This is a genomic window from Rhizobium sp. 0TCS1.26, assembly GCF_050455525.1.
In the GTDB taxonomy this organism is placed as follows: Bacteria; Pseudomonadota; Alphaproteobacteria; order Rhizobiales; family Rhizobiaceae; genus Neorhizobium.
This window is the reverse complement of record NZ_JBCIYV010000001.1, coordinates 1228644-1435832: the sequence shown is the minus strand read 5'-3', so window position 1 is coordinate 1435832 and position 207189 is coordinate 1228644. Positions and strand designations below refer to the sequence as shown.

Annotated in this window: 193 protein-coding genes and 1 pseudogene (1 of these 194 cut by a window edge); 115 read left to right on the top strand and 79 right to left on the bottom strand. The window is 63.4% G+C overall.

Going from position 1 to position 207189, the window contains the following annotated elements; all coding sequences use genetic code 11:
• Positions 1-152 precede the first annotated feature (152 nt).
• Positions 153-497 carry a hypothetical protein gene (locus AAIH46_RS07035; protein ID WP_430304944.1) on the top strand — a complete coding sequence of 115 codons (345 nt, stop codon included), beginning with the start codon at positions 153-155 and terminating at the stop codon, positions 495-497.
• Between the two features lie 279 nt (positions 498-776).
• Here the strand turns inward: AAIH46_RS07035 and AAIH46_RS07030 are convergent, their stop codons facing one another.
• Complete coding sequence (locus AAIH46_RS07030; protein WP_430305032.1) at positions 777-1400, bottom strand: TetR/AcrR family transcriptional regulator; 624 nt, start codon at positions 1398-1400, stop codon at positions 777-779.
• 252 nt (positions 1401-1652) lie between these two features.
• Between AAIH46_RS07030 and AAIH46_RS07025 the strand changes: the two genes are divergently transcribed.
• The 9 genes from AAIH46_RS07025 (at position 1653) to AAIH46_RS06985 (ending at position 10536) form a co-directional block, all read left to right on the top strand.
• Entirely contained in the window at positions 1653-2516 is an 864-nt protein-coding gene (locus tag AAIH46_RS07025; RefSeq protein ID WP_430304942.1) for an FAD binding domain-containing protein, read from the top strand.
• Positions 2513-3010, top strand: a complete 498-nt coding sequence (locus AAIH46_RS07020; RefSeq protein ID WP_430304941.1) for a (2Fe-2S)-binding protein — start codon at positions 2513-2515, stop codon at positions 3008-3010. Before AAIH46_RS07025 ends, AAIH46_RS07020 begins: the two co-directional genes overlap by 4 nt.
• Positions 3007-5376, top strand: coding sequence for a xanthine dehydrogenase family protein molybdopterin-binding subunit (locus AAIH46_RS07015; protein ID WP_430304940.1), 2370 nt, complete (start codon positions 3007-3009; stop codon positions 5374-5376). The genes AAIH46_RS07020 and AAIH46_RS07015 overlap by 4 nt, the downstream gene beginning before the upstream one ends.
• A gap of 40 nt (positions 5377-5416) precedes the next feature.
• Positions 5417-6667: an ABC transporter substrate-binding protein gene (locus AAIH46_RS07010; protein WP_430304939.1), complete on the top strand. Its 1251-nt coding sequence runs from the start codon at positions 5417-5419 to the stop codon at positions 6665-6667.
• Positions 6668-6688: 21 nt separating this feature from the next.
• Complete coding sequence (locus AAIH46_RS07005; RefSeq protein ID WP_430304938.1) at positions 6689-7564, top strand: branched-chain amino acid ABC transporter permease; 876 nt, start codon at positions 6689-6691, stop codon at positions 7562-7564.
• Positions 7565-7574: 10 nt separating this feature from the next.
• On the top strand, positions 7575-8573 hold the full coding sequence (locus AAIH46_RS07000; protein ID WP_430304937.1) for a branched-chain amino acid ABC transporter permease: 999 nt from the start codon (positions 7575-7577) through the stop codon (positions 8571-8573).
• Positions 8570-9325 carry an ABC transporter ATP-binding protein gene (locus tag AAIH46_RS06995; RefSeq protein ID WP_430304935.1) on the top strand — a complete coding sequence of 252 codons (756 nt, stop codon included), beginning with the start codon at positions 8570-8572 and terminating at the stop codon, positions 9323-9325. Before AAIH46_RS07000 ends, AAIH46_RS06995 begins: the two co-directional genes overlap by 4 nt.
• Complete coding sequence (locus AAIH46_RS06990; RefSeq protein WP_430305031.1) at positions 9318-10022, top strand: ABC transporter ATP-binding protein; 705 nt, start codon at positions 9318-9320, stop codon at positions 10020-10022. Before AAIH46_RS06995 ends, AAIH46_RS06990 begins: the two co-directional genes overlap by 8 nt.
• Before the next feature lie 70 nt (positions 10023-10092).
• Positions 10093-10536, top strand: a complete 444-nt coding sequence (locus tag AAIH46_RS06985; protein ID WP_430304933.1) for a CoxG family protein — start codon at positions 10093-10095, stop codon at positions 10534-10536.
• A 315-nt stretch (positions 10537-10851) separates the two neighbouring features.
• Here AAIH46_RS06985 and AAIH46_RS06980 read toward each other — a convergent pair whose 3' ends face one another.
• Positions 10852-11781, bottom strand: coding sequence for a LysR family transcriptional regulator (locus tag AAIH46_RS06980; RefSeq protein WP_430304931.1), 930 nt, complete (start codon positions 11779-11781; stop codon positions 10852-10854).
• A gap of 219 nt (positions 11782-12000) precedes the next feature.
• Between AAIH46_RS06980 and AAIH46_RS06975 the strand changes: the two genes are divergently transcribed.
• From AAIH46_RS06975 to AAIH46_RS06955, 5 genes are all read left to right on the top strand, one after another.
• The gene (locus tag AAIH46_RS06975; RefSeq protein ID WP_430304929.1) at positions 12001-13293 is read left to right on the top strand and encodes an ABC transporter substrate-binding protein; all 1293 of its coding nucleotides are present in this window, start codon (positions 12001-12003) and stop codon (positions 13291-13293) included.
• A 5-nt stretch (positions 13294-13298) separates the two neighbouring features.
• The gene (locus AAIH46_RS06970; RefSeq protein ID WP_430305029.1) at positions 13299-14249 is read left to right on the top strand and encodes a carbohydrate ABC transporter permease; all 951 of its coding nucleotides are present in this window, start codon (positions 13299-13301) and stop codon (positions 14247-14249) included.
• Positions 14242-15117 carry a carbohydrate ABC transporter permease gene (locus AAIH46_RS06965; RefSeq protein ID WP_430304927.1) on the top strand — a complete coding sequence of 292 codons (876 nt, stop codon included), beginning with the start codon at positions 14242-14244 and terminating at the stop codon, positions 15115-15117. The genes AAIH46_RS06970 and AAIH46_RS06965 overlap by 8 nt, the downstream gene beginning before the upstream one ends.
• A 102-nt stretch (positions 15118-15219) precedes the next feature.
• On the top strand, positions 15220-16299 hold the full coding sequence (locus AAIH46_RS06960; RefSeq protein ID WP_430304926.1) for an ABC transporter ATP-binding protein: 1080 nt from the start codon (positions 15220-15222) through the stop codon (positions 16297-16299).
• 47 nt (positions 16300-16346) lie between these two features.
• The gene (locus tag AAIH46_RS06955) at positions 16347-17648 is read left to right on the top strand and encodes a Gfo/Idh/MocA family oxidoreductase (RefSeq protein ID WP_430304924.1); all 1302 of its coding nucleotides are present in this window, start codon (positions 16347-16349) and stop codon (positions 17646-17648) included.
• Between the two features lie 240 nt (positions 17649-17888).
• Here AAIH46_RS06955 and AAIH46_RS06950 read toward each other — a convergent pair whose 3' ends face one another.
• A complete protein-coding gene (locus AAIH46_RS06950; RefSeq protein ID WP_430304923.1) occupies positions 17889-18740 on the bottom strand; it encodes a helix-turn-helix domain-containing protein in 852 nt (283 codons plus the stop codon).
• A 214-nt stretch (positions 18741-18954) separates the two neighbouring features.
• Here AAIH46_RS06950 and AAIH46_RS06945 point away from each other — a divergent pair, with 214 nt between their 5' ends.
• The 6 genes from AAIH46_RS06945 (at position 18955) to AAIH46_RS06920 (ending at position 25110) form a co-directional block, all read left to right on the top strand.
• Positions 18955-19992 (top strand): ABC transporter substrate-binding protein, encoded by a 1038-nt coding sequence (locus tag AAIH46_RS06945; RefSeq protein ID WP_430304922.1) that lies wholly within the window; start codon positions 18955-18957, stop codon positions 19990-19992.
• 64 nt (positions 19993-20056) lie between these two features.
• Positions 20057-21157, top strand: a complete 1101-nt coding sequence (locus AAIH46_RS06940; protein WP_430304920.1) for an ABC transporter ATP-binding protein — start codon at positions 20057-20059, stop codon at positions 21155-21157.
• Entirely contained in the window at positions 21150-22013 is an 864-nt protein-coding gene (locus tag AAIH46_RS06935; protein ID WP_430304919.1) for an ABC transporter permease, read from the top strand. Before AAIH46_RS06940 ends, AAIH46_RS06935 begins: the two co-directional genes overlap by 8 nt.
• A complete protein-coding gene (locus tag AAIH46_RS06930; protein WP_430304918.1) occupies positions 22010-22798 on the top strand; it encodes an ABC transporter permease in 789 nt (262 codons plus the stop codon). The genes AAIH46_RS06935 and AAIH46_RS06930 overlap by 4 nt, the downstream gene beginning before the upstream one ends.
• Positions 22799-22844: 46 nt before the next feature.
• Positions 22845-24461 carry an FAD-dependent oxidoreductase gene (locus AAIH46_RS06925; RefSeq protein ID WP_430304917.1) on the top strand — a complete coding sequence of 539 codons (1617 nt, stop codon included), beginning with the start codon at positions 22845-22847 and terminating at the stop codon, positions 24459-24461.
• Between the two features lie 28 nt (positions 24462-24489).
• Positions 24490-25110 carry a VOC family protein gene (locus tag AAIH46_RS06920; RefSeq protein ID WP_430304916.1) on the top strand — a complete coding sequence of 207 codons (621 nt, stop codon included), beginning with the start codon at positions 24490-24492 and terminating at the stop codon, positions 25108-25110.
• 735 nt (positions 25111-25845) lie between these two features.
• Here AAIH46_RS06920 and AAIH46_RS06915 read toward each other — a convergent pair.
• Together AAIH46_RS06915 and AAIH46_RS06910 are read right to left on the bottom strand one after the other, a co-directional pair.
• Positions 25846-26232 (bottom strand): response regulator transcription factor, encoded by a 387-nt coding sequence (locus AAIH46_RS06915; protein ID WP_430304915.1) that lies wholly within the window; start codon positions 26230-26232, stop codon positions 25846-25848.
• A 68-nt stretch (positions 26233-26300) separates the two neighbouring features.
• The gene (locus AAIH46_RS06910) at positions 26301-26948 is read right to left on the bottom strand and encodes a response regulator transcription factor (protein ID WP_430305028.1); all 648 of its coding nucleotides are present in this window, start codon (positions 26946-26948) and stop codon (positions 26301-26303) included.
• A 394-nt stretch (positions 26949-27342) separates the two neighbouring features.
• Between AAIH46_RS06910 and AAIH46_RS06905 the strand changes: the two are divergent.
• From AAIH46_RS06905 to AAIH46_RS06880, 6 genes and pseudogenes are all read left to right on the top strand, one after another.
• Positions 27343-27627: pseudogene (locus AAIH46_RS06905) on the top strand (PAS domain-containing protein); the annotation flags it as partial.
• A 165-nt stretch (positions 27628-27792) separates the two neighbouring features.
• Positions 27793-30318: an ATP-binding protein gene (locus AAIH46_RS06900; RefSeq protein ID WP_430305027.1), complete on the top strand. Its 2526-nt coding sequence runs from the start codon at positions 27793-27795 to the stop codon at positions 30316-30318.
• Positions 30319-30804: 486 nt separating this feature from the next.
• Positions 30805-31521: an alpha/beta fold hydrolase gene (locus AAIH46_RS06895; RefSeq protein WP_430305026.1), complete on the top strand. Its 717-nt coding sequence runs from the start codon at positions 30805-30807 to the stop codon at positions 31519-31521.
• Positions 31522-31627: 106 nt separating this feature from the next.
• Positions 31628-32734 carry a helix-turn-helix domain-containing protein gene (locus tag AAIH46_RS06890; protein ID WP_430304914.1) on the top strand — a complete coding sequence of 369 codons (1107 nt, stop codon included), beginning with the start codon at positions 31628-31630 and terminating at the stop codon, positions 32732-32734.
• 211 nt (positions 32735-32945) lie between these two features.
• Positions 32946-33281, top strand: coding sequence for a hypothetical protein (locus tag AAIH46_RS06885; RefSeq protein ID WP_430304913.1), 336 nt, complete (start codon positions 32946-32948; stop codon positions 33279-33281).
• Between the two features lie 232 nt (positions 33282-33513).
• Positions 33514-34716, top strand: a complete 1203-nt coding sequence (locus tag AAIH46_RS06880) for a cytochrome P450 (protein ID WP_430304912.1) — start codon at positions 33514-33516, stop codon at positions 34714-34716.
• 193 nt (positions 34717-34909) lie between these two features.
• Here the strand turns inward: AAIH46_RS06880 and AAIH46_RS06875 are convergent, their stop codons facing one another.
• A complete protein-coding gene (locus tag AAIH46_RS06875) occupies positions 34910-35776 on the bottom strand; it encodes an SDR family oxidoreductase (RefSeq protein WP_430304911.1) in 867 nt (288 codons plus the stop codon).
• A 321-nt stretch (positions 35777-36097) separates the two neighbouring features.
• Between AAIH46_RS06875 and AAIH46_RS06870 the strand changes: the two genes are divergently transcribed.
• The 3 genes from AAIH46_RS06870 to AAIH46_RS06860 all read left to right on the top strand — a co-directional run bounded on the left by AAIH46_RS06870 (position 36098) and on the right by AAIH46_RS06860 (position 40618).
• Positions 36098-37882 (top strand): glycoside hydrolase family 15 protein, encoded by a 1785-nt coding sequence (locus tag AAIH46_RS06870; RefSeq protein WP_430304910.1) that lies wholly within the window; start codon positions 36098-36100, stop codon positions 37880-37882.
• A gap of 160 nt (positions 37883-38042) precedes the next feature.
• Positions 38043-40121, top strand: coding sequence for a carboxy terminal-processing peptidase (locus AAIH46_RS06865; protein WP_430305025.1), 2079 nt, complete (start codon positions 38043-38045; stop codon positions 40119-40121).
• A gap of 188 nt (positions 40122-40309) precedes the next feature.
• The gene (locus AAIH46_RS06860; RefSeq protein ID WP_430304909.1) at positions 40310-40618 is read left to right on the top strand and encodes a Dabb family protein; all 309 of its coding nucleotides are present in this window, start codon (positions 40310-40312) and stop codon (positions 40616-40618) included.
• A 55-nt stretch (positions 40619-40673) separates the two neighbouring features.
• On the opposite strand, the gene AAIH46_RS06855 is transcribed toward AAIH46_RS06860, so the two are convergent.
• Positions 40674-41588, bottom strand: a complete 915-nt coding sequence (locus AAIH46_RS06855) for a LysR family transcriptional regulator (protein ID WP_430304908.1) — start codon at positions 41586-41588, stop codon at positions 40674-40676.
• 89 nt (positions 41589-41677) lie between these two features.
• Here AAIH46_RS06855 and AAIH46_RS06850 point away from each other — a divergent pair, with 89 nt between their 5' ends.
• Together AAIH46_RS06850 and AAIH46_RS06845 are read left to right on the top strand one after the other, a co-directional pair.
• Positions 41678-42124, top strand: a complete 447-nt coding sequence (locus AAIH46_RS06850; protein WP_430304907.1) for an ester cyclase — start codon at positions 41678-41680, stop codon at positions 42122-42124.
• A gap of 5 nt (positions 42125-42129) precedes the next feature.
• Entirely contained in the window at positions 42130-43050 is a 921-nt protein-coding gene (locus tag AAIH46_RS06845) for an NADP-dependent oxidoreductase (RefSeq protein ID WP_430304906.1), read from the top strand.
• Positions 43051-43139: 89 nt separating this feature from the next.
• Here the strand turns inward: AAIH46_RS06845 and pqqE are convergent, their stop codons facing one another.
• The 4 genes from pqqE to pqqB are packed head-to-tail and all read right to left on the bottom strand — an operon-like array spanning position 43140 to position 46250.
• The gene (gene pqqE, locus AAIH46_RS06840) at positions 43140-44264 is read right to left on the bottom strand and encodes a pyrroloquinoline quinone biosynthesis protein PqqE (protein WP_430304905.1); all 1125 of its coding nucleotides are present in this window, start codon (positions 44262-44264) and stop codon (positions 43140-43142) included.
• A complete protein-coding gene (gene pqqD / locus AAIH46_RS06835; RefSeq protein WP_430304904.1) occupies positions 44261-44557 on the bottom strand; it encodes a pyrroloquinoline quinone biosynthesis peptide chaperone PqqD in 297 nt (98 codons plus the stop codon). Before pqqD ends, pqqE begins: the two co-directional genes overlap by 4 nt.
• The gene (gene pqqC / locus AAIH46_RS06830; protein WP_430304903.1) at positions 44554-45315 is read right to left on the bottom strand and encodes a pyrroloquinoline-quinone synthase PqqC; all 762 of its coding nucleotides are present in this window, start codon (positions 45313-45315) and stop codon (positions 44554-44556) included. The genes pqqD and pqqC overlap by 4 nt, the downstream gene beginning before the upstream one ends.
• Positions 45312-46250, bottom strand: coding sequence for a pyrroloquinoline quinone biosynthesis protein PqqB (gene pqqB, locus AAIH46_RS06825; RefSeq protein WP_430304902.1), 939 nt, complete (start codon positions 46248-46250; stop codon positions 45312-45314). Before pqqB ends, pqqC begins: the two co-directional genes overlap by 4 nt.
• A gap of 426 nt (positions 46251-46676) precedes the next feature.
• Between pqqB and AAIH46_RS06820 the strand changes: the two genes are divergently transcribed.
• The 6 genes from AAIH46_RS06820 to AAIH46_RS06795 all read left to right on the top strand — a co-directional run bounded on the left by AAIH46_RS06820 (position 46677) and on the right by AAIH46_RS06795 (position 51812).
• Complete coding sequence (locus AAIH46_RS06820; protein WP_430305024.1) at positions 46677-47882, top strand: ABC transporter substrate-binding protein; 1206 nt, start codon at positions 46677-46679, stop codon at positions 47880-47882.
• A 37-nt stretch (positions 47883-47919) separates the two neighbouring features.
• On the top strand, positions 47920-48897 hold the full coding sequence (locus tag AAIH46_RS06815) for a PQQ-dependent catabolism-associated beta-propeller protein (protein ID WP_430304901.1): 978 nt from the start codon (positions 47920-47922) through the stop codon (positions 48895-48897).
• Between the two features lie 40 nt (positions 48898-48937).
• A complete protein-coding gene (locus AAIH46_RS06810) occupies positions 48938-49426 on the top strand; it encodes a hypothetical protein (RefSeq protein ID WP_430304900.1) in 489 nt (162 codons plus the stop codon).
• Positions 49427-49498: 72 nt separating this feature from the next.
• Positions 49499-50326: an ABC transporter ATP-binding protein gene (locus AAIH46_RS06805; RefSeq protein ID WP_430304899.1), complete on the top strand. Its 828-nt coding sequence runs from the start codon at positions 49499-49501 to the stop codon at positions 50324-50326.
• Entirely contained in the window at positions 50323-51192 is an 870-nt protein-coding gene (locus tag AAIH46_RS06800; protein WP_430304898.1) for an ABC transporter permease, read from the top strand. Before AAIH46_RS06805 ends, AAIH46_RS06800 begins: the two co-directional genes overlap by 4 nt.
• Positions 51192-51812, top strand: a complete 621-nt coding sequence (locus AAIH46_RS06795; protein WP_430304896.1) for a hypothetical protein — start codon at positions 51192-51194, stop codon at positions 51810-51812. The genes AAIH46_RS06800 and AAIH46_RS06795 overlap by 1 nt, the downstream gene beginning before the upstream one ends.
• Before the next feature lie 24 nt (positions 51813-51836).
• Here the strand turns inward: AAIH46_RS06795 and AAIH46_RS06790 are convergent, their stop codons facing one another.
• Positions 51837-52172 (bottom strand): c-type cytochrome, encoded by a 336-nt coding sequence (locus AAIH46_RS06790; protein ID WP_430304895.1) that lies wholly within the window; start codon positions 52170-52172, stop codon positions 51837-51839.
• Positions 52173-52499: 327 nt separating this feature from the next.
• On the opposite strand from AAIH46_RS06790, the gene AAIH46_RS06785 reads away from it, so the two are divergent.
• Entirely contained in the window at positions 52500-52709 is a 210-nt protein-coding gene (locus tag AAIH46_RS06785) for a hypothetical protein (protein WP_430304894.1), read from the top strand.
• 27 nt (positions 52710-52736) lie between these two features.
• On the opposite strand, the gene AAIH46_RS06780 is transcribed toward AAIH46_RS06785, so the two are convergent.
• Positions 52737-52934 (bottom strand): hypothetical protein, encoded by a 198-nt coding sequence (locus AAIH46_RS06780; RefSeq protein ID WP_430304893.1) that lies wholly within the window; start codon positions 52932-52934, stop codon positions 52737-52739.
• Positions 52935-53490: 556 nt separating this feature from the next.
• On the opposite strand from AAIH46_RS06780, the gene AAIH46_RS06775 reads away from it, so the two are divergent.
• From AAIH46_RS06775 to gfa, 5 genes are all read left to right on the top strand, one after another.
• Entirely contained in the window at positions 53491-55395 is a 1905-nt protein-coding gene (locus tag AAIH46_RS06775) for a methanol/ethanol family PQQ-dependent dehydrogenase (RefSeq protein WP_430304892.1), read from the top strand.
• A gap of 188 nt (positions 55396-55583) precedes the next feature.
• Positions 55584-56093, top strand: a complete 510-nt coding sequence (locus tag AAIH46_RS06770) for a c-type cytochrome, methanol metabolism-related (RefSeq protein ID WP_430305023.1) — start codon at positions 55584-55586, stop codon at positions 56091-56093.
• A gap of 79 nt (positions 56094-56172) precedes the next feature.
• A complete protein-coding gene (locus AAIH46_RS06765; protein WP_430304891.1) occupies positions 56173-57048 on the top strand; it encodes a quinoprotein dehydrogenase-associated putative ABC transporter substrate-binding protein in 876 nt (291 codons plus the stop codon).
• A 356-nt stretch (positions 57049-57404) separates the two neighbouring features.
• Positions 57405-58532, top strand: a complete 1128-nt coding sequence (locus AAIH46_RS06760) for an S-(hydroxymethyl)glutathione dehydrogenase/class III alcohol dehydrogenase (RefSeq protein WP_430304890.1) — start codon at positions 57405-57407, stop codon at positions 58530-58532.
• 118 nt (positions 58533-58650) lie between these two features.
• Positions 58651-59232 carry an S-(hydroxymethyl)glutathione synthase gene (gfa, locus tag AAIH46_RS06755; RefSeq protein WP_430304889.1) on the top strand — a complete coding sequence of 194 codons (582 nt, stop codon included), beginning with the start codon at positions 58651-58653 and terminating at the stop codon, positions 59230-59232.
• Between the two features lie 371 nt (positions 59233-59603).
• Here the strand turns inward: gfa and AAIH46_RS06750 are convergent, their stop codons facing one another.
• From AAIH46_RS06750 to AAIH46_RS06710, 9 genes are all read right to left on the bottom strand, one after another.
• Positions 59604-61283, bottom strand: a complete 1680-nt coding sequence (locus AAIH46_RS06750) for a Na/Pi cotransporter family protein (protein WP_430304887.1) — start codon at positions 61281-61283, stop codon at positions 59604-59606.
• 240 nt (positions 61284-61523) lie between these two features.
• Positions 61524-62567 (bottom strand): sn-glycerol-3-phosphate import ATP-binding protein UgpC, encoded by a 1044-nt coding sequence (locus tag AAIH46_RS06745; protein WP_430304886.1) that lies wholly within the window; start codon positions 62565-62567, stop codon positions 61524-61526.
• Positions 62567-63415: a sn-glycerol-3-phosphate ABC transporter permease UgpE gene (gene ugpE, locus AAIH46_RS06740; RefSeq protein WP_430304885.1), complete on the bottom strand. Its 849-nt coding sequence runs from the start codon at positions 63413-63415 to the stop codon at positions 62567-62569. Before ugpE ends, AAIH46_RS06745 begins: the two co-directional genes overlap by 1 nt.
• Before the next feature lie 9 nt (positions 63416-63424).
• Positions 63425-64306 carry a sn-glycerol-3-phosphate ABC transporter permease UgpA gene (gene ugpA, locus AAIH46_RS06735; RefSeq protein WP_430304884.1) on the bottom strand — a complete coding sequence of 294 codons (882 nt, stop codon included), beginning with the start codon at positions 64304-64306 and terminating at the stop codon, positions 63425-63427.
• A 62-nt stretch (positions 64307-64368) separates the two neighbouring features.
• Positions 64369-65679 carry a sn-glycerol-3-phosphate ABC transporter substrate-binding protein UgpB gene (gene ugpB / locus AAIH46_RS06730; RefSeq protein ID WP_430305022.1) on the bottom strand — a complete coding sequence of 437 codons (1311 nt, stop codon included), beginning with the start codon at positions 65677-65679 and terminating at the stop codon, positions 64369-64371.
• Between the two features lie 94 nt (positions 65680-65773).
• Positions 65774-66574, bottom strand: a complete 801-nt coding sequence (locus AAIH46_RS06725) for an inositol monophosphatase family protein (protein ID WP_430304883.1) — start codon at positions 66572-66574, stop codon at positions 65774-65776.
• Between the two features lie 28 nt (positions 66575-66602).
• Positions 66603-67661, bottom strand: a complete 1059-nt coding sequence (locus AAIH46_RS06720; RefSeq protein WP_430304882.1) for an ABC transporter ATP-binding protein — start codon at positions 67659-67661, stop codon at positions 66603-66605.
• A complete protein-coding gene (locus AAIH46_RS06715) occupies positions 67658-69832 on the bottom strand; it encodes an ABC transporter permease (RefSeq protein ID WP_430305021.1) in 2175 nt (724 codons plus the stop codon). The genes AAIH46_RS06720 and AAIH46_RS06715 overlap by 4 nt, the downstream gene beginning before the upstream one ends.
• A 136-nt stretch (positions 69833-69968) precedes the next feature.
• Positions 69969-70997 carry an ABC transporter substrate-binding protein gene (locus AAIH46_RS06710; protein WP_430304881.1) on the bottom strand — a complete coding sequence of 343 codons (1029 nt, stop codon included), beginning with the start codon at positions 70995-70997 and terminating at the stop codon, positions 69969-69971.
• A 190-nt stretch (positions 70998-71187) separates the two neighbouring features.
• Here AAIH46_RS06710 and AAIH46_RS06705 point away from each other — a divergent pair, with 190 nt between their 5' ends.
• The 3 genes from AAIH46_RS06705 to AAIH46_RS06695 all read left to right on the top strand — a co-directional run bounded on the left by AAIH46_RS06705 (position 71188) and on the right by AAIH46_RS06695 (position 74267).
• The gene (locus tag AAIH46_RS06705; RefSeq protein WP_430304879.1) at positions 71188-72189 is read left to right on the top strand and encodes a LacI family DNA-binding transcriptional regulator; all 1002 of its coding nucleotides are present in this window, start codon (positions 71188-71190) and stop codon (positions 72187-72189) included.
• Positions 72190-72383: 194 nt separating this feature from the next.
• Positions 72384-73373 (top strand): alpha/beta fold hydrolase, encoded by a 990-nt coding sequence (locus AAIH46_RS06700; RefSeq protein ID WP_430305020.1) that lies wholly within the window; start codon positions 72384-72386, stop codon positions 73371-73373.
• A gap of 315 nt (positions 73374-73688) precedes the next feature.
• On the top strand, positions 73689-74267 hold the full coding sequence (locus tag AAIH46_RS06695) for a helix-turn-helix domain-containing protein (protein WP_430304878.1): 579 nt from the start codon (positions 73689-73691) through the stop codon (positions 74265-74267).
• A 101-nt stretch (positions 74268-74368) separates the two neighbouring features.
• Here AAIH46_RS06695 and iolG read toward each other — a convergent pair whose 3' ends face one another.
• Entirely contained in the window at positions 74369-75358 is a 990-nt protein-coding gene (iolG, locus tag AAIH46_RS06690) for an inositol 2-dehydrogenase (RefSeq protein WP_430304876.1), read from the bottom strand.
• 121 nt (positions 75359-75479) lie between these two features.
• On the opposite strand from iolG, the gene AAIH46_RS06685 reads away from it, so the two are divergent.
• The 6 genes from AAIH46_RS06685 (at position 75480) to iolB (ending at position 82156) form a co-directional block, all read left to right on the top strand.
• Positions 75480-76295 (top strand): MurR/RpiR family transcriptional regulator, encoded by an 816-nt coding sequence (locus AAIH46_RS06685; protein ID WP_430304874.1) that lies wholly within the window; start codon positions 75480-75482, stop codon positions 76293-76295.
• Positions 76296-76409: 114 nt separating this feature from the next.
• Positions 76410-78326 carry a bifunctional 5-dehydro-2-deoxygluconokinase/5-dehydro-2-deoxyphosphogluconate aldolase gene (locus tag AAIH46_RS06680; RefSeq protein ID WP_430304873.1) on the top strand — a complete coding sequence of 639 codons (1917 nt, stop codon included), beginning with the start codon at positions 76410-76412 and terminating at the stop codon, positions 78324-78326.
• The gene (iolD, locus tag AAIH46_RS06675; RefSeq protein ID WP_430304872.1) at positions 78323-80143 is read left to right on the top strand and encodes a 3D-(3,5/4)-trihydroxycyclohexane-1,2-dione acylhydrolase (decyclizing); all 1821 of its coding nucleotides are present in this window, start codon (positions 78323-78325) and stop codon (positions 80141-80143) included. The genes AAIH46_RS06680 and iolD overlap by 4 nt, the downstream gene beginning before the upstream one ends.
• A gap of 2 nt (positions 80144-80145) precedes the next feature.
• Positions 80146-81045 (top strand): myo-inosose-2 dehydratase, encoded by a 900-nt coding sequence (iolE, locus tag AAIH46_RS06670; protein ID WP_430304871.1) that lies wholly within the window; start codon positions 80146-80148, stop codon positions 81043-81045.
• A 50-nt stretch (positions 81046-81095) separates the two neighbouring features.
• Complete coding sequence (locus tag AAIH46_RS06665; RefSeq protein ID WP_430304870.1) at positions 81096-81350, top strand: hypothetical protein; 255 nt, start codon at positions 81096-81098, stop codon at positions 81348-81350.
• Positions 81347-82156 (top strand): 5-deoxy-glucuronate isomerase, encoded by an 810-nt coding sequence (gene iolB, locus AAIH46_RS06660; protein WP_430304869.1) that lies wholly within the window; start codon positions 81347-81349, stop codon positions 82154-82156. Before AAIH46_RS06665 ends, iolB begins: the two co-directional genes overlap by 4 nt.
• Before the next feature lie 7 nt (positions 82157-82163).
• Here iolB and AAIH46_RS06655 read toward each other — a convergent pair whose 3' ends face one another.
• From AAIH46_RS06655 to AAIH46_RS06590, 14 genes are all read right to left on the bottom strand, one after another.
• Complete coding sequence (locus AAIH46_RS06655) at positions 82164-82565, bottom strand: four-helix bundle copper-binding protein (protein WP_430304868.1); 402 nt, start codon at positions 82563-82565, stop codon at positions 82164-82166.
• Positions 82566-82677: 112 nt separating this feature from the next.
• Positions 82678-83871, bottom strand: a complete 1194-nt coding sequence (locus tag AAIH46_RS06650; protein ID WP_430304867.1) for an osmoprotectant NAGGN system M42 family peptidase — start codon at positions 83869-83871, stop codon at positions 82678-82680.
• Between the two features lie 3 nt (positions 83872-83874).
• A complete protein-coding gene (gene ngg, locus AAIH46_RS06645) occupies positions 83875-85680 on the bottom strand; it encodes an N-acetylglutaminylglutamine synthetase (protein ID WP_430304865.1) in 1806 nt (601 codons plus the stop codon).
• Between the two features lie 4 nt (positions 85681-85684).
• On the bottom strand, positions 85685-87460 hold the full coding sequence (locus tag AAIH46_RS06640) for an N-acetylglutaminylglutamine amidotransferase (RefSeq protein ID WP_430304864.1): 1776 nt from the start codon (positions 87458-87460) through the stop codon (positions 85685-85687).
• Positions 87461-87713: 253 nt separating this feature from the next.
• Positions 87714-89039 carry an L-fuconate dehydratase gene (locus AAIH46_RS06635; RefSeq protein ID WP_430304863.1) on the bottom strand — a complete coding sequence of 442 codons (1326 nt, stop codon included), beginning with the start codon at positions 89037-89039 and terminating at the stop codon, positions 87714-87716.
• Between the two features lie 39 nt (positions 89040-89078).
• Positions 89079-89924, bottom strand: a complete 846-nt coding sequence (locus AAIH46_RS06630; protein ID WP_430304862.1) for a fumarylacetoacetate hydrolase family protein — start codon at positions 89922-89924, stop codon at positions 89079-89081.
• 27 nt (positions 89925-89951) lie between these two features.
• Complete coding sequence (locus tag AAIH46_RS06625) at positions 89952-90683, bottom strand: SDR family oxidoreductase (protein WP_430304861.1); 732 nt, start codon at positions 90681-90683, stop codon at positions 89952-89954.
• Positions 90684-90731: 48 nt separating this feature from the next.
• Positions 90732-91874: a mannitol dehydrogenase family protein gene (locus AAIH46_RS06620; protein WP_430304860.1), complete on the bottom strand. Its 1143-nt coding sequence runs from the start codon at positions 91872-91874 to the stop codon at positions 90732-90734.
• Positions 91871-92881: a zinc-binding alcohol dehydrogenase family protein gene (locus AAIH46_RS06615; protein ID WP_430304859.1), complete on the bottom strand. Its 1011-nt coding sequence runs from the start codon at positions 92879-92881 to the stop codon at positions 91871-91873. Before AAIH46_RS06615 ends, AAIH46_RS06620 begins: the two co-directional genes overlap by 4 nt.
• Before the next feature lie 4 nt (positions 92882-92885).
• Positions 92886-93704: an amidohydrolase family protein gene (locus tag AAIH46_RS06610; protein WP_430304858.1), complete on the bottom strand. Its 819-nt coding sequence runs from the start codon at positions 93702-93704 to the stop codon at positions 92886-92888.
• Positions 93705-93707: 3 nt separating this feature from the next.
• Positions 93708-94721 (bottom strand): aldo/keto reductase, encoded by a 1014-nt coding sequence (locus tag AAIH46_RS06605; protein ID WP_430304857.1) that lies wholly within the window; start codon positions 94719-94721, stop codon positions 93708-93710.
• A gap of 67 nt (positions 94722-94788) precedes the next feature.
• Positions 94789-95736 (bottom strand): ABC transporter substrate-binding protein, encoded by a 948-nt coding sequence (locus tag AAIH46_RS06600; protein ID WP_430304856.1) that lies wholly within the window; start codon positions 95734-95736, stop codon positions 94789-94791.
• A gap of 90 nt (positions 95737-95826) precedes the next feature.
• Entirely contained in the window at positions 95827-96846 is a 1020-nt protein-coding gene (locus tag AAIH46_RS06595) for an ABC transporter permease (RefSeq protein ID WP_430304855.1), read from the bottom strand.
• A gap of 34 nt (positions 96847-96880) precedes the next feature.
• Positions 96881-98404, bottom strand: coding sequence for a sugar ABC transporter ATP-binding protein (locus AAIH46_RS06590; protein ID WP_430305019.1), 1524 nt, complete (start codon positions 98402-98404; stop codon positions 96881-96883).
• Positions 98405-98671: 267 nt separating this feature from the next.
• Here AAIH46_RS06590 and AAIH46_RS06585 point away from each other — a divergent pair, with 267 nt between their 5' ends.
• On the top strand, positions 98672-99367 hold the full coding sequence (locus AAIH46_RS06585) for a FadR/GntR family transcriptional regulator (protein ID WP_430304854.1): 696 nt from the start codon (positions 98672-98674) through the stop codon (positions 99365-99367).
• A 56-nt stretch (positions 99368-99423) separates the two neighbouring features.
• Positions 99424-100956, top strand: coding sequence for a UxaA family hydrolase (locus AAIH46_RS06580; RefSeq protein WP_430304853.1), 1533 nt, complete (start codon positions 99424-99426; stop codon positions 100954-100956).
• A 26-nt stretch (positions 100957-100982) separates the two neighbouring features.
• Here AAIH46_RS06580 and AAIH46_RS06575 read toward each other — a convergent pair whose 3' ends face one another.
• From AAIH46_RS06575 to AAIH46_RS06560, 4 genes are all read right to left on the bottom strand, one after another.
• Positions 100983-101993: an acyltransferase family protein gene (locus tag AAIH46_RS06575; protein ID WP_430304852.1), complete on the bottom strand. Its 1011-nt coding sequence runs from the start codon at positions 101991-101993 to the stop codon at positions 100983-100985.
• Between the two features lie 33 nt (positions 101994-102026).
• A complete protein-coding gene (locus tag AAIH46_RS06570) occupies positions 102027-103298 on the bottom strand; it encodes an O-antigen ligase family protein (RefSeq protein WP_430304851.1) in 1272 nt (423 codons plus the stop codon).
• 7 nt (positions 103299-103305) lie between these two features.
• Positions 103306-104571, bottom strand: a complete 1266-nt coding sequence (locus AAIH46_RS06565) for a polysaccharide biosynthesis/export family protein (RefSeq protein WP_430304850.1) — start codon at positions 104569-104571, stop codon at positions 103306-103308.
• A 125-nt stretch (positions 104572-104696) separates the two neighbouring features.
• Positions 104697-105377 carry a sugar transferase gene (locus AAIH46_RS06560; RefSeq protein ID WP_430304848.1) on the bottom strand — a complete coding sequence of 227 codons (681 nt, stop codon included), beginning with the start codon at positions 105375-105377 and terminating at the stop codon, positions 104697-104699.
• 676 nt (positions 105378-106053) lie between these two features.
• Between AAIH46_RS06560 and AAIH46_RS06555 the strand changes: the two genes are divergently transcribed.
• Positions 106054-106344, top strand: coding sequence for an exopolysaccharide production repressor protein (locus AAIH46_RS06555; protein WP_430304847.1), 291 nt, complete (start codon positions 106054-106056; stop codon positions 106342-106344).
• A 127-nt stretch (positions 106345-106471) separates the two neighbouring features.
• Positions 106472-107485: a glycosyltransferase family 2 protein gene (locus AAIH46_RS06550; RefSeq protein WP_430304846.1), complete on the top strand. Its 1014-nt coding sequence runs from the start codon at positions 106472-106474 to the stop codon at positions 107483-107485.
• On the opposite strand, the gene AAIH46_RS06545 is transcribed toward AAIH46_RS06550, so the two are convergent.
• Both AAIH46_RS06545 and AAIH46_RS06540 read right to left on the bottom strand, forming a co-directional pair.
• Complete coding sequence (locus AAIH46_RS06545; RefSeq protein WP_430304844.1) at positions 107476-108429, bottom strand: polysaccharide pyruvyl transferase family protein; 954 nt, start codon at positions 108427-108429, stop codon at positions 107476-107478. The two genes, AAIH46_RS06550 and AAIH46_RS06545, sit on opposite strands and share 10 nt — an antisense overlap.
• 51 nt (positions 108430-108480) lie before the next feature.
• On the bottom strand, positions 108481-109446 hold the full coding sequence (locus AAIH46_RS06540; RefSeq protein WP_430304843.1) for a glycosyltransferase family 2 protein: 966 nt from the start codon (positions 109444-109446) through the stop codon (positions 108481-108483).
• A 678-nt stretch (positions 109447-110124) separates the two neighbouring features.
• Between AAIH46_RS06540 and AAIH46_RS06535 the strand changes: the two genes are divergently transcribed.
• The 7 genes from AAIH46_RS06535 (at position 110125) to AAIH46_RS06505 (ending at position 118587) form a co-directional block, all read left to right on the top strand.
• Positions 110125-111264 (top strand): acyltransferase family protein, encoded by a 1140-nt coding sequence (locus AAIH46_RS06535; protein ID WP_430304842.1) that lies wholly within the window; start codon positions 110125-110127, stop codon positions 111262-111264.
• Positions 111265-111273: 9 nt separating this feature from the next.
• Complete coding sequence (locus tag AAIH46_RS06530; protein WP_430304841.1) at positions 111274-112053, top strand: glycoside hydrolase family 16 protein; 780 nt, start codon at positions 111274-111276, stop codon at positions 112051-112053.
• Between the two features lie 124 nt (positions 112054-112177).
• Positions 112178-113317 carry a glycosyltransferase gene (locus tag AAIH46_RS06525; protein ID WP_430305018.1) on the top strand — a complete coding sequence of 380 codons (1140 nt, stop codon included), beginning with the start codon at positions 112178-112180 and terminating at the stop codon, positions 113315-113317.
• A gap of 3 nt (positions 113318-113320) precedes the next feature.
• Entirely contained in the window at positions 113321-114319 is a 999-nt protein-coding gene (locus AAIH46_RS06520; protein WP_430304840.1) for a glycosyltransferase family 2 protein, read from the top strand.
• The gene (locus tag AAIH46_RS06515; RefSeq protein WP_430304839.1) at positions 114316-115251 is read left to right on the top strand and encodes a glycosyltransferase family 2 protein; all 936 of its coding nucleotides are present in this window, start codon (positions 114316-114318) and stop codon (positions 115249-115251) included. The genes AAIH46_RS06520 and AAIH46_RS06515 overlap by 4 nt, the downstream gene beginning before the upstream one ends.
• On the top strand, positions 115248-116213 hold the full coding sequence (locus AAIH46_RS06510) for a glycosyltransferase family 2 protein (RefSeq protein WP_430304838.1): 966 nt from the start codon (positions 115248-115250) through the stop codon (positions 116211-116213). The genes AAIH46_RS06515 and AAIH46_RS06510 overlap by 4 nt, the downstream gene beginning before the upstream one ends.
• Before the next feature lie 43 nt (positions 116214-116256).
• Entirely contained in the window at positions 116257-118587 is a 2331-nt protein-coding gene (locus AAIH46_RS06505) for a Wzz/FepE/Etk N-terminal domain-containing protein (protein WP_430304837.1), read from the top strand.
• Positions 118588-118623: 36 nt separating this feature from the next.
• Here AAIH46_RS06505 and AAIH46_RS06500 read toward each other — a convergent pair whose 3' ends face one another.
• From AAIH46_RS06500 to cyoA, 6 genes are all read right to left on the bottom strand, one after another.
• Positions 118624-118797 carry a hypothetical protein gene (locus AAIH46_RS06500; protein WP_430304836.1) on the bottom strand — a complete coding sequence of 58 codons (174 nt, stop codon included), beginning with the start codon at positions 118795-118797 and terminating at the stop codon, positions 118624-118626.
• 84 nt (positions 118798-118881) lie between these two features.
• A complete protein-coding gene (locus tag AAIH46_RS06495; protein ID WP_430304835.1) occupies positions 118882-119619 on the bottom strand; it encodes an SURF1 family protein in 738 nt (245 codons plus the stop codon).
• Between the two features lie 45 nt (positions 119620-119664).
• Positions 119665-120072 carry a cytochrome o ubiquinol oxidase subunit IV gene (cyoD, locus tag AAIH46_RS06490; RefSeq protein WP_430304834.1) on the bottom strand — a complete coding sequence of 136 codons (408 nt, stop codon included), beginning with the start codon at positions 120070-120072 and terminating at the stop codon, positions 119665-119667.
• Positions 120069-120689 (bottom strand): cytochrome o ubiquinol oxidase subunit III, encoded by a 621-nt coding sequence (gene cyoC, locus AAIH46_RS06485; RefSeq protein ID WP_430304833.1) that lies wholly within the window; start codon positions 120687-120689, stop codon positions 120069-120071. Before cyoC ends, cyoD begins: the two co-directional genes overlap by 4 nt.
• 4 nt (positions 120690-120693) lie before the next feature.
• A complete protein-coding gene (cyoB, locus tag AAIH46_RS06480) occupies positions 120694-122700 on the bottom strand; it encodes a cytochrome o ubiquinol oxidase subunit I (RefSeq protein WP_430304832.1) in 2007 nt (668 codons plus the stop codon).
• Between the two features lie 30 nt (positions 122701-122730).
• Positions 122731-123861: a ubiquinol oxidase subunit II gene (cyoA, locus tag AAIH46_RS06475; protein ID WP_430304831.1), complete on the bottom strand. Its 1131-nt coding sequence runs from the start codon at positions 123859-123861 to the stop codon at positions 122731-122733.
• Positions 123862-124195: 334 nt separating this feature from the next.
• Here cyoA and AAIH46_RS06470 point away from each other — a divergent pair, with 334 nt between their 5' ends.
• Both AAIH46_RS06470 and AAIH46_RS06465 read left to right on the top strand, forming a co-directional pair.
• Entirely contained in the window at positions 124196-125542 is a 1347-nt protein-coding gene (locus AAIH46_RS06470; RefSeq protein WP_430304830.1) for an MFS transporter, read from the top strand.
• Between the two features lie 179 nt (positions 125543-125721).
• Complete coding sequence (locus tag AAIH46_RS06465; RefSeq protein ID WP_430304829.1) at positions 125722-126465, top strand: hypothetical protein; 744 nt, start codon at positions 125722-125724, stop codon at positions 126463-126465.
• Between the two features lie 73 nt (positions 126466-126538).
• Here AAIH46_RS06465 and AAIH46_RS06460 read toward each other — a convergent pair whose 3' ends face one another.
• A complete protein-coding gene (locus tag AAIH46_RS06460) occupies positions 126539-127330 on the bottom strand; it encodes an AAA family ATPase (protein ID WP_430304828.1) in 792 nt (263 codons plus the stop codon).
• Between the two features lie 287 nt (positions 127331-127617).
• On the opposite strand from AAIH46_RS06460, the gene treZ reads away from it, so the two are divergent.
• Entirely contained in the window at positions 127618-129393 is a 1776-nt protein-coding gene (gene treZ / locus AAIH46_RS06455) for a malto-oligosyltrehalose trehalohydrolase (protein ID WP_430304827.1), read from the top strand.
• Positions 129386-131263, top strand: coding sequence for a 4-alpha-glucanotransferase (gene malQ / locus AAIH46_RS06450; protein WP_430304826.1), 1878 nt, complete (start codon positions 129386-129388; stop codon positions 131261-131263). Before treZ ends, malQ begins: the two co-directional genes overlap by 8 nt.
• On the opposite strand, the gene cysG is transcribed toward malQ, so the two are convergent.
• Positions 131260-132774 (bottom strand): siroheme synthase CysG, encoded by a 1515-nt coding sequence (gene cysG / locus AAIH46_RS06445; RefSeq protein WP_430304825.1) that lies wholly within the window; start codon positions 132772-132774, stop codon positions 131260-131262. The genes malQ and cysG overlap by 4 nt on opposite strands.
• Positions 132775-133042: 268 nt before the next feature.
• Here cysG and AAIH46_RS06440 point away from each other — a divergent pair, with 268 nt between their 5' ends.
• The 3 genes from AAIH46_RS06440 to AAIH46_RS06430 all read left to right on the top strand — a co-directional run bounded on the left by AAIH46_RS06440 (position 133043) and on the right by AAIH46_RS06430 (position 137083).
• Positions 133043-134089 (top strand): LacI family DNA-binding transcriptional regulator, encoded by a 1047-nt coding sequence (locus AAIH46_RS06440; protein ID WP_430304824.1) that lies wholly within the window; start codon positions 133043-133045, stop codon positions 134087-134089.
• Positions 134090-134375: 286 nt separating this feature from the next.
• A complete protein-coding gene (locus tag AAIH46_RS06435) occupies positions 134376-135305 on the top strand; it encodes a nucleoside hydrolase (RefSeq protein WP_430304823.1) in 930 nt (309 codons plus the stop codon).
• Positions 135302-137083, top strand: coding sequence for an adenine deaminase (locus tag AAIH46_RS06430; protein WP_430304822.1), 1782 nt, complete (start codon positions 135302-135304; stop codon positions 137081-137083). The genes AAIH46_RS06435 and AAIH46_RS06430 overlap by 4 nt, the downstream gene beginning before the upstream one ends.
• A 31-nt stretch (positions 137084-137114) precedes the next feature.
• Here the strand turns inward: AAIH46_RS06430 and AAIH46_RS06425 are convergent, their stop codons facing one another.
• Positions 137115-137864, bottom strand: coding sequence for a response regulator (locus AAIH46_RS06425; protein WP_430304821.1), 750 nt, complete (start codon positions 137862-137864; stop codon positions 137115-137117).
• A 122-nt stretch (positions 137865-137986) separates the two neighbouring features.
• On the opposite strand from AAIH46_RS06425, the gene AAIH46_RS06420 reads away from it, so the two are divergent.
• Together AAIH46_RS06420 and AAIH46_RS06415 are read left to right on the top strand one after the other, a co-directional pair.
• Positions 137987-138739: a Crp/Fnr family transcriptional regulator gene (locus AAIH46_RS06420; RefSeq protein ID WP_430304820.1), complete on the top strand. Its 753-nt coding sequence runs from the start codon at positions 137987-137989 to the stop codon at positions 138737-138739.
• Positions 138740-138769: 30 nt separating this feature from the next.
• On the top strand, positions 138770-140677 hold the full coding sequence (locus AAIH46_RS06415; RefSeq protein WP_430304819.1) for a PAS domain S-box protein: 1908 nt from the start codon (positions 138770-138772) through the stop codon (positions 140675-140677).
• A 6-nt stretch (positions 140678-140683) separates the two neighbouring features.
• Here AAIH46_RS06415 and AAIH46_RS06410 read toward each other — a convergent pair whose 3' ends face one another.
• Positions 140684-142447 carry an ABC transporter ATP-binding protein/permease gene (locus tag AAIH46_RS06410; RefSeq protein ID WP_430304818.1) on the bottom strand — a complete coding sequence of 588 codons (1764 nt, stop codon included), beginning with the start codon at positions 142445-142447 and terminating at the stop codon, positions 140684-140686.
• Positions 142448-142757: 310 nt separating this feature from the next.
• Here AAIH46_RS06410 and AAIH46_RS06405 point away from each other — a divergent pair, with 310 nt between their 5' ends.
• The 7 genes from AAIH46_RS06405 (at position 142758) to AAIH46_RS06375 (ending at position 149391) form a co-directional block, all read left to right on the top strand.
• Complete coding sequence (locus AAIH46_RS06405) at positions 142758-144386, top strand: AMP-binding protein (RefSeq protein WP_430304816.1); 1629 nt, start codon at positions 142758-142760, stop codon at positions 144384-144386.
• Positions 144387-144547: 161 nt separating this feature from the next.
• Positions 144548-145684 carry an ABC transporter substrate-binding protein gene (locus AAIH46_RS06400; RefSeq protein ID WP_430304815.1) on the top strand — a complete coding sequence of 379 codons (1137 nt, stop codon included), beginning with the start codon at positions 144548-144550 and terminating at the stop codon, positions 145682-145684.
• 9 nt (positions 145685-145693) lie between these two features.
• Complete coding sequence (locus AAIH46_RS06395) at positions 145694-146614, top strand: branched-chain amino acid ABC transporter permease (RefSeq protein WP_430304814.1); 921 nt, start codon at positions 145694-145696, stop codon at positions 146612-146614.
• Between the two features lie 13 nt (positions 146615-146627).
• On the top strand, positions 146628-147599 hold the full coding sequence (locus AAIH46_RS06390; RefSeq protein WP_430304813.1) for a branched-chain amino acid ABC transporter permease: 972 nt from the start codon (positions 146628-146630) through the stop codon (positions 147597-147599).
• A complete protein-coding gene (locus AAIH46_RS06385; RefSeq protein WP_430304812.1) occupies positions 147592-148341 on the top strand; it encodes an ABC transporter ATP-binding protein in 750 nt (249 codons plus the stop codon). Before AAIH46_RS06390 ends, AAIH46_RS06385 begins: the two co-directional genes overlap by 8 nt.
• On the top strand, positions 148341-149024 hold the full coding sequence (locus AAIH46_RS06380) for an ABC transporter ATP-binding protein (protein WP_430304810.1): 684 nt from the start codon (positions 148341-148343) through the stop codon (positions 149022-149024). The genes AAIH46_RS06385 and AAIH46_RS06380 overlap by 1 nt, the downstream gene beginning before the upstream one ends.
• A 61-nt stretch (positions 149025-149085) precedes the next feature.
• The gene (locus AAIH46_RS06375) at positions 149086-149391 is read left to right on the top strand and encodes a hypothetical protein (protein WP_430304809.1); all 306 of its coding nucleotides are present in this window, start codon (positions 149086-149088) and stop codon (positions 149389-149391) included.
• Between the two features lie 65 nt (positions 149392-149456).
• Here AAIH46_RS06375 and AAIH46_RS06370 read toward each other — a convergent pair whose 3' ends face one another.
• The 3 genes from AAIH46_RS06370 to AAIH46_RS06360 are packed head-to-tail and all read right to left on the bottom strand — an operon-like array spanning position 149457 to position 152203.
• Positions 149457-150668, bottom strand: coding sequence for a pyridoxal phosphate-dependent aminotransferase (locus AAIH46_RS06370; protein WP_430304807.1), 1212 nt, complete (start codon positions 150666-150668; stop codon positions 149457-149459).
• Between the two features lie 15 nt (positions 150669-150683).
• Positions 150684-151328: a TetR family transcriptional regulator C-terminal domain-containing protein gene (locus AAIH46_RS06365; protein ID WP_430304806.1), complete on the bottom strand. Its 645-nt coding sequence runs from the start codon at positions 151326-151328 to the stop codon at positions 150684-150686.
• On the bottom strand, positions 151325-152203 hold the full coding sequence (locus AAIH46_RS06360) for a dimethylarginine dimethylaminohydrolase family protein (protein ID WP_430304805.1): 879 nt from the start codon (positions 152201-152203) through the stop codon (positions 151325-151327). Before AAIH46_RS06360 ends, AAIH46_RS06365 begins: the two co-directional genes overlap by 4 nt.
• A 182-nt stretch (positions 152204-152385) precedes the next feature.
• On the opposite strand from AAIH46_RS06360, the gene AAIH46_RS06355 reads away from it, so the two are divergent.
• From AAIH46_RS06355 to AAIH46_RS06340, 4 genes are all read left to right on the top strand, one after another.
• A complete protein-coding gene (locus AAIH46_RS06355; RefSeq protein WP_430304804.1) occupies positions 152386-153159 on the top strand; it encodes an ABC transporter ATP-binding protein in 774 nt (257 codons plus the stop codon).
• 32 nt (positions 153160-153191) lie between these two features.
• Positions 153192-153974 carry a transporter substrate-binding domain-containing protein gene (locus AAIH46_RS06350; RefSeq protein ID WP_430304803.1) on the top strand — a complete coding sequence of 261 codons (783 nt, stop codon included), beginning with the start codon at positions 153192-153194 and terminating at the stop codon, positions 153972-153974.
• A gap of 105 nt (positions 153975-154079) precedes the next feature.
• Complete coding sequence (locus AAIH46_RS06345) at positions 154080-154802, top strand: ABC transporter permease (protein WP_430304802.1); 723 nt, start codon at positions 154080-154082, stop codon at positions 154800-154802.
• Complete coding sequence (locus AAIH46_RS06340) at positions 154799-155611, top strand: ABC transporter permease (protein ID WP_430304801.1); 813 nt, start codon at positions 154799-154801, stop codon at positions 155609-155611. The genes AAIH46_RS06345 and AAIH46_RS06340 overlap by 4 nt, the downstream gene beginning before the upstream one ends.
• Before the next feature lie 19 nt (positions 155612-155630).
• On the opposite strand, the gene AAIH46_RS06335 is transcribed toward AAIH46_RS06340, so the two are convergent.
• Together AAIH46_RS06335 and AAIH46_RS06330 are read right to left on the bottom strand one after the other, a co-directional pair.
• Entirely contained in the window at positions 155631-156836 is a 1206-nt protein-coding gene (locus AAIH46_RS06335) for an MFS transporter (RefSeq protein ID WP_430304800.1), read from the bottom strand.
• Entirely contained in the window at positions 156833-158209 is a 1377-nt protein-coding gene (locus AAIH46_RS06330) for an LLM class flavin-dependent oxidoreductase (protein ID WP_430304799.1), read from the bottom strand. Before AAIH46_RS06330 ends, AAIH46_RS06335 begins: the two co-directional genes overlap by 4 nt.
• A 100-nt stretch (positions 158210-158309) precedes the next feature.
• On the opposite strand from AAIH46_RS06330, the gene AAIH46_RS06325 reads away from it, so the two are divergent.
• The gene (locus AAIH46_RS06325) at positions 158310-158876 is read left to right on the top strand and encodes a helix-turn-helix domain-containing protein (RefSeq protein WP_430304798.1); all 567 of its coding nucleotides are present in this window, start codon (positions 158310-158312) and stop codon (positions 158874-158876) included.
• A gap of 112 nt (positions 158877-158988) precedes the next feature.
• Here AAIH46_RS06325 and cydB read toward each other — a convergent pair whose 3' ends face one another.
• Together cydB and AAIH46_RS06315 are read right to left on the bottom strand one after the other, a co-directional pair.
• On the bottom strand, positions 158989-159993 hold the full coding sequence (cydB, locus tag AAIH46_RS06320) for a cytochrome d ubiquinol oxidase subunit II (RefSeq protein WP_430304797.1): 1005 nt from the start codon (positions 159991-159993) through the stop codon (positions 158989-158991).
• Complete coding sequence (locus AAIH46_RS06315; RefSeq protein ID WP_430304796.1) at positions 159983-161419, bottom strand: cytochrome ubiquinol oxidase subunit I; 1437 nt, start codon at positions 161417-161419, stop codon at positions 159983-159985. Before AAIH46_RS06315 ends, cydB begins: the two co-directional genes overlap by 11 nt.
• A gap of 354 nt (positions 161420-161773) precedes the next feature.
• Here AAIH46_RS06315 and AAIH46_RS06310 point away from each other — a divergent pair, with 354 nt between their 5' ends.
• From AAIH46_RS06310 to AAIH46_RS06300, 3 genes are read left to right on the top strand one after another with little or no spacing between them, the layout of a single operon-like run.
• The gene (locus AAIH46_RS06310; protein ID WP_430304795.1) at positions 161774-162037 is read left to right on the top strand and encodes a hypothetical protein; all 264 of its coding nucleotides are present in this window, start codon (positions 161774-161776) and stop codon (positions 162035-162037) included.
• A gap of 23 nt (positions 162038-162060) precedes the next feature.
• Positions 162061-162267, top strand: a complete 207-nt coding sequence (locus AAIH46_RS06305) for a hypothetical protein (RefSeq protein ID WP_430304793.1) — start codon at positions 162061-162063, stop codon at positions 162265-162267.
• A gap of 17 nt (positions 162268-162284) precedes the next feature.
• Positions 162285-162518 (top strand): hypothetical protein, encoded by a 234-nt coding sequence (locus tag AAIH46_RS06300; RefSeq protein WP_430304792.1) that lies wholly within the window; start codon positions 162285-162287, stop codon positions 162516-162518.
• 56 nt (positions 162519-162574) lie between these two features.
• On the opposite strand, the gene AAIH46_RS06295 is transcribed toward AAIH46_RS06300, so the two are convergent.
• Positions 162575-163327 carry an endonuclease/exonuclease/phosphatase family protein gene (locus AAIH46_RS06295; protein ID WP_430304791.1) on the bottom strand — a complete coding sequence of 251 codons (753 nt, stop codon included), beginning with the start codon at positions 163325-163327 and terminating at the stop codon, positions 162575-162577.
• 96 nt (positions 163328-163423) lie between these two features.
• Between AAIH46_RS06295 and AAIH46_RS06290 the strand changes: the two genes are divergently transcribed.
• On the top strand, positions 163424-164377 hold the full coding sequence (locus AAIH46_RS06290; RefSeq protein WP_430304790.1) for a UPF0104 family protein: 954 nt from the start codon (positions 163424-163426) through the stop codon (positions 164375-164377).
• Here the strand turns inward: AAIH46_RS06290 and AAIH46_RS06285 are convergent.
• Positions 164351-165850, bottom strand: coding sequence for a phospholipase D-like domain-containing protein (locus AAIH46_RS06285; protein ID WP_430304789.1), 1500 nt, complete (start codon positions 165848-165850; stop codon positions 164351-164353). The genes AAIH46_RS06290 and AAIH46_RS06285 overlap by 27 nt on opposite strands.
• 121 nt (positions 165851-165971) lie before the next feature.
• Complete coding sequence (locus AAIH46_RS06280; protein ID WP_430304788.1) at positions 165972-166127, bottom strand: hypothetical protein; 156 nt, start codon at positions 166125-166127, stop codon at positions 165972-165974.
• Positions 166128-166270: 143 nt separating this feature from the next.
• Here AAIH46_RS06280 and AAIH46_RS06275 point away from each other — a divergent pair, with 143 nt between their 5' ends.
• A complete protein-coding gene (locus tag AAIH46_RS06275) occupies positions 166271-166777 on the top strand; it encodes a ferritin-like domain-containing protein (RefSeq protein ID WP_430304787.1) in 507 nt (168 codons plus the stop codon).
• Positions 166778-166889: 112 nt separating this feature from the next.
• On the opposite strand, the gene AAIH46_RS06270 is transcribed toward AAIH46_RS06275, so the two are convergent.
• The 3 genes from AAIH46_RS06270 to asnB all read right to left on the bottom strand — a co-directional run bounded on the left by AAIH46_RS06270 (position 166890) and on the right by asnB (position 169497).
• Positions 166890-167090 (bottom strand): hypothetical protein, encoded by a 201-nt coding sequence (locus AAIH46_RS06270; protein ID WP_430304786.1) that lies wholly within the window; start codon positions 167088-167090, stop codon positions 166890-166892.
• A 160-nt stretch (positions 167091-167250) separates the two neighbouring features.
• Positions 167251-167469: a hypothetical protein gene (locus AAIH46_RS06265; RefSeq protein WP_430304785.1), complete on the bottom strand. Its 219-nt coding sequence runs from the start codon at positions 167467-167469 to the stop codon at positions 167251-167253.
• An 81-nt stretch (positions 167470-167550) separates the two neighbouring features.
• Entirely contained in the window at positions 167551-169497 is a 1947-nt protein-coding gene (gene asnB, locus AAIH46_RS06260; RefSeq protein WP_430304783.1) for an asparagine synthase (glutamine-hydrolyzing), read from the bottom strand.
• A 187-nt stretch (positions 169498-169684) separates the two neighbouring features.
• Here asnB and AAIH46_RS06255 point away from each other — a divergent pair, with 187 nt between their 5' ends.
• The 5 genes from AAIH46_RS06255 (at position 169685) to AAIH46_RS06235 (ending at position 176204) form a co-directional block, all read left to right on the top strand.
• Positions 169685-171544, top strand: coding sequence for a sensor histidine kinase (locus AAIH46_RS06255; RefSeq protein ID WP_430304782.1), 1860 nt, complete (start codon positions 169685-169687; stop codon positions 171542-171544).
• A gap of 2 nt (positions 171545-171546) precedes the next feature.
• The gene (locus AAIH46_RS06250; protein ID WP_430304781.1) at positions 171547-172908 is read left to right on the top strand and encodes a sigma-54-dependent transcriptional regulator; all 1362 of its coding nucleotides are present in this window, start codon (positions 171547-171549) and stop codon (positions 172906-172908) included.
• Positions 172909-173128: 220 nt separating this feature from the next.
• Positions 173129-174112: a tripartite tricarboxylate transporter substrate-binding protein gene (locus tag AAIH46_RS06245; RefSeq protein WP_430304780.1), complete on the top strand. Its 984-nt coding sequence runs from the start codon at positions 173129-173131 to the stop codon at positions 174110-174112.
• 112 nt (positions 174113-174224) lie between these two features.
• Positions 174225-174686 carry a tripartite tricarboxylate transporter TctB family protein gene (locus tag AAIH46_RS06240; protein WP_430304779.1) on the top strand — a complete coding sequence of 154 codons (462 nt, stop codon included), beginning with the start codon at positions 174225-174227 and terminating at the stop codon, positions 174684-174686.
• 12 nt (positions 174687-174698) lie between these two features.
• Positions 174699-176204 (top strand): tripartite tricarboxylate transporter permease, encoded by a 1506-nt coding sequence (locus tag AAIH46_RS06235; protein ID WP_430304777.1) that lies wholly within the window; start codon positions 174699-174701, stop codon positions 176202-176204.
• Between the two features lie 15 nt (positions 176205-176219).
• Here the strand turns inward: AAIH46_RS06235 and AAIH46_RS06230 are convergent, their stop codons facing one another.
• On the bottom strand, positions 176220-177278 hold the full coding sequence (locus AAIH46_RS06230; protein ID WP_430304775.1) for a LacI family transcriptional regulator: 1059 nt from the start codon (positions 177276-177278) through the stop codon (positions 176220-176222).
• Between the two features lie 228 nt (positions 177279-177506).
• Here AAIH46_RS06230 and AAIH46_RS06225 point away from each other — a divergent pair, with 228 nt between their 5' ends.
• From AAIH46_RS06225 to AAIH46_RS06195, 7 genes are all read left to right on the top strand, one after another.
• Complete coding sequence (locus tag AAIH46_RS06225; RefSeq protein ID WP_430304774.1) at positions 177507-178763, top strand: ABC transporter substrate-binding protein; 1257 nt, start codon at positions 177507-177509, stop codon at positions 178761-178763.
• Between the two features lie 194 nt (positions 178764-178957).
• Complete coding sequence (locus tag AAIH46_RS06220; RefSeq protein WP_430304773.1) at positions 178958-179881, top strand: carbohydrate ABC transporter permease; 924 nt, start codon at positions 178958-178960, stop codon at positions 179879-179881.
• A complete protein-coding gene (locus AAIH46_RS06215; RefSeq protein WP_430304772.1) occupies positions 179881-180762 on the top strand; it encodes a carbohydrate ABC transporter permease in 882 nt (293 codons plus the stop codon). Before AAIH46_RS06220 ends, AAIH46_RS06215 begins: the two co-directional genes overlap by 1 nt.
• 5 nt (positions 180763-180767) lie before the next feature.
• Complete coding sequence (locus tag AAIH46_RS06210) at positions 180768-181874, top strand: ABC transporter ATP-binding protein (RefSeq protein ID WP_430304771.1); 1107 nt, start codon at positions 180768-180770, stop codon at positions 181872-181874.
• Positions 181875-182027: 153 nt separating this feature from the next.
• On the top strand, positions 182028-182237 hold the full coding sequence (locus AAIH46_RS06205; RefSeq protein WP_430304770.1) for a hypothetical protein: 210 nt from the start codon (positions 182028-182030) through the stop codon (positions 182235-182237).
• A gap of 177 nt (positions 182238-182414) precedes the next feature.
• Positions 182415-184097, top strand: coding sequence for an HWE histidine kinase domain-containing protein (locus tag AAIH46_RS06200; RefSeq protein WP_430304768.1), 1683 nt, complete (start codon positions 182415-182417; stop codon positions 184095-184097).
• A 32-nt stretch (positions 184098-184129) separates the two neighbouring features.
• Entirely contained in the window at positions 184130-185218 is a 1089-nt protein-coding gene (locus AAIH46_RS06195) for a DNA topoisomerase IB (protein ID WP_430304767.1), read from the top strand.
• A gap of 93 nt (positions 185219-185311) precedes the next feature.
• Here AAIH46_RS06195 and AAIH46_RS06190 read toward each other — a convergent pair whose 3' ends face one another.
• Together AAIH46_RS06190 and AAIH46_RS06185 are read right to left on the bottom strand one after the other, a co-directional pair.
• On the bottom strand, positions 185312-185872 hold the full coding sequence (locus AAIH46_RS06190; protein ID WP_430304766.1) for a type 1 glutamine amidotransferase domain-containing protein: 561 nt from the start codon (positions 185870-185872) through the stop codon (positions 185312-185314).
• Between the two features lie 38 nt (positions 185873-185910).
• Positions 185911-186111 carry a hypothetical protein gene (locus AAIH46_RS06185; RefSeq protein WP_430304765.1) on the bottom strand — a complete coding sequence of 67 codons (201 nt, stop codon included), beginning with the start codon at positions 186109-186111 and terminating at the stop codon, positions 185911-185913.
• A gap of 331 nt (positions 186112-186442) precedes the next feature.
• Here AAIH46_RS06185 and coxB point away from each other — a divergent pair, with 331 nt between their 5' ends.
• From coxB to AAIH46_RS06160, 5 genes are read left to right on the top strand one after another with little or no spacing between them, the layout of a single operon-like run.
• Complete coding sequence (coxB, locus tag AAIH46_RS06180) at positions 186443-187393, top strand: cytochrome c oxidase subunit II (RefSeq protein WP_430304764.1); 951 nt, start codon at positions 186443-186445, stop codon at positions 187391-187393.
• On the top strand, positions 187390-189909 hold the full coding sequence (gene ctaD / locus AAIH46_RS06175) for a cytochrome c oxidase subunit I (protein ID WP_430304763.1): 2520 nt from the start codon (positions 187390-187392) through the stop codon (positions 189907-189909). The genes coxB and ctaD overlap by 4 nt, the downstream gene beginning before the upstream one ends.
• A gap of 3 nt (positions 189910-189912) precedes the next feature.
• Complete coding sequence (locus AAIH46_RS06170; RefSeq protein WP_430304761.1) at positions 189913-190296, top strand: hypothetical protein; 384 nt, start codon at positions 189913-189915, stop codon at positions 190294-190296.
• Positions 190293-190928, top strand: coding sequence for a cytochrome c oxidase assembly protein (locus AAIH46_RS06165; RefSeq protein WP_430304759.1), 636 nt, complete (start codon positions 190293-190295; stop codon positions 190926-190928). Before AAIH46_RS06170 ends, AAIH46_RS06165 begins: the two co-directional genes overlap by 4 nt.
• Entirely contained in the window at positions 190928-191989 is a 1062-nt protein-coding gene (locus AAIH46_RS06160; protein WP_430304758.1) for a c-type cytochrome, read from the top strand. The genes AAIH46_RS06165 and AAIH46_RS06160 overlap by 1 nt, the downstream gene beginning before the upstream one ends.
• A gap of 322 nt (positions 191990-192311) precedes the next feature.
• Here AAIH46_RS06160 and AAIH46_RS06155 read toward each other — a convergent pair whose 3' ends face one another.
• Positions 192312-192590 carry a hypothetical protein gene (locus tag AAIH46_RS06155; RefSeq protein ID WP_430304757.1) on the bottom strand — a complete coding sequence of 93 codons (279 nt, stop codon included), beginning with the start codon at positions 192588-192590 and terminating at the stop codon, positions 192312-192314.
• Between the two features lie 113 nt (positions 192591-192703).
• Between AAIH46_RS06155 and AAIH46_RS06150 the strand changes: the two genes are divergently transcribed.
• The 3 genes from AAIH46_RS06150 (at position 192704) to glgX (ending at position 195332) form a co-directional block, all read left to right on the top strand.
• On the top strand, positions 192704-192982 hold the full coding sequence (locus AAIH46_RS06150; RefSeq protein ID WP_430304756.1) for a hypothetical protein: 279 nt from the start codon (positions 192704-192706) through the stop codon (positions 192980-192982).
• Positions 192979-193176, top strand: a complete 198-nt coding sequence (locus tag AAIH46_RS06145; protein ID WP_430304755.1) for a hypothetical protein — start codon at positions 192979-192981, stop codon at positions 193174-193176. Before AAIH46_RS06150 ends, AAIH46_RS06145 begins: the two co-directional genes overlap by 4 nt.
• A 77-nt stretch (positions 193177-193253) precedes the next feature.
• Positions 193254-195332, top strand: coding sequence for a glycogen debranching protein GlgX (glgX, locus tag AAIH46_RS06140; protein WP_430304754.1), 2079 nt, complete (start codon positions 193254-193256; stop codon positions 195330-195332).
• Between the two features lie 79 nt (positions 195333-195411).
• On the opposite strand, the gene AAIH46_RS06135 is transcribed toward glgX, so the two are convergent.
• The 6 genes from AAIH46_RS06135 to AAIH46_RS06110 form a co-directional block, all read right to left on the bottom strand.
• A complete protein-coding gene (locus AAIH46_RS06135) occupies positions 195412-195795 on the bottom strand; it encodes a hypothetical protein (protein WP_430304753.1) in 384 nt (127 codons plus the stop codon).
• Entirely contained in the window at positions 195792-196652 is an 861-nt protein-coding gene (locus AAIH46_RS06130) for an extradiol ring-cleavage dioxygenase (protein WP_430304752.1), read from the bottom strand. Before AAIH46_RS06130 ends, AAIH46_RS06135 begins: the two co-directional genes overlap by 4 nt.
• A 38-nt stretch (positions 196653-196690) precedes the next feature.
• Positions 196691-197869, bottom strand: coding sequence for a CaiB/BaiF CoA transferase family protein (locus tag AAIH46_RS06125; protein ID WP_430304751.1), 1179 nt, complete (start codon positions 197867-197869; stop codon positions 196691-196693).
• Positions 197870-197878: 9 nt separating this feature from the next.
• Positions 197879-198691, bottom strand: coding sequence for a citryl-CoA lyase (locus tag AAIH46_RS06120; protein ID WP_430304750.1), 813 nt, complete (start codon positions 198689-198691; stop codon positions 197879-197881).
• A 27-nt stretch (positions 198692-198718) separates the two neighbouring features.
• Positions 198719-199294 (bottom strand): NADPH-dependent FMN reductase, encoded by a 576-nt coding sequence (locus AAIH46_RS06115; protein WP_430304749.1) that lies wholly within the window; start codon positions 199292-199294, stop codon positions 198719-198721.
• A gap of 124 nt (positions 199295-199418) precedes the next feature.
• Positions 199419-200234 carry an IclR family transcriptional regulator domain-containing protein gene (locus AAIH46_RS06110; RefSeq protein WP_430304748.1) on the bottom strand — a complete coding sequence of 272 codons (816 nt, stop codon included), beginning with the start codon at positions 200232-200234 and terminating at the stop codon, positions 199419-199421.
• Between the two features lie 118 nt (positions 200235-200352).
• Here AAIH46_RS06110 and AAIH46_RS06105 point away from each other — a divergent pair, with 118 nt between their 5' ends.
• From AAIH46_RS06105 to AAIH46_RS06085, 5 genes are all read left to right on the top strand, one after another.
• Positions 200353-201621, top strand: a complete 1269-nt coding sequence (locus tag AAIH46_RS06105) for an amino acid ABC transporter substrate-binding protein (protein WP_430304747.1) — start codon at positions 200353-200355, stop codon at positions 201619-201621.
• A gap of 66 nt (positions 201622-201687) precedes the next feature.
• The gene (locus AAIH46_RS06100) at positions 201688-202566 is read left to right on the top strand and encodes a branched-chain amino acid ABC transporter permease (protein WP_430304745.1); all 879 of its coding nucleotides are present in this window, start codon (positions 201688-201690) and stop codon (positions 202564-202566) included.
• Positions 202563-203513, top strand: coding sequence for a branched-chain amino acid ABC transporter permease (locus tag AAIH46_RS06095; protein ID WP_430304744.1), 951 nt, complete (start codon positions 202563-202565; stop codon positions 203511-203513). Before AAIH46_RS06100 ends, AAIH46_RS06095 begins: the two co-directional genes overlap by 4 nt.
• Complete coding sequence (locus AAIH46_RS06090) at positions 203510-204223, top strand: ABC transporter ATP-binding protein (protein WP_430304743.1); 714 nt, start codon at positions 203510-203512, stop codon at positions 204221-204223. The genes AAIH46_RS06095 and AAIH46_RS06090 overlap by 4 nt, the downstream gene beginning before the upstream one ends.
• Positions 204216-204950, top strand: coding sequence for an ABC transporter ATP-binding protein (locus tag AAIH46_RS06085; RefSeq protein WP_430304742.1), 735 nt, complete (start codon positions 204216-204218; stop codon positions 204948-204950). Before AAIH46_RS06090 ends, AAIH46_RS06085 begins: the two co-directional genes overlap by 8 nt.
• Before the next feature lie 15 nt (positions 204951-204965).
• On the opposite strand, the gene AAIH46_RS06080 is transcribed toward AAIH46_RS06085, so the two are convergent.
• The 3 genes from AAIH46_RS06080 to AAIH46_RS06070 form a co-directional block, all read right to left on the bottom strand.
• The gene (locus AAIH46_RS06080; RefSeq protein WP_430304741.1) at positions 204966-206036 is read right to left on the bottom strand and encodes an LLM class flavin-dependent oxidoreductase; all 1071 of its coding nucleotides are present in this window, start codon (positions 206034-206036) and stop codon (positions 204966-204968) included.
• 71 nt (positions 206037-206107) lie between these two features.
• Positions 206108-206947, bottom strand: coding sequence for an ABC transporter permease (locus AAIH46_RS06075; RefSeq protein ID WP_430304740.1), 840 nt, complete (start codon positions 206945-206947; stop codon positions 206108-206110).
• Positions 206940-207189 carry the 3' portion of an ABC transporter ATP-binding protein gene (locus AAIH46_RS06070; RefSeq protein ID WP_430304739.1) on the bottom strand. The gene runs 557 nt beyond the window's last position, so the window shows 250 of its 807 coding nt (coding positions 558-807); its start codon lies off the right edge, out of view — the gene reads right to left on this strand; its stop codon occupies positions 206940-206942. The genes AAIH46_RS06075 and AAIH46_RS06070 overlap by 8 nt, the downstream gene beginning before the upstream one ends.

The following is a 207189-nucleotide window of genomic DNA, read 5'->3' as shown; positions in this document are numbered from 1 at the left end:
CGGGGTGGAGCAGCCCGGTAGCTCGTCAGGCTCATAACCTGAAGGCCGCAGGTTCAAATCCTGCCCCCGCAACCAACGACACTTGTAAATTCTCGAATTCGGGATGCCTGCAAAAGCTCCTCTGAGTAAGCCTCGAGGAGCTTTGTGCGTTTGTGCTCCGTGTCGATCTCGCCGGACGCAATCCGCGCAAGCAGATCGTTCTGTGCAGCAGCCAGAAACTGCTGCCCCAGCACGTCCAGTGCTTCCATCGACGCCATGATATTGGCGATGTCGCCATGGACCTGCAGGCTCGCTGGCTGTTGGCCGGGTGTCTTGCCGATCACCACGGTCTGGATGAGATCGCGCACGATCGGCATCAGCCGCTGTTTGGCGTGTTCGTCGCCATTGTTGCGGGCGAGGAAGAGAAGCTTGCGGATGGCGATCTCGGTATTCCCACGATTGCACTGCCTTCAACTTGGCAATCTTCTCCTGAAAATCCTCCGCTGGCGTCTCCGTGACTGCGAGTTTCCGCATGAGTTATTCCGTGTTGCGAGCCGCTACCAGAGTTCGTCGGAGACGTGCGTAGGTCGGGGGGGAGGACATCAGGACCCAAAGGGTCGGATCATTGGTGCGTGCTGTTCGCAGTTGCGTCTGTGGTATTTACAGCCTCTCCGGCGAGCAAATAACGCCTTCACTGTGCTGAAACGGCGGCCGAGGCTCGACAGGTTTCCCGCAAGACTGGAAGCAACTGCTTTCGCCAATCATGTCATCATGATCAAGAAGGGTGGAGGTGTCACTCAGTCGCTTTCCTTCAGGATAGATCGGGCGACCGCAGGCCCGCCGAGCATGAATGCCTTGACCCCGTCCTTGACGATGTCGCTCAGATCATCGGGTGTCGGCGTGGCGTAAACGAAGCGCCGGATCGCCAGGTAGAAGATCCGGCCGTGCAGGCCCCAGAGCAATTCCAACTCCCGCTCGCCAACCGGTCGCTCCTCTGGTCCGGGCAGCCCCAGTTCATGACGCAGTTCGAGGCAAGCCGGTCCGATGATCTGCCGCCGCACGATGTCGAGGTAGCGAGGTGTGATGTCGAAGGTCTTCAGACCGGAGAACACGAAAATCCGCACCCAATCATAGTGGAAGACACGGGCGATGTATTGCAGGTAGAAGTCGGTGAGACGGCTTTCCAGCGAACGGCTGCGGTCGACGATCAGGCCGGCCCAGCCGTCATCCCAGCGGCTGAGATAGACGTGTTCGTAGACCCGTTCGATCAGCGCTTCCTTGCTCGGGAAATGCCGGTATATCGCCGAATGGGTGATGCCGACACGCTTTGCGAGTTCCCGCGTCTGCCCCTCGAATCCGTGCTCGGCGAAAAATCGGACGGCTTCTTCCAGAATGAACTGTTCGCGCTCGTTGGCGCGCATGTAACGCCGGGGGCGCCGCTGCTCGCCGTTGCTGTCTTCGTGTTCACGGCCGTTAATCTGGTCCGCCATCTCTGTCCTGATCCGTCTGTCATTGCCGGTCCGGCAATCGCCAAGCGATAGCCCAGCAGCGGTTTGAGACCAAGCGGTATTTATTTTGAGACCAGACGGTAATTTCTCTTGACCGGATAGGCGCCTTGAGGAATCATGACCAGATGGTCACAAATTCCGGTAGACCATGTGGGAGGAGATCCGGTGAAGGCGAAAGCTTTCGATTATATTCGTCCACTTTCAGTGGATGAGGCGCTACTTGCCTATCAGGGCGCTGAGAGCGATGCCTGCTATATCGCTGGCGGCCAGAGCCTCGTGCCATCCCTGGCGCTGAGGCTGCAGGCACCGGGTCTGCTCGTCGATATCGCCCGGATCGACGAGTTGCATGGGATTGCTGTCGTCGGCGACTACCTGAGGATCGGTGCAACCACCCGCCACTGCGAGATCCTGTCTTCGGAGCTGGTCCGCCGCCATGCGCCGCTGCTTGCCGAGGCGGCGCCGTTCGTCGCGCATCCCGCCATCCGCAACAAGGGCACGTTCGGCGGCAGCCTGGCGCTTGCCGATCCGGCATCGGAATTCCCGGCGATGGCGCTGGCACTAGACGCCGTGATCGAGATTGCCTCTGCCGACGCGCGTCGCAAGGTCGAAGTCGCTGATTTTTTCCTCGACCTCTACGAGACAGCTCTTGAGCCCGGCGAACTGATCATCGCGGTCCATGTTCCCCTGGCAGCGCCCGCCACTCGCTGCGCCTTTGACGAGCTGGCGCGCCGCCGCGGCGACTACGCGATCGTCGGCTGCGGCGTGAATGCGCAGATCGACGAGGACGGCCTGGTCGAGAAGATGCGGATTGCCTTCTTCTCTGTCGCGTCGACGCCGGTGCGGGCACGAACGGCGGAAACCACGCTGTTGGGCAATCCGTTGACGCTCGGCTCCATCCGCCAGGCACAGGAGGCTCTGGCCGCCGATCTCGATCCGTCGGGTGACGAGCACACGCCGGCCGAAATGCGAATGCACCTGGCGCGGGTGCTGCTCGGGCGGCTCCTCGGTCGTCTGGAGGAGGCGGCATGACGGCGAGGATTGCCCTGTCACTCGCCGTCAACGGCGAGGCAATCGAGGCCCTGGTGGCGCCGCGCACGACGCTTGCCGATTTCCTGCGCCAGGATGTTCAACTGACCGGCACGCATACCGGATGCGAGATGGGCGTTTGCGGCGCCTGTCTGGTTCTGCTGGACGACCAGCCGGTGCACGCCTGCCTGATGTTCGCTGTCCAGGCTGAAGGCTCCAGCATCGAGACGATCGAGGGGCTGACGGCTCGCCGGGCGATCTCGGACCTGCAAACAGCCTTCCACGAACGCAATGCGCTGCAGTGCGGCTTCTGCACGCCGGGTATGCTGGTCGCCGCCTATGGGATCCTGTCGTCAGAGCGCGTACCGAGCCGCGACGAGATCCGTGATGCCCTCTCCGGCAACTACTGTCGCTGCACCGGTTATGAGGCGATTGTCGATGCGATCGAGACGACGGCCAAACGGCGGCACTCCCAGATGGCGAGGGAGGAGGCATGAACGCGTTCGCGGGCTCCCTCGACAGACCGAATTCCTATATCGGCCGTTCGGTATCGCGACCAAACGCCAAGCGCCTGCTTGAGGGCAAGGGACGCTACGTCACGGACCTGGTTCTGCCGCGCATGCTTCATGCGGCCTTTGTGCGTAGTCCCTATGCACACGGCCGGATCACCGGTATCGACATTGCCGACGCACTTGCACATCCCGGCGTGCGCGCCGTCTATACGGCCAAGGACCTGGCGGCGATCTGTACGCCCTGGACCGGTACGCTCGATCATTTTCAAAAGATGAAGTCTCTGCCGCAATTGCCGTTGCCGCTGACCGACGTCCTGTGGTCGGGCCAGCCGGTGGTGCTGATCGTCGCCGACAGTCGCGCAATCGCCGAGGACGCGGCCGAACTGGTGATGATCGACATCGACGAGAAACCGGTCCTCGCCGATCCGATAGAGGCAATGTCGGCGGCGCCGCTTTCGGACGACATCGACGACAACATCTGCTTTTCGAGCAGGCTCGACAGCGGCGGCGTCGACGACGCGTTTTCCACAGCGCCGCACCGGCTGGAGCAAAGCTTCATCTTTGGCCGGCACACCGCCGTCACGCTTGAGCCGCGTGCCATCGTCGCCGACTACGATCGGAGCGAAAACCGGCTGACGGCCCATCACGCCACTCAGACTCCCTACCAGTTTCAGGACGTCTATTCCCGCCACTACGGCATCCCGGAAGCCAACGTCCGCGTTATCGCTCCCGATATTGGCGGCTCTTTCGGCATGAAGCTGCATGTCTACCACGAGGAGATGGCGGTGGTCGGCGCCTCGATCCTGCTCGGCCGTCCGGTGAAGTACGTGGCCGACCGGATGGAATCCTTCGTCTCCGACATTCACGCCCGCGATCATCGGATCACCGCCCGGCTGGCCGTCGGCAGGGACGGTCGCATCTCGGCGATGGAAGTCGACGACGTAACGGCGATCGGCGCCTTCTCCAGCTACCCGCGCACCAGTGCCGTCGAGGGAAACCAGGTCATCCGCCTGATGGGCGCGCCCTACGACTTCTCCTCCTACCGCGCCAACCTCTCGGTGGTGTTCCAGAACAAGGTGCAGACGAGCCAGTACCGCGCCGTCGGCCATCCCATCGCCTGCGCCGTGACGGAATGCCTAGTGGATGCCGCCGCTCGCGAACTGGGTCTCGACCCGTTCGAAATCCGCGCCCGCAACCTCATCCCAGACGACAGTTACCCGCGCAGATCGCCAACCGGTTACCAGTTCGAGCAGCTCTCCCACGAGGTCTGCCTGGCACGGCTGAGATCGATGATGAATTACGAGGCGCTGCGAGCCGAGCAGGCGGAGCTGCGGAAAAACGGCATCTTGCGCGGCATCGGTATTGCGCTGTTCGTCGAGATAACCAATCCGAGTCCCGCCTTTTACGGCGTCGGCGGGGCGCGGATCTCAGCGCAGGACGGCGCCTTCGTCAAGCTGACGCCCTCGGGCGAGGTGCATTGCTCGATTTCCGTCACCGAGCAGGGGCAGGGAACGGAAACCATCATCGGCCAGATCATCGCCGATCAGCTGGGCATCGACCGCGACAAGGTGCGGGTGATGACCGGCGACACGGATACGACCCCGCACGGCGGCGCCACCTGGGCCTGCCGCGGCGCCGGCATCGGCGGCGAGACCGCTCTGCAGGCGACACGCAAGCTGAAGGCCAATGTTCTCAGCATTGCCGCTCTGATCCTTCAGGCGCAGCCGGGGGAACTGGATATCAGCAACGACTGGATCGTCGAGGCGACGACCGGCCAGCGGCGGATGAGCGTGGCCGAGGTCGCCCGCATCGCCTTCTTCCGTTCCGATACGCTGCCGCCCGGAACCCATGCGCAGCTGTCGGTGGTTCACCATTATGCGCCGCAGGGTTATCCGTTCGCCTTTACCAATGGCGCGCAGGGCTGTCTTGTCGAGGTCGATGAGGAGACCGGCTTCGTCAAGATTCTCAAGCACTGGGTTGTCGAGGACTGCGGCCGCATCATCAATCCGCTGCTGGTCGACGAACAGGTCCGTGGCGGCGTGGTGCAGGGGCTGGGAGCAGCGTTCTTCGAGGAATGTCTCTACGATTCCGCCGGACAACTCACCAATGGCTCGCTTGCCGATTATCTCGTGCCGATGGCCTGCGAGATGCCGGACATCGAGATCAGCCATGTCGAGACGCCGACCAGGGATACCGAACTCGGCGCCAAGGGCTGTGGGGAGGCCGGGACGGCTGCCGCTTCGGCTGCCGCGATGAACGCCGTCAACGATGCACTCGCAGGCCATGGCGCGGTGCTGACGCAGATACCGATGACGCCGGCACGTATCTTGAGGGCGCTCGGCACGATCTGAATGAACTGAAGCAGTGATCCAATGTCAGGAGGAGGACGGGATGACACAGAAACATGGGGAACCGAGCTTAACGGCAATCACGCGCCGGACGGCTCTTGTCGGACTTGCAGGCACGGCAACCGCGCTATCGATGCCATTCATCGGTCGGGCGCAGAGCGAGACCATCCGGATCGGATTTCCGACGCCGCTCACCGGTCCGTTTGCCGCAGAAGCCAATGATCAGGTCCGCAGCGCCCAGCTCGCCGTCAAGCTTGCCAACGACAAGGGTGGCATCGGCGGACGCAAGATCGAACTGCTCGTTCGGGACGACAAGCTGAACGCCGGCGAAGCCGCCACCAGGACGCTTGAACTGATCGAGAAGGACAAGGTGCACGCCGTCGTCGGCGCGCTCTCGAGCGCCGTCCAGCTGGCGGTCAACGAGGTCACGCGTGCCCGCAACATGCTCTACATCTCGATCAGCCAGTCGGACACGATCAATGAGGTGAAGGACTTCAGCCCGTACACATTCCACGAGGCGCTGAACCCGACGATGACCACCGCGGTGGTGGCAAAGCATACGTTCCAGAAAGGCTCCAAGGTCGTCTTTCTCGCCGCCGACTATGCCTATGGGCATGAGATGCTGCGCGGCTTCAAGCGGGCGGCCAAGGAGATCGGCGCGGAAACGGTCGGCGAGATCCTGCACCCGTTCGGCGCGCCCGATTATTCGACATTCATCCCGACCATCCTCTCGCTCGGGGCCGACATTCTCTGCATCTGCAATTTCGGACGGGACCAAGCCAACTCGATCAAGCAGGCGGTGGACTTCGGGGTCAAGGATCAGATGAAGATCGTCGTGCCGGTGCTGCTCCACAATCAGCGGCTGGCGGTCGATCCGGAAGTCTTCGAAGGTGTCGTCGGCGGCTCGAATTACTATTGGGGTCTGGAGGAGACCGTGCCCTCCGCCAAGACCTTCAACGACGCCTTCCGCGCCATGTTCAAGGACGCTGTGCCGACCGACTACGGCGCTTACGGCTATACGGGTGTCGCCTCGCTGCTCATGGCGATCGAGAAGGCCGGCGGCACCGAGACGCAAAAGGTCATCGCCGCATTGGAGGCGCTGAAATACGACGTCGCCAAGGGTGAGCAGTCATACCGCAAGTGCGATCATCAGTCGCTGCAATCGGTTCTCGTGCTTGAATCGCAGGCAAAGAGCGCCATGAAGTCCGACGCGGATCTGTTCAAGATCCTCGCCAACGAACCTGCCTCCGAGAGCGTCCTCAGAAGCTGCACCGAACTCGGCTTCAAGAGCTGATACTGAGAAACGGATGAGGTCATGACCGTTCAACTGATTGCAATGCAGCTGTTTTCGGGGCTGGCGCTGGGCGCAGTCCTGATCATGGTCGCGCTCGGCCTGTCGATCATTTTCGGCATGCTCGGCATCGTGAACTTCGCCCATGGGGCATTGTTCATGGTCGGCGCCTATGCCGGTCTCTACATCGCCGGGCTGACCGGGAGCTTCTGGTGGGCTCTCGTTCTAGCGCCGGTGCTGATTGGCCTGTTCGGTATGCTGATCGAGCGTTTCCTCATCCGTCCCCTCTACGGCCGTTCGACCGACGACCCGCTGCTGCTGACCTTCGGTCTCGGCTATGTTCTGGTCGAGGCGGTGCGGATCTTCTTCGGCACCGATGGCATTCCCTTCTCCACACCGTCCGCCCTTCGCGGCGTCGTCAACCTCGGCATCGGGTTCTTCCCTCTCTACCGGCTGTTCGTCATCGGCGTGGTGATCGCCGTCCTCCTGCTGCTGTGGATCGGCCTGGAGAAGACGAAATTCGGCCTCATCGTACGAGCCGGCTCCGCAGACCCGCTGATCATGCGCGTACTGGGCGTCGATATCAGCCGGCTATGGCTGGTGGTCTTCGGCATCGGCGTCGGCGTCACCGCTCTCGGCGGCGTGCTTGCAGCACCGATGCGCAATGTCAGCCCCGAAATGGGCACGCTGGTGCTGGCTGAGGCCTTCGTCGTCACCGTCATCGGCGGCATGGGATCGTTGCCGGGTGCCGTTATCGCCGGTCTGGTCGTCGGACTGTCGGTCAGCATCACCTCGCTATTTGCGCCGGAGATGGCGACCATCGTGATGTTCGCGCTGATGGCGCTGATCCTGCTGATCCGCCCGAACGGTCTTTACGGCCGCGCCGCGCCGGGGCTTTGAGGAGATCACCATGACGGTCGTCAGAAACACGGATCTCGTCGCGCCTCTAAAGCGCCGACGCTTCGCAACGCTTTCCTCCGGCATCAGTCGGTGGCGGGTGCCGCTGTCTATCCTTGCACTCTTCTTCCTGCCCTGGGTGCTTCCCTCGGAAGCCCTTGCCGTCAACGTGCTGATCTATGGTCTCGTCGCAGTCGGCTACAACCTGCTGTTCGGCTATACAGGCCTCCTGTCCTTCGGCCATGCCGCCTTCTTCGGCGCCGGCGCCTATGCCACCGGCATCGCCATCGGCGCCTTCGGGGCGAACTGGTTTCTGGCAATGCTGATCGGCGTGGTGTTTTCCGGCCTGCTTTCGGCCCTGATGGGGGTCTTGGCGATCCGCACCCGCGGCATCTACTTCTCCATGGTGACCCTCGCCCTGTCGCAACTCGTCTACTACACGGCGCTGCAGGCCTCGTCCTGGACCGGCGGCGAAAACGGCCTGCGCGGCTTCACCGTCAGCACGCTGAATTTCCCCGGTTTTTCGGTCAACTTCCTAGATCCGCTGGTCAAGTACTACGCGATCATGGTCGTCGTGGCACTGGCGCTCTGGTTCGTGTCGCGGGTGCTGAATTCGCCCTTCGGCGCGGTGATCGAAGCCATCCGCGAGAACGAAACCCGAGCTCGTGCCTGCGGTTACAATGTCGAAAGGACGAAGCTCCTGTCGTTCATCCTGTCCGGCGTGCTGTGCGGGCTTGCAGGCACCCTGTCTGCTCTGCACCTTTCCATCGTGCCGCTCGATTCGCTGCATTATCACACGTCGGGCCTGATCGTGATGATGACGCTGCTCGGGGGTGCCGGCAGCTTCTTCGGGCCCTTCGTCGGCGCACTCGCCTTCCTGTCGATGGAAGACATCTTCTCTCTCTGGACATCCAACTGGCAACTGATCGTCGGGGTGATCTTCATCCTCTTCGTGCTCTACCTGCCGAAGGGAATCTGGGGCACGCTCATCTCTTGGGGGAAGGCCCGATGACCGCACCCATCATGAGCGTTGCCGATGTCGGCAAGCAATTCGGCGGCCTCGTTGCACTGAAGGGCGTAACCACCGAATTTGGCGAAGGTCAGATCACCGCGATCATCGGCCCCAACGGCGCCGGTAAGAGCACCTTCTTCAACATCCTATCCGGAGCGCTTCGACCCTCAAGCGGGGTGCTGAAGTTCCGCGGTGACAACATGGCCGGCGTGCCGCAGCACGAATACGTGCATCGCGGCATCGCCCGCTCCTACCAGATCACCAACATCTTCCCCAACCTGTCGGTGCAGGAGAACGTCCGGGTCGCCGCCCAGGCGTTTCGCTCGCGGATGAATATCTGGTCCGACCGCACTGCTTATCACGAGGTCGACGAGAAAGCTGCCGCCACTCTTGCATCGGTCGGTCTCTCCGGCCGATCCGCCACGCTCGCCAAATTTCTGGCCCACGGCCAGCAACGGGCGCTGGAAATCGCCATCGCCCTGGTCGCCGATCCGGCATTGCTCCTGCTCGATGAGCCGACCGCCGGCATGGGACCGGAGGAAACGCGGGAGATGGTGACGCTGATCGAGAAGCTCGCCGCCGATCGCACCATCCTGCTGGTCGAACACAAGATGAAGATGATCCTCGGCCTCAGCGACCGGGTGCTCGTGCTGCATCACGGCCAGCTTCTGGCCGACGGTACACCGAAGGAAATCCAGGCGAACACCGAGGTGCGCCGGGTCTATCTGGGACAGAATGATGGCTATGCTTGAAATTGACGACCTCAACGGATGGTATGGCGCAAGCCACGTGCTGCACGGCGTCTCCTTCTCGATTGATCCGGGAGAGATCGTCGCGCTTGTCGGCCGCAACGGCGCCGGCAAGACGAGCATCATCCGCTCGATCATGGGGCTGATGCCACGCATCACCGGCAGGATCCGCTTTGACGGCGAGGACATTGCCGGCCTGAAGGCACATCATCGCTATGCCCGCGGTCTCGCCTACGTGCCTGAGGAACGACGCATCGTCAGCGGGCTGTCGGTGCTCGAGAACCTGCAGCTTGGCCTCGTCGCCGATCGCCGGAAGATCGATGAAGCGGCTGCGATCGACGATATCGCCCGCAGCTTTCCGCGCCTCAAGGAGCGCCTCAACCAGGAGGGCGTGACGATGTCGGGCGGCGAGCAGCAGATGCTGGCGATTGCCCGCGCGATGATCGGCAAGCCGAAAATGATCCTGCTCGATGAACCGTCGGAGGGCATCATGCCGGTGCTGGTGGAGGAAATGGGTGTGCTGTTCCGGCGTCTGCGCGACGAGGGCATGACACTGCTACTCGTGGAGCAGAACGTCGAGTGGGCTCTGAAGCTTGCCGATCGCGCGGTCATCGTCGATCAGGGCGAGATCGTCTACCGAAGCGATGCGGCGACGCTGCTTGCCGACAAGGATATCCAGGAGCGCTACTGCGCCGTTTGAGTACTGGGGCCGTCACACCCTTGCAATTTAACAAAGCTTCGATGCACGGCGCTTCGGAGGGAGGACAGACATGGAAATGACAGGGGAATACCGGCTCGACGAGCCGCGAGGCGAGGTTTGGACGCGATTGTTCGAACCAGACGTGCTGCGCCGCTGCATTCCCGGCTGCAAGGAGCTGACGCAGACCGGCGAAAACAGTTTCGACGCCAAGGTGCAGCTAAAGATCGGGCCGGTCTCGGCGACCTTCGCAGCCACCGTGACGATCTGTGACATCGAGGCGCCGGCAAGCTGCCGCATCGTCGGCAAGGGCAATGGCGGGATCGCCGGCTTCGCCAAGGGTGACTGCGCCGTCACTCTCGTCGAGGAAGGCGACTCGACAATCCTGACATACAGAGCGGAAACCGAAATCGGCGGCAAGATCGCAAGTCTTGGCAGCCGACTGGTCCAGGCGACGTCGAAGAAACTGGCGGACCAATTTTTCTCAGCATTCTCCGAGCAGAGCATAGAAACTTGACCGATTTGACCAGCACCGGGTGATGGTCGCTCGTGACCTTGGCAAGAGGTGCGTTCCTCCCCCGCGCTCTCCGGCAGAAGATCATACTTCCTGAGGATTCCCGCGATCTTGCGATCCTGTTCCGAGTTTGGCGGCAGTGCGGGCTGGCGTCTCTTATCAAGAAGTCATGTAGCTAGAGCGTGCGCTTGCGCTATTGAGATCGGCGTCAGTGGACGGATCCAAGATCCGCTCTGGACGAGGCAATAGCTGATCTCCAATCCACCTACTCTGTAGGAGCCGAGACCCGCCTCAGAGACTTGTATTTACGCGGCCCCTTCAACGGAAGGGAGGCTGGAGGTCGAGTCTGGATGCGCCGTCTTGGATCAGATTGATGAACTTCCGGACGTGCGGATCCGACCGCCTCTCCGGCAGGACATAGATGCCCAGCAGCCAGCTCGGGAGCATCTCGCCTTCCAGGATCTGCACTTGGCCCAGGCCGTCGGAGGCGAAGGATTCGGCCAGCAGCGCCGTGTGCATGAGAACCGTGTCGGTCTCGCGAACGAAATCCAGACAGGCGCGCATCGAGTTTGAGGTGAAGGCGTGGCCGAAGCGATCCGGCTGCGGTGCCGATGCCGCGCCGTCGATCAGCAGCCTTCTCTGGCGCGCTTCGGGCGAGAACGCCATCCGCGTCGTCGGATAGGTGAACACCTCATTGATGCGTCGCGGCTGGTCGAGCAGCGGGTGGCCCGGACGCACATAGTAGCCATCCTTCGCCATCCCTAGCGGGATGAAGTCGATATCGACCTCCCGCACCAGGTTCTGGATCTGGTGGCCGACGAACAGCGAGATATCCCCCGCCCATAGCTGGTCCATGCAGCGCATGGCGTTGCCGATGCTGACATTGATGGGCGCGTTCGGGTACTCGCGGAAGTGATCGATGACGAAGTCCTTCAGGAACAGCGTCCACGTCGAGTAGCCGGTGCCGATGCTGATGCCGTGTTCGCTTTCCGAACGCTGCCGCTCGATCGTCTCCAGTGCATTCGTGTAGAGCCGCCGCATGATCAGCGTGTTCTTGTAGAGCGTCTCGCCATAGGCCGTCAGGCGAACGCCCCGCGACGACCGCTCGAACAGGCGGACCCCGAGAGACTGCTCCAGCTTCTTGATGCTGGAAGTCAGTGCCGGCTGCGACAAGCGAAGCCGGTCTGCAGCGGCGACGAACGACCCCATCTCTGTCACCGCCATGAACTGTTCAAGCGATCTATCCATGACCTTCCCCTCCAGCCGCAGCGCCTGTGCCCCATAAACGAAACTTATAGAAGTCGCCGATTTATGTATTTGTTTCGCCGGTTTTGCAAATGTAACGTTGCTTTCGAGGCTGACGCGCACCTTCCGAGGAGAAATGGGGACGGTGCGGGTCAGTGATGGAGCGCGCCAGGGATGGGCACGAACAGCAGTCTGAACGGAGACTGCTCAGGGAGGAAAATCATGAACAGTTTTACGATGGGTCGTCGCGGTTTCATGAGCGCCGGTCTCGGCCTCGCCAGCATGCCGCTGTGGAATGCGACCGCGGGCCTGGCTGCGGACAGCGCGCAGCTGAGGATGGTGTGGTGGGGATCGGAAGAACGCGCCCGCCGCACCAAGGAAGCCGTCCAGCTTTTCGAGGGCTCTAACGAAGGCGTCAAGGTCGCCACCGAGTTCATGGGCTGGGACGATTACTGGCCGCGCCTCGCGACGCAGGTTGCCGGCGGCAACGCGCCCGACTTCATCCAGATGGACTATCGTTACATGTTCGAATACGCGCGGCGGGGCGCCATCCTGCCGCTCGATCAGTATCTGGGCTCGACCCTGAAGATCGCCGACTTCGGTGACGTGAACCTGAAGTCCTGTTCCGTCGACGGCAAGCTCTATGGGGCCAATGTCGGCGTCAACGCTTTTGGCGTGATTTCGGACGCAGCCGCATGGCGCGATGCCGGCATCGAGCCACCGACCTATGGCACGACCTGGGAGCAGTATGCCGAAAAGGCGGAAGCCTACGGCAAAGCCGCCAAGGGCAAGAAGAAGCATGCATCCGCGGACGGTAGCGGGAACGAAAACCTCTTCGAAGGCTGGCTGATCGGGCGTGGCAAGTCGCTCTACAACACCGAAGGCGGCCTTGGTTACGAGCCTGCGGATGCTACCGAGTGGTTCACCTACTGGGCCGAGTTGCGCAAGGCGGGCGGTTGCGTACCGGCCGACGTCCAGGCGCTGTTCAAGAACACCATCGAGACCTCGCCGCTGACGCTCGGCTACGCAGCCACGGACTTCGGCTATTCCAACCAGTTCGTCGGTTTCCAGAAGCTCAACAAGCCGGCGTTGTCCGTCACGTCGCAGCCTGTCCTGACCAACGGCAAGCCGAACCATTATCTCAAGCCGTCGCAGATGTTCTCGGTGTTCGCCAAGTCCAAGGCACCGGAGGTGACGGCAAAGCTCATCAACTTCCTGGTGCGCGAACCGGCGGGAGCCCTTATCCTCGGCGTCGAGCGCGGCGTTCCGGCCTCACCGGCAATCCGCGACGCGCTGATCCCGCAACTCGACGGGCCGAGCAGCGAAGTCGTCAAGTTCATCTCGGCGCTGTCACCCTATGTCGGTCCGCTGCCGCCGGCGCCTCCGCAGGGTGCGGGCGAGATCAATACGGCGCTCGTGCGCATCAGCCAGGAAGTCGCCTTCGAGGCCTCGACGCCGGAAGACGGTGCCGCAAGCCTCCTGGCGGAAGCCAAGCGGGTGCTGAAAAAGGGATGAACCGCATGTCTATGGAGGCGCAGGCGCATGGCGCCATCGGAGCAGGCGGGGGCGCCGCGCCCGCAAGTCCGACGTGGAACGCCGTGAGGAGAAATGCCGCCGGCTACCTGTTCCTGACGCCCTGGCTGATCGGATTTCTCTGTCTGACGCTCGGTCCGGCGCTCATGTCGCTGTACCTGTCATTCACCGATTTCGACCTGCTGCAGGACCCGCAGTTCATCGGCATGCAGAATTACGTCCGCATGGCGACGGCGGATCCCAAATTCATCGCCTCGATGAAGGTCACCTTCATCTATGTCGTCCTGTCCGTGCCGTTGAAGCTGGCCTTCGCATTGGCGGTGGCGATGGCCCTCAATCGCGGCATTGCCGGGCTGCCGATCTACCGGGCGTTGTTCTACCTGCCTTCGCTGCTGGGGGCTTCGGTTGCCATTGCCGTGCTCTGGCGTCAGCTGTTTGCCGCCGACGGCATGGTCAACAGCGTGCTGGCACTGGTGGGCATCGACGGACCAAGCTGGATCTCCAATCCCCGCTACTCTCTCTATACACTTGTCGCTCTGTCGGTCTGGCAGTTCGGTTCGCCGATGATCATCTTCCTGGCAGGGCTGCGGCAGATCCCGGCGGACATGTACGAGGCAGCGAGCCTCGACGGGGCGTCTTCCGTGCGGCAGTTCTGGAAGATCACGCTGCCGCTGTTGTCGCCGGTCGTCTTCTTCAACTTCGTCATCCAGACGATCGAGGCGTTCAAGGCGTTCACGCCGGCCTTCATCGTCTCGGGCGGTTCCGGCGGGCCGATCAACTCGACGCTCTTCTACACGCTCTACCTCTACCAGGAGGCATTCGGCAATTTCCGCATGGGCTACGCCTCGGCGCTTGCCTGGGTGCTGGTGATCATCATCGCCATCTTTACCGCCTTCGCATTTCTGTCCACGCGTTACTGGGTGCACTACGATGAGTAACGAGAGCCATCGAATTCCCGGCCGTGGGAGCGACTACCCCTACCTGCGGTCTGCGCTTTTGCACTGTCTGCTGATGGGCGCATCTTTCGTCATGCTCTACCCGATCCTGTGGATGCTGGCCGGGTCGATGCGTCCGGCTTCCGATCTCTTCGACGGCGGCGCCAGCCTCATTCCGTCACAGGTGACGTTCAGCGCCTACCCGCAGGGCTGGTTCGGCCTGCAGGTGAACTTCGGCCATTTCTTCCTGAACTCGCTGATGATCGCCACCCTTTCAACGATCGGCAACGTCTTTGCCGCTTCCTTCGCCGCCTATGCCTTCGCGCGGCTGAAATTCTTCGGGCGCGGCTTCTGGTTCGCGCTGATGCTCGGCACCCTGATGCTGCCCTATCACGTGACGCTCATTCCCCAGTATGTGCTGTTCTTGAAGATGGGCTGGGTGAATACCTGGCTGCCACTGATCGTGCCGAAGTACTTCGCCGTCGATGCCTTCTTCATCTTCCTGATGGTGCAGTTCTTCCGCGGCATTCCGCGCGAACTGGACGAGGCGGCCGAGATCGATGGCTGCAGTCCCTGGCGCATCTACTGGCGCGTCATTCTTCCGCTCTCGCTGCCGGTCCTGGCAACGGCTGCGATCTTCTCCTTCATCTGGACGTGGGAGGATTTCTTCGGGCCGCTGATCTACGTGAGCGACATGAACCTCTACACGGTCCAGCTCGGACTGCGCTCGTTCATCGACTCCAGCGGAACGTCGAGCTGGAACGAGCTGTTTGCCATGTCGGTTCTCTCGCTCATCCCGATCTTCCTGTTTTTCCTGTTCTTCCAGCGGCTGCTCATCGAGGGCATCGCCACCACCGGAATGAAACGATGAGTATCGCCAGCCGCTAAATCCTCCGCGCCGACAGCAATGCATCCGGTTTCGGTTCGCCGACCTGAACCATTGCGCGCGCCATGAGCAACAGTGAGAATATCCATGTCCACGAGCATTCAGTTGAGACAGGTCGTCAAGAGCTTCGGGGCGATCGACGTCATCAGAGGTATCGACCTCGATATCGAGCCCGGCCAGTTTACCGTCTTCGTCGGTCCCTCCGGCTGTGGGAAGTCGACGCTTCTGCGAATGATTGCCGGGCTGGAAACCATTTCCGGCGGTGATCTGCTGATCGGCGGACAGCGCATGAACGATGTTGCCGCTTCGCGGCGTGGCATCGCCATGGTCTTTCAGTCCTACGCACTCTATCCGCATATGACGGTTTACAAAAACCTCGCCTTCGGCCTTGAGACCGCGCGCCTGAAGCGCGATGAGATCGACCGCCGCGTGCGTCAGGCGGCAGAAACCCTGCGGATCACCGAATATCTGCAGCGACGTCCGCGGGCGCTGTCCGGCGGGCAGCGGCAGCGCGTCGCGATCGGCCGGTCGATCGTCCGAGATCCGAACATCTTTCTCTTCGACGAGCCGCTTTCCAACCTGGATGCCGAACTGCGCGTGCAGATGCGCGTCGAGATTTCCAAGCTCCACGAGCGTCTCGGCAACACGATGATCTACGTTACCCACGACCAGGTCGAGGCGATGACCATGGCCGACAGGATCGTCGTCCTGAGGGGCGGCGAGGTGATGCAGGTCGGCAGCCCGCTCGACCTCTACAACCGTCCCGCCAACCAGTTCGTCGCCGGCTTCATCGGTTCGCCGAAGATGAACTTCATCACCGCCAGCCGCCGGGATGCGGATGTTGTGGATGTGGCCGATCAGCCGGTCCGGCTTTCCCCGGATCAGCTGGGCACGGCGGCGTCGGGTGTGCCGATCGCTTTCGGAGTTCGCCCGGAGCATGTCGTCATCGGCGGGGATGCAGGCCAGCCGCTGGGCGAGGCCCGTGTCGATCTCGTCGAGCAGCTCGGCGGTAGCACCTCGATCTACGCGACCATGCCTGACGGGACCAGCCTCACCCTCGTGGCGCCCGGCCAGCTTGCGATCCGCAACGGTGAAGTCATTCCGCTCCGTATCGATCCGGCGAACTGTCACCTGTTCGGGCCGGACGGCGAGGCCCTGCGCAACTGACCGATTGAAAGGCTGGCCAGGAATGCCGGTCACTGAAGGACAAGACCATGAAATACGCGATTGTTGGAACGGGTTCTCGGCACAAGATGTTTCGCCGCGCCGTTGGCGAAACCTATAGCCGGGAGAATGAACTGGTCGCCCTCTGCGACGTCAACGAACACCGCCTGGCGCTGGCTGCAGCCGCAGTCCCGGCGAGCGGCAACGGCATTGCCACCTACCGCGCCGAGCAGTTCCACGACATGCTGAGCGAGCAGAAGCCGGACACGGTCATCGTCACCGTCCCCGATTACCTGCACCATGAGTACATCGTCGAGGCGATGCGGGCCGGCTGCGACGTCATGACGGAAAAGCCGATGACGATCGACCTCGACAAGCTGAAGGCGATCCTGGAGGTGCAGGCGGAGACCGGCCGTTCGATCACGGTGACCTTCAACTACCGCTACACGCCAGCCCGTACGCAGATCAAGGACATCCTGATGTCCGGCGCCATCGGCGAGATCACTGCCGTCAACTTCACCTGGTATCTCGATCGCGTCCACGGCGCCGACTACTTCCGCCGCTGGCACCGCTACAAGAACCAGTCCGGCGGCCTGCTGGTGCACAAGTCGACGCATCACTTCGACCTCGTCAACTGGTGGCTCGGCTCGTCGCCGACCGCGGTTGCCGCACATGGCCGGCGCGCCTTCTACAGGCCGGAGACCGCTGATGCCATGGGTCTCGTCCCGCGGGGACCACGCTGCCACGTCTGTCCGAGCGCCGATCGCTGCGATTTCAAGCTGGACATCGCCGCCGACGGCCCCTTGCGCGAACTCTACCTCGAAGCCGAAGACCTCGACGGCTACATGCGCGACCTCTGCGTGTTCGACGAGGACATCACCATCGAAGACACGATGCAGGTCCATGCGCTCTATGCCAACGGCGCGACGCTCAACTATACGCTCGCCGCTTACAGCCCCTGGGAGGGGCTGGAGATCAAGTTCCATGGCACCAAGGGCGAACTCTCACATCGCCATGTCGAGGTCCATGGAGTGTTCGGCGGCAAGCAGAGTAAGTCTCACGGATCGGAATCGATGACGACGATCCTGCACCTGGCCGGCCAGGAGCCGCAAAACCTCGAGGTCTGGGCAGGCGAAGGCGATCACGGCGGTGCCGATCCGGTGATGCTCTCGCACCTCTTCGATCCGTCGGTGACCGGTGATAGGTACGGCCGCGGTTCGAGCCATATCGATGGCGCCTGGTCAATCCTCACAGGCATCGCGGCAAACGCCTCCATCGAGACGGGCGAGATGATCCACATCGAGCGGTTCCTCGCCGACAGCGGCATCACCCTGCCGCAGAAGCAGTGGTGACTGTTCGGCCTCCGCGTCATGCGCTTGTCCTAACTCGAAGGTGGAGAGGAGGCGAACGGCACGTTGAAGCAGGTGGCTCGATAGCAAACCAAGTCTGGCATCGGGATCTGCCTCTGCTCCTTCGCATTCCGACGTCAAGCAGACGGTGGCATCTGGAATGTCTCCCGAATTGGTAACCGTCGCCTGTCGGAGGGTGGCAGGCTCGGGCATTAACGTCTCGCTCTGAAAACCCTCTCCCAATCAGAGGTACCTGCCGAGCAGCAAATGTTCGTCCTGCGAGATCTCATTCTGAATACTCGCGCGAATAACATCTGGAATCGAGGGGTCGTCTGACGGGAAGGCTCCGACCTCTCGCAGCGCGGCGCGGCAATCGATCCGGCGCCCGAGGAACTCGAGCACAACTCTGCCTGCAGTGATGCGCCGCGACACTGTCGGGGCGATACCCATCATGATGCCTTCCAGCCGGTGGAGCTTGTGGACGCTCGGGTTGAGCATCGACATGCCGACGTCCCGGCCGTCGAACCGGTCCGCGCCGATCGTGAAGATCCTGTCCCCGACGCTGCCGACAATGCCGCGATAGGTCACGTACTGCCGCGACGGATTTCGGTCTGCCCTTTCATCGAAGAATTTCTGCTTGGTTGTCGACACCATCACGCCTTCTCTGAGCCGCCAGTGCACGAGCTCGCGCTTGATCTGACCATCGCCGTTGAAGCTGACAAAGTAGCGATAATAAAAGCCCCGATACTCTTCGAGCAGCCTGGCACTGGCGCCTGCCATGTTACGCATAACGTAAGAAAAATTCGTGAGATCCTCAGGGAATACAGAATCGGATTTCTTCCTGCCGAAAGACGCCATGAAGCGACTGTGCTTCATGAACAGTTCGTCATCCTCTAGCCCGAAGAAGTCGCTCATCTTCTTGTGGTTGTAGCGGGACGGAAGGGCTTCACCTGAAAGGTAGCGGTTGAATTGCTGCCGGTTGAGCCCGAGCTTCCGGCAGAGATCGGACACGGACCGGTAATGGTCGCAGCAGAACTGGAGGTTGGCGCGGTAGTCTGCCCGCTGCTGTTCTCCGAGGGCATTTTTCCCAGGCATTCCGATCCCCACAATCGCAAGTCTCATCTTACAGCGTCAACCAGCGTCAACCAGCGCAAAAGCTATATGATGATTAAGGTCCGGGAAAGTGCAACGATAGTCGTGTCGATGAACAGGAAGGAATAGCGCATCGCAGCGCATAGCACCGATCTAGGCATCGTACAGCATCAGGCCAACAAGCGACGAAGTCGCATCCGGGGAACGGAGACCAGACATGAGCCGATCGATGATGACAGCGGCGTTCGCTGCAGCAGTGACCATCCTTGCGCCGGTAGTCGCGCAGGCCGAAGAGGTCGTCTTTGCCTGCTGGGGCGGGGCCTCTCAGGAAAATTTCCAGAAAGCCATCTTGCCGCCTTTTGAAAAGAAATACGGGGTCAAAGTCCAGTACGTGCCAGGCGGTTCGACCTATTTCGTTTCCCAGCTGCAGGCACAAAAGGGATCGCCCGAGCTGGACGTCGCTTGCATGGACGACGGCCCGCAGTCGATTGCACGAGACCTCGGGCTGCTTGAGCCGTTGACGCCGGCGCGGCTTGTCGAGACGCCCGACATCGTTCCTGCCGCGATCGGAAAGGATGCCAGTGGCGTGGGCTACGGCCTTCTCGCAATGGGTCTCGTCTACAATCCCAAGGCGCTTGCCGATGCCGGGATAGCGCCGCCGACGTCATGGAACGACCTCGCCGACCCCCGCTTCAAAGGCCACGTGGTGATGGGTACGATCGACAATACGCCAGGTCTCTTCGCGCTCGCCATGCTGGCGCGTGCCAACGGCGGGGGCGTTGACAACATCGAGCCTGGCTTTGCCAAGATGAAAGAAGTCGCCGCCAATATCGGTAGCTTCGTCAAGGGCACCGACATGACGCCCTATTTCCAGCAGGGTGAAGCCTGGATTTCCGTTTGGACAAACTCGGAGATGAACCGCTTCGTGAAGGCTTCCGGTTTTCCGCTCGAATTCGTCGCTCCGAAGGAAGGAGCTCCCGTCGTCATGCCGATGCTCAGCCTCGTCAAGGGTGGGCCTAACACCGAAATGGGCGCAAAACTGATCGACTACCTCGTCAGCTCAGACGTACAGAAGCAGTTCGCAATCAATTCTAAGCTCGGTCCCGTCAACACCAAGGTCGAACTGACAGAGGCGGAAGCGAAGGGCGTCATCTACAAGGACGCAGCCAAGTCATTGGTCGCGCTGGACTGGTCCGTCCTCAATAAGATGCGGCCCGAATGGACACGCCGCTGGAACCAGGAAATCGAACGCTGAACCGTTCTCGCCGGCGGCGCCTGTCGGTGCCGCCCCCGAAGCTTCCAACGTTGCGGATTTCCAGATGAGTTATTTTGAGGTTGACCACCTGACGCATCTGTATGGCGAAACCACTGCCATACAGGAGGTCTCTTTCACGATTGCAGCCGGGGAGCGACTGTGCCTGCTCGGCCCGTCCGGCTGCGGAAAGACCACCACCCTGCAGGCCATCGCAGGCTTCATCAAGCCAAGCATGGGGCGGATTCTCATCGGTGGGAGCGACATCATTACTCTGCCGCCGGAAGAGCGCAACATCGGGATCATGTTCCAGAACTATGCGCTGTTCCCGCACATGAACGTCTTTGACAACGTCGCTTTCGGCCTGAAGATGCGCAAGACACCGCGAGATGAGTTGGAAAGCCGGGTGAACGAGGCGTTGAAAGTCGTCCGCCTAGAGCAAAAGGCTTCGCGGCTACCTTCCCAGCTTTCCGGCGGCGAGCAACAGCGCGTCGCCTTTGCCAGGGCTGTCGTCATCCGGCCGCGCCTGCTTCTTCTGGATGAGCCCTTCTCCAATCTGGATGCGCGGCTGCGACTGACGATGCGGAATGAGTTGCTTGAACTGCTCGAAGGTCTTGAGATCGCCACGTTGATGGTCACCCACGATCAGGAAGAGGCCATGTCGATTGGTGACCGCATCGTAGTCATGCACGGCGGCCGGATTCGGCAGATCGGCACGCCGCAGACACTATACAACGCGCCGAATTCCCGCTTTGTCGGCGAGTTCCTCGGTGACTCCAACCTGCTGCCTGTCAGAAGCGTTAGCTCTGAGGGCCGCGTCGCGAGAGCCATCGTAGAAGGACTTGGCGAGGTAAGGGCTCTGCCGGTCGAAGCCGTCGCCAGTGTCCATCATCTACTGGTGCGACCTGAGCGGATCAGGCTAAGCTCCGCAAGCGGAGCATCCACCGAGCAGCTCCCCTTAGCTGGCGGCGATCAACCGAACTGCTTTGAGGGTATTGTCGAGCACGTCACATTCCTCGGGCCGAGGATTGAGGTCCGCGTGCGGGTGCGCAACCATGTCGTCCAGGTTTTCCGCGACGAACTCGATCTTGGCATACAAGCAGGAAGCCGCGTCCTCGTCACTTGGCCGCTGCAGGCCTCGATCCTGATCGGCGACGCCGATGATTAGATCCGTACAATCTTCGGGCATATTCGCCCCGGTCGCTGCCCTGTTCATGCTGCTCTTCTTCGGTCTTCCGGTGGTCTACCTGTTCGCCATGAGCCTGTCCGAGCACAGCCCGACAGAAGGCGTCGTCTGGGCCCTGTCACTCGCCAACTACCGAGACGCGCTGACTGACACGTTTTTCTGGGAAGTCAGCTGGCGGACGCTCCGCCTGAGCCTGATCACCACACTTGCCTGCGTCGTGCTCGGTTTTCCGGTCAGCCATTACCTCGTAACGGCGCGGGGCTGGTGGCAACTGGTGGTCTTCATTATCCTGCTGATGCCGCTGGTCACCTCTGTGACAGTGATGTCTTATGGCTGGCTGATCCTGCTCGGCAAGGAGGGCGTGATCAACACGCTGCTGGTTGGCCTCGGCGTTCTGCGTGTCGCTATGCCACTGATGAACAATGAGCCAGCCATCGTTGTCGGCCTCGTGCATATCTTTTTGGTCTTCATGGTGATTTCGATTGCCGGCTCCCTGCAGTCGATCAATCCTTCTCTGGCGCCCGCGGCACGCAGTCTGGGCGCGAGGCCGTCTTCCGTGTTTATGCGAATTACGCTGCCTCTATGCCTGCCCGGTGTCAGAGCCGGCGCGCTTTTGGTGTTCTGCCTGAGCATGAGTGCTTACGCGATCCCCGGTGTTCTCGGCGGACCGCGCTACAAGTTCATTTCCACCCTCGTCTACCAGCAGGCGATCAGCCTGTTCAACTGGCCGGTCGCGGCAACGCTGGCCGTCATCCTGCTGCTTCTGACGGCTGTGATTGTCCTCGCTGTTGTCGTGATCGGCAAGCTTATGACCGGCTTCCGGAAGGCCAGAACATGACCAGATCCCGCTTGGTTCTTACCACCTTCGTGACTGCAATCTGCATCTTCATTGTAGCGCCCATCCTCTCGATTACGCTCGGCGCCCTGACGCAGACGAGCTATGTCGTCTTCCCGCCTCAGGGCTTCACGCTGAAATGGTACCTAAACGCCCTTGGGCAGCGCCGAGCGATGGATGCGCTAGGTTTCAGCCTTGGCCTGGCGGCTGCATCAGCCACGACCGCCACGCTGATCGCCTTCCTGATCGCCAATGCAGGCCGTCAGCGCGACACGCGCTTCTACCGCTTCTTGAAACGGCTGGCGCTGGCGCCGGCGATGCTGCCGGCGGTGTTCCTCGGCCTCGCGCTGCTGGTCACCTATTCGCGTCTGCACCTGCGCGGCATGCCGGCGTTGTTCGTCGGGCATGTCGTCAGCGCCATGCCGTTCGCGATCTCGATGGTAACGGTCGGCCTGAACGGGCTCAATCCGCAACTTGAGTCCGCCGCGCGCAGTCTCGGGGCAAAGCCCCTTCAGGTTCTGCTGAAAATTACGCTGCCGCTGACGGCCTGGAGCCTGCTCAGCAGCTGGGGTTTCGCCTTCATGATCTCGTTCGGGGCGCTTGAAGTATCGCTTTTCCTTTCCTCCAGCACCTCCGTGACGCTTCCGGTCTATATCTACTCGTCGCTTGAGTGGATGCCCATGGACCCGACGCTCACCGCCATCGCCTCCGGCGTTATCCTCCTCACCATGATCGTCCTGGTGATTTCCGCCCGCCTGGCGCGCCTGGACCGCTTCCTCAAACGCTGAATGAACAGCTACGGCCCGTGCGGCCGGCTCATTATCGGAAATGACTATGTCTGAAGCTATTGAAAGAGACGTGATCGTCGTGGGCAGCGGCGCGGCTGCGCTCGTCTCGGCACTGAGATGCGCTGCCCTTGGAGCATCGGTGACGATCCTTGAGAAAACCGGAAAGATTGGCGGCACGAGCGCGATGTCAGGCGGTATGACCTGGATCCCGGCAAACCGGCTGATGCTCGAAGCAGGACTGCAGGATAGCGAAACCGAAGCACTGGATTACATTCGTGCGACAGCGCCTGATGGCTGGGCGGCAAGCGAGGAGCCACTCTGGGAAGCGCAAGTCGCAAACGGCCCGCGGATGCTGGACTTCATCCTCGAGAATTCCGCCGCCCGGTTCGAGATCGCCGATGTCCCTGATCCCCATATGGCGCTGCCCGGTGCAAAAGAGAGAGGTCGCCTGCTCGCGCCGACGGAGGTCAGCGGGCGGGAGCTCGGTGCCTATTTCAAGCACATCCGTCGGTCGACCATCCCGCAGGATCTGACCTACAATGAGTCGGTCATTGCCAACATGACCCGCCATCCGATTCGCGCTTACCTCCGCTATTCCGGCACCGTCGTCCGTCGCTGGCTGACGAGGACCCGCAGCAAGGGCAATTCGCTGGTCATCGGCTTGCTGCGCGGATGCTTGGCCAAGGGCTGCGGGATCGAGCTGAATGCCCGAGTTGCCGAGCTGCTCACCGACGGCAACGGATCAGTCGTCGGCGTGGTCGCTGAAGTGGCGGGGCAGCCAATCACCTACAAGGCCCGCAAGGGAGTCGTGCTGGCGACCGGCGGTTTCGAATGGGACAGCGAGCTGCTTGATACGCATTTTCCCGGCAACGCTGAATTCCTTTCCAGCCCCAGCACCAATACCGGCGATGGACTGAAAATGGCGATGAGGATCGGTGCGGCCACCGCACACATGAACCAGGCGAACATCATGCTGCAGCCGCCTGTCTACTACGAGAAGATGCTGCACGGTCTGCCTCTGCGGATCCATGCGGAACCAGACGCGATCTTCGTCGACGCTGAAGGCAAGAGGTTCACGAGCGAATACGAGTTCAACATCGCCGATTGGACCGTGCGCGATACCGAGCGCGGCAGCCGGTTGCGCCGACCAGCCTGGCTGATCACCCACTGGCCGATGGTCAAGCGTGCCTGGCTGATCAAGTGGTACATGAACAACAAGCCTGGCTGGTTGATCACCGCCTCCAGTCTGGATGAGCTGGCAACGAAGACAGGACTGCCGGCAACTCAGCTCAAACAGACCGTGGCTCGCTTCAACGATCTCGCAGCGACCGGTGTCGACGATGACTTCCATCGCGGCACGGCCTCTGACTATGAAATGCGCCTCGCGGCCTCGATCGGAGCGATGGCGCCAATCCAAACTGCGCCCTTCGTCGCATTTGAAATGCGCCCATCAATTCTTGGGACCAAGGGGGGCATCCGCACCAATGCCTCAGGTCAGGCAATGCGCGCCGACGGAACATTGATATCCGGGCTTTATTGCGCCGGAAACGTCATGGCCAATCCGACGGGCATGCGCACGCCGAGCCAAGTGGGTACCACACTCGGTGCCTACATGACCTGGGGCTTCATTGGCGCCAATGCCCTGCTGTCGAACAACCGGTGATGTCCCGCCTACACCTCAGGAGAAGTATATGAAGCTGGATCATCTTGTCTGGGCCTCGAACTCGCTGGAAAATGCAGCAGCCGAGTTCGAGCGGCTGAGTGGGGTTGTGGCCGGCTCAGGCGGCCGCCACCTTACGATCGGCAGCCGCAATGCCCTTACCAGTCTGGAGAACGAAGCCTACCTCGCCATCGATGGTCCGGATCCCCTACAGGAGCCTGCCGACAATTACGGCGCGTTCCTTGCAAATCTAACGTCGCCGGTGCTCTGGCGTTTTGCCGTCCAGACGCCTGATCTTGCGCCCGCGAGAGGGATTCTTGCGCGCCACGGTTTCGAGACCTCTGTCAAACCTGGAAGCCGGACAACTTCGGGGGGTCGATTGCTTGAGTGGGATACGCTGACCGTTGCTGGTCACGACTTCGACCTGGGAATGCCGATCATCAAGACGTGGCGGACCGATGGGCATCCGTCGTCTGAAGCTCCAGGCGGATGCCGACTGATAAGCCTCATCGTGTCGCATCCCCGAGCGACAGACCTGAAGCGACTCTATGAAGAATTGGACGTGCCGGTTGGCGTGGTAGAACATCCGGTTGCCTCCCTGACCGCGGTCATCGAGGGACAGTTCGGACGGTTTACGCTGCCAGCGGCATGACGCTCGACGATAGCGCCAAAGGATCTACGGATAGTTGGAGTGTGGCGGCACTGCTATGCCCGTATGCGACGTCTGCGCTGACAGGCGGTTACTTGGGTATCGGACATATCCGGTGGCAAACCATCACCTGCTGCTGCTTGGCGCCCTCGTATTACTTCTCGCCGCTTCCTACCGCCCGCATCGCCACACGGTTCGACCGCTTCAGCTGCCGCGGGAGCGGGCCGGTAGTTCGTATTCCTCCAGGACCAGATGAATTTACAAGTCTCCGCTCCATCCTGCCCCCGCAACCAACCATCCCCCCAAACACACCAGACCAAAAGACAAACCGGCAGACAGAGCCGACAAGTGCCGGCATTCCCCCGATCGCCAGGCCCAAAACTGGCTGTGGGCTCTACTCAGCACAAAGCCCGAGAGGCTAAACCGCGTGCCGACGGCCGTACCAATCCGCGACGGCCCGAGGAATAGACGGCTGCGCAACGATATTGGGCTCCCGTTGCCAGCCGTCCCACCAAGATCGCGCGCGCAGCCCGTCCGCCTTCCAGCTTCTCCTCCCCAGCACTCCCAGTATTCCCCACACCCGCCCTTACCCGGCGGGCGCCCCCGTTTGTCTGATGTTCACGTGGAAAGCGTGGAGACGGTCCCTGATGCCGCTGTGAAAGGGTCTGGCAGCCGGCTGGCAGGCGAAGCCTAGGAGGGGCGGTGAAAGTCCGGCGGAGAGCCTCCACCGATACCGCTCTATTGCGGTGCAAGGTCTCCGATCGCCCGATGGATGGCGTCGATGAGCACCTGTCCGTGGAACGGCTTGTGCAGCAGGATGAAGCCGCCGCATTCGCTGACACGTCGTGGCAGGCTTGCATCGGTCTGCGCCGAGACGAAGATGACGGCGATGCCGGCGCCTTCTTCGTTCAGGCGCTGTTTCATCTCGATGCCGGTCATGCCGGGCATCTGGATGTCGGAGATGATGCAGTCGGCGTCCCGGGCGGATTGCGTGTCGAAGAAAGCCTCTGCAGACGCGTAGCCCGCGACCGTGTAGCCGAGCGATCTGACGAGCCCTTGCGTTGCGATGCGGAAGGAGTCATCGTCATCGATGACTACGATATGCACGTTCGTGGGCGCCGGCATCGAATGGGCCTTTTCGGCAGAGAGACTTCAGTCGACCCCTCAATCGCACAGTTTCCCCGCCACCGAAATCATACGGTGGTGTTAGCGGCGTCCGGCAGACCCCGTTGCTTCAGGACATCGGCCATCCGGACCAGATCGGGCAGCGTTCGTGCGCCCATCTTCTTCATCGCCGAGCCGCGGTGGATCTTCACGGTCACTTCGCTGATCCCCAGATTGCCGGCAACCTGCTTGTTCAGAAGTCCTTGCGTGACCATCAGCATCACCTGCTGCTCGCGGGACGTCAGCGTGTGGAACCGCTCCTCGATATCGGCCAGCATCCCCTGACTGGCGCGCCTTTTGCCATCCATCTTGAGGGCGGAGGCGACCGCGTCGAGCATGTCCTGATCGCGGAAGGGCTTGGTCAGGAAGTCGACGGCGCCGGCCTTCATGCCCCGCACGGACATCGGAATGTCGCCGTGGCCGGTCATCAGGATAACCGGCATGCGGATGTTCGATCCTGCAAGCTGTTCCTGGAAATCCAGGCCGCTGGTCCCCTTGAGGCGAATGTCCAGGACGAGACAGGCCTCGGTATCCGGGCGATCTGCCGCCAGAAACTCCTCGGCGGAAACCAGTGTCTGCGTTGCAAAGCCAACCGAGCGGAAGAGGCTGTCGAGCGAGAGCCGGACGGATTCGTCGTCGTCGATAATGTAGATGATCGGTGGACGCTTCGTCACCAGGACCTCTTTCTCAAAGGGGCGGCCCTAGACCTGGACCGGATCCAAAGGTCATGCCAAATAAATATCGGCGTGCAAAGCAGTTTGATGGGTTGTTCTGGAGCCATTACTGGTAGCGGACCATAATTGCGGCACAACGATGCGAGTGTGGGTCTTGCGAAAGACCTGGCATGCGGATGCGTCCACATCGAACCCTTCGCCCTGTTTCGACGGCAGTGGCTGCCTTCAAGACGCTGGAAAAGGTCGCGATCAGTGAAGACGTTGTCGCGGCCTTTCGCTAGGTTGGTTGTGATATATCGAGGATTGAACCGCAAGCCGTTGCTTTACTGCGGTGCCTTGGCTTTGAAGACTTCCACATCGATACTGCCGTCAGCACCGTCCCCGAAAGAACCGCCTCATGAGTTGCTGCACCCTTGATGATAGCAGTGTCCTCGATCTTCTCGATGACGGCGTGATCACGCGCGACCTCGCGGGTCTTGTTACGGGTTGGAACCGGGCGGCGGAGCGGATTTACGGCATCGCGCGGGAGGATGCGCTCGGCAGGAGCATGGCGGCTCTGTTCGGCGAAACGGCAGTCGACCCGGTGCTGCAATCGGACGCCGAACTGATGGCCGCCGGCACGTGGTCCGCCACGTTCCTTCGCCGGGCAAGAGGCGCGTCGACCGCTGTCCCGGTGTCGACCAGGCTGAAGCTGCAGCGGAACGATGATGGAAGCCCGCTTGCCGTCGTTGAGTTTTCGCGACCTGCTGCGGTCACTGAACTGCCGAGCGACAAGGATGATCTGCACCGGCTGCTGGCTGCGGCCGGTGTCGCTGTCGTCTCGATCGACGCCACCGAGGTGGCGCGCATGCTGGCGGCTCTCGGCGCGGATCGGCGCTCGGATCTTCGCGAACATCTGCGCAACGAACCGGACCTCGTCGCGCAGATAATGCGGGTCGCACGGGTGGCGGAAGCGGAGCAATCGGCGGAAGGATCTCGTGCGGTAGCGCCATCGGCACTCGGTCCGGCGGGGAGCAGTGTTACCTGCTTCTGGCCGCAGGAAAGCGCGGACGCCTTCGTCGATACAGTGGTTTCGGTTCTCGTGGACAACAGCCCGGCCCAAAGCGCATGCCGGTTGCTGCGCGACGGCACCACGATTTTTGACGCGGATGTGACAGCGGTCCCTGCGTCAGCAGATGGAAGCGGTGTCCGTATTTTTCTCGCCGTGCGGGACGTGTCGGCAGACCGCGAAGCATTCGCAGCGCTCGAGGCAAGCGAACGACGCTACAGGCACCTGTTCGAATACATGCCGATCGCCTTGGCGGAGGTCGATGCCAGTGGCCTTGTCGAGATGTTCGGCGCGCTGCGCAGGCAGGGCGTCACGGACTTGTCGACTTACATCGACGCGCATCCAGAGTTCCTGGATGCGGCGATGAGCGTTATGCTCGTGGAACAGGTCAACCAGACCACTGCGGATCTCTTCGGTGCAAAAGTCCGCGAGGATATGAATGGGAACCTCACCCGCTACTGGGATGTCGGGCTGCCGACGCTGCGGAAATCGCTGGAGGCGCGTTACCGGGGGGAGAGTTTCTTCCAGGGCGAAGCGCAAATGAGGCGTCTCGATGGAGACGTGGTCGATGTGCTGTTCGCCACAGCAAGACATGGACACCATCAAAGCAAGAGCCTGGCTGCTTTTGTCGATTTCACTGACAGAAAGCGGTCGGAAAAGGCGTTGCGACGCAGCGAGCGGCGTTACCAGGATCTTTTCCAGGCGATGACGGTCTCCTTCTGGGAGCTCGATCTGACGGCGATCAACGATCTGCTGGAGGCGTCCGGTCCGCCTACCGATGCTGACTTCGCGATCTATCTGCAGAACTATCCGGACTGCGTCGCGACGATCCTGAAGGCCGCGCAGATCGTCGACGTCAACGACCAGACCCTGACGCTATTCGGCGGGAAGGATAAGTCGGACCTTCTGGGGACGCTCGACCATTTCTGGTCTCCCGACAGATGGATAGACGGCGCCGCCGCTGTCCTGACGGTTCTGGTGAACGAAGCGAGCGTGACGATCGAGACGCGCCTGAGGCGGCTGGATGGTGCCGAATTCGATGCACAGTTCACGCTGTGGATCTCGACAGATCACCGACGCCGGGGACTGGCTGCCGTCACCGACATCAGCGAGCGCGTCAACGCCTTCAACCAAATGGAGCAAAGCGAGCAGCGCTTTCGCGACCTCTTCCAGCATGTCCCGGTTCCGGTGCTTCAGGTCAACTCGACAGGCCTGCTGACGTGTCTGCAGGAGCTGAAGGATCAGGGGATCGAGGATTTGGGCGCCTACATGGCGGAGCATCCCGATCTTGTCTGGACTGCGATGGACAATACCATCATCGAGCAGGCGAACGATGCGGCGTTGAAGGTGCTGGGCGCTGCGGATGCCGATGAGGTTCGCGGCCCGATCACGCCGCTGTGGCGCGATCATCCGGAGGTCTATGCGCGACTGCTGCAAAATCGCGCCAGTGATGTCTCCACATACGAGGAAGAAGTCACCCTTACGACCTTTGACGGGCGGACCCGGGAAGGCATGCTCACCGTGTCCTTCCCGCCTGCGCTGGCGCGGCTGGGGGTGACGATCAATGCCTTCGTCGACACGACCGAGAAGAAGCAGGCGGAGCGGAGGCTGCGGCAGATCGAGGCCGATTATGCACACGCGGCACGGATCTCCATGCTCGGCGAGCTGACGGCATCGATTGCCCATGAGGTCAATCAGCCGCTCGCGGCAATCACCACCTATGGAGAGGCGGGACTGCGCTGGCTCAGCCGCCCCACGCCCGCGCTCTCGGAAGTCCGGGAGATCGTCACGCGGATTGTTGCCGACGCCCAGCGGGCGGCCAGCGTCATTGCACGTGTCCGCACCATGGCTTCGCGGCGCATCCACGAGGAAATCGTCTCCCTCGATGATCTCGTTGCCGAGGCGGTCCTTTTCCTCAAGCATGAGTTCCAGGCGCACGACGTCAAGGTCGCCCATCAGCCTCTGGACGGTTCGGCACGCATTGCCGTCGACCGTATCCAGCTCCAGCAGGTCATCGTGAACATGGCGGTCAATGCAGTCCAGGCCATCGCGGCAACCAATTCTCCGCGGCGCGAGGTACTGATCCGAATTGCGGACGAAGACGTGCATGTCCGATGCTCGGTGGAAGATTCCGGACCGGGGATCTGCGTGGATGGGACGAGCCGGATCTTCGACAGCTTCTTCACCACGAAAGACGGTGGCATGGGCATGGGGTTGCCGATCTCGCGCTCGATCATCGAAGCGCATGGAGGCCGCATGGTCGCCGACAACGAGAGTTCCCTCGGCGGCGCCCGGTTCTCTTTCGTCCTGCCGGTGGTGCAGTAGCGGCCAGAGCCCACGCAGTTCCTGAGGGTTTTTGCGTGCAGGCGTTCCCCTGACGCTACGTGGACCGCTCCAACTCCCCCGGAGCGAAAGGGCCCTGAGCGGACGAGCGCCGGCGATGCCCTGCTTCCGTTGATGACAGGCGCTGCATCGCCATCTCCCCTCGTGATCACCGATACGTCTTGCCGTCCGGGCAGCCTCAGGCGCCAACAGCGTAGTGCGCTCATACCAACGGATGCTCTGGCGAGACGGATGGTCGATATTCCTGTGCCGGCCGTCCTGCCATCCTTCAGAGGCTGATCGATGGCCTCATGTCCCCTCCCAAGCGGGTCCGTTCAGCGACCTCCAGCCGGGCAACGCGTCCTGTCCGTTGCCCGGCGAGGAGACAGGTTCTTACGGCTCACACACAACACGCAAAGAAGGAACATGACAATGGAACTGGCACAGATCACCCTCTCCCTGGCAACCGCGACCACCCTGGCACTGGCGATGTTCACGCCCATGGCAGCCGGGGCCGCTCCCGTGAAGAACGTCGTCCTCGTGCATGGCGCGTTTGCCGATGGCGCCGGATGGCGCGACGTCTACGACAAGCTCACCGCGCGCGGCTATCATGTGCAGATCGTCCAGAATCCGCTGACCTCGCTCCAGGACGATGTTGCCGCCACCAACCGCATTCTCGATCTTCAGAATGGTCCGACCATCCTCGTCGGTCATTCATGGGGCGGCACCGTGATCACCGAAGCGGGGCTCCACCCCAAGGTGGCGGGTCTCGTCTACGTATCGGCTCTGGCTCCCGATGCGGGTGAAACGACAGCCCAGCAGTATGAGGGCTTTGCTCCGACGCCGGAATTCGTCATCGAGATCGGCGACGACGGCTTTGGCTTCGTCAAGTGGGACATGTTCAAGCAGGGCTTTGCGCATGACGTGAGCGACGCCCAGGCGGCCTTCATGGCCAACTCCCAGGTTCCGATCAACATGTCGGCGTTCAGCACGAAGCTGAAGAACGCCGCATGGCGCAGCAAGCCGAGCTGGGCCGTCATCGCAACGGAAGACAAGGCATTCGATCAGGCAATGCTGGTGCACATGGCAGAACGCATGGGCGCCAAGGTCACCAAGGTCTCCGGCAGCCATGCCTTGTTCATCACCCGCGCCGAGGAAGTCGCCGATACGATCGAGAATGCGGCAACGTCTCTCGCCGGCAAGTAAAACGCAGCTGCAAGCGGGATTGCTCCATGCGATCCCGCGTGCGCGTTCTATTCTTGCAAATTTGCTAATTTTGCCTACATCCGTCCCACAGCAGTGGGACTGACGCATGAAAGACATTTTGACGACGGCGGATGCCGCCGAGCTCCTCGGCGTGTCGGTTCGCACCGCCCAGCTATGGGTCGAGAGCGGTCAGCTCCCGTCGTGGAAGACACCGGGTGGCCATCGGCGGATCCCGCGCCAGGCCGTCATGGACCTCATCGATGACCCGGTGCCGGAACCCGCAGATGTCACCGCTCACGCCGTCATACTTGCGGGCAAGGGCCGAGGGGCAGAGTGGCAGCAGGTGGGGCTTCCTGGTTCCGGCCTGCTGATCGACGTGGCGGAGGATATTGCAAACTTCCGCGAGCATCTCCAAGCGGCACCACCCACCCTGATGATCATCGAAAATGTCGAGGACGCGGAACGCCGCAAGCTTGCAACCTCGCTCAGCAGCGACGCACGGTTCAGGCAGACGCTCGTTATCACGATGAGCGGGAAGGAGGCGGCATCGCCAAATCCGCGGGGCGCGAAAAGGGCCCAGATACCGATGATGACCGCGGTTGCGGCCACCAGTGCCAATGTCGTCGACTACCTCAAGGCCAGCCTGCCCGACGGTGAGGAAGTGCCAGGCTTCGACGTTCCGTGGAACGAGAAGGCGCGGCTGGACGCCGTCAAGCGATCAGCACTCGTTGGCTCGGAAGCGGATAGCCGGTTCGATCGCCTCGTCCGTCTCGCTGCCTATGTGACGCAGGCACCGATTGCGATGTTCACCCTGATCATGAAGGACCAGCAATGGTTCAAGTCGAGGGTCGGTTTCGACGGTGAAGACACGTCACGGGACTGGGCCTTCTGCAACGAGACGCTTGTTGCCAATGAGCTGACCGTCATCGAGGATCTGACACGCGTCGACACATATAAGCAGAACCCCACCCTCAACGAACCTTATGGTTTCAGGTTCTATGCAGGCGCGCCGGTCCGGGATCCGCTGGGTTTTGCGTTGGGATCGGTTTGTATCATCGATACCGTCCCGCGGACGTTGAAGGCCGAGGAGCGCGATGCGCTGATCACGATCGCCGACGCGATCTCCAACCTGATCCGGCTGACGGTGCTGGATGGCGGGCAGGGCAGGGATGGTCGTCCTTCGGACATCGACCTGGCTCGACTTGCGGGCTGATCGGGCACCGGGCGCGTAGCCGTCGGGACAAGACGTCGATCCAGTCACCCGATTGCCGCGCGTTGCGGTCGCCGTGACGGAGAAAGCCACTCTCAGGCGGCCGGCGTCCTGCTGCGCGCGGAATGTCAAACGCAATCCTTAGCCGCCACGGTGTAACTCCGAGGAAATCCCTGCGCCGCATCCATCCCGGAACGGGAATGGGTGAGCGGCTATGAGCAATCGCGAAGACGAACGTCCACGGGATGATCTCCGGCCTGCGGGCGAGCGTCAGGCGCAGGAATGCGTCATCGTGTGTTTCTACACGCGCCGGCCCTGGCAATCCGGATTTCAGATCGAATCATCGCGCGCATCCGGGACGGGTCCGGTTGAAGAGCCGCGGACGGTGCCGACTACCGGAACTCGCGAGACGATCGAACCAGTCGATCAAGGCGGGCTGTGGCTCGCAGGTGCCGCGGCCCTCATCTCGATTGCATCGATCGGCGCCTACTCCTGGGCGCTCTCTGAGATCATCGAGGCACTCATGAGCCTCCAAGCCATCCGTTTCTGATCTGCAGCAGGTTGTAGAGGTCTAACCCCAGTAACCCCGCAGCCGAACACGCGTGTGTTACAACTGAGAAATGATATAATTGATAGAAACGTTGAATTGCGCAGAAACATGAGGTAGGTAGGTGCCGTCAGCAACACGCGCTTCCGGGCGGCAACAGCTGTGCCCGACGACGCGAGCAGCCGAGCAGACCCGCATTTTATTCCGTTCCCATGACCTCGAAAGGGAAATCCTCATGCTGGACACCATCCAAGCTGCCCCTTTGGTGGCATCCTCCGATCTGGAAGCGGACATCCATGGGGTGTTTGCCCACTACCGTCCGTCCTCTCCGTTCATTTCGCTTGATACGGGTGGCACCATGGTCCTGCGCTACGATGATGTCAGCCGTCTCCTGCGCGATCCCCGGGTGCAGGCAACGGGAACGGCAATGCCGGCTCAGGCCGGGATCACGCACGGGTCCTTGTTCGACATCTTCGAACACGGCGTGCTGACCGCCAATGGCGATGTCCACACGCGTCGCCGGTCCGCGCTCTCGAGGGCCTTTGCCACAGAGGTGTTAAACGAGTTTCGGCAGCATGTCCGGGGCGCGGCCAATGCCCTGATCGACACGTTCCACGACAGCGGCAGTTTCGATCTGGCGTCCGACTATGCCGCCAAACTTCCAGTTGTTGCCCTTGCGGGCCTGCTTGGGGTCCCGGAGCCAGACGTCCCCTCATTCATGCGCGACGTCCATGCCATGAACGAGTTCTTCCGACCTGCTCCGACCGAGCAGGCCGTGGCGGAGGCCGAGCACGCCGCACTTCGGTTGCGGAACTATCTCGATGGCCTCCTGAGGGCCGGGGAAAAGAACCCATCGGAGGGCTTTCTCGCACGCTATCTGACGCTCTCCGAAGAGGATGAACTGACGAGGCTGGAGGTGCTTGTCCAGATCGTCCAGCTCGTCATCGGTGGAACGGAGTCCGTAAGGACCGCACTGGTTGCCCAGACGGTGCTCCTGCTCTCGGAGCCGGAACAGTGGAAGGCTGTCTGTGATGATCCGGCCTTGGTGCCAAACGCTGTGGCGGAGGGCCTGCGCCTCGAGCCGGGCATTGCAGGCGTCGTGCGGGTTTCCGTGGAGGAGATCGAGATCGACGGCTGGATGCTGCCTGCCGGGCAATTGGTATTGCTCTCGTTCATCTCGGCCCTGCGGGACGAGCGTGTCTTCGATCGACCGGACACCTTCGATATCACGCGGCCCAACCTGAAGCTTGCACGACTGGCCTTCGGTGGCGGCGCCCATAAATGCGTCGCCGACGCGCTGGGAATGGCGGAACTCGAGGAAGGGCTATCGGTCCTGACTCAGCGACTGCCCGGCCTTCGGCTGGACGGGACGGCGACATTTCATGGCCACCACTTCGTCCGCAAGACAAGTGAGTGCCGGGTCAGCTGGAAGCCATGATCGGCATTCGGCCTACATGTTTAGGCGGACATGCGCGTCGCGCATCCTACGAAAGCCGACTTTTCGCCTGAGACGCCTATGCCGCCACTGTTGGGGGAGCGGGCGGGTCCACTCCGGCCCGCCCTTCGCGCCGCTTGCCATCACGCCCCCAACTGCACGACGGATCGAACTGTCGCGCCGGTCACCGGCAGCGTCAGATCATCACCTCGCCGCCGGTGACCGGGATCACGGCGCCGGTCATGTAGCTGCCGAGTTCGGATGCCAGCAGCACATAGGCGCCAGCCAGTTCCGCAGGCTGACCGGCCCTGCCGATCAGCGTCTGCTGGCCGAACTTGGCAGCCTTCTCGGGCGGCATGGTCGACGGTATCAGTGGCGTCCAGATCGGCCCAGGCGCAACGGCGTTCACGCGGATGCCGCGATCGGCCACCATCTCCGCGAGCCCGGCAGTGAAGTTGAGAATGGCGCCCTTAGTCGAGGCATAGGCGAGCAGCTGCGGTGACGGCTGGCGCGACTGGATCGACGTCGTGTTGATGATGGCACTGCCCGGCTTCATGTGGGGGACCGCCGCCTTGGACAGGAAGAAGGGCGCATAGATGTTCGTCCGGAATGTCTCGTCCCACTCCTGCGCCGGGATGTCGGCAATATCGTCATAGGTGCGCTGGAAGGCTGCGTTGTTGACGAGGATATCCAGGCCGCCCAACTCGTCGACCGCGCGTCTGACGAGCGAGTTGCAATGCTCTTCGGACGTGATGTCACCGGCAACGACGACCGCCCTGCGGCCGGCATCCCGGACCCATTTTGCGGTATCGGCGGCATCCTCATCCTCGTTGAGGTAGGAGATCAGGACGTCGGCACCCTCGCGGGCAAAGGCGATTGCGACCGCCCGGCCAATCCCGGAATCGGCGCCGGTGATCAAGGCGACCTTTCCTTCCAGCTTGCCATCGCCGCGGTAGGAAGTCTCGCCGTGATCGGGAACCGGCTGCATGTCGCTCGTCCTGCCCGGCGGCTCCTGATGCTGCTCGGGATAGGGGGGCGTCGGGCGGCGTTCTGGATCGGACATAGGCATCACCTTCGGTTTGCTGTTGCGGGAGCTAACCCGCCGCGGCCACCAAGTGTTCCGCGACTTCCGCGCGTCGGGCCTTCTGGAACTTCCCGCGCGCCCTGCGCCTTTTGTTGGTCGAAGCCCGAATGACAAGCCGGCCATTGGAGATACGCCTCGACATGCGACTTCCCTCAGATGTTTTAGCCGCCGCGCCGCACACACCCTCCGGCAAGGCTCGGTTGGATGGGCGGGCATCCATGCCATCCGCTGTGCCTGGCAGGCGGCAGAGCCAGGCTGTCAGAGCGCCTCGGGTCCTCCTCAGCGGAAAGGCGTGAGCCGATGCTGCACGCCCTTGATCCCCAGAGACGGGATGGCTTCCTTCCGCTTGAACACTACGCCGCAGTGGGAGACGGCCGATCGGTCGCGCTTGTCGGGGCTGACGGATCGATCGACTGGTGGTGCGCACCCGACATGGATGCGCCGCCGCTCTTCAACCGATTGCATGATGCAAACGGCGGGCGTTTCTCGCTGACGCCGGTCGGCGTCTTTCGCATCGAGCGCCGGTATCGCAAGAACAGCAACATATTGGAGACAGTGTTCATCACCGACACCGGCTCTGCCCGCGTCACCGAGGCCCTGAATCTGGGACCGGCAGGAACGCTCCCTTGGTGCGAACTTGCCCGGCGCATCGAAGGCCTAGAAGGCACGGTCGAATTCGAGATCGTCATCGAGCCGACCGGGCGCGAGGAAGAGGTGAGGCATGTGGACCACCCGAGCGCCACCATCCGCTATGTCGGCGGGCTGACGACCACGTTCTGCCACTCGAGCGATGTCGATCTCATCACCGAGGAGGACCGACGAACAGTGGCCCGCTATACTGCGAAGGCCGGTCAGCGCACCTGTGTCGCGATGCTTGTCGCCGATCAGGCGCCGCTCCCCATTCCAGACCTGGCCGACATCGACCGGCGCATCGACCTCAGCGATGAAGAATGGCGGCGCTGGGCAGACCAGCTCACCTATGACGGACCGTTTGCGAACGATCTGATCCGCTGCGCACTGTCGCTGAAGTTCCTGATGTTTTCCAAGACCGGAGCGATCGCTGCGGCTGCGACCTCCGGTCTTCCCGAGCGCATTGGGGGAGCCAAGAACTACGACTATCGCTATGCCTGGATCCGCGACGCCGCCTATACCGTCAAGGCGTTCCTTCGCGCTGGCGCTTTATCCGAACCGATCGCGGCCTTCGGCTGGCTGGTCCGGACGATCGAGGGTGACGGCCCGATGCTGAAGGTCGTCTACACGCTGCGCGGCGAACAGGTGCCGGACGAGCGGGTGATCGACGTTCCCGGCTACCGAGGATCGACCCCCGTCAGGGTGGGCAACCGCGCGAGGGATCAGGTGCAGCTCGGCTGCTACGGCGACTTTCTGGAAACCGCCGCGCTGTTTGCAGGCCGTGGCCATGTGCTTGACCCCGTCGCTGCAAAGCTCTTGGTACGGCTTGCCGACCAGGTGGTGGACCTATGGCGGGACAAGGACGCCGGTATCTGGGAACTGGAAGACAAGCAGCACTATACCTTCTCCAAGATCGGCTGCTGGCTTGCCCTGTCCAATGCCATCAAGCTTGCCGAGGAGGGGCATATTGAAAGTTCGTCCGTCGAGCGCTGGGCGATGGAGAGGGATCTCATCCGCGACTGGATCGATGAGCACTGCTGGTCGCACACCAAGCAGTCCTACACATTCTATGCCGGAACCGATCGGCTGGACGCGTCCCTCCTGCTGACCACGCGCTTCGGGTTCGAGCATGGCGGAAGGCTTGCCAGAACGCGCGATGCGATCGAGCGGGAACTTGCCGTGGGACCGCTCGTCTATCGGTACAGTGGTGCTGACCGTGAGGAGGGGGCGTTCGTCGCCTGCTCCTGCTGGCTTGTCGAAGCCTATGCCTTCCTGGGGGATGTCGACCATGCGGAAGATCTGCTCAAGGCACTGCTGGAGAAGCTGGGAAACAATTTCGGCATCCTGAACGAGCAGATCGACCCTTATACGGGTGAGGGGCTTGGCAACCTGCCGCAGGGGCTCAGTCACCTCGCTCTGCTGCATGCCATTTTTTCGCTGCAGGAAAACAGGTGAAGCTGGGGGCCGCGTCTCGAAATCGGTCAGAATTTCGCCCGAAAGGTCGGTCTCTAGACGGCGCACGAAATAGTGTGCAGTGGTCAGGTTGCCAACGCGCGCGCTGGGTGGTTCACAACAAACACGACGAAGCTGCAATATGCTGAAGGAAGACTACTCGATGCACCTCAAGAAAAGTATCCTTGTCCTCTTCCTCGCTTTTGCGTCGCCAGCCTATTCCCTCGACGCGCCCCCGCCGCGCCTGACGCCGCTCGAAACGCAGGGGCAGGCCGCCAGTCTCAGTGCCCAGTTCCTGTCTCGCTACGCTTATAAGCCCGTTCCGCTCGACGATGCCCTGTCGGCAAAGATCATGGACAGCTATCTGAAGTCGCTCGATCCGGACCGGAGTTTCTTCCTACAGGCCGACATCGACACGTTCATGGCCGATCGCACCGACCTGGATGATGCCATCAAGAGCGAAAACCTTGATATCCCGTTCTCGATCTTCGGCACCTATGCGCAGCGCATGGTGGAGCGGGTGACGTTTGCGCGGAGCCAGATCAAGCAGGGGTTCGACTTCAGCACGAAGGAAGATCTTTCGCTCGTGCGTGATGAGGAGCCCTGGCCGCAGACCGAGCAACAGGCCAATGATGTGTGGCGCAAGCGCGTCAAGAACGACTGGCTGCGGTTGAAGCTGGTCGGTCAGTCCGACACGGTGATCCGCGACACGCTCGACAAGCGCTACAAGAATTTGCTCGACCGCGTTTATAGCTACAAGAGCAGCGACGTCTTCCAGTCGTTCATGGCCGCCTACACCACCTCCGTCGATCCGCACACGGATTATTTCGGCGCCGCCGCCTCGGCCGATTTTGACATCTCGATGAAGCTCTCGCTCGTCGGCATCGGTGCGGTCCTGCAGGAACGGGACGGCTATACGACCGTGCGGGAACTCGTGCCGGGGGGACCCGCCCAGCTTTCCGGAAAGATCGCCGTAGGCGATCGTATCGTCGGCGTCGGCCAGGGTGCCGAAGGCGCTATCACGGAAGTCGTCGGCACGCGGCTGGATGAAGTGGTGCAACTGATCCGCGGAGCCAAGGATTCGATCGTTCGCCTGGATATTCTTCCCGTTGACGGCGGCGAGAGTGGAAGTCATCGGGTTATCAGCCTGGTGCGGGACAAGGTGAGTCTTGAAAAGCAGGCGGCAAAGAAGACCATCGTGCCGGTCGGTGAAGGCAGTGCCGCTCGCAAGATCGGCGTGATCACCCTGCCGGTCTTCTACGAGGATTTCGAAGCGCGGCGGAAGGGCGACAAGAATTATCGCAGCGCCAGCCGCGACGTCGCCAAGCTTCTCGGCGAGCTGAAGCAGGAGAATGTCGACGGGGTATTGATCGACCTTCGTAACAACGGCGGCGGCTCGCTGACGGAAGCCATCGACCTGACCGGTCTGTTCGTCGGTCGCGGTCCCGTCGTCCAGCAGCGCGACGCTTCGGGCAAGGTCGAAGTGGAAAGCGATGATCGTCGGCAGCCGGCCTGGGCCGGTCCGCTCGCCGTGCTGATCAATCGCGGTTCGGCATCGGCTTCTGAAATCTTTGCGGCAGCCATACAGGATTACGGCCGCGGCGTGATTGTCGGTGAACAGAGCTTTGGCAAGGGTACGGTGCAGACGGTCGTCGACCTCGACCAGATTGCCCGCAACAGCACGCCGACATTCGGGCAGCTGAAGCTGACAATTGCCCAGTTCTTCCGCATCGATGGCGGCACGACGCAGCTGCGTGGCGTCACACCGGACATCAGCCTGCCGAGCCTGTCGGATCCGAAGACCCTGGGCGAGGAGAGCTACGACAACGCCTTGCCCTGGGCGCAGATCAAGCCGGCGACCTACAAGGCAAAGGCCAATATCAAGCCACTGCTGCCGCAACTGCAGCAGCGCCACGATGCGCGCGTGCAAGGCAATGCAGAGTTCCAGCGGTTTGTCGAAAACGCCGCCGCACTGAAGGCCGAGCGTGCGAAGGGTCTCGTGTCTCTCAACGAAGCCGAGCGGAAACGCGAAATGGAGGCCGCGGCCGAACGCCTTAAGGCCAGCAGCGACGCGGGGGCGGATGGGCCCGCAGGCGAGGATGACGGACTGCAGTCGAACGAGCGCAGTCTGAGTGCCGATGTGGCCATCGAAAATGCGCGCAAGAACGAAAAGGATGTCCTGCAGACCGAAGCCGCAGCAATCGTTGCCGATCAGGTCGACCTGCTGAAGGTCACGAGGTAGGCCCTCTGGCTGATGACGGCATCATCTGGCACGATCGGTGGACTTCTTTGACAGTGGAGCGGTCCACCGATGGTGATCATTTCAGACTCTTGCCCAGACGGCCCCGACGACGCGTGCGCCTGCTTCCCTGAGCGACCGACACAGGCTAGAAGGCGGCCCAAGTCGCTCACAGCATTCGGAAAACGCCCATGATCCGCCACATCGTCTTCTTCACGGCATCCGAGGACAAGGTGGAGGAGGTCCGCAGAGGGCTGTCGCTTCTCACCGAAATTCCGCATGCGCAGAAGTTCGAGGTCGGGGCGAGCGTGAAACGCGATCTCTTCGGCAACGAGGTCGATCTTGTCGTCTATGGCGAGTTCGAAAGCCTTGAAGCGCTCGATGCCTTCAAGGCTCACCCGCATTACCAGGCGTCGATCGACATGGTGCGGCCGATCCGCGAGATGCGCATGGCCGCCGACTTCGATACGGACGAGGCAACCACGCGCAGCCTGATCTGACGTCAGTGTTGTGGCCGTTGGGGCTGGCATCGGACCGGCCTGCTCCTAGCCGCACCTAGACGTCACCCCCGAGCTCCAGCGTCTGGATAATCCCGCGCAGCCATCGCTGCGCCGGATGAACATCGTTGCGCCGATGCCAGGACATGTTGAACGTCACCTTTCCGAGGTTCAGCGGCGGTGGCGACACATAGAGCCTGTCGGACCAGCCAGACGCTTGCACCACACCTTCCATGAGCGTGGCGACGAGGTCGGAGGCGGCAATCAGAGCCGGCGCCGCGTAGAGCTGCGGCAAGGTCAGCGCCAGCCGTCGCTGCAACCCCCGCTTTGCCAATGCTGCGTCCACCGCGCCAAACCGCTCGTTCTCCGGCGATACGAGAAGATGCGACATGCTCAGGAAGGCTTCGAGCGTCAACGGCCTGCCTGCCTCGGGATGATCCCTGCGCAGGATGCAGACGAAGCTTTCCTCGAAGAACGCCCGGCTGAGAATGCGACCGACCGGCGCATGCGGAACGCCGAGCGTGATATCGGCTTCGCCCGCGTCGAGAAGCGCGACCGCGTCGTCCCGATGCACCAGGTTGCGCACCCGTAGCACGATGTCCGGTGCCTGTTGCCGGAGGGTGGCAAGCAGCTTCGGAAGAACGATGAAGGCGGCATGCTCGGAAAGGCCGATGGACAAGGTCGCGGTCGAGATCATCGGGTCGAAGACCTGCGTGAAGGAAAGCGTCCTCTGGATTTCGGCGAGCGCGCGGCCGAGCGGCTCGGCAAGGTCCAGCGCGCGGGGCGTGGGCTGCAGTCCCTCGGGGCTTCGAACAAACAGCTCGTCGCCCAGCAGTGTCCGCAGTCGCGAAAGCGCGGCGCTCATTGCCGGCTGCGTCCGACCGATCCGGACGCCCGCGCGGGTGACGCTGCGCTCTGCCATCAGTGCGTCGAAAGCGACGAGAAGGTTCAGGTCGATACCATGTAGATCCATGAAATGGATGTTACTGCATACTAGTTATCGATTTCAAACATGTTGCGAGCAGGGATAGGTTTCGCTCATCGACCACGAGGAACCGCGACATGAGCGACACGACCTTTCCTGCACCCGGAGTGAGTGCTGAGGATCTTGAGAAACTGAAGACCTTCTACCAGGCCTTCGCCGGGCGACCACATCTCCTCGACGATTGCGTCACGCCCGATTGGCAGGACATTCCGCTGGCGCCGGGCCAGGCGCCGGGGCGGGACGGTGCAAAACCCCTGATCGCCGGATTCTCGGCAGTCTTCGCCGACCTGAAGATCGACCTCATCGAGGCCATCGGTGTGCCCGGAAAAGTTGCTGTGCGCGCGGTCATGACCGGTCGCCATGTCGGCGAACTGTTCGGCGTCGCGCCTACGGGCAAGAGCTTCAGCCTTCCGATCCACGAGTTCCATACGATCGAAGATGGTCGGCTCACTGAGACCCGGCACATGGAAGACTGGCTGGGCTGGTTTGCGCAGATGGGTGCCTTGCCGGCGGCGCAGGAGTGACCAGCATGAAAACCATTCGTCTCGATGACTATGAGCAGGCGCCGGTGCTTGCCGAGATCACGCTTCCCGAGCCAGCGCCGAACGAGGTTCTGGTCCGGGTCAGGGCGGCGGCACTCAATCCGCTTGACGTGAAACTCCAGCTTGGCGTCCTCCGCGATTTCTTTCCGCTCAACTTCCCGTCGCTGCTCGGCACTGACCTCGCCGGGGTCATCGAACGGACAGGGTCGCTGACATCGCGCTGGCGTCCGGGCGACCGCGTCATTGCCCGGCTCGATCCGACGAGAGGCGGCGCATTTGCCGAATATGCCGTGGTGCCGGAGGAACAGCTTGTGCTGCTCCCGGGCGACCTGCAGTTCGACGCGGCGGCAGGCCTGCCGACGGCCGCAGCAACCGCCTGGCAAGCCTTGGCTGAGATGGCCAAGCTGACCCAAGGCCAGACGGTGCTGATCCATGCCGGAGCCGGAGGGGTGGGAAGTTTCGCGATCCAGATCGCCCGCTCACTCGGCGTGCGCGTCATCGCGACCGCGTCCGGCGATGGCGTCGATCTAGCCCTGAAACTCGGGGCCGACCAGATCATCGATTATCGGACCGAAGACTTGACACGTCTGGTATCCGGTGTCGACCTGGTGCTCGATACGGTTGGTGGCGAAACCCAGCGACGGTCGCTGGAGGTCCTTCGAAGCGGCGGCAGACTGCTGTCGACCGTCTCTCCCCCAGACATTGACTTGCTGGCCGCACATGAGGTGGAAGGCGCCTTCGTGTTTCATACCTCAGACGGTCGGCGGCTTGCCGAGGTCGTCAAGCGGCACAAGGCGTTCGGCGGCACCGTGCTGATCGACAGCGTCTTTGGGCTCGATGATTTTCCAGACGCCTTCGCACGCCAGGCCTCCGGCCGGGCACGCGGCAAGATCATCGTGACGATCTGATCGGGAGGGGGATCGGAAGTTCTCCCGATTGCAGACGTGGTCGCTGGCGGTCATCGATTGTCAGACTATAGCGGGCAAAAGTACTATGTTCAGCGGATTGTTGCTGCCGGCGGCAAAGCGGGCGCGGCGCCGATGCGGCGATATTGAAAAACATCGCGGTCGGAGGCCATCGCTTCGTTGATTAGTGCCTCCATGCGGGCATGCAGCGGAGACTTGATGCAGGCCGGGTCTGTCGCCGCGGCACTGCCGGCGATCGCCATCGCCTGGCAGCGGCAGCCGCCCCAGTCAATCTCCTGCCGATCGCAGCTGCGACAGGGCTCGGACATCCAGTCCGTACCACGGAAGGCATTGAAGGCGGGAGAGTTGTGCCAGATGTCGGCAAGGTTTCGATCGCCGAAACGCTCGAAGACGAGGTTCGGGATGGTGCCCGCCGCGTGGCAGGGCAGTACGGTGCCATCGGGTGCCACCATGAAGGCGTCGCGTGCCCAGCCTCCCATGCACGGCTTCGGGTAGATGGCGAAGTAATCGGGGGTGACGAAATCGACGGTCAGGATGCCGTAGAGCTGCTCCTGCGCCGCGCGGACGATCTCCACCTCGCGCTCGACGGCCTGTCGATCGGGCATCAGCGCATTGCGGTTGAGCAGCGCCCATCCGGCATACTGCACATTGGCGATCTCCAGCCGCTCGGCATCCAGCTCCAGCGCCAGATCGATGAAGGCCGGCACTTCCTCCATGTTGTGGCGATGCACCGGAGCATTGATGGTGAGCGGCAGGCCGACTGCCCGCACCCGGCGTGCCGTCTCAATCTTTTTCTGATGACTGCCACGATTGTTGCCGATCTTTTCAGTCGTCGGCGCCAAAGCCCCCTGAAAACTGATCTGCACGTGGTCGAGCCCGGCATCCGCCATCGCCTCGATACGGCCCTCGGCAATGCCGACGCCGGCGGTGATGAGGTTCGTATAGACACCGCGCCGCGACAGAGTCTTGATCAGTATTTCAAGGTCCGGTCGCAGCGTCGGCTCTCCGCCGGACAGGTGGATCTGCAGCACGCCGAGATCGGCGGCCTGTTCGAAGAGCGCGATCCACGCTTCGGTCGGCATTTCGCGGTTGGCCTTCAACAGCTCGAGCGGGTTCGAGCAGTACACGCATTGCAGCGGACAGCGATGCGTCAGTTCCGCCAGCATGCCGATCGGCGGGAGGGTTGCTTGGCTCATAGCGTCACCAGAAACCGGTCGGACCATTCCTGCAGAAAGGCTTCCACGTCTTCGGCGATCTCCTCGACCGGCGCATCGTACTGCACAGCCAGCGCCTGGAGGATCTCGGCTGTCGTGTGCTGTCCGTCGCACAGCCGCAGAATGTCGAGGCTCACCTCGTCCGGCCAGAACACCTTTTCCGGCGACAGCAGTGCCCAGGCGCCACGCACCGGATCGAACTGCAGACGTGCATGCGGCTTCAGGGCCGGCATCGAAGCCTGTGACACGACGGCGCGTTCGCGGCTCAGTCTCATGGTGCGGCCCTCTTCGGATCGAACGCGCCCGGCGGAATATGGCCGTGCTCGCCATAGGCCTGCTCCAGCGCATCCAGCATCGACCAAAGCACGTCGCATTTGAACACGAGCGCGTCGATCACCGCCTGCTGTTGCTCGGCCGTGTTCGCCCGCGTCTGCACGTAGGCCAGGGCGAAATCCGCATCGCGCGAGGCCTGTGCCGGGCGGGCGCTGAAATAGCTCAGGATATCGGCGCTGATGTAGTCGTATTTCGCCAGCATCGCCGGCACGCGCTCGCTGATGATCATCGGCGAAAACAGCTCCGTGAGTGACGAGGCGACGGCTTCAAGCAGGCTGCGATTGCTGCAGAAGGCCAGATAGGCGCCGACCGCAAAGCGTGTGGCGGGAAGCGCCGCGCGCTCGCCGATGACAAGATCCCTGTCGAGCCCGAGCCCGGTTGCAAGCTTTACCCAGCGGGCGATGCCGCCGTCCCAGCCATCCGTTCCGTCGTGGTCCTCGATGCGCTTGCGCCACTCCGCCCGAAACGCCGGATCCTCGGCGCGCGCGAGGATCATCGCATCCTTGCGGGGGATCACCGACTGGTAGCAATAGCGATTGAGCGCCCACGCCTGCATCTGGCCCCTGGTAAGCTCGCCTGCGGTCATCTTGTGGTGCAGGGGGTGGCGGTTGTGATAGCGCTCGGCGCCGATCTGGCGCAGCACGTCTTCGAGTTCCGCCGGGGTGAGGCCGTTGCGTGCAGCGTCCAAAAATTCTGTCACAGTCGAACCTCCATGCCGTCAAAGCCGACGTCCCATCCGCTGTCTCTGACCAAGGCTGTTTCGGGAGACCGTTCGTCGAGGACAGGGTTGGTGTTGTTGATGTGCACGTAGATGCGGCGGCCGATTGCGATGTCAGAGAGCGACGCTATCGATCCGTCCGGTCCCGACATGTGCAGGTGACCCATGCGCTGGCCGGTCTTTGATCCCACGCCTGCCGTCAGCATCTCGTCGTCGGTGAACACAGTGCCGTCGAACATCAGGCAGGCGGCCCCGTCGAGCCGGCTCTTCAGGTCGGCATCGATGCGTGCGCAGCCTGGAATATAGAAGGCATTCGGCGCTCCGGCGTCCGAGGTGATCCGCAGGCCGACTGTATCGCCCTCCTGCGTGCCAAAACCATCCGCTGCCTTCGCCTCGTCTTCGAGGAAGAGGGCGATCTTGCCCGGCACACCGAACGCTTCGACGGTGATCCCGGTCGGCTGCTGCTGCCAGTCAAGGATCGGCGTCGGAATGTCCAGGCGTAGTTCTCGCCGGTCGACAAGGCCGCGGTCCAAGACATTGAAGATCGAGTTTTCCTCGAGCACCGAAAGCACGCGGCGCGTCGCGTAGAGGGTAAAACGCTGCCTCTCTCGCAGGCTGAGCAGCCCGGCTATGTGATCGACGTCGGCATTCGTCAGCACCACGGCGCGGATCGGCGTCGAGCGCAGGGGATCGGTCTCGCTCGGCTGCAGACATTTGCTCGCAGCGATCTGCTCGCGGATGTCCGGCGAGGCGTTGAAGAGGATCCACCCCGTTCCGTCGGCACTTGCCGCAAGGCTGGATTGGGTCCTCGGTCTCACGCCGGCGACACCGTTGCGCGCTCTCCGGCTCAGATGGAAATTGCAGTTCCACTGGGGAAAGCCGCCTCCCGCGGCTGATCCCAGGATCTTCAGATGCATGGACACAATCTCCCGGCCGCGGCACGGCCACGGCTTTTTGCGCATGCCTGCAGGGCGTCCCACCCGGATGGCCGGATGGGACGGTAGAATTCGCTACTTCCTTGCGGGAAGCTGGGCAGGAAAATAACGCGACATTTCCATTCCAACAGCAACGGTGCACATCGCTGGCTTCTTCCAGATCTTCTTCATCATTTCCTCCTTCCATTTGGCCAGTTCGGCCAATTTCACTCTACTCCACAATAGACCGAAGCTAAAGCCCTCATACTACCGCTGCGGGAGGATGGCGGCGGCTCCGATATTTTCAGGTTGAAATCCGGCCCGTTCGCGGTAGTCTGACCTCGGCACCTAAACAACTGCACGGACCCGACCCTCGTGTCGGGATCGCTGTGCGACGTCCCTTGAGGGAGCGTGTTTGCGGTGCGTCATCTGTTCATCGTTCTCGTCTGGCTCTGCCTATCGAGCCTGTATGCCGGAGCTGCCGCGGCGCAGCAGCCGGGCCCAGGCGTGCAGAAGACGCAGGAGATCAAGCTCGGTTACCTGCGCGCCTATGCGCCGCAGCTGGCGCTTTCGGTTCTGGACGTCGCGCCGCGCGACGAAGGTGTTGCCGGAGCCGAGTTGGCGATCGCCGACAACAACACGACCGGCCGGTTCATGGGCCAGACCTTTTCGCTGGACGTGGCGGAGGTGAAGCCCGACGCCGATGTCCTGCAGGCCTTCGACATGCTGTTGAACAAGCAGGTGACGTTCGTTCTGGCCGATCTTTCGGCCGGGCAGATCCTGTCGATCGCTGATCTTGCCCGCGAAAGGGGCGTCTGGATCTTCAACATCGGCTCGACCGACGACAACCTGCGTGAAGAGGATTGCCGGGCGAACGTCTTTCACACGGCGCCGACCCGCACGATGCTGGCGGACGGACTGGCGCAGTATCTGATCTGGAAGCAATGGCGCCGCTGGGCGCTGATCCACGGCTCGCACCAGACGGATAGGCTGTTCGCCGAGGCACTGCGCCGTGCTGCGACCCGCTTCGGCGGCGAAATCGTGGCCGACAAGGAATTTACCGACACCGGTACGGCACGCCGAACCGACAGCGGCGTCGTGCAGATCCAGCGGCAGATGCCCGTCTTCACCCAGGATCTGCCCGATCACGAGGTGCTGCTGGTGGCCGATGAAAGCGAGGTGTTCGGCACCTATGTGCCGTTCCGGACATGGCGCCCGACGCCTGTCGCCGGCACTGCGGGCCTGGTGGCATCCGCCTGGCATCCGGCAAGCGAGCAATGGGGCGGTACACAGATCCAGAACCGGTTTGCCAAGGTCGCCGGCCGTCGCATGTTGTCGAAGGACATGTCGTCCTGGACGGCGGTGAGAATCGTCGGTGAGGCAGCTACGCGCACGAAGAGCGCCGAGCCGGCGCGGATCGCCGACTTCATCCACGCGCCGGATTTCTCGATCGCCGCCTTCAAGGGCCAGAAGCTGACGTTCCGGCCATGGAACTGGCAGTTGCGCCAGCCGATCTTTCTGGGCGACGGACGCTCGGTCGTTTCGACCTCGCCACAGGAGGGCTTCCTGCACCAGTTTTCCGAGCTCGACACGCTGGGCGTGGACCGGCCGGAGACAAAGTGCGTGCTGAAATAGGCGCGGCAACACGGATCAAGCCTTGGGAGGGGCGCAAATGCAGGGACGATTGACTTTGGCGGGTGTAGCACTTGGGCTTGCCTTCGGGGGCGTCGGCCCGGCGCATGCCTTCATGGCCTATGTTTCCAACGAGAAGGACAACACGGTCACCGTCGTCGACACGACGACCGGTGCGGTGGTCGAAACGATCCCCGTCGGGCAGCGACCGCGCGGCATCACCATCTCGCATGACGGCCGGTTCATCTATCTCTGCGCCAGCGACGACGACACGATCGAGGTGATCGACACGCAGACGCACAGGATCGTCGGGTCGCTGCCGTCCGGTCCGGATCCGGAACTGTTTGTGCTGTCGCCCGACGGCAAGCGGCTCTACGTCGCCAACGAGGACGACAATCTGGTGACGGTGATCGACATCGAGAACCGCGACGTGCTGGCGGAGGTGCCTGTCGGGGTGGAGCCGGAAGGTATGGGCATCAGCCCGGACGGCAAGACCATGGTCAACACGTCGGAGACGACGAACATGGCGCATTTCATCGACACCGAAAGCCATGAGATCACCGACAATGTGCTGGTCGATGCGCGCCCGCGGTTCGCCGAGTTCAAGCCGGACGGTTCCGAAGTCTGGGTGAGCGCCGAGATCGGCGGCACGGTGTCCGTCATTGACAATGCCAGCCGTGCGGTGAAACACAAGATCAGCTTCGAGATTCCCGGCCTGCGGTCGGAGGCGATCCAGCCGGTCGGGGTGCGCATCACCGCCGACGGCAAGAAAGCCTACGTGGCGCTAGGTCCGGCCAACCGCGTCGCGGTGATCGATGCCGTGACCTACAAGGTCGAGAAATACGTGCTGGTCGGCCAGCGCGTCTGGCAGCTGGCGTTCACGCCCGACCAGAAAACGATCATCAGCACCAACGGCGTTTCCAACGATATCACCTTCATCGAAGTCGCCACGGACGAGCCGACGCAGTCGGTGACTGTCGGTGCGCTGCCCTGGGGGGTCGTGGTGTCGCCGAAATAACGTGGCGGCATTTGGAAAATCACAAGCGGAGGAGAAGACGATGCAGGGATACAGAGGTCTGGCGCTCGCGGTCTGCGTCGCGGCTTTGCTATCGGCCAATTTCGGTCTGGCGCAGGAAAAGAAGGTCGATGATGACGACGACGACAAGCCGGTGGCTGCCGACGCCAGCCAGAAAGTGACGCGGGCCAGCAAGGATGTGCCGGAACTGGTCCTCGGATCGGCGAAGGACAGCTTCGCCGTCAATCGCAAGGATTTCGAACTCGTCGCAGGACAGGGATATCGCTGGAAAATCACCTCCGACGCCGGGCTCGAATACAAGTTCGTCACCGACCTGTTCCGCAATGTCTGGATGAACCAGATCGTCATCAACGATCTCGAGGTCCACATGAACGGTGCGCCGGCCTGGCTCGAATTCGACAGCGAGGGAACGATGCAAGTGCAATTCACCGCCGTCCGGCCCGGCAGCTACACGTGGTCCGTGCCCGACCTCGCCGACAAGGGCATGAAGGGCACGATCACCATCAAGTAGCGTCGCAGATGGAGTGCGAAAGGGTCCGGCAGCCGTTGCGGCCGAGCCTTATCGTCCGATGAGGAGGACATCATGAACAGTCTCGGCAGGGTCGAGGACGCAGCCGTGCCCCGGGCACTCGATGTTTCGATGCTCAGTCATTCCTATGGGCAGAAAAGGGCGTTGGATGCGGTCTCCTTCGCCATCGCGCCGGGTCGGTTCACAGTGCTCCTCGGCCTCAATGGCGCCGGCAAGACGACACTGTTCTCGCTGATCAGCCGGCTCTACGACACTCGCCAGGGAGAGATCCGCATTTTCGGCCACGATATCCGCAGAAGCCCGGGGGAGGCGCTGCGGCGCCTCGGCGTGGTGTTTCAGGCGCGGACGCTGGATCTCGACCTCAGCGTCGGCCAGAACCTTTCCTACCACGCGGCGCTGCACGGCATCGGCCGGCGGGAGGCGTCAGGCCGCATTCGGGCGCTTCTGGCGCAGATCGACATGGCCGACCGTCTGCACGACAAGGCCCGCAGCCTTTCCGGCGGGCAGATGCGGCGGGTCGAGATCGCCCGAGCGCTTCTGCATCGGCCCTCGCTGCTGCTGCTGGACGAGGCGACGGTCGGCCTCGACATCCGCTCGCGCGCAGAAATTCTCGCCACTATCAGGCAGCTCGTCGGCGGGGACGGCATCGGCGTGCTGTGGGCGACGCACCTGATCGACGAGGTCGATGCCGGGGATGATGTGGTCATCCTCGACAAGGGCCGGGTACTGGCGGCTGGTCCCGTTGCCGAAGTCGTCCAGCAGTCCGGTACCAGCGATATCAGACAGGCCTTCGCCGCCCTCAGCGGGCTGGTGCCGGCGCCGGCTGGCGCAGGCATCGGCATCTCTTCGGGCACTGCAGCGACGAAGGGGGCCGTCCGATGAGCCTTGCGGAGCGAATCGAGGGCGAGGGACCAGCGGCTCTCGAAGGCTGGGGGTTCCGACTTCCCCAGTATCTCTCCTGTCTGCGCGGGATCACCGTTCGCGAAGGGCTGCGGTTCCTCAACCAGCGGGAACGGTTCGTCTCGTCGCTGGTGCGGCCGCTGCTGTGGCTGTTCGTCTTCGCGGCTGGTTTTCGGCAGGTGCTCGGGGTCTCGATCATCCCGCCCTACAAGACCTACGTGCTTTATGAGGTCTACATCACGCCCGGCCTCTGCGGCATGATCCTGCTGTTCAGCGGCATGCAGTCGTCGCTTTCGATGGTCTACGACCGGGAGATGGGCAATATGCGCATCCTGCTGGTCAGCCCGTTTCCGCGTTGGTTCCTGCTGGTGTCAAAGTTGCTGGCCGGCGTCGGGGTATCGATCGTGCAGGTCTATGCCTTCCTCGCCATCGCCTGGTTCTGGAGCGTCAAGCCGCCACCTTCCGGCTACCTGATGGTGCTGCCGGCCTTGTTTCTTGCCGGCATGATGCTGTGTTCGCTCGGCATGCTGCTGTCGTCGATGATCCGGCAGTTGGAGAACTTCGCCGGGATCATGAACTTCGTGATCTTTCCGATGTATTTTGCCTCGTCGGCGCTCTATCCGCTGTGGCGCATCCAGGAATCCAGCCCGCTTCTCTATCGGATCTGCCAGGCAAACCCGTTCACCTATGCGGTCGAACTGGTCCGCTTTTCGCTCTACGGCCGGATCGACTGGGTGGCGCTGGCGGTCGTCGGTGGCTGCACCCTTCTGTTTCTCGGGGCCGCCATTCTTGCCTACGACCCCTCCAACGGCCTGCTCAGCCGCCGGCAGGATGGGGGTGGCGCGTGATGACGTGGATGTCGAAGATCGCCTGGAGCGTGATGCTGGGCCTTGCCTTCGCGCCGTCGGCCCTTGCGGCGCAGGGGGACGATCCTGACTGGCCCTGTATCCAGCGCAAGGTGCCGCAGCTGTCGATCAGTCAGATCTGGACCGGCCCTGCCTTGCCGCCTGAGGCTGGCGACTGGACGAAGGATGCGGCGCTATCGGACCTGGTCGATGCGCTTGCGGCGCGGCGCCTGACGCTGCCGGAGGCACAGCAGCGGATCCGGGATTTTCGGGCGAGGCTGCCGGAGGGGCAGGCGCAGCAGCAGATCGGCATGCTGGTGCAGGGCCTGTTCGACAAGATGAACGGCGAGCGGGCCCACGTCATCTCCGGCATCGGCCGCTATGCGCATCGGCAGCGCGACATGGCGGCAAGCCTCCGGAGAGAAGCTTCGGCGCTCGACCAACTGCGGGCGAAGGGCGATGCCGGCAACGAGGTGGCGGTGCGCACCGACCGGCTGATCTTCCAGACGCGGGTGTTCCAGGAGCGTGCGCAATCGCTGACCTTCGTCTGCGAGGTGCCGACCCTGATCGAGCAGCGGCTCTATGCGCTGGTGAAGATGCTGGCCGAGCCTCCGGCCCGGTAAGGTCGGTGCCGGTCGAGGCCGCTATCAGGGCGAGAACTGCTTCAGATAGGCGATGACGTCGGCGATTTCCTTGTCGGTTTTCAATCCGACGAACGCCATCTTGGTGCCCTTGATGACCCCCTTCGGATCGCGGAGGTATGTCGTCAGACTGGCTTCGTCCCAGACCATGCCGGCCTTGCCGGCATCGGCCATGGCAGCCGAATACTTGAAGCCCTCGCGCGAGGCGGCAGGTCGTTCGATCAGGCCCTTCAGCGAGGGGCCGATCTTGTTCTGGTCGGTATCAGCGACGTGGCACGCCTTGCACTTGGCGAAGACTTTTTCGCCCGCAGCCGCGTCCTGCCCAAATGCACTTCCCGCCATCGAGATTATCATGCCGACGGCGCCAATATAACAGATGGCACGCATAGAATTCCTCCCGGAGGCGTGCGCAGCAGGGCAGGTTCTACCGATCCTGCAGGCGCGCCCTATACTTGAGGGTAGTTCTTGTTGAAGCCAAGTCAACCTCACCGGAGACGTTCTCGTCAACGACAACCGGTCTCCAGGCTCAGACGTGTCGTGGCTCAGGCGATTGACGCGGCTTTTAGAGGCGCCTAACATGAAGGAAGGCGCATCTGAGAGCCCTCTCTCCAAGCGGAGGATGGCAGCCGTCAGCGGCGAGCGCCGGTAGGGGCGGTCGGAGACTGTTCGATGAACATGGTCGATCTTATCCTCAGGGTCTGCCTGGCAGCCCAACCCAACAACTGCCGCGACGAGCACCTGTTCTTCGAAAGCCGCGGCTCGCTCTTCCAGTGCATGATCCTTGCGCCGGCGGAAATCGCCAAATGGTCGGCGGAGCATCCGGCTCTCAAGATCATCCGTTGGAAATGCGCCACCCCCGATGGCAGTCAGCGGATCTGAAACCCCGACGGTCGGGATAACTCCCTGTCAGAAGCAGCGAACCTCGGCCTCCGCCTGGGCGCGGCGCAGTTCCGAAACAGCCGATCTGGCCGGTGCGCTCTGGCGAAACAACACGCCTCGCTCGCCTGTCTGCAGTGCAAGGCTGCGAAAGGTCTCGGCCTGTTCGTAGCGACTGTAGGGGATGATGGACGCAACGACGTCGAACGAGCAAGAACAACTTCTCATTGAATCGGGTGTCTGCCCATTCGCCTTCATACAACCGAAGACGTAGTCTACCACTGTAGTGGTGGGATACCCATCCCGGGCGATAACCGGCGCCGCTGGCACGAGTGACATCAAGCAACATGCGAGCGTGACGTTTCGAACGTACATCTTCAACCTCCGGTATTCGCGGTTCATATTGACATCCCGTCACGACAGGCGATCAAATATACTTTGTTTTCCTGCGGATCGCCTCGCATCTATACTTATGAGCAACCGCAATATATTTCTTCGCAGAGCAGCATTTACTTTGCTTCGGAGTGTGATCGGAGAATACACTTGCGTATATCAGGCCGATCGCCTATCTTCCACTTGATTTCCGGCTTCAAGCCTTACTTTTGGGAGGGGTAAGGTCCGAAGGTCTGCGATGGCAATATGGTGCCCCCTGGCCACTCGCATCCCGTGAAACGCTGACGGAATGATTTCCCGCACATAGCATGAATCACTTGGCTGCCTTGGAGCACACGATGGTTCGTGATGACGAACCCCGTGTGAATAATGCGCATCGGGAGGATGTCATATGCGTGTATTTGGAAATCTTGCTTTCTTGCCTCTGGCCACTGCCGGTCTTCTGACCGCCGGTGCCGCCGGTCCGGTCTTCGCCAATGACGACCTGACGACGCTTTCCGCCAATCCGAAGAACTGGGCGATGCCGCCCGGCAATTACGCCAATCATCGTTATTCGGAACTCAAAGAGATCACCAAGGACAACGTGAAGAACCTGCAGGTGAAGTGGACCTTCTCCACCGGCGTCCTGCGCGGCCACGAAGGCGGGCCGCTGGTGATAGGCGACGTGATGTATATCCACACGCCGTTCCCCAACATCGTCTATGCACTGGATCTGAAGAACGACGGCAAGATCCTGTGGAAGTACGAGCCAAAGCAGGATCCGAACGTCATCGGCATCATGTGCTGCGACACCGTCAACCGCGGCGTCGCCTATGGCGATGGCAAGATCATCCTCAATCAGGCGGACACGACGGTCGTGGCGCTCGATGCCAAGACCGGCAAGGTTGCCTGGTCGGTGAAGAACGGCGACCAGACCGATGGCGGCAAGGGCGAGTCCGGCACGGCCGCACCGCTGGTCGTCAAGGACAAGGTGCTGATCGGCATTTCCGGTGCCGAGTTCGGCGTGCGCGGCTGGACCGCCGCCTACAACCTGAAGGACGGATCGTTGGCCTGGAAGGCCTATTCTACCGGGCCGGATGCGGAAACGCTGCTCGACCCGCAAAAGACCACCCATCTCGGCAAGCCTGTCGGCAAGGATTCCGGCATGAACACCTGGGAGGGCGAGCAGTGGAAGACCGGCGGCGGCACGACCTGGGGCTGGTTCTCCTACGACGCCAAGTCCAACCTGATCTTCTACGGGACCGGTAATCCGTCCACCTGGAACCCGGTGCAGCGGCCCGGCGACAATCGCTGGTCGATGACGCTGATGGCCCGTGATGCCGATACCGGCATGGCCAAGTGGCTGTATCAGATGACCCCGCACGACGAATGGGATTATGACGGCGTCAACGAGAACATCCTCGTCGACGCGATGCAGATCAACGGCCAACCCCGCGACGTGCTGGTGCATATGGACCGCAACGGCTTCGGCTATACGCTGGATCGCAATACCGGCGAGCTGCTGGTGGCCAAGAAGTACGATCCGAAGGTCAACTGGGCGACGGAAGTCGTGATGGATCCGAAGAGCGAGCAGTACGGGCGGCCGCAGGTGGTGGCGCAGTATTCGACCCAGCAGAACGGCGAGGATACCAACTCGACCGGCATCTGCCCCGCGGCACTCGGCTCCAAGGATCAGCAGCCGGCCGCCTACTCGCCGAAGACCGGTCTGTTCTATGTGCCAACCAACCATGTCTGCATGGATTACGAACCCTACAGGGTGAGCTATACGGCTGGACAGCCTTATGTCGGGGCGACAGTGTCCATGTATCCGGCACCGGAAAGCCATGGTGGGATGGGCAACTTCATCGCCTGGGATGCTGCCAAGGGCGAGATCGTCTGGTCGAAGCCGGAGCAGTTCTCGGTCTGGTCCGGGGCGCTCGCCACCGCTGGCGACGTGGTCTTCTACGGAACGCTCGAAGGCTACATCAAGGCGGTGGATCTGGAGGGCAAGGAACTCTACCGGTTCAAGACGCCGTCCGGCATCATCGGCAACATCAATACCTACGAGCATGAGGGCAAGCAGTTCATCGCAGTTCTGTCAGGGGTCGGCGGCTGGGCCGGCATCGGGCTGGCAGGCGGATTGCTGGCACCGGAAAATGCCGCCGCCTGGCACGGCGCCGTCGACCAGGGCCGTGCCCAGGGCGATGAAGCGGCGGTCGTCGGAACGGCTGGCCTCGGTGCCGTCGGCGGTTATGCCGCACTGGCGGACTACACGACGCTCGGCGGGCAGCTGACCGTGTTCGCGCTTCCCGACTGAGACGCGCTCAAAGGCTGCGCCGGCGTGGCGCAGCCTTCCTTTCTCTCCGGAATGATCCAGTCAGGCGAGTGCGGCAAGCCGATGATTTTCCGCATCCGGAACGCGCGAACGAGATGTTCCCGAAGGCGCGCTCAGTCCTGTGCTGGATGTTTGAAATGTGAGGTTCATCAATGGCTTTTCGCATTGCAATGCTGGCATTCTGCGCAGCGAGTGTGTCTCTTTTTACCACCGGTTCGGCTCTGCCGGACGACGACAGGCAGAAGGCCGAAGCTGTCAGCGAAGAGGACGGCAAGTTTTTCGACAAGGACGGCGTGCCGACATTCAAGATCCAGAACGACGGCACGGTCGACTGGTACACGTTCAGCGGCTATCGCCGCTATCATTCGGACTGTCATGTCTGCCATGGACCCGACGGGGTGGGATCGAGCTATGCGCCGGCGCTTGCTGGTAGCCTGAAGACGCTGGACTATGCAGGCTTCCTGTCGATCGTCGCCGAGGGCCGCAAGAATGTCGGCGGCGGCAAGGAAAACGTCATGCCGGCCTTCGGCGAAAACAAGAACGTCTACTGCTACCTCGACGACATCTATGTCTACCTGCGGGCCCGGGCCGTTGGGGCCGCTCCCCGGGGTCGTCCGCCGAAAAAGGCCGACAAACCACAGGGGGCCAAGGATTACGAAGCCTCCTGCATGGGAGGCTAGGATGAGCACTTGGAGCACGAAATCCCCGAGAGGATCGGCAGCACCGTCGAATGACGTCCCCGACAGGACGGTCGGCCGAATGGCTGAGGTCGCCGCCGGAGCCATTCGTTCGGCGATGCTGACCATGACCGCTATGGCCTGTATCGTTGCAACCGCGCCGGACGCTGCGCATGCCCAGAATGCCGGTCTCGGCGCTGCCGGAGAACTCGTCGATCCGGATGTCCTGCGGGTTTGCGCCGATCCGTCGAACATGCCGTTTTCCGACGAAAGCGGTGAGGGCTTCGAGGACAAGCTTGCGAAGATGGTGGCCGAGGGAACCGGGCGGAAGTCCGTTTCCTATACCTGGTTTCCGTCGATCACCGGCTTCGTGCGCAACACGCTCGGTGCGAACCGCTGCGATATCGTCATGGGCTATGCGCAGGGCGACGAACTGGTGCAGAACACCAATGCCTATTACCGCTCGGTCTATGTCCTGGTCTATCCGAAGAACAGCCCGCTTGCCGGAGTGGTGACGCTGGCCGACCCGAAACTCTCTGGCAAGCGGATCGGGGTCGTCGAGGGTACGCCGCCGACAGCAAACATGGCCGCCGCCAAGCTTATGGGCGATGCCAAGGTCTATCCGCTGATGATCGACAGCCGCCGGGCGCCGTCGATGGCGGAACTGATGATGCGGGACATGACTGCCGGATCGATCGATGCGGCAGTCATCTGGGGTCCGATGGCCGGCTATTACGCGGCGCGTACCGGGGCCGATATGGTGCTCGTGCCGCTGACGCACGAGAAGGGTGGTCAGCGGATGATCTATCGGATCACCATGGGCGTGCGCCCCTCCGACCAGAACTGGAAGCGGACGCTGAACACCTTCATCAAGGACAACCAGCCGCGGATCGACGCGCTGTTGCTGGAATACGGCGTGCCTCTGCTCGACGAACAGGATCAGAGGATCGCCGAGTGACGAGCGGCTGCGGCCAAGGCCAGGGGGCGGCAGCCCTTGCAGACTGAGCGGGTTGCCGAGGCCGATGTCGGCGGTGGTCTTGGGGATGCGGGCATGACGGCGCGCCGCGGGAATGAGAGGGGTGAACGTCTGAGCCGGCGGGAGCCGGTCGAACGGCTGGCGCGGGCGGATGGATGACCGTGGCGGTCGTCTACTCCCCTCACTCTGAGGGCGGTGGTTCGTAGAGCCTGCGACGCCGACCGTCCGGCAAAATGGGCGGCGGGACTCTACAGAGAGGCCGGCAGGAAGCGGCTTCCGGAACAACCGTCATGGCCCAAGGGCCAGATGTAACAGATCGAAACGGAGTTGAGCAAAACATGGATGTCCGCGCCGCCGTTGCCGTTCAGGCTGGCAAGCCGCTCGAAGTGATGACCGTGCAGCTCGAGGGCCTGCGGGCCGGCGAGGTGCTGGTCGAGGTCAAGGCCACCGGCATCTGCCACACGGATGATTTCACGCTGTCGGGCGCCGATCCGGAAGGCCTGTTTCCGGCCATCCTCGGCCACGAAGGCGCCGGCATCGTCGTCGATGTCGGCCCCGGCGTCACCTCGGTGAAGAAGGGCGACCACGTCATTCCGCTCTACACGCCGGAATGCCGCGAGTGCCCGTCCTGCCTTTCGCGCAAGACGAACCTCTGCACCGCCATCCGCTCGACGCAAGGCCAGGGCCTGATGCCCGACGGCACCTCGCGGTTTTCGATCGGCAAGGACAAGATCCACCACTACATGGGCTGCTCGACCTTCGCCAACTACACGGTGCTGCCGGAGATCGCGGTCGCCAAGGTCAATCCCGACGCGCCGTTCGACAAGATCTGCTACATCGGCTGCGGCGTGACGACCGGCATCGGCGCGGTGATCAACACGGCAAAGGTGGAGATCGGCGCCACCGCCATCGTCTTTGGGCTCGGCGGTATCGGCCTCAACGTCATCCAGGGCCTCCGGCTTGCCGGCGCCGACATGATCATTGGCGTCGACCTGAACAACGACAAGAAGGAATGGGGCGAACGTTTCGGGATGACGCATTTCGTCAACCCGAAGGAAGTCGGCGACGACATCGTGCCCTACCTCGTCAACATGACCAAGCGCGGGGCCGACCAGATCGGCGGCGCCGACTACACCTTCGACTGCACCGGCAACACGAAGGTCATGCGCCAGGCGCTCGAGGCCTCGCATCGCGGCTGGGGCAAGTCGGTGGTGATCGGCGTTGCGGGCGCCGGCCAGGAAATCTCGACGCGACCATTCCAGTTGGTCACCGGTCGCACCTGGATGGGCACAGCCTTCGGCGGCGCGCGCGGTCGCACCGACGTGCCGAAGATCGTCGACTGGTACATGGACGGCAAGATCGAGATCGACCCGATGATCACCCACACCATGCCGCTCGAGGACATCAACAAGGGCTTCGAACTCATGCATTCGGGCGAGAGCATTCGCAGTGTCGTCATCTACTGACGGTGATCCCGATCGCGGACAAGCGGAGGGGCCGCGGCGAAAGTTAAGTGGATTCGAGTGGAGGTGAGGCAGCCGCCGGCAACCGGGACGGACCTCGGATAACAGGAGGAGACTTGCAATGGATAGCGCAGTTCACATCCGTATTCATCCTGCCGTGGATGGCGGCCTTCAGCCCGCAGATCCCGGCTTTTCCGGCGGCACGCTGGTCTGCGCCTGCACCGACCGGCCGGTGAAGGTGAAGATCGAGGGGCAGGTGGCACATAACCACGCCTGCGGCTGCACCAAGTGCTGGAAGCCGGCCGGCACCGTATTCTCCGTCGTGGCGGTCGTTCCGCATGACAAGGTGACCGTGCTGGAAAACGGCGACAAGCTCGCCGTCGTTGATCCGTCGGCGCTGATCCAGCGGCACGCCTGCAAGGAATGCGGCGTCCATATGTATGGCCCCGTGGAGCGGGAGCATGCATTCCAAGGCCTCGATTTCATCCATCCCGAGCGGTTCCAGGAGCAGGGCTGGGCGCCTCCCGGTTTTGCCGCCTTCGTCTCATCGATCATCGAGGCGGGTGTCGATCCGGGCCGGATGGACGGCATTCGGGCGCAACTGAAGGAGCTCGGACTGGAGCCTTATGATTGCCTGTCGCCGGCGTTGATGGACTACGTCGCGACCTGGGTCGCCAAGAAGTCCGGCGCGCTACCCAGCTGACGGGTTGATCCACCTGGCTCAGCCGCAGGTCTGTCGTTGGCAGGCGACGTAGGTCTAGTGCGGTTTCGGTGGTCGGACGGCTGAGCCGGGCTCTCCGCACCGGAGCCTACGGTGCGTAGTCGGCATGCGGGTGTCGCCCCTGGGGTTCCGTGACGCAGGGGACATGGAGATGACTGGAGCCGGTCGCTGAGGCGCAGGACGGATTGAAAACGTGTGCCCGTAACGGCTGGTCTGGACGTCGTGGCCGGTTGGCGGAGCAGGCCCGCAGACGCTTGCCATCGGGGCAGCGAGGCTGCGCAGATCGACCGGGGGCTCACGAGATCCGCTGGGCAGTCTCCGGCTCCCGGCTCCCGACTGCCAGCGGAAACCACTCAGGGCTGCGGAGCGGTGCCGGTATCCTGCCGGGTAATCCGGCTCTGCAGCAGTTCGCCCTGCCGCTCGAGAACCGGATAGGCCGTGGCGGCAACCAGGTGCGAGTTGATCTGCTTGAAGTCGCGCAGCAGATCGAGATGCATCGAGCTGCTTTCCGCCGCTTCCAGCTCGCCGGCCCGCAGACGCGCAAAGTGATCGTTGGTGCCGTCCCGCTCGGCCTTGCGGAAGGCTATCTTCTCGTCGGCAAGAAGGCGTGCGACACGCTCGTCCTGCGACATGAACAGGGCCGCGGCGGTGCGGGCGTTGGTCGACAGCCGGTCGAGCAGGTGGACGAGGTCCCGTTGCTCATCCTTTGACAGCTTGATTCCGCGGCGCAGGCGCTTGGCCAGGCGCGGCAGCACGTTCTGGTCCAGCACGTCGCCGGCATGCTCGAGGCCCGTGGAAAACAACAGGATCTCGTTCAGTCGGCGCCGGTCGCTGCCGCTCAGTTCTTCCGGGTCGATGGAGGTCAGGTAACGCTTCACAGCCGTATTCAACCGGTCGAGGATGGTGTCCTTCTGGCGCAGAGCCGACAGCGCGCGGCGGTCGTTGCTGGTCAGTGCCGCCTTGGTTCCTTCGAGCATCTCACCAAGAATGTCGACGAGCCGCAGCACTTCGCGGGCTGCTGCCTGCAGCGCCACCACGGGCGTCTCGGTGGCGGACGGATCGAGATAGCGCGGCTGGCCGGGATCTGTCTCGTCGATCTTCTGCGGCATCAGTTTCACCAGCATGCTGGCGAACGGCGTCAGGAACGGCATGAAGGCGATGGCGACCAGGAGATTGAAGGCGGTGTGGAAATTGGCCACCGCGCGGGCGCCGTCGGTGCTGAAGGAGGTCAGCAGGTCGGTGATCGGCGACAGGAGCGCCATGGCGATCGCCACGCCGACGATCCGGGTGGCAAGATTGCCGAGCGGAACGCGGCGCGATGCGAGGTCGCGGCCCGCCTGGCCCTCGAGCAGGGGGTTGATGGCGGTGCCGAGATTGGCGCCGAGCGTCAGCGCGAAGGCCTGGTAGGGGTCGATCAGCCCCTTGCTGGCAAGCGACATGATCAGCAGCACGACCGCAACGCTCGAATGGGCGGCCCAGGTGACGACCGCAGCCAGCAGCAGGCTCAGCAGCGGCGTCGATGAGACTGCTGCCAGGACAGCACCGAAGGCCGTCGTGCCGGCATATTCGGCCAGCGCATCGAGCAACTGGTGCAGGGCAAGCAGCATGAAGCCGAGGCCGATGAAGACGCGGCCGAGGTCATGGATCTGCGGGTTCTGCACCCGCCGGAACATCAGCACGCCGAGCAGGATCAGCGCCGGTGAGGCGGCCGCGACGTCGAAGGACAGCACCTGGACGATCAGCGTGCTGCCGACATTGGCGCCGAGCATCACGGCAAGTGCGGGTACCAGATCCACCCATCCGCCAGCGGCAAACCCGGACGCCATCAGGCCGGTCGCGGTGCTGCTCTGAAGGATCGCCGTGACCCCCATGCCCGCGAGGAACGACTTGAACCGGTTGCTCAGCGCCCGGCCGAGAAATGATCGCAGCGACGGACCGAAGGCCCGCTGGATGCCCGTCTGAACCATGCGAGAGCCCCACAGCAGAAGCGCGATGTGGCCAGCGAGAGCGATGAGAGCAAAAATGAACGACATGATATTCTCATCCGGTGGAAGTCATGAGCGACGCTCGGCAGTCTGCCGAACACGGCAGTTCGGTAGCCGGCAAATAGAATCGGCGATTTGCCGGCCGGCACGCAAGCCGCTCTGCAGCGGCTTGCTGTTCCAAATCCGACACATCGGCGGAAACCGGAGCCGATCCGCGAAGTCGGATCGATCGGCAGGCACGTTTTCCGTCTCCCGCCGGCCCGCCGGCCCGCCCGCCCGCCGGTCCGTCTAGAGCCGCTTACCGCCTGCGTCGAAGAAGTGGATGCGGCTTGGATCGGCGGTCAGCATCAGCGGCTCGCCGATTGCGATCGCTGAGCGTCCCGGTACGCGGAAGACGATCGTGCTGCCATCCGGCAGTGTGCCGTAGACGTAGCTTTCAGCACCCACCAGCTCGACCGCCGTGACGTTCACGGGGGTCTGGAAGGAACTGCCCTCCATGCCGCTCGCAATGAGGATGTCTTCCGGCCGCATGCCGATGGTCGCAGTGCCCTGCGGTGTCGGCATGGTGCCCGATGACGCCCAGCCCGACCCGTCGCCGAACGGAATGAGGTTCATCGACGGCGAGCCGATGAAGGTGGCGACGAAGGTGGTCGCCGGCTTCTCGTAGAGCTCGATCGGCGTGCCGACCTGCTCGATCTTGCCACCATTCAGCACCACCAGCCGGTCGCCCAGCGTCATTGCCTCCATCTGGTCATGGGTGACGTAGATGCTGGTCGTTGCAAGCGACCGCTGCAGGCGCCGGATTTCCACCCGCATCTGCACGCGCAGCTTGGCATCGAGGTTGGACAGCGGCTCGTCGAACAGGAAGACCGCCGGCTTGCGGACGATCGCTCGACCCATGGCGACGCGCTGGCGCTGGCCGCCGGAGAGCTGCCGCGGCTTGCGATCCAGGAACTGCTCGATTTCCAGCGCCCGCGCCGCTTCGGTGATGCGCCGGTCGATCTCGTCCTTCGGTGTGTTGCGGTTCTTCAGACCGTAGGAGAGGTTCTGCCGGACGCTCATATGCGGATAGAGCGCATAGTTCTGGAAGACCATGGCGATGTCGCGCTCGGCCGGCTCCAGATTGTTAACGACCTTGTCGCCGATGCGGATCTCGCCGCCCGAGATGCTCTCGAGCCCCGCCACCATGCGCAGCAGCGTCGATTTTCCGCAGCCGGACGGCCCGACAAGGACGATCATCTCGCCGTCGTCGATCGGCAGCGAGACGCCCTTGATTGCCTCGACGTTGCCGGCATAGACCTTGCGGACGTCCCTGAGTTCGATTGTTGCCATTACTTTTCAGTCTCCACCAAGCCTTTGACGAACCAGCGCTGCATGAACACGACGACGAGCACCGGCGGAATGATGGCCAGGATCGCAGTGACCATGACGTAGTTCCACGGGGTCGACGCGTCGGTGAAATCCACCATGCGACGCAGGCCAATAATGATTGTGTTCATCTCGGCCCTGTCGGTGACGAGCAGCGGCCACAGGTACTGGGTCCAGCCGTAGATGAACAAGATGACGAACAGGGCCGCGATGTTGGTCGCGGACAGCGGCAGCAGGATGTCGCGCATGAAGCGGAACGGTCCTGCATTGTCGATGCGTGCCGCCTCGACCATCTCGCCCGGTATGGTCAGGAAGAATTGCCGGAACAGGAAGGTCGCCGTGGCAGAGGCCATCAGCGGCAGGGTCAGGCCGGCATAGGTGTTCAGGAGGCCGAGATCGACGATCACCTTGTAGGTGGGCAGGATGCGCACCTCGACCGGCAGCATCAGGGTGACGAAGATCAGCCAGAAGAAGCCCATGCGGAACGGGAAGCGGAAAAAGACGATCGCGAATGCCGACAGGAAGGAGATGATGATCTTGCCGACGGCGATTGCCACGGCAACGACGAAGCTGTTGAACAGCAGTCTTTCCAGGCTCACGCCGACGACGCGTTCGACGCCGCCGTTGAGGGCCTCTCCGTAGTTCTCGAGGAAATGTCCGCCGGGCAGCAGCGACAGCGGCGGACGGATGATGGCACCCGACGTCGCGGTCGAGGCGATGAACGTATAGTAGATCGGGAACGCGACGATCACGATGCCGAGGATCAGCATCAGATGCGCCATGAGCTTGGCGATGGGGCGATTTTCAATCATGACGCGGCCTCAACCATAATGAACACGCCGCTCGACGAAGCGGAACTGGAATGCGGTCAACGCGATGACGATGACCATCAGGACGACCGATTGTGCTGCCGAGGAGCCGAGATTGAGGTTCACGAAGCCGTCGTTGTAGACCTTGTAGACAAGCGTTTCGGTCGCCTTTGCCGGGCCGCCGCCGGTCACCGCATGGATGATGCCGAAGGTGTCGAAGAAGGCGTAGACGGTGTTGACCACAAGCAGGAAAAAGGTCGTCGGCGCCAGCAGCGGGAAGACGATCGTCCAGAACCGCCGTGATCCACGGGCGCCGTCGATCGATGCGGCTTCCAGCAACGACTTCGGGATGGCCTGCAGTCCGGCGACGAAGAACAGGAAATTGTAGCTGATCTGCTTCCAGGCGGCGGCAACGATGACCAGCGCCATAGCCTGGTTGCCGTCGAGCAGCGGATCCCAGTTCACGCCGGCGCGGCGAACCAGATAGGCAAGCGTGCCCATCGCCGGGTTGAACATGAACAGCCATAGCATGCCGGCGACGGCCGGTGCGACCGCGTAAGGGATGATCATCATGGTGCGGTAAAAGCCTTTGCCGCGCACCACAAGATCGGCAGCGCAGGCGAGCGCCAGCGCGACGGCCATGGCCAGAAGCGCCGTTGCGATGCTGAAGATCGCCGTCACCTTGAGGGCGTTCAGATAGCTTTCATCCGCAAGGATGGCCGAGAAATTGGCAAGCCCGACGAATGTGCTCTGGAGCCCGAAGGGATCCTCGCGCATGGCGGACTGATAGAGTGCCTGGCTTGCCGGCCAGAAGAAAAACACGACCGTCAGGATGATCTGCGGCGCGACCAGGAAGTACGGCAAGATCCTGTTCGGAAAGACGACGCTTTGCAACGTGGAGCTCCTTGTCTGCGAGTTGGCCGCCCACCGTCAGCGACGACGGGCGGCCAGGAGGATCACTTGCCGATGGCTTGCTTGATCGCTGCATTGCCACGGGTAACGGCCTTGTCGAGAGCAGCCTTGGCGTCCTGCTTTCCGGCCAGCATCGACTCGAACTCCTCGTTCATGATGTCGCGGACCTGCGGCAGGTTGACGAGCCGGACACCCTTGGAGTTTTCCGTCGGCGCCTTGCCCATCATCTGCTGGATCGGCGTCTCGCGGCCGGGGTTCTTGTCGTAGAAGCCCGACTTCTTGGTCTCCTCGTAGGCTGCCGTGGTGACCGGCAGGTAGCCCGAGACCTGGTGCAGGCGCGCCTGGATCTTGGTCTGCGAGAGGAAGTTGAAGAACTCGGCAACACCCTTGTATTCGGCGTCGGTCTTGCCGCCGAAGACCCAGAGGCTGGCGCCGCCGGGGATGGTGTTCTGCGGGCCGCCCGCACCATCCGCATAGGGAAGCTGGCCGATGCCGTAGTTCATGCCGCTCTTGACGATATCGCCGAGGCCGCCGGAGCTTTCGGTCAGAATGGCGCATTCGCCGGAAGTGAACAGCTGCTTGGCCTCGGACGTGCGCCCGCCGTAGCGGAAGGTGCCGTCCTTGGCCAGATCGGCGATCGCCTGAAAATGCTTGACGAACGGCTCGGCATTGAACTTCAGCGTGACATCGGTGCCGCCAAGCCCGTTCTCGTTGGTGCCGTAAGAGAGGTTGTTCCAGGCGGCGAAGTTTTCAGTCTGGATCCAGGTCAGCCAGGTCGACGTGAAGCCGCAATTGGCGGCACCGCTCGCCTTGATCTTCTTGGCCGCTTCGAACACTTCGCCCCACGTTTTCGGCGGCGCATCGGCATACAGGCCAGCCTTCGTGAAGATGTCCTTGTTGTAGTAGAGGATCGGTGAGGACGAGTTGTAGGGGAAGGACAGCATCGTGCCGTCCGGCTTCGAGTAGTAGGAAACGATGCCCGGCAGATAGGCCCCCTTGTCGAACTTGAAGCCGCCCTTGGTAAGGACGTCGGCGACAGGAACCACGGCACCCTGGGCGCCCATCATCACGCCGGTTCCCACGTCGAAGACCTGGATGATCGCCGGCGGCTGCTTGGCGCGGAAGGCGGCGATGCCGGCGTTCAGCGTTTCGGGATAGGTGCCCTTGAACACCGGCATGATCTTGTAGTCCGGATGGGCTTCGTTGAATTCCTTGGCGAGCTGCTCGACGACCTCGTTGTTGGCGCCGGTCATCGCATGCCACCAGGCGATCTCGGTCGCCGCCAGAGCGCTCGACGCCATCAGCATCGAAGCGCCAGCCGCGATCACAGATTTGACGATAGTTTTCATGGTGATATTCCTCCCTTTCCATGAACCTTCGGATCTTGTCGATCCCTTCGCAGCTGCATCTCACTGCCGTGCAGCCTGCGTTTCCTCGACCGGTCGGCTGTCAGGCCACCCCGGCAATCTCCTTCAGATCTCCCATGCCACCCGGACCGGCGGCCAGCACCGGCGCCCCCCTGGTCAGCCGCTCTCCCTCGGTGGGGAAGGGCAGGTACCATCCGCCGGCTTCCTTGACCAAGCAATATCCCGCCAGGCAATCCCAAGCGTGCATGTGCGGTTCGAAGTAGCCGACCAGGCGTCCCGCAGCGACATAGGCAAGCATCAGCGCGCCGGATCCCAGCCGGATGAAGTTGCCGCCGCGCGACAGGAGATCGGTGACGATCCGGCCTACGGCTTCCGGAGAAGCGTGATGATTGGCGCCGATGCCGGTGACCGCATTGCGCACCGTCTTCCGGTCGTCGAGCAGCAGCACGCGGCCGTTCAGGCGGGCACCGTGACCCTCTGCGGCGGAGTACAGCTCTTCATGGCACGGCACGTAGATGACGCCGATCACCGGCCGGCCGTCGTAGAGAACGGCAACCGAGATGCACCAGTTCGGCATTCCGTGGACGAACGGGCTCGTGCCGTCGATCGGGTCGACCACCCAGGTAAAGCCTGAACTTCCTTCGGCCAGGCCAGTTTCCTCGCCAAGGAAGCCGTCTTCGGCAAACCGTTCGGCGATGCGGTCGCGCAGCAGCGCTTCGACATCGAGATCGGCGATCGACACGACGTCATGAGGGTCGGCCTTGATCTCGATCTCCAGGCTTTCGCGCCGATTAAAGTAGTCGAGCGCCAGCGCACCCGCAGCGCGGGCGACCTCTTCGGCAAGCTGGTGTCGATCGCTGAGCGACCGTTCGTCGAGTGTCATGGAGAAGCAATCCTTCGTAAAGCGGCGGCTATTCGTCGATGATGGCAATGCCCCGGCTCTTCAGGCCGATGGAGACCTGCGTGCCGGGCGGGAGAGGGCGTTCGACGGAGGGGTCGACGATGAATAGTGTTCCGTCGCGCGTCTCCGCTTCGTATTCGATGTGATCGCCCAGATAGGCGGTGTGGCTGATGCGACCGGGATAGGCGGCGGTCTCCGCCGGCTCGAGGGTGATGGCGCTTGGACGGACGGCGAGTTTGGCGCGTCCCGGCCTTGCGCCACGCGCCGGAACCTGATGGCGCAGGCGCTCGATGCTGATTGTCGCCTCGTTGCCGTTGATCTCAATGATGTCGCAGGGCACGACATTCGCCTCGCCGATGAAGTCGGCGATGAAGGTGGAGGCCGGCGCCTCGTAAAGCTCGCGCGGAGTTCCCTGCTGGGCAATCACGCCATCCTTCATGACGATGATGCGGTCCGAGACAGCGAGTGCCTCGTCCTGATCATGCGTCACGTAGACCGCGGTGAACTGCAGCCGCTGCTGCAACTCGCGGATTTCGGTGCGCACCCGCCGCCGCAGTCGGGCATCAAGGTTGGAAAGGGGCTCGTCGAGCAGCAGCACCTGCGGCTCGAGAACCAGTGCGCGGGCGACCGCCACGCGCTGCTGCTGACCGCCCGACAGTTCCGCCGGCAGGCGCGCACCCATGCCGGCCAGCCCGACGAGTTCCAGTCCGTGCTCGGCCTTTTCGCGTGCTTCGTTGCGCTTCAGGCCCGACGACTGCAGGCCGTAGGCGACATTGTCGAGCGAGGTCATGTGGGGAAACAGCGCGTAGGACTGGAAGACCATCGATACGTCGCGCTCGTTGGCCGGCAGCATGGTGACGTCCCTGCCGCCAATCAGGATGCGGCCAGAGGTCGGATGCTCAAGGCCAGCCAGCATGCGCAATGTCGTCGTCTTGCCGCAGCCGGATGGGCCGAGCAAGGTGACGAGCGTCCCAGGCTCGACGGTGAGCGACAGATCCGGGATAGCGGTGAAGGCCCCGAAGCTCTTGCGGACGTTCTCGAAGACGACGGATCCGGCGTGTGCACTCATGCGAGGTTCTCCTTGGCCAGAGCGGCTGCAGTCGGCGCGGAAAGCCCGGCGACACGGTTTTCGCGGCGCAGGCGGCGTTCTCCGACAAGCAGCTGGAAGGCGACGATCACCGAGATCATCACGACGATCAGCATCGAGGAATAGGCGATGGCGACACCGTATTCGCCATTCTCGACGAGGCCGACGATGTAGGAGGTCGCCATGTTGTACTGGGCGCTGACGAGGAAGACGACGGCGCTGACGGAGGTGATGGCGCGCACGAACGAGTAGACGAGGGCAGCGGTGATCGCCGGCCGCAGCAGCGGCAGGATGACCTTGCGCAGCGTGCGGAAACTGTTTGCCCGCAGCGTCAGCGAGGCCTCGTCGAGGCTCTTGTCGAGCTGGCTCATGGCGGCCACGCCGCCACGCACGCCGACCGGCATGTTGCGGAAGACGAAGCAGGCGACGAGGATCAGCGCCGTACCGGTCATCTCCAGCGGCGGCAGGTTGAAGGCCATGATGTAGCTGATGCCGATGACAGTGCCTGGAATGGCAAAGCTCATCATCAGCGCAAACTCGAAGAACTGCCGGCCTGCGAATTTCTGCCGGACGATAATGTAGGCCGTGGCGAGACCGACGATGGCCGTCAGCGGCGCTGAGATCAGGGCGATCTTCATCGTCGTCCAGAAAGAGTTCCAGGCGACGCCCGTCCAGGCAAGCCCACCATCGCGGACGGTCACCGAGAAGGCGCGGGCGTAGTGCTCGAGCGTCAGGGTGTTGTCGAGGCCCCAGGTTTTCACGAAGCCGCCGATGAGGATCATGCCGTAGACGACGAGCGTGAAGATGATCCACGGGATGACCATGGCATGGACCGCAATCGACAGCGACTTCGGCAGCGCGATATGGGCGCCGCTGTCGCCCTTGCCGGTCACCGTCGCGTAGTTCTTGCCCGACAGCCAGAGCCGCTGGGCAAGGAAGGCGGACAGCGTGAAGGTGAGTAGGATCATGGCCAGAACCGCCGCGCGCGTCGGATCGTTCTGGGCGCCGACGACGGCAAAGAAGATCTCGGTCGACAGCACGCCGTGGCTGCCCCCCAGCACCAGCGGATTGCCGAAGTCGGCCATGCTTTCGATGAAGCCGATCAGGAAGGCATTGGCGAGGCCAGGCTTCATCAGCGGCAGAGAGATGTGCCAGAACGTCCGCCAGCGGTTGGCCTGCAAGGTTTGAGACGCTTCTTCCATCGACGGGCTGACGCCTTCGACGACGCCGATCAGCACCAGGAACGAGATCGGCGTGAACGATAGAACCTGCGCGATCCAGATACCGGTGAGGCCGTAGAGCCAGCGGCTGGGCTCCATGCCGAAGAGGGTGGAGAGCGTCTGGGTGACGACGCCGGAGCGGCCGAACAGCAGGGTCAGCGCCAGGCCGATGACGAAGGGCGGCGTGATGATCGGCAGCACGGTCAAAAGCCGCAGGCCGCGCTTGAAGGGAAACCGCGTGCGCGTGGCCACCAGCGCGAATGCGAGGCCGAGGATGGTCGAACCGGCGGCCGTCATGATCGCCAGCCAAAGGGTGCGCCAGGCAATGCCGCAGCGCCCGCCGCCGATCACGCAATCGAGGCTCCAGATCGACGTGTTGACGAAGTTGCGGGAAAAGCCGGAGAGGTTGATCGAGCCGTCGAAGTCCTGGAAGGCGCCAGCGAACATGCTACCGATCGGGTAGAAGACGAAGACTGCGACGAGAAAGATCAGCAACGACACGGTCGAGACGACGAAGGCGTCGCCGCGCATCACGCCACGTTCCGCCAGCCCGAGTGAGAAGATCAGCACAAAGACGAAAGCCGACAACACGGCGCCGGCGCCCATCGGCGGCTGCCCGTCAGACAGCTGGCCAAACAGCGTCTCACTGATCGTCCAGTTCCAGCCGCCGATGCCGATCGCCAGTCCCTGCAGCGCCAGAAAGGCCAGACCGCAGGCGCCGGCCACCGTCAGCAGCCGCGCCCGCAGCAACGGGTCGACGATGAAGCGGGCCGCGACTGAGCAGGCCAGCGCCACGATGGCACCAAGAATCCAGGGGCGGCCGAAGAGCCCCACCTGCAGGATCGCCGGTGCCGTGGACGCGGAGGGATAGTCGGCAAGCCAGCCGAAGGCATAGAAACCCTGCTCGATCCGGTACCAGGGCAGGACGATCATCGCCAGCAGCCCGAGCGCCAGGACGATGTCGATCCTGAGGTTTCGTTTGTCTCTGATCACTGGCGCTCTCGCGGATGAGAAAGGGTGAGGGAAGGGGCCGCCGATCCCGATCCGGAGCGGCGGCCCTCAGCGTCGATCAGTTGGCGATCGCACTGATCTCCCGGTCCCAGCGCTCCAGCAGCGCCTTGCGCTTGTCAGCGGCGCCATAGGTCGCGAAGTCGTAGTCGATCATCTTGATGTCTTCGAACCGCGGCGCTTCCTTGGGAATTTCGGCGCTCTTGTTCGACGGCAGCTGGAAGGACTTGGCGTCCTTCATCTTCGACTGCACCGCGGCGGTCAGCGCCCAGTCGTACCAGGCCTTGGCACTGTCGAGATTGCGGGCGCCCTTGATGATCGACATGGAGCCGATCTCGTAACCCGTGCCTTCGCAGGGCGAGACGGATTTCACCGGAAAGCCCTCGACCGTCTGCGCGACTGCGTCGTGCAGGAAGACGACGCCGATGGCGGTCTCGCCGCGGGCTGCGGCCTTCACCGGTGCCGAGCCCGACTTGGTGTATTGCGAGATATTGGCGTTGAGCTTCTTCAGGTAGTCGAAGGCCTGATCCTCGCCCATCATCTGCACGAGTGTCGCCAGCGCCGTGTAGGCGGTGCCGGAGGAGTTGGGGTTTGCGATCTGGATCTCACCCTTGTAGGAGGCGTCCAGCAGATCCGCCCAGCACTTGGGCTCCTTGAGGCCCTTCTGTTTCAGAAGGTCGGTATTGTAACCCCAGCCGAGCGCGCCGGCGTAGACACCGACCGTTCGGTACCCGGAGGTTTCCGCCTGCTTCTTCGCCCAGTCCGTCAGTTCGTCGAGCTTCTGCGACTTGTATTCGAGCGTCAGCCCGTCGGAGGCTGCCTGTAGATGGGGATCGCCGGTGCCGGCCCACCAGATGTCGGTCTTCGGATTGCGGGCTTCGGCACGGATCTTGGCATAGGTCTCGCCTGACGACAGGCGCACCATGTTGACCTGGATGCCGGATTCCTTCTGGAAATTCTGCTGCATCTGCTCGCAGATGACGACGTCGGCCGAGCAGATGAGATTGAGCTCGCCGGCCGCATAGGTCGCCGTTGCATTCGTCGTAAGGCCGGCCGCCAATGCGGTCGCCGCCCAGAGAGCCAAGCGCATGATAATCCTCCCAGGTTATAGCGATGCCTCCACATCGCCCGCTTTGCAAGCGTGTGCAATCGTTTCATGATGGGAGTGGCTTTGTCAACCTCGCCCGCGTCACCGGGCCTTTCCGGACGCCGTGTGACTGTCATCTTGTTGTTGCACGCGTTTGCAAAACTCGTCATGTCTATGCGCAGGGGAGGACAGGATGAGCCGCAGGGTGTTCGTCAGTGCCAAGGAAGTCGCCGAGCGGGCCGGAGTATCGCGGTCTGCGGTATCGCGGACGTTTACGCCTGGCGCCAGCGTCTCGGACGATACGCGCCAGCGGGTGGTCGAAGCCGCCGAGGCGCTTGGCTACCACGTCAATCATCTGGCGCGGGGGCTGATGCGCAACGAGAGCGGCATCGTCTGCCTGATCGTGTCCGAGCTTGCCACCCCCTACCGGTCCAGCCTCATCCAGGCGCTGACCCAGCAGCTGCAGAGCGTCGGGAAGATCGCCATGCTGATCGATACGGATCGCTCCGACGGCAGCGTCGACCAGGCGCTGCGCCAGGCGATCAGCTACAGGGCGGATGCCTCGATCATCCTGTCAGGCATGCCGGACAAATCGATCACCGACCTCTGTCTGAAGAGCGGCCAGCGACTGGTGCTGATCAACCGCGACGAGGATCGGCCGGGCGCCCTGATGATCAATCTCAATGATGCTGATGCGGCGCGGCGCAGCTTCATCAGCCTGTGGCGGGCCGGCTGCCGGACCTTTGCCTTTGCCAATTCGGCGGCCATGACGCCAAGCCTGATGGCACGCGAAGAGGGCTTCGTCGAAGCAGGCCGCGAACATGGCGTCGAGGTGATCGTCGAGCGGCTTGGTTCGACATCCTATCGCAGCGGCACGCTGCTGGCGCAGCGCCTGCTGACCGGCGAGCGACGACCGGACGCGATCTTCTGCGCCACCGATCTCCTGGCCTGCGGGGTGATGGATGCCGCCCGCGACCAGTTCAACCTCACCGTTCCCGAGGAGCTCTGCATCATCGGCTTCGACGACATCGAGCAGGCATCCTGGTCTTCCTACAACCTCACCACCTTTGCACAGCCCGTCGGTCGCATCGCTGCGGAGGCGGTCTCCTGGCTCAGCCAGCCGGCACAGGTGAGAACGGATCTTCGACGCATGGAGGCCGAACTGGTCTGGCGCGGGTCCGTGCGGGGCGGCTGACGCATCAGCGCCCTTCCGTGCCCCGGAGCCCTTTGCCACCCTTCGCCTGAGGGATGATGCTGACGTGATGATCGGCAGACCCGGCAAACATTCAAACCAGGCGCGGAATGAACAAGAAGCAGACCGGAGAGACCGTTACGCAGGAGGTCAAGACCGGCGAAAGCATGATTGCCGTTCTTCGGAAAGGTGCAAAGATGCCAAACGAATTCGACCTCCCCCTCTCGCGCCGCCAGACGCTTCTGGCCGGCGTCGTCGCATCCGCAGCGATGGCCCTCCCGTCGCAGGCGTTCTCGCAAACCCAAGACCCACAGGCACAGAGCCATTCGAAAGGACTTCCGGACATGACCGACAGCTTCGTTCAGACCAAAGACGGCGTGATGATCTTCTTCAAGGACTGGGGTCCGAAGGACGCACAGCCGATCGTCTTCCATCACGGCTGGCCTCTGTCGTCCGACGACTGGGACGCGCAGATGCTGTTCTTCGTTCAGAACGGTTTTCGCGTCGTTGCGCATGACCGTCGCGGCCACGGCCGCTCGTCACAGGTGTCGGAAGGTCACGACATGGATCACTACGCGGCGGATGCTTTCGCCGTCGTCGAGCATCTCGACCTGAAGAACGCCGTGCATATCGGTCACTCGACCGGCGGCGGCGAAGTTGCCCGCTATGTTGCCAAGCACGGCGAGCCGTCCGGCCGCGTTGCAAAGGCCGTGCTGGTCAGCGCCGTGCCGCCGCTGATGCTGAAGACTGCCGCCAATCCCGAAGGCCTGCCGCTCGAGGTTTTCGACGGCTTCCGCACGGCAACGGCCGGCAACCGTGCCCAGTTCTTCCTCGACGTGGCAGGTGGGCCTTTCTATGGCTTTAACCGCGACGGTGCGAAGGTCTATCCGGGTGTCGTCCAGAATTGGTGGCGCCAGGGCATGATGGGCAGTGCCAAGGCTCACTATGAAGGCATCAAGGCGTTCTCCGAAACTGACCAGACGGAAGACCTGAAGGCCATCAGCGTTCCGACGCTGGTGATGCATGGTGACGACGACCAGATCGTACCGATCGCCGACGCGGCGATGAAGGCGATCAAGCTGCTGAAGAACGGCACCCTCAAGGTCTACAAGGGCTTCCCGCACGGCATGCTGACCACCCATGCCGACGTCATCAACCCCGACCTGCTGGCCTTTATCAAGTCCTGAGCCCGGCCACCTGCCGCCAGCCTATCGGGCGGCAGGTCTTCTCGCGTCCGCGAGTATTCTCGATGAACCTGCCAGATGTCTTGAAAGCCCGTGCGCTCCGGCGACGCGGGCTTTCGACCGTCTGTCTACGGCCAAACGGCATGATCGCCTCGATCACCGGCCGGACTGCGCCGACACGTTGTTTTCGCATGACCATCATACAAAGGTATGTCTGCCTAGGCCAGATGATTGGGCCGCACTCGATCATCGGACAATTTGCGATTGCCAGCGGACGTTGCAAGATGCGTGTGTCAGGAAGATCAAAGGAGACAGGTCATGGCGACGAGCGCAGCTGCCTACACCCAGGATGCTTTCCAATTGCAGTTTGCAGTACAACCGGCGGCCTCGAATGAGATCTCGCGCCTGCTGATGAAGGCGATCGATACCATCGAGCACGATGAGACTGTCGCGATCGACTTCATCAGGAAGGCTTCGGCACTCCTCCGGCCGGCAACGCGCGAAAGCAGGCCCGAGAGCAGGAGGCCGATCTCGCTCGGCGGGCTTGCGCCCTGGCAGGTAAACCGGGTGACCCGCCTGATCGAGGAGCGGATCGCCGGCTCGATCTCGCTCGATGAACTGGCCCAGGCGGCAAAGCTGTCGACCAGCTACTTCTCCGCCGCCTTCAAGGTCAGCTTCGGCATCTCGCCGCACAGCTATATCCTGTCGCGCCGCGTAGAACATGCCAAGCACCGGATGCTGCACAGCAACTCTCCGCTCTGCGAGATTGCGCTCGATTGCGGAATGGCAGACCAGGCGCACCTGTCGCGGGTGTTTCGGCGCGTGACGGGCACGACCCCGAGCGCCTGGCGGCGATACCGCGTCAACCCGGATGCCGCGATCGTGCAGGCTGGCTGAGGCTGTTTGCGCGCTTATCCCGAAGAACGGCGGAAAGCTGCGCTGTGCGACGGATCGCAAACGCCCCGCGAAAGAGGCAGAGGGGCGAGACCCGTTGCAGATCAGACCGTGACGACGGTGCCTGTCGTTGCCGATTTCAACGCCGCGTCGGCAAGTTTCAGAGCCGCGAGGCCATCTCCTGCCGATGGCGAAGGCACTGTGCCGTTTTCCACGCAGTCGATGAAGGCGGAGATTTCCGCCGCATAGGCTGCCGTATAGCGTGTCATGAAGAAATCATGCAGTGGCGGGCGGGTATAGCCGTCCCTGGTGGCTACTTCGATCGACACCGGTCGCTGGTTCTCCGCCGCAACCGACCCCAGCGAACCATGCACTTCGATGCGCTGGTCGTAGCCATAGGTGGCGCGGCGCGAATTGGAGATAATCGCCTGGCGGCCGCTTGCCGTCGTCAGGATCAGGCTGGCGCTATCGAAATCGCCGGCCTCGCCGATCTTCGGATCGACCAGAACGGCCGCGGACGCCATGACCGTTTTGATTTCTTCGCCGAGCAGGTAACGCGCCATGTCAAAGTCATGGATGGTCATATCGCGAAAAATGCCGCCGGAAACCTTGATATAGTCGACCGGCGGGGCGCCCGGATCGCGGCTGGTGATCGTCACCATTTCCACCTTACCAATGGTGCCATTGTCGATTTCGGCGCGCACTGCCTGGAAATGCGGATCGAAACGTCGGTTGAAGCCGAGCATCACCTTGGCGCCGGTTTCCTTCACCACGTCGATGCAGCCTTGAGCCCGGGCAACATCCAGGTCGATCGGCTTTTCGCAGAAGACCGCCTTGCCGGCGCGGGCGAAGCGCTCGATCAGATCGGCATGCGTATTGGTCGGGGTGCAGATGATGACCGCGTCGATGTCCTTATCCGCAATCACCGCGTCGATGGTGCTGACCGCGCAGCCCGCCGCGTCGGCTATCGCTGCGGCTGCATCCGCCATCGCATCCACCACAGCGACCAGTTTGGCGCGCGGGTCGGACGCGATCGCCCGGGCATGCACCTTGCCGATACGCCCTGCGCCCAGCAGAGCCAATCTCGTCACCATGGGTTTCTCCTCCCCTCATGAACTGACAGCGGGATCGGATATCTGCCGATCCATTTGGAATATCTGTTCCATTTTGCTAGTGTGCAGTCATGGTCGTGTCAAGCACCGAAAGGACCGATGGATGAACCAGGCAGGGGCGCCGGCAAGCGTCACCGAATTCGAGGAGCGGCTGCTGGATGTGTCACGGTCGCTTCCCAAGCGTCTGAAGCAGTGCGCCGAGTATGTCGCGACGAACACCGACCGCATTGCCGTCTCGACGGTGGCGGAGTTGGCAGAGGCTGCCGGCGTCCAGCCGTCGGCCTTCATGCGCTTCTGCCAGATCATGGGTTTTTCAGGCTATTCCGAGATGCAGCGGCTGTTCCGCGACAGCTATGTCGGCGGCTGGCCTGATTATGCGACGCGCCTCGATCACTTGCGCGGTATGGACGAACAGAGCGGCCCGAGGCTTCTAGCGGAATTCGTCGAAGCGGGTCGTGCATCGCTGGAGAATCTGCTGAAATCCGTTGATCCGCAGTCCCTCGAGCAGGCGGTTAAGGCGCTGGCGGCAGCGGACCTCGTCCATATCATCGGGCTTCGCCGGTCGTTTCCGGTCGCCAGTTATCTTGCCTATGCGCTGGAGAAGATGCAGGTGCCGGCCATGCTGCATGGTGCGGCCGGGCGGTTGGAGAATGCCAGTGCCATCCGTCCCGGCGACGCGCTGCTGGCCATCACCTTTTCCCCCTATTCGGCAGAGACGCTGGACCTGGTCGAGGCGGTGCGCGCGAAAAGTGTTCCCGTCGTCGCCCTGACGGACATGGCGGTCAATCCGTTGAAGAAGTCGGGAGCCACCGTCCTCAGTATCTCGGAAGTGGATTTCGGTGCCTTCCGGTCGCTGTCGGCAACGCTCTGCGTCGCCATCGCCCTGTCCACGGCGGTCGGGGCGCGGCGGCGTGCCTGAATATCCGAGTTGAAACCTGAGAAAATAGAATTTATAATCCAAAACTGAAGCCGGCACGGGAGAGCCGACGGGCGCCGTACCCGCCCATGCTGCCTGCGGCCAGAGGAGGGCCTCTTGAAGCCACTCGACCTGATCACTATCGGACGTTCGTCCGTCGATCTCTACGGCGCCCAGATCGGCGGCCGTCTGGAGGACATGTCGTCCTTCAACAAGTACATCGGCGGTTCGCCCACCAACATTGCCGCCGGGGCCGCCCGGCTGGGCCTGAAGAGCGCGCTGATCACCCGCGTCGGTGCCGAGCACATGGGACGCTTCATCCGCGAGCAGCTGGTGCGCGAAGGCGTCGACGTACGCGGCGTGGTGACCGATCCGGAGCGGCTGACGGCGCTGGTGCTGCTCGGCATCCGCGACGAGCACCAGTTTCCGCTGATCTTTTACCGCGAGAACTGCGCCGACATGGCGCTCTGCGAAGACGACATTGATCCGGCCTTCGTGGCGGAAGCGCGCTGCGTCACCGTCACCGGCACGCATCTGTCGCATCCGCGCACGGAAGCCGCCGTGCTGAAGGCGCTGCGGATTGCAAGAGAGAGCGGTGCGCAGACGGCGCTCGACATCGACTACAGGCCGAACCTCTGGGGTCTGGCGGGTCACGAGGCGGGCGAAAGCCGCTTCATCGAGTCGGCACAGGTCACGGCCAAGCTGCAGGCGACGCTGCACCTGTTCGACCTCATCGTCGGCACCGAAGAGGAGTTCCACATCGCCGGCGGCTCAACCGATACGCTGGAAGCGCTGCGCGCCGTGCGCAAGGTGTCCAACGCTGCGCTGGTCTGCAAGCGCGGGCCGATGGGCGCTTCGGTGTTCGAGGGCGAGGTCCCCGACAGCCTCGACAAGGGCCAGACGGGCCCGGGGTTCCCGATCGAGGTATTCAACGTGCTGGGCGCCGGCGACGGCTTCATGGCCGGCCTGCTGAAAGGCTGGCTGACCGGTGAAGACTGGCCGACGGCATTGAAATACGCCAATGCCTGCGGCGCCTTCGCCGTGTCGCGGCACGGCTGCACGCCGGCCTATCCGAGCCTCGAAGAGCTGCAGTATTTCTTCAGGACGGGCATAAAAAACAAGGCTCTGCGCAAGGACCAAGCGCTGGAGCAGGTTCACTGGTCGACGAACCGCAAGGGTGACTGGTCGACGATGCGGGTGTTCGCCTTCGATCATCGCATGCAGTTGGAGGCGATGGCCGAAGAGGCGGGCGTGCCGACGGAAAAGATCGGCGCGTTCAAGACGCTGTGCCTGCAGGCGGCAAGCACCGTAGCGGGAGGAGAGGGCGGCTACGGGATCCTCTGCGACGGGCGACTTGGCAGGGAGGCGCTCTATGCGGCTGCCGCCACAGGTCTCTGGATCGGCCGTCCGGCGGAATGGCCGGGTTCGCGGCCGCTGACGCTGGAGCCGGAACTCGGACTGGATTTCGGTGGGCTGAACGAGTGGCCGGCCGAGCAGGTGGTGAAGGTGCTGTGCTTCTACCATCCGGATGATGCGGCTGAGATGCGCGCGGAACAGGAGGCGACGGTGAAGCGCCTGTTCACGGCGGCGCGTCGCAACAGCCTGGAATTCCTGCTCGAGGTTATTCCGTCCAAGGTCGGGCCGGTCGATGACGAAACGGTGGCTGCGATCATCGATCGCTTCTACGAGATCGGCGTCTATCCCGACTGGTGGAAGCTTGAGCCGATGCAGACGCACGCGTCATGGGCCAATGCCTGTGCCGCCGTCGAGCGCCATGACGCCTATACGCGCGGCATTGTCGTGCTCGGTCTCGACGCGCCGCAGGCAGAGCTTCAGGAGAGTTTCGCGCTTGCCGCGGGTTTCGATCTGGTGAAGGGTTTCGCCGTCGGTCGGACGATCTTCGGGGAGGCGGCGCGCCAGTGGTTCGCCGGGCGCATGTCGGATGCCGAGGCCGTGGAGGACATGGCGGCACGGTACCGAACGCTTTGCCGCATCTGGGACCAGGCGCGCGCCAAAAAGGGAGAGGCAGCGTGAAGACGATACGGTTGACGGCAGCGCAGGCGATGATGCGATATCTCGCCAACCAGCTGAACGAGGATGGGCTCCCTTACATCGCCGGCGTCTGGGCGATCTTCGGCCATGGCAATGTCGCGGGCATCGGTGAGGCCTTGTACGGCGTGCGCGACCAGCTGCCGACCTATCGCGGCCAGAACGAGCAGTCGATGGCGCATGCGGCCATAGCCTATGCCAAGCAGCTTGGACGGCGGCGGGCGATGGCGGTCACGTCGTCGATCGGCCCCGGCGCCTTGAACATGGTGACGGCGGCGGCGCTGGCGCATGTCAACCGCCTGCCGGTGCTGTTCATTCCGGGCGACGTGTTCGCCAATCGCGGACCGGACCCGGTGCTGCAGCAGATCGAGGATTTCGGCGACGGCACGGTCTCGGTCAACGACTGCTTCAAGCCGGTCAGCCGCTATTTTGATCGCATCATGCGGCCGGAGCACCTGCTGACGGCGCTACCGCGTGCCATGCGCACGCTGACTGATCCTGCCGATTGCGGACCGGTGACGCTCGCCTTCTGCCAGGATGTGCAGGCCGAGGCCTATGATTACCCGGAGAGCTTTTTCGACAAGAAGACCTGGCGCTTCCGCCGTCCGGAGCCGGATGTTTTCGAATTCGAAGCCGCCGTTGACGCACTGAAGGCGGCAAAGAACCCGGTGATCGTTGCCGGCGGCGGCGTGCATTTCTCCGGTGCGACGGAGACGCTGAGGGCCTTCGTCGAGAAGCACAAGATCCCGGTCGTCGAAACGCAGGCCGGCAAGTCGGCTCTCGCCTGGGATCACGCCTACAACTTCGGCCCGGTCGGCGTCACCGGTTGCGAAAGCGCCAATATCGTCTCGGAGAAGGCGGATCTGGTGCTGGGCATCGGTACCCGTTTCCAGGATTTCACCACCGGCTCGTGGGCGCTGTTCAAGAACCCGGAGCGAAAGATCCTGGCGCTCAACGTGCAGGCCTATGACAGCGCCAAGCACGATGCCATTCCGCTGGTGGCTGATGCCAAGGTGGGCCTTGAAAAGCTCTCCGCAGCGCTCGGGGATCATGCCTTTGCGAGCCCGGATGCTGGCCTCAAGGCCAGCTGGTTTGCCAAGGCCGATGCGGTGACGGCAGCACCTGTCGACGCCAACACGCTGCCGACCGACATGCAGGTGATCGGCGCCGTGCAGCGCGCCTCGCGCGACAATACGGTTGTCATGTGTGCGGCCGGCACCATGCCGGGCGAGTTGCACCAGCTGTGGAAGGCCAAGCTGCCGCTCTCCTACCACATGGAGTACGGCTTCTCCTGTATGGGCTACGAGATCGCCGGAGGGCTGGGCATCAAGATGGCCGAGCCGGACCGCGATGTGATCGTCATGGTCGGTGACGGCTCCTACATGATGATGAATTCGGAGCTGGCGACGGCGGTCGGCATGGGCGTCAAGCTGACGCTCGTCATCACCGATAACAGGGGCTACGGCTGCATCAACCGGCTGCAGATGGGCACTGGCGGCGCCGAGTTCAACAATCTCTACGCCCACAGCAATGTCAGCCCGATCGGCATCGATTTCGCCGCGCATGCGGCTTCGATGGGGGCAAAATCGACCAAGGTGTCCTCGGTCGCTGAATTGGAAACCGCGCTGGATGCGGCCCGCGACGCGACCGAAACGAGCGTGATCGTCATCGATACGGATCCCTATCCGACGCCGGATGCCGGCGGCACCTGGTGGGACGTTGCGGTGCCGGAAGTTTCCGACCGCCCAGAGGTCAATACGGCGCGCGCCACCTACGAAGCCGCGCTCAAGGAAAGAAGCTGAGCATGATCCTGTTTGGTACCAACCCCATCGCCTGGTCGAACGACGACGACCGCTCTCTCGGCGCCCATATCAGCCTCGAGCAGTGCCTCGACGAGACCGCGAAGATCGGTTTCGACGGCATCGAGAAAGGCCACAAGCTGCCGACCGATCCGGCGGGCCTGAAAGCCGTGCTCGAACCGCGGGGGCTGAGATTCGTCTCCGGGTGGCATTCGCTGAACCTGCTCACCAACAGCGTCGAGGACGAGAAGGCTGCCATGCAGCCTTTCCTCAACGTGCTGAAGGCGATGGGCTCAAAGGTCATCATCGTCTGCGAGACCTCCAACGCCATCCACGGCGCCGACGACACGGCGCTTGCCGACCGCCCGAAGCTTAGCCCCGCCGACTGGGCCAAATTCGGTGCCGGCGTCGAGGCGCTGGCGGCGTTTTCCGCAAGCGAGGGCATTTCGCTGGTCTACCACCACCATATGGGAACGGTGGTCGAGAGCGAGGACGAGATCGACCTTCTGATGCAGCATACCGGCCCGCATGCCAAACTGCTGCTCGATACCGGCCACTGCTTCTTCGGTGGCGGCAATCCGGAAGCAGTTGCGGTGAAGTACATGCACCGCGTCGGGCATATCCATGCCAAGAACGTACGGCCGGCGATTGCCGACCAGGTGCGCTCGGAGAAGCTGTCCTTCCTTGAAGGCGTGCGGCGCGGCGTGTTCACCGTTCCGGGCGATGCAGAAGGCGGCGTGGATTTCGTGCCGGTTCTGAAAATTGCCGCCGAACACGGCTATGACGGCTGGGTGGTGATCGAGGCCGAACAGGATCCGGACGTGCGCAACCCGTTCGAATACCAGAGCCTCGGGTTGAAGTCGCTGAAGGCGATGGCCGCCGAAGCCGGGTTGATCAAAGCCTGACCCCGGCTTAACCAGGGGTTTCGTCCCCGGTCCCAGCCAAGGAGCTCCCGTTGAAACTTCTCGATCCGATGCACCCGTTCTTCCGGCCTCTCTGGCGGCGTATCCTGACGGCGCTGCTGCCGGCGGCGTGGGGTGCGGTCGAGCTTTACAACGGTTCGACCGGTTGGGGCATCGCCTTCATCGCGGCCGGCGCCTATGGGGCTTACGAGCTGTTGATCATGTACGATCGAACCATGGCAAAGGCTGCGGCCGAGGAGGCCGCGAGACGCGCTCGGCTGGAGACCGACAAGGGAGACGACGAATGACGGATCTTCTGCGCAAGCCGACCGGAACCACCGGAAAGGTGCACGACCTCACTCCGGAAAGCGCCGGCTGGGGCTATGTCGGCTTCGGGCTCTATCGCTTGAAACCGGGCGAGAAGGCTGCCGAACAGACGGGCGAGACGGAGGTCATTCTCGTCCTCGTCGAGGGCAAGGCCGAAATCTCCGGCGGCGGCAAGGCGTTCGGCGAACTCGGCGATCGGATGAGCGTGTTCGAAAAGACGCCGCCGCACTGCGTCTACGTGCCAGCCGGCGCCGACTGGTCGGCAACCGCAACGACCGACTGCACGCTTGCCGTCTGCACGGCGCCTGCCAAGCCCGGTCGAGAGGCAGAAGTCATCGGCCCGGCTGGGATTGCGCTCACCGAACGCGGCAAGGGTGCCAACACCCGCTACATCTTCCCGATCGCCATGGAGGACCGGGATGTGGCCGACAGCCTGCTGGTCACCGAGGTCTTCACCCCCTCCGGCAACTGGTCATCCTATCCGCCGCACCGGCACGACGAGGACAATTTTCCGGAGATGACCTATCTGGAAGAGACCTATTACCACCGGCTGAACCCGAGCCAAGGCTTCGGCTTCCAGCGCGTCTTTACGGACGACGGTTCGCTGGATCAAACGATGGCGGTCTCGGATGGCGACCTGGTTCTGGTGCCGAAAGGCCATCATCCGTGCGGGGTGCCTTACGGATATGAGATGTACTACCTAAACGTCATGGCCGGGTCGCTGCGCAAATGGCGCTTCCAGAACCACCCCGACCACGACTGGATCTTTCAGCGCGACAAGGCGTGAGTGGGTCTCAGCCGATCTGCGCGATCGCGGCGCGGCAGGCTTCTTCGCAGCGCTGGCATGCCTCGCCGCAGATGCGGCAGTGTTCGTGCATTTCGGCGTGACTGCGGCATTCTTCGCCGCACACCCGGCAGGCCTCGGCGCATGCCTGGATGACGGCGCGCATGACTTCGGTGTTCGAACCGGTGCGGCGCGAGGCGATGGCGCCGGTGGCAGCGCAGATATCGGCGCAATCGAGATTGCGGCGGATGCACTGGATGAGCATGCCGTTGTTATCTTCACCGAGGCAGGCGTCGGCGCAGCTGATACAGGTTTGCGCGCAGTCGTAGCAGGCCTCGATGCAGGCAAGCAGCGCATCATTGGTCTGGCCCTGGACATGCGGATGCGTGGAAATCATCTCGCGAACGTGCATGGATCTTCCTCCTGATGTTCCGTGCTGTTGTTTGGGGCGGCAGGAGCGAAACACGCTTTTCTCCCCGGAGTTCCACGCGCCGACGTTCCGCGACTTTTCGGCGTGCTGAGTTCTAGACGACGCTCGGCGAGGGCCGGTTGCCGACCGGTTGCTGCTGCTCCGGCGTCCGGCTGCGGGCAGCCGGCTGCTCGGCAGGCTCCATTGGCTGGCTGGTGAAGCCTTCGGTGCCGGAGGAGATTTCTTCCACGTCGCGGACGATGTTGACCGGGCTTACGGCAAACGCCGAGACGAGCTTGGCGACCGACACCAGTGCGTGCTTATGGATACGCTCGTAGCCGTGCGAGGCATCTATGCCGAAGGCGACGAGGGCCGTTCGGATGTCGTGGCCTGCCTCCAGGGCCGACGCTGAATCGGAGCGGTAATAGCGGAATACGTCCTTCTGATAGGGGATGCGGTTCTCGTCGCAAAGATCGACCAGCTTCTTCGTCAGGTGATAGTCGAAGGGACCGGTCTGATCGGCCATGGCGATCGTTACGCCAAACTCGGAGGAGTTTTGCCCAGGCGCAGTCGTGCCGTTATCCACCGTCAGCATCGAGGCGATTTCCGCGGATACGATGGACGAGGCGCCGACACCGATCTCTTCGGCGATGGTGAAAAGCCAATGGGTATCGACGGGTGTGCGGGCGCTGTTGCGCTCCAAGGCCTCGATGGCGGCGAGGCAGATAGCCACGCCGGCCTTGTCGTCCAGGTGCCGGGAATTTATGAAGCCGTTGTCGTGGAACTCGGTGCCGGTATCGATCGCCACCGTATCTCCGATGTCGATGCCGAGTGCCCGGGTTTCGGCGGCCGAGCGGGTCATCGCGTCGATCCGAAGCTCCACGTACGCCCATCCGACCGGAAGCGTATCCACCTCCTCGTTGAAGGTATGGCCGGAAGCCTTGAGCGGCAGGATCGTGCCGCGGAAGGCGCCGCTATAGGTGTAGATGGTGACCTTGGCGCCTTCGGCGAAGCGCGCCGACCAGTGGCCGATCGGCACCAGCTCCAGGCGTCCGTTCTCCTTGATTGCCTTCACCTGCGCGCCGAGCGTATCGACATGCGACACGATGGCGCGCGCTCCCTTGCGCCGGCTGCCCTGGCGCACGGTACGAATGGCGCCGCGCCGGGTGAGTTCCGGCGTCAGGCCGAGCCTCTCCAGCTCGCGCGAGCAATAGCGCACGACCTCGTCCGTATAGCCCGTCGGGCTGTCGATGGAGAGCAGCGCCTTCAACTGCGCGAGCAGGTAGCTTTCGTCGATATCGATCGTCATCGCTTACATCTTGCCGAGAGAATTGAGGGCGGCGCGGCGTCCGGACAGCGGAAACAGCAGATCGAGAAAGCGCTCGGCCGTCGGCTGCGGGTCGTGATTGGCAAGTCCCGGGCGCTCGTTGGCCTCGATAAATACGTAGTCCGGCTGCGTCGGGTTCTTGACCATGAGATCGATGCCGACCACCGGGATATCGATGGCGCGTGCGGCGCGGATGGCGGCCTCCACAAGCCGCGGATGGACGATTTCCGTCACGTCGTGGATGGAGCCGCCGGTATGCAGGTTGGCGGCCTTGCGCACCACCACCTCACGGCCATCCTCCAGCACGTCGTCCAGCTTAAGTCCGGACAGTTGGAGGCAGCGCTCCGTCTCGGCGTCGATCGGGATGGTGCTTTCACCGCCGGTGGCAGCGGCCCGGCGGCGCGACAGCGTCTCGATCAGGTCACGGACGCTGTGCCGACCGTCGCCGATCACATGCGGCGGCCGGCGGACGGCCGCGGCCACCAGCTTGAAGTCGATGACAACGAGCCGCAGGTCCTCCCCCTCGAAGCAGGATTCGATCAGCACGCGGTCGCAGACCTCACGGGCGGCGGCGATCGCCTTCCGAACGTCTTCCAGGCTGTCGAGACCGACGGCGACGGCGCGGCCCTGCTCGCCACGCGCCGGTTTCACCACCACGCGGGCGTGCTTGTCGAGAAACGCCTGCAGGGCGTCATCATCGTCGGTCGCGGTCATCTGCTCCGGAACGATGATGTCGGCCCTCTCGACCACCCGGCGGGTGACCGCCTTGTCGTCGCAGATCGACATCGCCACGCCGGACGTCAATTCCGACAGGCTTTCGCGGCAGTGCACGGAGCGGCCGCCGTTCGACAGCCGGAAGAAGCCGCCCTCGGCATCGGTGATCTCCACGTGCACGCCGCGGCGGCGCGCCTCGTCGACGATCAGCCGGGCGTAGGGGTTCAGCGCGTCATAGGCTTCGGTCGGCCGGGCAAACAGTCGCTCGTTGATGGAATTCTTGCGCTTCACCGAGAAGGCCGGGATGCGCCGGAAACCCAGCTTCTCATAGAGGCCGATCGCCTGGCTGTTGTCGTGCAGCACCGACAGGTCCATGAACGCTGCACCGCGCGCCTTGAAATGTTCGCCGAGCCGGCGCACCAGGGCCTCGCCGATGCCGGGATGCCGCGCCTGCGGGTCGACGGCGAGGCACCAGAGCGACGATCCCTGTTCCGGATCGCCGAACGCCCGGACATGATCGATGCCGGTCACCGTGCCGAGGATCTCGCCGGTGGTTTCGTCCTCCGCCACCAGATAGGTGGTCGAACGGCTGTCGCGGTTCGACCAGAAGAAGTCCGGCCGGACCTGCACCATGTTTCTGGCGCTGTAGATGCGGTTGACGGCGCGCGCATCGGCTTCCGAGGCAAGCCGGCGCACGCAGAAGCCACGCGGCTGCCTGCGGCCCGACCGGTAGGTCGGCAGATCCAGCCGGAAGGTGTGCGACGGATCGAGGAAGATCTCCTGCGGCGCCTCGGCAAGCAGCACATGCGGGTCGCTCACATAGATGGCAATGTCGCGGTGATCCGGAGCTTCCTCGCGCAGCGCCGATACCAGCCGCGTCGTGTCGTCGAAGGTCTGGGCGAAGATCAGCCGGCCCCATCCGCAGTCGAGGACCGCGGATTGTTCTCCGGACGGCTGATCACCACTGTTCTGGGTTTCGGGGCGCATAAACTCGTAACGCTTGCGCTTCAGCCGATGGGCGAGGGCCTTGGCGCTGCGGACCTTCTGCAGCCGCTCGCTCGTCTTGTCGTTCGCCATGATCTCAGACCCCCTGTGCCTGCAGCCACATTTCGAGCAGTCCGACCTGCCATAGCTCGGAACCTTGCAACGGCGTGATGTGCTCGGACGGCTTGTCGAACAGCTGCTGCAGGTAGTCGTCGCGGAAGATGCCGCGGTCGCGGGCGGCCTGCGACGTCAGCGCGTCGCGGACCATCTCTAGGTAGGGCCCGTCGACATATTTCAGCTGCGGCACCGGGAAGTAGCCCTTCTTGCGATCGATCACCTCATGCGGCACGACCAGCCGGGCGGCATCCTTGAGCACGCCCTTGCCGCCATCGTTGAGCTTGAACTCCGGCGGAATCTTTGCCGCCAGCTCTACCAGCTCGTGGTCGAGGAAGGGCACGCGGGCCTCCAGGCCCCAGGCCATGGTCATGTTGTCGACGCGCTTGACGGGATCGTCGACCAGCATCACCTGGCTGTCGAGGCGCAGCGCCGCATCGACGGGCGTCTCGGCGCCCGGCTGCGACAGATGGGCGGCCACCAGTGCACGGCTGACATCGCTGTCCGCCAGCCACTCCGGATTGAGCTGCCGGCCGAGCGTCGCATGCGTACGGTCGAAGAACACCCTGGCATAGTCGCTAACAACATCGCCGGACTGGGCCAGCGGCGGATACCAATGGTAGCCGGCGAATACCTCGTCGGCCCCCTGGCCGGACTGCACGACGCGGATGTGCTTGGAGACCTCCTTGGCAAGCAGGTAGAAGCCGACATTATCGTAGGAGACCATGGGCTCAGACATGGCGCCGATGACGCCCGGAAGGGCTTCCATGAGCTGCGCCGAGGGCACGAAGATCTTGTGATGGTCGGTGCCGAAATGCTTGGAGATCAGGTCCGAATAGACGAACTCATCGCCCTTTTCGCCGTTCGCCTCTTCGAAGCCGACGGAAAAGGTCATCAGGTCGTTCTGGCCCTGTTCGGCGAGCAGACCGGTGATGATGCTCGAATCGACGCCGCCCGACAGGAGCACGCCAACCGGCACGTCGGCGACCGTGCGGCGCTTCACGGCAAGCCGCAGCGCATCCAGCACCAGATCGCGCCAATCCTCGCGCGACAGGCCGGCCATGGAGGCGTCGCGCTGATGCGGCGGGTTCCAGTAGCGGGTGTCCTGTTCGGTGCCGTCTGCCTCGATAACGCGGATGGTCGCGGGCGGCAGCTTCTTGACGCCGTTGATGATCGTGCGTGGCGGCGGCACGACGGCGTGGAAGGTCATGTAGTGGTGGAGCGCCTCGCGGTCGATCGAGGTGTCGATGTCGCCGCCCTTCAGCAGCGCCGGAAGCGAGGAGGCGAAGCGCACGGCCTTGCCGATCTTGGCGAGATACAGCGGCTTGATGCCGAACCGGTCGCGGGCCATGACCACGCGATCCGTGTCGCGCTCATGGATGACGAAGGCGAACATGCCGTGGAAACGCTCGACGCACTTGATGCCCCAGGCGTGCCACGCCTTGAGGATGACCTCGGTGTCACCGTGGGAGAAGAAGCGGTAGCCCTTGGCCTCCAGTTCGGCCCGCAGTTCGGGATAGTTGTAGATGCAGCCGTTGAAGGCGATCGTCAGACCGAGTTCGCCATCCACCATCGGTTGGCGGGCCTTCTGCGACAGGTCAATGATCGACAGGCGCCGGTGCGACAGGGCCGTCGAACCGTGGATGACCATTCCGGAACCGTCCGGACCGCGGGGCGCGATGGCCTCCATCATCCTGGCCTGTACCATGGGGGAAGGCTGTGCGCCGTCGAACCGTATCTCTCCGCAAATCCCACACACTGTGCTGCCTTGATCCTCTCTGTTTCCCGTCAGCCGCCGCCCCTGATTGGGCAAATAGCGAGCGATGCCCGCCCTTGCGGACGTGCAGCGCCAAGGCCAAACGAGATTGTTCCGGAAAGGTTGCGAGATTTTCTGGGGAGGATAGACGGCCGCCGGAAGGCGCGGCCCGAGACAAGACCTGAGTGGCAGCCGGACAATTGGAAGGGCCTGCAGAAGCTGCAGGCCCCTCCATCAATGCATTGAAATGGTGCGATCAGGCCGCGTGCGCAGATCCCGGACGCTTCTCGCCGGTGCTGCCTTTCACGGGCGCGAAGGCGAACTGCTCCAGCGTTTCCGACTTCATCTCGATCGAAAAACCCGGCATCGAGGGCGGCATGTAGGCGGCGTTCTCGATGCGGCAGGGGTCGAGAAAATGCTCGTGCAGGTGATCGACGAACTCGATGACCCGGCCGTCCTTGGTGCCGGACACGGCGACGTAGTCGATCATCGACAGGTGCTGGACATACTCGCAGAGGCCGACGCCGCCGGCATGCGGCCAGACCGGCAGGCCATATTTGGCAGCGATCAGCAGAACGGAGAGGACCTCGTTGAGGCCGCCCATGCGGCAGCTGTCGATCTGCACCACGTCGATGGCGCCCTCGGCGATGAACTGCTTGAACATGATGCGGTTCTGGCACATCTCGCCGGTCGCGACCTTTACCGGGCCGATCGCCTGGCGGATCTTGCGGTGACCGGCCACATCGTCGGGGCTCGTCGGCTCCTCGATGAAGAAGGGTTTGGCAAAGGCAAGCTGCTTGACCCAGTCGATCGCCTGATCGACCTCCCATACCTGGTTGGCATCGATCATCAGGTAACGGTCGGGACCGATCACCTCGCGGGCGATGCGCAGGCGGCGGATATCGTCTTCCAGATCGCGGCCAACCTTCATCTTGACGTGGTTGAAGCCGGCGTCGATGGCTTCCTGGCAGAGGCGGCGGAGCTTCTCGTCGTCATAGCCGAGCCATCCGGCGGACGTCGTGTAGCAGGCATAGCCCTCGCGTTCGAGCACGGCGATACGTTCGGCCTTGCCGGCTTCCGCTTGTCTCAGGATGCCGATCGCCTCGTCGCGCGTCAGCACGTCGGTGATGTAGCGATAGTCGACGATGTCGGCGATCTCTTCCGGTGACATGTCCGCAACCAGCCGCCAGACGGGTTTGCCGGCCTGCTTGGCAAGCAGATCCCAGAAGGCGTTGACCACGGCACCCGTCGCCAGATGCATGGCGCCCTTTTCGGGGCCGATCCAGCGCAACTGGCTGTCACCCGTCAGGTGTCGCCAGAATTTTCCCGGGTGCGCCTTCACCTCGCCGAGATCCGTGCCGACGACGAGATGGCGCATGGCGTCGATCGCCATGCAGCAGATGTCGTTGCCACGGCCGATGGTGAAGGTGAGGCCGTGCCCGGCAAGTCCGGGCACGTCAGTTTCGAGAATGACATAGGCTGCCGAATAATCCGGATCCGGGTTCATCGCGTCCGAACCGTCAAGGCTCTGCGATGTGGGAAACCGCAGATCGATGATCCGCATGTCGGTGATCTTGGCCATGCTTGGTGCTCCGGCAGGTCTGTCAGTCAAAGGGGAGGGTCAGGCGTCGGCGCGGAAGGTCTGCTTCTGCGTGCCGAGCCCTTCGATGCCGAGCTCCACCACGTCTCCGTCCTTCAGGTAGCGCGGCGGCTTCATGCCCATGCCGACGCCGGGCGGCGTACCGGTGGAGATGACATCGCCCGGATGCAGCGACATGAACTGGCTGAGGTAGGAGACGAGGAAGGCGACGCCGTAGACCATGGTGGCTGTCGAGCCGTTCTGCATCGTCTGGCCATTCACCTTCAGCCACATCGGCAGGTTCTGCGGGTGGGCGATCTCGTCCTTGGTCACCAGCCACGGACCGATCGGACCAAACGTGTCGCAGGATTTGCCCTTCGTCCATTGGCCGGCGCGTTCCGTCTGGAAAGCGCGTTCGGATACGTCATGGCTGACGCAGTAGCCGGCGACGTAGTCCATGGCGTCGGCTTCCGACACGTATTTCGCGGTCTTGCCGATGACGATGCCGAGTTCGACTTCCCAGTCCGTCTTCTCCGAACCGCGCGGGATCCGCACGTCGTCATTGGGTCCGACGATGGCGGACGTCGCCTTCATGAAGATCACCGGCTCCGGCGGTACGGTGGCACCGGTTTCGGCGGCATGGTCGGAATAGTTGAGACCGATGCAGATGAACTTGCCGGTGCCGGCCACGCAGGCACCGAGCCGCTCGGAGGCGGAGACTTCCGACAGCGACGCCGGATCGATGGCCGCCAGCTCGGCAAGCGCTGAGGGGTCGAGGGCAGCGCCCGAGAGGTCCTTTATGTAGCCGGAAAGATCGCGGATCGTGCCTGTCTTATCGACCAGGGCGGGGCGTTCTGCGCCGGGGGCGCCGTAGCGAAGCAGTTTCATGGATGTTGTCCTTCGTTCAATGCGTAATCAAATGGTCCAGCCGCCATCGATGGCGATGGCTTGCCCGCTCGTATAGGTCGCGCCGGCCAGATAAACGGCAAGGTCGGCGATTTCCTCCGGCGTGCCAAGCCGTCCGATGGGCTGGCGGGCGATGAAAGCAGCCCGGGCCGCCTCGTAGTCGCCCTGGGCGCGCAGCCGATCCTGCAGCGACGGGCTTTCGACCGTGCCCGGGCAGATGGCGTTGCAGCGGATGTTGTGACCGACGTAATCTGCGGCCACCGACTTGGTGAGGCCGATGACGGCCGCCTTGCTGACGCCGTAGGCGAAGCGGTTCGGCACGCCCTTGATGCTGGAGGCTACCGACGACATGTTGACGATGGCGCCGTCCTTGCGCTCGATCATGCCCGGCAGCACCGCCCGGATGGTTCGGATCATCGCCTTGACGTTGAGGTCGATGGCGAAATCCAGATCGCTGTCCGGCATGTCGAGGATGGTCCCCCCATGCACGACGCCTGCGCAGTTGAACAGGATGTCGATCCGGCCGATCTCCGCGACGCAGGCCTTGACCGCCTCCTCGCTCAGAACGTCCAGAAGGCGGGTGTGAAGGTTTTCCCGCTTCGGCAGTTCGGCGAGCGCCTGCTCGTTGATGTCGGTGGCATGGACGATTGCACCGGCATCGGCGAAGGCGATCGCGCTGGCACGTCCGATGCCCTGTCCGGCTGCGGTGATCAGCACCGTCTTGCCCTGAAGATTTGCCATTCCGTTTCCTTCTCTTCCCTCTACCCTGGGATATTTGCCGGAGGCCGATCACTCGATCCGGGCGAGCGCAGCCTTCAGCCTGAGCTGCGGAATTGCAAGGCCAAGATCGGCGGCGCGCGTCACCATCGGCAGGAGCCGGCGCCGTTTCTTCTCGTCATGATTGGCGGCGATGTCCGACAAACGGTGGCGCAGGAACGGATTACGAAAGCGATCGCGCACGCTGTCGATGTAGAGTGCGGCCTCATCTGCCATACCGTCGGCCTTAAAGACCGGCAGCACCTCCTCATGCCAGACGGCTTCCAGTTCATCCCGCATGGCCTGATCGTCCATCGCCTCCCGCACGGTTTCCTCGGGTGCGCGGCCGTTTGTCAGCCAGTGTTCGGCAAGCATCGTGTGGCCGAGATTGAGCAGATGCAGCTTCAACATCTCGTAGCGCTCGAGGTCATCGGTGACGACGATCGCCGGATGCCGGCAAGGCAGCACCAGGCCTTCCTGTGCCTGGATGGCCCACAGAGCGTAAGGCTCGGCGACCGCACCAACGGGCGAGATCGGCTCAGCGACGATGCGGTCGACAAGGCTGTTGGCGAAGTGGCAGCCGGTGTACAGCCAGTTGCGGAACTCAACAGGAAGGTCCCACTCCATCGCCAGCTGCTCGATCAGCGTGCGCAGCCGCGAGCCGTTCTGCGGCACGAGCTCGCACGGAAAGATCGACAGCGGCGCCTGAGGGATTGCCTTGAACCGGTGGGCAAGCAGGATCGCCATCTTCGCCGGAAAGCTCTTGGGCACGCGCGTGGGGTCGCTCAGCAGGGCAGCATCGTCCGAGGGATCGAGATCATAGCCCCGGTCGCCGGTGTTGGAGATGATCGCCTGCACCGTCGCGCCGAGCTCCAGGATCTCCTGCCAGTCTTCGGCGGCCGTCAGGGCCTGGACGATGGCGCTGCCCGTCCGCTCCTCGTCGATCGTCCTGCCCTGGTCGATGCCGCGGATGCGCACCGGATAGACCGGCGACTGCCGGAGCGCCGCGATACGGTCGGCGCTCTCGGCGCTGCTGGTTGTCTGGACAACGGCGATCGGCCCCAGCGCTTCACCGCGCTCCATCGCTTCCGAGATGAACAGATCTGCATGCGCCAGCAGGAAACGGCTGGTGCCGAACTGCAGGATCGCCGGAGGTCGGAGTGGGGCGGGGTTCATGCGACCTCCACAAGAGCTTTGACAACGCCGGCTGCCGGATCGGTCAGGCCGGCAAAACTGTCCGGCACGTCGGCGAGATGCATGCGGTGCGTGACCAGTGCATCCGGTACCTTGCCGTCGCGCATCGCCTTCATCACGTGCTCGAAGTCCTCGATCGTCGCATTGCGGCTGCCGAGCAGGGTGGTCTCGCGCTTGTGGAACTCGGGATCGGAAAAACTGATGTTGCTGGCGACGATCGAGACCAGCACATAGGTGCCGGCGTGTGCGACGAAACCGAAGCCGCGCTCGATCGCCTTCGGATTGCCTGTCGCATCGAACACCGTGTCGAAGAAGTTGCCGTCAGTGATCGCCGACAACTGGTCCACGTCGCCGTCGCCGAGCAGCACGGTGGAGGTGATGCCGAGATGGCGCCTGGCAAAATCCAGCCGATCGGTGCGACTGTCGATAAGTGTCACCTCCGCGTCTTCGAGCCTGGCGAAAAGCGCCACTGCGAGGCCGATTGGTCCGGCACCGGCGATCAGCACCTTGTCGCCGGCGCGGCTGCGGGCCCGGGCCACGGCATGCGCGCCGATCGCCAGAAATTCGACCATGGCGGCCTGATCCACCGACAGACCGTCGGCCTTCAGCAGGAATTCTTCGGGAAGGCACAGATATTCGGTCATGCCGCCATCGCGGTGCACGCCGAGCACGCCGATGTTGCGGCAGCAGTTGGTGCGGCCCTTCAGGCAGGCATCGCAGTGACCGCAGGAGATGTAGGGGATGATCGAAACGGTGTCGCCGGCGGCAAGCCGACTGCCTTGCGGTGCCTCCTCGACGGTGGCGGAGAGTTCATGACCCATCACCCGCGGATAGGAAAGGTAGGGCTGGTTGCCGGTGAAGATGTGCAGGTCGGTCCCGCAGACGCCGACGCGACGGATACGCACCAGCGCCTCGCCCTCGGCCGGCACGGGTTTTGGCCGATCGATCGCCGTCAGGGTTCCGGGCGTGTCGCAGATAACTGTAAGCATAAACTTACCCTTTCAACCGGTAGAAGCTGCACGCGGTGTCGCCGAAGACGGCGTCGTGCTGCGCAGGCGGAACGATGTCGCGGCACTGGGCAAGCCAGCTGTGATAGTCGCCGGCAAGCCGAAGGACCGGCCAGTCGCTGCCCCACAATACTCTTGAGGGGCCGAACAGCTCCAGCACGGTTTCCGCATAGGGCCGCACGGCGGCCGGCTTCTGATCGCCGGCTTCTGTCAGCAGGCCGGACAGCTTGCAGAACAGGTTGGGAAGCGCAGCAAGCTCCGCCATGTCCGTGCGCCAGTCGACGAAGCGGCCATCGGCAATCGGTGGCTTGGCAGCGTGGTCGATGACGATGCGCAGATCCGGGTGGCGCCTGGCAAAACGCGCCAGGTGGACGAGATGGCGCGGAAAGATGAGGGCATCGAAGGCGAGGTCGTGTGCGACCATGGCGGCGATCGCCGGTCCGAGAGCCGGATCATCGATCCAGCCGTCGTCGGTCAGGCCCTGCAGCATCGGCCTTATGCCCTTCAGCTTCGGATGCGCGGCAAGACTTGCGATCGCCTCTGCGGCATCCGGTGCCTTGAGATCCGTCCAGCCGACAACGCCGAGGATGAACGGGTTCTCATCCGCAAGCCGCAGCATGTAGGCGGTGTCGGCCTCGCGCTCCATCGTCTGCACCAGCACGGTGCCATCGATCCCGCAGCCGTCCAGAAGCGGCTTCAGATCTGCGGGCTCGAAGTCGCGATAGATGGCGCCGAGCTCTGCCGGCGGCCATTCGCCCTCGCGGTCGGCGAGACGCCAGAAATGCTGGTGGGCATCGACGCGCATTGATCAGCCTCCCTTGCCCGGAACGGCGGCACCCTCGGCAATCAGCCCGCGTTCCTTCAGTCGTGCCCAGAATGAGGCCGGGATCTGCTCCTCGAACCAGCCGACATTGGCGGTCAGCTGCTCGGCATTTCTGGCGCCGGACACGATGGTGAGTGACGCCGGATGCGCGAGTGGGAACTGCAGGGCTGCCGCCTGCAGCGTCACGCCCTCGGCCTCGCAGGCATCGCGCAAGGCATCGACGCGGGCCAGCATCTCGGCCGGCGCATCGGCATAGTTGAACTTCTTGTTGCCGGCGAGAATGCCGGAATTGAAGGCGCCGGCGATGACGATGCCGACGCCCTTGTCGGCGCAATTGTCCATGAAGGCGAGGCTCTGCTGCTCCAGCAGCGTGTAGCGGCCGGCGAGCATGCAGATGTCGATGTCGAAGACCTGCATCGCGTCGCGGATGACCTCCCACTCGTTGACGCCAAGACCGACGGCGCGAGTCGAGCCTTCGTCACGCAGCTTGCCGAGCGCGCGGAACCCGCCGCCCTCGGTCAGCTGGCTCCAGTGGTGCGGGTTCTTCTCGCCATGCGTGGCAGTGCCGATGTCGTGGATATAGAGGATGTCGGGCTTCAGGATGCCAAGCCGCTGCTGGCTTGCCTCGAACGAGCGCATCACGCCGTCATAGCTGTAGTCGTAGACCGGCCTAAACGGCAGCGGCTCGACATAGCCTTCCTCTTCGGCGCCGACCGTCTCGTCCGGCGTCATCACCCGGCCGACCTTGGTGCTGAGCACGTACTGGTCGCGGGGAAAGTCCGTCAGCATTGTGCCGAGCCGGCGCTCCGAGCGGGTAAACCCGTAATAGGGGGCCGTGTCGAAGTAGCGGATGCCGCTGTCCCACGAGGCCCCGAAGGCACCTGCGGATTCGGCGTAGGGCGTGACGCGGTAGAGGTTGCCCATCTGGGCGCAGCCGAGGCCCATGCCGGTGAGGGAGACGCCGGTTCGGGCGTGGGTGCGCTGTTCGGTGACCTTCATGACGTCCTGCCTTCTGATGGGAGTGACGCGCAGCGGCATGGCTGCGCGTCCTGTCTTGCGGTGGCGTTCAGTAGAGAACGTTTTTGGCTTCCGGCTTGTCGATATTGTCCTTGGTGACGACGACGACGCCGGTATCGACGAACTTGTCGACCTTTTCCTTCTTCAGAACCTTGCTCAGCGTCTTGATGCCGAGCTCGCCCATCTGGAAGGAACCCTGGACTGCGATCGCCGACAGCGTGCCGTCCTTGACGAAGCCCTGGAGGTCCTGGTTGCCGTCGAAGCCGACGGCAACGACCTTGCCGGCCTTGCCGGATTCCTTGATGGCGCGTCCCATGCCGATGGCGGTCGGCTCATTGGCGCCGAAAATGCCCTTTAGATCGGCATTGGCGGCCAGCACGTCGGTCGTCTGGTTAAGCGCCGTGGCCATCTGCGACTGCGAATAATAGGGGCCGACGATGGTCAGCTTAGAGTTCGCCTTGATGTAGTCGGTGAAGCCGCCGACGCGGCCGATCTCGGAGCCGGCGCCTGCGACATAGGACATCACGGCGATCTTGCCTTCGGTGCCGACCTTTTCGATCAGCGCCTTGGCCGCCAGTTCGCCGGCCTTCCGGTTATCGGTGGCGAGGAAGGATTGGTAGTACTGTTCCGATCCCTTCGACAGCATGGAGTCGACGATGATCACCGGGATGCGGGCTTCCCAGGCCTTCTTGACAGCCGGGATCAGCGCGTCCGGATCGGACGGGGCAAGCACGATGCCGGCAACGCCGCGATTTACGGCATTCTCCACCATGTTCACCTGGTCGGCGATGGCCGATTCAGAGGCCGGACCCTGGAAGGTCATGGTGTTGCCGTCGCCGACTTCCTTGATCGCCGCGTCGGCGCCCTTCTGGACGTTCTGCCAGAAGGTCGAGTTGACCGTCTTGACGATGACCGCGATTTCGGCGGCCTGGGCGCCCACCGATGCGGCGCAGACCATGAATGCGGATGTGAGCAGTGCTGCCGTAAGTTTCTTCATTTCGTCCATCCTCCTGAGGTGAAGCGGCCTGACGGCTGCTCCGCGGGAGATCCTCACTCCCGATAACGCGGAAAGGGTCCGCACCCTTCTTCAGCGGCGGTTGCGCAGCTGGTCGATCCAGACGGTGACCAGAATGACGAGGCCGATGATGATCTGCTGCGTGAAGGCGGAGACGCCGTTCATGTTGAGGCCGTTGCGCAGGATGCCGATGACGAAGGCGCCGATGGCCGTGCCGGAGATCGTCCCGACACCGCCGATCAGCGACGTGCCGCCGATGACGGCGCTGGCGATCGCATCCAGTTCGTACATGACGCCTTCGTTCGGCTGAGCGGTGACGAGGCGCGACATCAGCACGCAACCGGTGAGGCCCGCGAGCGTGCCGGACAGCACATAGGTGAAGCTGGTCACGCGGGTGACGTTGACGCCCGACAGCCGCGCCGCATCGATGTTGGAGCCGACCGCATAGATATGGCGGCCGAGCACCGAGCGGTTGAGCATGAAGGAGACGGCGACGGCGATGACGATCATCAGGATGACCGGGTAGGGGATGCCGGGGAAGACCACGGTCGGAAAGCCATCGTCACCGATGTTGACGACGCGAAACAGCGAGCCGTTGCCGAGAACGCCGAAGCTTTCCCCAAGACCGGACACGGCACGCGCGCCGGTAATCTGCAGGGCCAGGCCGCGAGCGATCAGCATCATGCCGAGCGTGGCGATGAACGGCGGCAGCTTCATGCGGGTGATGAGGATGCCGTTGACGAGACCGCAGGCCGAGCCGGTGAGGATGCCGATCATCATGCCGAGCCAGACCGGCGTGTTTAGTTCCTTGACGGCAAGCGCTGCCACGACGCCGGCAAGCGCCAGAACGGAGCCGACGGAGAGGTCGATGCCGCCGGTGATGATGACGCAGGTGGCGCCGATGCCGAGCAGCGCGATCGAGGTGACCTGCAGCGCGATCGTCATGCCGTTGTTGACGGAGAAGAAGGCGTTGCTGGTGATCGAGAAGACAACGATCAGCACGAGCAGACTGCCGAGCGCGGCGAACTTCTGGATGATGTCCTTCTGACGGTCCGTCAGTCGGCCGCTTTTCGGTTCGATCGGTAGGCTCATCGTGGTCCTCTATCCGCCGCTCTTCAGCTGCTTGTCAGTGCGCCGTCCGGCCGTAGCCGGAGGCGTAGCGCATGATCTCTTCCTGGTTGGTGCGTGCCGTATCCAGGATCCCGGTGATCGTCCCGTTGTGGAAGACGGCCACCCGGTCGGTCATGCCGAGTATTTCGGGAAGCTCGGAGCTGATCAGGATGACCCCGATGCCGTCTCGGGCCAGTTCGTCCATGATCTTGTAGATGGCAAACTTGGCGCCGACATCGATGCCACGCGTCGGTTCGTCAAAGAACAGCACGCGCGATTTGCGAAATAGCCACTTGCCGATGATGATTTTCTGCTGGTTACCGCCCGACAGCAGGCGGACCGGCTGGCGGACCGACGGCGTCTTGATGCTCAGCAGATCGACATATTTTTCCGCCGCCGACTGATGCTTGCGGAAGTCGATGAGCCCGAACCGGCTGGACACTTCTTCCATGTTGGCGAGTGTCATGTTGGCATCGACCGGCATCTTGATGGCGAGCCCCTGGGCCTTGCGATCCTCCGACAGGTAGGCGAGGCCGGCCGCGATGGCGTCACGCGGCGAGGCAATCTTCAGGGTGGATCCGGCCAGCGTCACGACACCCGTGTCCAGAGGATCGGCACCGAATATGGCGCGCGCCACTTCCGTCCGCCCGGCGCCCATCAAGCCTGCAAAGCCGAGGATCTCGCCGCGTCGAAGGGTGAAGCTGACATTGCGGAAGACGCCATGACGCGACAGGTTCTCGGCGCTGAAGATCACCTCGTCGGTCGGCGTCGACGTTCGCTCCGGGAACTTCTCCTCGAGCGACCGGCCGACCATCTTCGAGACGATCTCGTCAACATTCGTATCGCCGAACCGGGCCGTGGAGACGAAACGGCCGTCGCGCAGCACGGTGACCCGGTCGACGATTTCCGCCATCTCGTCGAGGCGATGCGAGATATAGATGATGCCGACGCCGGATGCCTTCAGGTCATGGATGACCTTGAAAAGCAGCCGCGTCTCCTGCTCGGTAAGCGATGAGGTGGGCTCATCCATGATCAGAACTTCGGCGTTCAGCGACAGCGCCTTGGCGATCTCGACCATCTGGCACTGGGCAACCGACAGCTCGCGCACCAGCCTATCCGGTGCAATGACGACGCCGAGCCGGTCGAGACAGGCCTGTGCATCGGCGCGCAGCTTGCGGCGATCGACCAGGAAGCCACGCCGAGGCTCGCGCGCCAGGTAGATGTTTTCCGCCACCGTCAGATGCGGCACCAGGTTGAGTTCCTGGTGGATGATGGCGATGCCGAGCTGTTCGGCTTCCAGAGGCGAGGAGAAGTTGCGCTCGACGCCTTTGTAGGTGATGGTCCCGGACGTCGGCGTATAGACGCCGCTGATGATTTTCATGAGGGTGGACTTGCCGGCGCCGTTCTCGCCGCAGACCGCATGGACTTCGCCGCGCTTCAAATCGAAGCTGACATCGGCCAGCGCCACGACGCTTGGAAATTCCTTGCGGATATCCTGCAGGCTGAGGAGAGCCTCGCCCATTGCGGCATCGTTCGTCATCGACGGCGGTGCCACGGACGCGCCGGGATCGATCTGGCCGCTTTGCATGATGTTCCCTCCTCGCGCAGTTGCGCCGGCCGCTCCAGCTCCACCCGGCGACCGTTGCCTATTGGTAATCGGCCTTACCAAACTGGTCAAGCCAGTTTGTTCGGTAGCGATCAATGCAGCCCCATCGGCAGGATAATTCAACGATTGCAGTTGGTTAATATTGGTCTTGCCAGTGTATCGCGTTCTTCGTATGGTAAGGCCAACTTGGGATGGAAGTGCATGAACGGGATACGCAGCACGGAGCGCAGGCTCTACCAGCAGGTCGCGGACCAGATCCGCGCGCTGATCCAGGACGGCGATTTCAAGCTGGGCCAGCGCCTGCCTGCAGAGCGCGATCTCGCACAGCAACTCGGCGTGTCGCGTCCTTCCTTGCGCGAGGCGCTGATCGCACTGGAAATCGACGGGACCGTCGAGATCCGCATGGGCTCCGGGATCTACGTCATCAACGCCTCGGAACGCCGGCAGCTGACGTCGGCTTCGATCGGCGAAAGCCCGGCGGAGCTGATGCAGGCGCGGGCAGCGGTGGAGGGTGCGGTGGTCGTGCTGGCGGCAACCCGGATGACGCCGGATGACCTGGCAGGCCTTCGCCAGACACTCGATGCAATGCGCGCGGAGATCGCTGCCGGCCGCAAGCCGATCGAGCACGACCGCCAGTTCCACACGGCGATTGCCGCCCTGTCTGCCAACAGCGTTCTGGCGCGACTGGTCTGCGATCTCTTCGACGAGCGGCATAGTCCGATCTCCACGCAGCTGCGCGAGCGGTTCGAAACGCCGGATACCTGGAGCCGGGCGCTGGAGGAGCACGAGGCGATCCTGGCGGCGCTGGAAGCACGCGATGCCTTGCTGGCGCAGTCGATGATGCATGCGCATCTGGAGGAATCCAAGCGTCGCTGGCTGGACAGCGAACCCCGTTAACCGCAGCGTGCGAGCGCTGTTGCAAAGCGAATGAACCTCCTGGGAGGAGGATAGGCATGAATGAAGCTTTCTCACCGGTCATCGTTCTCAACGCGATCGACGACGTTGCCGTGGCGCGCCGGTCGATCCCGGTCGGCAGTCCGACCGGCTACGGAAATCTCGTGGCGGCTGATCTGATCGGCCGCGGCCACAAGGTGGCGTTGCGGCCCATCGCGTCGGGCCAAGAAGTGCGCAAGTACGGGCAGATCATCGGTATCGCGACGCAGGACATCCTGCCCGGCCAGGCCGTCCATCTGCACAACCTCGCGATGCTGCCCTCCGAGCACGATCACCAGTTCTGCGTCGACATCGAGGAGAAGGGCATGCTGCCGCTCGCCGAGCGTCGCACCTTCATGGGCTTCGACCGTGGCATCGGTGGCGCCGGTACCCGCAACTATATCGGCATCATCTCGTCGGTGAACTGTTCCGCCACCGTGTCCCGCTATATCGCCGACTATTTCAACCGCATGGGAGGCCTCGACGGGTTCGGCAACATCGATGGCGTGGTGGCGCTGACGCACGGTACGGGGTGCGCGCTCAACAACAAGTCGGAGGGCTACCGGCTGCTGATCCGCACCATCCAGGGCTATGCGCGCCATCCGAATTTCGGCGGTATCCTGATGATCGGGCTTGGTTGCGAGACAAACCAGATCGGCCCGATCCTCGAGCATTACCGGATGGAGGAGGGTAGCCGCCTGCGGACCATGACGATCCAGCAATACGGCGGCACCAAGAAGACGATCGACGCGGCGATCGCCATCGTCAAGGAAATGCTGCCGACGGTGAATGCGGCCGAGCGGACGCCGCAGCCGCTGTCGAAGCTGAAGCTGGCGCTCGAATGCGGCGGGTCGGATGGCTATTCCGGCATTTCGGCCAATCCGGCGCTCGGACACGCGTCGGACCTCATCGTTCGCCATGGCGGGACGACCGTTCTTGCGGAAACGCCGGAGATCTACGGTGCCGAGCATCTGCTGACGCGGCGAGCCGTCACGCCGGCGGTCGCCCAGAAACTCCTCGACCGGATCGACTGGTGGCGAGACTATACCGCCCGCAATGGCGACGAACTCAACAACAATCCGTCGCACGGCAATAAGCTGGGCGGGCTGACGACGATCCTCGAAAAGTCCCTGGGCGCCGTGGCCAAGGGCGGTTCGATGCCGCTGAAGGCCGTCTACGAATTCGCCGAGACGGTGACCGAGCCGGGCTTCGTGTTCATGGATACGCCCGGCTACGATCCCGTGGCGGTGACCGGCCAGGTGGCCGGCGGATGCAACGTCATCTGCTTCACCACCGGCCGCGGTTCGGTCTCCGGCTTCAAGCCGTCGCCGTGCATCAAGATCGCCACCAATACCGACATGTACGAGCACATGAAGGACGACATGGATCTGAACTGCGGCGGCATCGTTACCGGCGACGAGACGATCGAGCAGTCAGGCGAACGGATCTTCGAGCACATCCTGGCGGTCGCATCCGGGCAGCAGACGCTGAGCGAGATCTACGACTACGGCGACAACGAGTTCGTGCCCTGGCAGGTCGGTGCCGTCACCTGAGACGGCGCTCGGATGCCTGCCGTCCGTCAGTCCGCGGCGCGTCTGCCCGGAATGCGGAAGACGATGCGCCGGTGCTTGATCAGGTGATGCAGCGGCCGCTCGACGCCCTCGTAGCAGACGATGCCGAGCAGCGTGCCGAGGAGGGCTCCGACCCAGACGATCGCCGCGGTCGGAAGCCCGGCGATCATGCCGGCCTTGACGACCACTGAAATCGCCAGAGTGTGCCAGAGGTAGATCGAGTAGGACGCATCACCGATATAGCTCAGGGCAGGGATGCGCGGTAGCGCACCACCTTTCTCCACCGCCAGCATCCCCGAGACGAGGCAGATGGCGAGCGGCGCGCACAGCCAGGTGTTGAAGTTGGACTGCAGCAGGTAGATGGCCGCAAATGAGAGGATGGCAAAGGCGATCAGCATCAGCCCGGTATCCGGATGCGGCGCATGCCCGGCAAGCCACAGCCTGCCGATCACCGCTCCGGCGAGAAATTCAAGCACGATCGGCCGCGTGTAGAAATCCATGATCGAGCCCGCCGGAGCGGCGAACTGGCCGACCAGGACCAGGGTGCCGAAGACCAGGGCAAGGGCAGCAATACGCAAGGGGCGCGCCAGCAGCAGGCTCGCGGCAAACACCAGGTAGAAGAACATCTCGTAATTCAGTGTCCAACCCTGGACGAGGATCGGCCACATCTCGCCGGTGCTTGGCGAGGCAACGGGTATGAACAGGTAGGAGGCGATCAGGTGCGCCGGGTCGAGCATCAGGTTGGGAAACAGGCCGGCCAGCGCACCCAAAACCATGATCGAGGTGACGATCCAGTAGCTGGGCGCGATCCGCAGCAGGCGATCCTTGAGGAAGCCGAGCGGCGTCAGGTGGCGGTTCTCGCTGATGACGATCATGATGAACCCGCTGACGACGAAGAACACGTCAACGCCGGCGGCACCGATGGCGAAGTGCTCGCCGCTGCGTTCGGCCGCGTGGAACAGCACGACGGCAAGTGCTGCGACTGCCCGTAGATACTGGATGCCGTAAAGCGTCTTCATGCGGCTCTCCATGCGTGGATCGTGAAACGGGATCTAGGCGGCATAAGGCGACATCGGACGTAGGCGAACCAGGTGCCGACGGGCAGGGGCCGGCTCCGGGTTCCTCAGCGTCAGCTTTCCGGCGGCAAAGTAGAACAGGAACGAACCGACGTGATAAGGATGCATGACGTCGATCTCGACGAATGAGCGGACCAGCAGCAGGGCAAAGACGCCGAACAGCACCAGCGATGCCGGATTGCGCCGGTCGTGCAGCACGCGCTTCAGGTGGCCGAAGAAGCCCGTCAGCAGGATGAGGCAGAGGAGCAGCGTTCCGACCACGCCGGTCTCGACCATCGTCTCGATATAGGTGTTGTGGAAGTGGAAGCCGCTGCGCGAGCCGATGTAGAATTCCTCCCACAGCCGTTCGGCCTCCGGAAAGCCCTGGACCCAGTAGCCCTGGTAGCCGAGGCCGAGCAGCGGGTGCTGGCGGGCGGCCTCGATCCCCTGTTGCCACAGATAGGTGCGGCCGGTGAGTGTCGAATCCTTGCCGAAGATGCCGAGCACCGCATCCATGGCGCCGAATGCCATTGCCGCGCTCGCACCCATCACGAGCACGATCAGGCCGCCGGCAAACAGCATCTTGCGGGCCGACGGAGCGAGCCGGCCGAGCACCTGCAGACCGGCAAGCACCGCAAGAATGACGACGGTGGTCAGTACCGAAGTCGCCGACTGCGAGGCAAACAGGCTGTAGGCGGAGAGGAGTGCGGTCGCGGCCCCGGCCAGCAGCCAGAGGCGGCGAAGGCCAAGGATCATGATGCCGGCATAGCTGAAGAACAGACCAAGCGACGCATAGAAGCCGAGCTGGTTCTTCGAGGCGAAGGCGCCGACGAAACTGTAGGTGCCATCGAGCGGATCGAAGAAATAAACGCCGAACAACAGCGAGTAGAGGAGCACGACGGCGCAGCCGATGATCGCGCCGCGCGCCAGCGTGACGACGCTCACGGTGCGCATGGCGATGAGCGCGCAGACGATGTGGGTCAGATACTGGATCGCGGTGCGCATCGAGATGCCCGGCGCCGGCGACCAGAAGACCGAGACGAAGCAGAGGATGGCGAAGGACAGGATCCACAGATAGCGCAGGTAGTTGCCGAGTACCTTGCGGTAATCGAGCAGGGCGAGCGGCAGCCAGGCACCATAGTAGGCGAGGATGGAAATCTGGCCGAGGCGGCCCGAATAGGCGAAGACGAACAGCGACAGTGCAACTGCCGCCATGCCGTACAGGGCGTTTTGTTCGGGATCGACGAAGGCAGCTTTGGCCAGCTTCATGAAAACCTCACTGCATCAGCAGTTCGGAGGTCACCTTCACCACATCGCCGGGTTCGAGAGGCGTACCCTCGTTGGCGGCGATCTCCTTCGGGCCGGTGCCATCGTCACGGACGATCGAGTAGCGCAGCGTCGTGGAACGACCGTTCGGGTCGAACTTCAACGCTTCCGCCGACTGAGCCATCGCTTCCGTCATCAGTTGGCGGCTGGTTCCGATCTGCAGGTTGAGCTTTTCCAGTTCCGCCTCGGTGTCCTGCATGTCCTTGACGCGCTGGGCTTCCCAGTCGTTCTTGAGGTTGATCTCGTCCTGTTCCGCCTGGCTGATCTGCTGCTTGGCGCGCAGGATGTTGGTATCGATGTCGAGCAGGCTCGACTGCACCTCGGCCGTGCGCTCCTCGATCGACAGCAGGCGCGAACTGAGGGCGAGACCCTGCTCGCTGAGGCCCTTGATCTTGTCGCGGTCCTGCTGGGCGATCTCCAGCTGGCGGTCCTGCGTCTCGCTCTTGCGGTTCAGCGATTCAACCTCGCTCTGCAGCAGCGCCTTGAGGTTGGCCAGGGTCTTCAGCTGAAGCTCGTAGCGGTCGCGGCGCTGCTTCATCAGAGCCGTCTCGCTGTCGATCAGCTCCTTGGCCTTCGGAACCTTCACAAGCTCCTGCGGCATGCTGATCTCGCTGCTGCCGCTCATTTCCGATGACAGCCGGGCATGGCGGGCGATCAGTCGGGCCCGCTGCGTGTCATAGACGGAGACGTCCCCTTGCGCATTGATGAAGTCGCGGGCGAAACGCTGGCCGCTTTCGGAGCGGCGCAATCCGCCGCCGAGGCTGACGGCCTTGAGTACCGTGAGGTTGGGCGAGAATGCATATTCGCCGGGCGTCTGGACATCGCCGGTGAGGAAGACGGGGCGGAACTGCGACACCTCGACCGAGGCGGACGGCAGGTTGCGCAAGGCGAACTGCTGCTGCAGCCGCTTGCCGATCTCGTCGGCCACTTCCTCGGGCGTTTTGCCGGCGGCCTTGAGGCTGCCAATGAACGGCAGCGACAGGGCCCCGGCCGGGCCGATGCTGTAGTCGCCGCTGAGAGCGTCCCAGCTCTTGAAGGATCCGTCGGTCGGTTCCCATTGCGCGATGCGCACACGGATCTTGTCCATGACGCCAAGATGGTAGCCGGAGCTTTCCGCGGCGACGGCTTGTCCTGAAAGCAGGACCAGCCCGGCCAGCAGCAGGGCCAACCGGCGGGATCGTTGGCTCGATGTATCGAGAGCCGAAATGGTGAGCATCGATGCTCCTCGGTCTGTTGAACGGCAGCGGGCGCGGAATGCAAGATCCAACGCGTTTCTGCCGTCATTGGGTGAGGTTGCGGATGAGGCGCCTGGCGCGCAGCGGCGCGACCTCATCCACCCGTTTAATAGCTGCCGCGCGACATGCAGACGGCAGGAATGGTCTTCACGATGATGGAGATGTCGCGAAGCAGCGACCAGTTCTGAACGTACTGCGTATCGAAAGCGATGCGGCTCTCGTACGAGACGTCGTTGCGGCCGCTGATCTGCCACAGTCCGGTGAGGCCTGGACGGGTCTGCAGATAGTAGACGGCAAAGCTGTCGTAGAGGGTCAGTTCCTCGTCGACGACAGGGCGCGGGCCGACAATGCTCATGTCGCCACGCAGAATGTTGATCAGCTGCGGCAGTTCATCGAGGCTGAGCTTGCGCAAGACCGTACCGATGGTGGTGACCCGTGGATCGTGCTTGAGCTTACGCGTGGCACGCCATTCCTTGGCCGCCTCCGGATCGTTCTGCAGATAGCGGCGGAGGACTTCGTCCCCATTGACCACCATCGTCCTGAATTTCAGGCACTTGAAGTACCGGCCGTTGTGGCCGACACGCTTGTGTCCGTAGAAGATCGATCCCCCGTCGGAAAACTTGACGAGGGCCATGATCATCAAAAGTAGCGGCGAGAACACGACGATCGCAATCATTGCGGTCGTCACGTCGAAAGCGCGCTTCGCGACGCCGCCTGTCGGGAAGGACAGGTGCATCTCATCGGTCGGGCTTAGCGGCGAACCTGCCGATCGTGTCGCGGACTTCATAGAGAGGACTCCATTGCTGTTGCGAGTGGTCGGTGCCATTGCGGCGCATCATGGCCGGCGAATGGGACAATAATTGTGTGTTCTGAATTTGTTGCCAGTGATTTTTTGCAGGAGGGGGAGCAAACGCACCGTTGCGAACCGATTTAGGTCGCCCGGACACATGTCAATCCTGTGACGGCTTAAATGCAAGCTTACGTTAACCACAGAACTTGTTCTGTAGTTTCCTAAAAAACTTGCGGATGATGTGCTTGTAGATTTACCAACCGGTAGTTTACAGGGGTACGGTTATTAGGACGTGACTCAGCGTAAGTCACGAGCTTCCACGTCAGGAGGGCAGTTTGCACTTGGGTATGGCGCCGATTTGTGCACTGCAATATTCCCGCTGCGCCGCAAACAGTCAATTCGCCGGTCACGTTTCTGTGTAACAAATGTTGATCGCACAGACACCAGCACTGGTGATTTTTGCCGGTCCTCAGCCTCCGGGTGCAGGCCGAAAGATGGCAAGAAGGCGGCGGTCGCATTTTTCGCCTTGCGTGAGATTACCAAATATTCATGGAGTTCTGCGCAAAAATGCGTGGTATTCTGGAACATCGCATTGCACTAATGGATCTGGTCTATCACTGCTCGGCAGAAATTCCGGGTCAACTCTTAGGAAATCGCGTTCGGGAGGATCACGATGTACGGACCGCGGGCTCTGATCAGCATGCTGGCAGTTCTCCTCGTTTTCGCGGGCGCGAGCTATGTGCTCAACGGATCCTTGGCGACGACCTTGTGGCAGACGGTGGTCTGCGCGGTTATCCTCCAGGCTGGATACTTCGTCGCCGTCCTGGTGCTGGTGCACCGGGAAAAGGTCGAGCGGGACCGAATCTCGCCGGAGCGCGTCGCCATGCTGCGCGAAGCCGAGGCTCGCCGCAGCGAGGATCTCCAGCCGGGGCCGGCACCTAAGCTCAAGATCGGCGATCACTGAGGCTGCCCGCATCGCGCAAACAGCCTTCACGGGCGCTTTTCAGGCGCTGCGTGTCCCGTGCCTTCCATATCCTCGACATCTTCCTAGTTTCTGATCCGTTGGACGGTTAATCGCAACGGAGGCGGACATGAGCGCAGACAGCGGATCCGAAGTGTGTGTCATCATCGCTGCGAAGGATGCAGCGGACACTATCGGCAAGGCGATCGCCTCGGCACTGGCTGAAACTGCGGTGAGCGAAGTCGTCGTCATCGACGACGGATCTTCCGACGGCACCGATGCGGCGGCACGTGCTGGCGACGACGGCACCGGGCGTCTGAAGGTTCTGCGCTTCGATGAGAACCAGGGGCCATCCGCTGCTCGCAATCGCGCCATCGAGGCTTCCACGGCTCCGCTCATCAGCATTCTCGATGCCGACGACTTCTTCTTCCCGCAGCGCTTCACGGCCATGCAGGCGGAGAAGGACTGGGATCTGCTCGCCGACAATATCGGCTTCATCCATCATGACCCGAGCCTGCCGGTCGAGCCGGACCGCTTCCATGCCCGCACGCGCAGCCTGTCGCTTGTCGATTTCGTTGAAGGCAACATCTCCCGTCGCGGCGTCAAGCGAGGCGAGATCGGCTTCCTGAAGCCGGTCATTCGACGGTCGTTCCTTACCGAGCACGGACTGTGCTACAACGAAGACCTGAGGCTGGGGGAGGACTACGACCTCTACCTGCGGGCACTGGCAAAGGGTGCCCGCTACAAGGTCATCGATCACTGCGGTTATGCGGCAGTGGTGCGGGCAAATTCGCTGAGCGGCCGGCACCGGACGCAGGACCTGCGCCGGCTTTACGAGGCGGAGCAGGCAATTCGCCTGACGCCCGGCCTGCTGAGCGCCGAACAGGCACAGGCGGTGCGGCGGCACGAGCGGCAGATCAAGGCACGTCACGACCTTCGCCAGGCGCTCGACGTGAAGGCGGAAGGCGGCAAGGGAGCGGCCATCCGCCATCTGCTAGCGAACCCGGCAGCGGCCCCCGCGGTCATCGGCGGGGTGCTGGGCGACAAGCTCGAGGCGATGCGCAACAAGGGCGCCGCGCCGATGCCGGTGCAGGAGGGAAAGCTTCGATATCTCCTGCCGGGCGTGCCGGTCGCTCAGAGGTAGTCGCGGCGCACCGTGTCGATGACCGCCTGGAAGCGCGCCTGGCGTTCTTCGAGACGACCGTCCGGGGATAGCTGCGGCTCGGCGCGACTTGCCTGCCACAGGGCGAGCATCGACGGAGCGGCCAGCATCTGCTTTGCCACCGTCTTCAGCCGCGATCCTTGCGAGGCCGGTGGCGAGAGCGTCGCAACGCCCGCCGGTTCGGTCGGGATCACGTCAGCGACCGGTTGCGGCTCGCCCGGCGGGATGCGGACACCCCAGAAGCGCGACTGCTTGTAGCCGGCCTCGGCACGGGTGGAGACCGGCACGTAGCGCGGCCGATACTCGGCGCCGACAGTCTGCGCCCAGTCGTTCCACTTGAAGCTGTTGATCAGGCGCGACGTCGATACGGCAACCCACGGCACGCGGAAGGCATCGGCAAGGATTGCGCCGTGCATGGATTCGGCGACGATCATCTCCGACTGGGCGATGGCGGTAATCACCGACTTCGCCTCACCGCGCGGATCCAGATAGGTCAGGCCGGCCGGTTCGCAGACATCCTTCCAGATGCCGAATTCGGCCGATTCCCAATGCGGCACGAAGGTCTTCTTGTAGCGTTTGGTGAGGTTCTGGAACTCCGGCATCCGGGTGACCATCACGGCCGGGTCGATGATCCCCATCTCGGGCGAGAGGCCGAGCTTTTCGGCCGTCAGCGGGCCACGCACGCAGCGGACGTCCCACTCGGCGGCATCGCTGACATCCGGTGGAGTGCCATAGCCGTAGCCGCTGCCGATCACCAGCTTGCGAATGCCGGAGGGCAGCAGCGTCGGATTGAGCACCGTTCCGACGCCAACCAGAAGCACCTCCGGGTGCACCTCCCGAAGGCCCGGCAGCAATGCGTCCCAGAGCCACAGATTGAGATCGTCGCCGAAATTGCCGTGGTGGGATTCCCAGTAATATGGCTTCATCTCAGGGTTCCTTGGAGGAGGGGACGGTTGATCGGGCAGGTGCAGGCAGCGTCAGCGGGATGTCTTGAATTTCCCCGTTCCGAGCTGGAAGGCAGTCATCAGCAGCGCCGGATCGCGGACGACCCAGCGCATCAGCATCCGCAGGTCAGGCACCTTGCGCCGACGCAGCAGGCCCGCCTGGCTCCAGAGTGCCTGGCGCCTGGCGGTATTCTTGTAGGAGGTGATCGACGCAACCTCGTTCGGCCGCCGGCTGAAGCGCTGCTCCAACTGGTCGAGTGCCACCCAGGTATTGAACTGCTGCTTGAGGAACTGTGGCGACTGGTTATCGGTCGCATGGAAGATATTGATGCCGCGGCCACGCTCGGCCCCCGGGTCGTCGCAGAGGAGCGCACGCCGGGCGGCGAGGATGCAGTCGCAGAAGAACAGCACGTCTTCGGCTGCCAGCCGCAGTTTCGGCTCGAAGCGGATGGTCTCGAAGATCGGCCGGCCGATCACCATGCAGGAGAGATGCAGGAAGCCCCAGTTCTTCAGCATGGCGCTCGCCAGGTCGCCAAGTTCCAGAACCAGAGGCTTTTCCATCACCCGGCGCGTGCCGGGTTCGTCGATCAGCTCGGACATGCCGAAGTGATAGTAGAAATCCTCATCCGCCTTCATCGACGCCCAGTAGCAGTCGCCGCCGAGTTCGGTCAGTGCCTTGTGGGCGTTCGCGAGATGCGTCGGCATCCAGATATCGTCGGAATCCAGGAAGGCCGCATAGGAAGTCTTTGGGGAAATGGCATCGAGGCCGGTATTGCGCGCACCTCCCGGGCCGGCATTCGGCTGGGTGATGAGCCGGATGCGCGAGCGCTCGGCGTCGCTCAAGCCCTGCAGTTCCCGTTCGGCAGGATAGGGCGAGGCATCGTCGACGATGATGATGTCGCTATCTTCGAAGGTCTGCGCAAAGATCGATCGCAGAGCGCGGGTCAGCACGCCCGGTTCTTTCTGGTAGTATGGAATGATGACTGTGAACGTCGCCATAGCTAGCCCCTCAGGTATCCGGGATGGCTCTCGTCGATGTCGACAACCCTCCATCAGCACATTTGCGGCGGTCTGCCGCCTGTTCCCGTCGTCGATACGGCGTCGACCAACGGTGTCCTTTGTAAGCCGTGACGAGAACCCTATCAGTCGAACGTGTCATTCCGGCTGAAATTTGTCCTGTTTTTGCGTTGCGGCAAGTTCTTTGCAGCGCAGCATGAGGAAGCAAGCGATTTCAGTCATATGCGGGACGATGCATCTGGAAGACGAGCGCCCCTCGGCGATCAACCTTGCGTCATCGCCTCCCATCGCGACTGCGTTTGCCTTGTTTCTGCCTCAATATCGGCAGCCGACGCCCATCTACCCCTGGTTTTCGAGGGTCATCTGAAGAAAAATACACGATCATCTGTCGGATAATTGATACGCGCGTGTGCGGCCGCTTGTCCTGGCAAAGTCGTTGGATTCGTTGACCGCAACCCTATGGAGAGGACGCCGTCGATGGTGACCGATGCCCGGCCGGATCGTCCTGAAGACGATCCTTCTCGACAGGCTGCGCTTGAGGAATTGCTGCAGCGCCACATTTTGTACGAAACAGGCCAGCATTCTTGGACCCTCACGGGCAAAGACTGCTCAGTCTGTCAATGGTTGCGAGGGGAGGCGCAGCCACACAAGGGGTGACTGATGACTGTCGATCAGAACATATCCTCCCGTATCGATCTGATGCGTATCGTCCTCATCTTCGGCATCGTGCTTGTGCATGTGCCTTACGATGCAGACGCAAGTCCGTTCGTCGAACCGAACGGCACCTTCGACTGGATCAGGGTCTATCTGGGGGAGAGCCTGTTTCGCATCGGCGTGCCGTGCCTGAGCGCGATCTCCGGCTATCTGCTGTTCCAGCGCGGCTATGAGCGCTTCGACTACCGCAAGACGCTGATGTCGAAGTCGCGCTCCGTGCTTCTCCCGTTCCTGTTGTGGAACCTGTCGCTGCTGGCCCTGGTGCTTGTCATAGAGCAGGTCGGCATGGGCATCGGTTACTTCCCGGATCTGGTGAATGCCGGCGCCGGCGACTGGCCGGACCACGCCTTCGGCCTGTCCGATTACCCCGTCAATCTGCCGCTGTATTTCCTGCGAGACCTGATCGTCTGCATCCTTCTGTCACCGTTCCTGGCTTTCCTGGTACGGCGTGCGCCGGCAATGACGCTCGGCGTGCTGTTCGCGCTTGCCGTCTTCCCGACGCTCGATGTCGGACTGGTGCTGAAGAAATCGATCCTGTTCAGCTTCACCTTCGGGATCTTTCTGGCGCTCTATCGTGTCGACCTGAAGAAGCTGGATCGCTACGCATGGCCGATGACCGCTGCCCTTGTGGCAACTTCGGCACTGCTCTCCCATGGTCTCTACATGACCGGTCCGGATTTTCCGCCGCTCCTCAACGTGCTGCGCAACGTCCTCTCGATTCTCGGCGCGACCGCCTTCTGGATGCTTTCGTCGCTGTTGATCCGCACCCGTCTCGGCCGGCGTCTGTCACGCACCGGAAGCCTCAGCTTCTGGACCTTCTGCGGACATTATCCGCTGCTCGTCGTCTTCTGGATGATCTGGAACCGATATGCCGGGGCGGAGCTCTATCCGATTTTTTACATCGGTGCCGTCCTCCTTACCTACAGCCTGCTTATTCTCAGCAATGGTCTGGTTCTGCGCTGGATGCCACGGGTCTACGCGGCCCTGACCGGCAATCGCCGACGCACGAATGCGGCGGGTGCCGTCACCCAGGGCGCCAAACTGGTGGGGAACCAGCCGTCTCCTGCCATGCAAGAACAGAGGTAAAGAATGAACATGTCGCATTCCGCACGTAAATCCCTCCTGCGCGGCTTCGGCCTCATGGCCGCCGTCATCGCCACCAGCGCCGCCGCGCAGTCCACCGGTGCGTCCTTCGTCGAGAACTTCGACAGGCTGGACAACTCCTTCTGGTATGTCTCGGACGGCTGGAACAACGGATCGCATCAGAACTGCACCTGGTCGAAGCAGCAGGTGGATATCGACGGCGGACGCCTTCAGCTGCGCTTCGAGGCGAAGCCTTTGGGTGAACGTCAGTATGCCTGCGGCGAGATCCAGACCCGCCAGCGCTACGGCTACGGAACGTTCGAGGTCCGCATGAAGGCCGCCAGCGGCTCGGGCCTGAACTCGGCATTCTTCAGCTATATCGGCCCGACCGACAAGAAGCCGCACGACGAGATCGATTTCGAGGTGCTCGGCAAGAATGCCGGCGAAGTGCAGGTCAACCAGTACATCTCGGCGAAGGGCGGCAACGAGAAGCTCGTTCCGGTGGCCGGCGGCGCTGACAAGGCGTTCAACGACTATGCCTTCATATGGGCGAAGGATCGGCTGCGCTATTACGTCAACGGCAAACTGGTTCAGGAGGTCACGGATCCGGCGAAGATCCCATCCAATCCGCAGAAGATCTTCGTCAGCCTGTGGGGGTCCGATACGCTGAAGAACTGGATGGGGGCATTTGCCTATGCCGGCGGTGCCCGCATGGAAGTCGACCGCATCGCATTCACGGCCCCGGGCGAAAAATGCCGCTTCCCGGAGTCCATCTCCTGCACGATAAACTGAGGCGTCCGCGCCTCAGTCCCTGCTTCGCATCTCGAACCATAAGAAAATGGAGCCGCACCACGTGACGTTGAACCTACTCTACCTTGCTCATGATCTTTCGGATCCTGCGATCCGCAGGCGTGTCATGATGCTGAAGGCAGGCGGTGCTCGGATCGCGGTGGCGGGCTTTCAGCGGGATGCCAACCTGCTGGCGGGCGATCCGGAGGTTCCGGTCGTGACGATCGGCCGGACCGCCGACGGTCGGCTGGGCCAGCGCCTGTCTTCGGTGTTGAAGGCGCGGCTGTCGCTGAGGCGGCAGCTCGCCGGCCTGCCGAGGCCCGACGTGATCCTCGCCCGCAATCTGGAAATGCTGGCGCTGGCCGGGCAGGCGGCGTCCGTCTTTGGCGGCGGCCGGGTGCCGATCGTCTACGAGGCGCTGGACATCCACCGCCTGATGCTGGACGACGGGATCAAGGGGCGCCTGCTGCGCGCTGCTGAAGGGTATCTCGCCCGCAATAGCCGGCTGCTGGCGACCAGTTCGCCGGCCTTCGTGCAGCACTACTTCGAACGACGCTCAAGCGTCCGGCTGCCGGTGCTGCTGCTTGAAAACAAGGTTCTCGACCTCAATCCGGATCCCGGCCTCTGGCCGCCGATCCCGCGTCCGGGCCGGCAGGGCGAGCCCTGGCGGATCGGCTGGTTCGGCGCCATCCGCTGCCGCAAGAGCTTCGACATCCTCAGCCGCTTTGCCCGGGAGATGGACGGTCAGGTGGAGATCATCATCCGCGGTCGGGTGTCGCCGCGCGAGTTTCCGAACTTCGACGCGCTGCTGGCCGATGCTCCGCATGTTTCGTTCGGCGGCAGTTACCGCAATCCGGAGGATCTCGCGACGATCTACGGCGAGGTGCAGTTCGTCTGGGCCATCGACTTCTTCGAGGAAGGCCTGAATTCCGAGTGGCTGCTGCCGAACCGGCTCTATGAAGGCGCGCTGCACGGCGCTGTGCCGATCGCCCTGTCGACGACGGAAACCGGCCATTTCCTGGCGCAGCGCAATCTTGGCTTGCTGCTTGCCTCGGTCGATCCGCAGTCGCTGCAGGAGCGCTTCAAGCAGCTCTCCTCCGACGATTACCTGCAGCTGTTTGCAAGGCTTGCCGACAGCAAGCGCAGCCAGTGGGCCATCGGCGAGGCGGAATGTCGGGCGCTCGTCGCCCGGCTTGCGGGGCTCGCCCCGCATGTCGCACCCGCTGCCGCTCTGCACATCCCGTCACCCCAGCAATCGGAAGGTTAGCGCATGTCGTCCCCGATCCAGCCTGAGATGCGAAGCCTGATCGTCATTCCGTGCCTCAATGAGGCGCGCCACATCGGAACGCTGCTGCGCGATCTGGCGGAGAGCCGCGGCAACAACGACATGCTGATCGTCGTTGCCGATGGCGGAAGCACCGATGGGACGCGCGAGATCGTCGCCGGCCTGACGCCTTCGATCGCTGATCTGGTGCTTCTCGAAAATCCGAAGCGGATCCAGAGTGCCGCCGTCAATCTGGCCGTCGAGCGGTTCGGTTATGGTCGCCAGTACCTGATCCGCATCGACGCGCATGGCGACTACCCGGAGGATTACTGCCAGATCCTGCTGCAGGAGGCAGTCGATACTGGCGCAGATTCCGTTGTCGTCGGCATGAAGACGGTCGGCACGGGCACGTTCCAGCGGGCAACCGCGCTCGCCCAGAATTCAAAGCTCGGCAATGGCGGCTCCAAGCACCGGGAAGGTGCCGAGGGCCAGTGGATCGAACACGGTCACCACGCGCTGATGCGCATCGAAGCCTTTCGTGCCGTCGGCGGATATGACGAAAGCTTCACCCACAATGAGGATGCGGAGCTCGATCACCGACTGCGCAAGGCGGGCTACCGTATCTGGATGACGGCGAAAACCTTCATGACCTATTATCCGCGGTCGGCCCCGTACCCCCTGTTCCGCCAGTATCTTGGCTATGGTCGCGGGCGGGCCCGCAACCTCCTGAAGCACCGGTCTGTCCCGAAGCTGCGACAGGCACTGCCGCTGATGGTGATGCCGGTCATCGTCGGCGCCGGGCTCGCCGTTCTGCACTGGGTCGCCGCGGTGCCGCTGCTGCTCTGGGCAGGGCTCTGCCTCGCCTACGGAGTCTGGATCGCCGTGTCGGAGCGCAATGCCTATGGGCCGCTGGCGGCGATATCGGCCATGATCATGCACGCCGCCTGGTCGGCCGGCTTCTGGCTCGAGCTGATCGGCGGGCGAAAGACGAGGGCCGCGACATGAGAATGGACCATGACCAGTCACACCTGCATGTCGACATCGGCATTTGCACCTTCCGCCGGCCGGAGCTTTCGGCGACTCTGCTGTCGCTGTTCAGCCTCGTGGTGCCGTCGGGCGTGCGGTTGAGACTGATCGTTGCCGATAACGACGAGACGCCCAGCGCCTTCGAACTGGTCGAGAGCCTGCGCGGCAGGTCGCCGTTCGAACTCAGCTACATCCATTGCCCGAAGGCCAACATCTCGATTGCCCGCAACGCCTGCCTTGCCGCAAGCGATGGCGATTATCTGGCGTTCATCGACGATGACGAGACGGCATCGCCGGAGTGGCTGGCCGAACTGCTGGAGACCGCGGCTGCAACGACTGCGGATGTCGTGCTCGGTCCTGTGCGGGCGATCTACGCGGTCGGCGCGCCGGACTGGATGACGAGCGGCGATTTCCATTCGACGATGCCGGTCTGGGTCGAAGGCGAGATCCGCACCGGATATACCTGCAACGTCCTTCTCGACATGCGCTCGCCCAGTATCCACGGTCGCCGGTTTGCCCTGTCGCTCGGCCAGAGCGGCGGCGAGGACACCGAATTCTTCACCAAAGTGACGGATGCCGGCGGGCGCATCAGCTTTGCCGAAAAGGCCTGGCTGACGGAGCCGGTGCCGGCGCGCCGGGCAAGTCTCGGCTGGCTGCTGAAGCGCAGGTTTCGCTCGGGCCAGACGCATGGCCGGATCGTCGGTGCCAGGCATTCGGCGCTCGGACGCCTTCGTCAGTTCGGCACGGCGGCCGCGAAGGCCGGATACTGCGGACTGGCCGCCCTCTTGACGCTGTTCTCGCCGACGGCGCGTAACCGCAATCTGCTGCGCGGTGCCCTGCACCTCGGCGCCATGACCGGCATCCTCGGGGTGCGAGAGATCCGCCAATACGGATCGGTGGAGGCTGCATGAACCAGACCATGATGCCGGATGTCAGTTTCGTCGTGGCTGCCTACAACGCGAGGGACACCATCGGCCGCGCGATCGACAGCGCGCTGGCGCAGGTCGGCGTCGCCGTCGAAGTGGTGGTGGTCGACGACCGCTCGACCGACGGTACTGCCGAACTGGTGCGCTACTTCGGCGATGCGCGGGTGAGGCTGGTCGAGCTGCCGGTGAATGGCGGTCCCGGTGCGGCGCGCAATGCGGGTATCGAGGCGGCCGCCGGGCGCTGGATCGCGGTGCTGGATTCCGACGACGAAGTGCTGCCGGGCCGATCCGCTGCGATGATCGCCTGCGCCGGCCGGATGGATGCGGAAATCGTCGTCGACAATCTCAAGGTGATGAAGCCGGGCGAGCCGGCTGAGACGATGTTTTCGCCGGCGGAACTGGCCAAGCTCCCGGCGCTGACGCTCGCCGATTTCATCTCGTCCAACGTGATCTTCCGGTCGACCTTCAATTTCGGCTATATGAAGCCGATGTTCCTGCGCGATCTCCTGACGCGCAAGAGCCTGCGCTTCGACGAAAGCCTGCGGATCGGCGAGGACTACATCCTGCTTGCCTCGGCGCTGGCATCCGGCGGGCGCTGCGCAATCGAACCGTCCGCCGGCTACATCTACCATATCCGGCAAGGATCGATCTCACGCGTCCTGAAGCCGGAACACGTCGAAGCGATGATGGCAGCCGATGCCCGATTCCTCAGCGACTATCCGCTCGACGGTGCTGCGCGTGCGGCACAGACGCAACGCAGCCAAAGCCTCAACGAGGCGGCGGCGTTTCTGGCGCTTGTCGATGCGATAAAGCGGCGAGCCTGGGCTGACTGCTTCAAGCTTGCTGCCGCTCACCCCGGCGCGCTGCGCCATCTGAAAATGCCAATTGCCGAACGACTGAGACGCGTTGCCCGATCGGCGACGCAGGCTCGCCGGACGTTTCCCTAATTTCCCTTCCCTCCCGGCGGGAGGGTGCGAAAGGATCTGACCCATGGATCACATCAATCTCCGCTCGACAGGCTTTGCTGCGGCGAACCGCGATCAGGATGCGTTCATAGACCTCGACCGCCTGATGACGGCGGTGATGCGGCGCGCGCGGCTGATCATCATCTGCGTGATCTGCTCGATGGTGCTTGCCGGCGTCTATCTGCTGCTGGCGTCGCCACGCTACACGGCGATGACGCAGATCCTCATCGACGAGAACCTCTCCCGCTATGCCGATGACGAGCAGACCAGCCAGAGCGCGCAGCTGATCGACAACCGGATGTCGAGCGCGGTCGAAATCGTCAAGTCCAAGGCGCTGGCGCTGCGCGTGGTGGACGACCTGAAGCTTGGTGACAACAATGCCTTCCTCAACCCGCCGGTGTCGCCGGTCGGTCTCGTCAAGGCGGGCGTCAAGAGCGTCGTCAGCCTCGTCAAGCCGGCCACCCCGCCGCCTGCCGAACAGGATGCGCAGAACGGTCGCCGGGAGAAGGCGGCGGCGATCCTGCAGCAGTCGGTCACTGCCGATCGCGTCGGCCGCAGTTCGGTCATCGCCGTGGCTCTGCAGTCGCCGGAACCGCAGCTCTCGGCCCAACTCGCCAAGGCCTATGCCGCTGCCTATGTCTCGGAACAGCTGAGCGCCAACTTCGACGCAACGGAGAAGGCATCCGGTTGGTTGCAGGAGCGTCTGAACGACCTCAACAAGCGGTCGCAGGAAGCGGCCATGGCCGTCGAACAGTACAAGATCAGCAATGACCTCATCTCGCCGCGCGGCGAACTTCTGTCGTCACAGCAGCTGGCCGACCTGACAAGCCAGCTGATCGTCGCGCAGGCCGATTCTGCCACCGCCGCGGCGCGCTACCAGCAGTACAAGGCAATCACCGACCAGGGACCGACCGTTGCCGTCGACAACGCTATCGTCTCTGTCGGTGGCGCTGAGAATTCGGTCATCCAGGATTTGCGCAAGCGTTACCAGGCCGCCGCCGAACGGGAGCGATCGGTGCTCGAGCAGTTCGGTGCCGATCACCCGCAGGCCCGCATGCTGGCAACCGAAAAGAACGCTCTTGCCCAACAGATTTTTGGCGAACTGCAGCAGCTGACGGCGGGCTTCAAGAACGAGTTCGAGGTTGCCACCTCGCGCGAGAAATCGCTGCGCGCGAGCATCGAGAAGGTTGCCGGCAGGAATTCGGATGCCAACGTCTCGCAGATCCAGCTGCGCGAACTTGAGCAGCGGGCGGCATCGCTGAAGACGCTTTACCAGTCATACCTCGACCGCTTCGAACAGGCGTCGCAGCAGCAGTCCTTCCCGATCGCCCACGCGCGGGTGATCTCCAATCCGGGCGTGCCGGTGTCGCCGTCCAGCCCGCGCAAGACGCTGACGATGGCGCTGTCGATCGTTCTCGGGCTGTTTGCCGGCGGCGGCATTGCAACGGTGCTGGAACTCAGAGAACGCGGCTTCCGTCTCGGCCAGGACGTCCGCAGTCATCTGGGGCTGCGCTTCATAGGCTACCTGGCGCTGATCAAGCGAGCCGGCGGGCAGACCGCCGCGACCGGCCAGACGCTGCCGCAGACCGCCGTCGACGAGGGGGCGACTGCCACAGATCCGTTCATCCGCAAGCTGACGCGTGTCGCCGTGGACTATCCCCGCTCTGCCTTTGCCGAGACGCTGCGCAACGTCAAGCTTGCCTGCGACCAGGCGACGCCCAACCGCAGCTGCCGGGTGATCGGCGTGGTGTCGGCGCTCCCGGGGGAGGGGAAGTCGGTGGTCGCCGCAAACCTTGCCGTCATGCTCGGGGCGATGAACAAGCGAACCCTACTTCTCGACGCGGATTCCTGCAATCGCGGCTCAAGCGGCATTCTTGGAGCCGAGCCGCCGAACGGCCTGATGGAAGTGCTGCGTGGCGAGGCGCCGTGGACCAGCGCCATCACCATCGATGCCAAGGCAAAGCTCGCCATCCTGCCGATCGCCTCGCGCAACCAGGCCATGCCGCATACTAGTGACCTCCTGGCCTCGGCCGACATGGACCGGCTGATGGAGACGGTGAACGGCCGCTTCGACTATGTAGTCGTCGATCTGGCGCCGATCGTTCCGGCAATTGATGCAAAGGCCTTCGCCCCGCATGTCGACAGCTATCTGATGGTCGTGGAATGGGGAACGACGCCGGTGAAACTGCTGCAGACCGTGCTGGAGCAGGAAACCGCAATCGCGGCCAAGACCGTCGGCGTCATCCTCAACAAGACGGACATGGATGAGCTGCCGAAATATGCCGATCCGGGCGCTCCGGAGCGCTTTCGCGGCCAGACCGGCAGCTATCGCTCGGAAGAGCCGGTGGCGGTCTGATCCGCCGCCTGCTTCAGGATCAGTTTGCTGCCGACGTCATTGCGAGGTCATCGAGCCGTAGAGCACGATGAATAGGTAAAGGCAGAAGGCTCCGGCAGCAAAGATGATGAAGAAGGTGATGATGCCGCGTCCGGCGCGCTGCTTCTGCTGGCGTTCCGGCGCGCTGTCCTCGGGACTGGCGATCGGGTCGTTGCGGATGTCCTTGATCATGCGGTCTGCCTTTTCTTCACCTTGGTCTGAGGTAACCGACGGCAGGCGCCGGCGGTTCCCGTCCGGGGTGAAGAATGCAGGCGCTCAGCGCCCGTGCCGGCGGCCCTGGCGGATCAGGTAGAGGCAAGCACCCGCCGACATCGCCGCCAGCGCATACCAGGTCAGCGCATAGACGAGATGGCTGTTGCGGAAGGCAATCACGGTCAGGCCGCCGACGGGGTAGCTGCCGGGGTTTGGCGTCGCGTCCGCGTCGATGAAATAAGGTGCAACATTCGTCAGCCCGCGACTTTGCGCGATCGCCGTGACGTCACGTGAGTACCAGCGATCACCCTCTGGATCGTTCAATCGCAGGAAGGCCCCGCCTGGCTCCGAGATGCGCAACAGGCCGCTGATCGTCACCTCGCTCTCGGCCAGCCCGTGCGAGCGGCTGGAGGGATCACGTCGATCCGGCGGTATAAAGCCGCGATTGATGAGGATGGTCGTGCCATCCGCCGTCAGCAGCGGCGTCAGCACCCAGAAGCCGGCACCGCGCTCGGTAACCGCCTGGACGAGCGTTTCCTTGTCGTTGAGCAGGCGGCCGGTGACGCTGACGCGGCGGTATTCGTCGTTCGCGGCGTCGATGCCCGGCCACGTGGACGGGCCGGGGGCCGGCACCGCTTCCGCATGCACGCGGGCATCGACGCGCTCGATCAGGTCGAGCTTCCAGAACAGCCGCTGCACCTGCCAGCTTCCTAGCCCGACGAAGACAAGAAAGAAGCCCGCCATCGCAACGGCAAATGCGACGGGTCGCCTTGCGGTGCGGGGACGGGCCTCAATGATCATCGGTATGTCCTTGACGGACGGCGCCCAAGGCGCCGCCCCATGCCGTTACGGCATGTTCTTCATCATTTCCGGGCTCATCGGCATCATGTTGGTGTTCAGATGATGCATGACCCAGAGCGAGCCGGAGAGGGCGATGGCGACGACGATGATCGTGAAGATCAGCGCCAGGATGGTCCAGCCGCCTTCGGACTTGGAGTTCATGTGCAGGAAGTAGACCATGTGGACGACGATCTGCACGGCGGCCAGAGCCATGATGATGGCGACGGTGGCGGCCTTGCTGTCGAGCACGTCGGCCATCACCAGCCAGAACGGAATGGCGGTCAGGATCACCGACAGGACGAAGCCGGTCATGTAGCTCTTCAGCGTGCCGTGAGCCGCTTCGTGACCGTGGCTGTGGCCATGATGCGTGTTGTGGGCGCTTTCCTGCGCCGGCGCGTGCGGGTTCGAACTCATCCGGTAACTCCGATCAGGTAAACGAGGGAGAAGACGCCGATCCAGACCACGTCGAGGAAGTGCCAGAACATCGACAGGCACATCAGGCGACGGCGGTTCGCTTCGATCAGCCCGTGGCGGGCGACCTGGACCATCAGCGTCACCAGCCAGATGCAGCCGAAGGTGACGTGCAGACCGTGGGTGCCCACCAGCGTGAAGAAGGCCGACAGGAAGCCGGAGCGCTGCGGGCCGGCGCCTTCGTTGATCAGGTGATGGAACTCGTACAGTTCGAGACCCAGGAAGATCAGGCCGAAGATGCCGGTGATGCCCAGCCAGAACAGCGTCTCCGCCTTGGCATTGCGCTCCATCTGCAGCATGGCGAAGCCGTAGGTGATCGACGACAGGAGCAGCATCGCAGTGTTGATCGCGACGATGTTGAGGTCGAACAGATCGGCCGGCGAGGGGCCGGCCGCGTAGTTGCGGCCGAGCACGGCGTAGGTGGCGAAGAGGACCGCGAACATCAGGCAGTCGCTCATCAGGTAGATCCAGAAGCCCAGCATGGTGCTGCTTTCCGGATGGTGGTCTTCCGTCAGGTAGAATTGCGGCTTTTCGGCCGAAACGGCGTGGCTTTCACTCATGATATCAGGCCTGTTCCGCTAGCTGCTTGGTCCGGGCGTCTTCCGTCTCGACGACGGTTTGGGCCGGGATGTAGTAGTCGCGCTTGTAGTTGAAGGTATGGGCGATCGAAACCACCAGGATGCCGAGGAATGCCAGCACCGCCAGCCACCACATGTACCAGATCATGCCGACGGCGAGCGCGACGCTGAGACCGGAGAGGATGACGCCCGTGCCGGTGTTCTTCGGCATATGGATCGGCCGAAAGCCTTCGAGCGGACGCACGTAACCGCGGCTCTTCATGTCGTACCAGCTGTCATGGTCGTGGACGACAGGCGTGAAGGCGAAGTTGTACTCCGGCGGCGGCGACGAGGTCGACCATTCCAGGGTGCGGCCGTTCCACGGGTCGCCGGTCGTATCGCGCAGCTGGTCGCGCTTCAGGAAGCTGACGATCAGCTGGATGATGAACGCACCGATGCCGACAGCAATCAGGACTGCACCGAAAGCCGCGATGACGAACCAGATCTGCAGCGACGGGTCCTCGAAGTGGTTGACGCGACGGGTGACACCCATCAGGCCGAGCACGTAGAGCGGCATGAAGGCGACATAGAAGCCGATCAGCCAGAACCAGAAGGAGATCTTGCCCCAGAACGGATCCAGGCGGTAGCCGAAGGCCTTCGGATACCAGAAGTTGATGCCGGCCAGCAGGCCGAAGACCACGCCGCCGATGATCACGTTGTGGAAGTGGGCGATCAGGAACAGCGAGTTGTGCAGCACGAAGTCGGCCGGCGGAATGGCCAGCATGACGCCGGTCATGCCGCCGATGACGAAGGTCACCATGAAGCCGATCGTCCACATCATCGGCACTTCGTAGCGAATGCGGCCGCGATACATGGTGAACAGCCAGTTGAACATCTTCGCGCCCGTCGGGATCGAGATGATCATCGTGGTGATGCCGAAGAAGGCGTTGACGCTGGCACCGGATCCCATCGTGAAGAAGTGGTGCAGCCAGACGAGGTAGGAGAGGATGGTGATGACGACCGTCGCATAGACCATCGAGGCATAGCCGAACAGGCGCTTGCCGGAGAAGGTCGAGACGATCTCGGAGAAGATGCCGAAGGCCGGCAGGATAAGGATGTAGACTTCCGGGTGACCCCAGATCCAGATGAGGTTGACGTACATCATCGGGTTGCCACCAAGGTCGTTGGTGAAGAAGTTCGTGCCGGCGTAGCGGTCGAGCGTCAGCAGTACGAGCGTGGCGGTGAGGATCGGGAAGGAAGCAACGATCAGGACGTTGGTGCAGAGCGAGGTCCAGGTGAAGATCGGCATCTTCATCATGGTCATGCCCGGCGCGCGCATCTTGACGATGGTGGCGATTAGGTTGATGCCCGACAACGTCGTTCCGACACCTGCGACCTGCAGGCCCCAGATATAGTAGTCGACCCCGACGCCCGGGCTGTAATCGGCACCCGACAGCGGCGGATAGGCAAGCCAGCCGGTCCGGGCGAATTCACCGACGAACAGCGACAGCATGATGATCGCAGCTCCAGCTGCCGTCATCCAGAACGAGAAGTTGTTGAGGAAGGGGAAGGACACGTCGCGGGCGCCGATCTGCAGCGGCACGACGTAGTTCATCACCCCCGTCACCAGCGGCATGGCGAAGAAGAAGATCATGATGACGCCGTGCGCCGTGAAGATCTGGTCGTAGTGGTTCGGGGGCAGGTAGCCCTCGTTGGCACCAAACGCGATCGCCTGCTGGGTGCGCATCATCACCGCGTCGGCAAAACCGCGCAGCAGCATGATCAGCGAGAGGATGACATACATAATGCCGATCTTCTTGTGGTCGACGCTGGTGAACCAGTCGTTCCACAGGTAGCCCCAGAGGCGGAAATAGCTGATCGCGGCGACGACGGCCAGGCCGCCGAGGATGACGGCGATGAAGGTCACCAGCAGGATCGGCTCATGGGTGAACGCCAGCGAGTCCCATGACAACCGACCGAAGATGAATTCCATCAGGTTACTGTTCGTGAACATCTGAGTTTCCAGTATGTCTCAAGCCGCCGGTTACGGCTTCGTGTTTGTGTTCAGCTGGTCAGGGGCAACGCCATGACCTTCATGGCCGCCTTCGGGAGCGGCGGGAGCATCGTTGATGCCTTCGGCTTCCTGGCCCGTCTTGGCACCGTGGCCGGTCGCCGGGTAGGTGGCGCCGGGCCCAGCCTGAGCCGACCAGCGGGTATCGTATTCCAGCCGCTCGCGGTTCTCGTGGCTTTCGACCCCTGCACCGCCCATCATGTCGATATGCATCATCTCGTTCATGCACATCTGGCCGGCGCGGACGCACAGGTTGAGGATGGCATCGTAGAGGCCGTTCTCGACATTGGCGTAGTAGGTCACCGGGACGCGACTGCTCGGCTGCTCCAGCTTCAGGTAGGCGTCGCGGTTGAGAGCCGTTCCCTGGCCCTTGACGCGCTGGACCCACTCATTGAAGCCGTCATTGCTGAGGCCGTGGAACTTGAAGCGCATGCCGGAGAAGCCGTCGCCGCTGTAGTTGGCGGAGAAGCCTTCGTAGACGCCTTCCTTGTTCATCACCGCGTGCAGCTTGGTCTGCATGCCGGGCATGGCGTAGATCTGGCCGGCGAGAGCGGGAATGTAGAAGGAGTTCATCACCGAGGCGCCGGTGATCTTGAACTCGATCGGCGTGTCGATCGGCGCGGCGATCTCGTTGACCGTGGCAATGCCCTGTTCCGGATAGAGGAACAGCCATTTCCAATCCAGCGCCACGACCTCGATGGTGATCGGCTTGGTCTCGGGCGTCACCGGGCGGGCCGCATCGATGCGGTCGAGCGGACGGTATGGGTCGAGCTTGTGGGTGCTGATCCAGGTCACGGCGCCGAGCGCGATGATGATGGCCAGCGGCGCCGACCAGATCACCACTTCAAGACGGGTCGAGTGGTGCCACTCGGGATCGTACTTGGCGTCCGTGTTGGAGCGACGGTAATGCCAGGCGAAATAGAGCGTCAGGCAGATCACCGGAATGATGATGAGCAGCATCAGCACCGTCGAGACGATGATCAGGTCACGCTGCTGCATGGCGATGTCGCCGGATGGCGACATCACGACGAGATCACAGCCCGAAAGGGCGAGGAGTAGGACTAGGGCACTAAGCCGGCGAATGAGTTGCATCAACCGTGGCATCTTTCAGTTCGAAATTTGCGTTTCGTCTACTTGCGACTAAAGCACGAGATCAAGGCTCCCTATGAGGTCTTTCGTCGCAGTGCAAAGCATTTTCGTGCACTGCAGCAGGAACTCACAGGGATGCGCCGGGTTCTAGGTGAGCGAACTGGAAAATCGGCTCACAGTTCGCAGGCCCGCAGCCTAAAGCGCATATTTCACGAAATTCGGCCTTTCGGCGACTAAAATCGGGCGCGCCGGGACCGCAAGTCGAGAAACAGACTTGAAACCCGTCAGATATGCATCATCCTCTCCTTTGGGGAGGCGACCATTCGCCGCAAAGGAGGAGTTCCCTTACATGACTACAGCAGGAAGCCCCACATCGTCCGAGTTTGAGCGCGACGCGCGCCGCATGCATGACGACAAGCCGCTCTCGGCAGGCAACATCGTCATCGGCGTCATCATCGGCCGGATGTCGGAGTTCTTCGATTTCTTCGTCTTCGGTCTCGCATCCGTCCTGGTATTTCCGCGCCTGGTGTTTTCTTTTGCCGGCGATCCGGTCACCGCAACCCTGATGGCCTTCGGCGTCTTCTCCCTGGCGTTCATCGCAAGGCCCGTCGGCTCCGTCGTCTTCATGTGGATCGACCGGACCTACGGACGGGGCACGAAGCTGACGATCGCGCTGTTCATCCTCGGCGGATCGACTGTCTCGCTCGCCTTCCTCCCCAGTTACGAATCCGCTGGCGTCTGGTCGGTCATCCTCCTGGCTCTGTTCCGGCTCGGCCAGGGCTTTGCGCTCGGCGGCGCCTGGGACGGCATGGCATCGCTTCTGGCGCTGAACGCGCCGAAGGAGCAGCGCGGCTGGTACGCGATGATCCCGCAGCTCGGTGCCCCGTTCGGTTTTGCACTGGCAAGCGCCCTCTTCGCATACTTCGTCGCCAACCTGTCGGACCAGGATTTCCTCGCCTGGGGCTGGCGTTACCCGTTCTTCGTCGCCTTCGCCATCAACGTGGTCGCGCTGTTCGCCCGGCTGCGCATTGTTGCCAGCAGCGAGTTCGGCAAGCTCTTCGAAAGCCATGAACTGCAGGCGCGGGCGATCTCCGAAACGGTGTCCGTCCACGGTCGCGACATCCTGCTCGGCGCCTTCGTGCCGCTCGCAAGCTTTGCCATGTTCCACCTGGTGACAATCTTCCCGCTCAGCTGGGTGACCCTGTTCGGCGGCCAGTCGGCCGGTGAGTTCCTGTTCGTGCAGATTATCGGCGCCGCCGTCGGCATCGTCGCGGTCATCGTCTCCGGCATGGCCGCAGACCGCATCGGCCGCCGTCGTCAGTTGATGATCGGCGCCGTCCTCATCGCCATCTTCAGCTTCACCGCACCGTTCCTGCTGGAAGCGGGTGGCAAGGGGCAGGACGCCTACATCATCATCGGCTTCGGCATTCTCGGCCTCTCCTTCGGCCAGGCGTCCGGCGCCGTATCGTCGCGGTTCGGCCTGACTTACCGCTACACCGGCTCGGCGCTCACCTCCGACCTTGCCTGGCTGGTTGGGGCCGGTTTCGCACCGCTGGTGGCGCTCGGACTTGCCAGCAAGTTCGGCATCATCTTCATCGGCGGCTACCTGATCTCGGGTGCCATCTGCACGCTGGCAGCCCTGACGCTCAGCCGCATCCTGGGCTCGGCCGAGCATCAGTCGCCAGTCGACCGCTAAGCGTTTTCACTTCGCGCCGACACTCCACCCACCGATAGCGGCGCCGGCAACCCTGCCGGCGCCGTTTCCGTTCAAGGTGCTGAGATCCGAGTTTAGCGACCGCTGCCGGGTTGAAGCGCCCTTCGCAACATGCGAATCAAGGGATCGGCGACAAACGTCTGATGGAGGAAACTGCCGATATGATGGAAGACACGGATCACCTGGCGGGATTGCTCGCCGAAGCGATCGCCACCGGTGGACTGGTCGACAAGACCAATCTCGTCGTGCCGGACGTCCAGGGCGCCTATGCCGTACAGGCGGCCATTCTCGACAAGCTCGGGGTCTCCCAGCCGCAAGGCTACAAGTTCTCGCTGCGAGACGGGCAATTGTTCGGCGCGCCGCTGATCTTCGTTGAAAGCGCCCGCGAGTTTGCCTTCGCGCCGGGCATCCGCATCGAGGTGGAACTGGCGATGACGCTCGGGCAGGACCTGCCGCCGCGCGGTACGCCCTATACCCGCGAAGAGGTCCAGGCTGCCGTCGAGAAGGTGGCGATCGGCATCGAACTTGTCCGCTCCCGCTACATCGACGGTGCGGGCGACGCCTATCCGCTGCTGCTGTCGGACATGATGAGCAATGTCGGTTACGTGCTCGGACCGGAACTGGACCGGCACGTGCTGGATGCCGGCGCCGATCTGGGCGGCCTGACGCTGACCAACGGCGCGATCGCGCTGTTCGACGGGCCTGCCAAACACCCCGACGCCGATCCGCTGGCAGCGGTGGTCGCCTGTGCCAACCGCGGACTGCCAACCTTCAACGGCGGCCTTCTGCGGAAGGGACAGGTGGTGACGACCGGAACGCTGTCCGGGGCGCCATATATCACTGCGCCATCCGAGGTCACTGCCGCGCTCGGCGGCGCCTCGCTGTCGATCACGCTGAAGGGCTGACAGCGAAGCAGATCCTGAGGAGACAAGACGCCCGCCCGACCGCGGGCGTCTTACTTATTGGTTCTGAGGCGGTTCAGGCCGCCGTCTTGCGCTTGGCCGGCGTTGCGGCGTCGGCCGTATTGGCGGCGCGGGCAGGCGAGCGACGCTTCTTCTCCGTCTCACCGGCAGCGGCGACGGGCTTGGCGGCTTTCGGCTTGGCAGGCTTTACCGGCAGAAGGGCCAGCAGTTCTGTGGCCAGCTGCCGGGAATTCTCCTGTGCCCTGTCGAGGTTGCTGACGCGCTGCGGATCCATGCCGTAGAGCGTGCCGCCGGTGACGAACATGTCGCGGTAGGCGGCCCGTTCGATCAGCGCCGTCTCCAGCACATGCACCTGCTGCTTCGCAAGCATCGCCTTCACCGCCGTCATCGCCCGGGTGGTGATGATCGAATTGATCCGCGTCAGCACCACCGAGTGCGGGATCGTGATGGCGCATTCCGCTTCCAGCGCCTTGAGGATCTGCAGAACCTGGGCACCGCCGACCGCGTCCATGGCGCAGCCCTGCACCGGGATCATCACCCGGTCCGAAAGACCGATCGCCTTGGCGAGCAGCGGCGAGAGACCGCCCGCGACGTCGATCAGGACGTGATCCATCTTCTTCTTCAACGCCTTCACTTCGGCTTCGATCGTGTCTTCCGTGACGCGCGAAACGACCGTGAAGCCGGCGGGTCGTTCGTCCAGCCCGTCCCAGCGGCTAATCCACTGCTGCGGATCGGTATCGAGAAGCGCAACGCGCAGGCCGCGCTGGGCAAGTTCGGCGGCAAGCAGCAGAGCGACGGTGGTCTTGCCGGCGCCACCTTTGGTATTCGCGAATGTAATTGTTGCCATTGTACCCTCGGAAATGACGTTAAATATTCATCTCGTGCGCGGCACGCTTTGGTCTTCTTGGGGTGTCGGCTGGCGCGAAGATGATGTGTAACATTTCAGGACAAAGCTTGCGCGGCGCTGGCCAGCCTGACTGTCCGACGGTTCCGTCGCCAACCTTCCAGCAGACCTGATCGATTTGCCCATCTGCTGTGCGGTGCAGCAACATGACGCGGCGGCGAACTGCCGGGAAACCTTTCGTCTGGGCGCGAGTTACACACGCGGTCCTCCCACATAAAAGGTTCAAACGCTTGACTGACTTCCTGTTCGGCCCTGTGCTCCAGTCCTCGTCGACGCTGTTCCGGTTCTGGTCGCCGCAATATGATCGCGTGCAGTTGAAGATCGAGGGCCAGGAGCTGCGGAATATGCAGCCCTCCAGCTCGGGATGGCACGAGCTGAGCGTCAACGGCGCCGGTGTCGGGACCCGCTATTCGTTCGTGCTGCCGGACGGGCTGACGGTTCCCGATCCGGCTTCCCGGCACCAACCGCAGGACGTCCACGGACCGAGCGAGGTGATCGATCTTCAGGCCTATAGCTGGCGTCATCCGGACTGGCGCGGTCGGCCAGTCGAGGAGCTGGTGTTCTATGAAATGCACATCGGCACCTTCACACCCGAAGGCACGTTCCTCGCGGCCATCGAGCGGCTGGACCACGTGCGCGACCTCGGCGTGACGGCGCTGCAGATCATGCCGATCGGCGACTTCCCGGGCAATTACGGCTGGGGCTACGACGGCGTCATGCCCTATGCACCGGAAAGCAGCTACGGCCGGCCTGAGGATCTGATGGCGCTAGTCGATGCCGCGCACGAACGGGGCATCTGCGTGTTCCTCGACGTCGTCTACAATCACTTCGGACCCGACGGAAACTACCTGCCGGCCTATGCGCCGATCTTCACCGAGCACCACAAGACGCCGTGGGGCAACGGCATCAACTACGATGGCGAGGATTCGATGCCGGTGCGCGAATTCGTCATCCAGAACGCCATCTACTGGACGCGGGACTTCCGCTTCGACGGGCTGCGCCTCGATGCCGTGCATGCGATCAAGGACGACAAGGAGGAGCATGTCCTACGCGAGCTTGCGCGCCGCGTCCGCGAAGCAGCCGGCGAGCGGCACGTTCACCTCGTCGTCGAGAACGAGGACAACAACAGCGACCTGCTGACGCGCGATGCAGACGGACAAGCGCCGCTGTTCACCGCACAGTGGAACGACGACATCCACCACGTGCTGCACATCGCCGCCACCGGCGAAGAATTCGGCTACTACAAGGATTATTCCGAAGAGCGCCCGGAAAAGACCGCCAAGGCGCTGGCAGAGGGTTTTGTCTTCCAGGGCGAGATGATGGAGTACCGCGGCGAGACGCGCGGTACGCCGAGCGCCCACTTGCCGCCGACCGCGTTCATCTCCTTCATCCAGAACCACGACCAGATCGGCAACCGCGCACTTGGCGATCGGATGATCGCATCGCAGCCGCTCGAACCGCTGAAGGCGGTGGCGGCCGTCTATCTGCTGGCGCCGCAGCTGCCGATGCTGTTCATGGGCGAGGAATGGGGGGCGGCGGAGCCGTTTCCGTTCTTCTGCGACTTCAACGAGGATCTCAACGAGAAGGTTCGCAAGGGGCGTCGCGAAGAACTGTCGCGTCTGCCGGGCTTCGATGCCGAGGATCTGCCGGATCCGACCAGCCGCGAGACGTTCAACAGCGCCAAGCTCGACTGGTCGAAGCTGGGCTCCGGTGCCGGTACCGCGATGCTCGACTTCTACCGGACGCTTCTCAATCTGCGCCGCGACCGGATCGTGCCGCTGATGCGCGGCGTCGGCGGCAATGTCGGTCGTTACGCCCAGCAGGGCGAGGCGCTGTTCGTCGAATGGCACCTGGCGGACAAGCGACTGCAGCTGCAGGCAAACCTGAGCGGCAAGCCGGCTCGCCTGTCTCAGCCGATCGACGGCGAGATCATCTACGATATCGGCCGCATCGATGGACAGGCGGCCGATCCCTGGTCGCTGGCCTGGAGCCTTGTCGATGGCTGATCGGAAACCGAAGGCGAAAGCGAAACGAAAGCCGGCCGATCCGCAGGCATCACGACTGGACGATCTGGCGCGCAAGCACGGCATCGCCTTCACGAGGCCGGAGCCGGACGGCACGGAGGTACCAATCTCGACGGAGACGAAGCGGCGGATCCTTGCGGCGCTTAACGTCTCAGTCGATGGAGAGACGGTGCCGGATGGACCGATCTGCTTCCTGCCGCAGGTGCTTGCCGACCGGCGCGTCTGGGGTCTGTCGCTGCAGCTTTACGAGCTGCGGTCGTCGCGCAACTGGGGGATCGGCGATTTCGCCGATCTCTGGGAGATGGCCGGGATCGCCGGTGAGATGGGCGCCGATTTCATCGGCCTCAATCCACTGCATGCGCCTTTCCTCGCGGATGCGGCCCGTTGCAGCCCCTATGAGCCGTCGAACAGACGTTGGCTGAACCCTCTCTACATCGCCGTCGATCAGGTGCCCGGCTTCCAGCCGCGCGACGCGCTGGCAAAGGAGCTTGAGCGTCTGCGCCAGACCGACCTGATCGACTACGCCGCGGTTGCCGACGTCAAGCTGCAGGAACTGCGCAGGCTGTGGCAGGCATGGCGCAGCGGCGGTGGTGCGAAGGCACCCTATGAGGCGGATGCGTTCGAAACCTTCCAGACGGATGGCGGGCGGTCGCTGCGGCTGCATGCGGTGTTCGAGACATTGTCGGCCCACAGCGCTGCGGGCAAGGGCTCGATCGGCTGGCGGCAATGGCCGGCGGAGCTGCAGTCGCCGGACAGTCCGGCTGTGCAGGATTTTGCCCAGTCGCGAACCGACGAGATCGAGTTCCACAGCTGGCTGCAATGGGTCGCCCATGTGCAACTGACCCAGTCCGCCGAGGCCTGCCGAGAGGCCGGCCTGCAGATCGGCCTCTACCTCGATCTTGCCGTCGGCGAAGCGCTGGATGGTTCCGCCACCTGGAGCGAGCCGGATATCTACGTGTCCTCGGCCAGCATTGGCGGTCCGCCGGATCCGTGGGCCGTCGATGGTCAGGACTGGCGGCTGGCGGCGTTCCTGCCGTCCGTCATCGCTGCCGGGGACCAGTCTCCCTACCGGGTGATGCTGGATGCCGCCATGCGCTATGCCGGGGCGATCCGCATCGATCATGCGGCCGCCCTCAGCCGGCTGTTCCTGGTGCCCTTCGATGCATCCCCGGCGGATGGCGCCTATGTGAACTACCCGAAGGAGGCTCTGCTGCAGGTGCTGTCGGACGCCTCGCATCATCACCACTGCCTGGTGATCGGCGAGGATCTTGGCAATCTGCCGGCGGGGCTTCGCAAGGATCTGGAAAAGGCACGGCTGCTCTCCTACCGCATCTTCTCCTACGAGCGAAGCGACAAGGGCTTCATCCCGCCGAAGAACTACCCCTCACTCGCACTTGCCTGCGTGTCGACGCATGATCACCAGACGCTCGGTGGCTGGTGGCGCGGCGCCGACATCGCCATGCGGGCCGAGCATGGATTGGTACCGCAGGCGACGGCGGACAAGGATTTGAAGGCCCGCACCGTCGAGCTCGCTGACCTGGCGAGGCTGTTGAAGGCCGAGCGGCTTCCGGCACCCGATCCCCGCAGCGAAGGCCTGGAGGATGCGGACCTGGACCGGCTGACGGTCAGCCTGCACCGGCTGCTTGCCCGCACGCCGTCGATGCTGCTGGCGGTCCGGCTGGCGGATCTGACCAAGGAGGAAAATCCGACGAATGTGCCCGGCACCAGCGCCAGCTATCCGAACTGGCGGCCGAAACTGTCGCTGACGATCGACGAGCTGAAGCAAGCCGCGCTCGTCAAGGAGGTGGCGAAAGCCTTGGCCAGCGAACGTCCCAAGCAGAGCCGACGCTAGACGCTCGACCGGCGAACGGCCTGGGCCGTCTCGGGATCGAGATCCACATAGCCGGGCTGGCGCTGCGCCTCGACGAAAGCATCGCCGATACCGATCAGCACCGGGTTCTCGTAGCCGATCCTCGCCATTGCCAGCGGCATCTCGCCAAGCGTGCCGACCCAGCGCTGTTCGTCGTCGCGGGCGATGGCGCTGACGATGACGGCAGGAGTGGCTGCCGGCATGCCATGCGCCGTCAGTCTCTCGGTGATCGCGGGAGCGGTGCGCCCGCCCATGTAGAAGACGGTGGTGACAGTCGGATCGGCGAGTGTGGACCAGTTGATGTCGGCGGGCAGTTCGCCCTTCCGTGAATGGCCTGTGACGAAGCGGACCGACTGGGCGTGGTCGCGATGGGTGAGCGAGACGCCGAGCCGCGCCGCCATGGCGGTGGCGGCCGTGACACCAGGCACCACCTCGACCGGGATGCCTTCACTGCGAAGGCTGCGGATTTCCTCGCCGGCACGACCGAAGATCATCGGGTCTCCGGATTTCAGCCGCACGACACGCTTGCCGGCCTTGGCGAGCGCGATCATCGTCGCATTGATATCTTCCTGCTTGCAGCTTTCCCGGCCGCCGCGCTTGCCGACGAGCATGCGCTTGGCTTCCCGGCGCGCAAGCTCCAGGACATCGGCGGAAACCAGATCGTCGAACAGGATGACATCGGCAGCCTGCAGCGCCCGCACCGCCTTCAAGGTCAGCAGTTCGGCATCGCCCGGTCCGGCTCCGACCAGCGTCACGCTTCCGGCTGCCTGGCCACGGGATCCTTGCGAAACACGTCCGGCATCCGCGATCAGCCGCTCGGCAACGCCGTCGACCGGCGCCTCGCGAAATACCCGATCGACAAACGCTTCCCAGAAGGTGCGGCGTTCGGTGCCCGGCTGGAGCCGGCGATTGATGGCGTCGCGGATGTTCTGGGCTATCTCGGCCCAGGTTTTCAGCGCCGGCGGAAGAAGCGTCTCGATGCGGCGGCGGATCGCCTGTGCAAGGATAGGAGCCGCACCGTCGGTCGAGATCGCGATGACCACCGGCGAGCGGTTGACGATCGAGCCGAACTGGAAGTCGCAGAAGGCCGGCTTGTCGATGACGTTGACGGGAACGCCGGCCGCCTTTGCCGCGCAGTAGAAGGCCTTGGCCTCGTCGTTCGTCTCGCAGTCGGCGAGCGCGATGGCGGCATTGTCGAAGATGCCGATATGCCAGGGGCTGTCATGATGCCGGAGAGCCGGCTCCGTCTTCTCGCCCTCGGCCGAGAGCATGTCGCGGAAGGTGTCCGAAAGCTCGTGCAGGGGAGAGTAGACCTCGACCATCGCGCCGCAGGCGACCAGCAGTTCCGCTTTCCACGCAGCGCCTTCCGAGCCGCCAGCCAATACAACGCGCCTGCCGGCAAGCGAATAGAACACCGGCAGCTTTGCCAGCGGTTCCATACGGGCCGGGTGAGCGGTGCGGCGGTCGGCCTCTTGCACCTGCGACAGGGTCATGCGTGAGCTCCATGGTCGCGATCCATGCATCGCGATCAGACGTCGGATCGGTTGCCTCAGTTGCCACTTCCGGCAGTGGGCCGGCAAGAAATATTAGTCTGGAATTCGGCTAGATGTTGAAAAGGTCGTCCGGAAGCTCGTTCGGCCGAACCCTGGGTAACGGTTCCTGCCGCTTGAAGGTGAATGCTGTGAGCAATGCCCGACGGCGGCTCGACACTCAAGAAAATTGCCGGTATCGATTAAACGATTAACCAGCCTTGGTCCCCGAATGACGCCGGAAAAGCCCAAACTGGCGCGGATTGCCGAAACGCTCGGCGTGTCCATCGCCTCCGTTTCGAATGCGCTATCCGGCAAGGGGCGCGTATCGCCGGAGCTTGCGCAGCGGATCCGCACGCTGGCCGACGAGTTGGGGTACGTGCCAAGCGTCGCCGGCCGTGCCCTCCGCACCGGTCGCAGCGGCGTGCTGGGGCTGGTGCTTCCGGATATCGCCAATCCGTTGTTTCCGCAGATCGCCCAGGCGATCGAGCGGGCTGCCTCGACGAAGGGCTACGGCGTGCTGATCGGCGATTCACGCGGCGAGACGGAGGCGCAGGCCGACGCCATCGCCCGCCTGACGGAGCGCGGTGTCGACGGCTTGGTGGTCATCCCCCGGCGCGGCACCAGCGTAACCGGCGTGAACTGCCCCGTCGCAGTCATCGATTCCCCCTCGACGCCGGGCAACACCGTTGCTGCCGATCACTTGGACGGCGGCCGACAGATGGGCGCTCATCTGGCAGCGCTCGGCCATCGTCAGGTCGTCATTCTGGCGGGAAGTCCGCTCTCCAACGTCCAGGCGGACCGTGTCGCAGGCCTGAAGCAGGGGCTCGGTGCGCAGGCGGTGGTGGATGTCGTCTGGCTCGACGGTCTCGATACGCGGAGCGAAAGCGGCACGTCGCTTGGTCTCGGCGCCTGGGTTGCGGAGGGGACGACCGCCTTTGCAGCCCTTTCGGACCTGATCGCGCTGCGGGCACTCACCGAATTGCAGGGAGCCGGGATCACGGTCCCCGACCAGGTCACGGTGACCGGTTTCGACGACCTTATCTGGTCGTCCGTCGTCACGCCGCCGCTGACGACGATGCGCATGGACATTGTGCAGATCGCCGCCATCGCGATAGGGTCGCTGACGCAAGCGATCGCGGCAACCTCCCGCACCGTCACCTCGGCGTTCGGAACGATCGTCTCCGAGCAGCCCAACGTGCCGATGACACTCGTGGTTCGCCAGTCCTGCGGACCAGTCCCGACACGTCGGCAAGCCAGTTCAACGGGAGGTCGCTGATGCCCGCACCCCATGCTGTCCGCCGCGGCGCTTCGTCCTCGTCCTGGGGATTGACCGCTGTCGCCTCGGCCAGCCCTATTTATGCCTTGGTTCGGGTATTTCATCATCTTGAAATATTCAGCTTCTCCGTCTTCCATCGTATTCTTGCCCCAGCGGGCAAATCCGCAACTCCCGGACCTGTCCCACAAGCGGCGGGACTGTTCGGGCCGTCGCGCGTGGCGATCCTGGTCTCAGGTCCTTTCCAGGACGTCGCGCGCGGCGCATTTTTCGATTGCGGGGATCGGTGATGGGCGTCTGGATCGACACCGACATGGGGTTCGACGACATCGCGGCTGTGCTCGTGGTACGGCATTGCGGCGACCCCCTCGACGGCATCTCCCTGGTCTTCGGCAATACGGATCTGGCGCAGGTCGAGCGCAACGCCGCCAGTGCCGCCAAAACCTTCGATTGGCCGTTCCCCTTGCATCGCGGTCGGTCGCTGCCAGTGCTGTGCCACCTGGAAACCGCGCAAAGCATCCTCGGTGATCTCGGAATGCCGACCGCCGGCAAGCGCCTGCCGGACGTGCCGGTGAGCCTGCACCCGCAGGATGCCTTCGCAGCGCTCTGCCGCTGGCTGGAGACCGGGCCGGACGGCCACCGCCGCATCCTCGCGCTCGGCCCGCTCACCAACATCGCTGCCCTCTGTCTCGCGCGACCCGATCTTGCCGCGCGTATCGACGAACTCGTCTGGATGGGCGGCGGCGTGACCAGCGGCAACCACACCGCCTCTGCCGAATTCAATGCGTTCGCCGATCCGGAAGCGGCAGCGATCGTCATCGCCCACGGCCTGCCGCTCAAGATGGTGGACCTCGACCTTTGTCGGAAAGTGCTGGCCGCACCTGCCGACGTGGCTCCGGTGCGCGCCGGGTCCGGACGCAATGCCGAACTGCTGGCGGACCTTCTGGCCGGTTTCATCGATATCGCCGTTCAGCGCGGCCGGCAGGCGATGTCGCTCTACGACGCGGTCGCTGCCGTCGCCTTCGTCCATCCCGATCTGGTCGTCTGGCGCCAGGCGCGCATCGACATCGAGCTGCAGGGGCAGCACACAAGGGGACGCACGGTTGTCGAGACCCGACCCCTCCGCGCCCCCTTCAACGCTTCCTATGCTGCCGACATCAAGGCCGACGCGGCGCTGAAGATCATTCTCGACGTATTCAACAACGAAGCCTGCCGATGACCCGTCCTTTCGAACTCTTCGACCTCAACCTCCCCGAACTGCGGCACCGTGCCGTGCAGGCGGCGCGCGGCGAATGTGCCTTCGACGTGCTGGTGAAGGGCGGCACCGTCGTCGATGTGGTGACGGGAGAGCTTCGGCCGGCCGATATCGGCATCGTCGGGCCGCTGATCGCCAGCGTCCATGCACCCGGCGCCCGCGCAGATGCGCGCAATGTCATCAACGCTGCCGGCGGTTTCGTCGCACCGGGGCTGATCGATACGCACATGCACATCGAAAGCTCGATGGTGACCCCCTCGGCCTATGCCCGCGCCGTGGTGCCGCGCGGCGTGACGACAGTGGTCTGGGACCCGCATGAGTTCGGCAACGTGCTGGGCACAGCCGGGGTCGACTGGGCGGCCGACGCTGTCATCGACCTGCCGCTGCGGGTGATCCTTCTGGCGCCATCATCAGTGCCCTCGGCGCCGGGCCTTGAACGTGCCGGCGCCGATTTCGGACCGCAGGAACTGGCCGAGATGCTGGCGAGACCGGATATCGCCGGGATCGCCGAGATGATGAACATGCGCGGCATCATCGAAGGCGATGGCCGCATGCAGGGCATCATCCAGGCCGGTCTCGATCAGGGCAAGCTGATCTGCGGCCACGCGCGCGGGCTTTCGGGCGCCGACCTGCAGGCCTTCGTCACCGCCGGCGTCAGTTCCGATCATGAACTGGTCTCGGCCGACGACCTGATGGAAAAACTGCGGGCTGGGCTGACGATCGAGCTGCGCGGCAGCCACGACCATCTGCTGCCGGAATTCGTCGCGGCGCTCAACACGCTCGGACATCTTCCGCAGACCGTCACGCTCTGCACCGACGACGTGTTTCCCGACGACCTGCATGCGGCGGGAGGCCTGGATGACGTGGTGCGGCGCCTGGTGCGGTATGGTCTGAGGCCCGAATGGGCGCTTCAGGCAGCGACGATCAACGGCGCGCGCCGTCTCGGCCGCCACGATCTCGGAGTGATCGCTCCGGGTCGGCGGGCGGATCTGGTGGTCTTCGAAGATCTCGAACAGTTCACCGCACGCAGGGTCCTGGTATCGGGACGCGAGGTGGCGGCCGGCGGTGCGGTCCTGTCACTGCCGACGGCGACCGATACCGCGGCACTGACGGGGACCGTGAAGCTCGATCCGTTGACACCTCAGGATTTCCAGGTCCGGGCCGACGGCCATTCGGTGCGGCTCGCGACGATCGACCGTCCGCGCTTTACCCAGTGGTCCGAGATTACCGCAGACGTCGTCGAAGGCGTCGTGGTGCCGCCCGAGGGGACGACGCTGATCGCGGTCGCGCATCGCCATGGCCTGGCGGACGGCCGTCCGCGGGTGGGGTTCCTCACCGGATGGGGGCGCTGGCGCGGCGCCTTCGCCACCACGGTCTCGCACGACAGCCACAACCTGACGGTTTTCGGCCAGGATCCGGTCGATATGGCCGCCGCCGCCAATGCCGTGATCAAGGCCGGCGGTGGGCTGGCGGTCGCGTCAGGCGGTTCGGTCCAGGCCATCCTGCCATTGCCGCTTGCCGGCCTGGTGTCGGATGGCGGCGTGGCGGAGATCGGCGCCGGCTTTGCCGAGATCCGTTCTGCGATGGACCGGATCGTCGACTGGCAGCCGCCCTATCTGGTCTTCAAGGCCTGCTTTGGCGCGACGCTCGCCTGCAATGCCGGGCCGCACCAGACGGATCTCGGGATCGCCGATGTGGTCACCGGAACGCTGATGGAAACGCCGGTCCTGGAAACCGTCTGACAGGTGGAGGCGGACCGGCAGGCGAGGCCGGCTAGCTGGTGCTGCTCGCCATCGGCGCCGTCGCATTGCCGGTAAAGATGTAACCGACGCCGCGCACCGAGCGAATGAGCGTCGGGTGGGCCGGATCGAGCTCGATCTTCTTGCGCAGGCGGGCAATCTGCGCGTCGATCGCCCGATCGAAGGCTTCCAGCTGACGGCCGCGCGTCTGGTCCATCAGCATCTCGCGGGTCAGCACCCTGCCGGAATTGCGCACCATCACCGTCAGCATGTCGAACTCGCCGGTGGTCAGCTCGACCTCCTGCTCGTCCGGGTTCATCAGCCGACGGCGGCTGAGCTCAAGACGCCAGCCATCGAAGGCCAGCACCTGCGACAGATCCTCGCGGACGGGCTCGACCGGCCGCCGGCGGCGCAGGATGCTGCGTACCCGGGCCAGCACTTCGCGCAGGTGGAATGGCTTGGGGATGTAGTCGTCGGCACCGATCTCGATGCCGATGATGCGATCGAGGACATCGTCGCGTCCGGTCAGCATGACGATCGGTACATCGGACGTGGCGCGAACCTCGCGCGCCAGCGCCAGCCCGTCCTCGCTGTTGGGCAGTACGAGGTCGAGGAGAATGAGGTCTATCGGGTGATCGGCAAGCGTCCGACGCATCGAGGCGCCATCCGAGGCGCCGTGAACGAGGAAGCCTTCCTCCTCGAAATAGCGCGTGACCATCTGGCGGATGCGGACATCATCGTCGACGACAAGAATACGATCGGGTCGTCCTTCACTTTTCGCCATGCCTGCCCCGCCGAGACATTCCTGTTACACGCCGTTACACGATCGCGCCGGCTTGTAACATGCCGGGCATCCTCCTGTCACCGCCGCTGAGGATAGTCAGCTCATCAGACAGAGGGACAGACATGCTCACGACAAGCACACAAACCCATGCCGGTTTCGCCGTGGTAGCCAACATGAAGCCGCAGCTGGCGCGACTGGAAGAGCTTTTTCAACCGCTGCCGCGCGAGATGCTGGATGTCGGGGAGGGGTTGTTCTGGCAGGGCGACAAGGCGCAGCACGTCTTCGAGATCACCGACGGACTTTTGAGGATTTTCAAGATCATAGGCGATGGAAGACGGGTCATCACCGGCTTCCTGTCGGCCGGCGACATGGTGGGGCTGTCGCTGAAGAACGTCTATCTTTACAGCGCCGAAGCGGTGACGCCGGTAAAGGTGCGCCGAATGACAAAGCGCGCCTTCCAGGAGGCCATCGAGCAGTCTCCGGAGCTCCGCCCGCAGCTCTATTCGCTGATGTGCGACGAAATGGCCGCCGCCCAGGAGCAGATGGTGCTCTTGTCGCGCAAGAGCGCCGAGGAGCGCGTCTGCAGCTTCCTGCTGCTGCTTGCCAGGCGTAAGCACGGCACCCGGCAGATCGCCCGGATCGTCGAACTGCCGATGAGCCGGCAGGACATGGCAGACTATCTGGGGCTCACTATCGAGACGGTATCTCGGACCATTACCAAGCTGGTGACGCGCGGCGTCATCACGCCGAACGGCCGCCATGCCTTCGACATCTCCAGGCCCGGAAAACTGCTTGCGCTGTGCGGGGACGACGATAGTTATGACGACGTCGGCGATAGTGCCGCAAGAACCCGCCAGGCCGTCTGGCCGCAGTAGATGTCCGCCTGCAGGGAGGCAATCGTCCAGATGGGTGACACGGCCAGCAACAGGGATCCGCTGCCCGACCTTGCGCACCTGATCTCGATCTTCGATCCGATCAACCTCATCGCCCACGGCACCGACGGCGTGATCCTGCAGTGGAGCGCCGGCAGCCAGTCGCTGTTCGGCTGGACGGCGGACGAAGCGGTGGGCCTGCACGTCATCGATCTGCTGGCGCCGGTGCCGGACATCGCCATTGCGACGATCGTCGAGACCGTTCGTCGCGAGGGCGCCTGGAAGAGCATCCTCGAATATCGCCACAGGGATGGCCATCCGATCTCCGTTCTCAGTCGCTGGCTGATGACGACCGTGGACGACCAGCCGGTGATCCTGCAGATCAACGAGGACTTTCGTGCCGCCGCCACGGTGCAGGAGGATCTGGCGGTGCGGGAAGCGCATTTCCGGTCAATCCTGCAGACCGTGCCTGAAGCCATGGTGGTTATCGACGAGACGGGCATCATCACCTCCTTCTCGTCGACTGCCGAGGCGCTGTTCGGTTACGCGTCGGCCGAAGTCGAGGGCAGCAATGTCCGCATCCTGATGCCGGCGCCCGACCGCGGCAGCCACGACCGCTACATTCACAACTACATGACGACCGGCCAGCGCCGCATCATCGGCCTCGGCCGGGTGGTCAAGGGCTTGCGCAAGGACGGCTCGACCTTCCCGATGGAGCTTGCGGTCGGCGAGGCGATCTCCAACGGCAAGCGGATCTTCACCGGCTTCATCCGCGACCTGACCAGCCGTCACAAGATCGAGGAAGAGCTGCGCCAGGCGCAGAAGATGGAGGCGATCGGCCAGCTGACCGGCGGATTGGCGCACGACTTCAACAATCTGCTGACGATCATCAGCGGCAATCTGGAAATGCTGGAGAACAAGATCAGCGATCCGAAGGCGCGCGTGCTGCTGCAGGAAGCGCAAGGCGCGACGGACGACGGCGCCAAGCTGACCGGCCAGCTGCTGGCGTTCGGGCGACGGCAGCCGCTCAACCCGCGGCTGACCGATCTTGGCCAGATGATCTCCAGCTTCTCAGAGCTTATCCGCCGCACGATCGGCGACAGGATCGAACTCGGGACTATCCTCAGAGGCGGCGGAAACATGGCGCTCGTCGACGGGCCACAATTGCAGAACGCGCTCCTCAATCTGACGCTGAATGCCCGTGACGCCATGCCGAATGGCGGACAGCTGACGATCGAGGTCAGCCGCGCGCACGTCGACTTCGATCATCTGCAGATGTACCCGCAACTGCGGGCCGGCGATTACGTGCTGATCAGCGTCTCCGACACGGGCGCCGGCATGGCCGAAGACGTCAAGCAGCGCGCCTTCGAGCCGTTCTTCACCACCAAGAGCACGGGTGCCGGAACCGGTCTCGGCCTCAGCATGGTCTACGGGTTCGTGCGCCAGTCAGGCGGCGATATCCACATCGACAGCCAGCCGGGGCAGGGCACAAGCGTACGACTTTTCCTGCCGGCTGCCGCGGACACTGTTTCGCCTCCGCTGGACGAGGAAAGCCCGATCGCGGTGCCCGATATCCCGGGCGGGCAGGAGACCATTCTTGTCGTCGAGGATGATCCGCGCGTCAGGCGCATCGCCGTCGCCCGCCTGGAAAGCGCCGGCTATCGTGTCTTCCAGGCCGCCAATGGCGCCGAGGCACTGGTGCTGATCGATACGGTGGATGACGTTGCTCTGTTGTTTACCGACGTCGCAATGCCGGGCATGTCCGGCGACCAGCTTGCTGAACGGGTTCGTCAGCGCCGGCCCGGCATCAAGATCCTGTTTACCTCCGGCTATGCCGAGCCGGAGGTCGCCGGCCAGCAGCTGGCAGCCGATGGAAGCTGGCTGAAGAAGCCGTACACGGCGCGGGAACTCGCGGTGCAGCTGCGCACGCTGCTCGATTGACGGCTGTCAGGGGAGAGGCGCGCCGAGCGGCTGGAGATGGATGGCTCGCGGGCCGATGGACAGGAAGTTTTCGGACCGCCCGATATAGATGATCGTCGTCTCGGTCATTGCATCGAGGATGGCGATCAGTTGCTTCTGCGTCTCCGGGTCGAGCGTTTCCAACGCATCGTCGATGACGATCCACTTCGGCCGGATCAACAGCGCGTGCGCGACCCGCAGGCGTGCCTGGTCCTCTTCCTCAAGCACACGGTCCCATCTGTCACGCGCGTCCAGCCGCTCAAGGAGACGGCCAAGGCCCACTGTCTCCAGAACTTGCGCCATCTGCGCGTCAGGATAGGCGGCGGCGGCATGCGGGTAGGCAATCACTTCTCGCAGAGTGGCATCCGGAAAATAGCCCTTCTGCGGAACGAACAACAGGTCCTGCGCCGGAGGCAGGAGGATCTCGCCCTTGCCCCACGGCCAGACGCCGGCAAGCGCCTGGAACAGAAGATGGCGGTTAGCGCCCGGATCGCCGTTGACCATCACCCGTTCTCCCTGGCCAATGACGAACTCGCCGTCCAGCCGCAGTCCCCGCTCGGCGCCGGAAGCTGACGGAGCCGGCGCCAGCACCAGGTCTTTCAGCACGATCGCCTGGTCGGTGCGGTTTGCCAGCTGCAGATCGGCGCCCTCCTGGTGATGATCGTCGATCTCGCACATTACACGGCGGAAGACCGAGACGCGGTAGAGTGCCGACTTCCAGTCTGCGATCGGCCGGAAGTTGTCGACATACCAGCGCAGCGCCGTGTTGACCTGGTTGAAGGCACCGACGGCCATCATCAGTCCGCCGAAGGAGAGGCTGCCGCTGAAATAGACCGGCGCGGCAATGAGGATCGGCGCGATCGTCGTCAGCCAGCCGAAGCCGGATGAGACCCAGGTGAGGTTCGTGTAGGCGCCGGCCAGTCTTCGGATGAGGATGAGGACGGCGGTGATCGCCTGTTGGATGCGGCGGCGCTCGCTTTCCTCGCCATTGGTCAGGGTGATCGCCGTCAGGTTCTCGTTGGCGTGCATCAGGGCGAAGCGCAGCTCGGCTTCCTTCGAGTAGCGCTGCGTGTTGAGCTCCGGCAGGTGGCGGCCGACGAGGTTGCTGAGGATCGAGGCGGTGGCGGCATAGACGAGAGCCGCCCACACCATGTAGCCGGGGATGGCGATGCTCCTGCCGTCGATGGTGAAGGCGAAGTCGGCCGAAATTACCCAAAGAACACCGATGAAGCTGACCAGCAGAATGGTGGAGTTGACGAGGCCGATGGCAAGCGTCGTCGTCAGTTCGGCAAAATTGCGGGCATCCTCGTGCAGGCGCTGGTCGGGATTGACGCCGATCGTGCCAAAATTGGCGAGCTTCAACGCCCGCCGCGGCTTCATCCACTGATCGACGAGGTCGCGCGAAAGACCTTCGCGCATGTAGAGGGCGGTCATCTGGTTGAGCCACGCCTGCACGACGTTCAGCACCAGCAGCGATCCGGCAATCATCGCGAAGACCCGCAGTTGCTCAAGGAAGGCCGGGAGGTTGCGCTGCTCCAGCGAGTTGTAGAAGGGTGTGTTCCAGCTGTTGAGGAGATACTGGGCGAAGACGGTGGCAAGGATGACTGCCAGCAGGGCAGACGTCAGGACCAGCACCCGGAGGCGTACCGTCGACGACCAAAATGCGCCGGCCATCATCCTGATCTGTGCGAAGAAGCCGAATCCGGCACTGCCGATGTCGTGGTCGGTGAAGTGGATTTCCGTCTGCGCCATAAGTCCATCCGAGCCTGAAATGCCGCGCGGCACGTCCGCAAGTGTCGCGCCTTACCGTTCTACACCGAAATCCTGAAGCAATGGCGCCAATTTACGGCCGCCCGGCACAGATCGCCGAGCACGACGAAGGATATCGGCAGGTAGCCCAGCGCATCTCGATGATGAGATATTACATGCTTAAAATTTCTAGCTTGCATGTCCGCCGCTCCGGTGCAATTCTTGGCTCATCAAGAGGCGGAAACAGCCTCACCGCATTCTGCAGCAAGAGAGGAACTTGCTCTGGAGTGTCTGACAAGACAGGGGAATACAGATGCTGGGACCGACCAGTCATGTGGATACATTTGCGCGCGATAACCTTCCGCCGCCGAGTGAGTGGCCGGAGCTTCTTCTCGACGGCTTTGACTATCCCGAGTATCTCAACGCGGCGGTCGAGCTGACGGACCGCATGGTCGAGAAGGGTTTCGGCGACCATACCGCGCTGATCGGCAACGGTCGGCGACGGACCTACAAGGAACTCTCCGACTGGACGAACCGCATCGCCCGCGCGCTGACCGAAGACTATGGCCTGAAGCCCGGCAACCGTGTGCTGATCCGCTCGGCCAACAACCCGGCCATGGTCGCCTGCTGGCTGGCGGCAACGAAGGCCGGCGCCGTGGTGGTCAACACCATGCCGATGCTGCGCGCCGGCGAGCTGGCAAAGACCATCGACAAGGCCGAGATCTCGATGGCGCTGTGCGACACGCGGCTGATGGACGAACTGGTGGCCGCCGCCAAGGACAGCAAGTATCTGAAGCAGGTCATCGGTTTCGACGGAACCGCCAATCACGACGCCGAGCTTGATCGTGCCGCTCTCGACAAGCCGGTCCGCTTCGAGGCCGTCAGGACCGGTCGTGACGACGTCGCGCTCCTCGGCTTCACCTCTGGTTCGACGGGCATCGCCAAGGCGACGATGCACTTTCATCGCGACCTGCTGATCATCGCCGATGCCTATGCGAAGGAAGTGCTGAACGTGACGGAGACAGACGTGTTCGTCGGGTCGCCGCCGCTCGCCTTCACCTTCGGGCTGGGCGGTTTGGCGATCTTCCCGCTGCGCTTCGGGGCGGCGGCAACGCTTCTCGAACATGCAACGCCGCCGAAGATGATGGAGATCATCCAGACCTACAAGGCGACCATCTGCTTCACCGCGCCGACCGCCTACAGGGCAATGCTGGCGGCGATGGATGCCGGCAAGGCGGACCTGTCGTCGCTGCGCATTGCGGTGTCGGCCGGGGAAACCCTGCCGGGTCCGGTGTTCGAAGAGTGGACGGAAAAGACCGGCAAGCCGATCCTCGACGGCATCGGCGCCACCGAGATGCTGCATATCTTCATCTCCAACCGCCTCGACGATGCCAGGCCCTACTGCACCGGGAAGCCGCTTGCCGGCTACCAGGCCAAGGTTGTCGACGAGGAAATGAACGAGGTGCCGCGCGGCACTGTCGGGCGGCTGGCGGTCAAGGGACCGATCGGCTGCCGCTACATGGCCGATGACCGGCAGAAAGAGTATGTGCGCGACGGCTGGAACCTGACCGGCGACAGCTTCACGCAGGACGAGGACGGATTCTTCCACTTCGCCGCCCGCTCCGACGACATGATTGTCTCCGCCGGCTACAACATCGCCGGACCGGAGGTCGAGGCAGCGGTCCTGAAGCATGAAGCGGTGCTGGAATGCGCGGTCATCGGCGTGCCCGACGAAGAGCGCGGCCATGTCGTTCAGGCGCATGTGGTGCTGGTCGATCAGAGCCAGGCCTGCGATGCACTGGCCAAGCTGCTGCAGGAGCATGTGAAGTCCATCATAGCACCCTACAAGTATCCGCGTTCGATCATCTTCACCGACAGCCTGCCGAAGACCGAGTCCGGAAAGATCCAGCGATTCCGGCTGAAGCAGGGTCGTGCCGCCTGACGAACGGGCGGCGGATGGACGGGCGTTGAAGCTGTCTGTGGATGGTTTCTTTCGACTATGAAAGTTTGGTGCCGTCCGGCTATGGTTGGCGCCGGAAATGCACGGCCTGGCCGTGACGATAATAATAAGTGGAACATCAAAAAAGAACGGGAGTGCATGACATGAAGACCATTCTGAAGGCCACGACGCTGGCTCTGGCGCTCGGTTCCTCGACGCTTGCCATGGCTGAACCGGTCAAGATCGGCCTGATCACGACGCTGTCGGGCGGTGGCGCCGGTCTCGGCGTCGATACCCGCGACGGGTTCATGCTGGCGATCAAGCAGTCCGGCAACAAGGACATCACGGTCGTCACCGAAGACGACGCGCAGAAGCCGGAACTTGCCGTGCAGATCGCCGACAAGATGATCCAGAGCGATGAAGTCGACATCCTGACCGGTATCGTCTGGTCCAACCTGCTCATGGCCGTCGTGCCGGGCGCAGTTGCCCAGGGCAAGCTCTACATCTCGACGAATGCCGCTCCGGCAGCGCTTGCCGGCGAGAAGTGCGATCCGCTCTATTTCAACGCCGCCTACCAGAACGACAATCTTCACGAAGCCATGGGCGAATACGCCAACAAGGGCTACAAGAAGATGTTCATCATGGCCCCCAACTATCCGGCGGGCAAGGATTCGCTGACCGGCTTCAAGCGCTACTTCAAGGGCGCTGTCGCCAACGAAGTCTACACGCAGGTCGGCCAGACGGACTACGCTGCCGAAATCGCCCAGATCCGCGCCTCCGGCGCCGACGGCGTCTTCGCCTTTCTTCCGGGCGGCATGGGCATCGCCTTCATGAAGCAGTATGCCCAGTCGGGCGTGAAGACGCCGGTCATGGGCCCGGGCTTCTCGTTCAGCCAGGACGTTCTGCCGGCCATCGGCGACGCGGCACTGGGTGCCAAGGCGTCCGGCCAGTGGGCGAAGGACCTCGACAACGAGGCGAACAAGAAGTTCGTGCCGGCCTTCCAGAAGGAATACAACCGCCTGCCGTCGATCTACGCGCTGCAGGCCTATGACGCAGGCCAGCTGATCGTTGCCGCTGCCTCGAAAGCCAGCGTCAAGGATACGGCGGCCTTCGCAGCAGAACTCAACAAGGCCGACATCCAGTCGCCGCGCGGCAAGTTCAAGTTCAACACCAACCGTCACCCGATCCAGGACATCTACGTGACCGAAGTGGTGAAGGACGGCGGCGTGCTGACCAACAAGATCGTCGAGAAGATCTTCACCGATCACGGCGATGCCTATGCGAAAGACTGCAAGAAGTAAGGCTGTCTTGTGACCTTTGCTCTCGCAATCGAGCAGTTGCTGAACGGCGTTCAGCTCGGCGTCATGCTGTTTCTGATGGCTGCCGGGCTGACGCTGATCTTCGGCGTCATGGGCCTGATCAATCTGGCCCATGGTTCGCTCTACATGGTCGGCGCGTTCGCCTGCGCAAGCGTCGCGGCGTGGACGGGTTCCTTCTGGCTCGGCCTCATCGCAAGCCTTGCGGCGGCGGCCGCTGCCGGGGCAATCATCGAGATCACGGTGATCCGCAGGCTCTACGATCGCGATCACCTGGACCAGGTGCTTGCGACCTTTGCGCTGATCCTGATCTTTTCGGAAGGCACGCGCTGGCTGTTCGGCTCCTTCCCGCTCTATCTCGACATTCCCGTCTTGCTGCAGGGCGCCGTCGGGCTGCCGGGCGGGGCGCAGTATCCGCTCTACCGTCTGGCGATCATCCTTGCCGGAGCTCTGGTCGCCTTCGGTCTCTATGCGCTCATCTCCAAGACCCGTCTTGGCATGCGCATCCGGGCCGGTGAAAGCGACCGCGAGATGATCGGCGCTCTGGGCGTCGACATCCGCACGCTCTATACGCTGGTGTTTGCGCTCGGCGCCGCTCTTGCAGGGCTCGCGGGCGCCATGGTCGGCGCGCTGCAATCGGTGCAGGTCGGCATGGGCGAGCCCGTTCTGATCCTTGCCTTCGTCGTCATCGTCATCGGCGGTATCGGCTCGATCAAGGGAGCCCTTGTCGGCGCGCTGCTGGTCGGCGTGGTCGATACGATGGGCCGTTTCCTGCTGCCGCAGGGTCTGGCGATGGTCGTGCCGCCGGCGCAGGCGGGCCTGATCGGCGGGGCGTTGGCCTCAATGCTCATCTATATCCTGATGGCGATCATCCTGGCGGTCAAGCCGCGCGGGTTGTTCCCGGCACAGGGGTGAGAAGATGGCCATCATGACCCGCGAAACCATCATCAACATTCTGCTTGCGGCGCTGCTGATGGCGGTGCCGTTCATCGCCCAGGCCGTCGGCCAGCCGTTCACCATCACGCTGGCCACCCGTATCGCCATCCTGGCGCTGGCGGCAGTCGGGCTCAACATCGCGCTGGGGCTCGGCGGCCTTGTCTCCTTCGGCCACGCCGCCTTCTTCGGGGTCGGCGGCTACGTCGCAGGCATCCTGTCGTCGCATGCGTTTTCGGGCGATCCGATGTTCTTCGGCTTCTCCGGCTCCAAGCAGATGCTCGTCGTCTGGCTGGTCGCCATCGTCGCCGCCGGCCTGCTGGGGCTTGCGATCGGTGCCATCAGCCTGCGCACGTCCGGCGTCTACTTCATCATGATCACGCTCGCCTTCGCGCAGATGGTCTACTACTTCGCCATCTCCTGGCCCGCCTATGGCGGCGAGGACGGGCTGTCGATCGTCGTGCGCAACCAGTTCCCCGGCGTCAACAGCATGCGGCCGATGAACTTCTTCCTCATCTGCTATGGGGTGCTGATCGTCGGCATCGCGATCTCGGCGCTGATCCGTGCCTCGCGCTTCGGCGCCGCGCTGCAGGCCGTCCGCCAGAACGACGTGCGGGTTGCCTCGATCGGCATTTCGCCGATGCCGATCCGGCTGACGGCCTTTGTCATCTCCGCCATGATCACGGCGGTCGCCGGCGCTCTCTATGCCGATCTCAACCGCTTCGTCAGCCCGTCCATGCTGTCCTGGCACATGTCGGGCGAGCTTATCGTGCTGATCATTCTCGGCGGCACGGGCAGGTTGATGGGACCGGTCGCGGGTGCAGCGCTCTACGTGATCTTCGAATACCTGCTCGGCGGCATCACCGAACGCTGGCAGTTCTTCCTCGGGCTCATCCTGCTGGCGACAGTCCTGTTTGCCCGCGGTGGACTGGTCGGGCTGCTTGCCGGAAAGGTGCGTCATGGTTGATCCGGTTCTCGTCATCGACGACCTGCGCAAGAGCTTCGGCGCGCTGAAGGCGACTGACGGCGTGTCGATCGACCTGCGGCCAGGCGAAATCCACGCGCTGATCGGGCCGAACGGCGCCGGAAAGTCGACGCTCATCCACCAGATCTGCGGCACGCTGCGCCAGGACACCGGCAGCATCCGTCTTTCGGGTGAGGAAATCGGCACGCTGACGGCAGCGCAACGCGCCCGCCGCGGTCTGGGGCGCACGTTCCAGGTCTCGTCGCTGGCTGGCGAGTTCTCGGCGCTGCGCAACGTCATGCTGGCGGTGCAGGCAGGACAGGGCTCGAGCTTCCGGTTCTTCCGGCCGGTGATGCGCGATCGGTCGCTGATCGACGAGGCGATGGCCAGGCTTGAGCGGGTGGGGCTTGCGAGCCGCGCCCAGGTGCCGGCGTCCGAACTGTCGCATGGCGAAAAGCGCCAGCTGGAGATCGCCATCGCATTGGCGCTCGACGTCAAAGCCTTCCTTCTCGACGAGCCGATGGCCGGCATGGGACCGGAAGGCTCCAAGGTGCTGACGGGCTTTCTCGACGGGCTGCGGCAGGAAGCGCCGATCCTGCTGGTAGAGCACGACATGGATGCTGTCTTCGCGCTTGCCGACCGGATCTCGGTGCTCGTTTACGGGCGGGTGATCGCAACCGGCAGCGTCGACGAGATCCGCAACGACCCGATCGTCCGCCAGGCCTATCTGGGAGATCACGCCTGATGCTTCTCGACGTGCAGGATATCACCACTTTCTACGGCGGCAGCCAGGCGCTGTTCGGCGTCGAGCTTCGCATCGGCGAAGGCGAGGTCGTGGCGCTGATGGGTCGCAACGGCATGGGCAAGTCGACGACCATCAAGTCGATCTGCAATCTCATGCCGCCGCGGTCGGGTCGCATCTTCTTCGACGGCAAGACCACCGAGCGGCAGGCACCGTTCAAGGTGGCACGGCTCGGCGTCGGGCTGGTGCCGGAAGGCCGGCGCTGCTTTCCCAATCTCTCGGTCTACGAGAACCTGGTCGCAGCCGCGCGGCCGGGTCGCTGGACGCTGGAGCGCGTCAACGAACTCTTCCCGCGCCTGCAAGAACGCCATGCGCAGATGGCAAAATCCCTGTCGGGCGGCGAGCAGCAGATGCTGGCTATCGGCCGTGCGCTGATGACCAATCCGCGGCTGTTGATCCTCGACGAGGCGACCGAGGGTCTCGCGCCGGTGATCCGCCAGGACATCTGGCGCGCGATCCGCACACTGAAGGCGGACGGGCTGTCGATTCTCGTCGTCGACAAGACACTGTCGGAACTGCTGCCCGTCGCGGACCACTGCGTCATCCTCGAAAACGGCCGCAATGCCTGGGCCGGTCGGCCCGATCAACTGACGGCCGAACTGCAGGACCGATATCTCGGTGTATAGTTGCGGCCCGGAACGTTGTCGGGCGCCACGGGTTCTTCCCTCAATCGAGAAGGAGAACACCATGCAGAACAACGGACCCGACAGCCGCGAGCAGATCCCCCTCGACAATGGCGTCGAGACAAGTGCCGGGACGGGCGAGGCAAAGACGCCGCACCAGCCGGACCCGATGACGACAGACATCCTGAAGGCAAAGAAGCTGCAGGAATCGGATCTGAAGACGGGTGAGGGAACGCAGGTTCATCCGGGCGGCCGGGTTGCCGATGCCGGCGACGCATCCGGCGGCCCTGCCATCCCCTACGACATCGAAGCACAAGCCGACAGCGTCGGCCGCCAGTCGGCCAGCGTCAAGACCGACGAGGCGGAGTGACATCCGGCACGTCCGAAACCTCTCATCGGCGCGCCGCGGTTCCGGCGCGCTGATGTTTGCTGAGCTCAGGCCTTCAGCCTATCCCCGGACTTCTGGTCTGCCGGGAGTGCCGCCAGCCGACCGGCAAGCGTTGCCATGCGGTTGACCGCCTCTTCCAGCACGTCGTCCGGGACGGTCAGCGAAATGCGGATGAAGCCGGCCGCCTGATGGCCGAAGGATGAGCCGGGCATCACTGCGACCTTTTCCGACTGCAGCAATTCCCAGGCATAATCGGCGCCGCCGAGGCCGGTGCCGGTCACGTCCACCACGACGAACATGCCGCCCTCGGGCATCATCGGCTTCAACAGGTTGCTGCCGGCCAGCGTCTTTTCGACGATCGCGGCGCGCCGCTGGTAATTCGCACGCATCACGTCGGCCGTCTCGAAAGGCTTCGACAGCGCCAGCGCCGTCATGTCGGAGATGAACGGCTGCACGCCGAACAGCATGGTTTCGGAGACAGGCAGCAGCTTGAGGCAAAATTCTTCCGGACCGGCAGCCCAGCCGCTGCGGAAGCCGGGCGCCGCATGCGACTTGGAGATGGAGGAGACGACGATCGTCCGTTCCGCAAGCTCTTCCATGTCGAACGGCGAGGCAAAATCCTCGCCGAAGATCAGCTGCTCATAGACTTCGTCACAGACGATCCACAGGTCGTGCTTGCGGCAGATCTTGCCGATGGCCGAGATCTCGGCCTCGGTCAGGACGGCGCCCGTGGGGTTGTGCGGCGTGTTGAGGAGGAGCACCCGGGCTTCAGGCGTGATCGCCCGCTCCAGGTCTTCCGCCTGCATGTGGAACCGGTTTTCCGGCCGCAACGGTACCGGAATGAAATGGGCGCCGGTCGAGGCAATCACGCCTTCATAGGTGGCATAAAGCGGATCGCCGACCAGCACGCCGTCTCCGGCCTCGACCAGGCCCATCATCACGGCATAGAGCGCGGTCTGGGTACCGGGGAAGCAGAGGAAGTTCTTTTCCGTCACGCCGGGGCGGCGCTTCGCGTACTTTTCCACCAGCGCCTTCAGCACCGGCGGTTCGCCGCGACCGTTCGAATAGCGGGTGCGGCCGGCATACATCGAGCGGGCGCACTCATCCAGCAGATCCTTGTGCGGCGGTTCGTCCGGCTCGCCGATGGTCAGCTCGATGATCGGTTCGCCGGCGGCCTTCATGCGGCGTGCCGCCAGATGCAGGGCCCAGCGGCCGGAACCGAGATCCGCCAGGCGGTCGGTGATGGATGCGTAGCGCATGAAAGCGTCTCCAGTTCAGGTGTGGTCGGCCGCCGCCAGTTCGCCGGGGGAAAGGCCCAGCAGCCGCTCGACGAAGATCAGTGCCGTATCGGACAATTCGCTTTCGCCAAACATGTCGGCGACCAGCGTCCCCTCCAGCCACAGGCCGTCGATGATGCCGTTAAGCGCAATGGCATGCCGACGGCAATCCTGCGCATCGAGCGGCGCGCCTTTTTCGCGGAAGAAATCATAGAGCACGGTCTGCAGCGACTTGAGGAATGCGAGATAATGCTCGCGGTGGATGGCGGCAAAGACCGGATCGATGCGGATATGGCCGATGAAGGCTGCCCACAGCGACAGGGTTCGCGGATCGGTGACGGGCGGCGTCAGGTTGGCGGTGATGAACGAGCGAAGTCGTGCGCGCGCATCAGGGCCATCCGTCACGGCAGCATGCGCCGGCGCGCACATATCCGTCATCAACTGACGATAGGCGGCCTGCATCATCTGGTCCTTGCCGTCGAAATAATGCCGGATCAGGCCGCCGGTGACCCCGGCGCGGGTGGCGATCTGGCGAACCGTCGCGCCCTGGATGCCGAATTCGGCGATGCAATCGAGCGTCGCGGCGATAAGGTCCTCGCGGCGCTCGGCTTCAGTGGCCCGATGATAGGTCCGGCGTGTCAAGCGGCCTGCCGGAGCACGGGACGGGTGAGGCAGGTGGGGCCGCCCTCGCAGGCGATGCACAGGGCATCGGCCTCGAAGGTCTCGACCGTGCAGCCATGAGCCTCCATGGCGGCTTTGGTCGCCGGGAAACCGTCGACCATGATCACCTTGCCGGGGCTCAACGGCAGGACGTTGAGGTTGAGGCCGTTGCTCGATGCGAAATCCGCCTCGGGGGCGTGGATCAGGGTGTAGCCGCGCTCCTTGAGCAGCATATAGAAGGCGGCCGGCATCAGCGGTGCGTGCACCAGCGCCAGCTTCTCGGCGAGCGGACTGATCACCGACATCAGGTGAAGGCACGCTTCCTCGCCGAGCCAGAGCGGCAGGTCGTAGCCGAGGACCTCGACGCCGAGCGGCGCGAGGATGGCCGAAAGCTGCTCGATGCCCGCCTGGTTGGTGCGAACGCCGCGGCCGACGGCCAGCGTCTTGTCGTCGACCCAGACGCAATCGCCGCCTTCGACGGTGCCAGGTGCCACGATCGTGCCGAGGATCGGGATCCCGGCGGCGCGGTAGGCATCCGCATGCATCTGCGGCTCGTTTTGGCGCAGCGCCTTGCCCATGCGCAGAATGACGGCACCCCTGTCGGTCATCAGCGACGGATCATGGGTAAACATGGAATCGGCCAGCCCGTCGCCCGTGTCCTCGATCCAGATGATCTCGGCACCGCCACGCTCCACGAGCTCGGCGAAGCGGGCATGCTGGACGATCGCCTTCTCGGCATCGAAGGTCGGACCATAATGCCAGTCGGCTGCCTTGGCGGCCCGCAGGCTGTCGCCCGGGCGACGCATGAGCACACGGGTCAGCGGCGTGGACATGGCCTGGGAGCCGTAGTCGTTCATGAAAAACCCTCTGAATGGTTGGATTGCAAAGCAGACTGCCGTTATTATACGCTTGAGTAATTTTCGGACAAGTGCAAAACTCGACTGCATAGTTGCGGTGCCAGCTCCGCCTGATAAAAACAATGCTGGGGGAACAGTCGGTGCAGGTGACGGGACGTTTGACGTCCCGCGGTGAAGGTAACATGACGGACACGGCGCAAGCCATCGAAGTTCGCGATCTTTATAAGCGGTTCGGACCGCTTGAAGTTCTCAAAGGCGTATCACTGACGGCACGGCAGGGCGACGTTATCGCTCTCATCGGCGGTAGCGGGTCGGGTAAATCCACCTTCCTGCGGTGCATCAACATGCTTGAGACTCCGACGGCCGGGCAGGTTTCCATCCATGGCGAAACCATCGAGATGAAGACCGACGGCTATGGCGGGCTGGTGCCGGCGAACCGTCGCCAAGTCCAGCGGATCCGCACCAAGCTCGGCATGGTTTTCCAGAGCTTCAATCTCTGGCAGCACATGACCGTTCTGCAGAACGTCATCGAGGTGCCGGTCCACGTTCTCGGCCAGCCACGCGATCAGGCGATCGAAGTAGCCGAGGGCCTTCTGCGCCGCGTCGGCCTCTACGACAAACGCGACGCCTATCCCGCATTCATGTCCGGCGGCCAGCAGCAGCGTGCGGCGATCGCCCGCGCGCTCGCCATCCAGCCGCTGGTGATGCTGTTCGACGAGCCGACCTCGGCGCTCGATCCGGAGCTCGTCGGCGAGGTACTCTCCGTAATCGCCGGCCTGGCGCAGGAAAAGCGCACGATGATCCTCGTTACCCACGAGATGAAATTCGCCCGTCAGGTGGCAAGCCATGTCGTCTTCTTGCATGACGGTGTGATCGAAGAGCAGGGTCCGCCTGCGGCGATCTTCGAAAATCCGCAATCGGAGCGGCTGAAGAAGTTCATCAGTTCCATCCACTGAACCACCAACAGAATATCGAAAAGGGGAAATCCATGAACACTCTGCTGAAGTCCGCAGCCATCGCGCTTGCAGTCTCCGTCGCCGCATTCGGCTCGGTCGCCGCCCAGGAAGTCAAGGTCGGCGTGGCCGCCGAACCCTATCCGCCGTTCACCTCGCCGGACGCCAGCGGCAAGTGGACCGGCTGGGAAGTCGAGTTCATGGATGCGGTATGCGCCGAAGCCAAGCTGAAGTGCGTGCTGACGCCGGTCGCATGGGACGGCATCATCCCGGCTTTGACGTCGAAGAAGATCGACGCGATCATGAGCTCCATGTCGATCACCGACGAGCGCAAGAAGACAATCGATTTCTCGGACAAGTACTACAACACGCCGACCGCGGTCATTGGCCCGAAGGGTGACAAGTTCGAAGCGACGCCGGATGGCCTGAAGGGCAAGATCATTGGCGTCCAGGTTTCGACCATTCACGCCGAATATGCGCAGAAGTACTTCGGCCCGGGTGCCTCCGAGATCAAGGAATACCAGACGCAGGACGAGGCCAACAACGACCTCGCAGCCGGCCGTCTCGATGCCGTGCAGGCCGACCTGATCACGCTCGATTCCTTCCTGAAGTCGGACCAGGGCAAGGCCTGCTGCGACCTGAAGGGCAATGTCCAGGATGATCCGGCCATTCTCGGCGCCGGCGTCGGCATCGGCCTGCGCAAGGAAGACACCGCGATGAAGGACAAGTTCAACGCAGCCATCAAGGCCATCCGCGCCAACGGCACCTACGACACGATCTCGAAGAAGTACTTCGATTTCAACGTCTACGGCAAGTAATCGCACCCAATCCTTGGTCGCCGGATCCTGCCTTGCGGCAGGGTCCGGCGATTGCGATCCTGCCTCCGATCAAGTCTCCCGACGAAGCCCTGAAAGCGTTTGCCGATGGACGCCACTCTCCAACTCCTGTCGCTTTCCGCTCCTGGCTGGGGCGGCGCGCTGCTGGCGGGCCTTCTCACCTCGCTGCAGGTGGCGGTCGGCGGATATCTGCTCGGCCTGATCATCGGCGTCGGCGGTGCGGCGGGCAAGCTGTGGGGCGGGCCCATCCTGCGCGATCTGCTCGAAGTCTACACGACCGTCGTGCGCGGCGTGCCGGAACTGGTGCTGATCCTCATCCTCTATTACGCCGGCACCGACGCGGTGAACCAGGTGACGATGCTTCTCGGCCTGCCGCCGGTGGACATCAGCGGACTTGCGGCGGGCATCTTCGTCATCGGCGTGGTTCAGGGCGCCTATGCGACGGAAGTGCTGCGCGGGGCCATCCTGGCCGTGCCGCCAGGCCAGCTCGAAGCGGCGAGGGCCTACGGGATGTCGCCCTTGCTGTCGCTGCGCCGCGTCACGCTGCCGGCCATGCTGCCTTACGCGCTGCCCGGCCTCTCCAATCTCTGGCTGATCACCACCAAGGACACGGCGCTGCTGGCCGTCGTCGGATTTGCCGAGCTGACGCTCGTGACGCGCCAGGCGGCCGGCACGACGAAAGCCTACCTGACGTTCTTCCTCGCAGCGGGCGCTCTCTATCTTCTTGTGACGCTGGTCTCCAGCCTGCTGATCGGCATCCTTGAGAAGCGTTCCCGCCGCGGCATGGTGCGGCCGGGAGGCACGTCATGAGCGATCCCGTCATCGTCCCGACATTCGAGATGCCAAAGGCCCGCAGCCTGCTGGAACCGCATCGGCTGTTCCTGATGGCGCTTGCCGCGCTGCTGGTTTTCTGTGTGGCCTGGTTCATGCGCTGGGACTGGCTGCCGCGTTACCAGACGCGCCTCATCTACGGCCTCGGCGAAACCATGCTGCTGCTGTTTTCGACATCCTTCGTCGGCTTTCTGATCGCCGTGCCGCTTGGCCTGGCGCAGGTCACCGGCCCGCGGCCGCTCGCATGGCTGGCACGAGGTTTTTGCACGCTGATCCGCGGAACGCCGCTGCTGCTGCAACTCTGGCTGCTCTATTACGGCCTGGGTTCGCTGTTCGCACAGTTTCCGGAAATCCGCTCTTCGTTCCTCTGGCCGTATCTGCGTCAGGCCTGGCCCTACGGCTTCGTGGCGCTGACCATCTCGTTTGCCGCCTATGAAGGCGAAGTGATGCGCGGTGCGTTTGCCGGCGTGCCGCGCGGCGAGCTGGAGGCGGCGCGGGCCTATGGCATGCGTCGGTTCACGATGTTCCGCCGCATCTGGCTGCCGCGGGCCATCCAGCGCACGCTGCCGACGCTGACCGGCGAGACGGTGCTGCAGCTGAAATCGACGCCGCTGGTCGCAACGATCACCGTTGTCGACGTCTATTCGGTGATCTCCAAGGTTCGCCAGGATACGTTCCTGACTTACGAACCGCTGCTGCTGCTGGCGCTGATCTACCTCCTCCTCACCGGTATCCTGGTGTTTGCCTTCCGGCAGCTGGAAAAGCGCGTTCCCAACCGCGGCGCCTGAAGGCCGGGCCGTCTCAGGATCAGGAGAGACGGCCGCTGCGGCGCAGGCGCAGCATCGCCCAGGCGCCGAGAAACGGGCCGGGGGCGAGAAAGACAAATGTCCACTGCCAGCTTCCAAGCCACGCCGCGAGCTGCGGCATCAGCCAGATGCTGATGCTGGTCAGCGCAAAGCCCATGCCCATCTGCAGCGACAGCGCCGTGCCGACCAGATGACGTTCCGACAGTTCGGTCGCGGCGGCGGAGAACTGGGCGGAGTCGCCGATGACGGTGATGCCCCAGACGAGTACCAGCGTCATCAGCAGCCAGAACGGGCCGTCGAAGACGAAGCCGACGATGAGCGCGCAGCTTCCCGAGATCAGCATCATGCCGGCGGTGGTCAGCGCCCGCCCAAGACGGTCGGAGAGCAGACCGCCGGCAACGCAGCCGACGATGCCCGCGGCAAGCGCCGCAAAGGTGGCGAGCGAGCCGCCGGCCGACACACTGCCGGCAAACCCCGCCGGTGAGGCGGTCAGATAGGCGAGCAGCCAGGCCCAGAGCGCATAGAGCTCCCACATGTGGCCGAGATATCCGGCATTGACGAGCATCAGGTCGCGGTTGCGGAACACCTGGCCGATCTGCCGGGGGTCGAAGATCGTCCGGGCGAAGGGATACGGCCCTTCCCGAACGGCGGCGAGGAAGATCGCCCCGCCGACCAATCCCGAGGCGGAGGCAAGTGCCACGACAATCCGCCAGTCGAGCGCCGCCGTCAGTCCACGAAACAGATGCGGCAGCGACGAGCCGGCGGTGAGGGCGCCGATGACCAGGCCGAGTGCCAGTCCGCGCCGGCGCTCGAACCACGTCGCTGCGAGCTTCATCGCCGGGGGGTAGACGCCGGCCAGCGCAAAGCCGGTCAGGAAACGGCAGGCGACCGCGCCGGCAAGGCTGGGCTCCAGCAGCAGTGCCGCATTGGCGAGCCCGGCAAGCGCTGCCGAGCACGCGGCCAGCCGGTTCATCCGCACGATGTCGGGCAGGTTGATCAGGCTTGCCAGCAGCGCGCCCGTGACGAAGCCCAGCTGTACGCCGTTGGTCAGCCAGGCCGTCGCGCCGCTGCCGAGTGCGAGGTCACGCGTCAGTTCGGCGCCGACCGCCGTGGCCGAGAACCAGGATGACAGGGACAGGACGACGGCGAGGCACAGCCAGCCGAGCATCGGCCAGCCCCTCGCCGCGTGCATCCCCGGTTGTTTCATCTGCTGGATCCGTTGGCCGCTCCGGGCCTGTAGCGTGCTGCGATGTGGCGGTCCGGCAGTCGCGGCGTGCCGGACAGTTTGTCACGCATGGTGCCCGGCCGGTAGGCGGTCTTGTAGACGCCGCGCTCCTGGAGGATCGGCACGACGAGCCCGATGATCTCGTCGAAGCATTCCGGCACAACGGTGCGCGACAGGTTGAAGCCGTCTATCCCGGCATCGATGCTCCACGCCATCAGCTGGTCGGCGATCCTCTCGGCCGAACCCACCATCGGCGGCTGGCGGCTGCCGAGCACCATCTGCTCCAGCAGCTTGCGCTTCGTCCACTGCGGCCCGGCGCTGCGGCTGATCGCCTCGACATTGGAGACGATCGCATTGCTCTGGCCAGCGTCAATCGGCTCGTCGAGATCGAATTTCGAGAAGTCGATGCCGAGCGACGACGCGGCATGCACAAGGGCCGCTTCAGAGCTGACGTAACGGCGGTAGTCCTCGAATTTCTCACGCGCCTCGTTCTCGGTCCGGCCCGTCACGATGGTCGCGCCCATGAACACCTTGATGTCGTCGGCCTGCCGGCCGTAGGCGACCGCCTTGGCGCGGATGTCCTCGACGATGGCCCGCACGCCGTCGATCTTCTGGCCGTTGACGAAGACGCATTCGGCATGGGTGGCGGCGAACTGCCGGCCGCGGGTCGAGGAGCCTGCCTGGTAGAGCACCGGCGTGCGCTGCGGCGAGGGGGCGCTCAGATGCATGGCGTCGAGACGGTACTGCTTGCCCTCGTGGCGGATCCGGTGAACCTTGGCGGGATCGGCATAGAGATGGGCTGCACGATCGAAGACGACGGCATCATCCTCCCAGCTGCCTTCCCACAGCCGGTACATGATATCCATGTATTCATCGGCCAGATCGTAGCGATCGTCGTGAGCGCTCTGCCCGTCCAGACCGATCGCCTTTGCCGCGCTGTCCAGATAGCCGGTGACGATGTTCCAGCCGATGCGGCCGCCGGTCAGGTGATCGAGAGTCGACATGCGTCGCGCAAACAGGAAGGGCGTCTCGTAGGTGAGGTTGGCAGTCACGCCGAAACCCAGATGCTCGGTCACCGCCGCCATCGCCGGCACCAGCATCAGCGGGTCGTTGACCGGAACCTGGACAGCGCCGCGCAGGGCAGCATCGGGGCTGCCGCCCAGAACGTCGTTGATGCCGACGACGTCGGCAAAGAAGATGCCGTCGAACAGGCCCTTCTCCAGCCGCTTCGCGTAGTCGGTCCAGTACGCAAGCTCGGTGTAGCGGTGCGACTGATCACGCGGATGCGCCCACAGCCCATGCTGGATATGACCGACACAGTTCATGTCGAAGGCGTTGAAGTGGATTTCGCGCATGCGGTCCTCGGGCAGGCCGAGCCATCGGTTGCACGATAGCCGGTATCTTCTATAGGATGTCGTCGTCTACCATAAGAGACGTTCGCGAAAGAAGGCAAGCATGGCATCAGCGGAAATCGTCGGCGCGCAGGAGATCGCCGCGCGCATCAGGATCGAGCGGGAGACCCGCGGCTGGTCGCTGGCCGAGCTTGCCGACCGCTCCGGCGTTTCGAAGGCGATGATCAGCAAGATCGAGCGATGCGATGCGAGCCCGACGGCCACCGTGCTCGGCAAGCTGTCGGGCGCCTTCGGCCTGCCGTTGTCGGTGCTGCTGGCGCTGGCCGAAACGCCGGACGATCGCCTGTCGCGCGCCGATCGACAGCCGATCTGGACGGATCCCGACACTAACTATACGCGGCGCGCGCTGTCACCGGCCAATGGCAACGGTCTCGAACTGATCGAGGTCGCGCTGCCTGCCGGCGTGCGTGTTCCCTATCCGGCCTCGGCTTTCGTCTTCCAGCGCCAGCAGATCCTGCTTCTTGCCGGCCGGCTCGATTTTTCCGAAGGCGAGACCGTTCACGAACTGCAGCCCGGCGATTGCCTCGAACTTGGTGCGCCGCAGCCTTGCGTGTTCTTCAATCCGGGTTCGGAGACGGCCCGCTATCTGATCGCGCTCGTGCGCCGATAGCCTCAGGCACCAAGCCACAGCTTGATGATGAGGCCGACCACGCTGACGGCAAGCACACCCGCCGCCCAGAGCGCCACGAACCAGGCGAGCTGGGATGCGATGCGGCCGCCCATCAGTGGTATCCCTCTTCCGGATCGACCTTGCCGCGGAACACCCAGTAGGCATAGGCGGTGTAGATGAGGATCAGCGGCACCAGGATGGCTGCCCCGATCAGCATGAAGATCAGGCTTTCCTCCGGAGCGGCCGCCTCCCAGATGGTGAGCGTTTCCGGGATGATGTAGGGATAGAAGCTGATGCCGATGCCGGCATAGGCGAGAACGAACAGGCCGAGCGCCGAAACGAACGGCCACGTGTCGTGCCGGATCCGCAGCGCTACAATCAGCGAGACGAAACTGGCGAGCACCAGCAGCGGCAGGACGACGCTGAAGATGGCGGTCGGATAACTGAACCAGCGGTCGAGGTATTGCGGCTTGAGGAACGGCGTCCACAGACTGACGCTGCCGATGGCGATGACCGTCAGGATCGCTGCCGGCAGGGCGATCCGTCTGGCCCGGGCAGCCAGCTCCCCCGAGGTTCGCATGACAAGCCAGGTGGCACCGAGCAGGGTGTAACCGATGATCAGCGCGATCCCGGTGCCGATCGAGAACGGCGTCAGCCAGTTCCACCAGCCGCCGGCATAGGCGCGGTTGGCGACCGGGATGCCCTGCACCAGGGCGCCGAGCGCGATGCCCTGGCAGAAGGCGGCCATTGCCGAGCCGCCGGCAAACGACCAGTCCCACAGCCGCTCGCCGCGCTTGGTTCTCCAGCGGTATTCGAATGCCACGCCGCGGAAGATCAGCGCCACCAGCATGGCGATCAGCGGCGCGTAGAGGGCAGGAAGAATGATCGCGTAGGCGAGCGGAAACACGGCCAGCAGCCCGCCGCCGCCGAGCACCAGCCACGTCTCGTTGCCGTCCCAGACCGGCGCAATGGTGTTCATCATCACGTCGCGATCGTGCTTTTCCGGGAACAGCGGAAAGAGGATGCCGACGCCGAGATCGAAGCCGTCGAGGACGACATAGGCAAGGACGGCGAAGGCGATGATTGCCGCCCAGACGACGGGAAAATCAAGCGCCATGATGCGCACCTCCATGGATTGGTTCGGCCTGCTGCTGATCGTCTCCCAGCCCGGGCGGCGGGGTGATGCCGGCGGTGCGGATAGGTCCCTGGCCCAGATGGCCGTCGGGATCGCGCGGCAGACGGCCCATCAGCCGCAGGATGTAGAAGGTGCCGGCGCCGAAGACGAGGAAGTAGACGATGATGAAGGTAACCAGCGAGGCACCGACAGCCGGCGACGAGATCGGCGAGATGGACTGGGCGGTGAGCAGGTGGCCGTACACCGTGTAGGGCTGCCGGCCGACCTCGGTGGTGATCCATCCGGCAAGCACGGCCACGAAGCCGGCCGGACCCATGGCCACTGCCAGCCGGTGCAGGCCGCGGCTCTGGTAGAGCGTTCCCTTCCAGCGGCAGTAGAGGCTCCAGAGGCCGAGCCCCAGCATCGCGAAGCCAAGCCCGACCATGACGCGGAAGGAGAAGAAGATGATCTCGACCGGCGGCTCCAACTCATCGGCTATCGTGTCGAGCCCGGCCAGTGGCGCGTTGAGGTCGTGCTTTAGAATGAGGCTCGACGCCCTGGGGATCTCGATGGCGTAATCGACGCGCTTGCGATCCTGGTCGGGTATGCCGAACAGGATGAGCGGTGCGCCGCCGGCACTGCTCTCGAAATGGCCTTCCATGCCCATCACCTTGGCCGGCTGGTGTTCGAGCGTGTTCAGCCCATGCGCGTCACCGGCGATGATCTGCAGCGGTGCCACGACGGAGATCATTCCCATCGCCATCGAGAACATCGTGCCGGCCCGCAGGGGTGCCGTGCGCCGCAGCAGGTGAAAGGCGCCGACGGCACCGACGACCAGCGCGGTCGTGAGATACGCGGCCAGCAGCATGTGCGTGAAGCGATAGGGGAACGACGGGTTGAAGATCACCGCCAACCAATCGATCGGGACGAACTGCCCCTTGTCGTTCATGGCAAAGCCGGCCGGCGTGTGCATCCACGAATTGGCGGCAAGGATCCAGATGGCGGACATCAGCGTACCCGCGGCGACCATAAGGGTGGCGAAGAAGTGCAGCGCCGGCCCGACGCGCTTGCGGCCGAACAGCATCACGCCGAGGAAGCCGGCCTCAAGGAAGAAGGCCGACAGCACTTCGTAGCCCATCAGCGGGCCGATGATCGGACCGGCCTTGTCGGAGAAGACGCTCCAGTTGGTGCCGAACTGATAGGACATGACGATCCCGGAGACGACGCCCATGCCGAAGGACATGGCGAAGATGGTCTTCCAGAAATCGAAAAGCTCGATGTAGACCGGCTTCTTCGTCCACAGGTGCAGGCCCTCGAGCACCGCCAGATAGCTGGCGAGGCCGATCGAGAAGGCCGGGAAGATGATGTGAAACGAGATCGTGAAGGCGAACTGGATCCGCGCGAGGATCGTTGCGTCGAAATTTTCCATGGCACACCCGTTATTCCGCTCCATCCCCCGACGGTGCGTCGAGTTCGGCTGGACCACAATTAGGCGAGGTTTGGCTTCGAGCGGCAACCGATCTTGTTGCCGCAGGTCAGCATGCCACACCGGGCAAATGGTCGCAAATAAAAGAGGGGCGCTTCCGGTTGGGAAGCGCCCGAGTGGGGGAGGTTCTATGACGTTGCCGCCGCGTCTGGACGCGATCGACAGGCATCGAACATGATCGCATGACGATAGTTCCAGCCGATTTCGCACTTCGCCCAACCCCGGCTGTTGCACGCTTTTGGCGGAACATCGGACGCCAGGGGAGGTTGGGTAACAGCCAACGAAAGGAGGATAATGATGAGCGAAGCCGTACAGACGACCGACCACAAGGCCATCCGTCAATGGGTGGAGGAACGCGATGGTCACCCTTCGCGGGTCAAGGGCGCCGAGGAAGGCGGCCTGCTGAGGATCGATTTCGGCAAGCCCGAAGACAATCTCGAAGCCATCGAATGGGACGACTTCTTCGCGATCTTCGACGACAACAAACTGGCCTTTCTGCATCAGGACGAAACGAAGGATGGCAAGACCAGCCGCTTCAACAAGTTCGTCAACCGCACTTGAGGCCCCAGCCACAGGAGCATCAAATGTCCACCAACCAGCATTTCAAGACGACAAAGCCGAGCGATGTCGACCTCGTACGCGATCCAGGCATCGGCCAGTCGAAGGGGCTCAGCCGCTTCGAAGGTGAAGAGCCGATCGAAGGTGAAAACAGCGTCGAGGGCGATGTGCTGAACGATACACGCGCCGATGGCGGCATCGATCCCGATCAGCGGGGCAGGGCCAACAAGTAACGGCCGAGGAGATGACAATGCAAGGCAACAAGACACACCAGCAGCAGCGCAGCATCATCCAGAAGGACGAGAACACCGCCAATGGCGGCGCCGACTTCGATGCTCGCGCCGACCTTGACCGCGATGCGGCTGCCCGTGAGGCGTTCCGCAAGGGCGAGGAATCGATCCACGCCCGTGCCGGCGACGTGTCGATGAACGACGATCCGTCCATCGTCCGCGGGGTCATTCCGGGCCGGGATGCCTCCAGGTAAGCATCTTCGCAGCTAAAGTTTGGCATGAAGGCCGGCGTCGTCAAACGCCGGCCTCTTCATATCTCGATATGCGCGAGCAGGGGCAGATGGTCGGAGGCGCGCTTTGCCAGCCCGACATCGACGGCCTCGGACGACAGAATGCGCGGTCCGTGCGCAACGAACACGTGGTCGAGCCGCAACAGCGGCCAGCGCGACGGGAAGCTCGGCGCCGCAAGCCGGCCGGTCTGCGACCTTACATCGTCGACAAGGCGGGCTAGCGTCTTGTAAGGGGCCGAGGAGGGGATGGAGTTGAAGTCGCCGATTAACACGAGCGGCTTTCCCTTGGCATCCGGGTGCGTCAGCCAGCCTTCTCCCGCAAGTTCATCCGCCTGCCTCTGGCGATCCCGCCGCAGCAGCCCGAGATGCGTGTTGAACACCTGCAGCGGACCGTCCAAGTCCACTTCGGCCCAGAGCGCGCCACGCGGCTCGCCGATCGAGGCCAGCGGTCCGGCCTTGACCAGCCGCATCGGGAAGGCCGTCATCAGCGCGTCGCCATACTGCTCCTCCTCGACGCTCAGCGCCGGGTGGAAAGCAAAATCCATCTTCAGGCGCTTGGCGATCGCCTCCGCCTGGTCGATGCCGCCGCTTCGTTTTCGACCAACGTCGAGCTCCTGCAGACCGATGATATCCGGCGCGAGTTCGGCGATGACGTCGGCGATACGGCCCGGATCGAGCCGGCGGTCGGTCCCCACGCAGCTGTGAACGTTATAACTGAGGATGCGGATGGTCCGTCGCGGGCGCGCCGACGTATCTTGCAAGGGATCAATCATGAGGCGGGGAACCCGTTATCCCTGCCTTTCGTTCCCTTCGCACGCAACAAGTGGAGCCGGTCATCGCCGGCTCTTGAGAAAAACGGGAAGGCCTTCGTGACGCGGCACATCATCAGACTTCTTCTTGCGGTCATCATCGGGGTCGCCGTGGTGCTCGTCTATCGCAGCCTCAGCCGCTACAGCCTTGAGGATATCGGCAGTTCGCTGGCGATGATCCCCGCCTGGCGGCTGGTGACAGCCACGCTGTTCGTCGTCGCATCCTACGCCTGCCTGTCCGGCTTCGATTGGCTTGCTCTCCGCTATGTCGGAAAGCCGCAGCCGTTCCGCAGGGCAGCACTGGCGTCCTTTTCGGCGCTGTCCATCGGCCATAATGTCGGTGGTGCGGCACTGTCGAGTGGCGCGGTGCGCTACCGCTTCTACACGCGCTGGGGGCTGACGACCGATGAAGTGGCCAAGGTCATCCTGTTCTGCGGGGCAACCGTGCTGCTGGGGCTCAGCATGCTGGCGGCGCTGACGCTGCTGTTCATGCCGCCGAGCGGCCAGACACTGCTGCAGCTGGATCCCTGGCCGCGGTTCTGGCTCGGCATCCTCTTTCTAAGCTACCCCGTTGCCTACTTCCTCTGCTCCATCTGGGGAAAGCCGCCGCTGAAGTTTCGGTCGTTCCGGATGGACATGCCACCCACCGGTCTCTGCGCCGCCCAGATCCTGGTCGGTACGGTCAACTTCGGCTGCGTTGCGGGAGCCCTCAACCAGCTGCTCGGCACGTTCACGGATGTCGGCTACCTGCAGGTGGCCTCGGCCTACGTCACGGCAACGCTTGCAGCGCTGCTGAGCCACGTGCCAGGCGGGCTGGGGGTTCTGGAGGCGACGATGCTGCTGCTTCTGCCGGCGAGCGCCTCGATCGGTGCGCTCGTCGCCTTCCGGGTGTTGTACTATTTCATTCCGCTGCTGATCGGCGTGCCGCTGTTCCTGCTGAGCGAAGCATATTTCCGCCGCCGTCCGCACACAGTGTCGCCCGCCGCTTCACGAGAAGCTGCGGGTCAGGCGTGAGATCGCCCAGCGGGTGCCGACCTTCATCTGCCGCACCGGCCAGAAGGGCCGCCGCGGATCGACGATCGACGTGCCGAGCAGCGACTCCGTCTCGCCGTTGGGATCGTCCACCTCGAAGCTGCGCAGACCGCGCGGCTTGACGTTGTAGCGCTCCATCGTCTGGATGAGAGAGCCGGTCTCCTGGATGGAGGCGGTGATCTCGGCCGGGCTGGCATCCAGGTGTTCGGCGATCAGGTCGTCACGCAGGGAAAGCACCGCCGCCCGGCCCTCATCGGTCACCGGCTCGAAGGCCAGATCAGATTCGGTATCCAGGCCTTCCGAGCGGTTGTTGAGGTTGGAGGAGCCGACACGGATGAAGCGGTCATCGACGATGACCAGCTTGGCGTGCACGACGATCTCCCGATCTTCGCCCTGTTCGTTGGCGTTGACGGCATAGTAGACCCGCAGGCGGTCATGGGGGTCGTAACGCTTCAGGCGGCGGATCAGGCGGGTGCGATTGTGGCCCATCATAAGCTTTTCCAGAAGGCCGTGCGATTCCCGCGTCACCAGAATGATGATCTCGGGGCCTTCGGGCTCCTGAAGCCTGTCGATGATGGTGCGGGCCACCGAAAACGATGCGAGATACTGCGATTCCAGGTAGATGTGGCGTTCGGCGGCGCGCAGGGCATCATGCGTCAGCTGTACCGCTTCGCGCCGGCCGGGCCTTCCGTTCCAGCGCAGCGGTTCGGTCAGCGCCAGGGCAACCGGGCAGTCGACAAGCGCCGGCTTAAGATCGTCCGGCCACAGGTCCTGCGTCGACGGCGGTCCGGCTACCAGCGTCTCGCGCTTGGCGCGCTTCCAGCGCTTGCGGCAGGCATCACCGACCATCCGTGCGGCATCACCCGAAACGATCGACTGGATGTCGTGCACCGGTCCGTAGCAGGTGCCGTCTGGCGAGCAGCGCAGGTCGTTGGGGATGGCGTGCCGACGGTCGTCCCAGCGCCGGGCGGTAAGGTCAATACCGCCGAGGAAGGCGACTGCGTCGTCAATGCAGACCATCTTCTGGTGGTGGCTGGCGCGCAGTGGGTGATTGAAATCGAATTCCATGTGAATGCGGGGATGGTCGTTCCAGCCGCTCTTCTGGAACAGCTTCAGGCTCTTGCCGGAATAGACGGGACCCATTCCCCAGACGAGGATATGCACGGTCAATCCGTCCCGCTCCTCGACCTTGGCGCGCAGAATGTCACCGAGCGTGGCGCTACCCGGCTCCTCCGGCTTCAGCCGGATACCCGGATTGAAGTCCCAACCGACGATGAAGATCGAATGCTGCGCCTTGCGGAGAACCTCGTCCAGCCGCCGGTAATATTCGGCCCCGTCGATGAGGAATGCGGCGCGGTCGCAGGTCGTCTGCCGCCAGACGTTGCGGCCGAGGCGAGCGATAGGCTGGCGGATTTTCGGCTGTTGAAGACGGTTGATGCTTGTGCCAACGTCCAAGATAGTCACCCCTGGTATCTCTGATGGCCAATGAAACGCGCATAGCGGCGACGGGTTCCCGTCGCCGCTCCGGCTTCTTTCAGCAAAATATGTCGCCGCTTGCCTCTATAAATGACCTCGGCTAGACCTGCTGCGGTGGCTCCCGCGTCTCGTCGGGATTTGGAACCGGATCCTCGTCCGGCAGGCGATCCGGCTCAGGCTCCATGATCGGTGGCTCGGGTGCCCAGACGGGGGAGGGCATTGGCGGCTGCTCGCTCGGTTCCCGGGGTTCGGGCATGTCGCGTCTCCTCTTCTGTTCGAGGGTCCAACTGATCGCCGCCCGGTTCGTTCCGAAAAAGCTTCCCACGCGGCCCGGAGGAACCCGAGGCCTGCAAGCCGAGTTGACTGGTTGATCCGAGACAGGGACAGGAGAATTGCGTCATGACCCATTCTGCCGACCATTTCCTTGCATGGCTGCGGGATGCGCATGCGATGGAGGTGCACGCGATTGCGCTGCTCCGCACCCAGATCGGCCGTATCGAGAATTATCCGGAGCTTCGCGCCCGGCTGGAAGACCATCTGGTGCAGACGGAAGCGCAGGCGCAGGCGTTGCAGCAGTTGCTGGACCGTCAGCCGGGTGGCGGATCGATGCTGAAGAACGTCGCCGGCCGTCTCAGCGCCACGGCGCAGGGTGTCACGAGCCTGCTGTCGGGCGACGAGGTGGTCAAGGCGGCGATGGCCGCCTACACGTTCGAGCATTCGGAGATCGCCACCTACCGGGTTCTGATCGCTGCAGCGGACGAACTCGCCGATACGGAAGCACTGGCCGTTTTCGAAAAGAACCTCGCCGAAGAGGTGGCCATGGCTACATGGCTGGAGGGCCATCTGGACGTGGTGACCCGCCTCTATCTGATGCGCGACGAGCGCAATCTCCAGGCAAAACGATAATAGCTGATGGACGCCGGTTACACCCGTCGTTCGGAGATCGAGAACGAGGTGGCAAAAATGAAGAACGGGCGCTGACGCCCGCTCTGGTGGTTCTCGGCAGATCGATGAGCGATCAGAGCCCCATGCGACTGTTCAGTTCGTGCGGATCACGAACCCCAGCCTGATAAAGCTCGATCATCTGTGCTGCGAGATGGGAGGCGACGGGATTGTCGCCATCAAGGCCGCGCTTGCGGCGTATCGTGTCAAAGCAGCCCTGGAGAAATTCCAGGTCCTGCGGCTCAAGGGTGGTTTGCGCTGGTGCAAAGTCCATCACTATGGCCTCCTCTGGAGGAGGGCGGAAGCGAATGCTTCCAGTCACCGGACGCCCTGGTCTTCAGCCGGCGATGGCTCAAGGTACTCCTCTCGGCCACGGATGCAAGGCGGGGCGCCTTCACGAAAAAGCGAAGATCCGGCGGCGCCCCGTCAGCGGATGGTTACTCGTCCGCCAGACGATTGGCATCCTGATCGTGATACTGCTCGTTCTGGATCGCCTTGCCGTCCAGGCCACGCTCGCGCGAATGCTGCGCCTTGTCGCGGTTGGAAAGCACCATGTTCTCCGGCAGCTTTTCCTTGTCGATGTCGGTCATCGCGCCGGTGCCGCTCAGCTTGCCCTGCGATGCAGATCCGATGTGCTTGGAACTGGCGTTAGCCATGGCTTCCTCCTTGCATTGTCTCTTGTTCAACAAGGATAGAACCTCAAGCGCCGGGGTTTGATCCATCGGCATCGCGAAAAGTCAGGCAGTTGCCAGCGTTCCGGATCGCGCGCCGGCAAAGCAGTTGAGCCAGATCTGAGTCGAAAGGATGCCGATGAAGGCCGCATTGTCGCGGAAGCCGGTGAGCGGACGGCTGCCGGCCTTGGCGGCCAGTCTGGCGACGGCGCGCGGGTCGAAAAGCCCGGCGTCGCCAATCGCCTGCTCGCTCAGAAAGCTTGAGGTGCAGGCGCGACCGGCTTCGCCGAGAAAGGATGCGCTGTCGGGTGCCCGGTAGGGTTGCTTGGGCCGCCTGCCGACAAGATCCGGCAACAGGTCGCCGGCGATCTGGCGCAGCACGTGCTTCTCCGTCAGGCCCTTGAGCACCTGGTTCGGCGGTAGCCGCGTCGCCCGCTCGACAAGCCGATGGTCGAGAAACGGAAAGCGGCCCTCGATACCGTGCGCCATCGCCATCCGGTCGCCCTGGCTCGACAGGATGTAGCCGGGCAGCAGGAAGCGGGTCTCCAGATATTGGGCCTGGTGCAGCGGATGCCAGTGGCGGAAGCGGTCAGGCAGCCTTGCTGCGAGGTCTTCGGCCGCATCGTAGCCGCTAAGTTCGCGGCGCAGTTCTTCCGAGAAGAACAGCTTGGCGCCGCTTGTGGTGCGCATGCGAGGCCGGTGGGAGAAAAGCGGGTCATCCAGCCGATCCTGCGCGGTGCCGAAGAAGGCCGCCAGATAATCGGCGGACTGGTTCTGCAGGCCCGGGAGATAGGGATAGAGCTTGCGCAGCAGAAGAGGCCTGCGGCGGGAAGCCGGCTGACGGGCGCAGAAGCGCCGCAACTTGGCCTCCTTGAAGATGTCGTAGCCGCCGAACACCTCGTCGGCGCCTTCGCCGGTCAGCACCACCTTCATGCCGGTCTGCCGGACGAGGCCGGCCAGCGCAAACAGCGGTGCCGGCGCCGTTCTCAGCACCGGCCGCTCGGCAAAACGGATCACCTCGGCGAACGACGCCGCGATGCCGTCTGGCGTACTGGCCGCGGATCGATGGCGAGTACCGAGCGCGTCGGCCACCTGCCGCTGGAAGGCGCTTTCGTCGTGTTCGGCGCTATCGAATGTGACCGAGAAGGTGTTGAGGCCGTCGGGTGCCATGGGTGCCGCAAGCGCGCAGATGAGCGACGAGTCGAGGCCGCCGGAGAGATAGGCGGCAACCGGCACGTCGGCCCGCATGCGCAGCCGCACCGCGTCGGTCAGCAATGCGGCGATTTCCTCTTGCGCCTCGCCTTCGTTCTGGTTGCCGCCGGTATCGCCGATGTCGGGATAGTCCAGCGTCCAGTACGGCCGGATATCGACCCTGCCGTTCTCGACGATCATCCGATGTCCCGGCTCGAGTTCGAAAATATCCTTGAAGGCCGTGCGCGGTGCGATCGGCGCCCAGAAGGTGAAAATCTGGTCCAGCGCCATCGGATCGAGATCCGCCTCGACGCCCGGCATCTCCAGCAGCGCCTTGACCTCGGAACCGAAGACCAGGCCGCCGTCTCTCGGCGTGTAGAAAAGCGGCCGCACGCCCATCCGGTCTCGGGCGAGCAGCATGCGGTGCCGGCGGCCGTCCCAGAGTGCGAAGGCGAAGTCGCCGTTCATCCGTGTCAGGCACTCGTCGCCATAGGCTGCATAGAGAGCGAGTATGACCTCTGTGTCGCTGCCGGTACGGAACATTTGGCCACGCTGCTTCAGCTCTTCGCGCAGTTCGACGTAGTTGAAGATCTCGCCGTTGAAGACGATCGTCAGCGCGCCGTCGGTGCTGTGCATCGGCTGCTGGCCGTCGCTCAGCCCGACGATCGACAGGCGGACATGCGCCAACCCGACATCGTCCTTGTGCCAGGTGCCGGATCCATCCGGTCCGCGATGGGCAATGGAGGCAGCCATGGCGGTCAGGACCGGCGGCGCCCGAGCGGGATCCAGGGCAATGTTGCAGAAACCGGCAAAGCCACACATGGTGAAGTCCTGAACCGACGGGAGGTTCTGTCATAATTCAAACCGGTGTGCGGCAGCTAAACGCCGGCCTTTCCCGCTGCAGCATTGGCGAACGCGGTTAACCGAGTGTTGCGGGCCAAAGGCCGCAGGACTTGAGTTCGGCTGCCGGATACTGTGATATCGGTGAGCAGCCGGGGAGGGCTCGAAGGTGAGGACACGCTACCTGTCGGCGATTGCCGGCTTTGCTGCTCTGGCGATCCTGTTTGCGTTGTTCGGCGGCGAGGTCGTCGTGCGCCGCTATCTGAACGAGGCTCAGGCTCAAGGGGGAACGACGCTGCGGCTGGCGGTGGCCGCACTCGACGGGCATCTGCGGCGCTATGAGGCGCTGCCGGCGCTGATCGCCGACCAGCCGGATATCGAAGCGCTGATCAGGGCGCCCGGCGATGCCGTCCGCAGACACGCCACCAACCTCTATCTCAGCCAGATCAACGCGCTGCTGAAATCCTCCGACATCTACATGCTGACGATGGACGGCGAGACGATCGCCGCCAGCAATTTCGACCAGCCGACCAGCTTCGTCGGCCAGAACTTCAGCTACCGCCCATATTTCCAGGAGGCGGCGCGCGGCGCGCAGGCACGCTTCTATGCGCTCGGCACGACATCGGCGAAGCGCGGCTACTACTTTTCCTCCCCCATCGAGATCGGCGGCGAGATCCTCGGTGTCATTGTCTTCAAGGTCGACATCGACAGCATCGAAAGCTCCTGGGTCGGCGGCGATGCGCGGATCTTCGTGTCGGATCCGGAAGGCATCATCTTCATGACCGGGACGCCTGAATGGCTCTACAGTGCCGTCCTGCCGCTGACGCCGGAGCGCCGATCGCGGACCGAAGCCTCGCGACGCTACGCCGATGCGGTGCTTACCGAACTGCCGATGACGGAGCGGCAGGATGACGGCCATCGGCTGATGACGCTGACGACGGACAACGGGACGCGCGAATATCTGGTTTCGGCGCAGGAGATGCCGGAAGCCGGTTGGACGGTCAATGTGCTGACCGACACGGCCTCGGCGCGAGCTCAGGCCCAGACGGTGGTCGTCGCCGGCCTGCTGCTGCTGTGCATGACCGGCCTCGGCGTCGCCTTCGTCATGCAGCGGCGGGCGCGGCTGGCGGAGCGTCTGCAGATGCAGGAACAGGCGCACAACGAACTGGAGCGGCGAGTGGAGGAACGCACCGCCGATCTTGCCCGGGTCAACAGCCGGATCGAAGACGAGATTGCCGAGCGGCGACAGACCGAGCAGCAGTTGCGGCAGACCCAATCGGACCTCATCCAGGCCGGCAAGCTTGCCGGCCTCGGGCAGATGTCGGCGGCCCTGTCGCACGAGTTCAACCAGCCGCTGGCGGCGGCCAAGACCTATACCGACAGCGCCGCCGTGCTGATCGAGCGGGGACGGCTGGAGGAGGCGAGCGACAATATCCGCCGCATTTCGGCGCTGATCGACCGGATGGCGTCGATCTCGCGGCATCTGCGCAATTTCGCCCGCAAGCCGAACGAGAAGCTGGGCGCCGTTGCGCTGGACGAGGTGATCCGCGAGACGCTGGAGATCGTCGCCGCGCGACTGAAGGCGGCGCAGGCGGAACTGACGATCGAGCTGCCGTCGCCGCCGCCGATGGTCCAGGCAGGCTTCGTGCGCCTGCAGCAGGTGCTCGTCAACATTCTCACCAATGCAGCCGATGCCGTCGAGGGGCGCGAGGACCGCACCATCACGCTCAGCGTTGAGCGGCAGATGGCGCCTCACGTGGTGGCGGGCGGCCCAGTTGCCGAGCGCGTGACGATCTCCATCCGCGACCACGGACCGGGTGTCGGCTCGGCGATCCGCGAGCGGATATTCGACCCCTTCTTCACCACCAAGGGCATCGGCAAGGGCCTGGGGCTGGGCTTGTCGATCTCTTATAACATCGTCAAGGATTTCGGCGGCAGCCTCAGTGTCGAGGATCACCCCGACGGCGGAGCGATCTTCATCATCGAGCTGCCGGTCGCGGAGCAAACGATGGGTCAGGCGGCGGAGTGAGCATGCAGCGCGTATTGTTGGTCGATGACGAGGAGGAGTTGCGCCGCTCGACGGCGCAGGCGCTGGAGCTTGCCGGTCTGTCGGTGCAGACGCTGTCGAGCGGCGATCAGTTGCTCGAACTGATCGGCTATTCCTTCGACGGCGTCGTGGTCAGCGATATCCGCATGCCCGGCCTCGACGGCATGACGCTCCTGCACCGGGTGCGGGAACTCGATCCGGAAATCCCGGTGATCCTGGTGACCGGCCACGGCGACGTGCAGCTTGCGGTCAAGGCAATGCGCGACGGCGCCTATGATTTCATCGAAAAGCCGTTCACCACGCCGCATCTGGCGGGTGTCATCCGCCGGGCCATCGACCGGCGCGGGCTGGTGCTGGAAAACCGCCGGCTGCGGGCAGTGGCCGGCAAGCGAGACGACCTGGAGACGCGGCTGCCCGGCCGCACCCAGGTGATGGTCGATCTGCGCTACCAGATCCGCGCCATTGGCGCTGCGGATGCCGATACGCTGATTATCGGTGATACCGGTGCCGGCAAGGAAGTGGTGGCGCGCGCCCTGCACGATGTCAGCCCGCGGGCGAACAAGCCCTTCATTGCCATCAACTGTGCTGCGCTTCCCGAAACGCTGATCGAGAGTGAGCTTTTCGGCCATGAAGCCGGCGCTTTTCCGGGCGCTCTTCGGCCGCGCTACGGCAAGTTCGAGCATGGCCGCGGCGGCACCATCCTGCTCGACGAGATCGGCTCGATGCCGTTCGACCTGCAGGCGAAGTTCCTGCGGGTGCTGCAGGAGCGCGTCATCACCCGGCTCGGCTCGAACGAGACGGTGGGTCTCGACGTGCGGTTCATCGCCACCAGCAAGGTGGATCTGGAGGCGGAGGTGGTGGCCGGTCGGTTTCGCGCAGACCTCTTCTACCGGCTGAACGTCGCGACGATCCGGGTACCTTCGCTTGCCCAGCGCCGGCCGGATATTCCGCTGCTGTTCCTGCAGCTGGTGCGGGAAGCCTGCGCTCGCTACGGCCGCGACGACATGGATGTGCCGCAGGAGGTGGTCGCCTCAGTCGCCCAGCGAGACTGGCCGGGAAATGTGCGTGAACTGCGCAACGCTGCCGACCGGCTGGTGCTCGGGCTCGACATGCGGCCCGGCGATGGCGGAGCGCTGGTGAAGCCGGAGAGCGGGCGGCTGGCGGATCGCGTGTCGGCCTTCGAGCGCAACATCCTGGCAAGCGCCATTGCGGCGCATGGCGGGGCGCTGAAACCGGTCTATGAGCAGCTCGGAATCAGCCGCAAGACGCTCTACGAGAAGATGCAGAAATACGGCCTCGACAAGAAACTGCTGCTGCCCGACGCGCTGGGCGAGCTGGAGGAGTAGGCGCCCGATCTGCCGGTCTCGCCGTATTGGGTGGATTTCCGCCCGTCAGCGGGCGTCGATGGGGCGAAATCCACCCAAGCAGGTGCGGCTCGCCGTTGTTCTTTCGTCGCGGGCGATCGCGCCGATTGCAGGATGCAAGCATCTGACGGCAGATGGGTTACCATGCCGTTGCGGGAGGAGCCGTCGACGGCTGGACTGATTTCATCTGAGGAGGATGTCGATGAAAATCTTCAAGGCGCTGGCCTGCGCAACCGCTTTCGCTGCCGTTTCCCTGTCTTCCACGCTTGCTGCCGCTGCCGGCTATCCCGAGCGCTCGATCACCATGATCGTGCCGTTCTCGGCCGGAGGGCCGACCGACACCGTCGCGCGTCTGGTGGCTGAATCGATGTCGAAGGACCTCGGCCAGCAGATCATCATTGAAAACGTCGGCGGCGCCGGCGGCACGCTCGGAGCCGGACGCGTGGCGAATGCCGATGCCGACGGTTACACGCTGCTGCTGCACCATATCGGCATGGCCACCAGCGCGACGCTCTATCGCAAGCTTGCCTACGACACGCTGAACGCGTTCGAGTATGTCGGCCTCGTCACTGACGTGCCGATGACGATCGTCGCCCGCAAGGACATGGAAGCCCAGGACCTCAAGGGTCTGGTGGAATATGCCAAGACCAACAAGGACAAGGTGACGGTCGCCAATGCCGGCATCGGCGCCGCATCGCACCTGTGCGGCATGCTGTTCATGAGCGCCATCGAGACGCCGCTCGTCACCGTTCCCTACAAGGGCACCGGTCCCGCGATGACCGACCTTCTCGGCGGCCAGGTTGACATCATGTGCGACCAGACGACCAACACCACCAAGCAGATCCAGGGCGGCACGATCAAGGCCTATGCGGTCACCTCGCCAAAGCGCCTCGACGTGCTGAAGGACGTGCCGACGGCCGTCGAAGCCGGGCTCTCGGGCTTCGAGGTCGGCATCTGGCACGGCATCTATGCGCCCAAGGGCACGCCGGCCGAGGCAACCGAGCGGCTGTCAAAGGCTCTCCAGGTCGCGCTCAAGGATCCCAATGTCGCCGCCCGCTTCGCCGAGCTCGGCACCGCGCCGTCGCCGGATGCGGATGCGACCCCGGCAGCTCTGAAGACCAAGCTGGAAGGCGAGATCACCCGGTGGAAGCCGGTCATCGAAGCCGCCGGCCAGTATGCCGACTGAGGATCAGCCGAAATTGGACAGCATCTGAGCGATCTTGCCCCCTCTGGCTTGCCGGAGGGGGCAGTTCGGCTCGAATGTCCTGTCTTGATCCTCCACGTCATCGGGAGACATTATGAAATCCGTTCGCTTTGACCGAACCAATGCGCTCTGCGGCGCGCTCTTCATCCTGCTCGGGCTGTTCTTCGTCGTGCAGTCGCTCGATCTCGAGCTCGGCACGGCGTTCCGCATGGGACCGGGCTATTTTCCGCTGGTGCTCGCCTGCGTGCTGGTGCTGTTCGGGCTGATCATCGTCGTCCAGTCGGCTCGCGTCGAACATGAAGGCGTCGGTCCGATCGCATGGCGGGGGCTGATGTTCATCCTGCCGGCGCCGATCGTCTTCGGCATGACAGTGCGCGGCCTTGGCTTCGTGCCGGCGTTGTTCCTAGCGGCAATGATCGCCTCCTTCGCCTCGTCACGGATGACACCGCTGCTGTCGGTGCTGCTGTCGGCGGTCCTCACGCTGTTTTCGGTGCTCGTGTTCAGCTACGGCCTTGGTCTGCCTTTCCGCAGCTTCGGCCCCTGGCTCGGTTTCTAGGAAGGCTGACAGATGGAACTGTTCGACAATCTCGCGCTTGGCTTCATGACGGCCGGAACGCCAGCCAACCTCTTCTTCTGCCTCATCGGCGTGCTTCTGGGAACGCTGATCGGCGTGCTGCCCGGCATCGGCGCCACGGCCACCATTGCCATGCTGCTGCCGATCACCTTTCAGCTGGAGCCGGTGTCGTCTCTGATCATGCTCGCCGGCATCTATTACGGCGCCCAGTACGGCGGCTCGACGACGGCTATCCTCATCAACATGCCAGGCGAAAGCTCGTCCGCCGTTACGGCCATCGACGGGTACCAGATGGCGCGCAAGGGCAGGGCGGGCGCTGCGCTGGCAATCGCTGCTCTCGGTTCGTTCTTTGCCGGCACGGTGTCGACATTTCTGGTGGCGATCTTCGCGCCGCCGCTCACCTCGATCGCGCTTGAATTCGGCGCTGCCGAATACTTCTCCCTGATGGTCGTCGGCCTCGTCTCGTCGATTGCACTGGCCTCCGGCTCGGTCATCAAGGCGCTTGCCATGGTCGTGCTCGGCCTTTTGCTCGGGCTTGTCGGCACCGACATCTACTCGGGCACGCCGCGCTTCACGCTCGGCATCCGGGAATATGCGGACGGGTTGAACTTCGTGGCGGTCGCGGTCGGTGTCTTCGGCATCGCCGAGATCCTGCGCAATCTTGAAGGCGAAAAGACCCGCACCGTATTGATGGCCAAGGTCACCGGCCTGATGCCGACCCGCGACGACTTCCGCCAGATGGTCGGACCGGTGCTGCGCGGCACGGCGATCGGTTCGGCGCTCGGCATCCTGCCGGGCGGCGGAGCGATCCTCGCGTCCTTCGCCTCCTACACGGTCGAAAAGCGCGTCTCGAAGAACCCGAAGGAGTTCGGGCAGGGTGCGATTGCCGGCGTTGCCGGGCCGGAATCGGCGAACAATGCCGGCGCCCAGACCTCGTTCATTCCGCTGTTGACGCTCGGAATTCCGGCAAACCCGGTGATGGCGCTGATGATCGGCGCGATGATCATCCAGGGTATCGTGCCGGGGCCGAATGTCGCAACGGAACAGCCGGCGCTGTTCTGGGGCATCATCGCCTCCATGTGGATCGGCAACCTGATGCTGGTGGTCCTCAACCTGCCGCTGATCGGGCTGTGGGTGAAGCTGCTGACGATCCCTTACTACGTGCTGTTCCCGATCATCATGGCCTTCTGCTCGATCGGGGTCTACAGCGTCAACTCGAACGTCTACGACCTCTATGCCGTCGCGTTTTTCGGGCTGATCGGCTACGTGCTGGTGAAGCTTCGTTGCGAGCCGGCGCCGCTGCTGCTCGGCTTCGTGCTCGGGCCGCTCTTGGAGGAAAACCTGCGGCGGGCGATGATCCTGTCGCGCGGTGATCCATCGACATTCCTCACCCGTCCAATCAGCGCAACGCTGCTCGGCATCGCGCTGCTGGTGCTGATCGTCGTCTTCCTGCCGAGCGTGCGGGCCAAGCGCGACGTGGTGTTCCAGGACGAGGAATGAGCATTTCGCGGTAGGCTAGAAGTCGGTCACGGTCTGCAGGTGTTGCAGGTCCGTGACCGGCGTGTCGCCGGCGATGCGCTGGAGGAGGACCTTGCCCATCAGCCGGCCAGCCTCCGACAGGTCTTCGTAGATCGTCGGGATGCGCGGTCGCACCTGATCGAACAGGCCCGACGTCTGCTTGGTGACGATGTGAACGTCCTCGCCGGGTTTCAGCGCGCGGTCGTAGGCGGCCGCCATTACCGCCATCGCCACCACTTCGCCACCACAGATCACTCCGTCGATCCGGTCCGCCTCACCGAAGCGGTCGTAGAAACAGGCACGCAACGCATCCGACTTGCTGTCGAGCGTGACCGAGTCGGGGATGTCGTATGCGAGGCCTTCCTCGCGGATCGCCGTCATGAAGCCGTGCCGCATGTGACTGGCGAAGGTGAACTGGCCGGGCGGCAGGATGATTGCCAGCTTGCGGCAGCCGGCTTCGATCAACCTGCGCGCTGCCTGATAGGCGAAGGTGTAGTTGTCGTAGTCGACAAACGGATGCGGCGTCGCAAGTTCGGTGCGCCCATGACAGACGAACGGGAAATCGTTCTCCAGGAGCATTTTTGCCCTCTCGTCCTGCGGTTCGGTGCGCGTGAAGATCAGCCCATCGGCCATGCGGTTGCGCATGATGTGGCGAACCGGCTCGATCTGCGGCCGGTCCGAGAAATGCGGCGTGATGACGAGGTGGTAGCTGGTGTCGCGCAGTGCCTCGGTCAGGCCCTTGATCATCGACGTCGCATAGCCGAGGATTTCCTCGTGCGGGTAGAGGATGAGGCTGATGACGCTGGTCTTGCCGGTGCGCAGACGCTGAGCCGCCCGGTCCGGCAGGTAGCCGATCTCGGCGGCAACCTGTGACACGCGCATCCGTGTATCGAGGGCGATCTGCACATCGCCTGCCAGCGCCCGCGACACCGTCGTCACCGCAAGCCCTGTCATCTCGGCAATCGTCTTCAAGGTTGGCTTGCCGCCCGAGACCATGGGCTTCGGTGCCCCGTCGCTCGACGTGCGTCTACGCCGCCTGACTTTGTCGATCGTCATGCCGAAAGTCCTCCTCCACGCATAAACTCGGTCCTCCGAAAACGATACAAATCATACTTTTCGGGGAACCGGAAAGAGATTTTTTCATTTTTGCGCTGCGAAGTCAGAGGATTAGCGGCAGATGGCGGTGCCGACGAATTTCGCCGTCGCCGCTTGACACCAGCGCCTTTTATATCGTTATAAATCACTAATCCGGAGAGGAGCCCGGATACAACGGGAGATTTCAAAATGAAAATTCGCTCTATGAAGATGCTTGCCGCAGGCGTGGCGATCATCGGTCTTGCTGCCGGTGCGGCAAAGGCTCAGGAAAGCGTTGAGGTTCTGCACTGGTGGACCGCGGGTGGCGAAGCCGCCGCGCTCAACGTGCTGAAGGAAAACCTCCAGAAGGAAGGCGTGTCCTGGACGGACATGCCGGTCGCCGGCGGTTCCGGCGTCCAGGCGATGACGGCACTGCGCGCTCGCGTCACCTCCGGCAACCCGCCGACTGCCGTGCAGATGCTCGGCTTCGACATCCGCGACTGGGCCGAAATGGGCGTCGTCGGCAACCTCAACGAGCTTGCCGAAAAGCAGGGCTGGGAGAAGGTCATCCCCGCCGCGCTGCAGGATTTCGCCAAGTATGACGGCAACTGGATCGCAGCGCCGGTCAACATCCACTCCACCAACTGGCTGTGGATCAACAAGGCAGCGCTCGACAAGGCCGGCGGCAAGGCCCCGGAGAATTTCGACCAGTTCATCGCCATGCTCGACAGCTTCAAGTCGCAGGGCATCGTGCCGCTCGCACATGGCGGTCAGCCATGGCAGGACGGAACGCTTTGGGAAGCCGTCGTGCTGTCCGTTGGCGGCGCCGATTTCTACAAGAAGGCGGTAATCGAACTCGATACCGCGTCGCTGAGTGGCGACACGATGCGCAAGGTGTTCGACAACATGTCGAAGCTGAAGACCTATTTCGACCCGAACTTCTCGGGCCGCGACTGGAACCTGTCGTCCGCCCTGGTCATCGAGGGCAAGGCCGGCGCCCAGGAAATGGGTGATTGGGCGAAGGGCGAATTCCTGCGCGCCAACAAGAAGCCGGGCACCGACTTCGTCTGCATCCGCTTCCCCGGTACGCAGGGCAACGTGCTGTTCAACGCCGACCAGTTCGTCATGTTCGACGTCGGCGAGAAGCAGCGTGACGCGCAGCTGAAGATGGCGGCAGCCGTCGAGGATCCGGCCTTCCAGATCGCCTTCAACACGGTCAAGGGCTCGGTTCCGGCACGCACGGACGTTCCCGGCGACCAGTTCGACGATTGCGGCAAGAAGGGCATCAAGGACGTTGCCGAAGCGGCCGAAAAGGGCACGCTGATGGGCTCGCTCGCCCACGGCTACGCTCAGCCGTCGGCCGTCAAGGAAGCCGTCTTCGACGTCGTGACCCAGCACCTCAACGGTCAGATCTCGACTGACGACGCGCTGAAGCGCCTGCCGGAAGCGGTTGCTGCGGCGAAGTAGTCAAAAAGACCCCGCCCCAAACCCCTCCCCACACGGGGGAGGGGCTTAACCCAGCCGCACTGTCTGGGCCTGATTTGCTCGGTGGGTGCTCCGCAGGTTTTCTCCCCCCTTGTGGGGGAGATGGCCGGCAGGCCAGAGGGGGCTTTTTTGTTGGCGCACCTTCAAACGTCTCTATTCCCATCCGGAGATCCCCCATGACGACAATCGAACCGGTCCCGATGGTGACACCGACAAGGCCGCGACGCTCTTTCGCCGACCGCGCCCGCGACGTGCTGCCGAAGGTCGTGCTGGCGCCGTCCTTCGCCATCACGCTCGTCTTCGTCTATGGCTTCATCCTGTGGACCGTCTACCTGTCGTTCACCAACTCGCGCATCCTGCCGGTCTACAAGCTGGTCGGCTTCGACGCCTATGAACGTCTCTGGTCGCAGCCGAACTGGTACATGGCGATGAAGAACCTCGCCATCTTCGGCTCGCTCTACATCGGCATCTGCATCGTCATCGGCCTGGCGCTCGCCATCCTCCTCGACCAGCGCATCCGCGGCGAGGGCGTGCTGCGGCCGATCTTCCTCTATCCGATGGCGCTGTCCTTCGTCGTTACCGGCACCGCCTGGAAGTGGTTTCTCAATCCGGGCCTCGGGCTGGAGCACACGATGCGCAGCCTCGGCTGGGAGAGCTTCCGCTTCGACTGGCTGGTCAATCCCGACATGGCCATCTACACGGTCGTCATCGCCGGCGTCTGGCAGGCGTCCGGCTTCGTCATGGCGATGTTCCTTGCCGGCTTGCGCGGCATCGACGGCGAGATCATCAAGGCCGCCCAGATCGACGGCGCGCCGATGACCTCCATCTACCGCCGGATCATCATCCCGATGCTGCGCCCGGTGTTCCTGTCGGCCTTCATCGTGCTCGCGCACATGGCGATCAAGTCCTACGACCTGGTCATTGCACTGACCGGCGGCGGTCCTGGCAATGCCACCGAGCTGCCGTCGACCTTCATGTATTCCTATACCTTCACCCGCAACCAGATGGCCGTCGGGTCCGCGAGCGCGGTGATGATGCTGATGGGGATCACCGCGATCATCGTGCCTTACCTCTATTCCGAACTGCGGGAGCGCAACTGATGAGCGGCGCAAGCGAAACGGTTACCGCGGGCTCGGCCAACACGGCCCGCTACGTCATCTACGGGCTGCTGCTGGTGCTGGCGCTCGTTTATCTCCTGCCGCTCTACGTCATGCTGACGACCTCGCTGAAATCGCTCGACGAGATCCGTGGCGGCAACATGATGGCATTGCCGACGGCACCGTCGATCGACGCCTGGGTCAAGGCGTGGGGCGAGGCCTGTATCGGCGTCACCTGCGGCGGCATCCGCGGCTACTTCTGGAACTCGATCAAGATGGTCGTGCCGGCGGTGCTGATCTCGACGCTGCTCGGTGCACTGAACGGCTACGTGCTGACCAAGTGGCGCTTTCCGGGCCACAAGCTGGTGTTCGGCATGATGCTGTTTGCCTGCTTCATCCCGTTCCAGGCGGTGCTGATCCCGATGGCGCGGGTGCTCGGCATGCTTGGCCTTGCCAACTCGACGACTGGGCTGGTCTTCGTCCACGTGATCTACGGCCTCGGCTTCACGACGCTGTTCTTCCGCAACTATTACGAGGCGTTTCCGGACGAGCTGATCAAGGCGGCGATGATGGATGGTGCGGGCTTCTTCCGCATCTTCTGGCGCATTCTGCTGCCGACATCCGGGCCGATCATCGTCGTCACCATCATCTACCAGTTCACGAATATCTGGAACGACTTCCTGTTCGGCGTCTCCTTCTCGTCCGGTGCGAATTCGCCGATGACGGTGGCGCTCAACAACCTCGTTTCGTCTTCCACGGGCGTCAAGGAATACAATGTGGACATGGCCGCGGCGGTCTTCGCAGCGCTGCCGACACTGTTCGTCTACATCGTCGCCGGACGCTACTTCGTGCGTGGCCTGATGGCCGGCGCAGTCAAGGGATAACCGCCATGAGCTTTCTTCAGATCAAGAACCTGCGCAAGAAGATCGGCCCTGTCGAGGTTCTCAAGGGCATCGACATCGAGCTGGAAAAGGGCGGCTTCCTGGTTCTGGTCGGGCCGTCCGGCTGCGGTAAGTCGACACTGCTCAACTCGATCGCCGGCCTTTTGCCGCCGACGTCGGGCGAGATCGTCATCGACGGGCAGGTGGTCAACGACCTGCATCCTTCCAAGCGCGACATTGCCATGGTCTTCCAGTCCTACGCGCTCTACCCGAACATGACGGTGGAAGAGAACATTGCGTTTGCGCTGGAAATGCGCGGCGTGCCGAAGGCGGAACGCGAGCAGGCAGTGTTGACTGCGGCGAAGACGCTGCAGATCGAACACCTGCTGAAGCGCCGCCCCAGCCAGCTTTCGGGCGGCCAGCGGCAGCGCGTCGCCATGGGCCGGGCACTGGTGCGCCAGCCGCGGGTCTTCCTTTTCGACGAGCCGCTGTCCAACCTCGATGCCAAGCTGCGCGTCGAGGTGCGGGCCGAGATCAAGTCGCTGCACCAGAACACCCACGCGACGATCGTCTACGTGACGCACGACCAGATCGAGGCGATGACGCTCGCCACCAAGATCGTCGTCCTGAAGGAAGGCGCCGTTCAGCAGGTCGGCACGCCGGCCGAGATCTACAACCTGCCGGCCAACATCTTCGTCGCCGACTTCATGGGATCGCCGGCAATGAACATGCTGAAGGGCGAAGTGGCGGGCAGCGGTGCCGATCAGCGGATCCGACTGTTCGACGATGCCGGCATCAGCGTTCCTGTGCCCTCGACCGTCGCGCCCGGCGCCCTGAAGGATGGCCAGTCTGTCATCGTCGGCCTGCGCCCGGAAACCATCAGCGATGCCAGCCTCACCGATCCGCAGGCCCGCCAGACGACGGTGATCGACGGGCATGTGACGATGGTCGAGCCGACCGGATCGGATACGTTCGTCACCGCGCAGATCAAGGGCAAGTCGTTCACCGCGCGTACCCGCGCCGACATCGTGCTGTCCGTCGGCCAGCCGTTCCAGTTCGTCATGAACCTCGACAAGGCGGTCGTCTTCGATCCGCAGACCACTGTGCGCCTCTGAGCGATCATCGATCTTCACAATGTGTCGGCCGCCGGCAGATCGCCCGGTGGCCGTTCGCCGTGAGGTCGCACGCCAATCGCGGGAACCATAATCGGCAGAGCCGGTTGACTGAGTAAGGCAGGATCTTCGTCCTGCCGGCACGGGAGACCATCTATGCGCAACGATATTCCGAAGGATAAGGGCACAGGCGCCGTCCACGGCGATGCCAAGGGCCAGTTTGCCAAGAGCGAGGGTGACCGCGAAGCCAGCGGCGTCCATTCCGCCAAACCCACCGTCATTACCGGCTCGGAGGACGCCACCGCTCACAAGGTGCCGCCCGGAAAGCATGTCGACAAGGCATGGTCGGAGAACAGGGAGGACTGACCGCCCTTCCGATTCCGCGCCAAGATCAGCAGAGCAGATTGCCCTCCAGGTGGCTTGGTTCCGCCCGCAAAGTCAGTTAGAACAAGCTAACCATTTCTGACTGTGCGAGGCGAGGGCGACAAGCGATGATGGCAGCCGTCAGGGCCGTGACTGATACCGCAGCGGCTTGAATCCCTTATGCCCAGGTTTTCGCGGATATTTCCGACTGCTTCCATCGGTGCCTATCTGATTGCGCTGACCGCGGTCATCGCACTGCCGCTGATCGCCTTCGTCATCTTCCTGATGATTCGCCTTGAGGCGCAGCAGCGCGAGATCCTCAACAGCGAGACGGAGGAAGACGCGCGCAGCATTGCGCGTTCGATCGACCGCGAGCTTGCCGATGCAGGAACGACGCTGCGTCTGATCGCCAACTCGCCGGAACTGCAGGGGGGCAATCTCCAGGCTTTCCACGGGCGCACTCAGAGGAGCCTCTCCGGCACCTCGCGCTTCATCATTCTGGCGGATGCGCAGGGCAACCAGAAGCTCAACACCCGTGTCGGGTTCGGCGAAAAGCTGTCAGCCGTTTCCGACCGACAGGGAATGAAAACGGTCTTGGAGGAGCACCGGGCGGTCGTCTCCAACATCATCTTCGGCGCCACCAGCCGGCGCTGGGTTTTCAACATCCTCCTGCCGCTGACGCCCGACTATGCGCAGGCGGGGTCCGTGCTGATCCTGACGCAGAATGCCGACGACCTGCAGCGGCTCATCAGCACCGAATCGCTTCCGGCGGGCTGGTCGGTGGCAGTTCTCGACCAGACGGGGAGCGTCGTCACCTCGACAGCCGCAAGGCCCGGCGAGCGCGGTCCTTTCGCGCCCGGCGCAGTCGAGCTGATGTCCGGGGTCAGCGGCACGATCGAAGACGTCGGCGGCAATCCACGGCAGATGTACGGCTATGCGCGGATTGCCGAGTCGTCATGGAAGGTCGTCGTCTGGGGGCCCATCTCCTCGGCCCAGGCGAACATCATCGCCACATCCCGTGATCTCATCATCGGCAGCATTGCCCTTCTCGTTTTCGGCATGGTGATCACCTACCTGGTAGGGCGGCAGCTGCGCGTTCCCATCCGCCAGATCGCCGAGATGGCCGAGCGCATCGGCCACGGCGAGATTGTTCCGCCCATCGAGACGCGCATCACCGAAGCGAACCAGATCGCGATCGCGCTCTCCAACGCCTCGTTCGACCGCAGCCAGGCGGAAGATCGCATCCACTTGATCATGCATGAACTCGTGCATCGCACGAAGAACATCATGACGCTGATCCAGGCGATGATGCGCCAGCTGGCCCGGCGGGAAACAAGCATGGCTGAGTTCCAGCGTGCCATCGGCGAGCGGCTTCAGGGGCTGGGCAAGTCGATCGAGATGCTGGCCCAGGAGCAGTGGCAGGGCGTGCCGATCCACCGGGTCGTCGCACTGCACCTAGAGACGTTCGTCGAAACCTTCAACCGGGTCGATGTCTGCGGTCCCGACATCGCTTTGCGCGCCGAAGCCGTCCAGAACCTTGGCCTGGTGCTGCACGAACTGGCGACGAACTCCGTCAAATACGGTGCCCTTTCGGTTCCTGATGGGCGGGTCGTGTTGAACTGGTCCGTCAGCGTGGACGACGATCCGCGCCTGACGATCACCTGGGAGGAGCGCGACGGGCCGGCGGTCGCTGAGCCGAAAGCCACCGGCTTCGGGACGACGATCATCAACCGCCACGCCGCTGCATCTTTTGGCGGTCACGTGCAGCTTGATTACCGGCCGCAGGGCGTTCGCTGGAGCCTGACGGGGCCGCTGCGGATGTTCGAGCGTGCGTCCGGGGACGGACCGAAGGACCGCGTGTAGGAACGAACCGCGCGCCGCCGCGTTGGGCGGCAATGGACGTCACACGCACTCTCGATCCCCTTGCCCCCTCCCTTGCCGAGATCGGCCTGACCTATGTCAGCGATGCCGAGCCCGGGATACGCCGCCTGCGCAAGGGGCGGGGCTTCTGCTACCGGATGCCCGACGGCACGCTTGTCTGCGAAGGGCCGGAGAAGCAGCGGATCACCGCGCTCGGGCTGCCGCCGGCCTACGACAACGTCTGGATATGCCTCGATCCGCGCGGCCACCTGCAGGCGACGGGTCTCGATGCGCGCGGCAGAAAGCAGTACCGCTATCATGCCGCCTGGCAGGCCTTCCGCAGCGAACTCAAATACGACCAGCTGATCCGCTTCGGCGAAGCGCTGCCGCGGATCCGCCGGCGGGTGCAGCGCGACCTCAACCTCGGGCTCGACCATCCTGAGGCGGTGCTGGCGGCGCTCGTGGCGCTGATGGATGCGACGCATCTGCGCGTCGGCAATCGCGCCTATGCCAAGGAAAACAAGACCTACGGTGCGACGACCCTGCTCAAGCGCCACATGAGCATGTCGGAGGATTCGGTGGTGCTGAAGTTTACCGCCAAGGGCGGCAAGCGCGTTCGGCACACCATTCGCCATCCGCGGCTCCAGCGGATCTTCGAAGAGATCGCCGATCTGCCGGGCCGCCAGCTGTTCTCCTGGCCGGACGAAGACGGTACGCCCCATGCGATCGATTCAGGACGCCTCAACGCCTACCTTGCCGGGGCAGCGGGCCTGTCGGTGTCGGCCAAGACTTTTCGTACCTGGGGCGGCAGCCTTGCGGCCTTCGGTGCCGCACGTCAGGCGCATGCCGACGGCGAGAAGATCAGGATCAAGATGCTGACCACGGCCGCGTCGGAGAAGCTGCAGAACACACCCACCGTCTGTCGCAACAGCTACATCCACCCGTCCATCCTTGCGTTGTCGGAGGATCCGAGCCCGCTGGAAGCGCTGGTCGGGGATCCGCTGCGGGCGCAGGCAAAGCTGACCGGGTTGCGTGCCGACGAACAACGCATGCTGTCGTTCCTGATGGATGCGGCAGATGCCACCAAGGCGGCCCTGGTGGAGGCGGTTACCGAACCGAGCTGAGAACCTCGGATCCGATTTTCCTGTCCGCTTCGAACGACACAACGAGAAAAGGCCGCGCACCGGGCGCGGCCTTTCGTCAATCTTTCCGTCGGATCAGGCAGCGCGTCGCTCGTGGCGGCCTTCCTGCACTTCCTCGACGATCTTGGCGACGAAGGCCTGCAGATCCTTCGGCGAACGCGAGGTAATGATGCCCTGATCGGTCACCACTTCCTTGTCCTCCCAGGTCGCGCCGGCATTGCGCACGTCGGTCTGGATGGACGCGAAGGACGTTGCCTTGCGGCCACGCAGCGCGTCGGCCTCAACCAGCAGCCAGGGACCATGGCAGATTGCCGCCACCGGCTTGCCGCTGCTGACGAAATCTCGGACGATCTGAACGGCCTGCTTGTCGGTGCGCAGCACGTCCGGATTGATCTGGCCGCCCGGAATAACCAGCGCGTGGTAATCTTCGATCTTGACGTCGGCGACGGTCAGATCGACGGCCACGCTGTCACCCCAGTCGGTCTCGTCCCAGCTCTTGATCTCGCCGGCCTTCAGCGAGGCGATCTTGACGTCTGCACCCTGCTTGCGCAGTTCCTCAAGCGGGACGCGAAGTTCGGAACGTTCGTAGCCGTCGGTGGCGAGGATGAGGATCTTGGCGGATTTGATGTCGGTCATATCTTATTCCTTGTCTTTATTCCGGTTTGATGGCCGCCTCAGAGGCGGCCGGTCGAGAGGTCGCGGCCATTGATCGAAGCGGGAACGCTGATCTCGTCGCGCGGCCGCCGCGGTAGCGGCAGTTCCACATGGTCGGGTACCACCACATGAAGATTGGTGATTGCCGGCGTGTCCGCCTTCCGTCGCTCGGCCTTCTGTCGATCGAGAAAGTCGGTTGCCTTGCGAATAAATTCACGCATGTCTTCCTCCCGTGTGTGACCGAGCGGCCCGCCTCCCGTGTGTGACCGAGCGGCCCGCGGCCTCTCTGTGGTGTTAACCGTCGGGGCGGCGCCTGGTTCCAAATTCGAAAAAAACGAGATCCGGCGCGGAACAAATTCAAAGTTGCGACGTTAGCGCTCGATCATATGCCGATCACTCGGCGCCGAATTTCCATCCCGAGCCGCAGGGGCACGAATGCACGATGACCGCTTGACCGGCGTATGCCGGCCAATCCGATCACCAGTCACCCGTTGGAAATCGCGTCTTTCAGCCGCCGCCTTTCTTTCCGTCAGCCTGAGCTCGTGTTCCGGGGTGCAGTCGGCGCTTGATCCTGCCGGATCGGAGGCCTCTGCGGTCGCGACGCTGTTCTGGGTCATGGTGGTCGGCGGCGGCGTGATATGGCTCGGCGTGATCGGCCTGATGATCTACGCCAGCCGCAAGTCGCGCTCTTTGATGGGCGAGGCCGGTGCGTCAAAGGTCATCTTCTTCGGCGGCGTGGCGTTCCCCGTCGTCGTCCTGGCCGGTCTGTTGAGCTATGCCGTGTGGCTAATGCCGGCGATGCGGCCCTGGTTCGGCGGCGAGGGCGAGGGGCTGCGGCGCATCGAGGTGACCGGCGAGCAGTTCTGGTGGCGGGTGCGCTATCTCGATGCATCGGGAAAGGTGATCCGCGAAAGCGCCAACGAGGTGCGGATGCCGGTGGGCGAGCGGGTGCTCTTCCGGCTCAAGGCAAGCGACGTCATCCACTCGTTCTGGATCCCGTCGATCGGCGGCAAGATGGACGCCATTCCCGGACGCATCAACGAACTGCAGCTGATGGCGACGAAGCCCGGCTCCTATCGCGGCGTCTGTGCCGAGTTCTGCGGCACCTCGCATGCGCTGATGGCATTTACCGTCCAGGCAATGCCGGCGGCCGAGCTTGACACCTGGCTGGCTGCGGCGCCGGCGCCTGCCGTTTCGCCCACCCCCGGAGGTCCGGCGCCGGCAGATCCTGCTCCCGGCCTGGCGCTCTTCCTGCGGCACGGCTGTGCGGCCTGTCATGCGATCGACGGGACAGAGGCCGAAGGCCGGATCGGTCCCGACCTGACGCGGTTCGGCCAGCGTCCGACGATCGGTGCCGGAACGCTGCCCAACACGCAGGAGAACCTCGTTCGCTTCATCCGCGCGCCGGACCAGATCAAGCCGAATGTTCGCATGCCCGCCTATGGAATGCTGCCGGAGGATGAGCTTGCTGCCATCGCCGAATATCTGAGGGGACTGGAATGACCGTCGAACTGGGACCGCTGCTGCCTCAGCAAGAGCGCGCGGCGCAGGAGACGCGGTTGCGCGACGTCTGGCGCACGCCCTCCGGCTGGCGCTACTGGACCTCCGTCAACAACAGCGAGATCGGCCTGTGGTACGGCTGCACGGCCTTCGCGTTCATGCTGTTTGCCGGCGTACTGGCGCTGATCGTCCGTCTGCAGCTCGCCGTGCCGAACAACGATCTCGTCAGCGCCGATTTCTACAACCAGGCCTTTACGCTGCACGGAACGGTGATGATGTTCCTGTTCGCCGTGCCGATCTTCGAGGCGGTGGCGATCTTCCTCTTGCCGTCGATGCTCGGCTCGCGCGAGCTGCCTTTCCCGCGGCTGTCGGCCTTCGGCTTCTGGAGCTTTGCGATTGGCGGCATCTTCGTCTGCGGCTCGATCTTCTTCGGTGCCGCGCCGAACGGTGGCTGGTTCATGTACCCGCCGCTTGCCACCGACAAGGAACAGATCGGCATCGGTGCCGACATCTGGCTGCTCGGCCTGTCGTTTATCGAGGTGGCATCGATCGCCGCTGCGGTGGAACTTATCGTCGGCATCATGAAGTGCCGGGCGCCCGGTATGCGCGTCAACATGATGCCGCTGTTTGCCTGGTACCTGCTGGTCGTGGCGGGCATGATCCTGTTTGCCTTTCCGCCGCTGATCGCCGGCGACCTGCTGTTCGAGATGCAGCGCATGTTTGACTGGCCATTCTTCGACGCGGCGCGCGGCGGCGACCCGCTCCTGTGGCAGCACCTGTTCTGGATCTTCGGCCACCCGGAGGTCTACATCATCTTCCTGCCGGCCATTGCGCTGATGGCGATGATCGTGCCGACCTTCGCGCAGCGGCCGATCGTCGGATATTCGTGGATCGTGCTGGCGGCGGTCGGCACCGGCTTCCTCAGTTTCGGCCTGTGGGTCCACCACATGTTCGCAACCGGCTTGCCGCAGATCTCGCTTGCCTTCTTCTCGGCGGCATCCGAGGCCGTCGTCATTCCGACCGGCGTGCAGATCTTCGTGTTCATCGCCACCATGCTGGCCGGGCGGGTGGTGTTCTCCGTGCCCATGTTGTTCGGTGCCGGCGGGCTCGCGATCTTCATCATCGGCGGCCTGACCGGGGTGATGGTGGCGCTCGTGCCGTTCGACTGGCAGGCGCACGACACCTATTTCGTCGTCGCCCACCTGCACTATGTGCTGATCGGCGGCATGCTGTTTCCGGTCACTGCCGGCATCTACTATTTCTACCCGTTCTTTGCGGGCAAGAAGCTCTCCGACCGGCTTGGCAAAATCTCTTTCTGGCTGATGTTCGTCGGCTTCAACGTCGCCTTCTTCCCAATGCATTTCGTCGGCCTTCGGGGAATGCCGCGACGCGTCTTCACCTATCCGGCCGACATGGGCTGGGACTGGATGAACCTGATCTCCACTGTCGGCGCCTTCATCTTTGCCGCGGGTTTCGCGCTCGTCGTGGCTGACGTGCTGCGGCCGAAGAGACGCGTGCCGTCGGCGCCCGACAATCCGTGGAACGCCGGCACGATGGAGTGGCTGAACCAGAGGGACGAGACCTGGGGCCTACGGTCGATCCCGATCGTCAACAGCCGCTATCCGCTCTGGGACCAGCCAGATCTGCGCCGCAACATCGAGGACGGGCGCTACTATCTGCCGGACGCCGAGACCGGGCACCGCGAGACGCTGGTCACCTCGGTCCTCGATGGCGAGCCTATCCAGGTGTTGCGCGTCGGCGGTTCGTCGATCGTGACGATGGTCGCTGCGGCGATGCTGGGCGGCGTGTTCATCTCGATGACCTACGAGTGGTGGTGGATCACCATTGGCTGCAGCGTCGGCACGCTCATCGCCATTCTCTACTGGCTATGGACCGGCACCGCGCAGATCCCGGAGGCCGACGATCGCGAGGTCGGACTCGGACAGAGTTTCCCCCTCTATGTCTCCGGCCCGGCATCGGTCGGCTGGTGGGCGATGTTCATCACCATGGTCGGCGACTGGACCGCCTTCGCCAGTCTGGTCTTCGGCTATTTCTTCTACTGGACGCTGCACGACGATTTTACCGCAGGCATTGCCGGGCCGGGGATGTTCTGGCCGGTCGTCGCCGGTGCGCTCTTCCTGTTCGCCTGGATCGCCATGCTGTTCGCCCGTTCCACCAACGATCATGATCGGGTGTGGGCGACACGACTGCTGCTGATCGGCTCGGCTATCCTGACCATCGGCGGGACGCTTGCGGGCTTCCAGGGACCGCTGAGCTACGACATGCAGCCGACCCAGCATGTCTATCCGGCAACGGTCTGGGTGCTAGTGATCTGGACAGCTGCACATGCGGCAGTGGCGCTGATCATGCAGCTCTATTGCCTGGCTCGTAGTTTTACCGGCAGGATGACCGGCAAGTACGATCAGGACATTCGCAACGTCGTGCTCTTCTGGCATTTCATGGCGTTCACCGCGATTGCCACCTTCGCCATCATCGGCCTCTTCCCGAGCCTGAGGTAAGCCATGAAAAGCTTCATCCCTCGCGAAGTCGAAACGCTCTGGACGCTGTTCACAGCGCCGACGGTCTGGGCGCTGCACTTCCTCGTCTGCTACGTCGTAATGGCGATCTACTGCGCCAAGCCAGGGTTCTTAGGCCTTGGCTTCAACGACTACCGATGGATCCTCGGCGCGTTCACCCTGGCATCGCTCGCCTTCATCGTGTTTGCCGGCTACCTCGCCTGGCGGCAGTGGGGTTTTGGCTCCGGCGATCCCCCACACGATGAACCGACGGAGCATGATCGCCGGCTCTTCCAGGGTTTTGCGACGCTGCTGCTGTGCGGTCTCAGCTTCGTCGCCGTCTTCTACACGTCGATCCCGCTGATCTTCCTGGCGGAGTGCCAGGCATGAAGCGAATCTGCCTGATCGCCGGTCTTGCACTTCTGGTCCTGGCCTGGATGCTGCTCGCGATCGAGAACGCTGCCTCGTTCTCAGTGCACATGATCGTCCACATGGCGGTTGTGGCCGGCGCGGCACCGCTGATCGCCATTGGTATCTCCGGAACGCGCCATGATTTTGTCGCCCGACTGCCGATGGTGACGCCGATCTCGGCCTCGATGATCGAACTGGTCGTGGTCTGGGGCTGGCATCTTCCGGCGCTGCGGGCGCTCTCGGAAACATACCCGCTGGTGCGTGCCACCGAGCAGGCATGCTTCCTGATCGGCGGCCTCGTACTCTGGCTCTCTTGCTTCGGCGGCGGCGGTGCCGGGGCAGACGCGCGGCGGCTCGCGGGCACGCTTGGCCTGCTGTTCACCTCCATGCACATGACGCTGCTCGGTGCGCTGCTGTCACTTGCGACACGGCCTCTTTACGGTGCTGGGCTGGTCACCTGCTTCGGCATGACGCTGACGGCAAGCCAGGACCAGCAGGTGGGAGGCGTGGTGATGCTGCTCGTCGGGGCGGCCGTCTACCTGGCAGGCGGAGTGGCGCTTCTTGCCCGCACGCTCGAGGCGCCGCCGGCCGCCAAACACGGGAAGGGCTGATGTTCGTTCGCTGGAAATACCTGATTGCAGCCGCCGTCGTGGCGCCCTTCGTCGGCCTCTTCGTCGCCTGGAGCGGCCTCATCGGCATCGGCGCCAGTTCCGGGCACTGGTCGATCACCGACTGGTTCCTGCACTACACGATGCGCAGTTCGATCCGGACCGCAGCACTCGGAAAGACAGTTCCGCCGCTGGACAGTCCGGAAATGCTGCCGATGGCAGCCGGTCACTACGAGCAGGGCTGTGCCATGTGCCATGGCTCGCCGGCCCGGGCGCGGCCTGCCGTTGTCTTCGGCATGCTGCCGGTGCCGCCGGAGCTTGCACCGCAGGTTCCGACCTGGACCAATGCCCAACTCTTTCAGATCGTCCAGCATGGCGTCCGCTTTACAGGCATGCCGGCCTGGGCGGCCGAGCACCGGGAGGACGAGGTGTGGGCGATGGTCGCCTTTCTGCGCCAGCTTCCGGGCATGGATGCCGCCCGCTACCGGCAGTTGGCGGGGCCTGCGCCGGGTGAACCGGCGGGCCAGGCAGCCGTACTCGGCTGTCAGTCCTGCCATGCGGAGGATCGGCTCAATGGGCGCAGCCTCATCCCAAGCCTTGCCGGCCAGTCGCCGGACTATCTGCGCGACAGCCTCGTCGCCTATCTGGAAGGTGAGCGGCACAGCGGCATTATGCAGACCGCCGTCAATGGCCTGAAGGTTGACGATGCGGGGCGTCTGGCGGCCTACTTTGCCGGACTGCCGCGCAATGGCATTGCGGCTGCAGACAGAAAACCTCGCGGTGCAGATGCTGCTGCGGGTGAACAGCTGGCGCTGCGAGGCCGGCCCGAGAACCAGATCCCCGCCTGCTCGACATGCCACGAAAAAGCTGACGGCAATCCGGCATTCCCACGGCTTTCAGGCCAGAGCGTTCCGTATCTGGCGCAGCAGCTTCGACTGTTTCGGGATGGGTATCGGGGTGGGGGACCGTTCAGCCACCTGATGACACGCGCCGCCGACAATCTGACGGACAAGGACATCGAGGATCTGGCGGCCTATTACGCCGGTCGCGAGGCTGTCCGCTGAGCGGCGTGCCGAGCCGGGCTAGCGGCCCCGGTTCGTCGAACTTGAATGCGCCAGCCCGCCAGGGCTGGCCGTCTCTTCAGACCGGTATGATCAGCATGTAGCAGGTGGCGATTGCCAGAACCAGGCTTGCAGCTTCCATCCATTCGCGCGTCATGTCCACACTCCCTTGTGTCTTGTGCTGCCGAAACGGACAATCTGCCTTTCCGGTTCCACACAATCGCCACAGGTGTGAAAAATGCGTTGAGATCCTGTCAGAATGATGACAGGCGCAGCCGATGGGGTGGCTGCGGCCGGATGCTCCGGCCGCTCAAGGGATGGTCCGTCAGGCCATCCGGCGCAGTGCTGCCGCGCGGGCGCGTGCCGCCTCAAGGATGGAACGGATCTCGTTCGCAGCCGACTGTTCGATGGCAAAGCTCGCATCGGGCATGACGCCTGGATCCTCCTCGTTATCCTTGAAAGTGGCGTCTTCCGACAGCCTGCGGGTGAACGACTGGATGCTCTCGGCGCCTCCGAGCAGTGCCGCGACAAAGTCGATCAGCAGTTCGCGATGGGCGTTCAGCCGGCCTTCCAGCGATTCAGAACTCGATAGTGCCAGGTCCATGATGTGTTCTCCTCATCCATCAGTCTCTTCAACCTAGTGCGGCATCGTCGTGAGGGAACAATGCGGCGCGGCGGAAAGTTTACCCGGCAGATAAAAGGTTCAGGAGAAACACCATGTCTGGATTAGCGACCGCTGGAACCGCGCCTCCGGGCCGCGACGTGCGCGATCGTCTCATTCTCGCGCTCTATGCCCAGCTGAAGGCCGAGCGGGCGACGCGCGAGGCGCTGGAATATGTCATCCGCAACGGCGCCATTTCGCCGGAAGTGCTGGAAGCTATCGCCGGCGATCCGGTTCCGGCAGCAAGCGAGGCAGATATCGCCGCCGTCGAGAAGGTCGTTGCCTTCGACCGCCGGAAGGCGGATCGGACGGCCGTCAAGGAGGTCAGCCGATGAAGAGGTTCCTGATCGTCGGTGCCGCCGTGGCGCTGCTGGCGGGTTGCGATTCCAGCGACAATACGCAGCAGGATCCAATCGACAATACACCGCCGCCGAGCACCACCGGCGCCAACCCTGCGCCGGCCAGCCGGGACCCGACGCCTGAATCTGGAAGAGGCGGCGACGTCCCCTCGACCTCTCCCCGGCCTTAGGCTCGTTTCCGCAACTGCGTGGGAACGAAAGCTGCGGTCGCGCTTTGTTGGGGCACGAATTTCGAAGAAGGTGCGGCATGGACAGCAGATCAACCAACTTTACCGTCGAATCCGGTTCCTGGCTCCAGCTCGGAGCCAATTATGATGGCCAGGGAACCAACTTTGCCATCTTCTCCGCGCATGCCGAACGTGTCGAACTCTGCCTTTTCGATCCGACCGGCAAGACGGAGATCGGTCGCGTCGAGCTCCCCGAATACACGCACGAGATCTGGCACGGCTATCTGCCGGGCGTGAAGCCGGGCCAGCTTTATGGCTACCGCGTGCACGGCCCGTTCGATCCGGAAAACGGTCATCGCTTCAACCCGAACAAGCTGCTCGTCGACCCTTACGCTCGCGAACTGGTCGGCAAGTTCGAGTGGAACGATGCGCATTTCGCCTATGACCTGCTGCACGAAGACAAGGACCTGACGTTCGACCAGCGCGACAGCGCCCCGTTCACGCCGAAGTGCCGGGTCATTGATCCGTACGCGTTCGACTGGAGCGGCGATAATCGCCCGAGCGTCAGCTGGCCGTCGACGGTTCTCTACGAAACCCACGTGAAGGGCTTCACCAAGCTGAACCCGGCGATCCCGGAAAACATGCGCGGCACGTTCGACGGCATGGGCCACAAGGCCACCGTCGACTACATCAAGAGCCTCGGCATCACCTCGGTCGAGCTCATGCCGGTGCACGAGTTTCCCGACGACCAGCACCTTCTGGACAGGGGGCTCCACAATTTCTGGGGCTACAACACGATCGGCTTCTTCGCGCCGTCCTCGCGTTATTACGGCCCGTCGGGCATCCAGGGCTTCCGCGACATGGTGCGGTCCTTCCACGATGCCGGCATCGAGGTCGTCCTCGATGTGGTCTACAACCACACGGCCGAAGGCAACGAGCTCGGGCCGACGCTGTCGTTCAAGGGTATCGACAACTTCTCCTACTACCGCACGCTGCCCGACAATCACCGCTACTACATCAACGACACCGGCACTGGTAACACCGTAAACACCTCGCATCCACGCGTTCTGCAGATGGTGCTGGATTCGCTGCGCTATTGGGTCGAGCACATGCATGTGGACGGCTTCCGTTTCGACCTCGGAACGATCCTCGGCCGCGAGCCCGAAGGGTTCGACGAACGCGGCGGCTTCTTCGATGCGATCACCCAGGATCCGACCCTGTCGAAGGTCAAGCTGATCGGCGAGCCCTGGGACATCGGTCCGGGCGGCTATCAGGTCGGTGGCTTCCCGCCGGGCTGGGCCGAGTGGAACGACAAGTATCGCGACACGACCCGCGAATACTGGAAGGGCGACAACGTCCCGACGGACTTTGCCGCGCGCCTGCTCGGCTCCGGCGATCTCTACGACCAGCGCGGTCGCCGTCCGTGGGCAAGCGTCAACTTCATCACCGCCCATGACGGCTTCACGCTGAACGACGTGGTCTCGTACAACGAGAAGCACAACGAGGCGAACGGCGAAGATAACAATGACGGCCACAACGACAACCGCAGCTACAACTACGGTGAAGAAGGCCCGACCGAAGACGAGAACATCATCGCAGTGCGCGACCGCCAGAAGCGCAACTTCCTCGCGACGCTGTTCTTCTCGCACGGTACGCCGATGCTGCTTGCCGGCGACGAGTTCGGTCGCAGCCAGATGGGCAACAATAACGGCTACTGCCAGGACAGCGAGATTTCCTGGGTACACTGGGAAAACCTGCCGGAAAGCTGCGAGGAGCTTCGCGACTTCACGCGCCGGCTGATCACGTTGCGCCGCGAGCAGCCGCTGCTGCGCCGCGAGAACTGGCGCGACGGCATGGACATCAAGTGGTTCAATGCCGGCGGCGGCTTCCAGACTGCGGAGCAGTGGGACGAAGGCTCGACCATCGGTCTCTATATCGGCCGCGGCGACCTCCAGGAGGAGGAAGGCGTCTGGCACGACGTGCTGCTGCTGTTCAACCCGTTCGAAGGCAATGTGCCGTTCCGCATTCCGCAGTTCGGCGAGGGCGGCTGGGTGCTGGAGCTGACGACGTCCGACGTCAACAAGCGCGGCCAGGTCATCACCCGGGAGCGGGACTTCGAACTCGAAGGCCGCAGCCTGGCGCTGTTCCGCCGCGCCTGATCTCGACTGTCATCTAAACTGCTGCGGCCGCCCATCGGGCGGCCGTTTGCGTTCGTGCTTGGAGACTGTCTTTGCGTGCCTAGATGCTCGCGGCCTGCCACATGGCAACGGTCGGATAGTCCTTGCCCGTCCAGTGGTGGAGCTTCTCGGCGTATTCGCGCTGGAAGGACAAGGGCCCGCTCTTTGCCATGTAATCCTCGTCGTAGATGGCGATGAAGATCGTCAGCGACAGGAAGAAATGGGCGCCCATCTCGAACAGCGTCACGTAGTCGTGGTTGATCAGCGCCTCGCGTTCGGCATCCGTCAGCGAATGGACGGTCGACAGTTCCGCATCGTTGAGACGCGGGCCGATCGACTGCTCCCAGCTGGCCACCAGACTGCGTGGATCTTCCTTGTAGCGGCGCAGCAGCTCCGGGTCCCGGTCGACGGTGAAGAGGAACTTGTTCACATAGTATTTGCTCATGCCGCAGCTCCTTCCGGATACCAAGTGAAGTAGGCTTCCATCGTGTGGAAGAGGTCAAGATTGTCGTGGTAGGCGGTCGGCGTGGGGCCGGCGATGCCCATCATCAGGATCAGGTCCATGAAGCCGTGCGTGGCATTGCCGCTCTTCGTCATGCTGTCGTGGGTGACGTTTTCGAGGATCGCCTCGATGTTGCCGGTGGACAGCCATTCGATCGCGTTGCGGTCGAATTCCGGGTCCGGGCCGGTCTCCTTGAACTGGCGCGGGCCGCCAAGTTCCAGCGACAGGTGGCCGCTGCCGATCGCCGCGATCCGCTTGTCGCTGGGGAAGGCGTCGATGACCTCGCGGATCGCCCGCCCGAGGTCCCAGAAACGCTTGGGCGAGGGAAGCGGCGGCGCGAAGATGTTGGTGTAGATCGGCACGACCGGAAGGTCGGCTTGCGGCCGTGTGGTGATGATCGGGCAGATGATCGAGTGATCGAGCTTCAGTTCGTGGCTGAAGGAGAAGTCGAAGCCGCGATCCATCAGGCCGCGATGCATGAATTCGGAGAGTTCCTCATGGCCTTCGAGCACGTATTTCGGCAGCCCGAACTCGCGCTCCTCGTTGTAGAAGGTCGCGTCGTAGCGGGGCGCCTTGCCGATCATGAAGGTCGGATAGTTGTCGAGGAAGAACTGGTGGAAGTGGTCCGAGCCGATCATCACCAGGATGTCCGGCTTGGCGCGGGTCAGCGTCTCGCGATAGGCCTCGATCTTGCGCTTCCATTCGGGCGCCTGCGGGATCTGCTGTTCCGGCGGCATGGTTGTCGCCTTCAGGTAAAAGGGGTGGTGCGTGGTCGCAAGGACCGCTGCCAAAGTTGCCATGTTCTCCTCCCAAGTGCTTCGTCTGTCGGACCTGATGATCAATGAGCCGGCGCGGCCGGCTGCATTTCCGGCCACTTTTGCGGATCGCTTCCCAGTGCCGAGCGGATCTGGTCGCCATGCTGGTTGACGACCGGTGCGGCGCGCACGGTGCTGGCGTGCTTGCCGTCGAACGAATAGGCCGGCCGGACCGTCTGCTCGGCGCCCTCGATGCGTCCCGCGACCGGCACGAACATGCCCAGATGCTGCGCCTGCGGATCGTTGACCACCTCGGATATGCTGTTGATCGGCGCGAAGGGCACATCGAAGCGGTCGAACCGCTCCAGCCATTCGTCGCGATTGCGGGTCGCGAAGATGGCGTTGAGTTCGGCGCTCAGCGCCTCGTAGTTGTCGATCCGCTTCAGGCGCTGCGAGAACCGTTCGTCGGCGGCAAGCGCCTGGCCGTCGACCGCCTCGACAAGCGCATCCCAGAACTTGTCGAGAGACGACAGGTGGAAGGCGAATAGCTTGTCATCCTTGCAGCGGACGATGAAGGCCTGTGCCAGGCGAGGGCGGTCGACGCCGCTCGGTTCCTCGCCGAGCGCGAAATAGCCCATGAACGGCTCGACGGCGAAATGCATCATCGCCTCGATCATCGAGATGTCGATGCGCTTGCCCTTGCCGGTCACGCCGCGCTCCACCAGTGCCGCCGATATGCCGAGCGCGGCATAGATGCCGGTGATCGCATCGGCGAGCGCTGGGCCGATGAAGCGCGGCTGCTGCGGATCGATGGCGACGCTGAGAAAACCGCTGACGGCCTGCGCGACCGAATCGTAGACCGGACGCTGCGCATAAGGACCATCCGGCCCGAAGCCGCTGATCGAGCAGTAGATCAGTTTCGGGTTGATCCGGGCGAGCGTCTCGTAATCGGCCCCGAAGCGGCCGGCGGCGCCGGGCCTGAAATTCTGGATGTAGACGTCCGCCTGGGCGATCAGCTGGTAGAAGACGTCGCGGTCCTCGTCGTTCTTGAGATCAAGGCCGATCGCCCGCTTGTTGCGGTTGTAGGCCTGGAAATGGGCGCTGTAGAAGCCTGTCTTGAAGCTGCGGTAGGGGTCCCCGTTGCCGGGAGATTCGATCTTGATGACGTCGGCGCCGAGATCGGCGAGCATCATGCCGGCGCAGGGGCCGGTGATGAAGGTGCCCTGTTCGACGATGCGGATGTGATTGAGTGCGGTCAGCATGTCCGGATCCTAGTTCTCGTTCGCGACGAAACCCGTGGGCGCGGGACCGTCGTAATCAATGGCGCCTGCTGCGGCGTGGGACATGATGAAGCCGATCGGCCGGGTCTGTTCTTCCAGCAGATGGCCGATAAGGCCGGCGGTGCGTGCCAGAAGCGGCACCCCCTTCAGTGCCAGCAGTGGGTAGCCGGCATCGAGCAGCACGCACGGAATGGCACTCGAGACATTCATGACCAGCGGTTTGCCGATGATGTCAGGAATCAGTCTTTCGATTGTTTTTGCAATCTCGCAGTGGATGCCGGAAAGCCCCAGTTCGGCGGCAATGGCGAGAAGGCGCTCGGCGCGCGGGTCGCTTCCCTTGTGCAGCGGGTGTCCGTATCCCGGCAGCGGCTTGCGCTCTTCCTTGTAACGCCGCATCAGCTTTTCGGCGGCCGCTTCGGTGGAGCTGCCGTCGGCTTCCTTCAGTTCGCGGACATCGCGGAAGAAGGCGCCGGCCGATTCCGATGCCCCGAGGATCACCGAACCGCAGCCCAGAAGGCCCGCCGCGACAGCGCCCTGGACGGCTTCCGGTGATGCGGCAAGCGTCATGCGCGCCGCCTGGACGCTCGGCACCAGCCCATGCTCGGCAATGGCGACAAGCGTCGCGTCCAGCATGCGGCGCTGCTTGTCGTCGGGCAGCGTGCCGGCCACCAGCAGCCAGGTATATTCGGTAAAGGAGATCGAGCCGACCAGGTCGTTCACCAGGTCATGGCCCCGGACGATGATCGTGTCGGGATTGGAGGTGCAGATCGCCTGGTAGGGGGCTGATTGCTTGCCGATTTTCATGCGGAAGTCCTCAGATGCTGACAAAGGTCAGGGTGTGATGTCGGTGGTGTCGGTAAGGCGGCGGACCCAGCGCTCGAACTTGTCCATGTAGCCCTGCAGAAAGATGCGGGTGTCGTCATTGGTCACGTCGCCTTCGGGCGTGATGAGGCCGGGCACCAGGTGGATGAAGGCTTCCGGCTGTCCCATGACCGCCACGTCGAGGCAGCCAAGCACGGCCCGCAGGTGCTGCTGCGCGGCGGCCGTGCCGATGCGCCCGTAGGATGCGCCGGCGATCGCTGCGGGCTTGCCCGCCCAGACGCTGGCGCCGAACGGACGGGAGGCCCAGTCTATGGCGTTCTTCAGCATCGCCGAGATCGAGCGGTTATGCTCCGGTGTCAGGATCAGCAGGCCGTGGGCCCTGCGGATCTGCTCTTTCAGTCGCTCGGCGGCATCCGGAAACCCATGATCGAGACGGTCCTGATCGAAGAGCGGCAGGTCGTGGATAGATACCCAGTCGAATTCCATCTCGTGACTGGCGAGCCGGGTCAGCGCCAGCGCCAGCAGCCTGTTGAGCGATGCCTGATGGGCGCTGCCAACGATGACGGCGATCTTCAACCGTGTCATGAGACCCTCCCAGCTCTCAAGAATATTCGCAGTGCGAACTTATATTCGTATAATGAATAGCCGCGCAGACGCCTGTCAAGACCATTGTCGCTGAAATCGGATCCGGTGACAGAGTGCCGGGTCGTTATCGCGCCGTCGGCGGAGCCGGTGCCAGCGAGTGGACGAGCGCCGGGAAACGGGCAAAAAGCTGGGATAGACGGTTGGCAGCAAGCCGCAGTTCCGGCAGGCGCTGCTCGACCAGTTCGTCGGGCGTCAGTCGCGGCGTATAGCCCGAACTGTTGATCGAGCAGACGACGCGGCCGGTCGTATCCTTGACCGGCACGGCGATTGCGGTGATGCCGTAGTCGAGCTGATCGACGGTGATCGAGTAGCCGCTCGCCCGCACTTCGACCAGCGTCTTGCGCAGTTCGGCCTCGTCCGTCACCGTGTAGTCGGTGAGCTTGACCGGGCTGTAGGCCTGGAAGTAGCGGTCAAGGTCCTCCTCCGGCAGCGCGGCGAGCAGGGTCCGGCCCATGGACGTGGCATAGGCCGGATACGTGACCCCGAGGCTGGCATTGCGACGCACACCGAGGCTTTCCGACAGATGGGCCACGTAGAGGACGTTGGTGCCGTCGAGCACCGCCATGTTGGCAGCATCGCCAAATTGTGCGGTGATCCGGTGAAGCTCGGGCGTCACCGCTTCCTCCACCTTGAAGGCGTTGAGATAGGACGAGCCGAGCGACAGGATGCGGGGCGCCAGCAGGAAGTGCTTGTTGTGGCGGCGAATGAAGCCGAGTGCCTCGAGGGTCAGGACGTTGCGCCGGACCGTGGCGATCGACATGCCGACCTTGCGGGACAGTTCGGCGAGCGTCATTTCCGGATCCGCGGCGTCGAAAGCTTCCAGGACGGACAGACCCCTCGCGAGGGCTTCGACGAAGTCGGACGACTTGCTGTCGATCATGGGATTCTCCTGCCTTTTCTTTTTCGTTCGCACAAGGGATTGACAAGCGCAAGACCTACTGCCTATCGTTATGCGAATATTTATTCGTGCAGCGAATTTTCTTGGGAGGGAAAAAGCGATGAAGACGAGACGGGATTTTCACAAGCTGATGGCTGCGACGGCCGCCGGACTGGCCGCCCCGGCGATCCTCGGCAGCAAGGCGTTTGCGCAGGACAAACCGATCCGGGTGGGGGCGAGCGTGTCGCTCACAGGTCCGCTCTCGAGCACCAAGAACGGCCTGATCGGTTACGAGCTGTGGCGCGACGACGTGAACGCCGCAGGTGGCCTGCTTGGCCGCAAGGTCGAGCTGATCACCTATGACGACCAGAGCAGCGCCGCCAACGTTCCGGCGATCTATTCCAAGCTCGTCGACGTGGATGCCTGCGACGTGCTCTTCTCGCCCTACGGTGCCAATCTCTCGGCCCCGGTCATGCCGTTCATCAAGCAGCGCGACCTGTTCATGATCGGCATGTTCGGGCTTGCCGGCAACGACGTGGCGCGGCACGACAAGTTCTTCCACAGCGGCCCCTGGGGGCCGAATTCCGGCCGCGACTGGGCCCGCGGCTTCTTCGATCTTGCCAAGGCGCAAGGGGTGAAGACGGTCGCCATCATCAATGCCGACCTGGAGTTTTCCAAGAACGCTGCCAAGGGTGGTGCAGAGGTCTGCAAGGAATACGGCATGGAGGTCGTGTTCAACCAGAGCTACCCGCCGAATACCAGCGACTTCTCGTCGATCATCCGCAACATCAATGCCGCCGATCCCGATGCGATCTTCATCGCATCCTATCCGGCCGACAGCACGGCGATCATCCGCGGCGTCAAGGAAATCGGCATTTCCGATAAGGTTAAGATCTTCGGCGGCTGCATGATCGGTCCGCAATACGGCGCGCTTCTGAGCTCACTCGGCCCGGAACTGAACGGCCTCGTCAACTCGCACACCTTTGTGCCGGAGCCGACGATGCAGACGCCGGAGATCAAGAACTTCTTCGACCGCTATACGCCGATCGCGCTGAAGCAGGGCGTCGATCCGCTCGGCTACTACATCCCGCCATTCTATTACGTCGCAGGCCAGCTGGCCGCCGCGGCGATCACCGGATCCAAATCGGTCGATCCGGCGAAGATGGCAGAATTCCTGCACGCCGATACGGTCGACACGATTGCCGGCCCGATCGCCTTCAACGAGATCGGCGACTGGAAGGAGCGGCGGGTGCTGATGGTCCAGTTGCGCGGCATCAAGGGCAATGATCTGGAACAGTTCCGCAGCCCCGGTCGCCAGGTGATCCTCGATCCGCCGTCGCTGAAGACGGGAGATCTTGCCGGTCCCTACAACGAGGCCCGCGCCGGCTGACAACCGGCCACGTCATTTTCTCCAACGATCCAGAGAGCCGGCGTGAAGCCGGCTCAGGGCCTTATCATGCTTTCATTCGACATTCTGCTGAATGCCCTGGTGACGGGGATCCTGCTGGGTAGTGTCTATGCGGCGCTGGCGCTTGGTCTGGCGATCACTTTCGGCATTCTGCACATACCCAATATCGCCCACCCGACGCTCGTCATTGCGGGGGCTTTCTTCGTCGATACGCTGGCCCAGTGGGGCGTCGATCCGATCCTCGCGGCGCTGATCGGCCTCGTTCCCTTCTACCTTCTCGGCGTTGTGCTCTACCTGTTCTACTCGCGGCTCTTCGAGCGGCGCGGCGGCGCCAATGTGCTGCAGAGCCTGACGCTGTTTTTTGGCCTGTCGCTGGTGATCGAGATCCTGCTGTCGCTGAGCTTCGGCTCCGAGCTGAAATCGGTCAACGTCTCCTATATCGGCTCCAGCCTGCGTCTCGGCATTCTCACCATTCCCTATCGGCTGCTGATCCCGGCGCTTCTCGCGCCGGTGATGATCGGCGCCGTCTGGCTCTATCTCAGCCGCACCAATACCGGCACGGCCATTCGTGCCGTGGCGCATGAGGAGCGGGCGCTGTCGATCGCCGGGCTCAACCCGGCATCGATCAAGCGACACGCCTTCGGCATCGCCACGGCGACCGCCGTGGTCGCCGGCGCCGCACTGATCATGGTCGGCCCGATCGAGCCGTTTTCCGGGCGCTTCCAGATCGGCCGTGTGTTTGCCATCGTCGTGCTGGCGGGCATGGGCTCGATCCCCGGCAGCCTGGTGATCGCCATCGTCATCGGCATCGCCGAGGCGCTCGTCTCCAGCTACCTCAATCCTTCCTGGTCTCCCGGCGTTGCCTTCGCGATCCTGCTTCTCGGCCTCGCACTCCGCCCCCAGGGCCTGTTCGGAGCAGCGCGATGACCAAGAATTCCATCCTCTTCCTCGTCGGCATCGCCATCGTCCTCGTGCTCGGTTTCCTGATGCCCTGGGTCTTGAAGAACCCGTTCTACTTCTTCGTCGGCTACGTCGTCCTGCAATATGTGACGATCGCCACCGGCTGGAATATCCTCGGCGGCTATGCCGGCTACATCAATTTCGGCGCGGCGGGCTTCTTCGGCGCGGGCGTCTATCTGTCGGCCTTCCTGTTCACGACGCTCGGCCTGCCGCTGCCGCTGTGCATCCTTGCCGCGGCCATCCTCGGCGCGGTACTCGGTCTGCTGATGGGCTATCTGACACTGCGCATCCAGGGCGTCTACTTCGCCATCGCAACGCTCGGGCTCGTGGTCGTGCTGGAAACCATCGTCCACAACATCCCGGCGCTTGGCGGCGCCAGCGGCATGGCCGTCTACGGGCCGCGTCAGCCGTTCTGGAGCCCTGGGCCGTCGCAGTATAATTTCACCGTCATGCTGATCATTGCGGCCGCTGCCGTGACGCTCGCCCGGTTCGTCGAGATCTCGTGGATCGGCCGCGGGCTGCGTGCCGTGCGGGCGAGCGAGGATGCAGCCGAATGTTCCGGCGTACCGACGCTGCGCCTGAAGCTGCTCGCCTGTGCACTCAGCGGAGCGGTGCTTGCGGCGGCCGGAGCGCCCTATCCGTTCTACACCTCCTATGTGGAGCCGGTCACCGCCTTCAGCCTGATCATCGGCCTCAATGCAATCGCCATGCCGCTGATCGGCGGCACCCGCAGCTGGGTCGGCCCGGTCCTCGGCGCATTGTTGCTCGCCTCGGTCCAACAGATCGCTACGGTCACCATATCCTCCGAGCTCAACATCCTGTTCGTCGGTCTGGTGCTGATCGCCTTCGTCGCCTTTGCGCCGGGCGGACTGGCCGAACTCTTTGGCCGAAAGCAGGGGAGGGCGCGGTCATGAGCGAGACGATCCTGTCCCTGAAGGGGCTCGAGAAGATCTTCGGATCCTTCCGGGCGCTCGGTCCGGTCGATCTCGACGTGTCGGCCGGAGAACGGCTCGGCATCATCGGTCCGAACGGCGCCGGCAAGACCACGTTGATCAACTGCATCACCGGCGTCTACGCTCCGGACAAGGGTTCGGTACATTTCCAGGGTCGCGACATTTCCAGGATCGAGGCCCACAAGCGGGCGCGGCTCGGCATCTCGCGCAGCTTCCAGATCCCGCGTCCCTTCACCGGCATGACGGTTCTCGAAAACCTTCTGGTGCCGCTCGATTACTGCCATGTCGACGGCAGCAAGGCGGAGCGGGCCCACGCCGTGCTGGCAAGCGTCGGGCTGTCGGGCCGCACGGCGGATGCCTCCGAAACCCTGTCGCAACTCGAACTGCGCAAGCTCGAGCTTGCCCGCGCCCTGGTCGGCAATCCGAAGGTGCTGATTGCCGACGAGGCGATGGCCGGACTGTCGGATGAAGAGATCGACGAGGTTCTGGAAATCCTCTTCGCGCTTAACCGTTCCGGCGTGGCGGTGATCATGATCGAGCACATCATGCACGCGGTGATGCGCTTTTCGCAGCGGATTGTCTGCTTCGAGACCGGCCGGCTGATCGCCACCGGCACCTCGGCGGAGATCGCCGACAACCCGCTCGTCCAGAAGGTGTATTTCGGTGAATAGGCTGATCATCGACAATCTGTCCGCCGGCTACGGCGCGGTCTCCGTATTGCGCAACGTCTCGCTGGAACTCAACGAGGGCGAGATGGTGGCGCTGCTCGGCATGAACGGCAACGGCAAGAGCACGCTGCTCAACTGCGTGCTCGGCTTCGTGCGCGCCAGTGCCGGGCGGATCCTCCTCGAGTGGAACGGCAAGAGCACGGATCTCACCAGGCTGCAGCCGCACGAGATCGTCCGGCTTGGCCTGTCGATCGTGCCGGAGGGCCGGCGGCTGGTGCCGAACATCTCGGTCGAGGACAATCTCAAGCTCGCCGGCAGCAATCCGGTGGTCCGCGACCGGATGAAGGAAAACCTCGCCTACTGTTTCGACACCTTTCCGCTTCTCCTGGAGCGGCGCCGGCAGATCGCCTCGACCATGAGCGGCGGCCAGCAGCAGTTGCTGGCAATCGCCCGTTCACTGATGACCTCGCCGAAGATCGTCGTCATCGACGAGCCGTCGGTCGGCCTGGCACCGATCGTGGTGCGCGACGTGCTGGCCGCCATCGAACATCTGCGCGACAAGAGCGGCATGACCATCCTGATGGCCGAGCAGAGCTTTTTCCAGGCGATCGACGTCTCGTCGCGCGCCTACGTGCTGGCGCATGGCAGCATCCGCAAGGAGTTCAAGCGTTCCGACGGCGAAATTGCCCATGACGAGTTGCGACGCGCGATGCTCGGGACGTCCCACTAGGCAGGTTGAGACGTCTCAGCCGCGCAGCAAGGGCAGCAGGGTGTCGCCCTGACGCTTGATCTCGGTGAGATAAGGCGTGTCGGAGAGGATGAAGTGGGTAATGCCGAGGTCCTGATACTTCTTCAGGGACCGAGCGACCTCCTCGGCCGAGCCGACCAGCCACGTTGTGCCGGCACCGCCGCCGCCGAACTTGCCCGGCGCCGTGTAGAGGTTATCGTCGATGACATCGCCGCGCGCCTGCAGGTCGAGCAGCCGGCGCTGGCCGACCGCGACGGGACCGCCATGGTCGTTCCAGCCGGCGCCCTTGACCCGGGCCATGTCAGCGACCTTGGCTTGCGCATCCGCCCAGGCCTCTTCGGCCGTATCTCGGACGAGGGTGGTGATCCGCAAGCCAAACTCGAGCGGCGGCAGGTCGCGATCAAGGTCGCCGCTGAGCGTCTTCAGCCGTGCGATCCGCTCGGCGACATCGTCCAGCGGCTCGCCCCAGAATAGCTGCACGTCGGCTTCCGTCGCCGCCACCGTTTCCGCAGCCTCCGATGCACCGCCGAAATAGAGCTGCGGGTGGCGCCTTGCGCCGCGCGGTTCGAGCCGCGGCGCCACGGTGGAATTCGTCACCTGGAAATACTCGCCCGCATGGCTGACGTCTTCTTCCGTCCAAAGCCGTCGCACCAGCCGCATGAACTCCTTGGTGCGCGCATAGCGCTGCGCCTGATCGCCCTCGCTGTCGCCATAGGCGGACAGGCTGTCCTGACCGGAGACGATGTTGACCTTGACGCGGCCGCCGGTCAGCTGATCGAGCGTTGCTGCCGCGGCGGCGAAGTTGGCGGGGCGCCAGTAACCGGGTCGGGTGGCAATCAGCGGCTCGAACGTCGTGGTGCGCGCGGCAAGCGCTGCTGCAACGGTGAAGGTATCGGGCCGACCCCAGCCGGTGCCGATCAGCGCGCCCTTCCAGCCGTGATCCTCGAGAGCCTTCGCCTGGGCGGTCAAGGTCTCAAGGTTGTTGGCGCTCGCGCCGCTGTTATCGCCCCGGTGGCCGGTCTTCACATCGTTCGGGATATACCAGAGAAACTCGGAATTGCTGCTCATGCGACTGCCTGCATTGGAGGGCCGACATGCGGCCATGGGTTCTGTGCTTTCGGACAAGGCGGTGGAGCAGCCTAGCGCTGCATTCCCCAGCGCCGGACCGTGACGTTTTCGACAATCCGGAAGATGATGCCTTCGACCAGCAGGCCGATGATGATGACCATCGCCAGACCGGCAAACACCTTGTCGGTGAACAGCTCGTTGCGGTTGCGGAAGATGAACCAGCCGAGCCCGCCGGCGGACGAACTGACGCCGAAGACCAGTTCGGCGGCGATCAGCGTGCGCCAGGCAAACGCCCAGGCGATCTTCATGCCGTAGAGGATCGAGGGCAGGGCGGCCGGAATGAGGATGCGCACCACATAGGATGGGCCGCGCAGCCCGTAATTGCGCCCGACCAGCCGCTGGGTTTCCGGCACGCTCTCAAAACCGGTCAGCGCGGCAAGCGCGAAAGGCCAGAGTACCGCATGCACCAGCACGACCAGCAGGCTCTTTTCGCCAAGCCCGAACCACAGCATCGCGACCGGCAAGAGCGCGATCGCCGGCAGCGGATTGAACATCGAGATCAGCGTCTGCAGCAGTTCGCGGACAAACCGGCTGACCACGGCAAGCGAGACGAAGACGAAGGCCAGCGCAATGGCGATGACGTAGCCCTTCAGAAGCACGTAGAGCGATGCCCAAGCAGACTGCAGCAGGTTCTCGGTGGTGATCGCTTCCCAAAGCGCCGTCATGGTGGCGGTGAAGGTAGGAAACAGGATCGGCTTGCCGTTGTAGCGGGCGGCCAATTCCCAGATCAGCGCCAGCAGTGCAAGGACCAGGATCTTGCGGATCGCTGACGAGTTCCAGGCGAAGTCGTGGATGCGGTCCCAACCCTGGCGTTGTCCTGTCGCGGTCCCGGGCACGCTAAAATCAGACATGCTGGAGCACCTTTGTGCTGGTGACCGGCGGGAACAGCAGGGCGTGAACCTCGCGCGACAGCGCTTCCAGCCGCGCGCTGCCCAGATCGCCGCGGCCAAAATCGCGCGTGTCGAGGCTGGTGATCGTCCGGCCGGGATGCGGGCTGAGGAGATGCAGTTTGGTGCCGATGAGGATCGCCTCCTCGATGGAATGGGTGACGAACAGCAGCGTGAAGCCGAGCTCCTCGGCGAGATCGAGAAGC

What these genes read in the sequence shown, in the direction of transcription:
- AAIH46_RS06970 (WP_430305029.1), top strand. Translation starts at nt 13,299, where the DNA reads ATGTCTATGGAGGCGCAGGCGCATGGCGCCATCGGAGCAGGCGGGGGC.
- AAIH46_RS06585 (WP_430304854.1), top strand. Translation starts at nt 98,672, where the DNA reads ATGAACGGGATACGCAGCACGGAGCGCAGGCTCTACCAGCAGGTCGCG.
- AAIH46_RS06340 (WP_430304801.1), top strand. Translation starts at nt 154,799, where the DNA reads ATGAGCGATCCCGTCATCGTCCCGACATTCGAGATGCCAAAGGCCCGC.
- AAIH46_RS06095 (WP_430304744.1), top strand. Translation starts at nt 202,563, where the DNA reads ATGACCAAGAATTCCATCCTCTTCCTCGTCGGCATCGCCATCGTCCTC.
- AAIH46_RS06145 (WP_430304755.1), top strand. Translation starts at nt 192,979, where the DNA reads ATGAAGAGGTTCCTGATCGTCGGTGCCGCCGTGGCGCTGCTGGCGGGT.
- AAIH46_RS06170 (WP_430304761.1), top strand. Translation starts at nt 189,913, where the DNA reads ATGAAAAGCTTCATCCCTCGCGAAGTCGAAACGCTCTGGACGCTGTTC.
- AAIH46_RS06805 (WP_430304899.1), top strand. Translation starts at nt 49,499, where the DNA reads ATGAACAGTCTCGGCAGGGTCGAGGACGCAGCCGTGCCCCGGGCACTC.
- ugpE (WP_430304885.1), bottom strand. Translation starts at nt 63,415, where the DNA reads ATGATTGAAAATCGCCCCATCGCCAAGCTCATGGCGCATCTGATGCTG.
- AAIH46_RS06155 (WP_430304757.1), bottom strand. Translation starts at nt 192,590, where the DNA reads ATGGACCTGGCACTATCGAGTTCTGAATCGCTGGAAGGCCGGCTGAAC.
- pqqB (WP_430304902.1), bottom strand. Translation starts at nt 46,250, where the DNA reads ATGCATCTGAAGATCCTGGGATCAGCCGCGGGAGGCGGCTTTCCCCAG.
- AAIH46_RS07005 (WP_430304938.1), top strand. Translation starts at nt 6,689, where the DNA reads ATGACCGTTCAACTGATTGCAATGCAGCTGTTTTCGGGGCTGGCGCTG.
- AAIH46_RS06945 (WP_430304922.1), top strand. Translation starts at nt 18,955, where the DNA reads ATGAGCCGATCGATGATGACAGCGGCGTTCGCTGCAGCAGTGACCATC.
- AAIH46_RS06370 (WP_430304807.1), bottom strand. Translation starts at nt 150,668, where the DNA reads ATGCGCTACGCATCCATCACCGACCGCCTGGCGGATCTCGGTTCCGGC.
- AAIH46_RS06330 (WP_430304799.1), bottom strand. Translation starts at nt 158,209, where the DNA reads ATGCGCGAAATCCACTTCAACGCCTTCGACATGAACTGTGTCGGTCAT.
- AAIH46_RS06190 (WP_430304766.1), bottom strand. Translation starts at nt 185,872, where the DNA reads ATGACCGACATCAAATCCGCCAAGATCCTCATCCTCGCCACCGACGGC.
- AAIH46_RS06985 (WP_430304933.1), top strand. Translation starts at nt 10,093, where the DNA reads ATGGAAATGACAGGGGAATACCGGCTCGACGAGCCGCGAGGCGAGGTT.
- AAIH46_RS06715 (WP_430305021.1), bottom strand. Translation starts at nt 69,832, where the DNA reads ATGATCGTCCTGCCCTGGTACCGGATCGAGCAGGGTTTCTATGCCTTC.
- AAIH46_RS06245 (WP_430304780.1), top strand. Translation starts at nt 173,129, where the DNA reads ATGAAAATCTTCAAGGCGCTGGCCTGCGCAACCGCTTTCGCTGCCGTT.
- AAIH46_RS07020 (WP_430304941.1), top strand. Translation starts at nt 2,513, where the DNA reads ATGACGGCGAGGATTGCCCTGTCACTCGCCGTCAACGGCGAGGCAATC.
- AAIH46_RS06815 (WP_430304901.1), top strand. Translation starts at nt 47,920, where the DNA reads ATGCAGGGACGATTGACTTTGGCGGGTGTAGCACTTGGGCTTGCCTTC.
- AAIH46_RS06770 (WP_430305023.1), top strand. Translation starts at nt 55,584, where the DNA reads ATGCTGGCATTCTGCGCAGCGAGTGTGTCTCTTTTTACCACCGGTTCG.
- AAIH46_RS06880 (WP_430304912.1), top strand. Translation starts at nt 33,514, where the DNA reads ATGCTGGACACCATCCAAGCTGCCCCTTTGGTGGCATCCTCCGATCTG.
- AAIH46_RS06300 (WP_430304792.1), top strand. Translation starts at nt 162,285, where the DNA reads ATGCAAGGCAACAAGACACACCAGCAGCAGCGCAGCATCATCCAGAAG.
- AAIH46_RS07030 (WP_430305032.1), bottom strand. Translation starts at nt 1,400, where the DNA reads ATGCGCGCCAACGAGCGCGAACAGTTCATTCTGGAAGAAGCCGTCCGA.
- AAIH46_RS06555 (WP_430304847.1), top strand. Translation starts at nt 106,054, where the DNA reads ATGTACGGACCGCGGGCTCTGATCAGCATGCTGGCAGTTCTCCTCGTT.
- AAIH46_RS06135 (WP_430304753.1), bottom strand. Translation starts at nt 195,795, where the DNA reads ATGAGCAAATACTATGTGAACAAGTTCCTCTTCACCGTCGACCGGGAC.
- AAIH46_RS06105 (WP_430304747.1), top strand. Translation starts at nt 200,353, where the DNA reads ATGAAGACGAGACGGGATTTTCACAAGCTGATGGCTGCGACGGCCGCC.
- AAIH46_RS06075 (WP_430304740.1), bottom strand. Translation starts at nt 206,947, where the DNA reads ATGTCTGATTTTAGCGTGCCCGGGACCGCGACAGGACAACGCCAGGGT.
- AAIH46_RS07015 (WP_430304940.1), top strand. Translation starts at nt 3,007, where the DNA reads ATGAACGCGTTCGCGGGCTCCCTCGACAGACCGAATTCCTATATCGGC.
- AAIH46_RS06430 (WP_430304822.1), top strand. Translation starts at nt 135,302, where the DNA reads ATGACCCGTCCTTTCGAACTCTTCGACCTCAACCTCCCCGAACTGCGG.
- cysG (WP_430304825.1), bottom strand. Translation starts at nt 132,774, where the DNA reads ATGACCCTGTCGCAGGTGCAAGAGGCCGACCGCCGCACCGCTCACCCG.
- AAIH46_RS07000 (WP_430304937.1), top strand. Translation starts at nt 7,575, where the DNA reads ATGACGGTCGTCAGAAACACGGATCTCGTCGCGCCTCTAAAGCGCCGA.
- AAIH46_RS06995 (WP_430304935.1), top strand. Translation starts at nt 8,570, where the DNA reads ATGACCGCACCCATCATGAGCGTTGCCGATGTCGGCAAGCAATTCGGC.
- AAIH46_RS06625 (WP_430304861.1), bottom strand. Translation starts at nt 90,683, where the DNA reads ATGGCAAATCTTCAGGGCAAGACGGTGCTGATCACCGCAGCCGGACAG.
- AAIH46_RS06515 (WP_430304839.1), top strand. Translation starts at nt 114,316, where the DNA reads ATGAGAATGGACCATGACCAGTCACACCTGCATGTCGACATCGGCATT.
- AAIH46_RS06535 (WP_430304842.1), top strand. Translation starts at nt 110,125, where the DNA reads ATGACTGTCGATCAGAACATATCCTCCCGTATCGATCTGATGCGTATC.
- AAIH46_RS06580 (WP_430304853.1), top strand. Translation starts at nt 99,424, where the DNA reads ATGAATGAAGCTTTCTCACCGGTCATCGTTCTCAACGCGATCGACGAC.
- AAIH46_RS06615 (WP_430304859.1), bottom strand. Translation starts at nt 92,881, where the DNA reads ATGCTTACAGTTATCTGCGACACGCCCGGAACCCTGACGGCGATCGAT.
- AAIH46_RS06725 (WP_430304883.1), bottom strand. Translation starts at nt 66,574, where the DNA reads ATGACACTCGACGAACGGTCGCTCAGCGATCGACACCAGCTTGCCGAA.
- AAIH46_RS06865 (WP_430305025.1), top strand. Translation starts at nt 38,043, where the DNA reads ATGCACCTCAAGAAAAGTATCCTTGTCCTCTTCCTCGCTTTTGCGTCG.
- AAIH46_RS06185 (WP_430304765.1), bottom strand. Translation starts at nt 186,111, where the DNA reads ATGCGTGAATTTATTCGCAAGGCAACCGACTTTCTCGATCGACAGAAG.
- AAIH46_RS06875 (WP_430304911.1), bottom strand. Translation starts at nt 35,776, where the DNA reads ATGTCCGATCCAGAACGCCGCCCGACGCCCCCCTATCCCGAGCAGCAT.
- AAIH46_RS06925 (WP_430304917.1), top strand. Translation starts at nt 22,845, where the DNA reads ATGTCTGAAGCTATTGAAAGAGACGTGATCGTCGTGGGCAGCGGCGCG.
- AAIH46_RS06530 (WP_430304841.1), top strand. Translation starts at nt 111,274, where the DNA reads ATGTCGCATTCCGCACGTAAATCCCTCCTGCGCGGCTTCGGCCTCATG.
- iolB (WP_430304869.1), top strand. Translation starts at nt 81,347, where the DNA reads ATGACGGATCTTCTGCGCAAGCCGACCGGAACCACCGGAAAGGTGCAC.
- AAIH46_RS06100 (WP_430304745.1), top strand. Translation starts at nt 201,688, where the DNA reads ATGCTTTCATTCGACATTCTGCTGAATGCCCTGGTGACGGGGATCCTG.
- AAIH46_RS06590 (WP_430305019.1), bottom strand. Translation starts at nt 98,404, where the DNA reads ATGACGAACGATGCCGCAATGGGCGAGGCTCTCCTCAGCCTGCAGGAT.
- AAIH46_RS06990 (WP_430305031.1), top strand. Translation starts at nt 9,318, where the DNA reads ATGCTTGAAATTGACGACCTCAACGGATGGTATGGCGCAAGCCACGTG.
- AAIH46_RS06550 (WP_430304846.1), top strand. Translation starts at nt 106,472, where the DNA reads ATGAGCGCAGACAGCGGATCCGAAGTGTGTGTCATCATCGCTGCGAAG.
- AAIH46_RS06540 (WP_430304843.1), bottom strand. Translation starts at nt 109,446, where the DNA reads ATGGCGACGTTCACAGTCATCATTCCATACTACCAGAAAGAACCGGGC.
- AAIH46_RS06250 (WP_430304781.1), top strand. Translation starts at nt 171,547, where the DNA reads ATGCAGCGCGTATTGTTGGTCGATGACGAGGAGGAGTTGCGCCGCTCG.
- AAIH46_RS06780 (WP_430304893.1), bottom strand. Translation starts at nt 52,934, where the DNA reads ATGAGAAGTTGTTCTTGCTCGTTCGACGTCGTTGCGTCCATCATCCCC.
- ctaD (WP_430304763.1), top strand. Translation starts at nt 187,390, where the DNA reads ATGACCGTCGAACTGGGACCGCTGCTGCCTCAGCAAGAGCGCGCGGCG.
- AAIH46_RS06215 (WP_430304772.1), top strand. Translation starts at nt 179,881, where the DNA reads ATGAGCGGCGCAAGCGAAACGGTTACCGCGGGCTCGGCCAACACGGCC.
- AAIH46_RS06150 (WP_430304756.1), top strand. Translation starts at nt 192,704, where the DNA reads ATGTCTGGATTAGCGACCGCTGGAACCGCGCCTCCGGGCCGCGACGTG.
- AAIH46_RS06870 (WP_430304910.1), top strand. Translation starts at nt 36,098, where the DNA reads ATGCTGCACGCCCTTGATCCCCAGAGACGGGATGGCTTCCTTCCGCTT.
- AAIH46_RS06375 (WP_430304809.1), top strand. Translation starts at nt 149,086, where the DNA reads ATGCAGAACAACGGACCCGACAGCCGCGAGCAGATCCCCCTCGACAAT.
- AAIH46_RS06355 (WP_430304804.1), top strand. Translation starts at nt 152,386, where the DNA reads ATGACGGACACGGCGCAAGCCATCGAAGTTCGCGATCTTTATAAGCGG.
- malQ (WP_430304826.1), top strand. Translation starts at nt 129,386, where the DNA reads ATGGCTGATCGGAAACCGAAGGCGAAAGCGAAACGAAAGCCGGCCGAT.
- iolE (WP_430304871.1), top strand. Translation starts at nt 80,146, where the DNA reads ATGATCCTGTTTGGTACCAACCCCATCGCCTGGTCGAACGACGACGAC.
- AAIH46_RS06950 (WP_430304923.1), bottom strand. Translation starts at nt 18,740, where the DNA reads ATGCCTGGGAAAAATGCCCTCGGAGAACAGCAGCGGGCAGACTACCGC.
- AAIH46_RS06980 (WP_430304931.1), bottom strand. Translation starts at nt 11,781, where the DNA reads ATGGATAGATCGCTTGAACAGTTCATGGCGGTGACAGAGATGGGGTCG.
- AAIH46_RS06495 (WP_430304835.1), bottom strand. Translation starts at nt 119,619, where the DNA reads ATGATCATTGAGGCCCGTCCCCGCACCGCAAGGCGACCCGTCGCATTT.
- AAIH46_RS06810 (WP_430304900.1), top strand. Translation starts at nt 48,938, where the DNA reads ATGCAGGGATACAGAGGTCTGGCGCTCGCGGTCTGCGTCGCGGCTTTG.
- AAIH46_RS06785 (WP_430304894.1), top strand. Translation starts at nt 52,500, where the DNA reads ATGAACATGGTCGATCTTATCCTCAGGGTCTGCCTGGCAGCCCAACCC.
- AAIH46_RS06200 (WP_430304768.1), top strand. Translation starts at nt 182,415, where the DNA reads ATGCCCAGGTTTTCGCGGATATTTCCGACTGCTTCCATCGGTGCCTAT.
- AAIH46_RS06705 (WP_430304879.1), top strand. Translation starts at nt 71,188, where the DNA reads ATGAGCCGCAGGGTGTTCGTCAGTGCCAAGGAAGTCGCCGAGCGGGCC.
- AAIH46_RS06600 (WP_430304856.1), bottom strand. Translation starts at nt 95,736, where the DNA reads ATGAAGAAACTTACGGCAGCACTGCTCACATCCGCATTCATGGTCTGC.
- AAIH46_RS06500 (WP_430304836.1), bottom strand. Translation starts at nt 118,797, where the DNA reads ATGATCAAGGACATCCGCAACGACCCGATCGCCAGTCCCGAGGACAGC.
- AAIH46_RS06350 (WP_430304803.1), top strand. Translation starts at nt 153,192, where the DNA reads ATGAACACTCTGCTGAAGTCCGCAGCCATCGCGCTTGCAGTCTCCGTC.
- AAIH46_RS06210 (WP_430304771.1), top strand. Translation starts at nt 180,768, where the DNA reads ATGAGCTTTCTTCAGATCAAGAACCTGCGCAAGAAGATCGGCCCTGTC.
- AAIH46_RS06955 (WP_430304924.1), top strand. Translation starts at nt 16,347, where the DNA reads ATGAAATACGCGATTGTTGGAACGGGTTCTCGGCACAAGATGTTTCGC.
- AAIH46_RS06305 (WP_430304793.1), top strand. Translation starts at nt 162,061, where the DNA reads ATGTCCACCAACCAGCATTTCAAGACGACAAAGCCGAGCGATGTCGAC.
- AAIH46_RS06265 (WP_430304785.1), bottom strand. Translation starts at nt 167,469, where the DNA reads ATGGCTAACGCCAGTTCCAAGCACATCGGATCTGCATCGCAGGGCAAG.
- AAIH46_RS06235 (WP_430304777.1), top strand. Translation starts at nt 174,699, where the DNA reads ATGGAACTGTTCGACAATCTCGCGCTTGGCTTCATGACGGCCGGAACG.
- AAIH46_RS06570 (WP_430304851.1), bottom strand. Translation starts at nt 103,298, where the DNA reads ATGAAGCTGGCCAAAGCTGCCTTCGTCGATCCCGAACAAAACGCCCTG.
- AAIH46_RS06080 (WP_430304741.1), bottom strand. Translation starts at nt 206,036, where the DNA reads ATGAGCAGCAATTCCGAGTTTCTCTGGTATATCCCGAACGATGTGAAG.
- AAIH46_RS06440 (WP_430304824.1), top strand. Translation starts at nt 133,043, where the DNA reads ATGACGCCGGAAAAGCCCAAACTGGCGCGGATTGCCGAAACGCTCGGC.
- asnB (WP_430304783.1), bottom strand. Translation starts at nt 169,497, where the DNA reads ATGTGTGGCTTTGCCGGTTTCTGCAACATTGCCCTGGATCCCGCTCGG.
- ngg (WP_430304865.1), bottom strand. Translation starts at nt 85,680, where the DNA reads ATGGCGAACGACAAGACGAGCGAGCGGCTGCAGAAGGTCCGCAGCGCC.
- AAIH46_RS06900 (WP_430305027.1), top strand. Translation starts at nt 27,793, where the DNA reads ATGCTGGCGGCTCTCGGCGCGGATCGGCGCTCGGATCTTCGCGAACAT.
- AAIH46_RS06855 (WP_430304908.1), bottom strand. Translation starts at nt 41,588, where the DNA reads ATGGATCTACATGGTATCGACCTGAACCTTCTCGTCGCTTTCGACGCA.
- AAIH46_RS06700 (WP_430305020.1), top strand. Translation starts at nt 72,384, where the DNA reads ATGCCAAACGAATTCGACCTCCCCCTCTCGCGCCGCCAGACGCTTCTG.
- AAIH46_RS06565 (WP_430304850.1), bottom strand. Translation starts at nt 104,571, where the DNA reads ATGCTCACCATTTCGGCTCTCGATACATCGAGCCAACGATCCCGCCGG.
- AAIH46_RS06860 (WP_430304909.1), top strand. Translation starts at nt 40,310, where the DNA reads ATGATCCGCCACATCGTCTTCTTCACGGCATCCGAGGACAAGGTGGAG.
- AAIH46_RS06470 (WP_430304830.1), top strand. Translation starts at nt 124,196, where the DNA reads ATGACTACAGCAGGAAGCCCCACATCGTCCGAGTTTGAGCGCGACGCG.
- AAIH46_RS06930 (WP_430304918.1), top strand. Translation starts at nt 22,010, where the DNA reads ATGACCAGATCCCGCTTGGTTCTTACCACCTTCGTGACTGCAATCTGC.
- AAIH46_RS06280 (WP_430304788.1), bottom strand. Translation starts at nt 166,127, where the DNA reads ATGCCCGAACCCCGGGAACCGAGCGAGCAGCCGCCAATGCCCTCCCCC.
- AAIH46_RS06345 (WP_430304802.1), top strand. Translation starts at nt 154,080, where the DNA reads ATGGACGCCACTCTCCAACTCCTGTCGCTTTCCGCTCCTGGCTGGGGC.
- iolG (WP_430304876.1), bottom strand. Translation starts at nt 75,358, where the DNA reads ATGGTGACGAGATTGGCTCTGCTGGGCGCAGGGCGTATCGGCAAGGTG.
- cyoD (WP_430304834.1), bottom strand. Translation starts at nt 120,072, where the DNA reads ATGAGTTCGAACCCGCACGCGCCGGCGCAGGAAAGCGCCCACAACACG.
- AAIH46_RS06720 (WP_430304882.1), bottom strand. Translation starts at nt 67,661, where the DNA reads ATGAGTGCACACGCCGGATCCGTCGTCTTCGAGAACGTCCGCAAGAGC.
- AAIH46_RS06710 (WP_430304881.1), bottom strand. Translation starts at nt 70,997, where the DNA reads ATGCGCTTGGCTCTCTGGGCGGCGACCGCATTGGCGGCCGGCCTTACG.
- AAIH46_RS06425 (WP_430304821.1), bottom strand. Translation starts at nt 137,864, where the DNA reads ATGGCGAAAAGTGAAGGACGACCCGATCGTATTCTTGTCGTCGACGAT.
- AAIH46_RS06885 (WP_430304913.1), top strand. Translation starts at nt 32,946, where the DNA reads ATGAGCAATCGCGAAGACGAACGTCCACGGGATGATCTCCGGCCTGCG.
- AAIH46_RS06310 (WP_430304795.1), top strand. Translation starts at nt 161,774, where the DNA reads ATGAGCGAAGCCGTACAGACGACCGACCACAAGGCCATCCGTCAATGG.
- AAIH46_RS06410 (WP_430304818.1), bottom strand. Translation starts at nt 142,447, where the DNA reads ATGGCGCAGACGGAAATCCACTTCACCGACCACGACATCGGCAGTGCC.
- AAIH46_RS06595 (WP_430304855.1), bottom strand. Translation starts at nt 96,846, where the DNA reads ATGAGCCTACCGATCGAACCGAAAAGCGGCCGACTGACGGACCGTCAG.
- AAIH46_RS06115 (WP_430304749.1), bottom strand. Translation starts at nt 199,294, where the DNA reads ATGACACGGTTGAAGATCGCCGTCATCGTTGGCAGCGCCCATCAGGCA.
- AAIH46_RS06525 (WP_430305018.1), top strand. Translation starts at nt 112,178, where the DNA reads ATGATGCTGAAGGCAGGCGGTGCTCGGATCGCGGTGGCGGGCTTTCAG.
- AAIH46_RS06220 (WP_430304773.1), top strand. Translation starts at nt 178,958, where the DNA reads ATGACGACAATCGAACCGGTCCCGATGGTGACACCGACAAGGCCGCGA.
- AAIH46_RS06090 (WP_430304743.1), top strand. Translation starts at nt 203,510, where the DNA reads ATGAGCGAGACGATCCTGTCCCTGAAGGGGCTCGAGAAGATCTTCGGA.
- AAIH46_RS06650 (WP_430304867.1), bottom strand. Translation starts at nt 83,871, where the DNA reads ATGACGATCGATATCGACGAAAGCTACCTGCTCGCGCAGTTGAAGGCG.
- AAIH46_RS06960 (WP_430304926.1), top strand. Translation starts at nt 15,220, where the DNA reads ATGTCCACGAGCATTCAGTTGAGACAGGTCGTCAAGAGCTTCGGGGCG.
- pqqD (WP_430304904.1), bottom strand. Translation starts at nt 44,557, where the DNA reads ATGAGACTGAGCCGCGAACGCGCCGTCGTGTCACAGGCTTCGATGCCG.
- AAIH46_RS06750 (WP_430304887.1), bottom strand. Translation starts at nt 61,283, where the DNA reads ATGTCGTTCATTTTTGCTCTCATCGCTCTCGCTGGCCACATCGCGCTT.
- AAIH46_RS06230 (WP_430304775.1), bottom strand. Translation starts at nt 177,278, where the DNA reads ATGACGATCGACAAAGTCAGGCGGCGTAGACGCACGTCGAGCGACGGG.
- glgX (WP_430304754.1), top strand. Translation starts at nt 193,254, where the DNA reads ATGGACAGCAGATCAACCAACTTTACCGTCGAATCCGGTTCCTGGCTC.
- AAIH46_RS06620 (WP_430304860.1), bottom strand. Translation starts at nt 91,874, where the DNA reads ATGAACCCCGCCCCACTCCGACCTCCGGCGATCCTGCAGTTCGGCACC.
- AAIH46_RS06225 (WP_430304774.1), top strand. Translation starts at nt 177,507, where the DNA reads ATGAAAATTCGCTCTATGAAGATGCTTGCCGCAGGCGTGGCGATCATC.
- AAIH46_RS06205 (WP_430304770.1), top strand. Translation starts at nt 182,028, where the DNA reads ATGCGCAACGATATTCCGAAGGATAAGGGCACAGGCGCCGTCCACGGC.
- AAIH46_RS06560 (WP_430304848.1), bottom strand. Translation starts at nt 105,377, where the DNA reads ATGAAGTCCGCGACACGATCGGCAGGTTCGCCGCTAAGCCCGACCGAT.
- AAIH46_RS06505 (WP_430304837.1), top strand. Translation starts at nt 116,257, where the DNA reads ATGGATCACATCAATCTCCGCTCGACAGGCTTTGCTGCGGCGAACCGC.
- AAIH46_RS06965 (WP_430304927.1), top strand. Translation starts at nt 14,242, where the DNA reads ATGAGTAACGAGAGCCATCGAATTCCCGGCCGTGGGAGCGACTACCCC.
- AAIH46_RS06415 (WP_430304819.1), top strand. Translation starts at nt 138,770, where the DNA reads ATGGGTGACACGGCCAGCAACAGGGATCCGCTGCCCGACCTTGCGCAC.
- AAIH46_RS06895 (WP_430305026.1), top strand. Translation starts at nt 30,805, where the DNA reads ATGTTCACGCCCATGGCAGCCGGGGCCGCTCCCGTGAAGAACGTCGTC.
- AAIH46_RS06385 (WP_430304812.1), top strand. Translation starts at nt 147,592, where the DNA reads ATGGTTGATCCGGTTCTCGTCATCGACGACCTGCGCAAGAGCTTCGGC.
- AAIH46_RS06420 (WP_430304820.1), top strand. Translation starts at nt 137,987, where the DNA reads ATGCTCACGACAAGCACACAAACCCATGCCGGTTTCGCCGTGGTAGCC.
- AAIH46_RS06160 (WP_430304758.1), top strand. Translation starts at nt 190,928, where the DNA reads ATGTTCGTTCGCTGGAAATACCTGATTGCAGCCGCCGTCGTGGCGCCC.
- cyoA (WP_430304831.1), bottom strand. Translation starts at nt 123,861, where the DNA reads ATGCCACGGTTGATGCAACTCATTCGCCGGCTTAGTGCCCTAGTCCTA.
- AAIH46_RS06545 (WP_430304844.1), bottom strand. Translation starts at nt 108,429, where the DNA reads ATGAAGCCATATTACTGGGAATCCCACCACGGCAATTTCGGCGACGAT.
- cydB (WP_430304797.1), bottom strand. Translation starts at nt 159,993, where the DNA reads ATGGCGCTTGATTTTCCCGTCGTCTGGGCGGCAATCATCGCCTTCGCC.
- AAIH46_RS06510 (WP_430304838.1), top strand. Translation starts at nt 115,248, where the DNA reads ATGAACCAGACCATGATGCCGGATGTCAGTTTCGTCGTGGCTGCCTAC.
- AAIH46_RS07010 (WP_430304939.1), top strand. Translation starts at nt 5,417, where the DNA reads ATGACACAGAAACATGGGGAACCGAGCTTAACGGCAATCACGCGCCGG.
- AAIH46_RS06400 (WP_430304815.1), top strand. Translation starts at nt 144,548, where the DNA reads ATGAAGACCATTCTGAAGGCCACGACGCTGGCTCTGGCGCTCGGTTCC.
- cyoC (WP_430304833.1), bottom strand. Translation starts at nt 120,689, where the DNA reads ATGAGTGAAAGCCACGCCGTTTCGGCCGAAAAGCCGCAATTCTACCTG.
- AAIH46_RS06765 (WP_430304891.1), top strand. Translation starts at nt 56,173, where the DNA reads ATGGCTGAGGTCGCCGCCGGAGCCATTCGTTCGGCGATGCTGACCATG.
- AAIH46_RS06240 (WP_430304779.1), top strand. Translation starts at nt 174,225, where the DNA reads ATGAAATCCGTTCGCTTTGACCGAACCAATGCGCTCTGCGGCGCGCTC.
- AAIH46_RS06915 (WP_430304915.1), bottom strand. Translation starts at nt 26,232, where the DNA reads ATGCCGGCGCCCACGAACGTGCATATCGTAGTCATCGATGACGATGAC.
- AAIH46_RS06800 (WP_430304898.1), top strand. Translation starts at nt 50,323, where the DNA reads ATGAGCCTTGCGGAGCGAATCGAGGGCGAGGGACCAGCGGCTCTCGAA.
- AAIH46_RS06630 (WP_430304862.1), bottom strand. Translation starts at nt 89,924, where the DNA reads ATGAAACTGCTTCGCTACGGCGCCCCCGGCGCAGAACGCCCCGCCCTG.
- AAIH46_RS06850 (WP_430304907.1), top strand. Translation starts at nt 41,678, where the DNA reads ATGAGCGACACGACCTTTCCTGCACCCGGAGTGAGTGCTGAGGATCTT.
- AAIH46_RS06920 (WP_430304916.1), top strand. Translation starts at nt 24,490, where the DNA reads ATGAAGCTGGATCATCTTGTCTGGGCCTCGAACTCGCTGGAAAATGCA.
- AAIH46_RS06460 (WP_430304828.1), bottom strand. Translation starts at nt 127,330, where the DNA reads ATGGCAACAATTACATTCGCGAATACCAAAGGTGGCGCCGGCAAGACC.
- AAIH46_RS06195 (WP_430304767.1), top strand. Translation starts at nt 184,130, where the DNA reads ATGGACGTCACACGCACTCTCGATCCCCTTGCCCCCTCCCTTGCCGAG.
- AAIH46_RS06685 (WP_430304874.1), top strand. Translation starts at nt 75,480, where the DNA reads ATGAACCAGGCAGGGGCGCCGGCAAGCGTCACCGAATTCGAGGAGCGG.
- AAIH46_RS06435 (WP_430304823.1), top strand. Translation starts at nt 134,376, where the DNA reads ATGGGCGTCTGGATCGACACCGACATGGGGTTCGACGACATCGCGGCT.
- AAIH46_RS06315 (WP_430304796.1), bottom strand. Translation starts at nt 161,419, where the DNA reads ATGGAAAATTTCGACGCAACGATCCTCGCGCGGATCCAGTTCGCCTTC.
- AAIH46_RS06295 (WP_430304791.1), bottom strand. Translation starts at nt 163,327, where the DNA reads ATGATTGATCCCTTGCAAGATACGTCGGCGCGCCCGCGACGGACCATC.
- AAIH46_RS06380 (WP_430304810.1), top strand. Translation starts at nt 148,341, where the DNA reads ATGCTTCTCGACGTGCAGGATATCACCACTTTCTACGGCGGCAGCCAG.
- AAIH46_RS06795 (WP_430304896.1), top strand. Translation starts at nt 51,192, where the DNA reads ATGACGTGGATGTCGAAGATCGCCTGGAGCGTGATGCTGGGCCTTGCC.
- cyoB (WP_430304832.1), bottom strand. Translation starts at nt 122,700, where the DNA reads ATGTTCACGAACAGTAACCTGATGGAATTCATCTTCGGTCGGTTGTCA.
- AAIH46_RS06845 (WP_430304906.1), top strand. Translation starts at nt 42,130, where the DNA reads ATGAAAACCATTCGTCTCGATGACTATGAGCAGGCGCCGGTGCTTGCC.
- pqqE (WP_430304905.1), bottom strand. Translation starts at nt 44,264, where the DNA reads ATGAGCCAAGCAACCCTCCCGCCGATCGGCATGCTGGCGGAACTGACG.
- AAIH46_RS06360 (WP_430304805.1), bottom strand. Translation starts at nt 152,203, where the DNA reads ATGAACGACTACGGCTCCCAGGCCATGTCCACGCCGCTGACCCGTGTG.
- AAIH46_RS06635 (WP_430304863.1), bottom strand. Translation starts at nt 89,039, where the DNA reads ATGGCCAAGATCACCGACATGCGGATCATCGATCTGCGGTTTCCCACA.
- AAIH46_RS06575 (WP_430304852.1), bottom strand. Translation starts at nt 101,993, where the DNA reads ATGAAGACGCTTTACGGCATCCAGTATCTACGGGCAGTCGCAGCACTT.
- AAIH46_RS06935 (WP_430304919.1), top strand. Translation starts at nt 21,150, where the DNA reads ATGATTAGATCCGTACAATCTTCGGGCATATTCGCCCCGGTCGCTGCC.
- AAIH46_RS06390 (WP_430304813.1), top strand. Translation starts at nt 146,628, where the DNA reads ATGACCCGCGAAACCATCATCAACATTCTGCTTGCGGCGCTGCTGATG.
- AAIH46_RS06775 (WP_430304892.1), top strand. Translation starts at nt 53,491, where the DNA reads ATGCGTGTATTTGGAAATCTTGCTTTCTTGCCTCTGGCCACTGCCGGT.
- AAIH46_RS06975 (WP_430304929.1), top strand. Translation starts at nt 12,001, where the DNA reads ATGAACAGTTTTACGATGGGTCGTCGCGGTTTCATGAGCGCCGGTCTC.
- AAIH46_RS06520 (WP_430304840.1), top strand. Translation starts at nt 113,321, where the DNA reads ATGTCGTCCCCGATCCAGCCTGAGATGCGAAGCCTGATCGTCATTCCG.
- AAIH46_RS06325 (WP_430304798.1), top strand. Translation starts at nt 158,310, where the DNA reads ATGGCATCAGCGGAAATCGTCGGCGCGCAGGAGATCGCCGCGCGCATC.
- AAIH46_RS06760 (WP_430304890.1), top strand. Translation starts at nt 57,405, where the DNA reads ATGGATGTCCGCGCCGCCGTTGCCGTTCAGGCTGGCAAGCCGCTCGAA.
- AAIH46_RS06405 (WP_430304816.1), top strand. Translation starts at nt 142,758, where the DNA reads ATGCTGGGACCGACCAGTCATGTGGATACATTTGCGCGCGATAACCTT.
- AAIH46_RS06790 (WP_430304895.1), bottom strand. Translation starts at nt 52,172, where the DNA reads ATGGCGGGAAGTGCATTTGGGCAGGACGCGGCTGCGGGCGAAAAAGTC.
- AAIH46_RS06465 (WP_430304829.1), top strand. Translation starts at nt 125,722, where the DNA reads ATGATGGAAGACACGGATCACCTGGCGGGATTGCTCGCCGAAGCGATC.
- AAIH46_RS06125 (WP_430304751.1), bottom strand. Translation starts at nt 197,869, where the DNA reads ATGCTGACCGCACTCAATCACATCCGCATCGTCGAACAGGGCACCTTC.
- AAIH46_RS06275 (WP_430304787.1), top strand. Translation starts at nt 166,271, where the DNA reads ATGACCCATTCTGCCGACCATTTCCTTGCATGGCTGCGGGATGCGCAT.
- AAIH46_RS06605 (WP_430304857.1), bottom strand. Translation starts at nt 94,721, where the DNA reads ATGAAGGTCACCGAACAGCGCACCCACGCCCGAACCGGCGTCTCCCTC.
- AAIH46_RS06940 (WP_430304920.1), top strand. Translation starts at nt 20,057, where the DNA reads ATGAGTTATTTTGAGGTTGACCACCTGACGCATCTGTATGGCGAAACC.
- gfa (WP_430304889.1), top strand. Translation starts at nt 58,651, where the DNA reads ATGGATAGCGCAGTTCACATCCGTATTCATCCTGCCGTGGATGGCGGC.
- AAIH46_RS06165 (WP_430304759.1), top strand. Translation starts at nt 190,293, where the DNA reads ATGAAGCGAATCTGCCTGATCGCCGGTCTTGCACTTCTGGTCCTGGCC.
- AAIH46_RS06110 (WP_430304748.1), bottom strand. Translation starts at nt 200,234, where the DNA reads ATGATCGACAGCAAGTCGTCCGACTTCGTCGAAGCCCTCGCGAGGGGT.
- AAIH46_RS06120 (WP_430304750.1), bottom strand. Translation starts at nt 198,691, where the DNA reads ATGAAAATCGGCAAGCAATCAGCCCCCTACCAGGCGATCTGCACCTCC.
- AAIH46_RS06335 (WP_430304800.1), bottom strand. Translation starts at nt 156,836, where the DNA reads ATGAAACAACCGGGGATGCACGCGGCGAGGGGCTGGCCGATGCTCGGC.
- AAIH46_RS06610 (WP_430304858.1), bottom strand. Translation starts at nt 93,704, where the DNA reads ATGCGCGTCGATGCCCACCAGCATTTCTGGCGTCTCGCCGACCGCGAG.
- AAIH46_RS06655 (WP_430304868.1), bottom strand. Translation starts at nt 82,565, where the DNA reads ATGCACGTTCGCGAGATGATTTCCACGCATCCGCATGTCCAGGGCCAG.
- AAIH46_RS06890 (WP_430304914.1), top strand. Translation starts at nt 31,628, where the DNA reads ATGAAAGACATTTTGACGACGGCGGATGCCGCCGAGCTCCTCGGCGTG.
- AAIH46_RS06745 (WP_430304886.1), bottom strand. Translation starts at nt 62,567, where the DNA reads ATGGCAACAATCGAACTCAGGGACGTCCGCAAGGTCTATGCCGGCAAC.
- AAIH46_RS06695 (WP_430304878.1), top strand. Translation starts at nt 73,689, where the DNA reads ATGGCGACGAGCGCAGCTGCCTACACCCAGGATGCTTTCCAATTGCAG.
- AAIH46_RS06130 (WP_430304752.1), bottom strand. Translation starts at nt 196,652, where the DNA reads ATGGCAACTTTGGCAGCGGTCCTTGCGACCACGCACCACCCCTTTTAC.